Raw genomic sequence first — 189,940 nt, 5'->3', positions numbered from 1 at the left:
TTCGCCGGCAAGGCGCTCGCCGCCGCGCAGGACGCGGTGACCCGGGCCGACGGGCTGATCGTGGTCACCCCGGTCTTCAGCGCCTCCTACAGCGGGCTGTTCAAGTCCTTCTTCGACGTCCTCGACAAGGACGCGCTGGCCGGCAAGCCGGTCCTGATCGGCGCGACCGGCGGGACCGGACGGCACTCGCTGGTACTGGAACACGCCCTGCGCCCGCTGTTCGCCTACCTCCGCGCCGTCGTCGTCCCCACCGGCGTCTACGCCGCCTCCGAGGACTGGGGCGCCGAAGGACTCGCCGAACGGATCGACCGGGCCGCGGGAGAGCTGGCCGCGCTGATGCCGTTGGCTCCGCGGCGGAGGGAGGAGGCCGTTGTGCCCTTCGCCGAACAGCTCGCGGCGCTGCGGCGCTGAGTGCGCCCACCCACCCGGCTCGGCCGGCTGAGAGGTCGCCGTCGCGGGTGGGTGCCGGTCCCGTCGGCCGAATGGGTGTCCTCCACGTTCTGCGACTGTTCCGCCGACCGTGTGGTGCGGGGGTTTCGGCGGTTGCCTCCCTGTCGGTGAGAGGCCGGTAAAAAGGGTGATCGTAGGTCCGGCGGGCCCCGTCGAACCGCCGGAGGCCTTGGCAGACTGGGGATGTGCCCCAGACTGTGCTGCTCGCCGAAGACGACCGTGCCATCCGTCATGCCCTGGAGCGTGCCCTGACGCTGGAGGGGTACCAGGTGGCGGCGGTCGCCGACGGCGTGGAAGCGCTGGCGCAGGCGCACCGCAACCCGCCGGACGTGCTGGTCCTCGACGTGATGATGCCGGGCATCGACGGGCTCCAGGTGTGCCGGGTGCTGCGCGCCGAGGGGAACCGCACGCCCATCCTCATGCTCACCGCCCTCGTGGAGACCGCCGACCGCATCGCGGGTCTGGACGCCGGCGCCGACGACTACGTGGTCAAGCCGTTCGATGTCGAGGAGGTCTTCGCCCGGCTGCGCGCGCTGCTGCGCCGTACCGGCTCGGTGTCCGTGCCCGGCGGTGTCCCCGAGGGCCCGGTCCGTGAGGCGCAGGTGTCCTCCGACCGGCAGGTGGAGGCCGCCGGTCTGCGCATGGACCTCCAGGCGCGCCGGGCCTGGCGTGGCGGGCGTGAGCTGGAGCTGACCCGGACCGAGTTCGAGCTGCTGGAACTGCTGGTGCGCAACGCCGGCATCGTGCTCGACCACTCCACGATCTACGACCGCATCTGGGGCTACGACTTCGGCCCCGGTTCCAAGAACCTCGCCGTCTACGTCGGCTATCTGCGCCGCAAGCTGGACGAGCCCGGTGCCCCGCAGCTGATCCACACCGTGCGGGGCGTGGGTTACGTGCTGCGGGAGGACTAGGTGGGCCGCCGGTGGCTGCCGGACCGGCCCCGGCCGAAGCTGGTCTCGCTGCGCACCACCTTCGCGGTCTCCTTCGCCGCCGTGACCGCCGCGGTCACGATCCTGGTCGGCATCATGTCGTACAACTCCGCCGCGCGGCTCGTACGGGTGGACCAGCAGTCGGTGTTCACGCAGGTCGTGCAGGACGTCCGGGACGAGGTACGGCAGCACACGATGGGTCCGGAGGACTTCTCCTCCTCCCGTCCGGGGCACGACCTGGTCCGGCCGGCCCGCACCGACGTCCAGGTGCTCGGCGCGCGGGGACAGATCGTGGACCACGGCAGCCCGGTGCTGCCGGTCACCTCCCGGGACCGGGCCACGGCGCTCGCGCGGACGGCCGGACAGGTGGTCGAGCACAAGGACGTGCGGGTGGACGCGGACCTGTTCCGCATCGCCACCGTCTCGCTCGGGAACGGGCGGGGGGCCGTCCAGGTCGCGCAGGAGTTCAGTGACACCGAGGACCTGCTGCGGGCGCTCCAGCAGCGGACGCTGATCCTGATGGCGGCGGTCGTGGTGGCGGCCGGGCTGTTCGGCTGGTGGCTGGCCCGGCGGATCACCCGGCGCCTGGTGATCCTGACGTCGGCCGCCGAGGACGTCGCCCGCACCCGGCAGCTGGGCATCCAGGTGCCGGTGGCCGGGCTGGACGAGGTGGGGCGTCTCGGCCGGGCCTTCGACCGGATGCTGGGCCGGCTCGCGCAGTCGGAGGAGGACCAGCGCAGGCTGGTGCAGGACGCCGGTCATGAACTCCGCACGCCGCTGACGTCCCTCCGTACGAACATCTCGCTGCTGCGGCGGATCGACGAGCTGCCGCCCGCCACCCGGGAGGAGCTGGTCGCCGACCTCTCCCAGGAGGCCCGGGAGCTGACCGACCTGGTCAACGAGCTGGTCGACCTCGCCGCCGGGCAGTCGGACGGCGAGCCGCCCCAGCGGGTGGACCTCGCCGACCTCGCCGAGGACGTCGTGGGGCTGGCCCGGCGCCGTACCGGCCGGGAGATCGTGCTGCGTGCGAGCGGTGACACGACGACCGACGGGCGGCCGGGGATGCTCCAGCGGGCCATCTCCAACCTGGTCGAGAACGCGGCCAAGTTCGACCGGGACGGCAAGGCGCCGATCGAGGTCGGCATCACGGGGCCGGCGCGGCCGGGGACGGTCCGGGTGGAGGTGCGCGACCGGGGGCCGGGGATCGCCGAGGGTGACCTCGTCCGCATCTTCGACCGTTTCTACCGCGCCGCCGACGCCCGTTCCCTGCCCGGTTCCGGTCTCGGCCTGTCGATCGTCCGCGAGGTGGCCATGGCTCACGGCGGAGCACCGTTCGCCTACCGCCGGGAGGGCGGGGGAGCGGTCATCGGCTTCACGGTGGGCGGCGGCATCGTCCCGGGCGGCGGCAGCGGTACCTGACGGGCGCGGGCGGCAGCGGGCCGTGGGGGACGGGCATGGGGTGCGGGCCGCGCAGGGGGCGTCCGCCGTGCTCGCCGCCATAGTGTCGCCGTATGCCTGAGGAGACCGCACCGACCGCCACCGCCCCCGCCGGGTCCGAGGCCCGTCCGTCCGGCCTCGGCACGGAGAACACGGTGGACGCCGGCTACCGCTACGACGGAGGGCTGCTGGGGCTGGAGGTCAAGACCGTCGACGGCGCCTGCCGGACGTCCCGCTCGTGGGCGCGGCCGGCGGACCGGCGGTACTTCACGGGCGGCACCACCGCGCCCTGCGTACGACCCCGGATGGACGGACGACGGCACGGACTCCTGCTTCCCCGGTGACGCCGCCCGCCCTGTGGCCCGGCAGGCTACGAGCGGCCCGGCAGGGTGAGGAAGCCCTCGGCGCGGGCGCTCGCCAGGCCGATCCTCGGGATGTCGCTGCTCTTGGCGAAGAGCAGGAAGCGGGGTTCCCACACGGGGCGGTACTTGGCGTTGGCCCGGTACAGGGACTCGATCTGCCACCAGCGGGAGAAGAACGTGAGGGTCGAGCGCCACAGGCGCAGCACCGGGCCCGCGCCGAGGCGGGCGCCGCGTTCGAAGACCGAGCGGAACATGGCGAAGTTGAGCGAGACCCGGTCGATTCCCAACTCCTTCGCGTGGAGGAGGAGTTCGACGACCATGTACTCCATCAGGCCGTTCTCGCAGGCGCGGTCGCGGCGCATCAGGTCCAGGGAGAGGCCGCGCTCTCCCCAGGGGACGAAGCTGAGCAGGGCGCGGGGTTCGCCCTGTGCGTCCCGGCACTCCAGCATCACGCAGCGGCCGTCGGCCGGGTCGCCGAGGCGGCCGAGGGCCATGGAGAAGCCGCGTTCGGTGGCGCCGTCCCGCCAGTGCTCGGCGCGGTCCACGAGGACGGCCATCTCCTCGGCCGGGATGTCCTCGTGGCGGCGGACGCGGACCGTGCAGCCGGCCCGGCGGACCCGGTTGTGGGCCTGGCGGACCACGCGCATGGCCCGGCCCTCGAGGGTGAAGTCGGCGAGGTCGACGATCGCCTCGTCGCCGAGTTCCAGTGCGTCCAGGCCGTGCCGGGCGTAGACCGTGCCCGCTTCCTCGCTCGCACCCATCACGGCCGGGGTCCAGGCGTGCCGGCGGGCCTCGGCGAGCCAGGCGTCGATGGCGCCGGGCCAGGCCTCGGGGTCGCCGAGCGGGTCGCCGGAGGCGAGGCTGACCCCGCCGACGACACGGTAGGCGATGGCCGCCTTGCCGCTGGGGGAGAAGACGACGGCCTTGTCGCGGCGCAGGGCGAAGTAGCCGAGGGAGTCGCGCTCGCCGTGGCGCTCCAGCAGGCCGCGGAGCCTGTGTTCGTCCTCCTCGGCGAGCAGGCAGGCGCCGCGCGGGGCGCGGAAGCAGGCGTAGAGGACGGCGAGGAACGCCACGGCCATCAGGATGTTGACGACGACGTCCACCCAGCGCGGGGCCTGTACGGCGGTGACGTGGTCGGCGAGCGGGCCGACGCTGATGCCGCGCAGCAGGGTGTAGGCGATCTCGTCCTTGAGGCCGGCGCCGGTGACCTTGTCCGTCGCGTGGACGAGGAGCGTGCCGAGGCCGCCGCCGACGAGGGTGCCGCTGATGCCGGTGGCGAGGGCCAGGCGCGGGTTGGAGCGGTCGCCGACGGCGTCGAACTCGCGGCGCCCGAGCAGCAGGGCGGCCACGAACAGGCCGGTGAGGGCGGTGGAGACCCAGTTGAAGGCGTGCTCGCGGTAGGGGGCGCGGGTGAGGGCGGCGGCGTAGAGGCCGAGGAGGGGACCGGCGAGGAGGAGGTTGAAGAGCCAGGCGGCTCGTTTGCGACGGCGCATCACCACCGCGAGGAACAGGGCGAGGGCCGCCGAGACCAGGCCGGCGGTGGCCAGGTAGGGGGTGAAGTACTGGCCCGCGTTGTGTTCGTGGACCTCTTCGCGGAAGGGGAGGGACACGACCGCCGCGAGGTTCAGCGCGGCCAGCAGGCGCAGGTACCAGACGGTGGCCGTGGCGGCGCGGGCACGCAGCCGGTGGTCGCCGCCGATGCGGAGGAGGCGGGGGGTGAGGACGCGGACGGCGCGGCGGGGAGCGGGGGTCCGCGGGGGGACGGGGGAGGGCTGTCGTGCGGTGGTCGTCCGCTGTTCGGACGCCGTCTGTGGTGCGGGCATGGCGACTGGTCACCCTTGGGGACGGGGACGGGGCACCGCAGACCCTACAGCTTGTAGGGTAACGAGGGGACGCGAATCCGCGCGGCCGGCGCACGGCCTCTCATCCCGCGGGGCCCTCAGTCGCCGCCTCCGCGCCGGGCCGCCGTCAGCAGCCAGGCCAGGTTGCCCACCGCCGCCCCGGCGGCCACCGCGGCGACGATGACCCCGCCGGTCGCGAGGCCGTCGCTGAACAGGTGCGGGCGCCGGTCCAGGCTGTGCAGGCCGAAGCCGCACAGCTCGTACACACCGACGGCGGCGATCACCAGGCTGACGATCAGCACGGTCAGCGTGGGCGCGAGACTGCGTGCGCAGACCTCCGTGCCGGGCTCCGCTTCCGTGGTGTCCTGCATGGGTCCCCCGTTGAACAGACGTGTGAACAGCCCGGTGGCCGTCGGCGCTTGGGAACCTACAATACGTAGGGTCGGTTAGGGTCGACGCCGTGCGGATCTACATCAGCGTGGACATGGAAGGCATCACCGGGCTCGTCGACGCCGACGACGTCCAGCCGGGCGGCCGGGACTACGAGCGCGGCCGCACCATGATGGCCGAGGACGTGAACGCCGCCGTACGGGGCGCGCTGGCGGCCGGCGCGACCGGCATCCTGGTCAACGACGCCCACGGACCGATGCGCAACCTGCTCCCCGGGGCGCTGCACCCGGCGGCCCGCCTGGTGCGCGGCAGGCCCAAGCAGCTCGGCATGCTGGAGGGGCTGACCGGGGAGTACGACGCCGCCCTGTGCGTCGGCTACCACTCCCGGGCCGGTGCGCTGGGCGTGCTCAGCCACAGCTTCATGGGCCACGAGATCGAGGACATGTGGCTGGACGGCCGCCCGGTCGGCGAGATCGGTCTGGCCCACGCCGCGGCCGCCGCCCTCGGCGTGCCCGTCGTGGCCCTCACGGGTGACGACGCGGCGTGCGCGGAGATGACGGAGTGGGACGCGTCCGTCGTCACCGTGCCGGTGAAGTACGCACGCGACCGGTTCGCGGCCGAGCTGCGGCCGGAGGCGGAGGCGCGGGAGGCCATCGAGGAGGCGGTCGCCCGGGCGCTGTCCCAGGACCCGCGCCGCCCCGCGCCCTCCGCCGCCGAGGCCACCCTGACCGTCCGCTGGCAGTCCGCCTCGGTGGCCGCCACCCTGCTCGGCATCCCCGGCGTGACGGCCGAGGACCCGAGGACGGTCCGGGCGAGCGGTCGACTGCCCGCGCTGTACCGGCAGTTCGGGGTGTGGATGCGGGTGGCGGCGTCGCTCACCAACCAGCCGCCGTACTGCTGACGCCCGCCGGCGGGCCGTGCGGCGCTCCGCGGCCGGCCCGGTGAGCGGGTCGTAGGCGTCGGCCGCGAGGGCGGCCGGGGCGTGCTCCACGATCCGGGTGGAGGGCCGGGCGGCGGCCCGGTACGTCCCGCGGTCCGGGGACCGTCCGCGGCGGCACCGGTACGGCCACCGCCGCCCGCCTCCGCGAAGCCCGCCGGGTGGTCCGGGTCCAGTGCGGCGGCCGGGACGCGGTGCGGGCGTTCGAGGAGGCGGGGCGGGCGGACCGGCTGCGGTTCGACCGAGCGGCCGGCGCCGGTCAGCTGGACCGGACGGCCGGGTGACGGTGCGCCCTGTCCCGCAGGAACAGCACGCTCGTCAGGGTGCCCAGGAGCACGAGGGCCGCGTTCAGCGCGATCGCCGTCCTCAGGCCGCCGAGGACGGCCGCGGCCCCGGTACCGCTCATCGCCGCGGTGGCGACGGCGCTCATCACCGGCGTCCCCATGGTGATCCCGATCTGCTGGGTCATCGTCGCCAGCCCGGTGGCCAGCCCCTGCTCCCGGTCGGCGAGACCCGAGGTGGCGGTCACCATGAAGCCGACGATGACCAGCATGTTGCCCACACCGCCAGCGAAGGTCGCGGCCGACAGCAGCCACAGCGAGGAACGGCCGGTGCCGAGCCCGAGCAGGGCCGCCGTGCACAGGGCCTGGCCCAGGCCGCCGGCCAGCAGCACCCGGGTGGCGCCGAACCCGCCGATCAGCCGCGGGGCGAGGGCGCCGCCGACGACGGTCCCCGCGCCCAGCACGCCGAACGACAGCCCGGCGGCCAACGGCGAGAAGCCGAGCACCTCCTGGAGGTACAGGGTCAGCAGGAACACCAGGGACGTCTCGGTCAGGAACGCGATCAGACCGGCCACGTTCCCCCACGCCACCGAACGCCGGCCCAGCACGTGCGGCGGCACCAGCGGCGCGGACACCCGCCGCTCCACCGCCACGAACACACCCAGCAGCACCACCCCGGCCGCCAGCGGCAGCAGCGCGTCCGGCGCGCCCCAGCCGTGCTCACCGGCCCGCGTCAGACCGAGGACCACGGCCAGCAGTCCGAGCGTCACCGTGACGGCACCCGGCACATCCAGCCTCGGCCGTTCCTCGGGCCGGGACTCGGCGATGACGGCGGGCGCGACGAGGAGCACGGCGAGGGCCACCGGTACGTTGACGAAGAAGGCCCAGCGCCAGGAGAGCAGGTCGGTCAGCAGGCCGCCGAGGATCGCCCCCGTGGTGAAACCGGCCGACATCAGCGCCCCGTTCAGCCCGAGCGCCTTCTCCCGCAGCGGGCCCTCCGGGAAGGACGTCGTCAGCAGCGACAGACCGGCCGGGGTCACCGCGGCGGTGGCCAGCCCCTGGAACACGCGGGCCACGACGAGCACGTCGGGGCTCCGCGCCAGTCCGCCCGCCAGCGAGGCAGCGCCGAGGACGGCGAGACCGGCCAGGAACAGCCGGCGGCGGCCGAAGAGGTCGGCGACCCGCCCGAACAGCAGCGTGAACCCGGCCGCGCAGAGGGCGAACGCCGTGCCGATCCACGGGAGACGGGCGAGCGGGAAGCCGAGACCGGCGCCGATCACCGGCAGGGCCACGTTCAGGATGGAGAAGTCCACGGCCAGCATGAACTGGGCCGCGAGCAGCAGCACCAGCACCAGGCGGAGCCGGGGCGTGAGGACGGCGGAGACGCCGGGTGGCTGGGGGGTGACGGTGACGGACATGACGAGACGGTCCCTTCTGGTGCCGGATGCGTTCACGGGTGGCGCGGGGTGCCGATGGGCGGCGGGAGCGCCCGCGCCGTGGTCGCCGGGGTGCGGCGGGTCGCCGGGGTTCGGCGGAGGTGCCGGTGTTCCGGGCCGCCGGTGTCCCGCGCAGGTGCCGCCGTGCGGCGGAGGCGCCGGGGCCGGCGGACTCGCCGGGCACAAGAGTCGTCCGTGCCGCCCGCCCCGGCCAGCACCCTCCTGCGACCGGCCGCCGCGAGGGTGGTCATCGCGTGACCACCTTCGGGTGTCCCGCTCGCGCCGCCCGCCGGGCAGGATGGACGGCGACCGCCGTACACCCGGAAGGCACGCCCCGCACCCGCGCGGGCACCCGCCACACCCCCCGGAGGCCCGCATGGACGCGTCGTCCGAACTGGGAGCGTTCCTCAAGTCACGCCGTGCCGCGCTGCGGCCGCAGGACGTCGGCCTCGCGACCGCGCCGGCCCGCCGCCGGGTCGCCGGGCTGCGCCGCGAGGAGCTGGCCCTGCTCGCGGGCGTCAGCATCACCCACTACACCCGCCTCGAACAGGGCCGCGCGGCCGGCGTCTCCGACTCCGTGCTGGACGCCATCGCCCGCACCCTGCGCCTCACCGAGGACGAGACCGCCCACCTCAGGAACCTGGCCCGCCCCGCCGCCCGGCGCCGCCCGGCCGCACCCCCTGCCGAGCACGCGACCCCGTCGGCGCGTCAGCTGCTCGCCGCCATGACCGACGTACCGGCGCTCGTCCTGGACCGGCGCAACGACGTCCTGGCCTGGAACCGGCTGGGCCACGCCCTGCTCGCCGCGCACCTGCCGGGGGACGCCCCGGCCGCCCCCGCCGCCCGCCCCAACCTCATCCGGATGCTGTTCCTGGACGAGCGTTACCGGGCCCTGTACGCCGACTGGAAGGAGGAGGCCCACCTCGCGGTCGCCTCCCTGCGCCTGGTCGCCGGCCGGCACCCCGACGACCGCGCACTCGCCGAGCTGATCGGCCATCTGTCCATCCAGAGCGACGAGTTCACCGCCCTCTGGGCCCGGCACCCGGTCCGCACCTGTGCCTCGGGGAACAAGACCCTGCGTCACCCGGCGGTCGGCACGCTGGAGTTGAGCTTCGAGAACCTGTGCCTGCCGGGCCCCGCGGGCCAACGCCTCATCGCCTACACGGCCGCACCCGGCACCCCCTCCGACGCGGCCCTGCGCCTCCTGGCCGGTACGACGGCGTCCGCCGAGCCGGCGCTGCCCGCGCTCGACGCGCACTGACCACCCGCGTCACCCGGCGGCCCACGCCCCGAGCATCGCGCGGGTGGCCGGGCCCGGGTCGAAGCGGCTCCAGGCCGGCTGCTCGACGCGGCACGATCCGCCGGCCACCGCGACCAGCACCGGCCCGGGGCCACCGGCGGCCGGCGGGCCCTCCTGGAGCCAGGCCCCCGTACCGGCCGCTGCCGCCGCGACCCGGACGAGGCCAGAGTGCGGGCCCGCGGCCGACCGGCCACCGCCCCGCACGGGGACACGCGGCGGCTCCCCTTCCCGCCTTCGCCGACGTAGCCTGCCGGGACTTCGCCGTATCCACCGCCGAACGGGAGTGCCCGCGTGACCGTGCCGACCGCCCAGGACAACAAGCCCTTCCTGTACGTCGTCGTCTGCGCGAGCGGCGTCGCCCCCGACGTCGGCGAACTCATCACCGCGGCCCAGGAGGCGAACTGGGACGTCGGCGTCGTCGCCACACCCCGGGGCCTCGGCTTCATCGACGCGGAGGCCGTCGAGGCCCGGACCGGCTACCCGATCCGCTCCGCCTGGCGCTCACCGGGAGAACCGCGACCGCTGCCGCCCCCGGACGCGATCGCCGTCGCCCCGGCCACCTTCAACACGATCAACAAGTGGGCCGCCGGCATCTCCGACACCCTGGCCCTCGGCATCCTGTGCGAGGCGTACGGCATGGGCGTCCCGACCGTGGTCCTGCCGTACCTGAACTCCGCCCAGGCCGCCCACCCCGCCTACCGGCAGAGCCTGGACCGTCTGCGCTCGATGGGCGTCCTGATCGGCTCCTCCGCACACCACCCGCCGAAGGCCGACGGCGCGGCGGACCGCTTCCGCTGGGAGGAGGCCCTGGAGCTGCTGGCCCCCGTCGTCGGCACGGCGGGGTGACACAGCCCCCGCGCCCGCCGCCCCGGCCGAGCAGGCCGGCCGGTCCGTGGGGACAGCGCGCTGCCGTCACCGCCCGCTGGACGTATGGTCCGTATATGAGTGCCGTCTGGTCCGGCCGGCGTGGTGTCGCGCCGCCGGAGCCGCCCTCTCGCCGCCGCCGGTGCCCCCGCACAGGAGCGTGAAGCGTGTCCGGCACGGCCACCGACCCCCGCTCCCCCGGCTCCGGACCGGACGCCGTGGACTGCGTCCTGGACCGCTGCACACGCGAGACCGGTGCCTACGCAGGCGCGCTCTACGTCCTCTCCCCGGACGGGCAGGTGCTCCAGCTCGCGGTGCTGAGCGGCATCTCCCGGCGGATCGCCTCGCCCTGGGCCCGCGTCCCGTTGCAGGCCGCGAGCCCGGTGAGCGACGCCGTACGACAGGGAGCCCTGGTGTGGATCGGCAGCCAGGAGGAGCTGGCGCGCCGCTATCCGCAGCTGGCGCTCGTCCTGCCGCACCCGTTCGCCATGGTCGCCGCCCCGATCAGCACCGGCGCACGGACGTGGGGCGGCCTGGTGCTGCACTGGTCCAGCGCGCACCCTGACGCGCTGAGCCCACAGGAGCGGGCGCTGATCACCGACGCCTGCCGCCGCCTGGGCCCGATGCTGCGGCGGGCCGCCGACAGCGGACGCGTCCTGGCCGGGCCCGAGCCGCGGATCCTCTCCCCGGCGCGCAAGCGTGCCGCCGGACCGGCCGAGGCCCAGGCCGCGGCCGACTTCGCCGAGCGTCTCCCCAGCGGCTGCTGCGCGCTCGACCCGGACGGCCGGATCACCTTCCTCACCACCGCCGCGGCGGAGCTGCTCGGCGCCGGCATTCCCGACCTGCTGGGCGCCCGGCCCTGGGAGGCGCTGGCGTGGCTGGACAACCCGGTCGCCGAAGACCGCTACCGGGCCGCCGTGCTGAGCCGCCGGCCGACGTCCTTCACCGCCCGGCGGCCCCCCGACCAGTGGCTGTCGTTCCACCTGTACCCGGACGCGTCCGGCATCAGCGTGCGCATCGTCCCCACGTCCTCGGCCGACGCCGTCCTCCCCCCGCGTCTGCTGCACCCCGCGCCCGCGGCGGAACCCGGCCGGGCCACGGCGCTCTACCACCTGATGCACCTGGCCGCCACGCTCACCGAAGCGGTCGGCGTCCAGGACGTCGTCGACAGGGTCGCCGACCAGGTCCTGCCCGCCTTCGGAGCCCAGGCCCTCGCCCTCATGGCCGCGGAGGAGGGCAGACTGCGGATCATCGGCTTCCACGGCTACTCCGCCGCGCTCATGGACCGCTTCGACGCGGTTCCCCTCACGTCCGACACCCCGGCGGTGCACGTCCTGACGACAGGTGTCCCGAGCTTCTTCGGCACCTTCGGCGACCTCAGGACGGCCTATCCTCCCGCCGTCCTCCAGGACGACATGGCGGCCTGGGCGTTCCTGCCGCTGATCACCTCCGGACGCCCCGTCGGCTCACTCGTCCTCGCCTACGACCGGCCGCGCGCCTTCCCCGCCGAGGAGCGCGCCGTCCTCACCTCGACCGCCGGGCTGATCGCGCAGGCGCTGGACCGCGCCCGTCTCTACGACGCCACGCAGCAGCTCTCCCACGACCTCCAGGCCGGCCTGCTGCCCCGCACCCTGCCCCGCGTCCCCGGCCTGGACGTTGCCGCCCGCTACCTTCCCGCCGGCTACGGCATGGACGTCGGCGGCGACTTCTACGACCTCATCCGCCTCGACGAGACCACCGTCGCCGCGACCATCGGAGACGTCCAGGGGCACAACGTCCAGGCCGCCACCCTCATGGGACAGGTCCGCACCGCCGTCCACGCCTCCGCCGGCGCGCCCCCCGGCGAGGTCCTCGCCCGCACCAACCGCCTGCTCACCGATCTCGACGCCGGCCTGTTCACCAGCTGCCTCTACGCCGACCTCGACCTCGTCGGCCACAGCGCCTGCCTGGCCACCGCCGGGCATCCCCCGCCGGTCCTGCGCCGTCCGGACGGCCGCACCGAGATCCTCAAGCTGCCTCCGGGGCTGCTGCTCGGCATCGATCCCGCCGCCGACTACCCGACGATGGACGTCCCGCTGCCTCCCGGTGCCGTGCTCGTCCTGTACACCGACGGGCTCGTCGAGGCACCCGGCACCGACATCGAGGACGCGATCACGGCCCTCGCCGGCCGGCTCGCCCACGAGCGGAACCAGTCCATGGACGCCCTGGCCGACACCCTCATCACCCACGCCCAGCACACCGCGCCCCGCAGCGACGACGTCGCCCTGCTGCTGATCAGCCCGCACGTGGTCGGCCTCCAGCTCAGCCCAGCCAGGCGAGTGGGTCCTCCTCGTCCTCCCCGGACGCCCGGACCGTCGTGAAGGTGACGGGGACTTCCGGCTCTGCGAGACCCGCGAGGACATCCGGCGCTTCAGCGCGTCGAGCGCCGGCTTGCGGGGGCCGAGGAATCCGATGAGTGCGGCGGCCTGTCCGTCGGCGCCTTGTGCGCGTCGCTCGTCGACGGTGAGCGCGGCCCAGCCGGGGCCGGAACGGACGCCCACGCCTTCGCACGAGGAGAACTCCACGGTTTCCGGAGAATCCGAAGAGGCTGACGGCCACCTCGTACCCCTGCTCGGCCAGTCGTCTGAGCTCGGTCCGCTTCCGCTCCGCGACACAGAGGACACGGTCCAGTTGTTCGTGGAAAGGGTGTGACCTCCGAGGGCGGGACCCAAGCCCCGCCCGACTAGCGAGGAACCCCGCTCAGGGCCACACCAGGCAGTACGGCTGGTGTCCCGCCTCGTGCAGCCGGTGGCTGAAGTCCTGCCATTCGTGCAGCAGCTGGTACACGTTGAACGCGTCCCGCGGACCGCCCCGGTCGGGGACCGTCGACCAGATGAAGGCCGCCGCGCCGACCGCTTCCTCGCCGATGCCGCGGAGGGGGTCGACGACCGTCATGGGGAGTTTGACGACCGCGTAGTCGGGGTGCAGGACGACCAGCTCCAGGGGTGGCACCTTGTGCAGGGGGACGCCTTCGATGCCGGTCAGCACCATCGCGGCCATCGTCTCCGGCTTGATCTTGGTGAACATGCCGTTCATGCCCAGCTCGTCGCCGCCGAGCTCCTCGGGGCGCATCGAGATGGGGACCCGGGCCGCGGTCGCGCCGTCCGGCGCGCCGAAGTATTTGTACGTCACCCCCACCCGACCACCATTCCTGCTCCCCGCCCGGAGGCGGTCGGCCCGCTGGTCGAGCCGGCGGTCGAGATCCCGGTCGATCTGCCGGTCGTACCGCTCGGGCTCACTCGGTACACCCTGTGTCTGTCGTGCGTCGGTCTGACGTGTCTCGGTCGTTTCCTCCGCGTCGCGCCGGTGCCTTCCCCGCCGGGCACGTCGAGGACCCAGGTCATCAGTCCCCTCGCCCAGTCCGCCACCGCGATGCATATCTCCACCCGACTGCTTTTCTAGGACGCGTGGCCCCCGCCGCGCAACCCGATCATCGTGTCAGTGACCTCCCCCACGGCCGCCCGCCGAAACGTGCGGTGGAACAACAGTCCACGCGGGGGGATTCCCGGCCCTGATCATCCGGCCCCTGATGAGTACGTGCGTATGGGCTTTGTGTATCAGGTGTCAGTCTCGCAGATGAGGGATGTCCTCGCTGTGATCTTGGGACCCGCCGCGTCCGATCGCGACCACCGCCGCGTCCGATCGCGACCACCGCCGCCTCCGATCGCGGCCTCCACCGCGGTCCGGCCGGGGCTCGGCGCGGGCTTCGGCCTACCCTGAGGAGGTCACCCCGCAACCGGAGTCCGAGAAGCCGGAGTAGCCGCACGTCATGAGTGCCATGAGCGAAACGCCCTATCCCTACGACGCGCCCGTGTCACAGGCGCTCTTCGACCGTGCCTCCGTCGTCACCCCGGGCGGCGTCAACTCCCCGGTGCGCGCCTTCCGCGCCGTCGGCGGTACGCCCCGGTTCATGGTGTCGGGCAAGGGGGCCTACCTCACCGACGCCGACGGGCGCGAGTACGTCGACCTGGTGTGCTCCTGGGGGCCCATGATCCTCGGGCACGCGCACCCCGAGGTCATCGCCGCCGTCCAGGAGGCCGTGGCCCGCGGCACGTCCTTCGGCACGCCCGGCGAGGGCGAGGTCGCGCTCGCCGAGGAGATCGTCGCCCGGGTGGCGCCCGTGGAGCAGGTGCGGCTGGTCAGCAGCGGCACCGAGGCGACCATGTCCGCCATCCGGCTCGCCCGCGGGTTCACCCGGCGGTCCAAGGTGATCAAGTTCGCCGGGTGCTACCACGGGCACGTCGACTCGCTGCTCGCCGCGGCCGGCAGCGGGGTCGCCACCTTCGCGCTGCCGGACACGCCCGGTGTCACCGGTGCGCAGGCCGGCGACACGATCGTGCTGCCGTACAACGACCTGGAGGCCGTGCAGGAGGCCTTCCACCGGCACCCCGGGGAGATCGCCTGTGTGATCACCGAGGCGTCGCCGGGCAACATGGGCGTCGTGCCGCCGGACCCCGGCTTCAACCAGGCCCTCAAGGACTCCTGCCGGCGCAACGGCGCCCTGTTCATCTCCGACGAGGTGATGACGGGCTTCCGTACCAGCCGCGCCGGGTGGTACGGCGTCGAGGGCGTCGCGCCCGACCTGATGACCTTCGGCAAGGTCATGGGCGGCGGCTTCCCGGCCGCCGCGTTCGGCGGGCGGGCCGATGTGATGGCCCACCTCGCCCCCGCCGGGCCGGTGTACCAGGCCGGCACCCTCTCCGGTAACCCCGTCGCCACCGCCGCCGGTCTCGCCCAGCTGCGGCTGCTCGACGACGCCGCCTACGAAAAGGTCGACGCCGTCTCCGAGCAGATCCGGACGCTCGTCAGCGAGGCGCTGTCGAAGGAGGGCGTCGCGCACCGGGTGCAGAGCGCCTCCAACATGTTCTCCGTGTTCTTCACGGACCGGCAGGTGCGCGACTACGAGGACGCCAAGCGGCAGCAGTCGTACCGTTTCACCGCGTTCTTCCACTCGATGCTGGCGAACGGCGTCTACCTGCCGCCGTCGTCCTTCGAGTCCTGGTTCGTGTCCACGGCCCACGACGAGCGGGCCCTTCAGAAGATCGCCGACGCCCTTCCGGCGGCGGCCCGGGCGGCTGCGGAGGCCACGGCAGAATGAGCGACAGCAGCAAGGACGTCACCGTCGTCCACCTCATGCGGCACGGCGAGGTCGCGAACCCGGACGGGGTCCTGTACGGGCGGCTGCCCGGCTACCACCTGTCCGAGCTGGGCCGGCAGATGGCCGAGCGGGTCGCCGAGCACCTCGCCCCGCGGGACGTCACCCATGTCTGTGCCTCCCCGCTGGAGCGGGCGCAGGAGACCGCCGCGCCCATCGCCAAGGCGCACGGGCTGGATGTCGACACCGACGAGCGGCTGATCGAGGCCGAGAACGCCTTCCAGGGCAAGACGTTCGGCGTCGGCGACGGCGCACTGCGCAATCCGGACAACTGGAAGCACCTCGTCAACCCGTTCCGGCCGTCCTGGGGCGAGCCGTACGTGGACCAGGTCGTGCGGATGATGGGCGCGCTGAACACGGCCAAGGACCGGGCGCGCGGGCACGAGGCGGTGCTGGTCAGCCATCAGCTGCCGATCTGGATCGTGCGCTCGTACGTGGAGCGGCGGCGGCTGTGGCACGACCCGCGCAAGCGGCAGTGCACGCTCGCCTCCCTGACGACTTTCACATATCTGGGTGACAAGATCGTGTCCGTGGGCTACAGCGAGCCCGCCATCGACCTGGTCCCGGTCCATCTGCGCGCCGGCGCCAAGCCCCAGAAGGGGAAGGGCACCCCCCAGGGGAAGGCCTTCGGCGCCTGACCGGGCTCACTCGTCACTGACGGTCCGTTTGGTGTCGCTTAGCGCACTTTCACGGCTTCTGTTACGAAAAACACAAGAATCCGAGGAACCTCCCCGATCGTCCTGCCCTCTGACTGGGTGTCCAGCAGGCAGCGACGAATCGGGGATTTCCATGCCCACCTTCTCCCGGACCTTCTCCCGGCGGGGAATGCTCGGCCTCGGCGCGGGCGCGGCGGCCGCCGCCTCGCTCGCCGGCTGCGGGGGCCTCACGTCCTCGGACGGCGGCGGTCACCCGGACGGTTCCGGCCAGGGCGAGCCCGGTCGGGGGCACGGGGACGGGAAGGGGAGCACCGCGCATCCGGCGCGGCCCATCGGTGACGGCTCCACCTCCTTCACCGGCAGGCAGCCGCACCAGCCGGCCAAGCCCGAGCCGCTGGAGCCGGGACAGACCCCGCCGCAGTTCGTGATCTTCTCCTGGGACGGCGCCGGCGAGGTGGGCAACGGGCTCTTCCCGCGCTTCCTGGACCTGGCCAAGGAACACGGCGCCTCCATGACCTTCTTCCTCTCCGGGCTGTACCTGCTGCCCGAGTCGAAGAAGCGGCTGTACGAGCCGCCGAACAACCCGCGCGGCGCCTCCGACATCGGCTACCTCACCGACGAGCACATCAGGGCCACGCTGACGAACGTGCGCCGGGCCTGGCTGGAGGGGCACGAGATCGGCACCCACTTCAACGGGCACTTCTGCGCCGGCACCGGCACGGTCGGCAACTGGACCCCGCAGCAGTGGGAGAGCGAGATCCGGCAGGCCAAGGCGTTCGTGAAGGAGTGGCGGACCAACACCGGCTGGACCGACCTGCCCGCGCTGCCGTTCGACTACGACAAGGAGCTGGTCGGCGGCCGCACGCCCTGTCTGCTCGGCCAGAACAACCTGCTGCCCACCGCCCGGAAGCTGGGCTGGCGCTACGACGCCTCCTCGCCGGGCGGCCGTCAGGTGTGGCCGGAGAAGAAGCTGGGGATCTGGGACCTGCCGTTGCAGCAGATACCTTTCCCCGGACGTTCCTTCGAGGTGCTGTCCATGGACTACAACATGCTCGCCAACCAGTCCCTGAACTCCACCAAGGCGCCCGCCTACAACTACCCCGGCTGGCGCAGGCAGTCCGCGCAGGCGTACATCCAGGGATTCCAGCGGGCGTACGAGACGAACCGGGCACCGTTCTTCGTCGGCAACCACTTCGAACAGTGGAACGGCGGCATCTACATGGACTCGGTCGAGGAGGCCTTCAAGCACATCGCGCGCGAGAAGGAGAAGGGCGCCGACGTGCGGCTGGTCTCCTTCCGGCAGTTCGTGGACTGGATGGACGTGCAGAAGCCCGAGGTGCTCGCCAAGCTGCGGACGCTCGGGGTCGGGCAGCGGCCGGCGGGCGGCTGGGAGGAGTTCCTGCGGGCCGGCGGGTCCGCCTCCTCCGATGCCGCCTGAGTCGGCGCCGACCGGGCCCTCTGTCTGAAATGTCCCGTGTAAATACGCCCTGAAATGCGGTTTTCCGCCCGGCAGGGGGGTGCGCGAGATCCCCGGAACAGGCATGCGAAACTTTTCACATGAGTACCCGTAGCCGCGCCGTCCTGCTCAGCGCCGTGGCCGCCGTCGCGGCCCTGTCCCTGTCCGCGTGCGGTAAGGGCGGCACCTCCGGCGGCGGTGGCGACACCCACTTCGTCACCGGCAACAACGGCGTCGACACCGTCCCCGCCGGCAAGCGCGCCGCGGCCCCGGACCTGTCGGGCACGACCATCGACGGCAAGACCCTGGACGTCGCCGACTACAAGGGCAAGGTCGTCGTCGTCAACGTCTGGGGCTCGTGGTGCGGACCGTGCCGCGAGGAGGCGCAGTACTTCGCCAAGGTCTCCAAGGAGTACCGGGACAAGGGCGTCCAGTTCGTCGGCATCAACACCCGGGACACCAGCACCACCCCGGCCGTGAACTTCGAGAAGGAGCACGGCGTCGAGTACCCGAGCCTGTACGACCCCACGGGCAAGCTGATGCTCCGCTTCAAGAAGGGCACCCTCAACCCGCAGATCATCCCCTCCACGCTCGTCATCGACCGGCACGGCAAGGTCGCCGCGCGGGCCCTGGAGGCGCTCGACGACACCGGCCTGCTGAAGATGATCAAGCCGGTCCTCGCGGAGAAGTGACGTGAGCGCACTGCTGACGCTGGCCGCGGAGACGGGCCGGAACGAGACGGTCCTGCACGGCGCCCTGCTGGTCGCCCTGCCGATCGCGCTGCTCGCCGGGCTCGTCTCCTTCTTCTCGCCCTGTGTGCTGCCGCTGGTCCCCGGCTACCTCTCCTACGTGACCGGCGTCGCGGGCACCGACCTGGCCGAGGCCAGACGGGGGCGGATGGTGGCCGGCGCCTCGCTGTTCGTGCTCGGCTTCAGTGCCGTGTTCGTCTCCGGCGGCGCCCTCTTCGGCTACTTCGGCTCCAACCTGATCGACTACCAGGGCACCCTGTCCAAGGTGCTCGGCGTGCTCATGATCGCCATGGGCGTCTTCTTCATGGGGCTCCTGCCCTGGTTCACCATGCGCGAGTTCCGCTTCCACAAGCGGCCGACGGGCGGCCTGCTGGGGGCGCCCGTACTCGGTGCCTTCTTCGGCGTCGGCTGGACGCCCTGCATGGGCCCGACGCTCTCCTCGGTGAACGCCCTCTCCTTCCAGGAGTCGAGCGCGGCGCGCGGCTCGCTGCTGATGGTCGTCTACTGCCTCGGCCTCGGCGTGCCGTTCGTGCTCACCGCGATCGGCTTCCGCAAGGCCCTCGGCGCCTTCGCCTGGGTCAAGCGCCACTATGTGTGGGTGACGCGCATCGGCGGCTCGATGATGATCCTGACCGGTGTGCTGCTGCTGACCGGTGCCTGGAACAGCCTGGTGCAGCAGATGCAGACCTGGTCCGGCGGCTTCAATGTGGGGATCTGACCGATGAGCAAGACCGACACCGACACCAGCCGGGACCGGGAGGAGCTGGGAGCGGCCGGCTCCCAGCTGTCCACCGCGCCGCAGGAGGAGCAGACGATCCTGCCCGGCCTCGGTGTCACCGGGTGGGTGCGCTGGTTCTGGCGGCAGCTGACCTCCATGCGGGTCGCGCTGCTGCTGCTCCTGCTGCTCTCGCTCGGCGCGATCCCCGGCTCGCTGATCCCGCAGACCGGCGCCGACGTGAGCAAGGTCGAGGACTTCCGCGCCGCCCACAGGACGCTGGCGCCGGTCTACGACAAGCTCGGCCTGTTCCACGTGTACAGCTCGGTGTGGTTCTCCGCGATCTACATCCTGCTGTTCGTCTCCCTCATCGGCTGCATCGTCCCGCGCACCTGGCAGTTCGTCGGCCAGCTGCGCGGCCGCCCGCCGGGCGCGCCCAGGCGGCTGAACCGGCTGCCCGCCCACACCACCTGGCGCACCACCGAGGACCCGGAGCGGGTCCGCGAGGCCGCGCTCGCGCTGCTGCGCAAGCGCCGCTTCCGCGCCCACGTCGTAGGTGACGCCGTGGCCGCCGAGAAGGGTTACCTGCGCGAGCTGGGCAACCTGGTCTTCCACATCGCCCTGATCGTGCTGCTGGTCGCCTTCGCCTCGGGCCAGCTGTACAAGTCCGACGGCACCAAGCTGATGGTGGAGGGCGACGGCTTCTCCAACGCGCTGCCGATGTACGACGACTTCAAGTCCGGCAGCCTGTTCCGGAACGACGACCTGGTGCCGTTCAGCTTCGACCTGAAGGACTTCAAGGGCACCTACGAGGTCAGCGGCCCCAACCGGGGCACCCCGCGCACCTACGAGGCGAAGCTCACCTACAGCAAGGGCGCCTACGGCAAGGAGCGGTCGACGACCGTCAAGGTCAACGAACCGCTCAAGATCGACGACGCCAAGGTCTACCTGGTCAGCCACGGCTACGCGCCCGTCATCACGGTCCGCGACGGCAAGGGCGAGGTCGTCTACCACGACGCCGTGCCGCTGCTGCCGCTGGACGGCAACGTCAGCTCCAACGGCGTGGTGAAGGTGATGGACGGCTACCGCGACCCGAAGGGCAAGAAGGAGCAGCTCGGCTTCCAGGCGTTCTTCGCGCCGACGCTCGACACGCGGAGCGGGACGATGTTGTCGCAGTTCCCGGCCCTGCTGAACCCGGTGCTCGCGGTGAACGCCTACCACGGCGACCTGGGCGTGAACTCGGGCATCCCGCAGAGCGTGTACCAGCTCGACAAGAAGCACATGACGGCGTTCAAGGACGCCAAGGGCCAGCTGCTGAAGAAGCTGCTCAAGCCCGGCGACACCATGACGCTGCCGGGCGGCGCCGGCTCCATCACCTTCGAGAAGGACGTCAAGGAGTGGGCCGGCTTCGAGATCGTCCAGGAGCCGGGCGGCGGCTGGGCGCTCGCCGGTGCCCTCGCCGCGATCTTCGGCCTGGCCGCGTCCCTGTTCATCCATCGCCGCCGGGTCTGGGTGCGCGCGGTGCGCGGTGCCGACGGCGTCACGGTGGTCGAGATGGCCGGGCTCGGCCGCAGCGAGTCCGCGAAGGTGCCCGAGGAGCTGGGCGACCTCGCCGGAATCCTCTACGACCAGACGCCGGGGGCACCCGACCCCGGCGACGACTCCGCAGCAACCCCCGACCCCCAAGCCGTACCTGCCGAAGGGGCTGAGAAGTGACTCTCGCCGCCGCAACCGATCTCGCCGCCGCGACCAACGAACACCTCGCGAGCATCAGCAACACGCTGATCTACTCGTCGATGGCGGTCTACACCCTGGCCTTCTTCGCCTACATCGCCGAGTGGCTGTTCGGCAGCCGCAGCAAGGTGGCCCGTACGGCCGCCGCGCTGACCGCCGGCAGCGAGCGGACGGCGGGCGGGCCCGCCGTCACCGTGCAGCGGGCCGGCGGCACCGCCGTGCTGGAGCGGCCGAAGGTCGTCGTCCGCTCGGCGTCCGGCGCGCGGGACGTGCCGGACGGACCCGGCGCGCACGGCGGCGACGAGCAGGGCGACCTCTACGGCCGGATCGCCATCTCCCTCACCGTGCTCGCGTTCCTGGTGGAGCTGGGCGGCGTCGTCGCCCGCGCGGCCTCCGTGGAGCGGGCGCCGTGGGGCAACATGTACGAGTTCAACATCACCTTCTCCACGGTCGCCGTCGGCGTGTACCTGGCGCTGCTGGCCCTGAAGAAGAACGTGCGCTGGCTCGGCCTGTTCCTCGTGACGACGGTCCTGCTGGACCTGGGTCTCGCGGTCACCGTGCTGTACACGGCCAGTGACCAGCTGGTGCCGGCCCTGCACTCGTACTGGCTGTACATCCACGTCTCCACCGCCATCTTCTGCGGTGCGGTGTTCTACGTCGGCGCGGTCGCCACGATCCTGTATCTGTTCAAGGACTCGTACGAGAACAAGCTCCAGCTCGGCGGGAAGCCCGGGAAGTTCGCCTCCTCGGTGCTGGAGCGGCTGCCCGCCTCGGCGTCCCTGGACAAGTTCGCCTACCGGGTCAACGCGGCCGTCTTCCCGCTGTGGACGTTCACGATCATCGCGGGCGCGATCTGGGCGGGCGACGCCTGGGGCCGGTACTGGAACTGGGACCCGAAGGAGACCTGGTCCTTCATCACCTGGGTCGCCTACGCCTGTTACCTGCACGCCCGGGCCACGGCCGGCTGGAAGGGCCGCAAGGCCGCCTACCTGGCGCTGATCGCCTTCGGCTGCTGGCTGTTCAACTACTACGGCGTCAACATCTTCGTCAGCGGCAAGCACTCCTACGCGGGGGTGTGACCGCCGGGCAACCGCGCGACCGGCCACGGCGGACCCGCACCCGCGGGGGAGCGGCCGTGGCCACGTGCGCATCCCCGGGCCCGGGGGCACGCTGGTGTCATGAGCGGTTCCATCGCACAGGGCACCAGCCAGACGCACGGGAACACGCACATCCTGCACTTCGTGGTGCGGCTCCCGCGGCGCATGGAGGAGGTCTGGGCCGCGCTGGCCACGCCGGAGGGGCTGGCGTCCTGGTTCACCGCGGCCGACGTGCTGGAACCCCGGCTCGGCGGCGCGGTCACCCTGCGCGACCTGGGCGACGGGCAGGTCACCGCGTGGGACGTGGACCGGGTCGCGGAGTACACGGTCGGTGCCGGCGGCCGGCTCCGGTTCCATCTGGAGCGGGACGGGGAGGACGGCAGCGTGCTCCGCTTTACCCATGAGTTCCAGGGCGAGGAGGAGTCGGAACAACGCTGGCGGGGCCGCTTGCAGCGGCTGATCGAGGCGCTGGAGCCGGGGCGGGGCTGAGCGGCCGGGAGGACTAGGAGACCGCGGACAGGCTGTCGTGGGCCACCGAGGCGATCCGGTCCCGCAGCCGCTCGACGTAGAGCCGCATGTTCTTCGCCGCGACGTCCGTGTCCGGGTACCGGCTCGCCAGCCACAGCCCGTCGGGCAGCCGGTTCACCCACACGCACACCTGGTCGCCGTACGACACCCGCATCAGCCCGTACGCCTTCAGCTCCGCCCACCGCTCGGCGCCCGGGATGGCGCGGGTGTCGACGTACGACACGATCGAGTACAGGTCCGGGGAGGTCGGCCGGAAGTCCGCGCCGAGCAGGCTCAGGACCCGGGCCAGCGGCATCCGGGCCAGTGACCGGTTCGCCTGGAGTTCGGCGCGGACCGCCCGCAGGGCCTCCGGGAAGCCGCGGGTGCGGCCCACGGGCACCTCGATCGGGGCGCCGCCCACGTACCAGCCCACGGAATCCGTCCACCGCGACTTCACCCGGGTGTGGAAGGGCACCACCGTCCGGTACACCGGCTGCCCGCCGAGCTCGTGCACGATCAGCCCGGTCGCGGCCAGCAGCCCGACCAGGCTGCCGCCGTACGGCCGGCAGTACGCCTCGAACGCCGCCGCCGCGTCCGCGTCCGCCAGCGGCTCGCACAGCATCCGCTGCGTGGGCAGCGGGCCGCCCGGCGTCAGGCCCAGGTCCACCGGGAAGCCCGGCAGCGTGCCGTCGCAGCGCTGGATGAACTCCCGCCAGCGGTCCACGAACGCGTGCCGGCCGTCGATGCCGTCCGCGTCCGCGCGCTCGATCTCGCAGAAGTCGACGTAACTCGCGGCGGGCGTGGCGGAGTCCGGCCGGGCGCCGGCCAGGTCCGCCGCGTACAGCTCGTGGATCTCGGCGACGAGCCGGTGCAGGGAGTAGGCGTCGACGTTGCTGTGGTCGAAGGCCATGTAGACGCTCGCGCCGTCGTCCCGGACGACGGCCGTGTAGATCAGGTTGGGCCAGCGCAGCGCGTCCGCGACCGTGTCGAAGCGGTCCTGGAGGTGGCGGACGAGGTCGTCGGCGTCGGCGAAGTCGCCCACCTCCGCCCGGCGCAGGGACACGTCGGCCGCGTCGAGCGTGAACCGGCGCAGTTCGTCACCGGCCCAGCGGAAGCCGCTGCGCAGCGTCTCGTGCCGTACGGTCCAGGCGCGCAGTGCCCGCTCCAGCACGTCGAGGTCGACCGGGCCGGGCAGGTCGAAGGCGGTGCCGAGCCAGGTCGGCACGAACAGCCCGTCCTCCCGGACGCACTTGGCCGTCCTGATGTGCGACTCCTGGATGTAGGCGGGCGGCCGGGAGTCGTCCGGGAGCGCCGTCGCCGCCGCGACGGTCGCCGGGCTCAACGTCCACTCGACGAGCCGTCCCGGCCGGACCTCGCAGCGCTGGATGTCAGTGATTCGCACGCGTCTCCCATCGCAGAAGGGGCCCCTGGATGCGGGCCCCCTGGAAGCCAATGCCGCGGGACGCGGGCGGGACATGCCCGGCCGGTTCATTTCAACGGAACGGGTGGCGAGCCGAACGTGGAAGTGAATAACCGTCGGTGACCGGTCAGGGGTTCACTCGACGGTGATCGAGTCCAGCTTCTCCCGGAGGTACACGTGCGAGTCGACGGGCGGGTACGCCACCCGGCCCACCGGCGCCGGGAGGGACTCCACCAGCGTGCCCGGGGCGCACTCGCCGAAGTAGACGAGCGAGATCAGCTCCTCGGCGGGCGCGTCCGCGGGCGGCGGCAGCACCCGGTGCCGCCCCGACCGCCATCGGTCCCCGGTCCAGCGGGCCAGCAGGTCACCGATGTTGACCGTGAACGCGGCCGGGTCGTACGGCGCGTCCTGCCAGCCGTCCGTGTCGGTGTACACCTGGAGCCCGCCCTTGCCGGCCTGCCGGTCGAGGACGGTGACGGTCCCGAAGTCGGTGTGCGGCCCGATCCGGAACTGCCCCGGCTCGGGCGTGCCGACGATGTCCGTGCCCGGGTACCAGTTGATGTTGAAGCCGTACGTCGGGTGGTCCATGTGCCGGGTGAAGAAGTCGGCGCCGAGCCCGAGCGCGCAGGCTAGCAGGGCCAGCAGTTCCTTCTCCAGCGCGGCCATCCGGCCCAGGTACCTTTCGCACAGCCCGCGCAGCGCGGGCACCTCGGCCGGCCACACGTTGGGCGCGTACCACTCGGCGTTGACGGCCGGGTCCCCGAACGGCTCGGCGGTCGCGAAGGTCAGCGACTCCTTCAGGTCCGGCGGTGTCTCGGTGCCCTCCGCGTACCCGTTGGCCTCGGTGCCCGGCCCGAGCCAGCCGCGCCCGCCGACCTTCGCCGCGTAGCGCTGCTTGACCCCGGCGGGCAGCAGGAAGAACTCCCGGGCGGCCGACCGGATCCCGGCCCGCAGCGCGGGGTCCACGCCGTGCCCGGTGACCAGCAGGAACCCGGCGGACTGCAGGGCCTGGTCGACGGTGCGGGCGAGCACGGCCCGCCGCATCGCGTCCCCCTCGGTCCAGATCCGCAGATCGATGGTGGGAATCACACCAGCCATGTTTCCACTCCCCGGCGCTGCGCGGACCCCGCTTGCGGGGGTGGCCGCGAGGACAAAGCGGTACGTCGGCGATACTTGGGCACATGGCTTACGACGATCTTCGCTCCCTGCTCCGGGCGCTGGAGCGCGAGGGCGACCTCAAGCGCATCAAGGCCGAGGTCGACCCGTACCTGGAAGTCGGGGAGATCGTCGACCGGGTGCAGAAGTCCGGCGGCCCGGCGCTGCTCTTCGAGAACGTGCGCGGCTCGGACATGCCCCTCGCCATGAACGTGTACGGCACCGACCGCCGCCTGCTGAAGGCGCTGGGCCTGAAGTCGTACGGCGAGATCTCCGAGAAGATCGGCGGCCTGCTGCGGCCCGAGCTGCCGCACGGCTTCGTCGGCGTCCGCGAGGCCTTCGGCAAGCTGGGCGCGATGGCCCACGTCCCGCCGAAGAAGGTGAAGCCCGACAACGCGCCGGTGCAGGAGGTCGTCCTCCGGGGCGACGACGTCGACCTCGAACGGCTCCCGGCGCTGTTCACCTGGCCGGAGGACGGCGGCTCCTTCTTCAACCTGGGCCTGACCCACACCAAGGACCCCGAGACCGGCATCCGGAACCTGGGCCTGTACCGCCTCCAGCGCCACGACAAGCGCACCATCGGCATGCACTGGCAGATCCACAAGGACAGCCGGAACCACTACCAGGTGGCCGCGCGCCGGGGCGAGCGGCTCCCGGTGGCCATCGCCTTCGGCTGCCCGCCCGCCGTGACGTACGCCTCCACCGCCCCGCTGCCCGGCGACATCGACGAGTACCTCTTCGCCGGGTTCCTCGCGGGCAAGCGGATCGAGATGGTCGACTGCAAGACGGTCCCGCTCCAGGTCCCGGCCAACGCCGAGGTGGTGCTGGAGGGGTGGCTGGAGCCCGGCGAGATGCTGCCCGAGGGCCCCTTCGGCGACCACACCGGCTTCTACACCCCGCAGGAGCCCTTCCCGGCCCTGAGGATCGACTGCGTGACCATGCGCAGGCGCCCCCTGCTCCAGTCGATCGTCGTCGGCCGCCCCCCGACGGAGGACGGCCCGCTCGGCCGCGCCACGGAACGCTTCTTCCTGCCCCTGCTCAAGATCATCGTCCCGGACATCGTGGACTACCACCTGCCCGAGGCCGGCGGCTTCCACAACTGCGCGATCGTCTCGATCGACAAGAAGTACCCGAAGCACGCGCAGAAGGTGATGCACGCGATCTGGGGGGCGCACATGATGTCCCTGACCAAGCTGATCGTGGTCGTGGACGCCGACTGCGACGTGCACGACCTGCACGAGGTCGCCTGGCGGGCCCTGGGCAACACCGACTACGCCCGTGACCTCACGGTCGTGGAGGGCCCCGTCGACCACCTGGACCACGCCTCCTACCAGCAGTTCTGGGGCGGCAAAGCGGGCATCGACGCGACCCGGAAGTGGCCCGAGGAGGGCTACACCCGCGACGGCGGCTGGCCCGACATGGTCCTCTCGGACCCTGATACGGCGGCCCTGGTGGACCGCCGCTGGAAGGAGTACGGACTGTGACGTCGGCCTCTGCCGCCATCCCCCGGCCCGGCCGCACCAAGGCGTTCCTGCGCCTGGTGATGATCGAGCACTCGGTCTTCGCGCTCCCCTTCGCCTACATCGCCTCGCTCACGGCGATGTACGAGTGGGACCGGAACATCCACTGGGGCCGTCTGCTCCTGGTCACGGTCTGCATGGTCGGCCTGCGCACCTTCGCGATGGCCGTCAACCGGATCATCGACCGCGAGATCGACGCCCGCAACCCGCGCACGGCTCACCGCGAACTCGTCACCGGCGCGATGTCGGTCCGGCACGCCTGGACGGGCGCCCTGATCGCCCTGGTGGTCTTCCTGGGCTCGGCGGCCCTGCTCAACCCCCTCTGCCTGGCGCTCGCGCCGGTCGCGGTGGTCCCGATGGTGGTCTACCCCTACGGGAAGCGGTTCACGAACTTCCCGCAGGCCATCCTGGGTCTCGCCCAGTCCATGGGCCCCATCGGCGGCTGGCTGGCGATCAGCGGCGAGTGGTCCTGGACGGCGGTGATCCTCGGCCTCGCCGTCGGCATCTGGATCGGCGGCTTCGACCTGATCTACGCCTGCCAGGACGTCGAGACCGACCGCGAGATCGGCGTCCTGTCGGTCCCGGCCCGCTTCGGCATCCCGGCCGCGATCTGGGGCGCGCGGGTCTGCCACACCGTCACGACGGCCCTGTTCGTCTGGTACGGCCTGGCCACCGACGCCGGAGCGTTCTTCTGGCTCGGCCTGCTGATCGTCGCCGGTGCCTTCCTCTACGAGCACTCCATCGTCCGGCCCCACGACCTGTCCCGCCTCAACAGGGCGTTCTTCTCCGTCAACGGCTTCATCGGCATCGCCCTGTTCGTGTGCGCGCTGCTCGATCTCCTCGTACGCGGTCTGACCGTGTGAGCGCCCCGGCACCACCCGGCCTGAGGGCGGTCGGACGCGCCGGTACGCTCAAGGTGTGAACGCAGGAGAAACGCAGCGTGTGCCTTGGATCGTGGGGGTGTCCGGAGCTTCCGGGACGCCGTACGCGGCTGCCGTGCTGCGGGCGCTGCTGGAGGCCGGGGAAGCGGTGGACCTCGTGGTCAGCCGGGCCTCGCGGCTGACGCTGCTGGACGAGACCGGCATCGCGTTCCGGGACGCCCACTGGCAGGACGACCTGCGGCAGTGGCTGGCCCGTGGCGCCGACGGCAAGCCCGGCACCTTCGACGTGGACGTCAGCGGGGTGCGGTACTGGAGCGCGGGCGACCTGGCCGCCGGCCCGTCCTCGGGGTCGTACCCGGCCAAGGGCATGCTCATCGTGCCCGCCTCCACCGCCTCGGTGGCCGGTGTGGCGCTCGGCCTGTCCAAGGATCTGCTCCAGCGTGCGGCGAGCGTCACACTGAAGGAGCGCCGGACGCTGGTCGTCGCCGTACGGGAGACCCCCTTGAACGGGCAGACGCTGCGGCACCTCGTCGCGCTGGACGACGCCGGCGCCACGGTCGTCCCGGCCTCGCCCGCCTTCTACGCGGGCGCCACCCACATCCAGGACCTGGTGGACTTCGTCGCCGGCCGTGTGCTGGACGCGGCCGGTGTCGCGCACGGCCTGTACCGGCGCTGGAAGGGCGAGCTGGGCGGCGGCACACCCGGCACGTAAGGCAAGCAGCAGTACCCCCCCTCATCACTCCAGGAACATTCACCGGAAGGCTTCGATCGCATGGACGCGGTGGACAGGCAGCTCATCCAGGCCCTGAGGGAGAACGGCCGGGCCTCGTACGCGGAGCTGGGGCGCCTGGTCGGCCTGTCGGGCCCCAGCGTCACCGACCGCATCAACCGGCTGGAGGCGGCCGGTGTCATCACCGGCTACCGTGCCACGGTGGACGCGGCCTCCCTCGGCCTCGGCGTCACCGCCCTGATCGGCATCTCGCTCTCCGACGCCGCCGATCACGAGGACGTCGCCCAGCGGCTGCGGGACCTGCCGGAGATCGAGGACTGCTGGTTCATCGCCGGTGACGACTCCTTCATGCTCAAGGTCCGCTCGACGGACGTGGACGGCCTGGAGAAGACGATCCGCCGGCTCAGCGGGACGAAGGGCGTCTCCCGCACCCGTACCACGATCGTGCTCTCCACCAAGTGGGAGAACCGGGTCGGGGAACTGCCGGAAGAGGTCTAGGGATACCGTGGTCGAGTCGTCGTGGAAAGGTGTGGGTATGGACGTCGGGCTCAAGCGCGAGCTGGAGGAGAAGGTCCGCTCCGGTGAGCGGCTGACCCGCGAGGACGGCATCGCGCTGTACGAGTCGGACGACCTGGCCTGGCTCGGCGGGCTCGCCCACGAGGTGCGGACCCGCAAGAACGGTGACGTCGTCCACTTCAACGTCAACCGGCACCTCAACATGACCAACGTGTGCACGGCCTCCTGCGCCTACTGCTCGTTCCAGCGCAAGCCGGGCGAGAAGGACGCGTACACGATGCGCATCGAGGAGGCCGTCAAGCTCGCCAAGGCGATGGAGTCGGAGAACCTCACCGAGCTGCACATCGTCAACGGCCTGCACCCCAAGCTGCCGTGGCGGTACTACCCGCGTTCCCTGCGCGAGCTGAAGAAGGCGCTGCCGAACGTCTCGCTGAAGGCCTTCACGGCGACGGAGATCCACCACTTCGAGACCATCAGCGGTCTGTCGGCCTCCGAGATCCTGGACGAGCTGATCGACGCGGGCCTGGAGTCGCTGACGGGCGGTGGCGCCGAGATCTTCGACTGGGAGGTCCGGCAGCACATCGTGGACCACCGCACCCACTGGGAGGACTGGTCCCGCATCCACCGCCTGGCGCACGAGAAGGGTCTGAAGACCCCCTGCACCATGCTGTACGGCCACATCGAGGAGCCCCGCCACCGCGTCGACCACGTCCTGCGGCTGCGTGAGCTCCAGGACGAGACCGGTGGCTTCCAGGTCTTCATCCCGCTGCGCTACCAGCACGACTTCGTGGACGTGAAGGACGGCAAGGTGCGCAACACCCTCCAGGCGCGCACCCAGATGGCGACCGGCGCGGAGGCGCTGAAGACCTTCGCCGTGTCGCGGCTGCTGTTCGACAACGTCCCGCACGTCAAGGTCTTCTGGGTCATGCACGGCGTGCAGACCGCCCAGCTCGCCCTCCAGCACGGCGCCGACGACATGGACGGCTCGGTGGTGGAGTACAAGATCACCCACGACGCGGACAACTTCGGCACGCCGAACAAGCTGACCCGCGAGGACCTGCTGGAACTGATCCGCGACGCGGGCTTCCGCCCGGTGGAGCGGAACACGCGGTACGAGATCATCCGCGAGTACGAGGGTCCCGACCCGGCGCGCCGGGAGTCGCCCCAGCCGATGCGGGTGTGAGGCACGGCGGGTAGCGGTGCGGGAGCGTGGGGGCTGGTCGCACAGTTCCCCGCGCCCCCGGGTGGGTACTCGGGGCCCATGCCCACGAAGGCACCCGAAGACCGGTACGACGCGGCTCCCTTCGTTCCCGGGGGAGCGGACCTGGACGTTCTCCGCCAAGCCGCCGCGGGCTGCCGCGGCTGCCCGCTGCACCGCGCCGCCACGCAGACCGTCTTCGGCGCCGGGGGCGCCGACGCCCGCGTGATGCTCGTGGGGGAGCAGCCCGGCGATCAGGAGGACCGGCAGGGCAGGCCCTTCGTGGGGCCCGCCGGCAAGCTGCTCGACCGGGCCCTGGCCGAGGCCGGCATCGACCCCTCCGAGGCGTATGTCACCAACGCGGTCAAGCACTTCAAGTTCACCCGGGCCGAGCCCCGCAAGCGCCGCATCCACAAGGCGCCGAGCCTGCGCGAGATGACGGCCTGCGGGCCGTGGCTGGCGGCGGAGCTGGCGCTGGTGGAGCCGGAGCTGATCGTGGTCCTGGGCGCGACGGCCGGGAAGGCGCTGCTGGGGTCGTCGTTCCGGGTGAGCCAGGTGCGCGGGACCGTGCTGGAGGAGGAGATCCACGGCCGGCCGGAGCGGCTGGTGCCGACCGTGCATCCGTCGGCCGTGCTGCGCGCGGACGACCGCGAGCAGGCGTACCGGGGCCTGGTGGCCGACCTGGAAGTGGCTGCACACGCCCTTGGGTAATAAGTAAACTGCCGACGTGCCTCTTACTTTCACCCTGGACCCCGCCCTCACCCCCGCCCTGCGCGACGGCATCCTCGACCTGTGGACGGACGTCACCGACGCGGGCGGCGCCGTCGGCTTCGTGGCGCCGGCGGACCGCGAGGAGATACGCCCGGAGCTGGTACGGCACTTCGTGCAGATGGCCGAGGGCCGCACCCGGCTGCTCGTCGGCCACGACGAGGCCGGCGAGGTCGCCGCGACCGCCTTCCTCACCCGCAACACCCACCGGCTGATGACCCACTGGCTGTGGCTGTACACGGTGATGGTCCACCCCCGCCACCAGGGCCGGGGGTACGGCCGCGACCTGCTGGCCGCCGCCGCGGACGCGGCCCGCGGGATGGAGGGCATCGAGGCCGTCCGGCTGACCTGCCGGGGCGGGCTGGGCCTGGAACGCTTCTACGGCTCCTGCGGCTACAAGGAGGTCGGCCGCGTCCCGGACGCCATCCGGGTCGCACCCGGCGACGACCGCGACGACATCATCATGCTGCTGCCGCTCCGCTGACGCCGACCCCCCTGCACGACCGCCCGGCGCGCGTGCTTCACTGGACGGTGACCCCTTTTGGAATCGGACGAGTGGATTGAGATGCTCCGCTACACGCTGATGCGCCTCGGTATCTTCGCGGGCTGCCTCGTGATCGTCTGGGGAGCCGTCTACTCGGGCATCTTCCCGCGCGGCTTCGGTGAGTCCAACGGACTGTGGGTCCTGCTGCTCGCGCTGGTCCTCTCCGCGCCGATCAGCTGGGTGGCGCTGCGCAGGGAACGGGACCGGGCCTCCGTGCAGATCGTGCACAAGGTCGACCGGATGAAGGCCAACCTGGACGCCAACCGCAGCCAGGAGGACGTCGCCGACGACGCGTCGCGGACACAGGACGGGGCCACCGCGTCCAGCTGAAGGCGCCGCCCGCCCCACTAGGCTTGCCTCCATGGGTGCCGTCAAGACCAAACGGATGCCGAGGGCGGTGCGGGAGCAGCAGATGCTCGACGCTGCCGTACGGATCTTCGGGCAGCGCGGGTACATGGCCGCCTCGATGGACGAGATCGCCGAACTCGCGGGCGTGTCCAAGCCGTTGGTCTACCTGTACCTGAACTCGAAGGAAGACCTCTTCACCGCGTGCATCCGCCGCGAGGCCGCCGCGCTCACCGAGGCCGTGCGCGCGGGCGTCCGGCCCGGACTGCCCGCCGACCGGCAACTCTGGGACGGCCTGCGGGCGTTCTTCGCGCACACCGCCGAGCATCCCGACGGCTGGTCGGTGCTGCACCTCCAGGCCCGCACGCACGGCGAGCCCTTCGCGGCGGAGGTCGCCGCGATGCGCGCGGAGATCGTCGCGTTCGTGACCCGGCTGGTCGCGGTCGCCGCCCGCGAGGCCCACCGTGATCCCGACCTGCCGGAACACGAGGTGGCGGGCCTGGCCGAGGCCCTGGTCGGCGCCGCCGAGTCCCTCGCCGCCTGGGCCAACGCCACCCCGGGGACGACGGCCCGCCAGGCGGCGGCCACCCTGATGAACTTCGCCTGGGCGGGCCTGGGCAACCTGATGCGGGGTCAGGTCTGGACGCCGCCTGCCGAGCCGGCCTAGGAGCGCGGGCGACCGCACCCGGCGACGGCTCTCACCTCCCCCGCACGTCCCCCTCCACATGCACCCGCCCGTCCTGCGCCGACCGCAACTCGAACCGCCCGCTCCCGTCGGCCCCGTACACCACCGTCCCCGGCAGCAGCACCGGCGCCCGGAACCGCGCCCTGACCTCGGTGGCGTCGGGGGTGCCGTGGGCGGCCAGGCAGCGGGCCAGGGTCCACATGCCGTGGGCGATGGCGCGGGGGAAGCCGAAGAGGCGGGCGGTGAGGGGGTGCAGGTGGATGGGGTTGCGGTCGCCGGACGCGGCGCCGTACCGCCGTCCCACGTCCCCGGCGAGGCGCCACTCGGCGACGGCGGGCAGCGCGGCGCCGGCGTCCCGCCGTGGCCCGGACGGCGTTGCGGGGCCCTCTTGCGGCTCGGGTGGTGTACCGGCGCCCGTGCGGTGCCGGGCCAGGTAGGTGCTCCGGGACTCCCACACCACGCTCCCGCCCGACCGCAGCTCCGTCACCACCGTCGCCTCCGTCCCCCGCCGGTGCGCGGCCAGTCCGGCGATCCACACACCGAGTTCGTACGCACGGTCCGCCGCCGGCGCGGTGCCCTGGGTGATCTCGATCGACGTGTGCACCAGCCCCAGCAGCGGCAGCGGGAAGTCCCGCCCGCTCATCAGCCGCATGGCCAGCGGGAAGCCGAGGACGTGGGGGTAGGTGACCGGGAGGTCGGGCTCGCCGGTCGGGAAGCCGCAGACCCGCTCGTACGCGGTCAGCCTGGTCAGGTCGACGCGGACGCCGGGCAGCACCAGGCGGGTGCGCGGGAAGGCCGCGTCCGGGGCGGGGCGCTTGAAGGGCGAGCGCAGGGCGCCCCGGGCCAGCAGCGGGGCCAGCGCGGGGGGCGCGGTCAGGGTGACGGCGGTCATCACGCCCCCAGCAGGCTCTGGCCGCAGACGCGGACGACCTGGCCGTTGACCGCGCCGGAGGCCGGGTGGGCGAGCCAGGCGGTGGTCTCGGCGACGTCGACGGGCAGCCCGCCCTGCGCGAGGGAGTTCATGCGGCGGCCCGCCTCGCGGATGAACAGCGGGATCGCGGCGGTCATCCTCGTCTCGATGAACCCGGGCGCCACCGCGTTGACGGTCACCCCGTGCCCGGCGAGCGCGCGCGGGGCCAGGGACCGTACGAGACCGACGATCCCCGCCTTGCTCGCGCCGTAGTTGGTCTGGCCCGCGTTGCCCGCGAGCCCGGCGATGGAGGCGGTGGCCACGATCCGCCCGCCGGTGCGGAGGACGCCGCCGGCGAGCAGCGCGTCGGTGGTGCGCAGCACGCCGCCCAGGTTGACCTCCAGCACCGACCGCCACCGGTCCGCCGGCATGTTGGCCAGCCGCCGGTCCCGGGTGATGCCCGCGTTGTGGACGAGGACGTCCAGTCCGTCGGGGAGGGCGCCGGCGATGCGCTCGCCCGCGTCGACGGCGGTGATGTCGAGGGCGAGGGCGGTGCCGCCGACCCGTTCGGCCACCCGGCGGGCGTCGGCCTCGGCGGCGGGCACGTCCAGGACGACGATCCGGGCGCCGTCCCGCGCCAGCGTCTCCGCGACACACTCGCCGATCCCGCGCGCGCCCCCGGTGACCAGCGCGGTACGCCCGTCGAGCGGCCGCTCCCGGTCGGCCGGGGCGGTGGCCTGCGCGCCGCCGACCTCGATCACCTGGCCGCTGACGTAGGCGGACCGGGGGGAGAGCAGGAACCGCAGGGTGGACTCGGCGGCCCCGGCGTCCGTCAGCCGGACCAGGTTGACGGTCCTGCCGCGCCCGATCTCCTTGCCGAGGGAGCGGGTGAAGCCCTCCAGGGCCTGCTGGGCGGCGCACTGATGGTGGTCGGCGGGGTCGAGGGGGGCGCCCAGCACCAGCACCCGGCCGCTCGGGACGACGGACCGTACGACGGGGTGGAGGGCCGCGTGCACCTCGGCGAGCGTGCCGACGTCCCGTACCCCGGTGGCGTCCAGGACGACGGCGGCGGGGTCCCGGTCGCCGGCGGCGAGGCCGGTACGGCCGAGGACGGGCGCGAGGTCGAGGGCGGACTTCCCGGCGGTCAGGTGCAGCAGGGGGCCCGGCAGCGCGGGCCGCCGCGGTGACCACCGGATCAGCTCGGCGGGCTGGGGCAGGCCCAGGCGCCGGGTGAGGAAACGGCCGGGGGCCGTGCCGGTGAGGCTGAGGTAGCGGTCGGCCATCTGCGACTCCCGCGCGACTCGGTTCGAAGAGCTGGACATTGCTTACTCTGAAGTAAGGTTACCGAAGGTAAGTCAAGGTGGGCCACTGCCGGGTGAGCCACCGTCACGGGTGAGGAGCAGATCGACATGAGCCCCCTGGAGCCACCCCGCGCACGCCGGGTCGCGGTGCTCGGCGGCACCCGCGTCCCGTTCGCCCGCTCCGACGGCCCCTACGCCACCGCGAGCAACCAGGAGATGCTGACCGCCGCCCTGAACGGCCTCACCGACCGCTACGGCCTGCACGGCCCCGGCGCGGTCGGCGAGTTCGTCGCCGGCGCGGTCCTCAAGCACAGCCGGGACTTCAACCTGGCCCGCGAGACCGTGCTCGGCTCCCGGCTGGACCCGCGCACCCCCGCCTACGACGTCCAGCAGGCCTGCGGCACCGGACTCCAGGCCGTCATCGCCGCCGCCAACAAGATCGCCCTCGGCCAGACCGAGTCGGCGGTGGCGGGCGGCGCCGACACGACGAGCGACGCGCCCCTGGGCGTCAACGACGACCTGCGCCGCATCCTCCTGGAGGCCCGCCGGGCGAAGTCCGCGTCCGCCCGCCTGAAGGCGCTGGCCCGCATCCGGCCCGCGCACCTCGTCCCGGACGTCCCGCGCAACGCCGAGCCGCGCACCGGTCTGTCGATGGGCGAGCACGCGGCGGTCACCGCCCGCGCCTGGGGCATCTCCCGCCGCGCCCAGGACGAACTGGCGGCCACCAGCCACCAGCGCCTCGCCGCCGCCTACGAGCGGGGTTTCTTCGCGGACCTGGTGATCCCCTTCCGGGGCCTGGAGCGGGACCAGAACCTCCGCCCGGACTCCACCCCGGAGAAACTGGCCGCCCTGAAGCCGGTGTTCGGCACGGACCACCCGGACCCCACCATGACGGCCGGCAACTCCACGCCCCTCACGGACGGGGCCGCCCTCGTCCTGCTGGCGAGCGAGGAGTGGGCCGAGGCGCGCGGCCTGGAACCGCTCGCGTACCTGACCGCGTACGAGACGGCGGCCGTCGACTTCGTCCATGGGGACGTGACGGGCGGCCCGGAGGGCGGGGACGGCCTGCTGATGGCACCGGCGTACGCGGTCCCGCGCCTGCTGGAGCGCACCGGCCTGGACCTGGCCGGCTTCGACCTGGTCGAGATCCACGAGGCCTTCGCCTCCCAGGTGCTGGCCACGCTGGCGGCCTGGGAGAAGCGGGGCCTGCCGCCCGTGGACCGCGCGCGCCTGAACGCCACGGGCTCCTCCCTGGCCACGGGCCACCCCTTCGCGGCGACGGGCGCCCGTATCGTGGCGACCCTGGCCAAGCAGCTGGCGGAGCGGAAGGGCCCGGGCAAGGGGCTGATCTCGGTCTGCGCGGCGGGCGGCCAGGGGGTGACGGCGATCCTGGAACGCCCCTGACACCGGGACGCGGGCAGAGTTGAACACCCGTCACATAACCCCCGAGGCTGCACATCCCCGGCCCCGGATCATCCCCGGACCCGCACAACCCCCTCACAGCGGAGTCGTACGATCACGTGCCTAACCAGCGGTAACCCCCCTTTCCCCGAAAGGCCCACCGCAGGTGCACGCACGCCAGAGGAGCCGCCCGTGTCCACGCCGTACCCGACCCCGCCCGTCTCCTCCGGCACCCCGGTCTCCGCCACCGACTACGACGGCCGCCCGGTCCTCGTCGAACCCGCGACGGTCCGGCTCGACGGGGCCGTACGGGAAGTGGCGGTCCCCCCGTTCGCGCCCCCGGTCACACACGGCTCCCTCGCCGACCTCCCGTACGAGAACGCCGAGACCGAACCCGACCGGGTCGTCCTCAGCCGCAAGCGCTCCGACGGCGCCTGGACGGACGTGACGGCCGCGCGCTTCGCCGCCGAGGTCCAGGCCGTGGCCAAGGGCCTGATCGCCGAAGGGCTGATGCCCGGCGACCGCATCGCCGTCATGTCCCGCACCACGTACGAGTGGACCCTGCTCGACTTCGCCGCCTGGGCGGCCGGCCTGGTCACGGTCCCGGTCTACCCGACCTCCTCCGTCTTCCAGACCCGCTGGATCCTGCACGACTCCGGCGCGGTCGCCCTGGTCACCGAGACCGCCGCCCAGGCAGCCGCCATCGGCCCCGAACGCCCGCACCTGCCCGACCTGCGCCACGTGTGGGTGATGGAGAAGGACCACGTGGCCCGGCTCGCCGAAGCGGGCGCACTCGTGCCCGAGGGCGAGACCGGCGTACGCCGGGGCATGCTCGGCCCCGACACGCTCGCCACGCTCATCTACACCTCGGGCACCACCGGCCGCCCCAAGGGCTGCGCCCTCTCGCACGGCAACTTCTTCGCCGAGGTCGACAACGCGATCGAACTCCTCCACCCCGTCTTCAAGGCGAAGGGCGAGGACCCGTCGGTCCTGCTCTTCCTCCCCATGTCCCACGTCTTCGGCCGCATGGTGGCCATCGCCTGCGTCCGCGCCCGGGTCCGCCTCGGTCACGCCCCCAGCCTCGCCCCGCAGGACCTCCTGCCGGACCTGGACGCCTTCAAGCCGACCTGCCTGCTGACCATCCCCTACATGCTGGAGAAGGTCTACAACTCGGCGCGCGCCAAGGCGGAGGCCGGCGGCCGGGCCGCGGTCTTCGACCGCGCGGCGGCCGTGGCCGAACGCTACGGCGAGGCGCTGGAGGCCCGGCAGACCGGTTCGGGCAACGGCCCGGGCCGCGCCCTGAAGACGCAGCGCGCCTTCTACGACCCCCTCGTCTACCGCCGCATCCGCGCCGCCATGGGGGGCCGCGTCCGGTACGCCATCTGCGGCGGTTCCCCGCTCGGCCGCCGCCTCGCCGCGTTCTACGCCGGGGCCGGCATCGAGATCTTCGAGGGGTACGGCCTCACGGAGACGACCGGCGCTTCCACGGTCACCCCGCCCCTGAAGCCCCGCCTCGGCACGGTCGGCTGGCCGCTGCCCGGCACGCGGGTGAGGATCGCGGCGGACGGCGAGATCCTGATCGGCGGCGACCACGTGCTGCGCGGCTACTGGGACCCCCAGGCGGGCGGAGTGGTCCCGGCGACCCGCGACGGCTGGCTGCCCACGGGCGACCTCGGCGAACTGGACGACGAGGGCTACCTGACCATCACCGGCCGCAAGAAGGAACTCCTGATCACGGCCGGCGGCAAGTCGGTGGCCCCGGCCCCGCTGGAGAACTGGCTGCGCCGGCACCCGCTGATCTCGCAGGTCATGCTGGTGGGCGACGGCCGCCCCTACGTCGCCGCGCTCATCACCCTGGACCGCGACGGCATCACGCACTGGCGCCAGATGATCGGCAAGCACCCGGTGCCGCCGGAACTCCTGGTGGACGACGAGGAACTGCGCGCGGTCCTGCAACGAGCGCTGGACGAGGCCAACCGGATGGTGTCCCGCCCCGAGTCCATCCGCCGCTTCGCCGTGCTCCCGGTGGACTTCACCGAGTCGGCCGGCCACCTGACCCCGTCCATGAAGCTACGGCGCGAGCAGATCCTGCGGGACTTCGCGGCGGAGGTGGAGGGGCTGTACGAGCGCTGAGGGGGTGTTCCACCCCCGGCCCAAGGGGGCTTGGGCTTCGCCGCACCGGCGACGGTCGGCACCCGCTCCTCGCTGGTCCCGCCTCCTCCGGACTCGGCGGGGCGGGGAGCGGGTTGCCGCCTGGGTCGGTCGCGGCCCGCGTACGATCCTCGCGCGCCGCGCTGAGCCCAGTCAATCCTTGGGTTTCCTCCCAAAACCCCAGTGTTAACTTGGGTGTTGTGACCCTCGAAGACCTCCGTGTGTTCGTCGCCGTGTGCCGTGCGGGCAGCCTCAGCTCGGTCGCCCGTGACCTCGGCCGCACCCAGTCCGCCGTCAGCCAGCACGTCAAGCGGCTGGAGCGGGAGACCGGCGTGGCCCTGCTGGAGCGCCGGCCGCGCGGGGTCGTACCGACGCAGGCCGGCCGGATACTGGAGGCCGCCGCGGGCGAGGGCATCAACGCCCTGGACGTCGCCGTACGGCAACTGCGCGACCTGGTCGACGGCCACAACGGGTACGTCCGCGTGGCCACCGGCGCGACGACCGTCCGGCACTTCATGTCCGACGCGGTCGTCGCGTTCCGCCGCCGCCACCCCACGGTCAACCTGGAATTCCGTACCGTCAGTTCGGGCCGGGGCAGCTTCGACGCCCTCGCCGACGGCACGCTGGACCTCGCCTGGATCACCATCGGCCCGCCCGTCCGGGGCATCGAGCAGCGCACGGTCGCGGAGCTGCCGTGGCTCCTCGCGGTCCGGGCGGACGACCCGCTGGCCGGCCGCCCGCGCCTGGACCCGGCCGAGCTGTCCGGCGCCCGGGTCATCCGGCTCCCGCCGAACTCCACGTCCGCCGCCCACCTGGAAGCGGCGTGCGCCGAGCGGGGCGTCCGGTTCGCCCACGAGCCGAGCGTGGCCGACTGGGACACGGCCCTGCTGCTCGCCGAGCTGGGGATCGGAAGGGCGGTCGTACCGGCCGTACCGGGGCTGCCGGTCCCCGGCGACGGCCCGCTGCGCCTGGTCCCGCTGCCCGGCCTGCGTCCCCTCCCCGTCGGCTGGGCCGTCCGCCGCTGGGACGCGCTCAGCCCGCCGGCCCGGGCCTTCGCGGACACGGTCGCCGCCCTGCGCTGAGCGCCAGCTCCACCCAGACCGTCTTGCCGACGTCCCGCTCGGACACGCCCCAGAGTGTGGCCAGCACCTGCACGATCACGAGACCCCGGCCGTTCTCGTCCTCCAGCCCCCCGTCCAGGAACCGCAGGGCGCGGTCTCCCCGGGCGTCACTCACCTCGATACGCAAGGTGTCCCTGGCCGGGAGCAGCACGAGCCGCAGCTCGAAGTCCCGGCCCGGTACACGACCGTGGGTGACGGCGTTGGCGGCGAGTTCGACCACGACGAGCTGGGCGGTGTGGCTGAGCTCGCCGTCATGGGGATACCCCCAGCCGGCGAGCGCGGTACCGGTGAGCCGCCGGGCCAGCCGGGCGCCTCGCGGCGTCGCGCTGAGCCGTTGGACGAGTTCGGTTGTGGGGGTGGAGATTTCTACGTTCACATCACCGAGCGTGGTCGCTTCTCCCTACGCTGACCAGGGGAGGCCCGGCGACTGTCCGTAGTCGTACGGGTGCGGTTCGTGGGAGTACGGGTCAGTCGGAGGGGCGCGTGACGGAGGAGAGCGGGCGGAGGCCGGAGACGCCGGCGGAGGAGAACGGGTCGGCTGGGGTGTTCGCCGTACTGGGCAAGCAGCTGAAGCTGATGCGGGAGCGGGCGGGGCTGAACCAGCGGGAGTTCGGCCAGTTGGTGGGGTACGGCCCGGACCAGATCTCCGCGATGGAGCGAGGGGTGCGTACGCCGAGGCCGGAGTTCCTGCGGCGGGCCGACGAGATCCTGGGCGCCAACGGTGTGTTCATCGCGGTCATCCCGGAGGTGGAGGAGGCGATGACCAGGGCGCGGACACGGCATCCCGAGTGGTACCGGGGTTATGCGGCGCTGGAGGCGCAGGCAGTGTCCCTGCACGACTACAGCACCATGGGCGTGCTGGGCCTGCTCCAGACCGAGGACTACGCACGCGCGGTGTTCACCCAGCGGCACCCGCCCCTGGACGAGGAGACCATCGAGAAGCGGGTGGCCGACCGGCTCTCACGCCAGCAGATCTTCGAGCAGTGGCCGCCGCCCGAGTTCAGCTTCGTCATCGAGCAGGCGGTGCTGGAGCGGCCGATCGGGGGGCCGAAGGTGCGCAAGGACCAACTGCGTCAGTTGCTGAGAATCGGTCGGCGGCGCAATGTGCAGCTACAGGTCATGCCAACAGGACGGCATGAACACCCTTGCCTGGACAACGGCTTCACCTTGCTCATCCCCAAGGGGAAGGAGCAAGTTGCTTACATGGAGTCACAGGGATACCCCAAGCTGATCAGTGACCGAGAAGAGGTCCGCGTCCTCACCGCTCGCTATGGGATCATCCGGGCTCAGGCCCTCAACCCGCACGAGTCCCTGGACTTGATCGAGAAGATGCTGGACGGACGATGACCATAGAGCAGTTGACCTGGTTCAAGTCGAGCTACAGCAGCGGCGAAGGCGGCCAGTGCCTGGAAGTGGCCGCTCACCCCACCGCCATCCACATCCGCGACTCGAAGCAACCCCTCGCCGCCCACGTCACCGTCACCCCGTCCGCATGGTCAGCCTTCCTTCTGGGCGAGAAGGAACGCCTGCGGGACGGGTGATTCGCCGCGCGTCACCTCGGGCCCCCGCACGGTGGTGGAGCGGACGGTGAAGCCGGCGCCGGTGAGCAGGTCCGCCATCTGCTCGGGGCGGCGCCGGTGGTAGTCGAGGGCCACGTCATGGCCGAAGGGGCGTTCGAGGCGGAGCGGTACGTCGCCGACCTGGAAGGCCAGGAGGAGCCGCCCGCCGGGAGCCAGTACGCGGTGGAACTCGGCGAACAAGTCGGGGAGTTCGTCCACGGGTGTGTGGATGCTGGAGTACCAGGAGACCACCCCGGCCAGCGAACCGTCGGCCGAAGAGAGTTCCCGCATCGAGCCCTGCTCGAACCGCAGGGCGGGATACCGGCGGCGGGCGATGGCGATCATGGCGTCCGAGAGGTCCACGCCGAAGACGGACAGACCCAGACCGGCGAGGTGGGCGGTGACGTCGCCGGGGCCGCAGCCGAGGTCGGCCACCGTGCCGTGGGGGCCGACCTGTTCGGCGTACGCGGCGAGGAGGGCGCGTTCCAGGGGCCGTTCGGCGAGGGGGTCGCGGAAGTGGCCGGCGTAGTCCTCGGCGATGGTGTCGTAGAAGGCGCGGGTGTCGGTCATGGGGAGGGACCGTAACGGCCCGCACTGACACTCCGCTTAGGCTGCTGTCGTTGGCCAACGCATTTACTGGGGGGTACGGGCCGGTGAACCAGTCGACGGAGGTGTTCCAGCCACTCCAGGCGGACGATCCACCCGTGGTGGCGGGTTACCGGCTCGCCGCGCGGCTGGGCGCGGGCGGCATGGGCCGGGTCTACCTGTCCCACACGCAGGGCGGACGGCCCGTCGCGCTGAAGGTCGTACGGCCGGAGCTGGCGGACGATCCGGATTTCCGGCGGCGGTTCGGCAGGGAGATCAAGGCGGCTCGGCGGGTGAAGGGGGCGTACACCGCCGAGCTCATCGACGCCGACGCCGACGGCGTACCGCCGTGGCTGGCCACGCTGTACGTGCCGGGGCCGTCCCTGACGGAGGCCGTGGCCCGGCGCGGGCCGTTGCCGGTGCCGGCCGTGCTGTGGCTGATGGCGGGGGTGGCCGAGGCGCTTGAGGCCATTCACGCCGAGGGCATCGTGCACCGGGACCTGAAGCCGTCCAACGTGCTGCTGGCCGCCGACGGGCCCCGGGTGATCGACTTCGGTATCGCGCTGGCCGCCGACGGGACCTCGTACACGGCGACGGGCGGCACGATCGGCACACCGTCGTTCATGGCTCCGGAGCAGGCGTCCGGGGGTCAGGTCACGGCGGCGACCGATGTCTTCGCGCTCGGGCAGACGGCCGCGTTCGCGGCGCTGGGCGGGCCGCTGTACGGGGACGGCCCCGCCGTGAACGTGCTGTACCGGATCGTGCACGAGGAACCCGGCCTGGACCTGCTGCCCGAGCCGTTGCGTCCGCTGCTCGCCCGGTGCCTGGCCGCCGACCCGGCACAGCGGGCCACTCCGGCGGAGGTGGTGGAGTGGTGCCGGCAGCGGCTGGGCGCGGACGCCGACGCGGGCGGGGGGCCGGCCGTGTGGCGGGAGATCACCGGACCGGAGGTCGCGATTCCGGCACCCGTACCCGAGCCGACCCCGGCGTACGCCCGGCAGCCGCTGATCGCGCCTGCCGGCTGGCCGCAGCCGACGCCGGAGCAGCGGAAGGCCCGCCGCCGGCGCGCCGCGCTGATCTCGGTCGCGGGTGTGGCGGGCGGCGCGCTGCTGGTGGCCCTCCTGGCGTGGTCGGTCATGGACGCGAAGGGCCGGGCCGGCGGGCGGGACACGGCGGGCTCCCGGACGTCGGCCACCGCATCTGCCCCACGGTCGTCCTCGTCGGCGTCCGCGCCGGGCCCCGGGTCGGACTCCTCGTCCCGTTCCTCCGACGCGTCCGCCGCGGGCGCCGGGGACGTCGGGTCCTCGGCCTCGCCACGGGTCCCGCGGCCGGAAGGGTTCTCCGGGCTGTGGCTGGACGCGAAGACCTCGCTGAGCCTCAAGGACCAGACGCCCCAGCGGAGAGACCGCAAGGGTGACATCCGCTTCGGCTGCCAGGCGATCGGCTGCGAACTGAAGAGCGACAGCGTGGTGTTCATGCAGATGTACGGCGGACACGGCACCACCCTCGACGAGTGCCGTCTCTTCCTCAGGCACGCCACCAGGCACAGCTGGACGCTGGCCGGCGCGGCGACCGGTACCGAGTTCTGCCTGAAGGACGACGAGGGCGACATCGGGCTGTACGTGATCCAGACGAAGTCCACCGCGCTGCCCGACATCGCCTTCCTCACCGGCGACCTGACCGTCTGGCGGCACGCCGCCTAACCCACCCCCACCCCCCGCAACACCGCCGTCGTCACGGCCGCCCCCAGCACCACCACGGCGAACGGTGCCCGGCGCCAGGCCAGGACGGCGCCGACCAGGACGCCGATGGGGCGGGCCCAGCCGGCGAAGCCGCCGGACTCGGTCAGGGCGCCCGTGGCCAGCAGGGCGACCAGGAGGACCACCGCACCGGCGGAGGCCAGTTCCTGGACGCGGGGCGGGACGGTGACCCGGCCGTGCAGGACCGGGCCGACCAGCCGGAAGGCGTACGTGCCGGCGGCCAGGGCGAGGATCACGACGAGCGTGGTGTTCACGCGGCGGCCCCCCGGCCGGCCGGGCGGCGGTGCAGAGCGAGTCCGAGCAGGGCCAGCAGGACCGGGACCCCCGCCGGGACGGCGGGCGTGACCGCCAGGGCCAGGGCCGCGCCGAGCAGGGCGCACCGCCGTACCGTCGCGTCCGCGCGGAGGGTGGGCAGGACCAGGGCGACGAGGACGGCGGGGAACGCGGCGTCCAGGCCGTAGCGGGCGGTGTCGCCGAGGGCGCCTCCCGCGAGCCCGCCGGCCAGGACGCCGATGTTCCACACGGCGAACAGGCCGAGCCCGGAGATCCAGAACGCCCGCCGCTGCCGTACCGGGTCGGACTGGGCGAGGGCGAAGGCGACCGTTTCGTCGGTGACCAGATGGGCGCCCAGGAAACGGGTCGCGCGGTTGGTGCCGATGATCTCGGCCACGGCGAGGCTGAAGGCCGCGGTCCGGGTGTTGAGCAGCAGCCCGGTGGCCACGGCGGCGACGGGGCCGCCCCCGGCGAGCAGCACGCCCACCGCGCTGAACTGGGCCGATCCCGCGTAGACCACCAGTGACATCAGCACCGGCACCCACAGGGGCAGCCCGCCTGCTACGGAGACGGCGCCGAAGGAGACGCCGACGATGCCGCTGGCCAGCCAGACGAGCGAGCTGTCGCGGAGGAGGGAACGGTCCGTGTCGGGCGTGGGCGGTGTTCGGTGTGACGAACGCATGTTCTCTACGATGGACAGTGAGCGCCCTGTCCGTCAAGGCGAACGATCGTACCGATGGAGCGAACGCACATGTCCGAGGTGCCCGCCCGGCTTCCCCTGGAGTGGATCGCCGCGTCCCTGAAGCGGGAGCGCGGCCGTGCCGGCCTGTCCCTGTCCGAGCTGGCCAAGCGGGCCGGAATCGCCAAGTCCACGCTGTCCCAGCTGGAGGCCGCGAGCGGGAACCCGAGCATGGAGACCATCTGGGCGCTCGCGGTGGCGCTCGGTGTGCCGTTCAGCACGCTGGTCGAGCCGCCCACGCCGGCGGTCCGGGTGATCCGGGCGGGGGAGGGGCCCACGGTCCACTCCGAACAGTCCAGCTACCTGGCCTCGCTGCTCTCCGCCTGCCCGCCGGGCGCCCGCCGGGATCTCTATTTCATCTGGCTGGAGCCGGGGACCGTACGGGATTCCGAACCTCATATTCCGGGCACCGTGGAGCACATCGTGGTGAGCCAGGGCACGGTGAAGGCGGGGCCGCGCGGAGAGGCCGTGGAACTGGGGCCGGGTGACTACATGTCGTACCGGGGTGACGTATCCCACTCGTACGAGGCGCTGGCGGCCGGCACCAGGTTCGTGCTGGTCATGCAGCACGTCTGAGGTTCGTGAACGGAGAGTGGACGGGAAAAGGCAGGAGCCCCGTCGCCGGATGGCGCGGGGCTCCTTGGGTACTGCGCTAGGCTGCGATCAGTGCTCCCAGGTCGATCAGACCGGGGTGACGTTCTCCGCCTGCGGGCCCTTCGGACCCTGGGTCACGTCGAAGCTCACCTGCTGGTTCTCTTCGAGGGAACGGAAACCCGTGGCGTTGATCGCGGAGTAGTGAACGAAGACGTCGGGGCCGCCGCCCTCTTGGGCAATGAAGCCAAAGCCCTTTTCGGCGTTGAACCACTTAACGGTTCCGGTAGCCATAAGCCCTCCTTGGGCTCACAAAGGGTTGCCCTGCTCCAGAACCTGCAAGTGTGAAACGGTGCTGCACAACTGCATACTTCTGAAAACGACGAGAGCCTGCGGTTACATGCTCCGCAGGCTCTGTACTGCAAGGGAAACCAAACTGCAACTTGCGGCAAGCCTAGCATCCGGGCAGCCGAAAGCAATAGGGATCAAGATCACGTCACCCGGATGTTTGAACGTCCGCTAGGCCGTTTGGGGGTGGGGTCGGTCCGGGCACCGTACCCCACGGGGTCTAGTCTCGCGATGTGGACAATTCTCGCACCCGGCCGCGCGTCGGCCACATCCAGTTCCTGAACTGCCTGCCCCTCTACTGGGGGCTCGCGAGAACCGGCACCCTCCTCGACTTCGAGCTCACCAAGGACACCCCGGAGAAGCTCAGCGAGCGGCTCGTGCACGGTGACCTCGACATCGGCCCCGTCACCCTGGTCGAGTTCCTGCGCAACGCCGACGACCTCGTCGCCTTCCCCGACATCGCCGTCGGCTGCGACGGCCCGGTGATGTCCTGCGTGATCGTCTCGCAGGTCCCGCTGGACCAGCTCGACGGCGCCCGGGTCGCCCTCGGCTCGACCTCGCGCACCTCGGTGCGGCTCGCCCAGCTGCTGCTCGCCGAGCGGTACGGCGTCCAGCCCGACTACTACACCTGCCCGCCCGACCTCAGCCTGATGATGCAGGAGGCGGAGGCCGCCGTCCTCATCGGCGACGCCGCCCTGCGCGCCAACCTCCACGACGGCCCCCGCTTCGGCCTCCAGGTCCACGACCTCGGCGCGCTGTGGAAGGAGTGGACCGGCCTGCCGTTCGTCTTCGCGGTGTGGGCGGCCCGCCGGGACTACCTGGAACGCGAGCCGTTCATCACCCGCAAGGTCCACGAGGCCTTCCTCGCCTCCCGCGACCTCTCCCTGGAAGAGGTGCACAAGGTCGCCGAACAGGCCGCCCGCTGGGAGGAGTTCGACGAGGCCACCCTGGAGCAGTACTTCACCACCCTCGACTTCAGCTTCGGCGCACCGCAGCTGGAGGCCGTCGCCGAGTTCGCCCGCCGGGTCGGCCCGACGACCGGCTTCCCGGCCGACGTGAAGGTGGATCTGCTCCAGCCCTGAACGGGGTAGGAACCCGGGACGAGCCGGCCGAGGGGGGAAGCGTGGGCGGGGTGACCACGGGGGTTCTGGTGCTCGGCGCCCTGCTGTGGGGCGCGCCGGCGGGGGCCCTGCTGCCCCGCGCCGCCTACCGCTTCGCCGTACCGTCCGGCGAGCCGTGGCGCGACCGCTGCCCCGGCGGCCGCCATCCGGTCCGGGGGTGGCTGGGCGGGTTCCGGTGCGAGGAGTGCGCGGGCGAACGCGGGGGAGCCGAGGGGCGCGTGCCCGTCACCTCGTACCAGTCGTACGCCCCCTCCGCGCCGCTCCTCGCCACCGCCACCGCCCTCGTCTGCGCCGCCCTCGCCGCCGCCACCGGCACCCGGCCGGAGCTGGCGGTGTGGCTGCTGCTCGCGCCCGTCGGCGTGCTCCTCGCCGCCGTCGACCTCAGGGTGCAGCGGCTGCCCGATCCGCTGACCCTCACGCTCGCCGCCGGCGCCCTCGCCCTGCTCGGCATCACCGCCCTGCTCCCCGAACACGCCGGTCACTGGCGCACCGCCCTCTACGGCGCCCTCGCGCTGGGCGCCGGCTACTACCTGCTGTACCGCGTCAACCCGGGCGGCATGGGCTTCGGTGACGTGAAGCTGGCCGTGGGCGCGGGCGCCGCGCTCGGCTGGTACGGCTGGCCCACCGTGCTGCTCGGCACCTTCGCGGGCTTCCTGTTCGGCGCGCTCTACGGCGGCGTGCTCGTCCTGGCCCGGCGGGCGGGCCGTAAGACGGCCGTGCCGTTCGGCCCGTTCCTCCTCGCCGGCGCCCTCACCGGGCTGCTGATCGGCGCGTACGCGGCCTGAGCGCGGGCGGAAGAAGGGGCTGGCGTAGGCTGACTCAGTCCGTCCGCCCACCCGTCTGCCACCAACACCCTTGTACCGAGCGCTTCGCGCCCACCTTCCAATCGCCTTGACGAAAGGGACGCCCTGGTGACCGAGAAGGCCGACCTCACGTCTGTCCTCGACCGTGCCGCCGCCGGTGGGCGGATCACCCCGGAAGAGGCGCTCGTCCTCTACCGTGACGCCCCGCTGCACGCCCTGGGCGCCGCCGCCGACGCGGTGCGCCGCCGCATGTACGCGGGCATCGAGCACATCGCCACGTACATCATCGAGCGCAACATCAACTACACGAACGTGTGTGTCACGGCGTGCAAGTTCTGCGCCTTCTACGCGGCCCCCAAGGACAAGGACAAGGGCTGGACGCGGGACCTGGACGACATCCTGCGCCGCTGCGCCGAGACCGTGGAGCTCGGCGGCACCCAGATCATGTTCCAGGGCGGCCACCACCCGGACTACGGCGTCGAGTACTACGAGAAGCACTTCCGGGCCATCAAGGAGGCCTTCCCGCAGCTCGTCATCCACTCCCTGGGCGCGTCCGAGGTCGAGCACATGGCCCGGATCAGCGGGGTCTCGGTGGAAGAGGCCATCACCCGTATCCACGAGGCCGGCCTGGACTCCTTCGCCGGCGCGGGCGCGGAACTGCTGCCCGAGCGCCCCCGCAAGGCCATCGCGCCCCTGAAGGAGAGCGGCGAGCGCTGGCTGGAGATCATGGAGACCGCGCACCGGCTGGGCGTCGAGTCGACCTCCACCATGCTGATGGGCACCGGCGAGACCAACGCCGAGCGGATCGAGCACCTGCGGATGATCCGGGACGTACAGGACCGCACGGGCGGCTTCCGCGCGTTCATCCCGTACACCTACCAGCCCGAGAACAACCACCTGAAGGGCCGCACCCAGGCGACGCTCTTCGAGTACCTGCGGATGATCGCCATCGCCCGCCTCTTCCTGGACAACGTCCGGCACATCCAGGGCTCGTGGCTCACCACCGGCAAGGAGGTCGGCCAGCTGTCCCTGCACTACGGCGCGGACGACCTCGGCTCGATCATGCTGGAGGAGAACGTGGTCTCCTCGGCCGGCGCCAAGCACCGCTCCAACCGCCTGGAGATCATCGACCTGATCCGCAAGGCGGGCCGCGTCCCGGCGCAGCGCGCGACGACGTACGAGCACCTGGTCGTGCACGACGACCCGGCGAACGACCCCGTGGACGACCGCGTGGTCTCCCACATCTCCTCCACGGCCATCGAGGGCGGCACGGCCCACCCCGAGCTGAAGCTGCTCGCGTCGAACTAGGGCCGCCGTGCTGACGATTCACGCGGACTCCCGGGGACACGCCTTCCTCGTGAAGGGGGAGTGGATCGAGGCGGTCGGCCCCCTGGAGGAGCTGGCCGCCGCGCAGCCACGCGTGCGCGTGCGCGCCTGGCCCGGCATCCTCACGCCCGGGTTCGTCAATCCCTACGGCAACGAGCTGCTGGAGCGGACGTACCACCCGGACCCCCGGGAGGCCGGCGAGCTCGGCACCGAGCCGCTGACCGGGGACGCGCTCGGCTCCCTCAGCCTGGACGACGCCCGCTGGGGCGCGAGTGCCCGGCGGGGCATCCAGCGCATGCTGACGTACGGCACGGTCGCCGTTGCCTGCGAGCCCTTCGGCAGCCGCGCGGTGCAGGATGCCGTACGGCGCACCGGGCTCGGGGTCGTGGGACGGCTGGGCACCCCCGACGACCCGCCCTCCCTGGACCCGTTCGGCTCCGCCCGGCCTCCCGTGCCGGCGACCGAGCGCCGCCAGGGTTCCGCCGCCCGCTTCGCCGTCTTCGACGTGCGCGACGAGGAGGAGCTGGCCGAGCGGGGCGCGGGGACGTGCGTGGCGACGGTGGTGGCGGGACGGCTGGTGTTCCGCCGCCGCTGAGCCGCCGCGGCGGGGCGGAGGACGTGGCGGCCCGCAAGAAGCCGACGCTCCTGCCGGGAGGGCGGGCTGCAAGAATGGGCGGGTGACCCGCGCTTCCCTGAACAAGCAGCCGCACGAAGTCGCCTCGATGTTCGACGACGTGGCGGAACGGTACGACCTGACGAACGACGTGCTGTCGCTCGGCCAGGACCGGCGCTGGCGCAAGGAGGTGGCGAAGGCGGTCGACGCGCGCCCCGCGCAGAAGGTCCTGGACCTCGCCGCCGGCACGGCCACCTCCTCGCTGCCCTTCGCGCGGACCGGCGCGTACGTCGTCCCCTGCGACTTCTCCCTCGGCATGCTCCAGGTCGGCAAGAAGAAGCACACCTGGCTGCCGTTCACGGCGGGCGACGCGACGAGACTGCCCTTCAAGGACGACACCTTCGACGCGGTGACGATCTCCTTCGGGCTGCGCAACGTCCAGGACACGGACGCGGCGCTGCGCGAGATGCACCGGGTCACCCGGCCCGGCGGACGCGTGGTCATCTGCGAGTTCTCCCACCCGACGTGGGCGCCGTTCCGCACCGTCTACACCGAGTACCTGATGCGGGCGCTGCCGTCGGTCGCGCGCGCGGTCTCCTCCAGCCCGGACGCGTACGTCTACCTCGCCGAGTCCATCCGGGCCTGGCCCGACCAGCCCGCGCTCGCCGAACGGCTGCGCACGGCGGGCTGGTCCAAGGTGGCGTGGCGCGACCTCACCGGCGGGGTGGTCGCGCTGCACCGGGGCTTCAAGGAGTAGCGGGCTTCCAGGAGGCGGGGAGTCTCAGGAGGAGCCGAACCCGGCCACCGCGTACGGGTCGCCCGGCTGCTCCAGCTCCCGTTGCAGTCCGCCCGCCGGTGGCCGCGGAACGCGCGGTTCGCGCACGCCTCCGCCGCCCTCCCCCTCACCGAAGTCGAACCACACGTACACCATCGAGTCCGGCGGCACCTCGGCACCGGGCTGCGGGTACTGGCGTACGACGTGGTCGACCACGGTGCGGTGGAAGTCCGGGCGGTCCGGCGCGTGGAGGAGCAGACCCCGCGCCCTGGCCGTCTCGCGCGCGTCCACGGCCATCAGACCGACCAGACGAGGGACGCGCACTTCGGGTGTTTTGGGTGTTATACGCACAGATGTCACCCCCAGCGGTACTGGCAGGGTAACTCTCGCCCGGCCCACCCGGAAGGCACCGGTGTCTTTCTGTAACAGACGACTACTCTGTGTGATGGAAGCGGAGCCGGAAACACAGGGCCGGCTCGTCCAGCGTGGGGTGCGTGTAGGTCTCCGCCCGCTCCATGCCGAGCCGCCGGATCACCGCGATCGACCGTTCGTTGCCCTGCCGGACCATCGCCACCACCTCCGGCACCCCGGCCTCCCGCACCCGCCGCAGCGTCTCCCGCGCCGCCGCGGTGGCGTACCCCTTGCCCCAGTGCGCCCGCCCGAGCCGCCAGCCGATCTCGATCTCGCCGACCGGGCCCCAGTCCGGCCGCCACGGCTGCGCGCCGGTGAAGCCGATGACCTCGCCGGACTCGTCCAGCAGGGTCCACAGGCAGAAGCCGTGCTCCGCGTCGTGCCGCCGCTGGCGCGCGGTCAGTTCCTCGTACACCGACAGCTCCGCCGGCCTGCCGCCGTGGAACTCCATGACCTCCGGGTCGGCGAAGACCCGGTGCCAGGCGACCGCGTCCTCGTGCGTGGGGACGCGCAGCCGTACCGGGGGGAGAGGTCGCTTCACAGGGCAGCCCTTCAGCCGGTCGATCAAGTCCGCTGAATAGACTGCCCATGTCCAGTGCCGGTCGGCACGCAGATTTCGAAACCTTGGGGAGATCCCGCCGTGACCGAGCCCCTCTCCGACCACACCGCCGATGTGATCGTCGTGGGCGCGGGGCCAGCCGGCTCCACGACCGCGTACCACCTCGCCAAGGCCGGTCTCGACGTCCTGCTCCTGGAGAAGACCGAGTTCCCCCGCGAGAAGGTGTGCGGCGACGGCCTCACCCCGCGCGCGGTGAAGCAGCTCGTCGCCATGGGCATCGACATCTCCGAGGAGGCCGGCTGGCTGCGCAACAAGGGCCTGCGCATCATCGGCGGCGGCTCCCGCCTCCAGCTCGACTGGCCCGATCTCGCCGCCTACCCGAACTACGGCCTGGTCCGCAAGCGCGACGACTTCGACGAGCAGCTCGCCCGCAACGCCCAGAAGGCCGGCGCCCGGCTGTACGAGCGCTGCAACGTCAGCGGCCCGGTCCTCGACGACCGCACCGGCCGCATCACCGGCGTCACCGCCAAGCTCGGCGAGGAGAAGCGCGAGGTCACCTTCCACGCGCCGCTCGTCGTCGCCGCCGACGGCAACTCCACCCGCCTCTCCCTGGCGATGGGCCTGCACCGCCGCGAGGACCGCCCGATGGGCGTGGCCGTGCGCACCTACTTCACCTCGCCCCGCCACGACGACGACTACCTGGAGTCCTGGCTGGAACTGTGGGACCGGCGCGGCCCCCAGGACCGCCTGCTGCCCGGCTACGGCTGGATCTTCGGCATGGGCGACGGCACGTCGAACGTGGGCCTCGGCGTGCTCAACACCTCCGCCTCCTTCAAGGAGCTGGACTGGCGCGAGATCCTCAAGGCGTGGTGCGCCTCCATGCCGGAGGACTGGGGCTACACCCCGGAGAACATGACCGGCCCGATCCGCGGCGCCGCCCTGCCCATGGCCTTCAACCGCCAGCCGCACTACACGCGCGGGCTGCTGCTCGTCGGCGACGCCGGCGGCCTGGTGAACCCCTTCAACGGCGAGGGCATCGCCTACGCCATGGAGTCCGGCCAGATCGCCGCCGACGTCGTCGTGCAGGCCCACGCGCGCGCGACGCCCGCCCAGCGCGAGATCGCCCTCCAGCGCTACCCGCGCGTCCTCAAGGACACCTACGGCGGTTACTACACGCTCGGCCGCGCCTTCGTGAAGCTCATCGGCAACCCGAAGGTCATGCAGATCGCCACCCAGCGCGGTCTGACCCACCCGCTGCTGATGAAGTTCACCCTGAAGCTGCTGGCGAACCTCACCGACCCCACGGGCGGGGACGCGATGGACCGCATCATCAACGGTCTGAGCAAGGTGGCCCCGAAGGCGTGACCGGGCGCTGAGCCGCGGCGTTGGCGGCCCGGCGGGCGTACACCGCGTCCCGCCGGTCCGCCATCTGCCGCAGCGCGTCCTTCTTGTCCCGTTTCGAGAGCCGGTCCAGATAGACGTACCCGTTGGTGTGGTCGGTCTCGTGGGCCAGGCACCGCGCGAAGTACCCGGTGCCCTCGACGACGACGGCCTTGCCGTCCCTGTCCCGCCCGCGCACGACGGCCCGGTCCGGCCGCGGTACGGCCATCACGGCACCCGGTACCGACAGGCATCCCTCGCCCTCGTCCAGCAGCCGCCGCCCGGTCGTGGGCGTTTCGAGCACCGGATTGACGACGTGCCCGACATGTCGGACTCCGTCGTCATCGGGGCAGTCGTACACGAACAGCCGCAGATTCACCCCGACCTGATTCGCCGCCAGTCCCGCGCCCTCGGCGACGTACATGGTGCGGAACATGTCGTCGATGAGCGCGGCGAGGTCGGGGCCGAACTCCGTGACGTCACGGCACGGCCTGTGCAGTACCTCCTCGCCGACCTCGGTGATACGGCGCACCGCGCCCCGCCCGGCCTCGGGGGCGTACCGCGGGTAGTGGTCGGCGGGACTTCCCTGTACGAACACGCGTGGCATCGCGTGGACTCCTTCGCTCGGCGACGGACCACCGGACGGCGGCCCGGGCAGAGCATGCCAGGGACGAGGCGAGGCGCGTCAGGGGACGCCGCAAGGGCCGCTGCCCCGAGTGGCTGCGGCCCTACGCGTGCGAGAGGTGCTCAGGTGCGCTCAGAGCACCCGCACGGCGCCGGTGGGCGGGTCGTACGACAGCGGGCGCTCCACGACACCGGTGGAGGGGTTCTGCGCGCCCACGAACATGCCGTCGCCGACGTACACCGCGACGTGGTACGCGGCGCCCGCGCTGCCCCAGTACAGGATGTCGCCCGGCTGGAGGTTGCTCAGCGAGACCTGGGTGCCGGCCGTCGACTGGTCCTGGGAGACGCGCGGCAGGCTGATGCCGACCTGCTTGAAGGCCGTCTGCACCAGGCCGGAGCAGTCGTAGGCGGAGGGGCCGGTGGCGCCGGAGACGTACGCCTTGCCGACCTGCGCCTTGACGAAGCTGATGACGGCCGCGGCCGAACCGGTGGCCGTGGACGTGCTGGTGCTGGTGCTGGTGCTGGTGGACACGGTGGTGGAGCCGGCGTCCGCCGTGGTGGACAGCGTGGTCCGCTCCGCGGTGCGGGAGGCGCGGGCGGCGGCCTCCTTGCGGGCGGCCTCCTGGGCCTTCTTCTTGGCCTCCGCCGCCTTCTTCTTGGCGTCGGCGAGGTCCGCCTTGGCCTGCTTCGCGGCCTTGGCGGCAGCCGCGTCACGTTCGGCCTGCAGCTGGTAGTTCGCCGCGGCCTGCTCGGTGGCGTCCGCGGACTGGGCCGCCTGGGCGGCCAGGTCGGCCGTCAGGGTGGGCAGTTCAAGGGTCTGCGTCACCGGCTCGGCAGCGTTCGCCGAGCCGGACGCCCCGGCGACTGCCAGGGTGCCGAGGACGCCACCGGCAACTCCGGCCCGCATCGCGAGGGACGACGCGCTGCGGCGGGGCTTCCGGTGGCTGCGTATGTGAGCGGTGTGGGACATGGGAACAACCGGTACCAGGGGCTCCTTCATATCTTCAAGAAACGTGTGCTGCGCCACAGTTGTTCAATCGAGACCCGGAAAGCCGGGCGTGTCGCTCTTTATTGACGCCGTAACGGACATTGCGGACGCCCGTGATCAAGCCCTTGATCACGGTCTTTGATCATTAAGTCCGAATTGCCCCCCGCCTACCACTGGTTGGGTTCGTTGGCCAAGCCCGGTTCTCAGACGCCTCTCATGAATGTGGCGGACGTCACGGAACGATTACCGGAACGGTGGCGTCCGGCGCCTGCTCGGCTCGTGAACGCGTGCACGCGCCCCGACCCCGTCCACATCCCGCCCCGGCCTCCCTCCGAGGTGTGAACGCGCCCCACTATCAGGCCATCGCGTCCATCGCCAATTTGCATGCGTCGGAACTCTCTTGATATGGAGACGCCCCCTCCGGCCTGCGGTGACGTGCAGGATTGTCACTTCTGGTGATCAACTGAACGCTTCGCGTATGAAGATCACTCATCATCCGACTTCATGATCCTTCGTCAGGTGGTGGAGATCACAAAGCTTGTGCAATACCCCGTGTCGCAGATCACAGAGCGGCAGGCATAAGATGCGAGGCAGTTGGGCTTGTGACCTGCTTCACATGTTCGCGATCTTCGCCGGGGCGAGCGGGGTTCGTGGGACCGGTGGGGCGGATGTGAGCCCAGTGCAACCGCCAGCAGTCAGTGCCGACTGAGAGGAGCGAGGAGCGGTGAACGCGTATGCGCCCATCCTCGTACTGGGAGCCCTCGGGGCAGGCTTTGCGATCTTCTCCGTGGTCATGGCCACGCTGATCGGTCCGAAGCGGTACAACCGCGCGAAACTCGAAGCCTACGAGTGCGGCATCGAGCCGACCCCCACGCCGGCCGGCGGCGGGCGCTTCCCCATCAAGTACTACCTGACGGCGATGCTCTTCATCGTCTTCGACATCGAGATCGTCTTCCTCTACCCCTGGGCCGTCACCTTCGACGCCCTGGGGATCTTCGGGCTCGTGGAGATGCTGCTCTTCGTGCTCACCGTCTTCGTCGCGTACGCGTACGTATGGCGGCGCGGCGGCCTGGAATGGGACTGAGGGGCCTTTAACGACATGGGACTCGAAGAAAAGCTGCCGAGCGGCTTCCTGCTGACCACCGTCGAGCAGGCCGCGGGCTGGGTGCGCAAGGCGTCCGTCTTCCCGGCCACCTTCGGCCTCGCCTGCTGCGCCATCGAGATGATGACCACGGGCGCCGGCCGCTACGACCTGGCCCGCTTCGGCATGGAGGTCTTCCGCGGCTCACCCCGCCAGGCGGACCTGATGATCGTCGCCGGCCGGGTCAGCCAGAAGATGGCGCCCGTCCTGAGGCAGGTCTACGACCAGATGCCCAACCCCAAGTGGGTGATCTCCATGGGTGTCTGCGCCTCCTCCGGCGGCATGTTCAACAACTACGCGATCGTCCAGGGCGTCGACCACATCGTCCCGGTCGACATCTACCTGCCGGGCTGCCCGCCGCGCCCCGAGATGCTGATGGACGCGATCCTCAAGCTCCACCAGAAGATCCAGTCCTCCAAGCTCGGCGTGAACGCCGAGGAGGCGGCCCGCGAGGCGGAGGAGGCGGCGCTCAAGGCCCTGCCCACGATCGAGATGAAGGGGCTGCTGCGGTGAGTGACGCGAACGGCACCCAGGGGAACCACGGGGCGAACGGCTCCGCGAACGGGGTGAACCCCGAGAAGGACCTCTCCGCCTCCAACCTCCCCGGCCAGCGCGGCGAGGGGGGCGAGGAGATCCGCGTGCAGCGCGGCATGTTCGGTGCGAACAACGGCGGCGACACCTCCGGCTACGGCGGCCTGGTCCGCTCGGTCCGGCTCCCGGGACCGGCCACCCGGCCCTACGGCGGCTGGTTCGACGAGGTCGCCGACGAGTTGGAGGGCGCCCTGGAGGAACAGGGACTCCTGCCGGGGAACGCCATCGAGAGGACGGTCGTCGACCGCGGTGAGCTGACCTTCCACATCGAACGCGAGCACCTGGTCCGCGTCGCCCGCACCCTGCGCGACGACCCGGCCCTGCGTTTCGAGCTGTGCACCGGCGTCAGCGGCGTCCACTACCCGAACGACAAGGGCCGCGAGCTGCACGCCGTCTACCACCTGCGCTCGATCACCCACAACCGGCTGATCCGCCTCGAAGTCAGCGCGCCCGACAGCGACCCGCGCATCCCGTCGCTGGTCCCCGTCTACCCGACGAACGACTGGCACGAGCGCGAGACCTACGACTTCTTCGGCATCGTCTTCGAAGGTCACCCGGCCCTGACGCGGATCATGATGCCGGACGACTGGCAGGGCCACCCGCAGCGCAAGGACTACCCCCTCGGCGGCATCCCCGTCGAGTACAAGGGCGCCCAGATCCCGGCTCCGGACCAGCGGAGGTCGTACTCGTGAGCACGCAGTCAGCATCCGCCGCGTCGGCCGCGTCCGCGCGCGAGACCACCGAGGGCACCGTCTACACGGTCACCGGTGGCGACTGGGACGAGGTCGTCCAGTCCGCGGCCCGCGCCGACGACGAGCGCATCGTCGTCAACATGGGTCCCCAGCACCCGTCCACCCATGGGGTGCTCCGTCTGATCCTCGAGATCGAGGGCGAGACGGTCACCGAGGCCCGCTGCGGCATCGGCTACCTCCACACCGGCATCGAGAAGAACCTCGAGTACCGCACGTGGACGCAGGGCACCACGTTCGTGACGCGCATGGACTACCTGACGTCCTTCTTCAACGAGACCGCCTACTGCCTCGCCGTCGAGAAGCTCCTCGGCATCGAGGACGAGATCACCGAGCGCGCCAAGATCATCCGGGTGCTCCTGATGGAGCTGAACCGGCTCTCCTCCCACCTGGTGTGCATCGCCACCGGCGGCATGGAGCTGGGCGCCACCACGATCATGATCTACGGATTCCGTGATCGTGAAATGATTCTCGACATCTACGAGCTGGTCACGGGCCTGCGCATGAACCACGCGTACATCCGGCCCGGCGGACTCGCCCAGGACCTGCCGCCCGGCGCGGTGGACCAGATCCGCGAGTTCGTGAAGAAGATGAGGAAGAACCTCCCGGAGTACGACAAGCTCGCCACCGGGAACCCCATCTTCAAGGCCCGCATGCAGGACGTCGGCTACCTCGACCTGGCCGGCTGCATGGCCCTCGGCGCGACCGGCCCGATCCTGCGCGCCACCGGCCTGCCGCACGACCTGCGCAAGGCCCAGCCGTACTGCGGCTACGAGACGTACGACTTCGACGTCCCGACCGCCGACAGCTGCGACGCCTACGGCCGCTTCCTCATCCGCCTGGAGGAGATGCGCCAGTCGCTCGGGATCGTCGAGCAGTGCCTGGACCGGCTCCAGCCCGGCCCGGTCATGGTCGCCGACAAGAAGATCGCCTGGCCCGCCCAGCTCGCCCTGGGACCGGACGGACTCGGCAACTCCCTCGACCACATCAAGAAGATCATGGGCACCTCCATGGAGGCCCTGATCCACCACTTCAAGCTGGTCACCGAGGGCTTCCGGGTCCCGCCGGGACAGGCGTACGCGGCCGTCGAGTCGCCCAAGGGCGAACTCGGGGTGCACGCGGTCTCCGACGGCGGCACCCGCCCCTACCGGGTCCACTTCCGCGACCCGTCCTTCACCAACCTTCAGGCCATGGCGGCGATGTGCGAGGGCGGCCAGGTCGCCGACGTCATCGTCGCCGTCGCGTCCATCGACCCCGTGATGGGAGGCGTCGACCGGTGACCACCTCTTCTTCCGAGCGGGGCGTCAGCCTGGGCATGCCCGAACTGCCCGCGCCGGCCTACCCGGACGACGTCCGGGCCCGGCTGGAGGCGGACGCGCGCGAAGTGATCGCGCGCTACCCGGACTCCCGGTCCGCCCTGCTGCCGCTGCTCCACCTCGTGCAGGCGGAGGAGGGCCACGTCACGCGCACCGGCATGCGGTTCTGCGCGGACATGCTGGGGCTGACCACGGCCGAGGTCACCGCCGTCGCCACCTTCTACACGATGTACCGGCGCAAGCCGTCCGGTGACTACCAGGTCGGCGTCTGCACCAACACGCTGTGCGCGGTCATGGGCGGTGACGCGATCTTCGAGACCCTCCAGGAACACCTCGGCGTCGGCAACGGCGAGACCACCGACGACGGCAAGGTCACCCTGGAGCACATCGAGTGCAACGCGGCCTGCGACTACGCGCCGGTCGTGATGGTCAACTGGGAGTTCTTCGACAACCAGACCCCGGCGAGCGCCAAGCACCTCGTCGACGACCTGCGGGCGGGGCGCCCCGTCCAGCCCACGCGCGGGGCGCGCCTGTGCACCTTCAAGGAGACCGCGCGGATCCTGGCCGGCTTCCCCGACGAGCGGCCCGGGGCCGTCGAGGAGGGCGGCAGTGCCGGACCCGCGTCGCTGGTGGGCCTCCGCCTGGCCAAGGGGGAGACCGCACCCGCGCGCGTGGTCCATCCGCGCGGAGGTCCGCACGAGGAACCGCAGGACAGGGTGCACGAGCCGTCGCCGGCCGAGCACCTCAGCTCCCATGACGCGCCACAGGACACATCGGCCTCCGACCCTGCCCACCCCGCGGGGCCTACCGCAGAGGAGGGGGAGTGATGACCGTGGTATCCGAGGTCAAGGACCCGAGCCCCGAGAAGCTGCTCGCACCCGTGCTGTCGGCCTTCTGGGACGAGGACCGGTCCTGGACTCTGGACGTCTACCGGAGGCACGAGGGGTACGAGGGACTCCGCAAGGCCCTCGCCATGTCGCCGGACGACCTGATCGCGTACGTCAAGGACTCCGGGCTCCGGGGCCGCGGCGGCGCGGGATTCCCGACCGGGATGAAGTGGCAGTTCATCCCCCAGGGTGATGGGAAACCGCACTATCTGGTTGTCAACGCCGACGAGTCGGAACCGGGCACCTGCAAGGACATCCCGCTCCTCTTCGCGAACCCGCACAGCCTCATCGAGGGCATCGTGATCGCGTGCTACGCCATCAGGTCGTCGCATGCCTTCATCTATCTGCGGGGCGAAGTCGTCCCCGTCCTGCGGCGGTTGCACGAGGCCGTGCGCGAGGCCTACGCGGCGGGCTACCTCGGCGAGAACATCCTGGGCAGCGGACTCGACCTGACCCTCACCGTGCACGCCGGCGCCGGCGCGTACATCTGCGGTGAGGAGACCGCGCTGCTCGACTCGCTCGAAGGCCGCCGTGGTCAACCGCGGCTCCGTCCCCCCTTCCCTGCGGTGGAAGGCCTCTACGCCTGTCCCACTGTGGTGAACAACGTCGAGTCGATCGCGTCGGTTCCCGCCATCCTGAAAAACGGCAAGGACTGGTTCAGGTCGATGGGCAGCGAGAAGTCCCCGGGCTTCACGCTCTACTCGCTCAGCGGCCACGTCGCGAGCCCCGGCCAGTACGAGGCCCCGCTCGGCATCACGCTGCGCCAGCTCCTCGACATGAGCGGCGGCATGCGGCCGGGCCACCGCCTGAAGTTCTGGACGCCGGGCGGCTCCTCCACGCCGATGTTCACCGACGAGCACCTCGACGTCCCCCTCGACTACGAGGGCGTCGGTGCCGCCGGCTCCATGCTCGGCACCAAGGCGCTGCAGTGCTTCGACGAGACGACCTGCGTGGTGCGGGCGGTGACCCGCTGGACCGAGTTCTACGCCCACGAGTCCTGCGGCAAGTGCACGCCCTGCCGCGAAGGGACGTACTGGCTGGTGCAGTTGCTGCGGGACATCGAGGCCGGCAAGGGCGTCATGTCCGACCTCGACAAGCTCGCCGACATCGCCGACAACATCAACGGCAAGTCCTTCTGCGCCCTCGGTGACGGCGCCGCGTCCCCGATCTTCTCCTCGCTGAAGTACTTCCGCGAGGAGTACGAGCAGCACATCACGGGCCGGGGCTGCCCCTTCGACCCGGCCAAGTCGACGGCCTGGGCGGACCGCCCGGAGGTGAACGCATGACCGTGACCACCAGTGCTCCCGCGGGTGGGGGAGAGGCGGCGGTCCCGCCGGAGGACCTCGTCACGCTGACGATCGACGGCATCGAGATCAGCGTGCCCAAGGGCACCCTGGTCATCCGGGCCGCCGAGCAGCTCGGCATCGAGATCCCGCGCTTTTGCGACCACCCCCTGCTGGACCCGGCCGGCGCCTGCCGGCAGTGCATCGTCGAGGTCGAGGGCCAGCGCAAGCCGATGGCGTCCTGCACGATCACCTGCACGGACGGCATGGTCGTGAAGACCCAGCTGACCTCGCCGGTCGCCGAGAAGGCCCAGCACGGCGTGATGGAGCTGCTGCTCATCAACCACCCGCTGGACTGCCCGGTCTGCGACAAGGGCGGCGAGTGCCCGCTGCAGAACCAGGCGATGTCGCACGGCAACGCCGAGTCCCGCTTCGACGGCAAGAAGCGGACCTACGAGAAGCCCGTGCCGATCTCCACCCAGGTGCTGCTCGACCGCGAGCGCTGCGTGCTGTGCGCCCGCTGCACCCGCTTCTCCAACCAGATCGCGGGCGACCCCATGATCGAGCTGGTCGAGCGGGGCGCGCTCCAGCAGGTCGGCACCGGCGAGGGCGACCCGTTCGAGTCGTACTTCTCCGGCAACACCATCCAGATCTGCCCGGTCGGCGCGCTCACCTCGGCCGCCTACCGGTTCCGCTCGCGCCCCTTCGACCTCGTCTCCTCCCCGTCGGTGTGCGAGCACTGCTCCGGCGGCTGCGCCACCCGCACCGACCACCGGCGCGGCAAGGTCATGCGGCGGCTCGCCGCCTACGACCCCGAGGTCAACGAGGAGTGGATCTGCGACAAGGGACGCTTCGCGTTCCGCTACGCGCAGACGAAGGACCGCCTCCACACCCCGCTGGTGCGCAACGCCGACGGTGTCCTGGAGCCCGCCTCCTGGCCCGAGGCGCTGGAGGCGGCGGCGCGTGGCCTGGGCGCCGCCCGCTCCCGGGCCGGTGTCCTCATCGGCGGCCGGCTGACCGTCGAGGACGCCTACGCGTACAGCAAGTTCGCGCGCGTGGCGCTCGACACCAACGACATCGACTTCCGCGCGCGCGTGCACAGCGGCGAGGAGGCCGACTTCCTGGCCGCCCGGGTCGCCGGCCGCGGCCGGGACCTCGACCGTACGGGTGTCACGTACACCTCCCTGGAGAAGGCGCCCGCCGTCCTGCTGGTCGGCTTCGAGTCGGAGGAGGAGGCACCCGGCGTCTTCCTGCGGCTGCGCAAGGCGTGGCGCAAGCGCAAGCAGCGGGTGTTCTCGCTGGCCACGCACGCCACGCGGGGCCTGGAGAAGGCGGGCGGCACGCTGCTGCCGGCCGCTCCGGGCACCGAGCCGGAGTGGCTGGACGCGCTCGCGAGCGGCGTCGGCCTGGAGGAGCCCGGCACGCTCGCCGCCGAGGCCCTGCGCGCCGAGGGCGCCGTCATCGTCGTGGGAGAGCGGCTGGCCGGTGTCGCGGGCGGACTCACCGCCGCGCTGCGCGCCGCCACCGCGACCGGAGCCGAACTGGTGTGGATCCCGCGCCGGGCCGGTGAACGCGGCGCCGTCGAGGTGGGCGCGCTGCCCTCGCTGCTGCCGGGCGGCCGCCCGGCGACCGACCCGCGCGCGCGGGAGGAGGTCGCCGCGGTCTGGGGCGTCCCCGAACTCCCGGCGCGCTACGGCCGCGACACCCAGCAGATCGTCGAGGCCGCCGCCACCGGCGAACTCTCGGCGCTCCTGGTCGCCGGGGTGGAGGTCGCCGACCTGCCCGACCCGGCACGCGCGCGTGAGGCGCTGGAGAACGTCGGCTTCCTGGTGTCGCTGGAGCTGCGGCCCAGCGAGGTCACCGCCCACGCCGACGTCGTCCTGCCGGTCGCCGCGGTCGCCGAGAAGGCGGGCACCTTCCTCAACTGGGAAGGCCGCGTGCGCCTCTTCGAGGCCGCGCTCAAGCCCGACCAGATGACCCGCCCGCTCGCGCCGACCGACACGCGGGTGCTGCACATGCTCGCCGACGCCATGGACGGTGCCGAGGGCGCCGACGGGCGCCGGCAGCTGGGCCTGCCGGATCTGCGCGCCACACGCGCGGAGATCGACCGGCTCGGCTCCTGGGACGGCCCCCGCGCCTCCGGACCCATGGAGACCGCGGGCGCGCTGCCCCGCCCGGCCGCCGGCGAGGCCGTGCTCGCCGGGCACCGGCTGCTGCTCGACCAGGGCGTCCTCCAGGAGGGCGACGAGGCGCTCGCCGGAACCCGGCACGCCGCACGCGCGCGCGTGTCCGCCGCGACGGCCGCCGAGGCGGGCGTCGCGGACGGCGAGGTCCTGACCGTCACCGGCCCCGCCGGCACGGTGGGACTGCCCCTCCAGATCACCGAGATGCCCGACCGGGTGGTGTGGCTGCCGCTGAACTCCGCCGGCGCCGGCGTCGCCTCCGACACCGGGGCACGTCCCGGCTCCCTCGTCCGCATCGGCCCGGCGGCAGTCGCCGGAGAGGCCCCCAAGGAGGTGGAGGCATGAGCCCGTACCTCGCCGCTGAAGACCTCTCGATGTTCGGCCGCGACCCGTGGTGGCTGGTCGTCGTCAAGGCGGTCTTCTGCTTCGCGTTCCTGATGGTGACCGTCCTGTTCTCCATCGTCTGGGAGCGCAAGGTCGTCGCCTGGATGCAGCTGCGCATCGGCCCCAACCGGCACGGCCCCTGGGGCATGCTCCAGTCGCTCGCCGACGGCGTGAAGCTGATGCTCAAGGAAGACCTCATCGTCAAGCGCGCGGACAAGGTGGTCTACGTCCTCGCGCCGATCGTCGCGGCCGTCCCGGCCTTCATGGCGATCGCGGTGATCCCCTTCGGGCCGGCCGGGAACGAGATCTCGATCTTCGGTCACCGCACCACGATGCAGCTCACCGACCTGCCGATCGCGATGCTCTACATCCTCGCGGTCGCCTCGGTCGGCATCTACGGCATCGTGCTGGCGGGCTGGAGCTCCGGCTCCACCTATCCGCTCCTCGGCGGTCTGCGCTCCTGCGCGCAGATGATCTCGTACGAGATCGCCATGGGTGCCGCGTTCGCCTCCGTGTTCCTCTACTCGGGGTCGATGTCGACGTCCACGATCGTGGAGCAGCAGCACGACCGCTGGTACATCCTGCTGCTGCCGGTCTCCTTCATCCTCTACATCGTCACGATGGTCGGCGAGACCAACCGCGCCCCGTTCGACATGCCGGAGTCCGAGGGCGACCTGGTCGGCGGCTTCAACACCGAGTACTCGTCGATCAAGTTCGCGATGTTCATGCTCGCCGAGTACGTGAACATGGTGACGGTCTCGGCCGTCTCGACCACCCTCTTCCTCGGCGGCTGGCGCGCCCCCTGGCCGGTCAGCTCCTTCTGGGAGGGCGCGAACCACGGCTGGTGGCCGCTGCTCTGGTTCGTCATCAAGGTGCAGCTGCTGCTGTTCTTCTTCATCTGGCTGCGCGGCACGCTCCCGCGCGTGCGCTACGACCAGCTGATGAAGCTCGGCTGGAAGGTGCTCATCCCGGTCTCGGTGACCTGGCTGATGCTGGTCGCGACCGTCCGCGCCCTGCGCAACGAGAACTACGACTTCGCCGACATCGCCCTCTACGTGGGCGGCGGTGTCCTCGCCCTGCTGCTGATCTCCTTCGTCGCGGACATGTTCCGGGACAAGGCCGGGCCGGCCGAGGAGCCGGCCGACCGGCAGCCGGCGTTCGACCCGATGGCGGGCGGGTTCCCGGTACCGCCGCTGCCCGGGCAGGAGCTGCCCGCGGTGCCGCGGCGCCGTCCCCGCTGGGGCGAGCGGGAGCTGATTGTCAGTGGTGGGCCGGACACTGTCAGTGACGGATCTTCGGATGGAAAGGAGGCGTCCGATGGCTGAGGAGCCTCAGGAGTCCGGGCAGACCAAGCCCGGCTTCCAGAACCCCGTGGCCGGCTTCGGCGTGACCTTCAAGGCCATGTTCAAGAAGCGGCTGACCGAGCAGTACCCGGAGCAGAAGAAGACCACGGCTCCGCGGTTCCACGGACGGCACCAGCTCAACCGCCATCCGGACGGCCTGGAGAAGTGCGTGGGCTGCGAGCTGTGCGCCTGGGCCTGCCCCGCCGACGCCATCTATGTGGAGGGCGCCGACAACACCGACGAGGAGCGCTACTCGCCGGGCGAGCGGTACGGCCGCGTCTACCAGATCAACTACGCCCGCTGCATCCTGTGCGGGCTGTGCATCGAGGCGTGCCCCACGCGCGCGCTGACGATGACGAACGAGTTCGAACTGGCCGACTCCAGCCGCGCCAACCTCATCTACACCAAGGAGCAGCTGCTCGCCGGTCTCGAGGAGGGCATGGTCGACACGCCGCACTCGATCTTCCCGGGGACGGACGAACAGGACTACTACCGCGGCCTGGTGACGCACGCCGCGCCCGGTACGGTCCGCCAGGTGGCCGTCTCCAAGGGCGAGGTCCCGCAGGAGGCCGCCTCCACCTTCGGCGAGGACGAGCCGGCCTCGGAGAAGGTGATCGGCCGATGACCGCGCAGCACCTCGCCGCGTACACCACCTCCACCGGTGAGGCCTTCCAGTTCTGGGTCCTCGGCACGGTCGCGGTGATCGGCGCCCTGTGCACCGTCTTCATGAAGAAGGCCGTGCACAGCGCGCTCTGCCTCGCCGGGACCATGATCGTCCTGGCGGTGTTCTACCTCGCCAACGGCGCCTACTTCCTCGGGATCGTGCAGATCGTCGTCTACACCGGCGCGATCATGATGCTGTTCCTGTTCGTGGTGATGCTCGTCGGCGTCACGGCCGCGGACTCCCTGAAGGAGACCATCAAGGGCCAGCGCTGGCTGGCCCTTCTGTGCGGGGTCGGCTTCGGGGTCCTGCTCTTCGCCGGCATCGGCAACGCCTCCCTGAAGGAGTTCGACGGCGCCGGCCGGGCGAACGCGAACGGCAATGTGGAGGGGCTGGCGTCCCACCTCTTCACCACGTACGTCTTCGCCTTCGAGATCACCGGCGCGCTGCTCATCACGGCCGCGGTCGGCGCCATGGTGCTCACCCACCGGGAGCGCACCGAGCGCGCCAGGACGCAGCGCGAGCTGTCCGAACAGCGCGTCCGCGAGGGCAAGCACCTCCCGCCGCTGCCCGCCCCCGGTGTCTACGCCCGGCACAACGCCGTGGACATCGCGGGTCTGCTGCCCGACGGCACCCCGTCCGAGCTGACCGTCAACAAGACGCTGCGCGAACGCGGGCAGATCCGTGACGTGTCCGCGGAGGCGCTGGGCGACCTGCGGGCGCTGGAGCAGCGCGCGGAGGAGCGCCTGGAGCGCCGGGCGGTCGAGCCGGAGACGTTCAAGCGGTCCGAGGAGGCGTCGAAGTGAACCCGGTCAACTACCTCTACCTCGCCGCCCTGTTGTTCACGATCGGCGCGACCGGCGTCCTGATCCGGCGCAACGCCATCGTGGTCTTCATGTGCATCGAGCTGATGCTGAACGCCTGCAACCTCGCGTTCGTCACCTTCTCCCGGATGCACGGCAACCTCGACGGCCAGATCATCGCCTTCTTCACGATGGTCGTCGCCGCCGCGGAGGTCGTGGTGGGCCTGGCGATCATCGTGTCGCTGTTCCGCGCCCGCCACTCGGCCTCGGTCGACGACGCCAGCCTGATGAAGCTGTAAGGGGTCGGAAGAATCGTGGAGAAACTGATCGCGCTGCTCATCGCGGCGCCCCTGCTCGGAGCGGCCGTCCTTCTGGTCGGTGGCCGGCGCCTGGACCGCGTCGGCCACTGGATCGGCACGCTCCTGTCGGCCGCCTCCTTCGTGTTCGGCCTCGTCCTCTTCGCCGACCTCCTCGGCAAGGGCGCGGAGCACCGCACCCTGACGCAGCACCTGTTCAGCTGGGTTCCGGTGGCCGGTTTCCAGGCGGACGTCACCTTCCGCCTGGACCAGCTGTCCATGACGTTCGTCCTGCTCATCACGGGCGTCGGCTCGCTGATCCACCTGTACTCGGTCGGGTACATGGAGCACGACGAGCGCCGCCGCCGCTTCTTCGGCTACCTGAACCTGTTCCTCGCGGCGATGCTGCTGCTCGTCCTCGCCGACAACTACCTGCTGCTGTACGTCGGCTGGGAGGGCGTCGGTCTCGCCTCGTACCTGCTGATCGGCTTCTGGCAGCACAAGCCCAGCGCCGCCACGGCCGCGAAGAAGGCCTTCCTGGTGAACCGGGTCGGCGACATGGGCCTGTCGATCGCGATCATGCTGATGTTCACCACCTTCGGCAGCTTCGCCTTCGGTCCGGTCCTCGGCCACACCGGTGACACCTCCGAGGGCAAGCTCACCGCGATCGGCCTGATGCTGCTGCTCGCCGCCTGCGGCAAGTCCGCCCAGGTTCCGCTGCAGTCCTGGCTCGGGGACGCCATGGAGGGCCCGACCCCGGTCTCGGCCCTCATCCACGCGGCGACGATGGTGACCGCGGGCGTCTACCTGATCGTCCGCTCCGGCGCGATCTTCAACGCCGCCCCCGACGCGCAGCTGGCCGTCACGGTGGTCGGCGCGGTCACGCTGCTGTTCGGTGCGATCGTCGGTTGCGCCAAGGACGACATCAAGAAGGCACTGGCCGGCTCGACCATGTCGCAGATCGGCTACATGGTGCTCGCGGCGGGCCTCGGCCCCATCGGCTACGTCTTCGCGATCATGCACCTGGTGACGCACGGCTTCTTCAAGGCCGGGCTGTTCCTCGGCGCGGGCTCCGTGATGCACGGCATGAACGACGAGGTCGACATGCGCCGCTACGGCGGCCTGCGCAAGTACATGCCGGTCACGTTCATCACCTTCGGCCTCGGCTACCTCGCCATCATCGGCTTCCCCGGCCTGTCGGGCTTCTTCTCCAAGGACAAGATCATCGAGGCGGCGTTCGCCAAGGGCGGCACCGAGGGCTGGATCCTCGGCGGCGCGGCCCTGCTGGGCGCGGCCATCACCGCCTTCTACATGACGCGCGTGATGCTGATGACGTTCTTCGGAGAGGAGCGGTGGCGCAAGGCCCCGACGCCGTCCCCGGCCGAGCCCAGCGTGGAGCCCGCCGCCGAGACCCGGGGCGAGCACGCCGAACCGCACCCGCACGAGTCCCCGAAGGTCATGACGATCCCCATGATCGTCCTCGCCGTCGGCTCGGTCTTCGGCGGTGCCTTCTTCAGCATCGGCGACCGTTTCCTGCACTGGCTGGAGCCCGTCACGGGCCACAGCGAGGGCGACTCCCCGCTCAGCGCGGCGACCGTCACCGGAGCCACCATGGTCTGCCTGGTCGTCGGCGTCGCCATCGCCTGGGCCCAGTACGGCCGCAAACCCGTCCCGGCCGTCGCCCCGCGCGGCTCCCTGCTCACCCGTGCGGCCCGCCGCGACCTGCTCCAGGACGACTTCAACCACGTGGTCCTGGTGCGTGGCGGCGAGCACCTGACGCGCTCCCTGGTCTACGTCGACCACACCCTGGTCGACGGCGTCGTCAACGGCACGGCGGCCGGCTTCGGCGGCCTGTCCGGACGGATGCGCCGGCTCCAGAACGGCTTCGCCCGCTCCTACGCGGTCTCGATGTTCGGCGGCGCGGCGCTCCTGGTCGCCGCGACCCTGCTGATGAGGGCGGTCTGATACCGATGTCCTTTCCCCTGCTGACAGCGACGGCGGCGCTCCCGGCCCTCGGGGCGGTCGCCACGGCCGCCGTACCGGCCGCCCGGCGCACCGCCGCCAAATGGCTGGCGCTGACCGTCTCGCTCGCCACGCTCGCCCTGGCGATCACCGTCCTGGTCCGCTTCGACCCGGACGGCTCCCGCTACCAGCTCACCGAGTCCCACGCCTGGATCAAGGACTTCGGTGTCAGGTACGAACTGGGCGTCGACGGCATCGCGGTCGCGCTGATCGCGCTGACCGCCGTACTGATCCCGTTCATCGTCCTCGCGGGCTGGCACGACGCCGACCCGCTGGAGACGGGCAGCCGGCGCTGGCGGCCCACCCAGGGCTTCTTCGCGCTGATCCTGGCCGTGGAGGCGATGGTGATCATCTCCTTCGAGGCCACCGACGTCTTCCTCTTCTACATCTTCTTCGAAGCCATGCTCATCCCGATGTACTTCCTCATCGGCGGCTTCGGGGACCGTGCCCACGAGCACGGCGAGGAGGCGGCCGCCACGCAGCGGTCGTACGCGGCGGTGAAGTTCCTGCTCTACAACCTGGCCGGCGGTCTGATCATGCTGGCCGCGGTGATCGGCCTGTACGTGGTCGCCGGGAACTTCTCGCTCGCGCAGATCGCCGAGGCCCGCGCGAACGGCTCGCTGCACATGGCGACCGGTACCGAACGCTGGCTGTTCCTCGGCTTCTTCTTCGCCTTCGCGGTCAAGGCGCCGCTGTGGCCGCTGCACACCTGGCTGCCGAACGCCATGCAGGAGTCCACCGCACCGGTCGCCGTCCTCATCACCGCGGTCGTCGACAAGGTCGGCACCTTCGCGATGCTCCGCTTCTGCCTCCAGCTGTTCCCGGAGGCGTCGAAGTGGGCGACGCCCGTCATCCTCGTCCTGGCGCTCATCAGCATCGTCTACGGCGCGCTGCTCGCCGTCGGCCAGCGGGACATCAAACGCCTGGTGGCCTACGCGTCGATCTCGCACTTCGGCTTCATCATCATGGGCATCTTCGCGATGACCAGCCAGGGCCAGTCCGGCGCCACGCTCTACATGGTCAACCACGGCATCTCCACGGCCGCCCTGATGCTGGTCGCCGGCTTCCTCATCTCCCGGCGCGGCTCCCGGCTCATCGCGGACTACGGAGGCGTGCAGAAGGTGGCCCCGGTGCTCGCCGGCACCTTCCTGATCGGCGGTCTGGCCACCCTGTCGCTGCCCGGACTGGCGCCGTTCGTCAGCGAGTTCCTGGTCCTGGTCGGCACGTTCACGCGCTACCCGGTGATCGGCGTCATCGCCACCTTCGGCATCGTCCTCGCCGCGCTGTACACGCTGGTGCTGTACCAGCGGACGATGACCGGCCCGGTGCGGCCGGAGGTCTCCGCGATGCCCGATCTCCGCGTGCGCGAGCTGGTGGTCGTCACCCCGCTGATCGTGCTGCTGATCTTCCTGGGTGTCTATCCGAAGCCGGTGACGGACATCGTCAACCCGGCGGTCAAGCAGACCATGTCCGACGTCCAGAAGAAGGACCCCAAGCCCGAGGTGGAGGCGGCCAAGTGAGCGCACCAGCCGTCCACAGCCTGTGGACAACCGCGGCCGAACCGATCTCGAAGATCGACGCGCCGAAGATCGAATACGGACAGTTGTCGCCGACGCTGATCGTCATCGGCGCCGCGCTGGTCGGGGTGCTCATCGAGGCGTTCGTGCCGCGCCGGTCCCGCTACTACGCGCAGGTGTTCGTGTCCGTCGTCGCCCTGTGCGCCGCGTTCGCCGCGGTCGTCGCGCTCGCGGCGGACGGGTTCGGCACCACGAAGGCGCACATCGCGGCGATGGGCGCCATCGCGGTCGACGGCCCGGCCCTCTTCCTGCAGGGCACGATCCTGCTGGCCGGCCTGGTCGGCCTGTTCACCTTCGCCGAGCGGCGCCTGGACCCGGCGGCACACGGCAACCGGGTCGACTCCTTCGCCGCGCAGGCCGCCTCCGTCCCCGGCAGCGACAGCGAGCAGGCCGCCGTGAAGGCGGGTTTCACCACCACGGAGGTCTTCCCGCTGCTGCTGTTCGCGGTCGGCGGCATGCTGATCTTCCCGGCGGCGAACGACCTGGTCACCCTGTTCGTGGCCCTGGAGGTCTTCTCGCTGCCGCTGTACCTGCTGTGCGCGCTGGCCCGCCGCAAGCGGCTGATGTCGCAGGAGGCCGCGGTCAAGTACTTCCTGCTGGGCGCGTTCGCCTCCGCGTTCACCCTGTTCGGCATCGCGCTGCTGTACGGCTACGCGGGCTCGATGTCGTACGCGCGCATCGCCCAGGTCGTCGACGGCACGGTCACCGACGTCGACCCGGCCCTCGCCAACACCATGGGCAACGACGCGCTGCTGCTGATCGGCGGCGCCATGCTCCTGATGGGCCTGCTGTTCAAGGTGGGCGCGGTGCCGTTCCACATGTGGACGCCCGACGTCTACCAGGGCGCGCCCACCCCGGTGACCGGCTTCATGGCCGCGGCGACGAAGGTGGCCGCGTTCGGCGCGCTGCTGCGCCTGCTGTACGTCGTCCTGCCCGGGCTGCGCTGGGACTGGCGGCCGGTGATGTGGGCCGCGGCGATCATCACCATGCTGGGCGGCGCGGTCGTCGCCATCACCCAGACCGACATCAAGCGGCTGCTGGCGTACTCGTCCATCGCGCACGCCGGTTTCATCCTCGCGGGTGTGATCGCCACCTCGAAGGACGGCGTGTCGTCCGTCCTCTTCTACCTGGCGGGCTACTCCTTCGTCACGATCGGCGCGTTCGCCGTGGTCACGCTGGTGCGCGACGCGGGCGGCGAGGCGACCCACCTGTCCAAGTGGGCGGGCCTCGGCCGTCGCTCCCCGCTGGTGGCGGCCGTCTTCGCGGTGTTCCTGCTGGCCTTCGCCGGTATCCCGCTGACCTCCGGGTTCGCGGGGAAGTTCGCCGTGTTCAAGGCGGCGGCGGACGGCGGCGCGGCCCCGCTGGTGGTGGTCGGTGTGATCTCCTCGGCCATCGCCGCGTTCTTCTACATCCGCGTGATCGTGCTGATGTTCTTCAGCGAGCCGCGGCCGGAGGGCCCGACCGTCGCCGTCCCGTCCCCGCTGACCATGCTCGCGATCGGCCTGGGTGTGGCCGTGACGCTGGTCCTCGGCGTGGCGCCGCAGTACTTCCTGGATCTGGCGAACCAGGCGGGGGTCTTCGTGCGCTGACGCCCGCGCCACCCGCGCCGCTGCCCGGCACGCCCGTTCAGGGTGCCGGGCAGCGGCATGTCGTGGTCACTGATTCCTGTCGCGGCGCGTCTTGATCCGGGTGAGGTCGAGGTCCATCGGAAAGGGCACGTCCAGCTTCATCCGCTCGCGGAAGATGCCGGTGCTCGTGTAGGTGCCGGTCGTCGGCTCCAGCTCGAAGACGTGCACCGCGGCCCGCCCGTTCTCGTTCTCGACCCGCCAGTAGTGGGGGATCTTGGCGCGGGCGTACTTCAGGGGCTTGGTCTCGCGGTCGCGGGAGACGGAGTCCTCGGAGACGACCTCGATGGCCATGACGACGACGTCAGCTGGGAAACGCGTCTCGTTCGGGCCCACCTCGTCCGCACGCACCACCACCACGTCCGGCTCGGGCCTGTTCTGACGGTCGATGTCGATCGTGAACTCGCGGACGACCTCAAGATCGGCTGGGGCCAAGGACTGAAGCTGCCACTCGAAGAAGCTCACAGTGCGCGAGTGAAAGAAGGTCTGCGGACCCACGAAGACCAGGCTCCCGTCGATCAACTCCGTGTGCGGAGGAAGATTCGGGAGGCGGTCCAGGTCGTCGGCGGTCCATCCGCCCTTCGGCGGAGTCGGCCAGCTGGGCGTGGACGCCTTCGGTGCGACGCTCATCGGTGCTCCCATGGGGACGGAGTCTCGCCGGTGCGTTCAGACTATCGGCCCGAAACGGGCGGGTCTCCCGCGAACGTGTGAACGACAGTCGTGTCCTTGACGTGCGCTTCTCCGGCTGCCCTGTGGACAACTCCGGGACTGTCGGTCCGGACCCCTATGGTGGAGGCAGCGGTCGAGAGACGACACACGGGGGACCGGCGGGGGACAGGACGATGGGCGTGACGGGCGGGATCAGCGAGATGACACAGGTGACCGAGGGGCCGGGAGCGACCGACAGCGAGGCGCTGGCCACGCTGCACCGGGTCTTCGGATACGACGCCTTCCGGGGCGAGCAGCAGGAGATCATCGAGCATGTGGTGGCGGGCGGCGACGCCGTCGTCCTGATGCCGACCGGCGGCGGCAAGTCGCTGTGCTACCAGATTCCGGCCCTGGTCAGGCCCGGTACGGGCGTGGTCGTCTCGCCCCTGATCGCCCTCATGCAGGACCAGGTGGACGCCCTGCGCGCCCTCGGTGTCCGCGCCGGCTTCATCAACTCCACCCAGGACTTCGACGAGCGGCGCATGGTCGAGGCCGAGTTCCTGGCCGGCGAGCTCGACCTGCTGTACCTGGCCCCGGAGCGGCTGCGCGTGGACGCCACGCTGGACCTGCTCTCCCGCGGCAAGATCTCCGTCTTCGCGATCGACGAGGCCCACTGTGTGGCCCAGTGGGGCCACGACTTCCGCCCCGACTACCTCACCCTCTCCCTGCTCGGCGAGCGCTGGCCGGACGTCCCGCGGATCGCCCTCACCGCCACGGCCACCCGCGCCACCCACCAGGAGATCACCCAGCGGCTGAACCTGCCGACGGCCCGGCACTTCGTCGCCAGCTTCGACCGGCCCAACATCCAGTACCGGATCGTGCCCAAGGCCGACCCCAGGAAGCAGCTGCTCGCCTTCCTCCGCGAGGAGCACGCGGGCGACGCCGGCATCGTGTACTGCCTCTCGCGCAACTCGGTGGAGCGCACGGCCGAGTTCCTGACCGCCAACGGCATCCAGGCGGTGCCCTACCACGCGGGCCTGGAGGCGGCCACGCGCGCTGCGCACCAGGCCCGCTTCCTGCGCGAGGACGGCCTGGTCGTGGTCGCGACCATCGCCTTCGGCATGGGCATCGACAAGCCGGACGTGCGCTTCGTCGCCCACCTGGACCTGCCCAAGTCGATCGAGGGGTACTACCAGGAGACCGGCCGGGCGGGCCGCGACGGCCTGCCGTCCACGGCGTGGATGGCGTACGGCCTGAACGACGTCATACAGCAGCGCAAGCTGATCCAGTCCGGCGAGGGCGACGAGGCGTTCCGCCGCCGGGCCGCCGCCCACCTCGACGCCATGCTCGCGCTGTGCGAGACCGCCCAGTGCCGCCGTGGCCAGCTGCTCGCCTACTTCGGCCAGGATCCCGAGGCCGCGGCCTGCGGCAACTGCGACACCTGCCTCACCCCGCCCGAGACCTGGGACGGCACGATCGCCGCGCAGAAGGTGTTGTCCACGGTGGTGCGGTTGCAGCGGGAGCGCGGGCAGAAGTTCGGCGCGATGCAGATCGTCGACATCCTGCTCGGCAAGCGCACCGGCAAGGTGATCCAGTTCGACCACGACCAGCTGTCCGTCTTCGGCATCGGCCAGGACCTCTCCGAGGGAGAGTGGCGCGGGGTCGTCCGCCAGCTGCTGGCCCAGGGGCTCCTCGCGGTCGAGGGGGAGTACGGCACGCTGGTACTCACGGAGGCGAGCGGCTCGGTGCTGCGGCGGGAGCGCGAGGTGCCGCTGCGCAAGGAGCCGAAGAAGCCGGCCGCCTCCCGGTCGCGCTCCACCGGCTCCTCGGGGGGCGACCGCAAGGCCAAGGCCGTCGCGGCCGAGCTGCCCGAGGCGCTGCTCCCCGCCTTCGAGGCCCTGCGGGCCTGGCGCGCCGAACAGGCCCGGGAACAGGGCGTCCCGGCGTACGTCATCTTCCACGACGCCACCCTGCGCGAGATCGTGACCCGGTGGCCCGGCTCGGTGCGGGAGCTGGGCACGGTGAACGGCGTCGGCGAGAAGAAGCTGGCGACGTACGGCGAAGGGGTGATCCAGGTGCTGGCCTCCCTGGACGGGGATGCATCGGCGGCCGCGGACACCCCGGACGCAGACAGCCGGGACGCCGCCGACACCCAGGACGCCGACTGGCCCGACCCGGTGGACGAGCCGGAACCGGACGACTGGATGTAGGCGGGGTGGCCGGCGACGCCCAGGGGGAGCACCAGGCAGTGCCGCCGGCCCCTCAGGACAGTGCCGTCAGACCCGGGGCGAAGGTGATCAGCAGCGGGAGCAGCGGCACCAGCGCGGCCACCGTCGTCGTCAGCGCCCGGTGCCGGCGCAGCAGCCGGGGCGGCGGCTCCAGCAGGCGGTCGACGCGCTCGCCGAGGAGGCGGCGGCTGGAGTCGCAGGACAGCACCCCCCGGTGCTGGTTCAGCTCGATCAGGGCCAGGGCCGTGGTGAGGTGGCCGCAGCGCCGGGAGGCCGTGTCGTCGGCGGCCAGCTCGACCAGGCGGTGCGTCTGGTCGCAGAAGTGGGCGAACAGCGGCACGCGCGGGAAGCCCGTGGCGAGGGCGGTGGACAGGTGCAGCAGCCAGTCGTGATGGGCGCGGGCGTGCCCTCGCTCGTGGGTGAGGACGGCGTCCAGCTGAAGGTCGGTGAGGCGGTGCAACGCCCCTGTGGTGACGACCAGTTGGGGCCGGTGTCCCGGCATCCACCAGGCGTCCGGGTACTCGTCCTCCAGCACCAGCATCGGCCCGCGCGCCGCCGGCAGCCCGGCCGGCAGCTCGGGCGCGCGCTCGCGCAGGTGCGCCCGGGCCTGGCCGCGGCTGCGGCGGGCCTCGACGAGTTCGCGGGCCAGCATCGCGGTCGTCCAGGCGGCCCCGCAGGCCAGCAGCACGGTGAGCGCGGCGGCCCACAGCGGCACGGTGGACAGGTCGTAGGCGGCCGTGACGGCGGGCGGCGCGGGCGCGAACACGCGGTCGCGGACGGTGTGGAAGACGGCCGCCGCGCCCAGGACGAGCGCGGTCAGGCAGCACAGCAGGACGGTGGCGACGAGGCACTGCCACACCCACAGCGCGACCACGGGTTCCCGCTCGGGCCAGGCCGCACGGGTCAGCGCGCGCGGCGCCGGTACGGCGGCCGTCAGGGCGACGACGCTCAGCAGGAGCAGGCAGACAGTCATGCCGGGGCTCCGGTTCCTGGTCGGAGAGTGGGCGGGTGACGGTGGTGCCGGGCACGCGTCACGCGACGGCGGCTCGCGCGTGGTGCGTGTCCCCGTCAGTATGACGAAGACGGGCGGCCGGAGTCAGGTGCCGGCACCGATCCGCCGGGACCGGCCCGCGCCCGCGCCCGCCGTCGCCGCGCCCGCCCGGCGAGCTGTCCGACCCGCCCGGTGACCCTCCGCGGGGTCAGGCCGGCACGACTCGCCCGCCGACCTCGCCCAGCCCGACCCGGGTGCCGACCGGGCCCGGGGCCCATGCCGACAGGGTGACCACGTCCCCGTCCTCAAGGAAGGTCCGCTTGCCGTCGGGGAGTTCGAGGGGGTCGCGGCCGTTCCAGGTCAGTTCCAGCAGGGAGCCGCGCTGGCGTTCGGTGGGGCCGCTCACCGTCCCCGAGCCGTACAGGTCGCCCGTGCGCAGCGAGGCGCCGTTCACGGTCATGTGGGCGAGCTGCTGGGCGGCGGTCCAGTACATGGTGGAGAAGGGCGGTTCGGAGACCACGTGGCCGTTGACCGCGACCGAGATGCGCAGGTCGTAACCGCCGGGCTCGGTGCCGGGCGCCGAGTCGTCCAGGTAGGGCAGCAGCGGGTGCGTGCGCTCCGGCGGCGCCACGCGCGCGTGCTCCAGCGCCTCCAGCGGTGTGATCCACGCCGACACCGAGGTCGCGAAGGACTTGCCGAGGAACGGGCCGAGCGGGACGTACTCCCAGGCCTGGATGTCGCGCGCGGACCAGTCGTTCAGCAGGCACAGCCCGAAGACGTGCTCCCGGAAGTCGCCGAGCGCGACCGGGGAGCCGAGCCGCGACGGCACGCCCACGACGAAGCCGACCTCGGCCTCGATGTCCAGCCGGATCGAGGGGCCGAACACGGGCGCGGGGTCGGCCGGGCCCTTGCGCTGTCCGGAGGGGCGTACGACGTCCGTGCCGGAGACGACCACGGTGCCGGAGCGGCCGTGGTAACCGATCGGCAGGTGCTTCCAGTTCGGGGTGAGGGAGTCCTCGGCGTCGGGGCGGAAGATCCGGCCGACGTTGCGGGCGTGGTTCTCCGAGGCGTAGAAGTCGACGTAGTCCGCGACCTCGAAGGGCAGGTGCAGGGTCACCTCGGACAGGGGGTGGAACAGCGGCTCGAGGGCCGTGCGGTGCGCCGGGTCCGTGACCCAGGACGTGACGGAGCGCCGTACGTCCGACCAGGTGGCGCGGCCGGCGGCCAGCAGGGGGTTGAGGGTGGGCCGGGCGAGCAGCGGCTGGTGGGGCGAGCCGAGCGCGGCGGCCGCGGCGCCCGCGTCGAGGACGTGGTTCCCGAGCCGGACGCCGATCCTCCGCTCCGTGCTGCCGGAGGGCGCGAACACGCCGTAGGGGAGGTTGTGCGGACCGAAGGGGTCACCCTCGGGGACGTCGAAGGGGGGCATGGGGTGCTGCCTCACTCTCATCCGGGCCATGCATGGCACTGCGTTCCATGTGGTCGGGCCACACGTTACGGCCGAGCCGCGTGTCTTGGGCAGTGCCTCACCAGGGGCCCGGCAGGTCTGGACCGAGCGCTGTCCGTCGCGCCGTCAACGGTGAGCGGCCGGGCGGCGGGCGGCACGTAAGTGCGGGGAATGACAGGTGAGTCGGCGGGGCGTGCTGTCCGTATTCTCTGATCATGGCACCCACCCCGGCATATGCACTGATCGCCACCGACCTGGACGGGACGCTGCTGCGCGGCGACGACACCGTCTCGGACCGGTCCCTCGCCGCGCTCGCGCGGGTGGCGCGGGCCGGTGCCCGGCACCTGGTGGTGACGGGCCGCCCGGCCCCGCGGGTGCGGCCGCTGCTCGCGGACCTCGGCGGTGCCGGGCTCGCGGTGTGCGGGCAGGGGGCCCAGGTCTACGACGCCGCGACCGACCGTCTGTTGTGGTCCGTCCGGCTGGACCGGGAGCTGGCCGAGACGGCGCTCGGCAAGATCGAGGCGGAGGTGGGGGAGGTCTACGCGGCGGTCGACCAGGACGGCGTGGACGGGCTCACGCTCATCGAGCCCGGTTACCGGATGCCCCACCCGACACTGCCCGCGGTGCGGGTCGGCCGGCGGGACGACCTGTGGTGCGCGCCCATCAGCAAGGTGCTGCTGCGGCACGCCACCCTGTCCGACGACGAGTTGGCGGCCGTGGCCCGGGCGGCGGTGGGCTCGCTCGCGTCGGTCACGATGTCGGGGCCCGGCACGGTGGAGCTCCAGCCGTGCGGGGTGACGAAGGCGACCGGGCTGGCGCGGGCCGCGGAACGGCTCGGGATCGCCGCCGAACGGGCCCTCGCGTTCGGCGACATGCCCAACGACATCCCGATGTTCGACTGGGCCGGGCGCGGTGTCGCCATGGCCGGCGCCCACCCGGAGCTGAAGGCGGTGGCCGACGAGATCACCCTGTCGAACGAGGACGACGGCGTCGCCGTCGTCCTCGAACGACTCTTCCCGACCGGCTGACGGGGACACCGGCAGCGCCCGGTCAGGTCGTCGGCCGGCGCCCGGCCGGACCGCCGGTGCCGGTCAGTACGCGCCGAACACGTTGTCGATGGACCCGTACCGCGCGGCCGCGTAGTTGCAGGCGGCGGTGATGTTGGCGACCGGGTCGTAGATGTCGAAGGACGTTCCGGCCACGTGGTACGCGTTGAACGTCGGGTCGATGACCTGGAGCAGTCCCTTGGACGGGATGCCCTTGGCGGCGTTGGAGTCCCAGAGGTTGATGGCCTTCGGGTTGCCGGAGGACTCGCGGATGATGTTGCGGTGGATGCCGTTGTAGGTGCCCGGGATGTGCTTCTCGGCCATGATCGCCAGCGACTCGCGGATCCAGCCGTCGAGGTTGTTCGGGTAGCCGGCGGGGGTGGTGGCGGCCGTGGTGGTGGTGCTGGGGGCCGCGGAGGCGTCCGCCGCGCCGATGAGCGGCAGGGCGAGGACGGCGGCACCGGTGCCGACGGCGGTGAGCGCGCGGACGAGGCGGCTGTTCCGGGTACGGCGGGGCTGGGCGACAGCAGACATGGGGGCGTTCCTCTCCGACGCCTGCGAGGTGAGCTGTCGGGTTCGGGCGGGGAGGCGCCCTGCCGTGCTCCTGACGGAGGCATGGCTTCACCCCTAGCCGTCCCGGCGCGGCGTGTGCCGTTCCGGACCGGCGGCTTACCTGGGTCCCCCGCTCCTGCCGTACGAATGAGTTCGTCGATGGGTATGCGGGCGGCGGCAGGATTCGGCGTCCGCCCGACGGCCCGGAACGTATGCGAGAGCACATGTCGGGAACAAGGCCCGGATTCATACAACGTGCGATTTGACCTTGATCGACGCCGTATGAGGTACTTGATCCTTTGCGGTTGCCAATCCTCAACTCGCCGATACGGCAAGGGGTGCGCGAGGGTCGGGCGTGCCCGGCGGCCCCGTCGGGCACGTGACCCAACTCACGAAATAACAAACACTTTTAAATCGGACATGAGGGAATAAGGGGATTCGCACCTGAAGTCGGGGTGATGGTGGAACCCGGCGTGTGCGGGGCGTCGCCGCCGAGGCGAGGGTGGAGTGTCCGGATTACTCTTATATGGATAAAAATCCGCTCACACTGTGTGATCAAAACCATGCCGGTCATGATCCGGTATCGCCCGGGCTGGACCGGTGGGCGCTATCGGTGATCGAAAGAGGACCGGATACGCTGACTTGAGTGATGGCAGCGACCTATCGACAAACCGTGTAACCGCCAGCAGACACCAGCAGACAGGAGACCCCTCGTGACCGTCGTCGGGCCGTTCGGGCTGAGCGTGCGGGACCAGGCTCTGGAAGCCGATGTCCAGGCCGGATTGGCGGCTGTCGAGGAAGGCTTGCTCGAAGCCACCAAGAGCGAGGTCCCCTTCATCACGGAGGCGGCGCAGCACCTGGTGCGGGCGGGCGGGAAGCGGTTCCGGCCACTCCTCGTGATGCTCGCGGCCCAGTTCGGCGACCCCTACGCGCCGGGCGTCGTGCCCTCGGCCGTGGTCGTGGAGCTGACCCACCTGGCCACGCTGTACCACGACGACGTCATGGACGAGGCGGCCGTACGGCGCGGCGTGGACAGCGCCAACACCCGCTGGGGCAACTCCGTCGCGGTCCTCACCGGCGACTTCCTCTTCGCCCGCGCCTCCCAGATCCTCGCCGACCTCGGTCCCGAGGCGGTCCGGGTGCAGGCCCTCGCGTTCGAACGGCTCGTCACCGGCCAGATCCTGGAGACCGCGGGTCCCTCGGACGGCCGAGACCCGGTCGAGCACTATCTGGACGTGCTCGCCGGCAAGACGGGCTCCCTGGTGGCGGTGTCGTGCCGGTTCGGCGCGATGATGTCCGGCGCGGACGAGACGGTCGTCGACGTCCTCACCCAGTACGGGGAACGGCTCGGCGTCGCCTTCCAGCTCGCGGACGACGTCCTGGACATCGCCTCCGACTCCCACGAGTCCGGCAAGACCCCGGGCACCGACCTGCGGGAGGGCATCGCGACCCTGCCGGTGCTCCGGCTGCGCGAGCGGGCCGCCCGGCTGGGCCTGGCCGAGGACGTCGCGCTGTGCGCGCTGCTGGACTCCGACCTCAGCGACGACGCCCGGCACGCCGAGGCGCTGGCCGCGCTGCGCGCGCACCCCGCGCTGGAGCAGGCCCGCCGGGATACCGTGCGGTACGCGCAGGAGGCGCGGGCCGCGCTCGCCCCGCTGCGCGAGTGCGATGCCAAGGCGGCGCTGATCGAGCTGTGCGACGCGGTCGTGCACCGCGCCGGCTGACCAGGCCGGTCACCCGTACGGGCCCCGGCGTCCGGCGCGACCCCTACGGGTCGGGCGGCGGAACCGCCGCCGGGTGTCATACCGCAGGTGTAGACGGAGTTGGCTCCGAGGTCTGACGCTTGTCCACAGCCGATTTGGTCAGATGGACACCACGGAAATCACCACTCCTCACCGTTTCGGGTGAGAATGGCGGCTCAGGGTGGACCAGCGGACCAGCGTGAGGACAGCCGCCGCCGACGACGGAGGTAAGGCACACATGGCACCGTACGAATCCGACGACGCAGTGGGCGCCGCGCAGGACGAGCACCCGCGCTCCGGCCGGCGCAAGGCCGCCCGGTACGCCGTGCCGGTCGCGGTGGTGGGGGTGGCGGCGGCCACGATCGGGCTGGTCCCGGCGCTCGCCGACTCCGGTGACCCCGACCTGCCGAAGATCAGCGCCCAGCAGCTCATCGAGAAGATCGCCACGTCGGACGTGCAGCGGCTGTCCGGCACGGTGAAGGTCAGCACCGACCTCGGCCTGCCCGACCTCGGCGGCCTCGAGAACGGCCTGATGTCCGGCTCGGACCGGGGCGGCTCCGGCGACGGCTCCTCCGCCGACCCGAAGGCCAAGCTCACCGAGCTGGTCTCCGGCACGCACACCCTGCGCGTGGCGGCCGACGGCCCCGACCGGCAGAAGCTGTCGCTGCTGGAGAGCGGCGCCGAGTACAGCCTGATCCACGACGGCAAGGACGTCTGGGGCTACGACAGCAAGAGCAACGAGGTCTACCACGCCACCGGGGCCGCCTCCGGCAAGGGCCGCGACGCCGAGCCGCCGGCCACGCCCAAGGACTTCGCCGACGAGGCCCTGAAGTCGGTGGACGACACCACGTCCGTCACCGTCGACGGCACCGCCCACGTCGCCGGGCGCGACGCCTACAAGCTGCTGATCCGGCCCAGGCAGTCCGGCACCACGGTCGGCGCGATCAGCATCGCCGTGGACGCGAAGACGGGCATGCCGCTGAAGTTCACGCTGACCCCGAGGAGCGGCGGCGCCGCCGTGCTCGACGCGGGCTTCACCCAGGTCTCCTTCGCCCGGCCCGCCGCCTCCACGTTCGACTTCACGCCGCCCAAGGGCGCGAAGGTCACCGAGGAGAAGGACGCCGCCGGTGCCCGGGAGCACGCCCCGGAACACGGTGGGGACCTCGCCGGGGGTCTGGAGGGCAAGGACGGGCTGAAGGTGCTGGGCAAGGGCTGGACGTCCGTCGCCACCTTCGACACCGGCGCCAAGGGCGGCGTGCCGACCGGCTCCCAGGGCGGTGAACTCGGCGGCTTCCTCGGCTCGCTGGGCGACCCGGTCTCCGGGAAGTTCGGCAAGGGCACGGTCTTCTCCACCCGCCTGGTCAACGCCCTGATCACCGACGACGGCAAGGTCTACGCCGGCACGGTGACCAAGGAGGCCCTCGTGAAGGCGGCCGACGCCGGGAAGTGACCTACCCGGCACGCCGCAGCGGATGAGACGAACCGGACGAACCGAGGGGAGCCGATGGACGAACCGTCCGCCACGCAGCCGGAGCCGGGCGACACGACGGCGAGTGTGATCGCCACGCGCGGCCTCACCAAGCGCTACCGCGGCGGACAGCTCGCCGTGGACGGTCTGGACCTGACCGTCCCGGCGGGCAGCGTCTTCGGCTTCCTCGGCCCGAACGGCTCCGGCAAGACCACCACGATCCGCATGCTGATGGGCCTGATCGAGCCGACAGCGGGCACCGCCCGGGTGCTCGGCCGGCCCATGCCGCGGTCGGCCCGTACGGTCCTTCCGCAGGTCGGCGCCCTCATCGAGGGCCCCGCCCTGTACGGCTTCCTCTCCGGCCGCGACAACCTGCTGCGCTACGACGCCGCCGACCCGACCGCCGACCCGCGCACCCGGCGCGCCCGCGTCGCCGCGGCGCTGGACCGGGTCGGTCTCGCGGCCGCCGCCGGCAAGAAGGCGAAGGCGTACTCGCTCGGCATGAAACAGCGGCTCGGACTGGCCGCCGCGCTGCTCCAGCCGCGCAGACTGCTCGTCCTGGACGAGCCCACCAACGGCCTCGACCCGCAGGGCATGCGCGAGATCCGCACCCTGATCAGGGAGTTGGCCGCCGACGGCACGACCGTCTTCCTCTCCTCCCACCTCCTCGACGAGATCGAGCAGGTGTGCACCCACGCGGCGGTCATGGCACAGGGCCGGCTTGTCACCCAGGGCGCGGTCGCCGACCTGGCCGCCGGGGCGCGCGACCGGCTGGTGGTCACCACCCCGGACCCGGCCGAGGCGGCACGCGTGCTGAAGGAACTGGGCGTCGGGGACGTGCTGGCGGACGGGGACCGGGTCACCGGCGAGCCGCCCGCACGGGATCTGGCCGACGTGACGGAGGCCCTGGTCACGGCGGGCGTCAGAGTCCGGGGTCTCACCGTCGAACGGGCCTCGCTGGAGGACGCGTTCGTGGCGCTGACCGGGGAGGGCTTCGATGTCGCGGGCTGATGTGGTCCAGGCGGGCGCCGGGCGCCGGCCGAACCCCTTGTGGACCCTCGGGCTGTTGCGCAGCGAGCTGGTCACCACCGTCCGCCGCTGGCGCACACTGGCCCTGCTCGGGGTGCTGGCCGCGGTGCCGGTGCTGGTCGGGATCGCCGTGAAGATCGAGACGCGGGGCGGCGGACCGGCGGGCGGAGGCGGTGAGGGCCCGGCGTTCATCTCGCAGATCACCAACAACGGCCTGTTCCTGGTGTTCACCACGCTGGCCGCGACCCTGCCGTTCTTCCTGCCGATGGCGGTCGGCGTCGTCGCGGGCGACGCGATCGCCGGGGAGGCCGGCGCGGGCACCCTGCGCTATCTGCTGGTCGCCCCGGCCGGCCGCACCCGGCTGCTGCTCACCAAGTACGCGACGGTACTGGCCTTCTGTGTGCTGGCCACGCTGGTCGTCGCCGTCTCCGCGCTGCTCGTCGGCGCGCTGCTGTTCCCGCTCGGCGAGCTGACGACGATCTCCGGCACCCGGATCAGCTTCGCCGAGGGGCTCGGCCGCGCCGTGCTGATCGCCCTGGTCGTCGCCGCGTCACTGGTCGGCGTGGCGGCCCTCGGCCTGTTCGTGTCGACGCTCACCAACAGCGGCATCGCGGCGATGGCCACCACGGTGGGTCTGCTCATCACCGTCCAGATCGTCGACCAGATACCCCAGCTGCACGTGCTCCAGCCGTATCTGTTCTCGCACTACTGGCTGTCGTTCGCCGACCTGATGCGCGACCCGGTCTACTGGGACGACCTGGTGAAGAACCTCGGTCTGCAAGGGTTGTACGCGGCCGTGTTCGGCGCGGCGGCCTGGGCAAGGTTCACGGCCAAGGACATCAACGCCTAGGGTCTTTCGTTCGGATCAGGCCGGATCAGGGCCGGCGAGCCCGGCATGATCCAAACGAAAGACCCTGGCGCCCGCTCACCGGGATGCGGCCCCGGCGGTCTCGTACGGGAAGCGCGCGAGGGGGGCGTCCTGCGCGAAGAACGTCTTCGCGCGCGCCAGTGCCCCGGTGTCCTTGCGTACGTCGCCCGGCGCGCTGCCGTTGCCGAGCAGGACCCCGCCGAAGCGCATCCGCAGGTACGCGGCCGAGTTGTTGAGCGTGCCGGCGTACGGGTCGGCGACCGACGGCTCGTCGTCCGCCAGCGCGGCGATGCCCCAGAGGGTGCGGCCGGCCATCGTCTCCTTGAAGCCGACGCCCGGGGTGCGCAGCCAGGCCGACCAGTAGTCCAGGTAGCGCTTGGTGAGGCTGGACACCGAGTACCAGTACAGCGGCGAGGCGATGACGATGTCCGTCGCCGCCAGCGTGGCGTCCAGGAGCAGGCCGGCCGGGGTGTCCGGGGACGGCCGGACGTGGTCGCTGTCGTGCCGGAGGTCCACGAAGTCGGGCAGGGGGTGGTCGGCGAGGCGGATCCACCGCTGTTCGGTGTCGCCGGGCAGCTGCGCGGCGGCCTCGCGGGCCAGCAGTTCGGTGTTTCCCGCCTCGCGGGCGCTGCCCAGCACGAAGAGGAAGCGGCGGCTCATGGGTCCCCCATACACGTCGTACGCCGATTGAATGCGTGCGCATTCTATGCACACGCAAGCAAAATTGGCCAGGGTGCGGCTGGTGCGAGGCTGTGACGCCGCGGTGACGTGGAAAACCGCGAGGAACGGACAGACTGTGGGCAGGACGCGTACGACCGGGCCGCGACGCCGGGGGAGTGAGGGACACCGATGGCTGGACTCAGCTTCGAGAAGAAGCGGGCGCCGCAACCCGTGGGCGGTCCGGCGGCGGTGTCCGTCCGGGTGTTCGGGGCGGGAAGCGCGTCGGTGGACGGGGCGCAGGTCGTGGCGGCACCGGGCCAGGAGATCCAGCAGGCCGTGCTGGACCACCTCCAGCGCCTGGCCATCAGCGTCGGCGCGCCCGTACGCGCCACGGTCCACGACGACCTCGCGGGCTGCGTGGTCCCCCTGGAGGTCTCGGCGGACGGCTCCAGCCGGGTGACGGGGGAGGCGGTCCGGGTCCACCCACGGCCGCAGGGGACCGGGACGCCTGGTGCTGCGCGGGCCGGTGCCGGGGCGCCCGGTGGCGCTCAGGGCTCGGCCGGGCAGTCCGGACCGGCGCCGGTGGCGGAGGGTCCCGGCACGGATACGCGGGACACCACGGATCACAGCCTCCTCGCCGACGTACCGCCCGAGCCCACCGCCCCCACCCCCACCCCGGCCCGTGGGTTCGACGCGGTCGCCGAGGAGGTGCTCGGCGACGGTCCGCTGACCGAGACCGCCGAGGGCGCGAAGCTGCTCACCGGGCCGATGGGCCGGATCAACGAGGCCGTGCGGGCCGGCCGGATCGACGCCGCGGCGGAACTGGCCGACCGGACGCTCGCCGAGGCCACCGCCGTGTTCGGCCCACGCCACGCCGAGGTGCTGCACCTGCTCGAACTGTCCGCCTACATCGCCTACCTGGCCGGTGACCCGGTCCGCGCCTTCCGGCTGTCCCTGGACGTCGCCCGGCTGCGCCGGCAGGCACGGGACGGGGAGGCCGCCTACGACAACGTGCGGAGCGCGGCCACCGCCTGGCGCGCGGTGCGCGACCCGGAGGAGGGCCTGCGGCTGGGCCGCGACCTGATCGACCTGTGGACGGACCTCACCGCCGAGCCGGGCCCCGCCGCGGACGACCCGGGTCCGCTGGAGTCCGCCCGCGCCCGCATGGTCCGCCTGACCGACCGCGCGGCCCAGGCGGCGGCGCAGGCGTGACCGGCCCCGTGCCGAGCCGGCGCGCCCGGAGTCACTGCACGCAGAACTCGTTGTCCTCCGGGTCCGCCATCAGCACCCACTGGCCCGCGGGCTCCTTCACCTCGCGCACCACGCGCGCGCCCAGCGCCTGAAGGCGTGCCACCTCGTCCGCGCGCCGGTCCGGGCCGGCGTGGACGTCGAGGTGGAGCCGGTTCTTCACGGTCTTCGGCTCCGGTACCCGCTGGAACAGCAGCCGCCGCCCGAGACCGGTGCCGGTCCCGGGGTCGTACGGGTCGTCCGGGTGCCGTACGGCGATCAAATCACGGAACGCGGGCCGCCCGTGGTACTCGACGGTGGCCTCCCCGGCCAGCGCGCCGACGGACAGCAGCCGTTCGACGAGGGCGCTGTTGTCCTCGGGGGTGTAGTGCAGCGCGGCGGCCCAGAAGTCGGCCTGTGCGTGCGGGTCCGCCGCGTCGATGACGAGCTTCCAGTGCAGGGGGGCGGGCGCCTGTGCGGTCATGGCTCCCACTTATAGCCGGGCGCGTCGGCGGAGGGGGGCACTCCGCCCACTCCGGCCCCCGTGGCCCCCCGGGTCAGGCATCCGCCGGGGTCGCAGCCGGAGCCGACGCGGAAGTCGTGGCAGGCGTGGAGGCCGACGCGGGTGCCGGCGGCGAGGGCGACGTCCCGACCGTGCGGGCCGGCGGCACCGCGAGCCGCGCGGGCCGCCTCGCCCACCGCAGCGCGTCGCCGGTGAGCAGAATCAGCGCCAGCCACACCAGCGCGAACCCGGCCCACCGCTCGGCCGGCATGGCCTCGTGGAAGTAGAGGACGCCGAGCACGAACTGGAAGATCGGGGCCAGGTACTGGAGCAGGCCCAGCGTGGACAGGGGCACGCGGATCGCCGCCGCGCCGAAGCAGACCAGCGGGAGGGCGGTGACGAGGCCCGTGGACGCGAGCAGGGTGGCGTGTCCGGCGCCCTCGTCCAGGAAACTCGCCCCGCCGTGCGCGGTCAGCCACAGCAGATAGCCGAGCGCCGGCAGGAACTGGATGGCGGTCTCGGCGGCCAGCGACTCGACACCGCCGAGGTCCACCTTCTTCTTCACCAGGCCGTAGGTGGCGAAGGAGAAGGCGAGACAGAGGGAGATCCACGGCGGGCGGCCGTAGCCGACGGTCAGCACGACGACGGCGGCGAGACCTATGCCGACCGCCGCCCACTGCACGGGCCGCAGCCGCTCCTTGAGGAGCAGCACGCCCATCGCGATGGTGACCAGCGGGTTGATGAAGTAGCCGAGCGAGGCCTCGACCACATGGCCGGCGTTCACGGCCCAGATGTAGACGCCCCAGTTCACGGTGATGACACCGGCCGCCACGGCGACGAGGCCGAGCCGCCGGGGCTGGCGCAGCAGCTCTCCGGCCCAGGCCCAGCGGCGTACGAAGAGCAGCGCGACGGCGACGAACACCAGGGACCACACCATGCGGTGGGCGAGGATCTCCATGGCACCGGCCGGTTTGAGCAGCGGCCAGAACAGGGGCACCAGCCCCCACATGCCGTAGGCGGCGAAGCCGTTCAGCAGGCCGGTGCGGTGCTCACCCTCGGACGTCGCGGCCACGTCCCCTCCTTCTCGCTCGTGCGTCCGGCGTGGACGCACGAGGACGAAGGTAGCGCCGGGTACCCCGGATGTCATGCTCGTATCGCCATACGGTCATGACAGCCGGGGCGGCCGGCCCGGGATCAGCCCTTGAGCGCGGCGGTGACGGCCTCGGCGAGCGGCGTCGTCGGACGGCCGATCAGCCGGGACAGGTCGCCGGAGGAGACGACCAGCTCCCCCTTCTCGATCGACGCGTCGACGCCCGCCAGGATCCCGGCCACCGGCGCGGGCACCCCGGCGCCGGTCAGGATGCCGGTGAGGGTCTCCACCGGGACGGCGTTGTAGACGATCTCCCTGCCGGTCTGCCGGCTCAGCTCGGCCGCGTACTCGGCGAAGCTCCACGCCTCGTCGCCGCCCAGTTCGTACGTCGTGTTCTCGTGGCCCTCGCCGGTCAGCACCGCGACCGCGGCGGCGGCGTAGTCGGCGCGGGCGGCCGAGGAGACCCGGCCCTCGCCGGCGGCGGCCACGACCGCGCCGTGCTCCAGTACCGGCGCCAGGTTCTCGGTGTAGTTCTCGTGGTACCAGCCGTTGCGCAGCAGGCTGTAGGGCAGGCCGGAGGCGAGGAGCACCCGCTCGGTCGCCCGGTGGTCGTCCGCCAGCGCGGCCGTCAGGGTGCCCGGGGCGCTGGTGTAGGCGAGCAGCGCCACGCCGGCCGCCTTGGCAGCCTCGATGACGACCGTGTGCTGCCCCACCCGGCCCTTGTCGAACTCGTTGCCGGAGATCAGCAGGACCTTGTCCCCGGCGGCGAACAGGCCGTCGAAGGTCTCGGGCGCGTTGTAGTCGGCGACGGCCAGCTTCACCCCGCGGGCGGCGAGGTCGGCGGCCTTCGCCTCGTCCCGCACGACGGCGGTGATCCCGTCGGCCGGGACCTTCGCCAGCAGCTGTTCCACGACGTGCCGGCCGAGGTGTCCGGTGGCTCCGGTGACGACGATGCTCATGAGGGGTGGCTCCTTCTCCAGTGGGTACGTCACTCACCCTAGGAGTGGCGCTAACTCAGCGAAAGTACCCACTTTGAAGTAAGGTACTGGCATGCCGGTAAGGAAGAACGCGGTGGACGCCGAGGCGATGTGCCCGCACCGCCTGGTCCTGGAGCACGTGACCAGCCGCTGGGGTGTCCTCGTCCTCATCGAGCTGCTGGAGCGGCCGTACCGGTTCAGCGAGCTGCGCCGTGCGATCAGCGGCCTCGGGGGCCGGGGCGTCAGCGAGAAGATGCTCGCCCAGACCCTGCAGACCCTGGAGCGCGACGGCCTGGTCCACCGGGACGCCAAGCCGGTGATCCCGCCCCGCGTCGACTACTCGCTCACCGCACTGGGCCGCGAGGCGGCGGAGCAGGTGCGGGCGCTCGCCCAGTGGACCCACGCCCGCATGGACGCGGTCGAGGAGGCCCGCCGGGCGTACGGCGAGCCGCCCTGCATACGACGCGAGCCGCGGCACACACGAAGAGGCCCGGGGAAACCAGCCCCGGGCCTCCTGAGCCGGCGGACGGATCAGCCGACGACCGTCCAGGTGTCCCCGCCCGCCAGCAGCGCGGCCAGGTCGCCCTTGCCGTGCTGCTCGATCGCGGTGTCGAGCTGCTCGGCCATCCGGACGTCGTACACCGGCCGTTCGACCGAGCGGAACACCCCGATCGGGGTGTGGTGCAGGGTGTCCGGGTCCGCCAGCCGGGACAGGGCGAACGCCGTGGTCGGGGACGCGGCACGGGCGTCGTGCACCAGGACGTCCGCCTCGTTCTCCGGGGTCACGGTCACCACCTTCAGGTCGCCGGTCCGTGCGTCGCGGACCACGCCTGACGCGCCGTCGGCCCCGAAACGGATCGGCTGCCCGTGCTCCAGCCGGATCAGCGCTTCCTCGGCCCGCTGCTTGTCCTTCAGGGCGTCGAACGCGCCGTCGTTGAAGATGTTGCAGTTCTGGTAGATCTCGATCAGCGCCGTGCCCGGGTGGTCGGCTGCGGCGCGCAGCACCTCGGTCAGGTGCTTGCGGTCCGAGTCGATCGTGCGCGCCACGAACGACGCCTCCGCGCCGATCGCCAGGGACACCGGGTTGAACGGCGCGTCCAGCGAGCCCATCGGCGTCGACTTGGTGACCTTGCCGACCTCGGAGGTCGGCGAGTACTGGCCCTTGGTCAGGCCGTAGATCCGGTTGTTGAACAGCAGGATCTTCAGGTTGACGTTGCGGCGCAGGGCGTGGATCAGGTGGTTGCCGCCGATGGACAGCGCGTCGCCGTCACCGGTGACGACCCACACGCTCAGGTCCCGGCGGGAGGAGGCCAGGCCCGTCGCGATGGCCGGGGCGCGGCCGTGGATGGAGTGCATCCCGTAGGTGTTCATGTAGTACGGGAAGCGGGAGGAGCAGCCGATGCCCGAGACGAAGACGATGTTCTCCCGGGCGAGGCCCAGCTCCGGCATGAAGCCCTGCACGGCCGCGAGGATGGCGTAGTCACCGCAGCCCGGGCACCAGCGCACCTCCTGGTCCGACTTGAAGTCCTTCATCGACTGCTTGGCCTCGGCCTTGGGGACCAGCTGGAGCAGCCCGTTGGTGGCGTCAGTCATCGATGGCCTCCTTCAGCGCCGCGGCGAGCTGTTCCGCCTTGAACGGCATGCCGTTGACCTGGTTGTAGGAGTGGGCGTCGACCAGGTACTTCGCCCGGATGAGGGTGGCGAGCTGCCCGAGGTTCATCTCGGGGACGACCACCTTGTCGTAGCCCTTCAGGACCGTGCCGAGGTTGCGCGGGAAGGGGTTGAGGTGGCGCAGATGGGCCTGGGCGATCGACTCGCCGGCCGCGCGCAGCCGCCGTACCGCCGCCGTGATCGGCCCGTAGGTCGAACCCCAGCCGAGCACCAGGGTGCGCGCGCCGTGCGGGTCGTCGACCTCCACGTCGGGGACGTCGATGCCGTCGACCTTGGCCTGCCGGGTGCGGACCATGAAGTCGTGGTTGGCCGGGTCGTAGGAGATGTTGCCCGTGCCGTCCTGCTTCTCGATGCCGCCGATGCGGTGCTCCAGACCCGGGGTGCCCGGGATCGCCCACGGCCGGGCCAGGGTCTGCGGGTCGCGCTTGTACGGCCAGAAGACCTCGGTGCCGTCCTCCAGCGTGTGGTTCGGGCCGGAGGCGAACCGCACCCGCAGGTCGGGCAGCTCGTCCAGGTCGGGGATGCGCCACGGCTCGGAGCCGTTGGCCAGGTAGCCGTCCGACAGCAGCATCACCGGGGTGCGGTACGTCAGCGCGATCCGGGCCGCCTCCAGGGCGGCGTCGAAGCAGTCCGCCGGGGTCCGCGGCGCGACCACCGGCACCGGCGCCTCGCCGTTGCGGCCGTACATCGCCTGGAGCAGGTCGGCCTGCTCGGTCTTGGTCGGCAGCCCCGTCGACGGGCCGCCACGCTGGATGTCCACCACCAGCAGGGGCAGCTCCAGCGAGACCGCGAGGCCGATCGTCTCGCTCTTCAGGGCGACACCGGGGCCGCTCGTCGTGGTCACCGCCAGCGAGCCGCCGAACGCCGCGCCCAGCGCCGCGCCGATGCCGGCGATCTCGTCCTCGGCCTGGAAGGTGCGCACGCCGAAGTTCTTGTGCTTGCTCAGCTCGTGCAGGATGTCCGAGGCCGGCGTGATCGGGTACGACCCCAGGAACAGCGGCAGATCCGCCTGGCGGGAGGCGGTGATCAGTCCGTAGGACAGGGCGAGGTTGCCGGAGATGTTCCGGTAGGTGCCGACCGGGAAGGCCTTGGCGGCCGGCGCCACCTCGTAGGAGACCGCGAAGTCCTCGGTCGTCTCGCCGAAGTTCCAGCCCGCGCGGAACGCCGCGATGTTGGCCTCGGCGATGTCCGGCTTCTTCGCGAACTTCGACTTCAGGAACTTCTCGGTGCCCTCGGTGGGCCGGTGGTACATCCAGCTCAGCAGGCCCAGCGCGAACATGTTCTTGCTGCGCTCGGCCTCCTTGCGGGAGAGGTCGAACTCCTTCAGCGCCTCCACGGTGAGCGTGGTCAGCGGCACCGGGTGGAGGCTGTAGCCGTCGAGCGAGCCGTCCTGGAGCGGGTCGTTGGCGTACCCCACCTTCTGCAGGGCCCGCTTGGTGAACTCGTCGGTGTTGACGATGATCTCGGCGCCGCGCGGGAGATCGCCGATGTTGGCCTTCAGGGCGGCCGGGTTCATGGCGACCAGCACGTTCGGCGCGTCACCGGGGGTGAGGATGTCGTGGTCGGCGAAGTGGAGCTGGAAGGACGAGACACCCGGCAGGGTGCCGGCGGGGGCGCGGATCTCGGCGGGGAAGTTCGGGAGGGTGGAGAGGTCGTTGCCGAAGGAAGCGGTCTCCGAGGTGAAACGGTCCCCGGTGAGCTGCATGCCGTCACCCGAGTCCCCCGCGAACCGGATGATCACCCGGTCCAGGCGCCGCACGTCCTTCGCGCCGCCCGGTTTGCGCTGCTCTCCCACGACGGTTCCGTCGGTCTGCTCCGCTGGGCTGCTGACCTGGCTGGTCACTGAACTGGACCTCCTTCGAGGCGGCTGTCCGGGGCCTGGTCGTCCCACGGACCATCCCAGGATCAACCCTACGTCGGTTAGGGTCGCCTTCCCGAGGCCATCCAGGGATTGGACGACATTTCGAGACGGCCTGTCGCGCTGTGTGCACATCATGTCCCGCATCGCCGGAGCACCGGTCAAGGCGCTCCCCGCGCGTGTACAGGTTCTCTCCTCCGGCTCCCGTCCGGAGCCCCGGTCGCCCCCTACGGGTCGCTCCGGGCCTTCCTCCCGGGTACCCGCCCGCACCGAAGCGGGAGCGGCTGACGGGGCGCTGACGGGAGGCTGACAACGGTCCGGCCGGCTAGGAGTTCAGATAGGTGAGAACGGCCAGAACCCGCCGGTGGTCGCCCTCGCTCGGGGCCAGGCCGAGCTTCAGGAAGATGTTGCTGACGTGCTTCTCCACGGCGCCGTCGCTGACCACCAGCTGCCGGGCGATCGCCGAGTTCGTCCGCCCCTCCGCCATCAGCCCCAGCACCTCGCGCTCCCGGGGCGTCAGCCCCGCCAGCACGTCCTGCTTGCGGCTGCGGCCGAGCAGCTGCGCGACCACCTCCGGGTCCAGTGCCGTACCGCCCTCGGCGACCCGCACCACCGCGTCCACGAACTCCCGTACGTCCGCCACCCGGTCCTTGAGCAGATAGCCGACGCCCCGGCTGGAACCGGCCAGCAGTTCGGTGGCGTAACGCTCCTCGACGTACTGGGACAGCACCAGCACCCCGAGCCCGGGGTGCAGCCGGCGCAGCAGCACGGCCGCCCGTACGCCCTCGTCGGTGTGCGTCGGCGGCATCCGCACGTCCGCCACGACCACGTCGGGCAGCTCACCCCGCTCGTCCAGCTCGGAGATGGTCTTCACCAGCGCGTCCGCGTCACCGACGCCCGCCACGACATCGTGCCCGCGGTCGGTCAGCAGCCGGGTCAGGCCCTCCCGCAGCAGCACTGAATCCTCGGCGATGACCACCCGCACCCTGTCCTCCACGATTCTTCCGGCCCCCCCCACAGCCCGATCCCCCGCGACGCCGTCCGCCCCGGGGCGTCCTTCGAGGGTCCAGCATTCCAGCAATCCCCCCGGTCCGCCGCCGGACCGGGGGGAATACCGGGGGAACACCGGGGGCGTGCCGGGGCGTGTCCTCGGGGGAGCGGACGTGTTCTCACGGCTACGCCGGGCAGATGCGTGGGCGCTCGGCCGCTCCACCGGTCAGGTGTGTCACCGTCCCGCCGAGGCGGTTGTCAGGCATGCGCCGCCACGCCGTCGCGCCGGGCGGGCGCTGAGGCGTACCGCCGGCTCGGAGGGCCCCGTGCCGCCGCTTCCGCGCCCATGTGCCGCCGTTGCGCCGCGCGGGCGAGCTTTGGCGTACCGCCTTCGGCCGTGCGGCCGTTTGCCGCGCGGGTGCGCCGCCGCTCCGTCGGTCAGGTGTGTCACCGTCCCGCCGAGCGGGTTGTCAGGCGTGCGTCGCTACGCCGTCGCGCCGGGCGGGCGCTGAGGCGTACCGCCGTTCCGCCGCTCGGCGGGGGCTCGCCCCGCCGTCCCCGTGCCCACGCGTGCCGCCGCCCGTGCGGACGCTTGCGGTTCGGGGGTCAGCCGCGCCAGGGGAGTTCCGCGATCACCCGGGTGGGGCCGCCCGCCGGGGAGTCCAGCATGAGGATGCCGTCCACCGCGTCCAGGCGGGCGGCGAGACCGGCCAGCCCGGAGCCCCGGGAGGCGTCGGCGCCGCCGACGCCGTCGTCGGTCACCTGGAGCATCAGCCGGTCCTCCGAGCGCCACACGTCGACGGAGGCGGACCGGGCGCCGCTGTGCTTGCTGATGTTCTGCAGCAGTTCGGAGACGGTGAAGTAGGCGATGCCCTCGATGGCGGGCGCGGGCCGGGACGGCAGGTCGACCTCGACCCGCACCGGCACCGCGCAGCGGGAGGCGACTGCCGACAGGGCCGCGTCCAGGCCGCGGTCGGTGAGCACGGCCGGGTGGATGCCCCGGGCGAGGTCGCGCAGCTCCTGAAGGGCCGTCTTCACCTCCCCGTGCGCCTCCTCCACCATCCGCGCCGCCGTCCGCGGGTCCTCCCGCAGCTTCTCCTTCGCCAGCCCCAGGTCCATCGCCAGGTTCACCAGCCGGGCCTGCGCCCCGTCGTGCAGGTCCCGCTCGATGCGGCGCAGATCGGCGGCGGCCGTGTCGACCACGATCCCCCGGTCCGACTCCAGCTCCACCACCCGCGCCGACAGCGGCGACGGGCCGAGCAGCCCGCGCACGAGCAGCCCGTCCACGGTCGTCAGGGCCCGTACGAGCCAGGGCGTGGCCAGGGTGAACACCAGCCCGACCAGCGCGGTCACGGTGATCTCGAAGGGGTTGTCGAGGTAGACGCTGTGGTGGGCGTCGCCGTAGAGCTGGATCCCGCCCTCGCCGGCGTACGCCGGGAACACCCAGAACCACAGCGGATAGCTCAGCAGCGCCCAGCCGCAGGACCAGAAGGTCACCGCCACCGAGAACGAGAACACCGCCCACGGGAACTGGACCAGCGCGTACAGCACGTGCCGCCAGGAGGCGCCGCTCTTGAGCATCGCGCCCATCCAGGCCGCCGCCCCCTGTTTGCGCGGCCGCAGCGGTTCCGGGTCGGCCACCTCCAGGTCCAGCAGGCCGCGCGCCCGCGCCCGCTCCAGCACGCCGAAGCCCCGGCAGCCGGCGAGCGCCGCCGCCAGCACCGGGATGCCGAGGAAGGTCACCAGCAGGCCCGCGCCGAGCGCGACCATCGTCACCGTCCAGCTGAACAGGACGATCGCCACCGGCAGGCTCAGCAGCACGTAGCCGAACTCGCGCCAGCTGCGGCCCTCGAAGGGCGCCCGCAGCCCGGCGGGCAGCCGGTGCCGCGGCTCGCTGCGGGTGGCGTACCCCTGTCCGTAGTCCGTGACCATCGGTGTCGTCCCGTTCTCCTCGTTCCGGCGGCGGTTCCAGCCGTACCACCAGGGTCGTCCGCCGGGCCCTCCCGGGACATGGAGTCCGTCGGCGTCTTGAGCGGGGGGTTTTCCCCACCCCCGTGCTCCGCTCAGCCGTAGTGCCGTGGACGGCGCCGCGGTCGCGCGGCCCGGAAACGCGGCCACGCGCGCGTGAGGCGTTTTTCGCGCCTCACGCGCGCGGGATGCCGCGGCCACCGGCCACGTGCGGGCGGGCCGCTGCTGTGCCGTGGCGGGCGGGGCTACTCCTGCCGGTCCCGCCAGGGCAGCTCCGCCGTGACCACCGTCGGGCCGCCCGCCGGGGAGTCGACGACGAACAGGCCGTCCACCGCGCCCAGCCGGTCCGCCAGGCCCCGCATCCCGCTGCCCCCGTCCAGCCGGGCGCCGCCCCGGCCGTCGTCCCGGACCTGGATGAGCAGCCGGTCCTCCGAGCGCCACACGTCGACGGAGGCGGACCGGGCGCCGCTGTGCTTGCTGATGTTCTGCAGCAGCTCGGAGACGGTGAAGTAGGCGATGCCCTCGATGGCCGCCGCCGGCCGGGCCGGCAGGTCGACGGTCACCGTCACCGGCACCGTGCAGCGGGAGGCGACCGCCGACAGGGCCGCGTCCAGGCCGCGGTCGGTGAGCACGGCCGGATGGATGCCCCGGGCGAGGTCGCGCAGCTCCTGGAGGGCCAGCTTCACCTCGCCGTGCGCCTCGTCCACCATCGCCGCCGCCGCGTCCGGGTCCTCCAGCAGCTTCTCCTTGGCCAGGCCCAGCCCCATGGCCAGGTTGACCAGCCGCGCCTGGGCCCCGTCGTGCAGGTCCCGTTCGATCCGGCGCAGGTCCGCCGCCGCCGTGTCCACCACGATCCCTCGGTCGGACTCCAGCTCGGCGATCCGGCGCTCCAGCTCGTCCGAGGGCGACAGCAGCCCCCGCACCATCGCCCGGTCCAGGTTCGCCATGCCCCGCGCCAGGTACGGCAGCACCGGCCACAGCACGAACAGCGAGACCAGCACCGTGCAGAAGGTGAGGACGCCCCAGGGCAGCCGGATGGCGTCGTACAGCAGCGTGCGCCACCCCACCGGGTCCTTCAGCGCCATCCACAGCCGCTGCACCGGGCCCCCGCCCTTGGCGAGCGGCAGCGGCGAGGGCTCCTCCACCCGCACCCCGAGCAGCTTGCGGGCCCGGGCCCGTTCCAGTTTCCCCAGCTGCCGCGCGCCCAGCAGGGACAGCGCGAGCAGCGGGAGACCGATCACGGTGAGGGTGAGGGTGCCGCCGGCCACCAGGACGGTGACCGCGTAGGTGAATCCGAACAGCGCCACCGGCAGGTTCAGCAGGAGATACACGATCTCCTTCCAGGTGTGCGCCTCATAGGCCGGCCGGGGCGGCGGCAGCCGGTGCAGGCCGTCGTGTCCGTCGTGTCCGCCGTCAGCGGCACGGCCGTCACGTTCGTCGGTGCCGCCGGTCCGGTCGGCGGCGGGGCTGGGAGCGGTCATGCTGATCAGCCTGCCGTGCGCGGCACCGTCCACGCCATGCGGTACGCCGCCCTCCGCCGCCGGGGGAAAACCCCACCCCATCCCGGGTACCGGCTGTCTCACGGCCTGACGGGCTGCTTACCGGCTCTTTATCAGGGCCTAGACTCCCGTGCGTACAGGTCAACGAGGTCAACGAGGTCAGGGAGCGAGGGACGGACGGTGCGGGAGACGTTGGGGGACTCGTCGTACGCCGCGGTGAACGTCGTCGCGGCCGGCTACTTCCGGTCCTACTCGGTGGTCGGACTGCTCGCCCTCATCGGCGTGCTCTTCGTCGCGGTCGCCTTCGGGGCGGGCCGCCTGCTGCGCCCGGTCGTGCCGACACCGGAGAAACTCCTGACCTACGAGTGCGGAGTCGACCCCGTCGGCGAGGGCTGGGCCCACACCCAGGTCCGCTACTACGTGTACGCCTTCCTGTACGTGATCTTCGCGGTCGACTCGATCTTCCTGTTCCCCTGGGCGACGGTCTTCGCCGCCCCCGGCTACGGCGCGGCGACCCTGGTGGAGATGTTCGTCTTCCTCGGCTTCCTCGCCGTCGGCCTGCTGTACGCATACAAGAAGGGCGTCCTGGCATGGACGTGAACCCCTCGGCCTCCGAGCCCGTCTACCTGCCTGAGCCGAAGAGGCTGGGCGCGCTCGCCCGCCTCGCCCCGGAGCCGATGAAGGTCGTCCTGAACTGGGGCCGCCGCTACTCGCTCTGGGTGTTCAACTTCGGCCTCGCCTGCTGCGCGATCGAGTTCATCGCCGCGTCGATGGCCCGCCACGACTTCATCCGCCTCGGCGTGATCCCCTTCGCGCCGGGCCCCCGCCAGGCCGACCTGATGGTGGTCTCGGGCACGGTGACGGACAAGATGGCACCGGCGGTCAAGCGCCTGTACGAGCAGATGCCGGAACCCAAGTACGTCATCTCCTTCGGCGCCTGCTCCAACTGCGGCGGCCCCTACTGGGACTCGTACTCGGTGACGAAGGGCGTCGACCAGATCATCCCCGTCGACGTCTACGTCCCCGGCTGCCCGCCGCGTCCCGAGGCGCTGCTCCAGGGCATCCTCAAGCTCCAGGAGAAGATCGCCCGCGAGTCGCTGGACGAGCGGTACGGCAACGGGCCCGCCCGGCCGTCCGCCGCCGCCCTCCAGAGCGGCCTGGTGCGGCCCCCGGCGCCGGCCGGTGAGGGGGACACGCGATGAGCACGGCCGCCGGCTGGCTGCCCGCACCCGCGGAGGAGCTCTTCGGTACGGGGGCCACGGCCGAGGAGTCCTACGACGTCCTGACCGTGGACGTACCGCCGTCCGCCTGGCTCACCGCCCTGGAGACGGCCCGTACGACCCTGTCCTGCACCTACTTCGACTGGCTGAGCGCGGTCGACGAGCCGGGCACCGGCTTCCGGGTCTGCGCGCACGTCGTCGCCCTGCACCCGGTCCGCCGGCTCCTCGTGCGCACGACCGTGCCCCACGACGCCCCGGCCCTGCCCTCCGCCGTCGGCGTCTACGCCGGTGCCGCCTGGCACGAGCGCGAGACCCACGAGATGTTCGGCGTCGTCTTCGAGGGCCACCCGGGGCTGGAGCACCTCCTGCTCCCGGAGACCTTCGAGGGCCACCCCCTGCGCAAGGACTTCGTCCTCGCCGCCCGCGTGGCCAAGGCCTGGCCGGGTGCGAAGGAACCCGGCGAGTCCGAGCACGGCGGCCCCAGACGCCGGCAGATGCTGCCGCCCGGCGTCCCCGACCCCAACGAGTGGGGCCCCCTGAAGGGCCAGCTCCCACCCGCCCCGACCCGCCCGGCGAGGGGGGCGGCGGGCCGCACGGCGGCAGGCGCGGCGGAAGGCGCGGCGGGGGAGCGTCCGGTACGGCGCACCCGCTCGGCCTCCCAGGGCTCGGCCAGCCAGGCCGCCGCCGCGGGCGGGGCCGGGGAGGCTGCTGGTGCTGGTGCTGGTGCTGCCGATGCCGGGGCGTCCGGTCGGCCGCGTCGGATGCGGAGTGCGAGCCAGGGCTCGGCGAGCCAGTCGGCGGTGCCGGCCGAGGACGCGGCGACGCACAAGCAGGCCGCGACCGAGGGCGACGCCACCCGGGAGGCGGCGCAAGGACCCGCGGAAGGGCCGGCAGCGGAGGCCTCGGTGGCGTACGAGCCCGGCCCGGCGTCCGCGCCCGCCCGGCCGCGCCGCGCCCGCAGCGCCTCGCAGGGCTCGGCCTCACAGCGGACGCCGGCGGCGCCGGAACCGTCCCCGACGGAGCCGACGGAGCCGACGGAGCCGACGGAATCGACAGGACCTGCGGAACAGGCGGGACCGGAAGAGTCGGCAGGGCTGGGAGAGCCGGCGGGACCGGCGGAGTCGGCCGGCGCCACCCGCCCCGCCCGCCGCGGCACCGCCCCGCGCAGCTCCGACGCCCCATGGCACCACGCCCGCCCCGCGTTCGCCGAGCCGGAGCCCCCTGCGGAACCGGAGCGGCCTGCGGAATCGGCACCGGAGCCCGGGCGCGGGCGCACGCCCGAGCCCCCGCGGGCACCGGAGCCGGAGGAGGAGCAGGCACCTGCCCCCGAGCCGCGCCCCGACGCCCCCGAGCACGACCCGACCACCCCCGACGACCCCGCAGGAGGCCCGCGGTGAACGGCGCGTTGGACGTCGCCCTGCGACTCGTGGTCGTCTTCGTCGTCTTCCTCACCTTCCCGCTGATCGTGGGCCAGACCGAGCACAAGGTGATGGCCCACATGCAGGGCCGGCTCGGACCGATGTACGCGGGCGGCTTCCACGGCTGGGCCCAGCTCATCGCGGACGGCGTGAAGTTCGCGCAGAAGGAGGACGTGGTTCCGGCGGGCGCCGACCGCCGCGTCTTCCAGCTCGCCCCCGCCGTGGCCCTGTTGCCGTACCTCCTCGTCCTCCTCGCCATCCCCATCGGCCCGGGCGAGGGCGCCGTCGGCCAGGTGCTGGACGCCGGCGTGTTCTTCGTGCTCGCGGTGATGGGCGTCGGCGTCCTCGGCTCGCTGATGGCCGGCTGGGCCAGCGCCAACAAGTTCTCCCTGCTCGGCGGCCTGCGCACGGCCGCCCAACTGCTCGCCTACGAACTCCCGATGCTGCTGGCGGCGGCCTCCGTCGCGATGGCGGCGGGCACCGTCTCCCTGCCCGGCATCGTGCACGCCTTCCACTGGTGGTGGCTGCCGTGGCAGATCGTCGGCGCGATCGTCTTCTTCGTCGCCGGACTCGCCGAGCTGCAACGCCCGCCGTTCGACATGCCCGTCGCCGACTCGGAGATCATCTTCGGCGCGTACACCGAGTACACCGGGCTGCGGTTCGCGCTCTTCCTCCTCGCCGAGTACGCCGGGATCGTCGTCCTGTGCGGCCTGACCACCGTCCTCTTCCTCGGTGGCTGGCACGGGCCGTGGGGCCACGACGGCCTGGGCTGGCTGTGGACCCTGCTGAAGACCGCGATCCTCGCCTTCCTCGTCATCTGGCTCCGCGTCACCTACCCGCGGCTGCGCGAGGACCAGCTCCAGAAGCTGTCCTGGACCCTCCTCGTCCCCCTCTCCCTCGCCCAGATCGCCCTCACCGGCATCGTCAAGGTGGTGATCTCCTAGTGGCCGAGTCCCTCCCGCCCACCCGGTCCCGCATCCCCGGCAGCGGCCTCGCCAAGGGCCTGGCCGTCACCCTCCGCACGATGACGAGGAAACACGTCACCGACCAGTACCCGGACGTCCTGCCCGAACTCCCGCCCCGCAGCCGTGGCGTGATCGGCCTGTTCGAGGAGAACTGCACGGTCTGCATGCTGTGCGCCCGGGAGTGCCCGGACTGGTGCATCTACATCGACTCGCACAAGGAGACGGTCCCGCCCGCCGCCCCCGGAGGCCGCGAGCGCAGCCGGAACGTCCTCGACCGGTTCGCCATCGACTTCTCCCTGTGCATGTACTGCGGCATCTGCATCGAGGTGTGTCCTTTCGACGCCCTGTTCTGGTCACCGGAGTTCGAGTACGCAGAGACCGACATCCGCGACCTCACCCACGAGCGGGACAAGCTCCGCGAGTGGATGTGGACCGTGCCGGCCCCGCCCGCCCTGGACCCCGGCGCGGAGGAGCCCAAGGAGATCGCCGCCGCCCGCAAGACCGCGGAGAAGCTGGCCGCCGCCCAGGCCGAGCCGCGGGAGGGGGAGTCGTGACCCTCGCCGCAACCACGGTGGCCGCCTCCGGAACACCGGGCTTCCTGTCCCCGACCGGCGTCGAGATCGCGTTCCTGCTCGTCGGACTGGTCACCCTCGGCGCCGCGCTGGTCACCGTCACCACCCGGCAACTGGTGCACGCCGCCCTGTGGCTGGTCGTCGCGCTCGGCGGTCTCGCCGTGGAGTACCTGCTCCTCACGGCCGAGTTCATCGCCTGGGTACAGGTCCTGATCTACGTCGGTTCCGTCGTCGTCCTCCTCCTCTTCGGCCTCATGCTCACCAAGGCCCCCATCGGCCGCTCCCCGGACGCGGACTCCGGCAACCGCTGGGCCGCCCTCACGGTCGCGGTCGCCGCCGCCGTCGCCCTGGTGTGGGTGGTCGTCGACGCCTTCAGGGCCACCTGGATCGACCTGGACGGCCCGGCCGCCGGCACCACCGAGGTCACCGGCGCGAGCCTGTTCCGGCACTGGGTGCTGCCCTTCGAGGCGCTGTCCGTGCTGCTCCTCGCCGCGCTGGTCGGCGCGATCGTCCTGTCCCGCAAGGCCAGGGCCGACGCCGGCCCCACGGCCCCCGGGAAGGAAGGCGCCCGCTGATGCACCTCGCCTACCCCGCCGTACTCTCCGCCCTCCTGTTCTGCACCGGCCTGTACGGCGTCCTCGCCCGCCGCAACGCGATCCTGGTCCTGATGTCGGTCGAGCTGATGCTCAACGCCGTCAACCTCAACCTGGTCGCCTTCGACGTCTGGCTCAGCCGTGCCGCGAAGGAGACCCTGCACTCCGGCCAGGCCCTGACCCTGTTCACCATCGCCATCGCCGCCGCCGAGATCGGCATCGGCCTGGCGATCGTGCTCGCCGTCCACCGCAACCGCGGCACCTCCGACATCGACAAGCTCCGCGACACCGCCGAGGGCCCCGACGCCGCCGGTTCCGGCACCGAGGGCCCCGGCACCCCCGCGGCCGGGAAGGCTGAGGCCACCGCGTGACCACGACCACCCTCGCCGTCCTCGTCCCCCTCCTGCCGTTCCTGGGCGCCGCGGCCGGACTGCTCCTCGGCCGCACCGCCCCCGGGTTCGTCCGCCCGCTGGCGGTGCTGCCCCCGCTGGCCTCCCTGGTGCTGGCGGCGCTGGTCGCCGCCCGGCAGATGGGTGACGCGGCCGTCGACGCCCACACCGAGCTGACGCCCACCGGATCCGTGCCGATCGAGCTGGCCCTGCACATCGACGGCTTCGCCGCACTCGTGGCCGTCCTGGTCGCGTTCGTCGCCGCCTGCGTGCAGATCTACTCCACCGGCTATCTGCGGGACGACCCGCGCTACCCCTCGTACGCCGCGCTCGTCTCCCTGTTCACCTCCGCGATGCTCCTCGTCGTCTACTCCGGTGACCTGATCGTGCTGCTGGTCGGCTGGGAGGTCATGGGTATCTGCTCCTACTTCCTGGTCGGCCACTACTGGGAGACCGCCGAGGCCCGCGCCGCCTCCCTGAAGGCCTTCCTGGTCACCAAGCTCGGCGACGTGCCGTTCCTCATCGGCCTGTTCGCGCTGGGCACCGACGCCGGCTCGTTCCGGATCACCCGCGTCCTCGACGCCGTGGCGAGCGGCGGCATCGGCCACCCGACCGTGATCGCGCTGCTGCTGCTCGCGGGCGTCGCGGGCAAGTCGGCGCAGTTCCCGCTGCACACCTGGCTCCCGGACGCGATGGCGGGCCCGACGCCCGTCTCGGCACTGATCCACGCCGCGACGATGGTCGCCGCCGGTGTCTACTTCACCGCCCGTCTCCTCCCGCTCTTCGAGGCCTCCCGGGCCGCGATGGTGGTCCTCGCCGTCATGGCCGCCGTCACCATGGCCGGCTCCGGTCTCGCCGCGCTCGCCCAGGACGACATCAAGCGCGTCCTCGCCTACTCGACGATCGGCCAGCTCGGCTACATGACCGGCGCCCTCGCCGTCGGCGACCGCGGTGCCGCCGTCTTCCACCTCCTCACGCACGGCGCCTTCAAGGCGCTGCTGTTCCTCGCGGCCGGTGTGGTCATCCACGCCGCCGGCACCAACTCGCTGGCCGCCATGTCCCGCATGGGCGGCCTGCGCGACCGCATCCCGGACGCCTACTGGACGATGACCGTGGCGCTGCTCGCCCTCGCCGCGATCCCGCCCTTCAGCGGCTTCTTCTCCAAGGAGTCCGTCCTCGGCGCCGCCGAGCACGTGACCTCCGGCCACACCGAGCACGCCCCCGGCGCCGCCGGCTGGATCGTCCTCGTCGCCGGCCTGGTCACCGCCGTGCTGACAGCCGCGTACGCCACCCGGCTGTGGCTGCTGGCCTTCCGCGGCCGGGGCGCCGAGGCCCCCGACCACGGCCGCCAGCCGCTGACGATGACCGTGGTGCTCTGGGTCCTGGCGGTCCCCTCCCTCGCTCTCGGCGGGCTCGCCTACCGCGCGCTGCCCGGCTGGTTCGACGGCCGCGCCCTGACCCCCACCCCGCTCACCTCGGTCCTGGGCACGGGCCTCGCCCTGGTCGGCGGGCTGCTCGCCTACGGCGCCTGGCAGCGCACGGCCGCGCTCGCCGCCCGCGTCCCGCTCGGCGCGGTCGCCGCCCACCCCGAGGAGGACGCCGGACTGGTCGAGGCCGAGGCCATCGCCTCCCACGAGCCGGCCTACGGCGACATCGCCTACGCCCCCGACCCGGCGGACCCGGCACGGCTGCTGCTCGGCCCGCTGCACCGGCACGCGGCCGCCGGCTTCCACCTGGACGCCGTGTACTCGGCGCTGTTCGTCCGCCCGGTCCAGGCCGGAGCGAGTCTCGTCCGGTTCCTCGACCGTGAGGTCGTCGACACCTACGTCCACGGCGCCGCCGCCCTGCCCCGGCTGCTCGGGGCCGCCGTGCGGCGGGCTCAGACCGGCAACGTGCAGACCTATGTGAGCGCGCTGCTCGCCGGCACCGTCGTCCTGGCGGTGGCCGTCCTCCTCGTCGCCACGGGAGTGTGAGCAGGCGTGATCGATATCAACGAGTCCGTGATGCAGTTCCTTCTGGCATTCGTCGTCGTCGGCCCGCTCCTCGGTGCCGTCGCCGCTCTCCTCCCGGCCCCGCCCGGACTGAAGGGGAAGTCGCCCGAGCAGGCCGTGCTCCGGCACGGCGTGACCGTGACCGGCGCGGTCCTCATCGCCGCGATCGTCCTCGCGCTCGGCTTCGACCACGACCACCCGTCGAAGATGCAGGCCACGACCGACATCAGCTGGATCCCCGCACTCGACGTGCGGATCCACCTCGGCACCGACGGCATCTCCCTCCCCCTCCTGGTCCTGACCGCGCTGCTGACCTTCCTCTGCGCGCTCTACTCCTACTCCAAGCCGCCGTCGGGCCCGTCCCCGAAGGCGTTCGTCGCCCTGCTGCTCCTGCTGGAGTCCGGCACCCTCGCGACCTTCGCCGTCCTCGACCTGCTGCTGTTCTTCCTGGCGTTCGAGATGGTGCTGATCCCGATGTACTTCCTCATCGCCCGCTGGGGCGGCGAGGGCCGGACCCGGGCCGCGTGGAAGTTCATCCTGTTCACGCTGCTCGGCTCCGTGGTCATGCTGCTCGGCCTGCTCCTGATCGGAATCAAGGCGGGCACGTTCGACATGGTGGCACTCGCCACTGACAACGGCCGGTCACTCACCGCGTCCGTGCAGGTCATCGCGGTTCTGGCGATCGGGATCGGGCTCGCGGTGAAGGCTCCGATGTGGCCGCTGCACAGCTGGCTTCCCGACGCCCACACCGCCGCGCCGACCGTCGGCTCGGTCCTGCTGGCCGGTGTCCTGCTGAAGATGGGTACGTACGGGTTCATCCGCATCCTGCTGCCGGTGGCGCCGCACGGCTTCCACACCTTCGCGCCGTACCTCGCCGCGTTCGCCGTCGTCGGGATCGTCTACGGGTCCCTGGCCTGCCTGGCCCTCGCCAAGCGGGGCGCGAAGGGCGACCTCAAGCGCCTCATCGCGTACTCCTCCGTCGGCCACATGGGCTTCGTCCTGCTCGGCATCGCCACCATGACCCCGACCGGCGTCAACGGCGCCCTGTTCGCCAACATCGCCCACGGCCTCATCACCGGTCTGCTGTTCTTCCTGGTCGGCGCCCTGAAGGACCGCACCGGCAGCACCGACCTCGACACCCTCGCCCTCCCGTCGCCCGGCCACCACCCCTCACCGAGCGGCTCCGCCGCGCCGGATCTGTTCCAGAGCGGCGCCGCCCTGTACGGCAGGGCCCCGCGCCTCGGCGGTCTGCTCGCCTTCGGTGCCGTCGCCTCCCTCGGGCTGCCCGGACTCGCCGGGTTCTGGGGCGAGATGCTGGCCCTGTTCGGGGCGTTCCGGCCCGCCGCCGGCCTCAGCCGCCCGGCCTTCCTCACCTTCCTGGCGATCGGCGCGTTCGGCACCCTGCTGACCGCCGCGTACATGCTGATCGTGGTCCGCCGCGTCTGCATGGGAGGCGCGGAGCGCGAGGTGCCGAAGCTCGCCGACGTCCACGGGTACGAGTTGGCCGCCTGGACCCCGCTCGTCACCCTCACCGTCCTCGCCGGACTGTGGCCGAAGGCGCTGCTCGGCCTGACCGACCCGGCCGTGCAGCAACTCCTCGCAGGAGGCACCCGATGAGCGCCCAGCCGCTTGCCGAGTCGCTCGTCCAGTCCGTCGACTGGCTCGCGATCGCCCCGCCCACCCTCGCGGCCGTCGTGGCGCTGGTCGTCCTCGTCGCCGACCTGTTCCTGCCGGAGTCCCGCAAGGCCGTGCTCGGCTGGATCTCGGTCGCGGGCCTCGCCGTGGCGTCCCTGCTGCTCCTGCCCCTCCTGGACGGCGACCGCAGCACCTTCTGCCTCGCCGGCCCCGCGCGCGCGTGCAGCTACACCGCCGACCGCTTCACCCTCGTCATCCAGTTCCTGGTCCTGGGCGGCGCCCTGCTGGCGGCCCTGCTGTCCGTCACCCACCTGGACGACGAGCGGCGGCGCGTCCCCGCGGGCGAGTTCTGGTTCCTGCTGCTGTCCTCCGCGGCCGGTGCCGCCCTGCTGCCGGCCTCCCGGGATCTGGCCACCCTGATCGTCGCCCTGGAGGTCGCCTCCCTGCCGGCCTTCGCGCTGGTCGGCATCCGCCACGGCGACAAGCGGTCCTCCGAGGCCGCCCTGAAGTTCTTCCTGTCCTCGGTCACCGCCACCGCGGTCAGCCTGATGGGCATCAGCTTCGTCTACGCCTCCACGGGCACCCTCTACCTCACCCAGGTCGCCCAGCGCCTCCCGCACGTCGGCGGACAGCTGCACACCCTCGCCCAGGCCGGCGTCGTCCTCACCCTCGTCGGCTTCGCCTTCAAGACGGCCGCCGTCCCCTTCCACTTCTGGGTACCGGACACCTACGTGGGCGCGCCCCTGCCCGTCGCCGCCTACCTGTCCGTCGTCGGCAAGGCCGTCGGCTTCTCCGGCCTGATCCTCGTCACGGTCGTCGCGTTCCCGTCGTACGCCGACGTCTGGGGGCCCGCGCTCGCCGCCCTGGCCGCCCTCACCATGACCGTCGGCAACGTCGCGGCCCTGCGTCAGCAGGCCACGCGCGCGTACAGCGCCGTACGGCTGCTCGCCTGGTCCTCCGTCGGCCAGGCCGGCTACCTGCTGGTGCCGATCGCCGCCGCCGGGTACTCCGAGGACGCCCAGAAGGCGATCGGCTCCACGGTCGCGTACGCCCTGATGTACGCCGCCGTGAACCTCGGCGCCTTCGCGGTGGCCGCCCTGGTGGGCCGCGGCCGCGCCCTGAACCGGATCAGCGACTACCGGGGCCTGTACGCCACCAACCCGCTCAGCGCCCTCCTGCTGGCCTTCTTCCTGCTGTGCCTGGCCGGGCTGCCGCCGGGCGTCATCGGCCTGTTCGCCAAGGTCACCGTGTTCTCGGCGGCCGTCGACGCGGGCCTCGGCTGGCTCGCGGTCGTCATGGCCGTCAACGTCGTGATCGCGCTCTTCTACTACCTCCAGTGGACGGCCCTGCTGTTCCGCGCACCCGAGGGCGAGCCCGCCCGGCACCGCGTCCCGGCGCCCGTCACCGCCGCCCTCGCCGTCACCGGGGTCCTCGGTGTCGCCCTCTCCGGAGCACCCCAGCTCGTCCTGCGCTTCGCGGCCGGCGGACTGTTCTGAGGAGTCGTCACGCGCGCGGGGGGCACTCGTGCCGGCACGCGCGCGTGGCCGAACCCGCACGTCACCCGTACGGCCGCGCCGCTCCGCCGTACGCACCGGGGAACTCCGGGCCGTCGCCTGGCGTTGTCACCAGCGGGAGGGTCCACTGGATCAGAGTGTTCCCCAGCTGCACGACTTGGAGGACGCACCGTGCACCGCCGGCACAACGGGCTCAGGACCGCCGTACTCCTCGGGGGACTGTCCGCACTCATCATCGTCATCGGCAGCTTCTTCGGCCGCGCGGGACTCGTCGTCGCGGTCCTGGTCGCTCTGGGCACGAACGCGTACGCCTACTGGAACAGCGACAAGCTGGCGCTGCGTGCGATGCGCGCCCGTCCGGTCAGCGAGTTCGAGGCGCCGGCGCTGTACCGGATGGTGCGGGAACTGTCCACGCAGGCCCGCCAGCCCATGCCCCGGCTGTACATCTCGCCGACGGAGGCCCCGAACGCCTTCGCCACGGGCCGCAACCCGCGCAACGCGGCCGTCTGCTGCACCGAGGGCATCCTGCGCCTGCTGGACGAGCGTGAGCTGCGCGGCGTCATCGGCCACGAACTGAGCCACGTCTACAACCGGGACATCCTCATCTCCTCGGTCGCCGGCGCGCTCGCCTCCGTGATCATGTTCCTGGTCAACTTCGCCTGGCTGATCCCGGTGGGCCGCTCGGACGACGACGACGGCCCCGGCCTGTTCGGCGTGCTGCTGATCATGATCCTCGGCCCGCTCGCCGCCACCCTGATCCAGCTGGCCATCAGCCGCTCCCGGGAGTACGAGGCGGACGCTTCAGGCGCCCAGCTCACCGGCGACCCGCTCGCCCTGGCCGGAGCCCTGCGCAAGCTGGAGACGGGCACCAGGCAACTGCCGCTGCCCCCCGAGCCCCGGATCGAGACGGCGAGCCACATGATGATCGCCAATCCCTTCCGCCCGGGCCAGGGGCTTTCCCGGATGTTCTCCACGCACCCGCCGATGGCGGAGCGCATCGCCCGGCTCGAGAAGATGGCGGGCGGCCAGGGGTGAAGGCCGTATCCGTATTCGTCGTTCAGGTGGTCGCTGTTCCCTATCCGGCAAGCCACGGAAAACCCTGAGGCTGTCCGAGGGAAAACGCGGGCGTCACCGCGCGCCTGAGATTGCGCAAGGGCCGCCCTCGCCATCCTGTGCTCTGGGAAATGCGGCACCAGGGACGACGAAAGGTTGGCCGAGTGAAGCTCACCAAGCGGTTCGCCACGATCAGCACCGCCGCGATCACGGTGGTGCTCCTCAGCGCCGGCGGCGCACAGGCCCAGAGCGACGGGGGACTCCTGTCCCGCCTGGGCGTCGCGTCACTGCTCCAGGCCCCCTACCGCGGGGTGCAGGGAGGCACCGACACGCAGAGCACCACGAACACGACGACCAGAAACAACAACAATAATAACAACAACAACAACGCCGGTGGGGTGAACAACAACAATAATAACAACAACAACGGGGACCGGAACACGAATAACAACACCAACAACAACAACATCCTCGCCGGAACCCAGGCACAAGGGGGCGGGGGACTTCTCTCGCTTCTCGGCGTACCGCCGCTCATGCAGATCTGCAATCCGACGGGACAGGCCGCACAGGGGAACAACACCTTCACCGGCAGCCAGAACCTCAACTGCAAATTCAGTTGAGGTGACGAATCCGTCGCTACGCCCTATCCGCGCTCGGGAAGATGGAGCTTGCGGGCGGCTTCGTGACGGGTGTGCACGTTGAGCTTGGTCAGTACGGCGCCCACGTGATGCCCCGCGGTCTTCGGGCTGATGTAGAGGCGGGCGGCGATCTCGGCGTCCGAGAGGCCTTCGTCCAGCAGTTTCAGGACGTCCATCTCCCGGTTGGTGAGCCGGTACGGATTGGCCCGGGTGGCCGGCCGCGGGCCTCGCCGGACCGGACGGACCCCGCGGGCCCGCATCAGGGAGCGGGCGCGGGCCACGGCCGGCCGGGCGCCGAGGGCCTCGAAGGCGGCCAGCGCCTGGCGCAGCGCGGGCGCGTCACCGGACAGACGGGCCAGCGCCGCGTCGTACGGGCAGCCGAGCCCGTCCCACCGGGCCGCGGCGCCGGCCCAGTCGCCCGCCAGTTCCAGCGCGTACGGTCCGGCCGCCGGGACCCGCGGAGGCTCTCCTCCGGCACGGCGGATCCAGCAGGCCAGCGGGCCGGACAGCCAGGGATGGGTACGGTCCCCCAGAGCGGCCAGACCGCGCCGGCCGGCGGCCTGGACCTGCTCCTGATCACCTGCGAGCCAGGCGGCCTCGACGCGGGCCTCCCACCCCAGGCCCGTGTCCAGCAGGCAGCCGTCATCGACCAGGCTCGCCGCCTGTTCCAGCGGCGGCCACACCTCGGGCCTGCCCTGGCGGGCCCGTACCAGGCCCAGCGCGGTCAGCGCCAGGGCCCGGGCGACCGGCGGCGAGCCGGGGTGGGACAGGACCTTCTCCGCGGCATCGGCGGCCTGCGGCCACAGCCCCCGGTGGAGCAGCCCCCAACTGCCCCAGACCCTCGCGCACAGCAGGTAGGCCGGCAGGCCACGATCGAGGCAGTAGGCCTCGGCCCGGCCCACGGCCGCGGTCGACCGGGCGGTATCCCGCCGCAAAGCGGCCAGCCAGCACAGGATGAGCGTCATGAGGCCCGTGTCCGCCGACAGGTCCCGCGCCCCCGCGTGGGACACCGCCCGCTCGCACTCCTCCCAGCCGCGCCCTTCCCCCAGCACACGCGCGGCCGCGGCGTGGAAGCGTGCCTGGACGAGGACTCCCGCATCACCGGAGCGCTCACCCAGCGCGCTCGCCTTCTCGCCGTAGGCCGCGACCACCGCCGCACCCTCGTGCCCGTAGCAGGCCAGCTGGCAGAGGTTCAGGTACGCCCTCGCCAGCTCCCGGCCGGGTTGGAGCCCTTCGAGCACCCGCACCGCGTCCAGGCCGGTCTGCCTGGCCTCGGCGGTCCGGCCGGCCGGCCACAACCAGCAGGACAGCCAGCGCAGGTCGTCCCCTTCACGCAACCGGTCGCCGAGCGCACGGCGCAGCCTCACCGCCGTACGGCGTGAAGCGATCCCCTCGTCCAGCTGGCTGGACAGCAGACAGGCCTGGGAGTGGCCCTCCAGCAGGGAGATCTGCCGCTCGGGCGGCAGGCGGTCGGCGTACCGCAGGGCACGGGCGTACTGGGCGGCGGCCTCCCGGTGCGCGCCCAGCGCGGCGGCACGGACGGCCGCCGCGGGCGCGTACTCCAACACGGCGGCAGGGTCCCCGGCGCCGTCGGCGTGGTCCGCGAGCAGCGGCAGGTCCTCCGCCGAGACGGGGGCGGACCGCATCGCCACCAGCACCTGCCGGTGGACCCGCAGACGGCGGGCGGCCGGCACTGCCTCCAGCACCGCCAGCCGGGTCAGCTCGTGGCGGAACTCCGTCACCTGCCCGTGCGTCCGCACGATTCCGCAGACCGCGGCCTCGTCGAGGGCCTCCTCCGGAGTCGGCAGGATGCCGGCCAGCAGGGGCAGCGGGACCCGGGTCCCCAGGACGGCCAGGACGTCGACCACCTTGCGCGCCGTGCCCGACAGACCCGCCAGGCGGCCCGCGACGGCCTCGCGCACCGTGGCGGGAATGGGTTCGGCGGGCGCGTCCAGGATCTCGGTGACCATGAACGGGTTGCCGGCCGAGAGGCGGTACAGCTGCTCGGTGTCGACGGTGCACCCTGTGGCCAGCCGGGCGACGGCCTCGCGGCTCAGGGGGGAGAGATCGTGGCGGTACACCCACGGATGACCGGCGAGGGTGCCGAGGAGGGCGGTCAGACCGTGGGTGCGGCCGATCTCGTCGTCACGGTACGTGGCCAGGACCAGCGTCGGAACGCTCGGCAGGCGCCGGGCCAGGTACCGCAGCAGGTCCATCGTGGCCTCGTCGGCCCAGTGGATGTCCTCGACGACCAGCAGGCTGGGGTACGCGCTCAGGTCGGCGAGCAGGCAGTCGTAGACCTCGTCGGAACGGCCGGTGCCGGTCAGCGTGTCCGTCAGGGCGGTGCGCACCTCCCGGCCCAGGCGCGGTGCCAGGTCCAGCAGGGGGCCCAGGGGGCGGGGTGTGGCGAGTGGGTCGCAGGCGCCGATCACGACCCGGACGTGGGGGTCGGCCAGCTGGGCCAGACGGTGGACGACGGCGGTCTTACCGATGCCCGCCTCGCCGCGGACGAGAGCCAGGCGTCCAGGGCCGCTCACGGCTGCCTTCAGGTGACCGGCGAGGTCCTGCAGCACGGCCTCTCGCTCTAGAAGGTCCATCACCAGCAGTTTCCCCCCGCGCCGGGGGCCGCGCAAAAGATCCAGACCGATCAAGCCCCCCGCGCTGGTGGAGCGTCGTCGTGGGCTGCCGGGCCGCATCTGGGGTGTGCGGGGGTCCGAAGTGGGGTGTGCCGGGTGGAACTTGGGGTGCGCACCCGATGCGCCCGCCGAACACGGCTGGGCATGCTGGGCGAAGAGTGTCAGACCGGGGTATCCGAGTTCGCGGCACCGGCGCTTCGCGCTGAGCGCGTCACCTGCCTGCCACGGCGGATGCCTTTCACCCCCCGAAATGGACTGCGATCCGGGACGTCCATGTCCGCGGAAGGGAAACATCATGGCGAAGAAGTACGCCAAGCGCGCGGCCCTGATAGCCGCATCGGCAGCTCTGGCCGCAGGAGGCGCCCTGGCACCGTCGAGCGCCTTCGCCGCCCCGGCACCCACCGGAATCCACGCGGTGGCACCGAGCGACAACGGCGGAAACAACAACAACAACAATAACAACAACAACGGCGGAGGCGGGAACAACAACAACAATAACAATAACAACGGTGGCAGGGGCGGGCACCACCACAACAACAATAACAACAACAACAATAACAACGGCAGGGGTGGAAACAACAACAATAACAACAACAACGGCGGCCGGGGCGGGAACAACAACAACAATAACAACAACAACGGCGGAGGTGGCAACAACAATAACAATAACAACAACAACGGCGGAGGCGGGAACAACAATAACAACAACAATAATAACGGCGGGGGTGGAAACAACAACAACAATAACAACAACAACGGCGGGGGCGGGAACAACAACAATAACAACAACAACGGCTGAACTTGAGGGTTCGGCGGCCGGGTGTCCGAAGCTCCCTGGCCGCCGGACTGTCGCAGGCTGATGAGAATGCAGAAGGCAGCCTTGTGTGGAAGCAGCCTCGCGGTGGCGATGGCCTGCTGCATCACACTGGGCTCACAGGGTGCCGCCGCAAGTGAAGCGAGCGGTTCAGCCGCGAAGTCGACGACTCGGTGCTATGCGACGCGGGCCACCCCGGACGATGCCGTGTGCTACCGAAAGTCCTGGAAGGCGGAGTTCAGGCACGGCGAAGTGGTGTACGTGCCTTTCCTGATCCAGGTTCGATGCACCGGGAACGTGAACTCCGGTCGATGCCGGAATCAGTGCCCGTCATAGGTGTCACAGCCGCCGTCCCCCCACACCTCGTCGCAGCCGCGGCTCAGCTGGTGGGAATGTGCGGGTGTGTGAACCGGGACTGCCGCCGAAGCGGTGTCCGGCGTGCCTAACGCGAATACGCCGGCCAGGAGAAGGCCGAGAAGAAAAACCCTGAGGTGCTGTTCCGAGTACCGCATGGTCCCATTGTCGGACGCCGTGAGGGGTGAATCCAGTCGAACGGCGGCAAGGGAAACCCGGCACCGAGGCGGGTCGGACTCAGCGCCCGCCGAACGCCTGGTCCGTGGGTACGACCTCCTGTCCCAGCGGCATGAGCGAGAGGGGAATGAGCTTCAGGTTCGCCCAGCCGAAGGGAATTCCGACGATCGACAGGAACAGGGGGATGCTCGTGATCAGGTGGGCCAATGCCAGCCACCAGCCCGCGAAGACGATCCAGATGACGTTGCCGACGAACGACGGCGCCCCGGCGCCCGGCCGCCGCACGGTGGTACGGCCGAACGGCCAGAGGACGAACCCGGCGATGCGCAGTGACGCGATGCCGAACGGGATGGTGACGATCAGGATGAAGCAGATCAGGGCGGCGATCAGGTAACCGATCGCCATCCACAGCCCGCAGAAGACGAGCCACAGGATGTTGAGCAGCAGGTTGAACACCTTCATGACCGGTACCTCTCCAGGCAGCTCGGTCGGCGTGCCTGCTACCGCCAGTATCGGCGGATCACGCGTCGAGGAGGAAGTGGAGCGCCTCGGCGCGGAGCGCGCACGCCGGCGTACGTCCGTACGTCAGCCCGGGCGCCCTCGCCACCATCGCCGTACGCCGTAGACGGCCACCCCCACCGCGAGTACGCCGGCGCCCACGGCGACCGAGGCCGCGGGCAGTGCGAACGCCAGCGTGGCGCAGCCCAGCAGGCCCACCGCGGGCACCACGCGCGAGCGCGGGGCCGCGTTCAGCGTCCAGGCCGACGCGTTGGCGACGGCGTAGTAGGCCAGCACACCGAAGGACGAGAAACCGATCGCGCCGCGCACGTCCACCGTCGCGGCCAGGACGGCGACCACCGCACCCACGGCCAGTTCCGCCCGGTGCGGCACCCGGAAGCGCGGGTGCACGGCCGCCAGCGAGGCCGGCAGGTGCCCGTCCCGGGCCATGGCGAGCGTCGTGCGGGAGACGCCGAGGATCAGGGCGAGCAGCGAGCCCAGCGCGGCCACCGCGGCTGCGGCCCGGACCACGGGAGCGAGCCCCGGCACCCCGGCCGCACGGACCGCGTCGGCCAGCGGTGCCGCCGTCTGCCCGAGCCGGCCCGCGCCGAGAACGGCGAGCGCGGCGACGGCCACGCACGCGTACACCGCCAGCGTGATGCCCAGGGCCGGCGGGATCGCCCGTGGGATCGTGCGCGCCGGATCGCGCACCTCCTCCCCGAGGGTGGCGATCCGCGCGTACCCGGCGAACGCGAAGAACAGCAGCCCGGCCGCCTGGAGCACCCCGCCGGCACCCGTCGACAGGCCGATGTCCAGCCGTCCCGCGGCGGCCCGCCCGGAGGCCAGGCACACGACGACCACGGCCGCGAGCACGGCCAGGACGACGGTGACGACCGCTCGCGTCAGCCACGCGGACTTCTGGATCCCGCCGTAGTTGACCGCGGTCAGCGCCACCACCGCCGCGACCGCCACCGTGTGCGCCTGCTCCGGCCACACGTACGCACCCACGGTGAGCGCCATGGCCGCGCAGGACGCCGTCTTGCCGACCACGAAGGCCCAGCCGGCCAGGTATCCCCAGAAGGGGCCGAGCCGCTCCCTGCCGTACACGTACGTGCCGCCGGAAGCCGGGTGACGGACGGCGAGCCGTGCCGAGGACATGGCGTTGCAGTAGGCCACGACCGCGGCGAGCGCGAGCCCGGGCAGCAGCCCCGACCCGGCCGCCCGCGCGGCCGGCCCGAGGGCCGAGAAGACGCCGGCGCCGATCATCGAGCCGAGGCCGACCACGACGGCGTCCCGCACGCCCAGGGTCCGGCGCAGCCGGGCATCGGTACCTGTCATGCGCCGCACCCTACTGATCGTGGCAACCGGCGGACGGGCCCGTGACGTCCTCTTCATCGACACGGCACGAACACGCGCGCGACGCGCAGCGGGCCCGGGAGCGAGAACGCCCCGGGAACCGACAGTGCGCACACAGCGCGGAAGGGCAGGTTCACGGCATGAGCATCATCGGTTGGATCATCCTGGGACTGCTGGCCGGAGCCATCGCCAAGGTCCTCCTGCCCGGACGCGACCCCGGCGGCTTCATCGGTACGACCCTCATCGGCATCGCGGGCGCGTTCATCGGGGGCTGGATATCGGCCCGCTGGCTGGACCACCCCATCAGCAAGCACTTCTACGACGGCGCCACCTGGGCCGCTGCCATCGGCGGCTCCCTGGTGCTGCTGATCGTCTACCGGCTCCTGTTCGGCAACTCACGCGACTGAGCGCGCGGCGCGCGAGGTACGGCAGACGAGAGGGTGGGCACCGCACCGCACGGTTCCGCGCGGCGGGACGCGGGATGCCCACCCTTCTCCTGTGCCGGTGGTTCCTACCGGTAGTTCACGAACTGCAGCGCGAAGTCGAAGTCCTTGCCCTTCAGGAGGGCGATGACGGTCTGGAGGTCGTCGCGGCTCTTGGAGCTGACGCGCAGCTCGTCGCCCTGGACCTGGGCCTTGACGCCCTTGGGGCCCTCGTCGCGGATGATCTTCGCCACCTTCTTGGCGTTCTCCTGGGAGATGCCCTCCTGGATCGACGCGAAGATCTTGTACTCCTTGCCGGAGAGCTGCGGCTCGCCCGCTTCCAGCGCCTTCAGCGAGATGCCGCGCTTGATGAGCTTCGACTGGAAGACGTCGAGGACGGCCTTCACCCGGTCCTCGGAGTTCGCCTCCATGAGGATCTTGTCACCGGACCACGAGATCGAGGCCCCCACGCCCTTGAAGTCGTAGCGCTGCGAGATCTCCTTGGCGGCCTGGTTGAGGGCGTTGTCGACCTCCTGCCGCTCGACCTTCGAGACGATGTCGAAACTGGAGTCGGCCATGTCCTGTGGCTCCTTGTATCGGGGGTGCGGGTGCGTGTCGGGTGCGTGCCGGCGTGCGCGGCGGCGACCGCCGGGCCCGGTGGAGTACCGGTCCGCATCCGCACCAGCCTAGCCACCCGCGCTCCGGCGGGTGGAGATCAATCGGGTGGCGAAGCACCCCCGCGCATCGGGTATTGTTTACGTCGTTGCCGGGGAACACCGCCGAAAGCGGGTTCGAAACGGCAGCACTACCCGGCGGTGTGCCCGAGCGGCCAAAGGGAGCAGACTGTAAATCTGCCGGCTCAGCCTTCCCAGGTTCGAATCCTGGCGCCGCCACAGGTCCGAAAGGGTCCGTGACCAGCAGCAATGCTGATCGCGGACCCTTTCGGCGTTCACCGGCACCGGATCGCCGGTATGGGCGCTTTTTTCCGCTATGCCGCACCCTGATTCGGGTGGTGACCAGGGCGTGTGGGGCAGGCGTGGGGCAGCTTTCGCGTTCGCCGTGGCGGCGGCGCCGTCCAGGCACTTCGCGTAGACCCGGAACAGCACGGCCACACCGTGGCCGGCCCGTGCGGCGACCACTTACGGCATGGCGAGGATCATAGAGACGCTTGGCCAACTGCGACGCCTGCTGAGCAGGGGTAAGGGTGCGCATGCGTGCCTCCGCCCAGACGTCGCCTATCCGGTGTCCTGTGAGGACGGTTCCGGCGGTCTCGATGTTGCGAGAGGCGATGGGCTCGTTGTCGGCCGTCATGTACTCGGCGAGCATCCGGGACAAGCGCCGGTTGTCGAGCGGCTTGCCGTGGATGCGGCGACCAGGGTCACGCACGCCTTGCGTGCTCGGTCGGGCCAGTCGCCGCCGGCCGCGTCGGCGACGGCGACGGCGAGCAGAGGTTCCCACACGTCCGCAGGGCGGTCGGTGACGCCGTCGGGCATGTCGGGCCAGGCGTCCACAACCTGTGCACGGGCCTGTCCGGCCCACTGCGTGGGTCGTTCCATGGTCAACCCAGGCCGCTTACCATCCGTCGTGCTGGTCGATGAGGCACCGTGCCTGGCTGAACCGGGCGACATCGAGGAAGGGACCACGCGGTACCTCGCCGGCAGGGGCATCGAGCAGGTGGGATATCGGGATGGCTTGCCCGGCGTCCAGCCCGGCCGGCGGACCACGGGTTTGCGGACGCAGCACCTGCGCCGACGCCGCTGGTCCAGCTAGTGCAGAAAGTTCGAAATGGCTCGACCTCGGCCGTGTGCGGTCAGACAACAATCTGCGATTTCCGGCAGATGAGCCCGCAGTGCGCCTCGAAGAGGTCGAGCCTATTGTTTTGGGTACGGCAGGACTCCGAGCCCGAGAGAGGCAAGCCGTCATGCACTGCTTTGACTGCGTTCTCGAGAGTCGGGGTGGGCTGACCGTGCCAAGCCCGGCTGTTGCTGCAGCTGTTTGCGCTCGGTGCGGAGCCGGCATCTGTGGCCGACATGCGCATGTCACCGGCGTTGCGCTTTCCACCCCTTCCGGCTCCTCCACCCCGGAGCCCGAAGCCAGGCGACTGACGTGCGAGGTCTGCTACGAGGCCGAACGTGCTGTCGGCCGTCACGCGCCGTCGCCCGACTGACTGGCGGGGTGTGGCCGCGAGTCGCATGGTGAGGCCTTGGTCACGCCACAGTCGGCGTGCGGTGGGCAGTCGGACGTCCGGGCGGCGCACGTCCACTCGCGGTGCTGTGCGCCTGCTGTCCGACCTGGCGCGCGGCGGATGGCTTGACGGGGCACTTGTGGGGCGGCGGCGCCTCCGCAGAGAAAAAACCGCAGGTCAACCGGTATTTGCGCGCGGTCTGTAAATCTGCCGGCTCAGCCTTCCCAGGTTCGAATCCCGGCGCCGCCACCCGGGCCTTCGTCGTTGTCCGGGGACACCGTCTCGGCCGGCCGGGGGTACCGCCGTCGCGCCACGGCCCCGCACCTCATTAGAATCGAACGTGTGAACGAGGACCGTCCGCTGACGCGTCTCGACATGCTGCGCTTCGCCCGCCGCGTCGTCGAACACCAGGCAGCCAGGCAGCTCGCGCTGATGGACCGGTGGATCGCCGACGAGGAACGCCGGGAGGCCGACCGGCAGCGCCGTACCGGCGCCCGGCAGGCCGCGGAGTGGGCCGTCGAGCGCGGTCTCAACGGCCGGAGCGCGGTGTACGTCCACGTCGGCGGCTGTACCGGCGCCGGTGGCGGGCGGGCCAAGGGCGTCGGCCGGGAGCAGGCGGTACGGGCCCTCACCGAGGAAGGAGTCCCCGCGTGCCCGCTGTGCCGGCCGGACACCGCGCTGGGGATTCTCGAATGACCGGCCCGGGTGCGGGCCCGGCCGGTCCGGATGATGCTGGAGCCATGGCCGGGAAACGTCCCATCATCGTGCACCTGCCGTCCCCGACCGGCGGTCGCCGGGTACGGGTGGACGGCGAGATCCTCGGCCTCGCGCACAACGTGCGGGACCTGGTGGAGTTCCTGCGCCGGGCGGGGCTGGAGATCGAGCCGGAGGAGGTGGCCGACTCTCCGCTGATCGACTGGCGCGGAGTGGGCCCCGAGCGGTGGGAGGCGGAGACCCGGACCTGATCACACCACCGCCATCGCCCGGGGAGGGGTGCGTCGACCGCCCGCTCGGGCACACTGACGGCATGTCCTCCCGACGCAGAACCTGCCCCGTGTGCCACCGCGACATCGCCGTCGTCGCGGGCCGCTTCGCACGGCACGACCCGCCCGGGGCGCGGGAGAACGCGGAACTCGTCTCCTGCGCCGGGTCGCGCCGGCCGGCGCAACTCGGGGCGGTGCAGCCGTCCTTGGACGGGTACGCCGTGCCGGACTTTCCCGGGCAGCTGCCGCTGTTCTGAGAGCCTGACGGGCCGGCAGCGCGGGGCGAGGATTCCCACGGCTCGTCAGGATGCGTGCGGGCAGGGCGAGACGGGCACGGGCCCGACCGGTCAACGGCCGGCGGCCCCGCTCAGTTCCCGGCCACCGACTTCACCGCCACCGACACCGGCGTCGAGCCGCTGATCAGCTCCAGCGTCAGACCGGACGTCGCCGGCGTGTCCACCAGTTCCGCGAGGACGGTCGCCACGTCGTCCCGGGGGACCGAGCCGCGCCCCGTGTGCGCCTCCAGCCGGACCAGGCCGGTGCCCGCGTCGTCCGTCAGCGCGCCCGGGCGCAGGATCGTCCAGTCCAGCGCCTCCTGCCGGGTGACGTAGGCGTCGGCCTCGCCCTTGGCGCGCAGGTACACGTCGAAGACGTCGTCCCCCTGGTGCGCGGGATCCGCGCCCATCGAGGACACCACCACGAAGCGGCGCACGCGCGCGCGTACGGCCGCGTCCGCGAACAGCACCGCCGCGCCCCTGTCCACCGTGTCCTTGCGGGCCGCGCCGCTGCCCGGGCCCGCGCCGGCCGCGAACACCGCCGCGTCCGCGCCCTGCAGGTGCGCCGCGACCTCCTCCACCGAGGCGGACTCGAGGTCGAGCAGGACCGGTTCGGCGCCGGCCGCGCGCAGATCGTCGCCCTGCTCGGCTCTGCGGATGATGCCCGCCACCTCGTCCCCGCGCGCGGAGAGCACACGCTCCAGCCGCAGCGCGATCTGACCATGACCACCAGCGATGACAATGCGCATGGAACCGACCGTACGCCCGGAGAGCCGCATCCGCCGCACGAGTTGACCGCCGCGACCCGGAGCACCGCGAGCGTGGTCAGGCGGTGCCGGCGGGCGAGATCTCGCGGCCCCCGGACGACTCCCGCACCGACCCGTGCCGAACCCACCGGCACCGCCGGCCGCTCACGACAGCTCCCCCCGCCCCTGTCGCGGCAGACCCAGTTCCGCTGTGGCCGCTGAGTTGCAGTACTCGCGGACCGCGCTCGTGCGGGCCACCACCCGGCCCCGGTGGACGACGATCCGGCTGTAGGCCAGGGACAGCGCGCCGGGAAGGTGGTCGCCGCGTACGGCCAGCAGTTCGGCCGGGAAGCCCGCTTCCACGCGGACCTCCGGCAGGCCCAGCACCGCGCGTGCCGAGGCGCACACCGCGTCGTAGGCGTCCTCGGGGCGCAGGCCGTGGGCGGAGGCGAGGAGGTAGGCGGCCTCCAGCGGGTCGCCGCGGCCGACGGGGTTGGAGACGTCCCGCAGGGCACCGCTGCCGGCCGCCACCCGCACCCCTGCGGCACGCAGCAGCCGCACCGGCGCGGTGCCCCGCCGGTCGGCGCCGCCGCAGCCGCCCTGGGGCAGGCACACGACCGTCACCCCGGCCGCCGCGAGCTGGTCGGCGACACGGGAGGCGGCATCGCCGGGCAGGCGCGCGAGACCGGCGCACGGTCCGATCGTCACGCCGGGGCGCAGGCCCCCCGCCATGGCCGCGAGCCGGGAGAGCCGGGTCGGGTCGGCGGCGTCGGTGTGCAGGTCGACGGGGCAGCCGTGTTCGGAGGCCAGCTCCAGGACCGTCTCGACGTAGCCGGTGGGATCGGGGTCCAGGTCCGGGCAGCCGCCCACCACACCGGCGCCCATCTTCACCGCGTCCCGCAGTATCGCGAGCCCGTCGGCCCCGGCCACCCCGGTCAGCAGCCGGGGCATCGCCACCGCCGTCAGCTCCGCCAGCCCCCGCAGCGACCGCCGTGCCTGGAGGACCGCGCCCAGCGCGCCGAGCTCCTGGACGTCGCCCACGCGGACGTGCGCGCGTACCGCCGTCGCCCCGTGCCCGAGCTGAAGCAGGGCAGCCTCCGTGGCCCGGCGCTGGACGTCCTCGGGGGAGTACGACGCGGGACCGGAGTGTTCGGCGGACAGGGCGGTGTCGCCGTGCGCGTGCGGTTCGGCCGGTGCCGGCAGGAGCAGGTAGCCGCTCAGGTCCACGCGCGTGGCGGTCGTCCGGGCCGGGCCCGGCGCGAGACTGCCGGTGGTGCCCACGGCCTCGATGCGCCCGCCGCCCAGCCGCACGTCCACCGTCCGGCCGTCGGTGAGGCGTGCCCCGCAGAGCAGGAGCGCGGCCTGGTCGGAGTGCCCGGAGGACCCCGACGGGTTCGACGGCGGTTGCGGCTGCGGCTGGCTGTCGGGCATCGCGCTCCAGGTGGGGGCCGGGGGGCGGGCGGGCCGGCGTGGGGGAATCGGGGCCGTCCACCGCCCCAAGATCACACAGAGTGGGACGAGCCTAGGGCGACGAGCCGCGCGGAACGCGCAGGAGCGCAATAGTCGTACCGGCGTGGCCCGCACCGGACGTCACACGGGCCGCCCACGCGCGCGGGCGTCGGTGATCGCGACGCGTCTCCAGGGGCCCGAGGGGCTGCCGAGCGGGCTGTGGGGAGGGTTCCGTCGGGCGGCGGGATACGGATTTGGGTGAACGGCGGCGGACCGTGTAATGTCTTCATCGCTCGCCCCAATAGCTCAGTCGGCAGAGCGTCTCCATGGTAAGGAGAAGGTCAACGGTTCGATTCCGTTTTGGGGCTCTGATGTGAGAGGTTCCCGCCGCCAGGCGGGGGCTGATCTCATCAAAGCGGTGTAGCTCAGTCGGTAGAGCAAGCGGCTCATAATCGCTGTGTCACCGGTTCAAGTCCGGTCACCGCTACTGACAGTAGCCGATTGCGGGGTCGGTCCTTCGATCGGCTACTCTTTCTTGCGTTGAACCAGTCCATCCGTTCGTCTTAGGAGCACTCACGTGGCTGCCACCGACGTCCGCCCGAAGATCACGCTGGCCTGCGTGGAGTGCAAGGAGCGGAACTACATCACCAAGAAGAACCGGCGTAACAACCCGGACCGTCTTGAGATGAAGAAGCACTGCCCGCGTTGCAATGCGCACACCGCGCACCGCGAAACGCGATAAACAGGCTCGACCGTGAGGCCGTCCCCTTCCGAGGGGGCGGCCTCACGGCGTTTCACCGGCTCGGCACCCAGCCCGCCGTACCCGCCCGCCGCGCCGCCCCCGTGCGCGTCCCGCGGCCGGTTTCCGGCTAATTTGGGGCCAGCACAGCAGACATCAGGAGGTGCCGGGCCATGGCGCTCGACCAGTCGTTCGTGGGACGGACCTACCCGCCCACCGCGCCCTATGAGGTGGGCCGGGAGAAGATCCGCGAGTTCGCCGAGGCGGTGGGCGAGACCAACCCGGTGTACACGGACCCCGAGGCCGCCAAGGCGTTCGGTTACTCCGATGTGATCGCCCCGCCGACCTTCGTGTTCTCCATCACCTTCCGCGCGGCCGGCCAGGTCGTCGAGGACCCCCAGCTGGGGCTCGACTACAGCCGCGTGGTGCACGGCGACCAGAAGTTCGCCTACGCCCGCCCGGTGCGCGCCGGCGACCGGCTCACGGTCACCTCCACGATCGAGGCGATCAAGTCCCTCGCGGGCAACGACATCCTGGACATCCGCGGTGAGGTGCACGACGAGGCCGGCGAGCACGTCGTGACCGCCTGGACCAAGCTCGTGGCCCGTGCGGCCGAGGAGGCGTGAGGACCCGATGACGGCGAAGATCGCCTACGACGAGGTCGAGGTCGGCACCGAGCTGCCGGCGCAGACCTTCCCCGTGACCCGCGCCACGCTCGTGCGCTACGCGGGCGCCTCCGGGGACTTCAACCCGATCCACTGGAACGAGAAGTTCGCCAAGGAGGTGGGCCTGCCGGACGTCATCGCGCACGGCATGTTCACCATGGCCGAGGCGATCCGCGTGGTCACCGACTGGACCGGCGATCCGGGCGCGGTCGTGGAGTACGGGGTCCGCTTCACCAAGCCCGTCGTCGTCCCGAACGACGACCACGGCGCCCTGATCGAGGTCAGCGCCAAGGTCGCGGCCAAGCTGGACGACAAGACCGTACGGGTGGACCTGACGGCGATGAGCGCCGGCCAGAAGGTGCTGGGCATGTCCCGGGCGGTCGTACGGCTCGCCTGACGGCCCGCGTTCCGCGTGTGAGGGGCGTCCGTCTTCGGCGGGGCGCCCCTCGTGCATGCCGTCCCCTCATATGACCCGGGACGCCCTTGACTAAGTTAGTGATTGAGTACTAACTTCAGGGCATGCCCAGGATGAGCGCAGAGGAGCGACGCGAGAGCGTCATCCGCGCGGCGACCGCCGAGTTCGCACGCGGCGGGTACCACGGCACCTCCACGGAGGCCATCGCCAAGCGGGTCGGCGTCTCGCAGCCGTACCTCTTCCGGTTGTTCCCGGGCAAGAAGGCGATCTTCCTCGCGGCGGCCGAGCGCTGCGTGGAGGACACCATCCGGACCTTCGAGGAGGCCTCGGAGGGGCTGCGGGGCGAGGAGGCCCTGCACGCCATGGCGAACGCGTACACCAAGGTCATCGCGGAGCGGCCCGAGTGGCTGATGATGCAGATGCAGATGTACATCGCCGTGGCCGCCGCGGAGCAGGAGGGCGACCGGGAGTTCGGCGAGAGCGTACGGGCCGGCTGGATGCGGCTGTGGGACACCGTGCGGCTGGCGCTCGGCGCGGACGTCGACGAGACGACCGCCTTCCTGGCCCACGGGATGCTCATCAACTGCCTGGTGGCCATGGGTTTTCCGCCCGAGCACCGGGTATGGGAGGGGCTCTATCCCTCGGCCCGGCTCACGGGTCGCCTGGAGGCGTAGGGGCCTGGCCCTGTCGTCTCGGCGGGCACAAGCATGACCACCACCATGCCCACGAAAGTTAGTCAGCAATTACTAACTAAGATCCCCAGGGGGGACGATGGCACAGCAGACAGCACCACCCGTCACCGACCCGTCGCGCGCGAGCGTGATATGGGCCCTCGTCATCACCAGCGTCGCCGGATTCATGGCGTCCCTGGACAACCTGGTCGTCACGACCGCCCTGCCCTCCATCCGCGAGGACCTCGGCGGGGCGCTGGACGACCTGGAGTGGACCGTGAGCGCGTACACGCTCACTTTCGCCGTCCTGCTGATGTTCGGTGCCGCGCTCGGTGACCGCTTCGGACGCCGGCGGATGTTCATCGCCGGACTCGCCGTCTTCACCGGCGCGTCCGCCGCCGCGGCCATGGCGCCGGGCATCGACTCCCTGATCGCCGCCCGCGCGGTCCAGGGCGTCGGCGCGGCCGTGATGCTGCCGCTCACACTGACCCTGCTCACCGCGGCCGTGCCCGCGGCCAGGCGCGGGACGGTGTACGGCATCTGGGGCGCCGTCAACGGCCTCGCCGTCGCCTCCGGGCCGCTGATCGGCGGCAGCCTCACCGAGCACGTCTCCTGGCACTGGATCTTCTGGCTGAACGTCCCGCTGGGCCTCGCCGCGCTGCCGCTCGCCCGGCTGCGCCTCGCCGAGTCCCACGGCACCGGCGCCCGCCTCGACGTCCCCGGCACACTCCTCGCCAGCGGCGGGCTCTTCGGGATCGTCTACGGCCTGGTCCGCGGGCCCGCCGACGGCTGGACCGACTCGGTGGTGCTGACCGCGCTCGGCGCGGGCGGGGCGCTGCTCGTGGGCTTCGTCGGCTACAGCTCCGGCGCGACGCACCCCATGCTGCCCATGCGGCTGTTCCGCTCCCGGGCCTTCTCCGGGATCAACGCCGCCAGCCTGCTGATGTTCGTCGGGATGTTCGGCTCCATCTTCCTGCTCAGCCAGTACATGCAGGGCGTCCTCGGCTACTCGCCCACCGAGGCGGGACTGAGGATGCTGCCGTGGACCGGCATGCCGATGCTCGTCGCACCCGTCGCGGGGCTCCTGTCCGACCGGATCGGCGGCCGGCCGGTCGTCGCCGCGGGCCTGTTCCTCCAGGCCGTCGGGCTCGGCTACATGGCCTGGATCGTCACCACGGACGTCTCCTACGGCGCCCAGCTGCCCGGCCTCGTCATCAGCGGTGTCGGCATGGCCCTGTACTTCGCGCCGGCCGCCAGCCTGGTCATGGCCAGCGTGCGCTCGCAGGAGCAGGGGATCGCCTCCGGCGCCAACAACGCGCTCCGCGAGGTGGGCGGCGCGCTCGGCATCGCGGTGATGTCGTCGATCTTCTCCGCGCGGGGCGGCTACGAGTCCGCGCAGAGTTTCGTCGACGGTCTGCGGCCGGCCCTGGTCACCGGCTCGGCGGTGGTCGCCCTCGCCGCGGTCGCGGCCCTGGCGATCCCCGGGCGCCGCAGCACCGTTCCCGCGGCCGGGGAGGCGCCCGCGCCGGTCCTCGAGACCGTCTCCCGCTGACCTGTCACCCCCGCGCGAGGAGCCCGCGATGCCCACGCTTCCCTGGACCGTGCCCAACCCCCCGCCGGCCGGCGCCGAGGCGCACGTCTTCGCCTCGCGCTTCGAGACCCGCACCCTGCGGGGTGCCCTCCGCTTCCTCGTCCGCACACCGGCCGTCTGGCGGCAGGCCGGCCGCGCACCGGGCGCCTACGGGGCCACCCTCAGGGCCCAGCCCCTGCGGCGGACCTTCTGGACCCTGTCCGCCTGGGAGTCGCCCGCCGCGCTCAGGGAGTTCGCCCGCTCCGGAGCCCACCGGCCGACGTCCCGCGCCCTGGCGGGCCAGATGCGCGACGTCCGGTTCGCCACCTGGCGGACGTCCACCGACGGCCTCCCGGTGAGCTGGGAGGAGGCGACACGGCGACTGACGTAGCCGCCGCCCGCACAGCACAGCACGACACCGCACGCGCGCGTGGACCTGTGGCCCGCAGGGGAGGTCCATGCGCGCGTGCGTGTGTTCTCGGGGCGGGGGCGGGGGCGTGCGCGGTGGGGAGGGGAGGGGGCGAGGCATCGTCCGGTGGCGCGCGTGGCAGGCGCGCTGTGCCGGCGGGCTGGTGGCGCCGCGCGCGTGGACCTGCGGCTCGTAGTGGCGTGGGCGAGCCCCGGCCCGTCGGGGGTGGCCCTGTCGGCCGGCGCGGCCCCTGCCGGCCCGTCTCGTAGTCTTGGGCCCGTGCAGGTACTCCACGACGCCCCCCTTGCCCCGCTGACCACGTTCCGGCTGGGTGGTCCCGCGACCCGGCTGGTGACCGCCGCCACCGACGCCGAGGTGATCGCCGCCGTCCGCGAGGCGGACGACAGCGGCACCCCGCTGCTGGTCATCGGCGGCGGATCGAACCTGGTCATCGGCGACAAGGGCTTCGACGGCACCGCGCTGCGCATCGCCACGCGCGGGGTCGAGCTGCGCGGCACCGCCCTGGAGCTGGCGGCCGGCGAGGTGTGGACCGACGCCGTCGCCCGCACCGTGGAGGCCGGGCTCGCCGGGATCGAGTGCCTGGCCGGCATCCCCGGATCCGCGGGCGCCACGCCGATCCAGAACGTGGGCGCCTACGGCCAGGAGGTCTCCTCGACGATCACCGAGGTGATCGCCTACGACCGGCGGGCCGGCGAGACCGTCACGCTGACGAACGAGGAGTGCGCCTTCTCGTACCGCCACAGCCGCTTCAAGGCCGACCCCGAGCGCTACGTCGTGCTCCGGGTCCGCTTCGAGCTGGAGGACGCGGGCGGGCTGTCCGCGCCGGTCAGGTACGCCGAGGCCGCCCGTGCGCTCGGTGTGGAGCCGGGGGACCGGGTGCCGCTGGCCGACGCCCGGCAGGCCGTGCTGAAGCTGCGCGCGGGCAAGGGCATGGTCCTCGACCCCGAGGACCACGACACCTGGTCGGCCGGCTCCTTCTTCACCAACCCGATCCTCAGCGACGAGCAGTTCGCCGCGTTCCACGCGCGCGTGCGCGCACGGCTGGGCGAGGGCGTCGAGCCGCCCGCCTACCCGGCGGGGGAGGGCCGTACGAAGACCTCCGCGGCCTGGCTGATCGACAAGGCGGGCTTCACCAAGGGGTACGGCAGCGGCCCCGCCCGCATCTCCACCAAGCACACCCTCGCCCTCACCAACCGGGGCGGTGCCACCACGGAGGACCTGCTCGCCCTGGCCCGCGAGGTGATCGCCGGTGTCCGCGAGGCGTTCGGCGTCACCCTGGTCAACGAGCCGGTGACCGTCGGCGTCAGCGTCTAGGGTCTTTCGTTTGGATCAGGCCGGATCAGGGAGCGGTGCCAGGGGCCCGCGAGCCCGGCATGATCCAGACGAGAGGCCCGAGGAGCGGTTGCCAGAGCCGCCGGTGGCGGGCGGCGCCGCTCAGTAGGCCACTCCGACCCCCTGTTTCAGGGTCTCCCCGGCATCGATCATCGCAAGCATGGCGTGCGCGACGTCCGCGCGCCCGATGAAGCGTCCCCGGGGCGGGAAGCCGCCGACGACGGTGCGGTAGTGGCCGGTGAGCGGCTTGTCCTGGAGCCGGGGCGGCCGTACGGACGTCCAGTCCGTACCGCTGCGGGCCAGCTCCGCCTCCATTCCCCGCAGGTCGGCGTAGACGTCCTTGAGGACCGCCGACACCAGGCGCCGCACCGCCCGGTCCAGGGGGCCGTCGTGCGCCGGGGCCGGGCCGACCGGCGCGGCGCTCACCACCAGCAGCCGGCGCACACCCTCCGCCTCCATGGCGCCCAGCACTGTCCGGGTCAGCCGGGTGGCCACCCCGGCGTCCCTGCGGCTGCGCGCCCCCAGCCCCGACAGGACGGCGTCCCGGCCCCGTACCGCCGGCCGCAGCTCCTCGGAGCCGCTCAGGCCACTGCGGACGACCTCCAGACGGTCGCCGGTGACGGCGAGCCGGGCCGGGTCCCGTACCACCGCGGTGACCTCGTGACCGGCGACCAGGGCGTGGCGGACCAGCTCCCGGCCGATCCCTCCCGTGGCGCCGAAGACAGTGAGCTTCATGGTGACGTCCGACTCCCCTGGTCCGCGGACATGGTGGGTGAGTGTTCACTCACCCGTGTGGCCTCTAGGGTGGGTAGGCACTCACCCACCCGTCAAGCCCCGATCAGGAGCCCCATGCAGACGAAGCCGGCGCGTGTCCGCATCCTCGACGCGGCCCACGAGCTGATGCTCACCGTCGGACTCGCCCGAGCCACCACCAAGGAGATCGCCCGCGCGGCCGGCTGCTCCGAAGCGGCCCTCTACAAGTACTTCGACAGCAAGGAGGAGTTGTTCGTACGGGTCCTCACCGAGCGCCTGCCCCGCCTCACCCCGCTGCTCAGCGGTCTCGCCGCCGAACCGGGCCAGGGCACGCTCGCCGGGAACCTCACCGAGATCGCCCGCCAGGCCGCCCTCTTCTACGAGCAGAGCTTCCCGATCGCCGCCTCCCTCTACGCCGAGACCCAGCTCAAGCGCCGCCACGACGAGGCGCTGCGCGCGATCGGCTCCGGCCCGCACCTGCCCATCCAGGGCCTGGACGCCTACCTCCGCGCCGAACAGGCCGCCGGCCGGGTCCGTGCCGACGCCGACACCTATGCCGCCGCCTCGCTCCTGCTCGGCGCCTGCGCCCAGCGGGCGTTCGCCTACGACGCCACCGAGACCGGCGCCCGCCCGCCCGTGGACGAGTTCGCCACCCGCATCGCCCACACCCTGGTGGGCGGAATCTCCGTCACGGACACGCCGGGCGCCCCGCGCCCCTGACGCCATGAGGCACCGCACAGGAGGCGCCCCCGTGCGGCGGAGGCCGCGCGGGTTCCGGCCTCGCACCGGCATGGCCGCAGATCACCCCGGGAACCGGCTCCGTCCCGGCGTTCGCTCCAGCCAGCGGCGTCCCACGCGGTGCGGGCCTCGTCGGTGCGGTCGCGGACGCGGCGGGCCGGGGGCCGTACCGGAAGCGTGGCGGCAAAGGGCGCATGGCGTACCTGGGGTCGTTCCCGCCCCTGGTCGATCCGCCCGGCGGCGGGCACCCCGTCGAAGTGGTGATCTGCTGCAAACCCCGTCCGCCGTACGTCCACCTCAGGCCGCCGGGCGTGCCAGCCAGTCGTCCACGCCGGCCAGCAGCCGCTTCCTGACCTCCTCCGGGGCGGCCGAACCGCGCACCGACTGCCGGGCCAGCTCCGCGAGTTCCGCGTCCGTGAAGCCGTGGGAGTGGCGGGCGATCTCGTACTGGGCGGCCAGCCGGGACCCGAACAGCAGCGGGTCGTCGGCGCCCAGCGCCATCGGGACACCCGCCTCGAAGAGCGTGCGCAGCGGCACGTCCTCCGGCTTCTCGTACACGCCGAGCGCCACGTTCGACGCCGGGCACACCTCGCAGGTCACGCCCCGGTCGGCCAGCCGCTTCAGCAGCCGGGGGTCCTCCGCCGCCCGCACCCCGTGCCCGATCCGCGTGGCGTCCAGGTCGTCCAGGCAGTCCCGGACCGACGCCGGGCCGGTCAGCTCGCCGCCGTGCGGGGCCGACAGCAGACCGCCCTCCCGTGCGATGTGGAAGGCCCGGTCGAAGTCCCGCGCCATGCCCCGCCGCTCGTCGTTGGAGAGCCCGAAGCCGACCACGCCCCGGTCCGCGTAGCGCACCGCCAGCCGGGCCAGGGTGCGCGCGTCCAGCGGGTGCTTCATCCGGTTCGCGGCCACCAGCACCCGCATGCCGAGCCCGGTCTCCCGCGAGGTCGTGTCCACCGCGTCCAGGATGACCTCCAGGGCCGGGATCAGACCGCCCAGGCGGGGCGCGTACGACGTCGGGTCCACCTGGATCTCCAGCCAGCCCGAGCCGTCCCGCAGGTCCTCCTCGGCGGCCTCCCGGACGAGGCGCTGGATGTCCTCGGGCTCGCGCAGACAGGAGCGCGCGGCGTCGTACAGCCGCTGGAAACGGAACCAGCCCCGCTCGTCCGTGGCCCGCAGTCTCGGCGGTTCCCCGCTGGTCAGCGCCTCCGTCAGCGCGTCGGGCAGGCGGACGCCGTACTTGTCGGCCAGTTCCAGGACGGTGCCCGGTCGCATCGAGCCGGTGAAGTGCAGGTGCAGATGGGCTTTCGGCAGCTCAGAGAGATCACGTACACGCTCCATTCCCAGATCCTGCCGTATGTCCCCGCTGTCCCGGTAGCCGTTTCCCCCGACGTGGTCTTGCTCGCACAAAGGAACAGGGGCACCCCGGAGATCCGGAGGTGCCCCTGTCCAGAAGTGGACGACTCAGTCCCTGGCCTCCGCCAGCAGCTTCTGGATGCGGCTCACGCCCTCGACGAGGTCCTCGTCACCGAGCGCGTACGACAGACGCAGGTAGCCCGGCGTGCCGAACGCCTCACCCGGGACGACCGCGACCTCGGCCTCCTCCAGGATCAGCGCGGCCAGCTCGACGGTGTCCTGCGGGCGCTTGCCGCGGATCTCCTTGCCGAGCAGCGCCTTGACCGACGGGTAGGCGTAGAAGGCGCCCTCGGGCTCCGGGCAGACCACGCCGTCGATCTCGTTGAGCATCCGCACGATGGTCTTGCGGCGCCGGTCGAAGGCCTCGCGCATCGTCGCCACGGCGTCGAGGTCACCGGAGACGGCGGCCAGCGCGGCCACCTGGGCGACGTTGGAGACGTTGGAGGTGGCGTGCGACTGGAGGTTCGTCGCGGCCTTGACCACGTCCTTCGGCCCGATCACCCAGCCCACGCGCCAGCCGGTCATGGCGTACGTCTTCGCCACACCGTTGACCACGATGCACTTGTCGCGCAGCTCGGGGAAGAGCCCCGGCAGGGACACGGCGGCGGCCTCGCCGTAGACCAGGTGCTCGTAGATCTCGTCGGTGAGCACCCACAGGCCGTGCTCGACGGCCCAGCGGCCGATCGCCTCGGTCTCGGCCTCGGAGTACACCGCGCCGGTGGGGTTGGACGGGGAGACGAACAGCACGACCTTCGTCTTCTCCGTGCGCGCCGCCTCCAGCTGCTCGACCGAGACCCGGTAGCCGGTGGTCTCGTCGGCGACGACCTCGACCGGGACACCGCCGGCCAGGCGGATCGACTCCGGGTAGGTGGTCCAGTACGGCGCGGGGACGATGACCTCGTCGCCCGGGTCGAGGATCGCGGCGAACGCCTCGTAGATGGCCTGCTTGCCACCGTTGGTGACGAGGATCTGCGAGACGTCGGGCTCCCAGCCGGAGTCGCGCAGCGTCTTCGCGGCGATGGCGGCCTTCAGCTCGGGCAGGCCGCCGGCCGGGGTGTAGCGGTGGTACTTCGGGTTCTTGCAGGCCTCGACGGCCGCCTCGACGATGTAGTCCGGGGTCGGGAAGTCGGGCTCACCGGCGCCGAAGCCGATCACCGGACGCCCGGCGGCCTTCAGGGCCTTCGCCTTGGCGTCCACGGCGAGGGTGGCGGACTCGGAGATCGCGCCGACTCGGGCGGAGACCCGGCGCTCGGTGGGAGGGGTTGCAGCGCTCATGCGGCCCATCGTTCCAGACCGGAAACGCGCCCGGCACACGGGTTTCACGGACTGAACAGGAAGGGTCGAGGCGTGAACACGGGTCCGAATCCGGCCCCCGGCCTGGACGATCTTCGGCCGGGTGGTACCGGACGGGTGCTTTCTGTTCGACGCCGGGCCCCGGACCACGTACACTCTCACCTCGTTGGCCTTCAGCAGCCGCCACCGAGCCGGTGCACACCGGGCACCCGGTCGGATGCGGTACGTTGGGGGACACACAAAGGGTCGTAGCTCAATTGGTAGAGCACCGGTCTCCAAAACCGGCGGTTGGGGGTTCAAGTCCCTCCGGCCCTGCTACACACACCGCCAGGATGTGTGCGCATGTACGTACTGCAATGCACCGCCGTGCGGCTCAGGAACCGGGCGCGGCACGGCCACGACCCGGGATCAGGTGAGGACTATGACGGACGCCGTGGGCTCCATCGACACGCCTGACGCCCAGGACGAGGTGTCCGAGTCCAAGAAGAGGACTCGCAAGGGCGGCAAGCGCGCCAAGAAGGGCCCGCTCAAGCGTCTGGCCACCTTCTACCGCCAGATCATCGCGGAGCTCCGCAAGGTCGTCTGGCCCTCGCGCAACCAGCTGACCTCGTACACCACCGTGGTGATCTTCTTCGTCGCCATCATGATCGCCCTGGTGACCGTGATTGACTATGGGCTCAACCACGCGGCCAAGTACGTCTTCGGCTGAGCCAAGAGCGAAGGGCGCCGTGGTACCGGCGCCCCTTTTCGCATGTTCCACCCCTATGTATCCAGGAAGAAGCAGCCATCGTGTCTGACCCGAACCTGAACGACGACGCCACCGAGCCCCGAGGGCTGGCTGCCGAGACGGTGGACGACGAGCTCGACATCGTCGAGGGCGCGGACGAGCAGGACGAGTTCGAGGCTGCCGAGGCCGAGGCGGGTGAGCCGGCCGAGGAGGCCGCCCTGCACGCCGAGGACGAGGACGAAGAGGCCGAGGCCGACGAGGAGGCCGCCGACGCGGAGGCCGCCGAGGAGGAGCCCGCCGCCCCGGTGGACCCGGTCGAGGCCCTGCGCGAGGAACTGCGCACCCTGCCTGGCGAGTGGTACGTCATCCACACCTACGCCGGCTACGAGAACCGCGTGAAGACCAACCTGGAGCAGCGCGCCGTCTCGCTGAACGTCGAGGACTACATCTTCCAGGCCGAGGTGCCGCAGGAAGAGGTCGTCCAGATCAAGAACGGCGACCGCAAGACGATCAAGCAGAACAAGCTGCCGGGTTACGTCCTGGTCCGCATGGACCTGACCAACGAGTCCTGGGGCGTCGTCCGCAACACCCCGGGCGTCACCGGCTTCGTCGGCAACGCCTACGACCCGTACCCGCTGACCCTGGACGAGATCGTCAAGATGCTCGCCCCGGAGGCCGAGGAGAAGGCCGCTCGCGAGGCCGCCGAGGCCGAGGGCAAGCCCGCCCCGCAGCGCAAGGTCGAGGTCCAGGTGCTGGACTTCGAGGTCGGCGACTCGGTCACCGTCACCGACGGCCCGTTCGCCACGCTGCAGGCGACCATCAACGAGATCAACCCCGACTCGAAGAAGGTCAAGGGCCTGGTGGAGATCTTCGGCCGCGAGACGCCGGTCGAGCTCTCCTTCGACCAGATCCAGAAGAACTAGACCTTTTCTGGACGTACCGCTTCCGTGCAGGTCAGGCGGGCTGGTTCAGCCCTCCTGACCTGCACGGTTTTTGGCCGCGCATCTATACCCGTTATCGTTGTGCGGTATGCCTGCATCCGGGTGGTCCCCGGAGGCGGGCAGGACCCGAACCGAAAGGACCCGGAGAGCTATGCCTCCCAAGAAGAAGAAGGTCACGGGGCTCATCAAGCTCCAGATCCAGGCCGGTGCCGCCAACCCGGCCCCGCCGGTCGGCCCGGCGCTGGGTCAGCACGGCGTCAACATCATGGAGTTCTGCAAGGCCTACAACGCCGCGACCGAGTCGCAGCGCGGTTGGGTCATCCCGGTGGAGATCACGGTCTACGAGGACCGCTCCTTCACCTTCATCACCAAGACGCCGCCGGCCGCGAAGATGATCCTCAAGGCCGCGGGCATCGAGAAGGGCTCCGGCGAGCCGCACAAGACCAAGGTCGCCAAGATCACCGAGGCGCAGGTCCGCGAGATCGCCCAGACCAAGATGCCCGACCTGAACGCGAACGACCTGGACGCCGCGGCGAAGATCATCGCCGGTACCGCGCGTTCCATGGGCGTCACGGTCGAGGGCTGACCCCACCCCCCAGCAGTCATGCGGCCGTAGCCCGGTCGCACGTGGCAGGGCCTGCTCGGCCCAGGGACCACGACTCCTTCAGAACACACAGGAGCAAGTTGTGAGCAAGCGCAGCAAGGCTCTCCGCGCTGCGGACGCCAAGGTCGACCGGGAGAAGCTGTACGCCCCGCTCGAGGCCGTCCGTCTGGCCAAGGAGACCTCCACGACCAAGTTCGACGCCACCGTCGAGGTCGCCTTCCGTCTGGGTGTCGACCCGCGCAAGGCCGACCAGATGGTCCGTGGCACCGTGAACCTTCCGCACGGCACCGGCAAGACCGCCCGGGTCCTGGTCTTCGCGACCGGTGACCGTGCTGCGGCCGCGGAGGCCGCCGGCGCCGACATCGTCGGCTCCGACGAACTGATCGACGAGGTGGCGAAGGGCCGTCTGGACTTCGACGCCGTCGTCGCCACCCCGGACCTCATGGGCAAGGTCGGCCGCCTCGGCCGTGTCCTCGGCCCGCGTGGTCTGATGCCGAACCCGAAGACCGGCACCGTCACCCCCGACGTCGCCAAGGCCGTCACCGACATCAAGGGCGGCAAGATCGAGTTCCGCGTCGACAAGCACTCGAACCTGCACTTCATCATCGGCAAGGCGTCCTTCGACGACGCCAAGCTGGTGGAGAACTACGGCGCCGCGCTGGAGGAGATCCTCCGTCTGAAGCCGTCCGCCGCCAAGGGTCGCTACATCAAGAAGGCCGCGGTCAGCACCACCATGGGCCCCGGCATCCCGGTCGACCCGAACCGCACCCGTAACCTCCTCGTCGAGGAGGACCCGGCCGCCGTCTGAGCCCTCGGCTCAACCCGGTAGCCGCGTCAGGTACGCGTAAAGAAAAAGGGCGGGCCCTGGAACCTCTCCGGTTCCGGGCCCGTCCTTTCTTTGTGCGACTTTTCGCACGACTGTCAGTGGCCTGGCATACGGTGCAGGCACAGGACACGCATTAGGGGTGGGAGTACATGATGAGCACGATCGTGCGCCGGGCGGCCCTTTCCGCAGCCGTGGTGGCCGCGCTGACCGGAGTGGCCGCGTGCGGTTCCTCCGACTCCGGCAAGGACGGCGGTGAGAAGGCGGCCGGCAAGACCGCGACGCACGTCAGCCCCATCGCCGCCCTGCGCTCCGCGGAGAAGTCCACCGACAAGGCCGACTCCGCCAAGGTGCGCTCCACCACGTCCATCGGCGACCTCATGTCGATGACCGCGAACGGCGCGCTCACCTGGGGTGACGGGCTCAAGGGCAACCTCACCATCACGTACACCGGCGGCCAGATGGCCGAGCTGATGAAGAAGGCCGGCACGCAGTCGATGGAGGCCCGGTACCTGCCGGACGCCTACTACGCGCACATGAGCGACACGTACGCCCAGCAGGCGGGCGGCGGCAAGCACTGGATCAAGTACTCCTACGAGGACCTCGCCAAGCTCGGCGGCGCCTCCGGTTCGTACATGAAGGACCAGATCCAGAACGCCACGCCGAACCAGTCCGTGAAGATGCTGCTGGCCTCCGGCGACGTCAAGAAGGTCGGCGTGGAGACGGTCTCGGGCGTCCACACGACCCACTACTCGGGCACGCTGAACGTCGCCGACCTCGCGGGCAAGACCAGCAACCTCAGCGCCGAGCAGCTGTCGGCCCTGAAGAAGCAGCTCAGCCAGGCCGGCGTCACCACCGACACGGTCGACATCTGGATCGACGACCAGGACCTGCTGGTCAAGAAGACCGAGAAGGCGGACACGGCCAACGGCGCCATGACCAACACGTCCTTCTACACCGACTACGGCGTGAAGGTCACCGCCGAGGCGCCCCCGGCCGGCGACACCAAGGACTTCGCGGACATGCTGAAGTCCGGCGGCACGCTGACGGGCGGCACCGGCGCCACGTCCTGACCCGACGCCTCCGCGAGGCTCGCCGCCCCAGGCGGGCCTCCCAGCCCCCCGCCGGCGCCGCGGACAGCGACAGCTCGCCCGAGCGAGGCTCTTCCGCCCTTGGCCCCCGGCCCGGGCCGGGGGCTGCGGCCTCGGCTTGCTGGCGCGGGGGCTGTCCGCTCGCCCGGGCCGGGACTGTGGCTTGGGGTCGCTTGTCTGGGCCAGGGTGTTGCGTCCTTGGCCCGCCCGCCGCGCTGGGGGCTGCCGCCTCGGACAGCTCGTGCGAGCCTCGGCCTGCTGGCGCGGGCGCTGTCCGCTCGGGCCGTGGCCTCCCGCAGAGGCTCACTTGTCCGGGCCGGGGCTGCGGCTTGGGGTCGCTGTCTGGGCCAGGCTCTTCCGCTCTTGCCCCGCCCGCCGGGCCGGGGGCTGCCGCCTCGGACAGCTCGTGCGAGCCATGGCCTCGCGTTGCGCCGGCTGCCCGCTCGGGCCTGGGCCTACGGGCAGAGGTCCGCTCGCCCGGACCACAGCCTCCCGTCACAGCCCTGCCCCCGTAGGGGCCCGCTCGATCGAGCCCCGGCCTCCCGCATAGGTCCGCTCGCCCGGGGCGGCGCTGCGGCCAGGGGCCGCCCGTCCGAGCGGCGGTCTCCCGTCGCGCAGCCTGCCTGCCGGCCCGGGTCAGGGGCCGCGGCCGCGAGTCGCCCGGGATCGCCACCCCGAGCCATGGCCTCCCGTCGCGCAGCCTGCCCGCCGCCCGGCTCAGGGACCGCGGCCGCGAGTCGCTCGGGATCGTCACCCGGCGCCATGGCCTCCCGTCACAGCCCACCCCCGCAGAGGCACGCCCCCCAGCCACGGCCTCCCGTCGCAGCCCGCGTCCGCTCGCCCCGGCCAGCCGGAGTCCGCTCGGCGCGGGCACGGGCTTCCGTCACAGCCCGCCGCACGCGTCGCGCACTCCCGGAAGAGATCGTCCGTGGAGCGTGTTGCCCCGGGCGGAGCGGTCCTAAACGGTCGATTTGCTCGGAGGAGGTCGCGTCCCGTACTCTCTTCGAGAAGCCAAAGACCGCTGGTCGTTGCCGTGCGCTCGCATGAGGGTGCGGTGGCCGAAGGATCCGCTGAAAAGTGGGCGACCCGCGCAGGTGACAGTGGAAGTACTCCCGGAGTGCGCGCGCCGAGCGCGTGTGCGGCCGGTCGAGTCCGCCCCGTGCGCCTGCGCCGGGGCGTTTCGTTTTCCCCAGTCCTCCTTCGGGTCCGCGCGGTCCGAATCACCCGGAAGGAGGCCGAGGCTCTATGGCGAGGCCCGACAAGGCTGCCGCGGTTGCGGAGCTGACGGACAAGTTCCGCAGCTCCAACGCCGCCGTGCTGACCGAGTACCGCGGTCTCACCGTGGCGCAGCTCAAGACGCTGCGCCGGTCGCTCGGTGAGAACGCCCAGTACGCCGTGGTGAAGAACACGCTGACCAAGATTGCGGCCAACGAGGCCGGGATCACGCTGGACGACCAGCTCTTCGCTGGTCCGACGGCCGTCGCCTTCGTCACCGGTGACCCGGTGGAGTCGGCGAAGGGTCTCCGTGACTTCGCCAAGGACAACCCCAATCTCGTCATCAAGGGCGGTGTCCTTGACGGCAAGGCGCTGTCCGCCGACGAGATCAAGAAGCTTGCGGACCTCGAGTCCCGCGAGGTTCTGCTCAGCAAGCTGGCCGGTGCCTTCAAGGCGAAGCAGTCCCAGGCTGCCTCCGTCTTCCAGGCGCTGCCGTCGAAGCTCGTCCGCACCGTGGACGCGCTGCGCGCCAAGCAGGCCGAGCAGGGCGGTGCCGAGTAATTCGGCTCGCTTTCTGATCCGCGCCAACGGCGCGGGTCGCAGCGGGCCGACGTACGCCCGCCTTACCCAGTACATCCGGCACCTGCCGATTTGAGTGGAAGGACCGCCATCATGGCGAAGCTCAGCCAGGAAGACCTGCTTGCCCAGTTCGAGGAGATGACCCTCATCGAGCTCTCCGAGTTCGTGAAGGCCTTCGAGGAGAAGTTCGACGTCACCGCCGCCGCTGCCGCGCCGGTCGTCGTCGCCGGTGGTGCCGCTGGTGGCGCCGCCGCCGAGGCCGAGGAGGAGAAGGACGAGTTCGACGTCATCCTCACCGGCGCCGGCGAGAAGAAGATCCAGGTCATCAAGGTCGTGCGTGAGCTGACCTCCCTGGGCCTGAAGGAGGCCAAGGACCTCGTCGACGGCACCCCGAAGCCGGTCCTCGAGAAGGTCAACAAGGAGCAGGCCGACAAGGCCGCCGAGGCCCTCAAGGGCGCCGGCGCGTCCGTCGAGGTCAAGTAAGACCTTCGCGACCGCCGAAACGGCCCTCTAGGGCTGTAACGCGAACGCACCGTAGGGCGATCATCCATCCGGGTGGTCGCCCTTCGGCGTTCCCCGGGGTCCGGCTGGGCTGCCTTGCACCTCTGTTCGTGAGGGGTAAGGTGATCTTCGTCGTGTCTCCCGATGCCCCGGTTCCGGCAAGCAACCCTTGACGAACCGCACGCAGCGCGCAATTCTCAGGACGCGTCGTCACAAGGATCCGAATCCGAGGCATGGATCGGCGGCGAAGAGGGCAGTATCAACGTGCGTTGAGGGCAGGCATGCCGAGGGCGTTGAAGAGGGCGTTGAAGAGGACGTTGAGGGCAACGAGGGTCTTCGAGAACCCGCACTGGACATCAGTGTGCCAAGTGGCTACACTGACCCTTTGCGCTGCCTGTTAGCTGTCCCCTGCCCGTCACCAGGGGTCTGCCCTCACTTGAGCACAGTCGACCAAAGCCCCCCTGACCTGGGGTTTCCGTCTCTGTGTAGGGAGAGGGACCGGTACGCGCGTAGTGAGTCCGAGCCCTCGGAAGGACCCCCTCTTGGCCGCCTCGCGCACTGCCTCGACCGCGAATACGAACAACGGCGCCAGCACCGCCCCGCTGCGCATCTCCTTTGCAAAGATCAAGGAGCCCCTCGAGGTTCCGAACCTGCTCGCGCTGCAGACCGAGAGCTTTGACTGGCTGCTCGGCAACACCGCCTGGCAGACTCGGGTCGAGGAGGCCCTTGAGAACGGTCAGGACGTCCCCACCAAGTCCGGTCTGGAGGAGATCTTCGAGGAGATCTCCCCGATCGAGGACTTCTCCGGGTCGATGTCGCTGACGTTCCGGGACCACCGCTTCGAGCCGCCCAAGAACTCGATCGACGAGTGCAAGGAGCGCGACTTCACGTACGCCGCCCCGCTCTTCGTCACCGCCGAGTTCACCAACAACGAGACCGGCGAGATCAAGTCCCAGACCGTCTTCATGGGCGACTTCCCGCTCATGACGAACAAGGGCACTTTCGTCATCAACGGCACCGAGCGTGTCGTGGTGTCGCAGCTGGTCCGTTCCCCCGGTGTCTACTTCGATTCCAGCATCGACAAGACGTCCGACAAGGACATCTTCTCCGCCAAGATCATCCCGTCCCGGGGTGCCTGGCTGGAGATGGAGATCGACAAGCGCGACATGGTCGGTGTCCGCATCGACCGCAAGCGCAAGCAGTCGGTCACCGTGCTGCTGAAGGCGCTCGGCTGGACGACCGAGCAGATCCTTGAGGAGTTCGGCGACTACGAGTCGATGCGCGCCACCCTGGAGAAGGACCACACCCAGGGCCAGGACGACGCGCTGCTCGACATCTACCGCAAGCTGCGCCCGGGCGAGCCCCCCACGCGTGAGGCCGCGCAGACGCTGCTGGAGAACCTCTACTTCAACCCCAAGCGCTACGACCTCGCCAAGGTCGGCCGCTACAAGGTCAACAAGAAGCTGGGTACGGACACCCCGCTGGACGCGGGCATCCTGACCGTCGAGGACATCATCGCGACGATCAAGTACCTGGTGAAGCTGCACGCCGGCGAGACCGAGACCACCGGTGACAACGGCGAGACGGTCGTCGTCGAGACCGACGACATCGACCACTTCGGCAACCGTCGTCTGCGCAGCGTCGGCGAGCTCATCCAGAACCAGGTCCGCACGGGTCTGGCGCGTATGGAGCGTGTCGTCCGCGAGCGGATGACGACCCAGGACGTCGAGGCGATCACGCCGCAGACCCTGATCAACATCCGGCCGGTCGTCGCCTCCATCAAGGAGTTCTTCGGCACCAGCCAGCTGTCCCAGTTCATGGACCAGAACAACCCGCTGTCGGGTCTCACCCACAAGCGCCGTCTGTCGGCTCTTGGCCCGGGTGGTCTCTCCCGTGAGCGGGCCGGCTTCGAGGTCCGTGACGTGCACCCGTCGCACTACGGCCGTATGTGCCCGATCGAGACGCCGGAAGGCCCGAACATCGGTCTGATCGGCTCGCTCGCCTCCTACGGCCGGGTCAACGCGTTCGGCTTCGTCGAGACCCCGTACCGCAAGGTCATCGACGGCCAGGTCACCGACGAGGTCGACTACCTGACCGCCGACGAGGAGGACCGCTTCGTCATCGCGCAGGCCAACGCGCCGCTGACGAACGACCTCCGGTTCGAGGAGAGCCGCGTGCTCGTCCGCCGTCGTGGCGGCGAGGTCGACTACGTCGGCCCCGAGGACGTGGACTACATGGACGTCTCGCCGCGCCAGATGGTGTCGGTCGCGACCGCCATGATCCCCTTCCTCGAGCACGACGACGCCAACCGTGCCCTCATGGGCGCGAACATGATGCGCCAGGCCGTTCCGCTGATTAAGTCGGAGGCCCCGCTCGTCGGCACCGGCATGGAGTACCGCTCCGCCGTCGACGCCGGCGACGTCGTCAAGGCCGAGAAGGCCGGTGTGGTCCAGGAGGTCTCCGCGGACTACATCACCACCGCCAACGACGACGGCACGTACATCACGTACCGCCTGGCCAAGTTCGCCCGCTCCAACCAGGGCACCTCGGTCAACCAGAAGGTCATCGTCAACGAGGGCGACCGTGTCGTCGAGGGCCAGGTCCTCGCCGACGGCCCGGCCACCCAGAACGGCGAGATGGCCCTCGGCAAGAACCTGCTCGTGGCGTTCATGCCGTGGGAGGGTCACAACTACGAGGACGCGATCATCCTGTCGCAGCGCCTCGTGCAGGACGACGTCCTCTCCTCGATCCACATCGAGGAGCACGAGGTCGACGCCCGTGACACCAAGCTCGGCCCCGAGGAGATCACCCGGGACATCCCGAACGTCTCCGAGGAGGTCCTCGCCGACCTCGACGAGCGCGGCATCATCCGCATCGGCGCCGAGGTCATCGCCGGTGACATCCTCGTCGGCAAGGTCACCCCGAAGGGTGAGACCGAGCTGACGCCGGAGGAGCGCCTGCTGCGCGCGATCTTCGGTGAGAAGGCCCGTGAGGTCCGTGACACCTCGCTGAAGGTGCCGCACGGCGAGACCGGCAAGGTCATCGGTGTGCGCGTCTTCGACCGCGAGGAGGGCGACGAGCTGCCGCCGGGCGTGAACCAGCTGGTCCGCGTCTACGTCGCGCAGAAGCGCAAGATCACCGACGGTGACAAGCTCGCCGGCCGGCACGGCAACAAGGGTGTCATCTCCAAGATCCTGCCGATCGAGGACATGCCGTTCCTGGAGGACGGCACCCCGGTCGACATCATCCTCAACCCGCTGGGTGTGCCGTCCCGAATGAACCCGGGACAGGTCCTGGAGATCCACCTCGGCTGGCTCGCCAGCCGCGGCTGGGACGTCTCCGGCCTCGCGGAGGAGTGGGCCCAGCGTCTGCAGGCCATCGGCGCCGACCAGGTCGCCCCCGGCACCAACGTCGCGACTCCGGTCTTCGACGGTGCCCGGGAGGACGAGCTGGCGGGTCTGCTCCAGCACACCATCCCGAACCGGGACGGCGAGCGCATGGTGCTCCCGACCGGTAAGGCGCGGCTGTTCGACGGCCGTAGCGGTGAGCCGTTCCCGGACCCGATCTCGGTCGGCTACATGTACATCCTGAAGCTCCACCACCTGGTCGACGACAAGCTGCACGCCCGCTCGACCGGTCCGTACTCGATGATCACCCAGCAGCCGCTGGGTGGTAAGGCCCAGTTCGGTGGCCAGCGGTTCGGCGAGATGGAGGTGTGGGCCCTCGAGGCCTACGGCGCCGCGTACGCCCTCCAGGAGCTGCTGACCATCAAGTCCGACGACGTCACCGGCCGCGTGAAGGTCTACGAGGCCATCGTCAAGGGCGAGAACATCCCCGAGCCCGGCATCCCCGAGTCCTTCAAGGTGCTCATCAAGGAGATGCAGTCGCTCTGCCTGAACGTGGAGGTGCTGTCCAGCGACGGTATGTCCATCGAGATGCGCGACACCGACGAGGACGTCTTCCGCGCTGCGGAGGAGCTCGGTATCGACCTGTCCCGGCGCGAGCCGAGCAGCGTCGAAGAGGTCTGACGGGAGTCCGGTAGGGGCCTCGCCGCCGTGTGAGGCCCCCGCCGACCCCCAGGCCCCCGTTTCAGACCACAGACTTACGACCCTGAGAGGGATTGACGCATAGTGCTCGACGTCAACTTCTTCGACGAGCTCCGGATCGGCCTGGCCACCGCTGACGACATCCGTCAGTGGAGCCACGGCGAGGTCAAGAAGCCCGAGACCATCAACTACCGCACCCTCAAGCCCGAGAAGGACGGACTCTTCTGCGAGAAGATCTTCGGTCCGACCCGGGACTGGGAGTGCTACTGCGGCAAGTACAAGCGCGTCCGCTTCAAGGGCATCATCTGCGAGCGCTGTGGCGTCGAGGTCACGCGCGCCAAGGTGCGCCGTGAGCGGATGGGCCACATCGAGCTGGCGGCCCCCGTCACGCACATCTGGTACTTCAAGGGTGTTCCCTCGCGCCTCGGCTACCTGCTGGACCTGGCGCCGAAGGACCTCGAGAAGGTCATCTACTTCGCCGCGTACATGATCACGTACGTGGACGAGGAGCGCCGTACCCGCGACCTGCCCTCCCTGGAGGCGCACGTCTCGGTCGAGCGTCAGCAGATCGAGAACCGCCGGGACGCCGACCTGGAGGCCCGCGCCAAGAAGCTCGAGTCCGACCTGGCCGAGCTGGAGGCCGAGGGCGCCAAGGCCGACGTGCGCCGCAAGGTGCGCGAGGGTGCCGAGCGCGAGATGAAGCAGCTGCGCGACCGCGCGCAGCGCGAGATCGACCGCCTCGACGAGGTGTGGAACCGGTTCAAGAACCTCAAGGTCCAGGACCTGGAGGGCGACGAGCTGCTCTACCGCGAGCTGCGCGACCGCTTCGGCACCTACTTCGACGGCTCGATGGGCGCCGCGGCGCTGCAGAAGCGCCTGGAGTCCTTCGACCTGGAGGAGGAGGCCGAGAGGCTCCGCGAGATCATCCGCACCGGCAAGGGCCAGAAGAAGACCCGTGCCCTGAAGCGGCTGAAGGTCGTCTCCGCGTTCCTGCAGACCTCCAACAGCCCCAAGGGCATGGTCCTGGACTGCGTCCCGGTCATCCCGCCGGACCTGCGTCCGATGGTGCAGCTGGACGGTGGCCGCTTCGCGACCTCCGACCTGAACGACCTGTACCGCCGTGTCATCAACCGCAACAACCGCCTGAAGCGCCTTCTCGACCTCGGTGCCCCCGAGATCATCGTGAACAACGAGAAGCGCATGCTCCAGGAGGCCGTCGACGCGCTCTTCGACAACGGCCGTCGTGGCCGCCCGGTCACGGGCCCCGGCAACCGTCCGCTGAAGTCGCTGTCCGACATGCTCAAGGGCAAGCAGGGCCGCTTCCGTCAGAACCTGCTCGGCAAGCGAGTCGACTACTCGGCGCGTTCCGTCATCGTCGTCGGCCCGCAGCTGAAGCTGCACCAGTGCGGTCTGCCCAAGGCCATGGCGCTGGAGCTGTTCAAGCCGTTCGTGATGAAGCGCCTGGTGGACCTGAACCACGCGCAGAACATCAAGAGCGCCAAGCGCATGGTGGAGCGCGGCCGCACCGTCGTGTACGACGTCCTCGAAGAGGTCATCGCCGAGCACCCGGTGCTGCTGAACCGTGCTCCCACCCTGCACCGCCTCGGCATCCAGGCCTTCGAGCCGCAGCTGGTCGAGGGCAAGGCCATCCAGATCCACCCGCTCGTCTGCACCGCGTTCAACGCGGACTTCGACGGTGACCAGATGGCCGTGCACCTGCCGCTGTCCGCGGAGGCGCAGGCCGAGGCCCGCATCCTGATGCTGTCCTCGAACAACATCCTCAAGCCGGCCGACGGCCGTCCGGTGACGATGCCGACCCAGGACATGGTCCTCGGTCTGTTCTTCCTCACCACCGACGGCGAGCTGCGTGACACCAAGGGCGAGGGCCGCGCGTTCGGTTCCACGGCCGAGGCGATCATGGCGTTCGACGCCGGCGAGCTCGCGCTGCAGTCGCCGATCGACATCCGCTTCCCGGTGGGCACCATCCCGCCGCGCGGGTGGACCCCGCCGGCGCGCGAGGAGGGCGAGCCGGAGTGGCAGCAGGGTGACAGCTTCCGCCTGCGCACCACCCTGGGCCGTGCGCTCTTCAACGAGCTGCTGCCCGAGGACTACCCGTTCGTCGACTACTCGGTGGGCAAGAAGCAGCTCTCCGAGATCGTCAACGACCTGGCCGAGCGCTACCCGAAGGTCATCGTGGCGGCGACGCTCGACAACCTGAAGGCGGCCGGCTTCTACTGGGCGACCCGTTCCGGTGTCACCGTGGCCATCTCCGACGTCGTCGTTCCCGAGGCGAAGAAGGAGATCGTCCGCGGCTACGAGGCGCAGGACGAGAAGGTCCAGAAGCAGTACGAGCGCGGTCTGATCACCAAGGAAGAGCGCACGCAGGAGCTCATCGCGATCTGGACCAAGGCGACCAACGAGGTCGCCGAGGCGATGAACGAGAACTTCCCCAAGACCAACCCCATCTTCATGATGGTTGACTCGGGTGCCCGAGGAAACATGATGCAGATGCGGCAGATCGCCGGTATGCGTGGTCTGGTGTCGAACGCGAAGAACGAGACCATCCCGCGGCCCATCAAGGCGTCGTTCCGTGAGGGTCTGTCCGTGCTGGAGTACTTCATCTCCACGCACGGTGCGCGTAAGGGTCTGGCGGACACCGCTCTGCGTACCGCCGACTCGGGTTACCTCACCCGTCGTCTGGTCGACGTCTCGCAGGACGTCATCATCCGCGAGGAGGACTGCGGCACCGACCGCGGCCTGCGGCTGCGGATCGCCGACCGTGGCGCCGACGGCGTGCTGCGCAAGGCGGACGACGTCGAGACGTCCGTGTACGCGCGCTGCCTCGCCGAGGACATCGTGGTCGACGGCCAGGTGCTGGCCCCGGCCGGCACCGACCTGGGCGACGTCCTCATCGAGGAGCTCGTCGGCCGTGGCGTCGAGGAGGTCAAGACCCGCTCGGTCCTGACCTGCGAGTCCGCCGTCGGTACCTGCGCGATGTGCTACGGCCGCTCGCTGGCCACCGGCAAGCTGGTCGACATCGGTGAGGCGGTCGGCATCATCGCCGCCCAGTCCATCGGTGAGCCCGGTACCCAGCTGACGATGCGTACCTTCCACACCGGTGGTGTGGCCGGTGACGACATCACCCAGGGTCTGCCGCGTGTCGTCGAGCTCTTCGAGGCCCGTACCCCGAAGGGTGTCGCCCCGATCTCCGAGGCCTCCGGCCGCGTGCGGATCGAGGAGACCGAGAAGACCAAGAAGATCGTCGTCACCCCGGACGACGGCAGCGACGAGACGGCGTACCCGATCTCGAAGCGTGCCAAGGTCCTGGTCCGCGAGGGCGACCACGTCGAGGTGGGCCAGCAGCTCACCGTGGGTGCCACCAACCCGCACGACGTGCTGCGCATCCTGGGTCAGCGTGCCGTCCAGGTCCACCTGGTCGGCGAGGTCCAGAAGGTGTACAACTCGCAGGGTGTGTCGATCCACGACAAGCACATCGAGATCATCATCCGGCAGATGCTCCGCCGCGTGACGATCATCGAGTCCGGCGACGCCGAGCTGCTGCCCGGCGAGCTGGTCGAGCGCTCCCGCTTCGAGCAGGAGAACCGTCGTGTGGTCCAGGAGGGCGGTCACCCCGCCTCCGGTCGTCCGCAGCTGATGGGTATCACCAAGGCCTCGCTGGCGACCGAGTCCTGGCTGTCGGCGGCGTCCTTCCAGGAGACGACGCGAGTCCTCACCGACGCGGCGATCAACGCCAAGTCGGACTCGCTGATCGGCCTCAAGGAGAACGTCATCATCGGTAAGCTCATCCCGGCCGGTACGGGTCTGTCCCGCTACCGCAACATCCGGGTCGAGCCGACCGAGGAGGCCAAGGCCGCGATGTACTCGGCCGTCGGCTACGACGACATCGACTACTCGCCGTTCGGCACGGGCTCCGGCCAGGCCGTACCGCTGGAGGACTACGACTACGGTCCGTACAACCAGTAAGCGAGCGGTATGAACCGAAGGGCGGTCACTCCCGCGAGGGAGTGGCCGCCCTTCGGCGTGTCCGGGACCGGGTCAGCGGTGCAGGCCGAGGTAGGGCTGCAAGGCGGTGATCCGGGTGGAGCGGTCCGGGTGGGAGGACAGCAGCCGGCCCAGCCGGCCGGGCTCCTTCAGCTGCCGGCCCTGTGCGGCGAGGGCTGCCTTGGTCGCCTCCTCCTGGACCTGGAAGTGGTACAGGACCTCGGCCAGCTGCCGGGCGAAGCCCAGCTCGGCCGCCTGCTGGTCGGCGCGCAGCTCCCCGCGCCGGCCCGCGTAGGCCAGCAGGTAGGGGGCGAGCACGAGGGGGACGGCGATGTACCAGGCGAAGAGGAACACGCCGACCGCCATCAACGCCATGATCAGGACCAGGGCGCCGGTCGCGGCGGCGGAGAAGAAGCCGGTGACCGTGATCGCGAGCCCGGCCAGTATCCGGGTCGCCGCCCAGGCGATGCGGCCGGGCAGCGAGTACCAGTAGCCGAGCAGACCGGCCCAGGCGTGGCCGCCGGTGTGGTGGCCCAGCTCGTGCGCGAGCACGGCCGCCAGGTTGCTGCTCGGGACCTGGGTGAGGGCGTACGTCGTGACGCCGACGACATGCCCGGCGACCGCCGCGGCGTTGAGTTCGTCGCTGTTCTCCACCATCAGCTCGTAGGTGCCCGGTTCGATGCCCGCGCGGGCGGTCACCTCGTTCCAGACGGGTTCCAGACGGGCCCGCTCCTGCGCGGTGGGCGGGCGGAGCTTGAGCACGTACCGGGCGAAGGCGCGCTCGGTCGGCCGGTGGAAGACGAGCAGCCCGGAGGCGACCCACGCCAGCACCACCGCCGTGCCCACGACGGTGCCGAGGACGCCGAGCGCGACGGAGCAGACCAGCCCGAGGCTCACCAGGGCCCCGGGCACCTGCACCGCCAGCCGCCCGATCGCCGTCGCGTCGACCCCGCGCTGGTACTCGGACACGTGCACGCGGGCACCGCGGTGGCGGTAGTCGAGGTCGTCCGGCGGCGGGCTCGCCCCCTCACCGGCCACGTCCGGGCCGGGGTACTGCGGAGGCTGGGCAGGAAGGCCCGGGTGGGCGGGGCCGGGGGTCGGCTGGGCGGGCGGATACGTCGCCGGATACGCGGGCGGCCCGCCCGGGTGCGGTGGCGCGATGACGGCGGGGTGTGCGGAAGGCGGACCAGCGGGCGCTGGGGGCGTGGCGGGGTAGGCCGGGGGCGGGGCTGTGGGGGCGAAGGCTGTGGCCGGGTAGGCGGGGGGCGGGCCCTGTGGCGCGGGGGGTGTGTCCGGGTAGGCCGGGGGCGGGCCCAGCGGCGTGAGGGGTGTGTCCGGGTAGGCCGGAGGCCGGCCCGGCGGTGCGGAAGGCGGGGCTGTGGACGTGAAGGCTGTGGCCGGGTACGCGGGGGGCGGGCCCTGTGGCGCGGGGGGTGTGTCCGGGTAGACCGGGGGCGGGCCCTGCGGGGCGAGGGTTGTCTCCGGGTAGGCCGGGGGCGGGATCCGGGGTGGGGTGGGCGCGGTCGGGTAGGCCGGGGGCGGGTCCGAAGGCGTCAGGGCCGTCGTCGGGTAGGCCGGGGGCAGGGTCGGGGCCGTCGGGTACGGCGGGGCGGACGGGGGGAAGTGCGGGGTCGCCGGTGGGTGCTGGAGTGCGGGGCGGGCGGGTTCGTCGGGGTACGCCGGTGGGGCCGTGGGCGGCGCCGGAATCGCCGCCTCGGGACGGTGGGACTCGGGGTACGGGGGTGGCAGGGACGGGTCCGGCGGCTGGGACATGGGCGGGACTCCTTCGCATACGGGGACGTCAGCCGATGAGCGCGGCGGTGGGCAGCAGCAGGGCGCCGGCGCAGAACGCGATGAGGCCGGTGCGGATCCACCGGTGCTTGGACGCGGCGATCCGGCTGTTCTCGGCGAGCGCCGCCAGCAGCCCGGCCGAGGGGTCCCGCTCGGTGTCGGCGAGTGCCTCGGCCAGCCGGCCCTCGCGGACCGCCTGGTGGATGTCGCCGAAGTAGCACAGCGGGCGTCCCGCGGCCCAGGAGCCGGTGCGGTAGCGGGGCAGCACGGCGAGCAGCAGCGCGAGAAGCGACAGGGCCAGCCCCGCCGCACCGGCCCACCACAGGCCGGTGCCGAACCCGGACAGCCGGTCCGGCGACCAGTTCCGTCCGGCGACCAGGCCGGAGAACAGACCGGCGGTCATGCCGAGCGCCGCCACCAGCACGGATGCCTTGGTGTCGGCCCGTGCGATCTCGTCGCGTAACTCCGCGAGCAGCCGTTCCGCGGTGTGCGGGGCACCGGTGGCGGTGCGGACCGGCGGCACGGTGGTGCCGGAGGCGGTCATGCCGGCCCCGCCTCGGTCGATTCCCGCTCCCCGGGCCGGGCACCGGGCGAGGGCGGTACGACCGGGGCGGGCCCGTCGGCGACGAGCGTCGGCGGAGGCGTGAACGGTGCGGGCGGCGCGGGCGGCGGCGGAGGAGTGGCCGGGGCGGCGGGGGCCGTCGCCGGGACGTAGGGCGGCTGCTGCTGCCCGTACGGGGGCGCGCCGGGCGGCGGGGCGACCGGTGGCTGCCCCTGCGCGGGCAGGCCGTACGCCTGCCGGTCGTGGGGAGGCTGACCGTACGCCTGTGCCCCGTAGGGGGCCTGGCTGTGCGGGGGCTGCCCGTACGACCCGGCCGTCCCCTGTGCGGCCGGGTCGTACGGTGTCGTGGAGCCGGACGCCGAGGGCGGGGCGTACGGCTGGGGCGGGGCGTACGGCGGCTGCGGGGGCGCGCTCGGGGGCAGGGCCGGGGGCGGCAGCTCCTGCTCGCGCATGAGGTCGTCGACGGAGCGCAGCACCGATCTGGCCGACTCCGCCTTCTGGTAGTCCTCCAGGGTGTCCCCGGCGATGACCTCCAGCTCCTTGCGGATCGCGCCGAGCTGGTCCCGCTTCAGGGTGCCGATGACCATCCGCGTGTCCGCGGGATGTGCCGCGAGGTGCAGGGCCCACGCGGCGACGCCACCGTGCTGGAGCCAGTACCGGTAGAACTCGATCTTCCGGGCGACCAGTTCCTGCGACTGCTGTTCGCGCAGGACCGCCAGCTGGTGTTCGAGCTGCGCCTGGCGCACCAGGTACTCGTGCTCGGGGTCGAGCATCTCCGACTCGTAGCGCAGGGCGCGCTTGCGGCGGCGGTGGGCGAGCGCGTCGTCGTCCAGGCGGAGCCGCACCACGCAGGTCACGTGCAGACCGGTGCCGGCGGCGAAGGAACCCTCCTCCTCGATGGCCCGCTGCACCGCCCGTTCGGCGGCCGGGCTGTCCTCGATGGGGTGGAGCCGGGTCACCGGGCGGGCCAGCTGGTGCAGTTCGCGGATGAGCCGGGTCGGCACGTCCCGCTCGCCGCTCGCCACGAACGCCTGCGGGTCCGCCACCCGCCAGGTGAGGTCGGCGGTCGCTCCGAAGGAGAACGCGTCGTCGTCGCTGGGCAGTTCGAGCTCCAGCTGGACCGGGTGGGTGCCCATGTCCACCTCGTAGACGGAGGTGTAACGACGGGTCGCGGCCTCGGTGCGGCTCGGGCGGTGAGGTGGCAGGTAGACGTCGTACGAGCCGCCCGCGGTGACGAAGACCAGGGCGTGGTCGATCGCGCCGACCTGGCGGCGCGCGGTGTAGTCGAACCGCGATATCGGGCGCACGGTCAGCACGGGGTCGATCAGTTCGGTGTGCCGGTCGGCGTGCTGGGTCCACTCCGGTGGGCGGCGGAAGTCCGCCATGGGGCAACTCCTCTGTTCTTCGCGGGGTCTTTCAGCGCGTGGCGGGCACCGGGTGCACCACCGCGAGCAGCCGTTCGGCCATCGGCGGGCGGGTGCTGCCGTCCTCCGCGCGCATCGTGCGCAGTGCGTGGTCGAGGCGCTTGCGGTCGTCCGCGGTGACGATCAGCGCGGGCAGCAGCAGCTCCAGGGCCGTGGCGACGTCGGCGCGGCGGGCGGCGACGTGCACCCAGGTCGCCAGGGCGGCCAGCGCCTGCCGGGTGTGGCCGAGGTCGCCCAGGGCGGTGCGCCACAGGGTGGCCAGGTCCCGGGCCGCGTCCGGCTGGTACATGCCCTCCTCGGCGTACCAGCCGACGAGCGCGCCGTCCCCGGCGTTGTCGCAGGCGTGGGCGAACGCGGCCAGGGCGAGGTCGCGGACCGCGGGGGTGTCCCGGTACAGCAGCCGTACGAACTCGGCGAGCACCTCTCCGCGGCGCCGCCCGGCCGAGAGCAGCAGGGCGGCGGACTCGGTGAGGTTCTCCCGCTCGGCCTGGCCGCTGGCGTCGACCCGGGCCCGGGAGGCGAGCGCGTCGAGGGCGGGACCTGCCAGGTCGGGGCGGAGCGGGGCCAGCAGGCCCAGGGCGCGGATGGCGGTCCACCGTCGTCCCCAGTGGCCGTCGTTGCACCACTGGGTGAGCAGGCGCAGGACGGCCGGAGCGCCGAGGAGCTGGGACAGGGTGAGGGTGTTGGCGGCGGTGACGCGCGGGCCGACGGCCTGGGCGGTCGCCCAGCCGTCGACGAGCAGCGCGATCGTCGAGGGCAGGTCGGCGGCGGCGAGCAGGGCGGTCGCGGCGGCGGCACGGGTGCGGACCAGGCCGCGGCCGTCCCGCGCGAGCTGGCGCAGCCACTCCACCAGGGCCGGGCGGGCCGAGGGATGGCTGGTCCACACCTCGGTGAGCAGGACCCGGGCGGTGCGCTCGTCCTGGAAGGCGGCCGTGTACTGCGGGACCGGGCCCCAGTCGGTCTCCTCCTGCCGTACCTCGCCGACGGCCCGGGCGCGGTCGAGCCGGTCCTCGGTGGCCGGCCCGAACACCGGGACGGTGGGGGGCCGGTCGGGGTGCTGCAACCTCTCGAAGTGCACGAACAGCGTGTCGGCGAGTTCGGCGGCGAGGACGTAGGGCGCCTGGTCGAAGACGGCGAGGGCGATGAGGAAGGCCTTGTCGCGCAGTCCCGTCTGCGGATCGCCCAGCCAGTCCCGGCACTGCTTCTCCACGGCGGCCTGTCCGAAGTCCGCGAGCCGGGCCAGCGCTCCGGGGGTGCCGTCGTACGCCGCCAGCGTCTCGGCGAACGCGGCGGCCTCGGCCGGGCGGCGGTCCGCCTCGGCGAGGAACGCGGCCACCTCGGGGAGCGCGAGCAGGATGTCGGCCTCGTCGGGCCGGCGCCGCCGGAGCAGGGCCCGTACGACCTCCTCGGCGGGCGGTGCCTCCCAGGGGCAGGGTCTGACGCCGGGCAGGTGGGGCGAGTTCTCGACGGTGACGACGAGGCAGCCGCCGGTCCGGGCGAGCTGGTCGCGGGCCGCGAACAGGTGGGTGTCCCGCAGCGGCCGGTTGCGGCTGAGGGGCAGGTCGCGCAGGACGTAGCCGCCGGGCTGGGTCAGCCGTCCGCTCAGGGCGGCGGGCGGGGTCTCCGGGCTCAGGGCGTGCACGGCGGGCATGCCGAGGCGGTGCACCAGCATCAGCGCGGCGGCGTTGCGGCCGGTGGCGTGGGCGCCGGCCAGGACCAGCACCCGCTCCTCGCGCAGCCGCTCCAGCGCGGCGGCGAAGGCGGGGCCGTCGGCGAACACGGCGGCCAGTTCCCCGATCCAGTCGCGGGGGATCTCGCCGGAGGCGTCGGGCGTGGCACCGGCGGGGCCGTGGTGGTGGATCTCGGTACGGCCACCCAGGTAGACGTCGCCGTCGACCCGGCCGCCGGAGACGCCGTGCTGGGCGCCGCCGACGAGGCTGCCGCCGAACCGGGCGTCGCCGTCGAGGAAGAAGCCCGGGGTGTGCGCGACCAGCTCGCGCTGGGCGGCCCGGGCCTCCTCGTGGCCTTCGGCCTCCGGCTCCGGGCCGGCGGGGGAGCGCGGGTCCGCCTCGGACTCGTGCGCCCGGCGCGGTGGCGTGTCGGAGGACGGCTGTTCCGGCGGGCGCTGCCCGGCGGGGCCGCCGGCGGGGGTGCCGTCGTCGTGCGCGGCCGGAGCGGACGTCACGCGCCCTCCCCGGCGCTTTTGCCGAGGTGGACGTCGCCGGTGACCTGCCCGCCGGAGACGCCGTGCTGGTCGCCGGCGACGAGGCTGCCGCCGAACCGGGGCGAGCCGCCGCCGAAGTCGAAGACGACACCCCCCGTGGGCGCGGCGGGCCGGGTCCCGGGCGCGGGTTCCGCGGGGTCGGGCACCGCCGCGGCCGGGCGCGGTGCGGCCGGCGCCCCCGGTGCCGGGACGTCCCCCGACGTTCCCGGCACCGGGGTTCCCCCCGCCCCCGTGTCACCGTGGTCGTCGCCGCCGTGCGGGACCGGCCCGTGGAGCCAGCCGCGCAGCGGGCCGTTCTTGCTGGTCAGGGTCACCGGGTGGAAGTCGGCGGCCGGGACGCCGTGGTGGTCGTGGCGGACGATGCCGGTGTGCACGCCCTCCGAGACGCACAGCACGAAGCCGTTGTCCCGCTCCCGCAGGGCGGCGCGCAGGAGCGGGGCGTCGAGCAGCCGGCAGGCGTGGTTGAGGTCGGACCCGACCCAGCCGCCGTGCTCGTCGACGGCCACGTACCCGGTGGCGACCACACCGCGCAGCCGGATCTGGGCGGAGCTGGACGCCAGCCGGTTGTACCCGTGCAGCTGGGCGGGGACCTCGGTGAGCAGGGCGCGCAGGAGGGCCGGGACGGACGCGGCGGCGTCGATCAGCTCCATGACGGAGTCGCCGCGGTCCGCCCGGCGCCGCTGCGTCCCGTCGATGCCGGCACGGGCCAGGGCACGGTCGGCGATGTCGTAGAGGACGCGCCGCAGGTACGCCTGCTCCACGTCGTCCCGGTCGCTGTACTTCTCGATGTCGAGCAGGAGCATCGTCCGGCTCACAGGGTCTTTCATGCTCGCCTCTCGGTGGTCACCGTGGGGTCCGTCCGCTGTCAGCAGGGTGGCGCGGGGGACTGCGGGGGCGTGAGGACGGATGACGCACTCGGACTGTGACCGTGTGCACAGAGGGCGCGCGGGCCCGTCGTGGGCGTCGCGTGCGGGTCGGTCACTCCGTCGTCTCCGCCCGCGCGATCCGGCGCAGCACGTCCGGCCGCACGATCACCAGCTCCCGGCGGCCGGTGCGCACCACGTCGCGCTCCCGCAGTTCCTTCAGGAGCCGCTGCACCGCCTCGCGGGAGGCGCCCACCGAGCCGGCCAGTTCCTGTTTGCTCAGCGGCACGGAGAGTTCGACGCCCTCGCCGGTGGTGCGGCCGTGGGTGCGGGCGAGGTCGAGCAGCAGGGTCGCGAACCGTTCCCGGACGGTCATGGAGGCGAACTCCAGCCGGCGCCGGTCGGCGGCGCGGGTGCGGTCCGAGGTGAGCCCGAGCAGGGCGAAGGAGACGGCGGGTCTGCCGGTCAGGAACGCCGTGAAGCGCTCACGGTGGACCGCCACGGCCCGTACGTCCTCCAGCGCGGTCACGGTGGCGGAGCGGGTCCGGCCGGTCAGCGCCGCCGACTCGCCGATGACGTCGCCCGGCCCGCGCAGGGCCAGCAGCGCCTCGTAGCCGTTGGCGGCCGCCGCCGTGACCTTCGTCCAGCCGCGCAGGACGAACAGCACGTGCGAGGAGGGCTCCCGCTGGCGCAGGAGCACCGCCCGGGGCGCGAAGTCCAGCTCGGAGCCCAGCGCGAGCAGCGCGGCCCGGTCCGGCTTCTCCAGCCGGGCCAGGAACGGCACCCGGTCGCCGAGTCCGTCGTCCCCCGGTAACTCGTCCGGTGTCTGCCGCGGTGCCGTGTGCGGTGCGTCCCCCGTCATCCCATCCTCGCCCCCAAGCGGTACTGCGACCGCTCAACGTACCGACGTCACGGGCCGGCCGCGGGGCGTCGGACGGGATTCGCGCGGAATGACCACGGACCCCGAACGGGGAACCGGGACAAGTCCGGCGTGTCGAAGCCCACCCCATTTGTTTTGACCGAAGTCCGTGAGGTAGGTACGCTCAGACCTTGTGCCTGGGGTGTGCCCTGGCTCCTGTGCGTGCCTGCAAACCGCATGGCGAGCTCTGACCGGCCACCGTAATCTGCGCCCTTCTCGTCTTGCGGCGGGAGTCTGGCGGATTCGACACACCCGACCGCGTGGGTCGGCGACGTTCCAGGTTAGCTGTACCCATCGGCACACAGAAACCGGAGAAGTAGTGCCTACGATCCAGCAGCTGGTCCGCAAGGGCCGGCAGGACAAGGTCGAGAAGAACAAGACGCCCGCACTCGAGGGTTCCCCTCAGCGTCGTGGCGTCTGCACGCGTGTGTTCACGACCACCCCGAAGAAGCCGAACTCGGCCCTCCGCAAGGTCGCGCGTGTGCGTCTGACCAGCGGCATCGAGGTCACCGCTTACATTCCGGGTGAGGGACACAACCTGCAGGAGCACTCCATCGTGCTCGTGCGCGGCGGCCGTGTGAAGGACCTGCCGGGTGTTCGCTACAAGATCATCCGCGGCTCGCTCGACACCCAGGGTGTCAAGAACCGCAAGCAGGCTCGCAGCCGTTACGGCGCCAAGAAGGAGAAGTAAGAATGCCTCGTAAGGGCCCCGCCCCGAAGCGCCCGGTCATCATCGACCCGGTCTACGGCTCTCCTCTGGTGACCTCCCTGATCAACAAGGTGCTGCTGAACGGCAAGCGCTCCACCGCCGAGCGCATCGTCTACGGCGCCATGGAGGGCCTGCGCGAGAAGACCGGCAACGACCCGGTCATCACGCTCAAGCGCGCTCTTGAGAACATCAAGCCGACCCTCGAGGTCAAGTCCCGCCGTGTCGGTGGCGCCACCTACCAGGTTCCGGTCGAGGTCAAGCCCGGCCGTGCCAACACCCTGGCGCTGCGCTGGCTGGTCGGTTACTCCCGCGCCCGTCGCGAGAAGACCATGACCGAGCGTCTCCTCAACGAGCTTCTCGACGCCTCCAACGGCCTCGGTGCGGCCGTGAAGAAGCGCGAGGACACCCACAAGATGGCCGAGTCCAACAAGGCCTTCGCGCACTACCGCTGGTAGTCGCTACCCACATCGAGACCGAGAGAAGACTGAAGCCTTATGGCTACCACTTCACTTGACCTGGCCAGGGTCCGAAACATCGGGATCATGGCCCACATCGACGCGGGCAAGACGACCACCACCGAGCGGATCCTGTTCTACACCGGTGTGTCTTACAAGATCGGTGAGGTCCACGACGGCGCTGCCACCATGGACTGGATGGAGCAGGAGCAGGAGCGTGGCATCACGATCACCTCTGCTGCCACCACCTGTCACTGGTCGCTGGAGGACGTCGACCACACGATCAACATCATCGACACGCCGGGTCACGTCGACTTCACCGTCGAGGTGGAGCGTTCCCTGCGCGTGCTCGACGGTGCTGTGACGGTGTTCGACGGCGTCGCCGGCGTGGAGCCCCAGTCCGAGACGGTGTGGCGTCAGGCGGACCGCTACGGCGTTCCCCGTATCTGCTTCGTCAACAAGCTCGACCGCACCGGTGCCGAGTTCCACCGCTGTGTCGACATGATCTCCGACCGTCTGGGCGCGCAGCCGCTGGTCATGCAGCTGCCGATCGGTGCCGAGGCGGACTTCAAGGGCGTCGTCGACCTGGTGAAGATGAAGGCCCTGGTCTGGTCGGCCGAGGCGACCAAGGGCGAGATGTACGACATCGTCGACATCCCCGCCACGCACACCGAGGCCGCCGAGGAGTGGCGCGGCAAGCTGGTCGAGGCCGTCGCCGAGAACGACGAAGAGATCATGGAGCTGTACCTGGAGGGCGAGGAGCCCACCGAGGAGCAGCTGTACGCCGCGATCCGTCGTATCACCATCGCGTCCGGCAAGGGCACCGGCACCACCGTCACCCCGGTGTTCTGCGGTACCGCGTTCAAGAACAAGGGCGTCCAGCCCCTGCTCGACGCGGTCGTGCGCTACCTGCCGTCCCCGGTCGACATCGAGGCCATCGAGGGCCACGACGTCAAGGACCCGGAGACGGTCATCAAGCGCAAGCCGTCCGACGAGGAGCCCCTGTCCGCGCTGGCGTTCAAGATCATGAGCGACCCGCACCTGGGCAAGCTCACCTTCGTCCGCGTGTACTCCGGCCGCCTGGAGTCCGGCAGCTCTGTGCTGAACTCCGTCAAGGGCAAGAAGGAGCGCATCGGCAAGATCTACCGCATGCACGCCAACAAGCGTGAGGAGATCGAGTCGGTGGGCGCCGGCGACATCGTCGCCGTCATGGGCCTGAAGCAGACCACCACCGGTGAGACGCTGTCCGACGACAAGCAGCCGGTGATCCTGGAGTCCATGGACTTCCCGGCGCCGGTCATCCAGGTCGCCATCGAGCCCAAGTCGAAGGGCGACCAGGAGAAGCTGGGCGTCGCGATCCAGCGCCTGGCCGAGGAGGACCCGTCCTTCCAGGTCCACTCGGACGAGGAGACCGGCCAGACCATCATCGGCGGTATGGGCGAGCTGCACCTCGAGGTGCTCGTCGACCGTATGCGCCGTGAGTTCAAGGTCGAGGCCAACGTCGGCAAGCCGCAGGTCGCGTACCGCGAGACCATCCGCAAGGCGGTCGAGAAGGTCGAGTACACCCACAAGAAGCAGACGGGTGGTACCGGTCAGTTCGCCCGCGTCATCATCGCGATCGAGCCGATCGAGAGCGGCGACGCCTCGTACGAGTTCGTCAACAAGGTGACCGGTGGCCGCGTGCCGAAGGAGTACATCCCTTCGGTCGACGCCGGTGCGCAGGAGGCCATGCAGTTCGGCATCCTCGCCGGTTACGAGATGACCGGTGTGCGCGTCACGCTGCTCGACGGTGCCTACCACGAGGTGGACTCCTCCGAGCTGGCGTTCAAGATCGCCGGTTCGCAGGCCTTCAAGGAGGCCGCGCGCAAGGCCAGCCCTGTGCTCCTTGAGCCGATGATGGCCGTCGAGGTCACCACGCCCGAGGACTACATGGGCGAGGTCATCGGCGACATCAACTCCCGCCGTGGCCAGATCCAGGCCATGGAGGAGCGGGCTGGTGCCCGCGTCGTGAAGGGCCTCGTGCCCCTGTCGGAGATGTTCGGCTACGTCGGCGACCTCCGCAGCAAGACGTCGGGTCGCGCAAGCTACTCGATGCAGTTCGACTCCTACGCCGAGGTTCCGCGGAACGTCGCCGAGGAGATCATCGCGAAGGCCAAGGGCGAGTAACGCACCGCGTTCACACGCCGTAGGCTTGACTCCGGAGCCTCCAGGGGCAAACGTCCGCAACCGTGAGCGTTTGCCCCGGGTTCCGGGCCTTTACAGCAAAGATCACCTGGCGCCGATGAAGTAAGGCGTACAGAACCACTCCACAGGAGGACCCCAGTGGCGAAGGCGAAGTTCGAGCGGACTAAGCCGCACGTCAACATCGGCACCATCGGTCACATCGACCACGGTAAGACGACCCTCACGGCCGCCATTACCAAGGTGCTGCACGACGCGTACCCGGACCTGAACGAGGCCACCCCGTTCGACAACATCGACAAGGCTCCTGAGGAGCGTCAGCGCGGTATCACCATCTCCATCGCGCACGTCGAGTACCAGACCGAGGCGCGTCACTACGCCCACGTCGACTGCCCGGGTCACGCGGACTACATCAAGAACATGATCACCGGTGCCGCGCAGATGGACGGCGCGATCCTGGTGGTCGCCGCCACCGACGGCCCGATGCCGCAGACCAAGGAGCACGTGCTCCTGGCCCGCCAGGTCGGCGTTCCGTACATCGTCGTCGCCCTGAACAAGGCCGACATGGTGGACGACGAGGAGATCCTGGAGCTCGTCGAGCTCGAGGTCCGTGAGCTCCTCTCCGAGTACGAGTTCCCCGGCGACGACGTTCCGGTCGTCAAGGTCTCCGCGCTCAAGGCCCTCGAGGGCGAGCAGGAGTGGGTGGACTCCGTCCTCAACCTGATGAAGGCCGTCGACGAGTCGATCCCGCAGCCGGAGCGCGACGTCGACAAGCCGTTCCTCATGCCGATCGAGGACGTCTTCACCATCACCGGTCGCGGTACGGTCGTCACCGGCCGTATCGAGCGTGGTGTCCTCAAGGTCAACGAGAACGTCGACATCATCGGCATCAAGCCGGAGAAGACCTCCACCACGGTCACCGGCATCGAGATGTTCCGCAAGCTGCTCGACGAGGGCCAGGCCGGTGAGAACGTCGGTCTGCTCCTCCGTGGCATCAAGCGCGAGGACGTCGAGCGCGGCCAGGTCATCATCAAGCCGGGCTCGGTCACCCCGCACACCGAGTTCGAGGCGCAGGCCTACATCCTGTCCAAGGACGAGGGTGGCCGCCACACGCCGTTCTTCAACAACTACCGTCCGCAGTTCTACTTCCGCACGACGGACGTGACCGGCGTGGTGACCCTCCCCGAGGGCACCGAGATGGTCATGCCGGGTGACAACACCGAGATGAAGGTGGAGCTCATCCAGCCCGTCGCCATGGAAGAGGGCCTGAAGTTCGCCATCCGTGAGGGTGGCCGCACCGTGGGCGCCGGCCAGGTCACCAAGATCGTCAAGTAAGTCCGCTTGCTTGAGGATCGACGGCTCGAGGGTCAGTGCCTGACCCGAAGGTCTCGACCTGCGAGAGGCCCGTACGACTCCGGTCGTACGGGCCTCTTCGTGTGTCCCGCCCGGGGCCGCATACGGTTCTCCGGGTGAGGAAGAGGACCTTGATACACGCGGCGCTGCAGACCGTCGTCCCCTGGCTGGCCGTGGCGGCCGTCGTGATCGCCATGGCCTGGCAGCAGGGGCTGTTGCACCTGTTCTCCCGGAGCACGCCGGCCGCGTCGGGCCCGGCCCGCACGATCCCGCTGCCGGGGGGCGGTTTCTCCGACGGCGGCCGGTGCGGGACCAAGGGCTACCACTACTTCCCGCTGCCCGCGTCCGCGTCCGCACCTCCCGAGGCGGAGTCCGCGACCCCGGTGCCCGCCCCGCGGCTCGTCCTCGGCTCCTACGGCTACGAGAAGCCGTCCCGCGCCCCCGGCCGCTTCACCATCGGCCTGCTCTTCGCCCCCGGCCCCAAGGGGTCGCTGAAGCTGTCGCGGACCCTGGGCGGTGAGGGCGTCGCCGTGGAGATCGAGGGCCCGCGGGGGCTGGTCGGCGGAGCGCACGGCCTGCCCGTCACCTGGGATCACGCCACGAGGTCCGGCACCGGGGACAGCGCCCGGGTGTCCGTGCCGCCGGAGGCGCTGTGCCCCGGGCAGGACCCGCGGGACGTGATCGAGGGGCTCCGGCCGCCGATCGACTCCTCGAACACCATCACCGGCCAGCCGGCCTACACCCTGACCGTGTCGGTGCGCGATCCGGGGATCGGGGCGCAGCGCAGGACGATCGGCCTCCCGCTGGGCGGCAACCTGCTCAGTGCCAACAACCTGGTGCCGGAGGACGGCTTCATGCTCGCGAGCGGGGCGCACTGAGGGCTCCGAAACTATTCGGCGTGTACGACCCGTTCCCCCCGCCCCCGCCTCCCTTCACCATTCGTCATGCCGGTGAACAAACCGATGCCGGAGCGGCTGGAGGGGTGGGGTATGTCGTCTGCGCACGTCAGTCGTAGGACGGTGCTCGGCGGGACGGTCCTGGGCACGGGACTGGCCACGATGCCCGTGGGGGCGTCGGGGACGGCGGCCGCCGCCACGGGCGACGGGCTCCGGGTGACGGACCCCGGGGCGTACATCTCGTTCACGGGCGGGGCGTTCTCGCTGCTCGGCGCGCCGGTGGTGGTGAGCGCGGAGGACCACCCCGGCGTGGTCCGGGTGGCCGGGGACCTCCGGGACGACCTGGCGCGGGTGACCGGCGTCCGCCCGGGCACGACGATCGGCCGCTTCCCCGTCCTGCTCGGCACGATCGGCCGCAGCCCGCTGATCGACGGCCTGATCCGGTCCGGGAAGCTGGACGTCACGGGCGTACGCGGCAGGTGGGAGACCTCGCTCCAGACGGTCGTGGAGCATCCGATGCCGGGTGTGGAGCGGGCGTTCGTCATCGCGGGCAGCGACCCCAGGGGCACGATCTTCGGGGCGTACGACGTCTCGTACGGCATCGGCGTCTCGCCCTGGCACTGGTGGGACGACGTACCGCCCGCCCGGCGCGACGCGGTCTGGGTGCAGGCCGGCCGCTTCACCCAGGGGACCCCGGTGGTGAAGTACCGGGGCGTCTTCGTCAACGACGAGAACCCGGCGCTCGGCACCTGGGCGCCGGCGTACTTCGGCGAGGGGAAGGCACCGGGCCACCCCGGCGGCTTCACCGCCGACTTCTACGCGAAGGTCTTCGAGGTCCTGCTGCGTCTGAAGGGCAACTACCTGTGGCCGGCGGTCTGGGGGCGGGCGTTCGCGGAGGACGACCCGGACAACCACCGGCGGGCGGCGGAGTACGGCATCGTCATGGGCACGTCCCACGAGGCGCCGATGATGCGGGGCATCGAGGAGTGGAACCGGCACGCCGGTTCCGGGACCGACCCCTACGGGGGCACGGGCGAGTGGTCGTACCGCCGCAACCCGGAGGCGATCCGCGCGTACTGGCGCGCCGGCATCCAGCGCATGGTCGACCAGGGCTTCGAGGGCGTCGTCACCCTCGGCATGCGCGGCAACGGCGACACCAGCCTGCCCGACGGCGACGGCATCGAACTGATGCAGCAGATCATCGCCGACCAGCGCCGCATCATCGAGGAGGTGACCGGCAGGCCGGCGGCCGAGACCCCCCAGGTCTGGACCCTCTACAAGGAGGTCCAGCGCTACTGGGACCGCGGCCTGCGCGCCCCGGACGACGTCACCGTGGTCCTCACGGACGACAACTGGGGCAACATCCGCAAGCACCCGGACGGCCCCCGCGCCGGCGGCTACGGCCTGTACTACCACTTCGACTACGTCGGAGCCGGCCGCAACTACAAGTGGGTCGACACCGCGAACCTCGGGAACGTCTGGGACCAGCTCCACCAGGCGCACGCCTACGGCAACCACGGCCTGTGGGTGGCCAACGTCGGCGACCTGAAGGGCAACGAGCTGCCGACGGAGTTCTTCCTCTCCTACGCCTGGAACCCCGACGCCTGGCCGCTGGAGCACCTCGGCGCGTGGGAGGAGCGCTACGCCCGCCAGAACTTCGGCGAGGCGCAGGCGAAGGAGATCGCGTCCCTGCTGGCGGCCTACGGCCGGCTCCAGGCCCGCCGCAAGCCGGAACTGCTGAACCGCCGGATCACCCTCTCCGGTGACCAGGTCGTGTACGACGACCGGCAGAGCCCGTACTACTTCGCGCACCGGGAGCTGGAACGGGTCACCGAGGAGTGGCGCGCGCTGGGCCGCCGCGCGGAACGCGTCGAGCGCAGACTGCCCGAGCGGCTGCGGGACGCGTGGTTCGAACTGGCCGGCTACGCGGTCACGGCGACCGCGAACCTGTACGCGCTGCGGGAGGCCGAGTTCACGAACCTGCTGTACGCGGCGCAGGGCCGGGCCGCGGCGAACGACCGCGCGGCACGGGCCGAAGCCGCCCTCGGCCGGGACTTCGCTCTCGCGGACCGCTTCAACTCCCGTGTCGCCGACGGCAAGTGGCAGGGCTTCCAGACCCAGCCCCACATCGACTACGGCGACGTCGACCGCTACGGCCCCGACGCCGGCTGGCAGCAGCCGGAGAAGGACAACGTGGCGCTGCCGGACGTGCTGTTCCCCGCGGTGCAGCGCATCGAGGTGCCCTCGGGCGCGGAGCTGGGCGTGTCGGTGGACGGCACCGAGGACGCGGGGGAGTGGTGGCCGGGGGGCTCCTCCTCGGCCGCGTCCCTGCCACCGTTCAGCCCGTACCAGACCCGCCCCCGGCAGTACGTGGAGATCTTCAACCGGGGCCGTACGCCCTTCCCGTACGAGGTCTCGGTCTCGGCGCCGTGGCTGCGGGTGGACCGCCCGCGCGGCCGGGTGGACCAGCAGGTCCGCCTGGAGGTGCGGGTGGACTGGTCACGCCTGCCCGCCGACCGCGCGGAGGCGACCCTGACGGTGCGCGGAGCGGGGGCGTCGGTGCCGGTGCGGTGCGTGGCGGAGCGCCCGTCGGGCGTACGGGCGCGGGGCTTCGTGGAGGCCGGCGGCTACGTGGCGATCGACGCCGAGCACTACGACCGGGCGGTCGGCCAGTGGCGCCGTGTCGACGGCATCGGACGGACCGGGGCGGGCATGACGCCGTGGCCGGTGACGTCCCCGAGCCGGACCCCCGGGGGCTCCTCCCCGCACCTGGAGTACGAGGTGACGCTGCTGTCCGCCCCCGGCGAGGTGACGGTCTGGACCCACCTGTCCCCGCGCAACCCGGCCGTCCCCGGCGTCCCGGGCCTGCGCTACGGGATCTCGCTGGACGACGGCCCGGTCCGGACCGTCGACATCACCGCGGGCGCGGACGACGGCGCCCTGAACACGGTCTGGGCCCGCCACACCTCGGACAACATCAACGCGACGGCGACCACGCACACCGTGACCGGGCCGGGCGTCCACCGGCTGAGGTTCTGGATGGTGGACCCGACGGTGGTGGTGCAGCGCCTGCTGATCGACACGGGCGGGCTGCCGCGGCTGTACCTGGGGCCGCTGGAGAGCATGCGGGTGGGGGACGGTCACGTGCCGGCCCGGTAGGAGGGGGAGGAGGGGCCGGTCCGGCAGTCGCGGCAGTGGCCCGGTGCCGGCGCGCGGAAGGCGCGGTCGCAGTTCTCGCAGGTCTGCAGGGGGTGCCGGACGGCCGGGGGTGGCTCGGGCGCGCGGTACGGCGGCAGGGGCGGGAGCCCGGCCGTCAGGCGGTGGGCCAGCAGGGCGGCCGGGCGGGTCAGGGGTTCCTCGGGCAGGCCCGTGGTCAGGGCGTGCCGTACGGCGGTGGGGGTGAGGTCACGCTCCAGCCAGGCCGCGACGCCGGGGGCGAGATGCTCGGTGTCCGTGGCGGACAGCAGCAGGCGGGGGTCCGTGCGGCGCAGGCCCGCGAGGACGTCGGTGGCCGCCCGCAGCAGGGCGGGGGAGGCGTACGCGGGCCTGGGCACGGCGGGGAGGGCCGCGCGGCGGGCTGTCTTCGGCTGCGGTGCGGTGGCCGGGCGGCGCGTGCGCGGCGCGTCGGACGCCTCACGCCGGCGGCCGGGCTGGTTGCAGGAGATCGTGCGGGTGACGATGCGGCCGCCGGGGACGCGGGCGCGCTCGCGGCGCAGGTAGCCGTGGGCCTCCAGCTCGCGCAGGGCGGCGGCGATGCGGGTCGCGCCCTCGGGGAAGCGTGCGGCGAGGGTCTTGATGTCGACGCGGGCGCCGGACGGCAGCGACTGGATGTGGCAGGCCAGACCGATCGCGAGGAGGGAGAGGTCCGGGTGCTGGGCGAGATGGTTGCCGATCACCGTGAAGCGGGCGGTGTGGCGGGTGTGGTCGTGGACGAGCCCGCCGCTGTGAGGGGCCCGGTTCGGGTGGTTGTCGGCGGTAACGGGGGACGCGGCGCATGTGGGCGCGCTAGGGTTTTCGACATCCATCGGGAAGTTGGAGCCTTCCTCGGTGGTCAGGCCCTCGCAGTGGATCGCTAGTCCCTGCGGGGGCCGACGCATGTGTACGGTCCTGTCGCGCCGAGCGTAAGGCAGGCAACCCGCCTGAAATCCAGCCGAGTTGGGCGTATTCACCCTCGCGAGTGAGTCCGCGCCGCGGGCGGGAGGGTGGGGCTTGGCGGGGTTCTTTCACCCCTCGTTCTTCGGCAAGAAGCCGCCCGTGGCACCGGAGCGCGGAGCGCCGGGTCCCGGTGCCGAAAGGGCGGTCGGCGCGCGCGTCGGTGGCCGACGCGGAGCGCGCCGCCTTACGGGCCTCGGTTTGACCTACGTCACCTTCGGGGTAATCTCTTCGGCTCGATTGGCGGTCTGCCTGCCCCATATGGCAGACTGTCCGAGTTGCTCGGTCGAGTGTTGATGCTGCGCGCCTCCCGCCGGGAGGACCGGAAGCGAGTCCCACAGTACTCGTCGCCCTAACTGCCCTCGGGCAGCACTGGGGCGGACGTACGGGAATCTTCCGGGAAGTGTGGGCGCGGCACCGGCCAGGCGCCCGGTGGACCCCAGGTCCCCGGTCCGCGGTTCCGGAAGGGCCGTGTCAATCCCGCAGGGATGTTCGAACAAGGGACATCTGTGTCAGCGGGAGCGCGACACGCCCGACCGCGTGGGTCGGAGAACGAGGGATGCAGGAACCACCGGGTTCCAGAGCGTGAGAAGAGACAGGACTACTGAGTAGCCATGGCGGGACAGAAGATCCGCATCCGGCTCAAGGCCTACGACCACGAGGTCATCGACTCTTCGGCGAAGAAGATCGTCGAGACGGTGACCCGTACCGGTGCGTCGGTCGCGGGCCCGGTGCCGCTGCCCACTGAGAAGAACGTGTACTGCGTCATCAAGTCGCCGCACAAGTACAAGGACTCGCGCGAGCACTTCGAGATGCGCACGCACAAGCGCCTGATCGACATCCTCGACCCGACCCCCAAGACCGTTGACTCTCTGATGCGACTCGACCTCCCGGCCGGTGTCGACATCGAGATCAAGCTCTGAGGCTGGTGGGCTGAGAATGGCTAAGCAGATCAAGGGCATCCTGGGCGAGAAGCTCGGCATGACGCAGGTGTGGGACGAGAACAACCGTGTTGTTCCGGTCACCGTCGTCAAGGCCGGCCCCAACGTCGTCACCCAGGTCCGTACGAACGACGTCGACGGCTACGAGTCGGTCCAGATCGCCTTCGGCGAGATCGACCCGCGCAAGGTGAACAAGCCCCTCAAGGGCCACTTCGCCAAGGCCGACGTCACCCCCCGTCGCCACCTCGTCGAGATCCGCACCGCGGACGCCTCCGAGTACACGCTGGGCCAGGAGATCACCGCTGAGGTGTTCGAGGCCGGCGTGAAGGTCGACGTGACCGGCAAGAGCAAGGGCAAGGGCTTCGCCGGTGTCATGAAGCGCCACAACTTCCGTGGCCTCGGCGCCGGACACGGCACCCAGCGCAAGCACCGCTCCCCCGGTTCCATCGGTGGCTGCGCCACCCCGGGCCGTGTGTTCAAGGGCCTCCGCATGGCGGGTCGCATGGGCAACGAGCGGGTCACCACCCAGAACCTGACCGTCCACGCCGTTGACGCGGAGAAGGGTCTGCTGCTCATCAAGGGCGCGGTTCCCGGTCCGAACGGCGGCCTCGTCCTGGTCCGCACCGCGGCCAAGGGGGCCTGAGGTAACCGATGAGCACTGTTGACATCCTTTCGCCGGCGGGCGAGAAGGCCGGTTCCGTCGAGCTCCCCGCGGAGATCTTCGACGCCAAGGTCAGCGTTCCGCTGATCCACCAGGTCGTCGTCGCGCAGCTGGCCGCTGCCCGTCAGGGCACGCACAAGACCAAGACCCGCGGTGAAGTCCGTGGTGGCGGCAAGAAGCCGTACCGCCAGAAGGGCACCGGTCGCGCCCGCCAGGGTTCGACCCGCGCGCCGCAGTTCGCCGGTGGTGGCGTCGTGCACGGTCCCGTGCCGCGCGACTACTCGCAGCGCACCCCGAAGAAGATGAAGGCCGCCGCCCTGCGCGGTGCCCTCACCGACCGGGCGCGCCACAACCGCATCCACGTCGTCTCCGGCGTGGTCGAGGGCGGGAACCCCAGCACCAAGGCCGCCAGGTCGCTGTTCGGCAAGATCTCGGAGCGCAAGAACCTGCTCCTGGTCGTCGACCGCGCCGACGAGGCCGCGTGGCTGTCCGCCCGCAACCTGCCCCAGGTCCACATCCTGGAGCCGGGCCAGCTGAACACGTACGACGTTCTCGTCTCGGACGACGTGGTCTTCACCCAGGCCGCTTTCGAGTCCTTCGTCGCCGGCCCGAAGGCCAACGACACCGAAGGGAGCGAGGTCTGATGGCCATCCGTCACCCCGCTATCGCCTCGAAGGCCGCCAAGGCCGCCAAGGCCGCGCGCGTCGCCAAGGCGCGCCGTCACGCCGCCGAGGGCAAGAACACGGTCGAGACCCCGCTGAGCAAGTCGTACACGGACCCCCGTGACGTGCTGCTCAAGCCGGTCGTCTCCGAGAAGAGCTACGCGCTCCTCGACGAGAACAAGTACACGTTCATCGTCGACCCGAACGCCAACAAGACCCAGATCAAGCAGGCCGTCCAGGCGGTCTTCGACGTCAAGGTCACCGGGGTCAACACGATCAACCGCCAGGGCAAGCGCAAGCGCACCAAGACCGGTTTCGGTCAGCGCGCGGGCAGCAAGCGCGCGATCGTGACCCTCGCCGAGGGCGACCGTATCGACATCTTCGGCGGTCCGACCGCGTAAGCGGGTCGGATCGTCCGATATCGGACGAGGACTGAGAAATGGGAATCCGCAAGTACAAGCCGACTACGCCGGGCCGTCGTGGCGCCAGCGTCGCCGACTTCGTCGAGGTCACGCGGTCCACGCCGGAGAAGTCGCTGGTCCGTCCCCTGCACAGCAAGGGCGGCCGTAACAACGCCGGTCGTGTGACCGTTCGCCACCAGGGTGGCGGACACAAGCGCGCCTACCGTGTGATCGACTTCCGTCGTCACGACAAGGACGGCGTGCCGGCGAAGGTCGCGCACATCGAGTACGACCCCAACCGCACCGCGCGCATCGCGCTGCTGCACTACGCCGACGGCGAGAAGCGCTACATCCTCGCCCCGCGCAACCTGCAGCAGGGTGACCGCGTCGAGAACGGTCCCGGGGCCGACATCAAGCCGGGCAACAACCTGGCCCTCCGCAACATCCCGGTCGGTACCACGATCCACGCGATCGAGCTCCGTCCCGGTGGTGGCGCCAAGCTCGCCCGTTCCGCGGGTGCCTCGGTGCAGCTCCTGGCTCGTGAGGGCGCCATGGCGACCCTGCGTATGCCGTCCGGCGAGATCCGCATGGTGGACGCGCGCTGCCGCGCCACCGTCGGTGAGGTCGGCAACGCCGAGCAGAGCAACATCAACTGGGGCAAGGCCGGCCGCAAGCGGTGGCTGGGCGTCCGCCCGACCGTCCGCGGTGTCGTGATGAACCCGGTCGACCACCCGCACGGTGGTGGTGAGGGCCGGACCTCCGGTGGCCGCCACCCCGTGTCCCCGTGGGGCAAGAAGGAAGGCCGTACTCGTTCGCCCAAGAAGGCGTCGAACAAGTACATCGTCCGCCGCCGCAAGACGAACAAGAAGCGCTAAGGACGGGTTGAGATGCCTCGTAGCCTGAAGAAGGGGCCCTTCGTCGACGACCACCTCATGAAGAAGGTGGACGCCCAGAACGAAGCCGGCACCAAGAACGTCATCAAGACCTGGTCCCGCCGCTCGATGATCGTCCCGGCCATGCTCGGCCACACGCTGGCGGTGCACAACGGCAAGACCCACATCCCGGTGTTCGTCACCGAGTCGATGGTCGGTCACAAGCTCGGCGAGTTCTCGCCGACGCGCACCTTCCGGGGCCACGTCAAGGAAGACCGGAAGTCGAAGCGCCGCTAGTAGCGGATCGCATTCAGACACGTAAGTAACTGAAGGGACAACCATGGAAGCCAGGGCCCAGGCGCGGTACATCCGCGTCACGCCCATGAAGGCCCGCCGCGTGGTGGACCTCATCCGTGGCATGGACGCCACGGAGGCCCAGGCCGTCCTGCGATTCGCTCCGCAGGCCGCCTCCGTGCCGGTGGGCAAGGTGCTCGACAGCGCCATCGCCAACGCCGCGCACAACTACGACCACACCGACGCCGACAGCCTCTACATCTCCGAGGCCTACGTCGACGAGGGCCCGACCCTGAAGCGGTTCCGTCCGCGTGCCCAGGGCCGTGCCTACCGGATCCGCAAGCGGACCAGCCACATCACCGTGGTCGTCAGCAGCAAGGAAGGAACCCGGTAATGGGCCAGAAGGTAAACCCGCACGGGTTCCGGCTCGGTGTCACGACCGACTTCAAGTCGCGTTGGTACGCCGACAAGCTGTACAAGGACTACGTCAAGGAAGACGTCGCCATCCGTCGGATGATGACGTCCGGCATGGAGCGCGCCGGCATCTCCAAGGTGGAGATCGAGCGCACCCGTGACCGCGTCCGCGTGGACATCCACACGGCTCGCCCGGGCATCGTCATCGGCCGCCGCGGCGCCGAGGCCGACCGCATCCGCGGTGACCTGGAGAAGCTGACCGGCAAGCAGGTCCAGCTCAACATCCTCGAGGTCAAGAACCCGGAGACGGACGCTCAGCTGGTGGCCCAGGCCGTCGCCGAGCAGCTGTCCTCCCGCGTCTCCTTCCGCCGTGCCATGCGCAAGAGCATGCAGTCGGCGATGAAGGCCGGCGCCAAGGGCATCAAGATCCAGTGCGGCGGCCGCCTCGGCGGCGCCGAGATGTCCCGCTCGGAGTTCTACCGCGAGGGCCGCGTGCCCCTGCACACGCTCCGCGCGAACGTGGACTACGGCTTCTTCGAGGCCAAGACGACCTTCGGCCGCATCGGCGTGAAGGTCTGGATCTACAAGGGCGACGTGAAGAACATCGCCGAGGTCCGCGCCGAGAACGCTGCGGCCCGTGCGGGTAACCGCCCGGCCCGTGGTGGTGCAGACCGCCCGGCCCGTGGTGGCCGTGGTGGCGAGCGGCGCGGTCGCAAGCCGCAGCAGGCTGCCGGCGCCGAGGCCCCCAAGGCCGAGGCTCCCGCGTCCGCTCCGGCTGAGAGCACCGGAACGGAGGCCTGACCGTCATGCTGATCCCCCGTAGGGTCAAGCACCGCAAGCAGCACCACCCGAAGCGCCGTGGTATGGCCAAGGGCGGTACGACGGTTGCGTTCGGCGAGTACGGCATCCAGGCCCTCACGCCGGCGTACGTGACCAACCGCCAGATCGAGGCGGCTCGTATCGCGATGACCCGCCACATCAAGCGTGGCGGCAAGGTCTGGATCAACATCTACCCGGACCGTCCCCTCACCAAGAAGCCGGCCGAGACCCGCATGGGTTCCGGTAAGGGTTCGCCGGAGTGGTGGATCGCGAACGTTCACCCCGGTCGGGTGATGTTCGAGCTGTCGTACCCCAACGAGAAGATCGCCCGTGAGGCGCTCCTTCGCGCGGCCCACAAGCTGCCGATGAAGTGCCGGATCGTCAAGCGCGAGGCAGGTGAAGCGTGATGTCGGCCGGTACCAAGGCGTCCGAGCTGCGCGAGCTGGGCAACGAGGAGCTTCTGGGCAAGCTCCGCGAGGCCAAGGAAGAGCTGTTCAACCTCCGCTTCCAGGCGGCGACCGGTCAGCTCGAGAACCACGGTCGGCTGAAGGCCGTCCGCAAGGACATCGCGCGGATCTACACCCTGATGCGTGAGCGCGAGCTGGGCATCGAGACGGTGGAGAGCGCCTGATGAGCGAGAGCAACGTGACTGAGCAGAACACCGAAGCCCGGGGCTTCCGCAAGACCCGTGAGGGTCTCGTCGTCAGCGACAAGATGGACAAGACCGTCGTCGTCGCCGTCGAGGACCGTGTGAAGCACGCGCTGTACGGCAAGGTCATCCGCCGTACGAACAAGCTCAAGGCCCACGACGAGCAGAACGCCGCGGGCGTCGGCGACCGTGTCCTCCTCATGGAGACCCGGCCGCTGTCCGCGACGAAGCGCTGGCGCGTCGTCGAGATCCTCGAGAAGGCCAAGTAATTCTCCTGCGGGGCTCCCCTCGCAGGACAGTTCCGCCAGGCTCCGGGGGCCGCTCGCCGAGCGGCCCCCGGGGAACCGGCAGACGATCAGGAGATAGACGTGATCCAGCAGGAGTCGCGACTGCGTGTCGCCGACAACACTGGTGCGAAGGAGATCCTTTGCATCCGTGTGCTCGGTGGCTCCGGTCGCCGCTACGCGGGCATCGGTGACGTCATCGTCGCCACCGTCAAGGACGCGATCCCCGGTGGCAACGTGAAGAAGGGTGACGTCGTCAAGGCGGTCATCGTTCGCACCGTCAAGGAGCGCCGCCGTCCGGACGGCTCGTACATCCGCTTCGACGAGAACGCCGCCGTCATTCTGAAGAACGACGGCGACCCTCGTGGCACCCGCATCTTCGGCCCGGTCGGGCGTGAGCTGCGCGAGAAGAAGTTCATGAAGATCATCTCGCTGGCTCCGGAGGTGCTGTAAGCATGAAGATCAAGAAGGGCGACCTGGTCCAGGTCATCACCGGCAAGGACAAGGGCAAGCAGGGCAAGGTCATTGCCGCTTACCCGCGCGAGGAGCGCGTCCTGGTCGAGGGTGTCAACCGGGTCAAGAAGCACACCAAGGCCGGTCCGACCGCCACCGGTTCCCAGGCCGGCGGCATCGTGACCACCGAGGCGCCGATCCACGTCTCCAACGTCCAGCTGGTCGTGGAGAAGGACGGCAACAAGGTCGTCACGCGTGTCGGCTACCGCTTCGACGAAGAGGGCAACAAGATCCGCGTTGCCAAGCGGACGGGTGAGGACATCTGATGGCTACCACCACCACTCCGCGTCTGAAGCAGAAGTACCGCGAGGAGATCGCGGGCAAGCTGCGTGACGAGTTCAAGTACGAGAACGTCATGCAGGTTCCCGGCCTCGTCAAGATCGTGGTCAACATGGGTGTCGGCGACGCCGCCCGTGACTCGAAGCTGATCGAGGGCGCGATCCGCGACCTGACCACCATCACCGGTCAGAAGCCGGCCGTCACCAAGGCCCGCAAGTCCATCGCGCAGTTCAAGCTGCGCGAGGGTCAGCCGATCGGCGCCCACGTCACGCTCCGTGGCGACCGCATGTGGGAGTTCCTGGACCGCACCCTGTCGCTCGCGCTGCCGCGCATCCGCGACTTCCGCGGCCTGTCCCCCAAGCAGTTCGACGGCCGTGGCAACTACACCTTCGGTCTCACGGAGCAGGTCATGTTCCACGAGATCGACCAGGACAAGATCGACCGTACCCGGGGCATGGACATCACCGTGGTGACCACGGCGACCAACGACGAAGAGGGCCGTGCCCTTCTCCGTCACCTCGGCTTCCCGTTCAAGGAGGCGTGAGCGAGATGGCGAAGAAGGCTCTGATTGCCAAGGCTGCTCGCAAGCCCAAGTTCGGTGTGCGTGGCTACACCCGCTGCCAGCGCTGCGGCCGCCCGCACTCCGTGTACCGCAAGTTCGGCCTGTGCCGCGTGTGCCTTCGTGAGATGGCTCACCGTGGCGAGCTGCCGGGCGTCACCAAGAGCTCCTGGTAATCCCGACTTTTAGGGATTCCTGGACCTCTCGGTAAGCAACCGGGACGGCAGGGGCGCCCGCCCTCATGGCTTAGGCTAGGAGGGTTGGGCCTCTGCCGCCCTGAACGACTTACTACGCCGTAGGTCCCCGCACCGCACCCGTCCCGTCCATGTACGGGGAGAGGGATGGCGCATATAGGAAACCCCGGCGAGAAAGGCCACAGGCCAATTCATGACCATGACTGATCCGATCGCAGACATGCTGACGCGTCTGCGGAACGCGAACTCGGCGTACCACGACTCGGTGTCGATGCCGCACTCCAAGATCAAGTCTCACATCGCGGAGATCCTCCAGCAGGAGGGCTTCATCACGGGCTGGAAGGTCGAGGACGCCGAGGTCGGCAAGAACCTCGTCCTGGAGCTGAAGTTCGGCCCCAACCGTGAGCGCTCCATCGCGGGCATCAAGCGGATCTCCAAGCCCGGTCTCCGGGTGTACGCGAAGTCCACCAACCTGCCGAAGGTGCTGGGCGGCCTCGGCGTGGCGATCATCTCCACGTCGCACGGGCTCCTCACCGACAAGCAGGCCGGCAAGAAGGGCGTGGGTGGGGAAGTCCTCGCCTACGTCTGGTAGCAGAAGGGAACGGAGGAAACAGCTATGTCGCGCATCGGCAAGCTCCCCATCGCGGTTCCCGCCGGCGTGGACGTCACCATCGACGGCCGGACGGTCTCGGTCAAGGGCCCCAAGGGCTCGCTGACCCACACCGTTGCCGCGCCGATCGACATCGCTAAGGGCGAGGACGGCACCCTCCAGGTGACCCGCCCGAACGACGAGCGTCAGAGCAAGGCCCTGCACGGCCTCTCCCGCACGCTGGTGGCGAACATGATCACCGGCGTGACCCAGGGTTACGTGAAGAAGCTCGAGATCAGCGGTGTCGGTTACCGAGTGACCGCCAAGGGTTCGAACCTGGAGTTCGCTCTCGGTTACAGCCACCCGATCCTGGTCGAGGCCCCCGAGGGCATCACCTTCAAGGTGGAGACCCCGACCCGTTTCTCGGTCGAGGGCATCGACAAGCAGAAGGTCGGCGAGGTTGCGGCCAACATCCGCAAGCTGCGCAAGCCTGACCCGTACAAGGCCAAGGGCGTCAAGTACGAGGGCGAAGTCATCCGCCGCAAGGTCGGAAAGGCGGGTAAGTAAGCCATGGCATACGGGCAGAAGATCCTCAAGGGCGACGCCTACAAGCGCGCCGCGATCAAGCGCCGTCACATCCGGATCCGCAAGCGGATCTCCGGTACGGCGGAGCGCCCCCGTCTGGTCGTGACCCGCTCCAACCGCCACATCGTGGCGCAGGTGATCGACGACCTGAAGGGCCACACCCTGGCGTCGGCGTCCACCCTGGACGCGTCGATCCGTGGCGGCGAGGCCGACAAGTCCGCGCAGGCCAAGCAGGTCGGCGCCCTGGTCGCCGAGCGTGCCAAGGCCGCCGGTGTCGAGGCCGTCGTGTTCGACCGTGGTGGCAACCAGTACGCCGGGCGCATCGCCGCCCTGGCGGACGCCGCCCGCGAAGCCGGGCTCAAGTTCTGAGCCGCTTGTAGCTAGCGGAAAGAGAGAGGTAATCCAATGGCTGGACCCCAGCGCCGCGGAAGCGGTGCCGGTGGCGGCGAGCGGCGGGACCGGAAGGGCCGTGACGGCGGCGCTGCTGCCGCCGAGAAGACCGCGTACGTCGAGCGCGTCGTCGCGATCAACCGCGTCGCCAAGGTTGTGAAGGGTGGTCGTCGCTTCAGCTTCACCGCGCTGGTCGTGGTGGGCGACGGTGACGGCACCGTGGGTGTCGGTTACGGCAAGGCCAAGGAGGTGCCGGCCGCCATCGCCAAGGGTGTTGAGGAGGCCAAGAAGCACTTCTTCAAGGTCCCCCGGATCCAGGGCACCATCCCGCACCCCATCCAGGGTGAGAAGGCTGCCGGCGTCGTGCTGCTCAAGCCCGCGTCCCCGGGTACCGGTGTGATCGCCGGTGGTCCGGTGCGTGCCGTGCTCGAGTGCGCCGGTATCCACGACGTGCTGTCGAAGTCGCTCGGCTCCGACAACGCCATCAACATCGTGCACGCGACCGTGGAGGCCCTGAAGGGTCTGCAGCGTCCCGAGGAGATCGCGGCCCGCCGTGGTCTGCCGCTCGAGGACGTCGCTCCCGCGGCCCTGCTGCGTGCGCGTGCCGGGGCGGGTGCGTAATCATGGCGCAGCTCAAGATCACGCAGGTCAAGTCCTACATCGGCAGCAAGCAGAACCACCGTGACACCCTGCGCTCCCTTGGTCTCAAGGGCATCAACACGCAGGTCGTCAAGGAGGACCGCCCCGAGTTCCGCGGCATGGTGCACACCGTCCGCCACCTCGTGACGGTCGAGGAGGTCGACTGATCATGGCGGAGCAGAACCCGCTCAAGATCCACAACCTCCGTCCCGCCCCGGGCGCCAAGACCGCCAAGACCCGTGTCGGTCGTGGTGAGGCGTCGAAGGGTAAGACGGCCGGTCGTGGTACCAAGGGCACCAAGGCCCGCTACCAGGTTCCGGAGAGCTTCGAGGGTGGCCAGATGCCGCTCCACATGCGCCTCCCGAAGCTGAAGGGCTTCAAGAACCCGTTCAAGACCGAGTACCAGGTCGTGAACCTCGACAAGCTGGCCGCGCTCTACCCCGAGGGTGGCGAGGTCACGGTCGAGGGTCTGGTGGCCAAGGGTGCCGTTCGCAAGAACAGCCTCGTGAAGGTCCTCGGCCAGGGCGAGATCTCCGTGGCGCTGCAGGTGACGGTCGACGCCGTCTCCGGCTCCGCCAAGGAGAAGATCACCGCTGCCGGCGGCACGGTCACCGAGCTCGTCTGAGTCCCTCGGACGACGCCTCGATGACGTAAACGGTCCCGACCGGGGATACCTCACAATGAGGTATCCCCGGTTGGTCGTTCCTAGGGGGGCAGTGTCGCCGGTAAGGTGGCCTGCACTGTTCTTTTTCGTATTCGTCGAACCTCAGACCGTCACCCTTGACGCAGTTGCGCGGGGGTCGCAGGAGGCACCGTGCTCACCGCGTTCGCCCGGGCGTTCAGGACGCCCGACCTGCGCAAGAAGCTGCTCTTCACGCTGGGCATCATCGTGGTCTACCGGGTCGGTACCCACATCCCGATCCCCGGCGTGAACTACAAGGCAGTCCAGACCTGTGTGAACGAGGCGCAGGGCAACCAGGGCCTGTTCGGCCTCGTGAACATGTTCAGCGGTGGTGCGCTGCTGCAGATCACGGTCTTCGCGCTCGGCATCATGCCGTACATCACGGCCAGCATCATCCTTCAGCTGCTGACCGTGGTCATCCCGCGCCTGGAAGCCCTGAAGAAGGAGGGCCAGGCCGGCACGGCGAAGATCACGCAGTACACCCGCTACCTCACCGTGGCGCTCGCCATCCTCCAGGGCACCGGCCTGGTCGCCACCGCCCGCAGCGGCGCGCTCTTCAGCGGCTGCTCGGTCGCCACGAGCATCGTCCCCGACCAGGCGATCTTCACCACGATCACCATGGTCATCTGCATGACCGCGGGTACGGCGGTCGTGATGTGGCTCGGTGAGCTGGTCACCGACCGCGGTATCGGCAACGGCATGTCGATCCTGATGTTCATCTCGATCGCGGCGACGTTCCCGTCCGCGCTGTGGGCCATCAAGAAGCAGGGCACGCTGGCCGGCGGCTGGATCGAGTTCGGCACCGTCATCGCGGTGGGCCTGGTCATGGTCGCGCTCGTCGTCTTCGTCGAGCAGGCCCAGCGCCGCATCCCGGTGCAGTACGCGAAGCGCATGATCGGACGCCGTTCCTACGGCGGTACGTCCACGTACATCCCGCTGAAGGTGAACCAGGCGGGTGTGATCCCTGTCATCTTCGCCTCCTCGCTGCTCTACATCCCGGCACTCGTGGCGCAGTTCGCGGGAGGCAAGTCGGGCTGGAAGACTTGGGTCGAGCAGAACCTCACCAAGGGCGACCACCCGATTTACATCGTTTCGTACTTCTTGCTCATCGTTTTCTTCGCGTTCTTCTACGTGGCGATCTCCTTCAACCCCGAAGAAGTAGCCGACAACATGAAGAAGTATGGTGGCTTCATCCCGGGCATCCGGGCTGGCCGACCGACCGCTGAGTACCTGAGCTACGTGCTCAACCGGATCACCTGGCCGGGTTCGCTGTATCTGGGTCTGATCGCTCTCGTACCGACAATGGCGTTGGTGGGCTTCGGGGCAAGCCAGAACTTCCCCTTCGGAGGGACCAGCATCCTCATCATCGTGGGTGTCGGCCTCGAGACGGTGAAGCAGATCGAGAGCCAGCTCCAGCAGCGCAATTACGAAGGGTTCCTCCGCTGATGCGTATCGTCCTCGTCGGGCCGCCGGGTGCCGGTAAGGGAACGCAGGCCGTCCGGCTCGCAGAGAAGCTGGGCGTCCCGCACATCTCCACGGGCGACCTGTTCCGGGCCAACATCAGTCGGCAGACGGATCTGGGCAAGCTCGCGAAGTCCTACATGGACGCCGGCAACCTCGTTCCCGACGAGGTGACGATCGCGATGGCCAAGGACCGCATGGAGCAGCCCGACGCGGAGAACGGCTTCCTGCTGGACGGCTTCCCGCGGAACGTCTCGCAGGCCGAGGCCCTGGACGAGCTGCTGCGGACCGAGGGCATCACGCTGGACGCGGTGCTGGACCTGGAGGTCCCCGAGGACGAGGTCGTCAAGCGCATCGCCGGCCGGCGCATCTGCCGCAACGACTCCTCCCACGTCTTCCACGTGACGTACAGCCCGCCGAAGCAGGAGGGCGTCTGCGACGTCTGCGGCGGCGAGCTGTACCAGCGCGACGACGACTCCGAGGAGACCGTCCGCAAGCGGCTGGAGGTCTACCACACGCAGACCGAGCCGATCATCGACTACTACAAGGCGCAGGGCCTGGTCGTCACGATCTCCTCCCTGGGCCCGGTGGACGAGATCACGCGGCGGGCGATGGAGGCCCTCAAGCGCGAGAAGGCCGAGAAGTAGCTCCCGGCCCTTCCGGCCGCGGTGCCCTCCCCGGGGTGCCGCGGCCGTACTGTTGTACAGGTATCCCCAGCCGATGTGAGTGACGGAGAGCGCAGGCCCCTCATGGTGCAGATCAAGACCCCCGAGCAGATCGCGAAGATGCGGGCGGCGGGCCTGGTCGTAGCGGCCATCCACGCGGCGACGCGCGAGGCCGCGGTGCCGGGCGCCACCACCAGGGACCTGGACGAGGTGGCCCGCAAGGTGCTCGCCGAGCACGGAGCCAAGTCGAACTTCCTCGGTTACGGCGGCTTCCCCGCGACCATCTGCACCTCCGTGAACGACGTGGTCGTCCACGGCATCCCCTCCGGCGACGTCGTCCTGAAGGACGGCGACATCATCTCCGTCGACTGCGGCGCGATCGTCGACGGCTGGCACGGCGACGCGGCCTACACCGCGTTCGTGGGCTCCGGCCACGCCCCGGAGCTGATCGAGCTGTCCCGGGTGACCGAAGAGTCGATGTGGGCCGGTATCGCGGCCATGAAGCAGGGCAACCGCCTGGTCGACGTCTCCCGGGCGATCGAGACGTACATCCGCCGCCAGCCCAAGCCGGGCGGCGGCCGGTACGGGATCATCGAGGACTACGGCGGCCACGGCATCGGCACCGAGATGCACATGGACCCGCACCTGCTGAACTACGTGGACCGCCGGCGCGGCAAGGGCCCCAAGCTGGTCCCGGGCTTCTGCCTCGCGATCGAGCCGATGGTGTCGCTGGGCACCCCGCGCACCGAGGTCCTGTCGGACGACTGGACGGTCATCACCACCGACGGCACCTGGTCCTCCCACTGGGAGCACTCCGTCGCCCTGACGGAGCAGGGCCCGCTGGTCCTCACCGCCCCCGACGGAGGCAGGGCCAAGCTCGCCGAGCACGGCGTCACCGCGGCACCGGACCCGCTGGCTTAACGATCTCCCCCGTAGGGCAGACTTCCTCGATTCGCCTTTCGCGGTGCGCCGACGTAGACTGACTCGTCGGCTCTCGTGCACCCGCATGTCCGCATGCTCCCGCAGGGGAATCCCAGGGATCGCCTGAGAGTCGATCAAGGTAGTCGATTCGAAGGGCGAAGCGTGGCCAAGAAGCAAGGTGCCATCGAGATCGAGGGCACTGTCGTCGAGTCTCTGCCGAACGCCATGTTCAAGGTCGAGCTCCAGAACGGCCACCAGGTCCTGGCACACATCAGCGGCAAGATGCGTATGCACTACATCCGCATCCTCCCTGACGACCGGGTCGTGGTGGAGCTGTCTCCGTACGACCTGACGCGTGGCCGGATCGTCTACCGGTACAAGTAGATCTTGCCCGCGCCCCGGGCCCGCCCGGTGCGATGGCACTGACCCGGAGAACCTCACCCCATGAAGGTCAAGCCGAGCGTCAAGAAGATCTGCGACAAGTGCAGGGTGATCCGCCGTCACGGCCGGGTCATGGTCATCTGCGAGAACCCGCGCCACAAGCAGCGCCAGGGCTGACGCACGACCATCACCCTCTGCACCTCTATCGCAGAGTCTTCGCGCGACGCGAGCTGAATATGTTCATACGCAGAGCCCGAGCCAACCAGCTCGACACCCCCGGTTCGGAGGCCGGGGACCCGGTTCGTACCTAGTACGGCGGCCGGGAGCCGGTTCTGTGGAAGACCTCCGAAGATTCACCAGGAGCCATTGAATGGCACGCGTTTCCGGTGTCGACATCCCGCGCGACAAGCGCGTGGAGATCGCCCTCACCTACGTGTTCGGCATCGGCCGGACCCTCTCGAAGGAGACGCTGGCTGCGACCGGCGTCGACCCGAACACCCGCGTCCGTGACCTGACCGAAGAGCAGCTGGTCGCGATCCGCGAGTACGTCGACAACAACATCAAGACCGAGGGTGACCTCCGTCGCGAGATCCAGGCCGACATCCGCCGCAAGGTCGAGATCGGCACCTACCAGGGTCTCCGTCACCGTCGCGGTCTGCCCGTCCGCGGTCAGCGCACCAGCACCAACGCCCGCACCCGCAAGGGCCCGCGTCGCGCCATCGCCGGCAAGAAGAAGCCGGGCAAGAAGTAGTCCGCAGCGGACACCTGTCCACGGTCTTCGCTGTAGGACCGACCACCTCCCTCTAGGAGTTTGTAGATGCCCCCCAAGGGACGTCAGGGCGCTGCCAAGAAGGTGCGCCGCAAGGAAAAGAAGAACGTCGCTCACGGCCACGCGCACATCAAGAGCACGTTCAACAACACGATCGTGTCGATCACGGACCCGTCCGGCAACGTGATCTCCTGGGCCTCCGCCGGCCACGTCGGCTTCAAGGGCTCCCGGAAGTCCACGCCGTTCGCCGCGCAGATGGCCGCCGAGTCGGCTGCCCGCCGCGCCCAGGAGCACGGCATGCGCAAGGTCGACGTGTTCGTCAAGGGCCCGGGTTCCGGTCGTGAGACCGCGATCCGCTCCCTGCAGGCCACGGGCCTCGAGGTCGGCTCCATCCAGGACGTCACCCCGACCCCGCACAACGGCTGCCGTCCGCCGAAGCGTCGTCGCGTCTGACGCTTCCCGGGTCGCTGGTCGCGGGCGGTACGGCTCCTTCGGGTCGTGCCGCCCGTACCCTTGCAGTACCCGCGCTTTTCCCGGGCGCGGATTCCGTCGGGCGTCAAATAGCGGGCGTCCACGAAAGAAGGATCTGATCCACACATGCTGATCGCTCAGCGTCCCTCGTTGACCGAAGAGGTCGTCGACGAGTTCCGCTCCCGGTTCGTGATCGAGCCGCTGGAGCCGGGCTTCGGCTACACCCTCGGCAACTCCCTCCGCCGCACCCTCCTGTCGTCGATCCCCGGCGCTGCTGTCACCAGCATCCGCATCGACGGCGTCCTGCACGAGTTCACCACCGTGCCGGGCGTCAAGGAGGACGTCACCGACCTGATCCTCAACATCAAGCAGCTGGTCGTCTCCTCGGAGCACGACGAGCCGGTCGTGATGTACCTGCGCAAGCAGGGCCCGGGTCTGGTCACCGCCGCCGACATCGCGCCCCCGGCCGGTGTCGAGGTGCACAACCCCGACCTGGTCCTCGCCACGCTGAACGGCAAGGGCAAGCTGGAGATGGAGCTGACGGTCGAGCGCGGCCGCGGTTACGTCTCCGCCGTGCAGAACAAGCAGGTGGGCCAGGAGATCGGCCGTATCCCGGTCGACTCCATCTACTCGCCGGTGCTCAAGGTCACGTACAAGGTCGAGGCCACGCGTGTCGAGCAGCGCACCGACTTCGACAAGCTGATCGTCGACGTCGAGACCAAGCAGGCGATGCGTCCGCGTGACGCCATGGCCTCCGCCGGCAAGACGCTGGTCGAGCTGTTCGGTCTCGCCCGCGAGCTGAACATCGACGCCGAGGGCATCGACATGGGTCCGTCCCCGACGGACGCCGCGCTCGCCGCCGACCTGGCGCTGCCGATCGAGGAGCTGGAGCTCACCGTTCGGTCGTACAACTGCCTCAAGCGTGAGGGCATCCACTCCGTGGGTGAGCTGGTCGCGCGTTCCGAGGCCGACCTGCTGGACATCCGCAACTTCGGTGCGAAGTCCATCGACGAGGTCAAGGCGAAGCTGGCCGGCATGGGCCTGGCCCTGAAGGACAGCCCGCCCGGATTCGACCCGACCGCCGCCGCGGACGCCTTCGGCGCGGACGACGACGCGGACGCCGGGTTCGTCGAGACCGAGCAGTACTGAGCGCTCCGCGAGGAGGCCGGTTCTGCGGCTGCGGGCCCGCTGTGGCTGGTCGCGCAGTTCCCCGCGCCCCTTCGGGGGCGCGGACCCTTCCGGGGTTGAAAAGGACCCCGGATCTCCGACAGGCGACCGCCTGCTCGGATACTGACCCCGGTACCTGATACGGCCGGGGCAGACACACAGGAGAAAGAACATGCCGAAGCCCACCAAGGGTGCCCGTCTGGGCGGCAGCGCCGCGCACGAGAAGCTGCTCCTCGCGAACCTGGCGAAGAGCCTCTTCGAGCACGGCCGCATCACCACCACCGAGGCGAAGGCCCGCCGCCTGCGTCCGTACGCCGAGCGTCTGATCACCAAGGCGAAGAAGGGCGACCTTCACAACCGCCGCCAGGTGCTTCAGGTCATCACGGACAAGAGCATCGTCCACACGCTCTTCACCGAGATCGGCCCGCGGTACGAGAACCGTCCCGGTGGCTACACCCGCATCACCAAGATCGGTAACCGCCGTGGCGACAACGCGCCCATGGCCGTCATCGAGCTGGTGGAGGCGCTGACGGTCGCCCAGCAGGCGACCGGTGAGGCCGAGGCCGCCACCAAGCGTGCGGTCAAGGAAGCCGAGGAGGCGAAGGCCGAGGAGACCAAGGTCGAGGAGACCGAGGCCGCCGAGGCTCCCGCCGAGGAGTCCAAGGACGCCTGAGGCTCCGCCTGACGCGGGAAGCGGGTTCGCCCTTCGGGGCGGGCCCGCTTTCGCGTACCTGAGAGGATCCGTACGTGAGTGACGAAGTACAGCCCGGCCATGTCCGTCTCCGTCTCGACCTGTCCTACGACGGCACGGGATTCCACGGCTGGGCCAAGCAGGCCGGCGGCAGGCGGACCGTGCAGGGGGAGATCGAGGACGCCCTGCGGACGGTGACCCGCTCCCGGGAGACCTTTGAGCTGACCGTCGCCGGGCGCACCGACGCCGGGGTGCACGCGCGGGGGCAGGTGGCCCATGTGGACCTGCCCGAGGGTGTGTGGCGTGAGCATCACGAGAAGCTGCTCAAGCGGCTCGCCGGCCGGCTGCCGAGGGACGTGCGGGTGTGGGCGCTCAGGGAGGCGCCGAGCGGTTTCAACGCGCGGTTCTCGGCCGTCTGGCGGCGGTACGCGTACCGGGTGACCGACAACCCGGGCGGCGTGGACCCGCTGCTGCGCAACCACGTGCTGTGGCACGACTGGCCGCTCGACGTGGACGCCATGAACGAGGCCGCCCGCGCGCTGCTCGGCGAGCACGACTTCGCCGCCTACTGCAAGAAGCGGGAGGGGGCGACCACCATCCGCACGCTCCAGGAGCTGAGCCTGGTCCGGGGGGACGACGGGATCGTCACCGCCACCGTGCGCGCGGACGCCTTCTGCCACAACATGGTGCGGTCGCTGATCGGCGCGCTGCTGTTCGTGGGGGACGGGCACCGGGAGCCGGAGTGGCCCGGGAAGGTGCTGGCGGCCCGCGTCCGCGACTCCGCCGTGCATGTCGTACGGCCGCACGGGCTGACGCTGGAGGAGGTCGGCTATCCGGCCGACGAGCTGCTGGCGGCCCGGAGCAGGGAGGCACGGAACAAGCGGTCGCTGCCCGGGGCCTCGGGCTGCGGCATCTGTTAGTCGCGTCGCGCTTCGCCGGCGCCCGCGGGGGAGGGACAGTGATGGCACAGGACGAGCCGACGGTCACCGTGGTGATGCCGACGTACAACGAGGCGGCGAACCTGCCCGGGATGGCCGAGGCGGTGCTCGGGCTGCCGCTGGACGGGCTGCACCTGAAGGTCGTCGACGACTCCAGCCCCGACGGCACCGGGCGGATCGCCGAGGAGCTGGCGGCGCGGTACAACAGCGGCGGACGGCGCCGGATGAGCGTGCTGCACCGCACCGGGAAGGACGGGCTGGGCCGGGCGTACACGGCCGGGATGTCCGCCGCGCTGGCGGAGGGCGCCGCGTACGTCGTCCAGATGGACGCCGACGGCAGCCACCCGGTGGAGGCCGTGCCCCGCATGCTGGAGGCGGCCCTCGCCTCAGGCGCCGGTCTCGTCGTGGGCAGCCGGTACGTCGAGGGCGGCTCGCTGGACGAGCGGTGGGGCGCGCACCGGGTGCTGCTGTCCCGCTTCGCCAACCGCTACGCCCGCGCCGTCCTCGGCACCGACATCCAGGACATCACGGCCGGCTTCAACCTGTGGTCGGCGGCGACCCTCAGGGACGTGGACCTGTCGTCCCTGGACAGCGCGGGCTACAGCTTCCAGGTGGAGCTGAAGTACGAGGCCGTGCGTGCCGGGCACACGGCGGTGGAGGTCCCGATCCGGTTCGCCGAGCGCACGGAGGGTGCCTCCAAGATGACCCTGCGCACCCAGCTGGAGTCGGCCGTGATACCGCTGCGGCTCCGGCTGAGGCGGCGGTAGGCGCGCGGCCGGCTACCGGGCGGCGGCCGAGGCCTGGACCTGGCCGCGGCGGTGGATCTGGTTCGCGGTGAACTGGGCGAGGTCGTTGCCGGCGCCGAACACCTTGGTGTCCTTGGTCGTGACGTCCTTGCCGCTGGTGAAGCCGGAGATCGTGAAGTAGGCGTAGCGGCCGTAGGAGTTCCTGGTCGAGCGACAGAACGCGCCGTCGCAGAAGGGCTTGACGCCCTTGCCGAACAGCGAGCGCACGATGCTGCGGTCGTCGGTCTGGCCCTTGGCCTTGGCGGCCTTGTCCGCGTCGTCGAAGACGGCGACGCCGACGGTGACCGCGATGCCGCCGTTCGTGTAGGTCACGCGCATCAGACGGGTGCAGCCGTTGCCGGTGAGGATCTTGGGGAGGGTGCCGCCGGCGGCGGTGGCACAGCTCTTGGTGTCGGCCGTCGGGCCCTTCTTGTACACCGTGCCGCCCATGGTCAGCTGCGTGCCCGGGAACAGGGTGTCCGGGCTCAGCGGGGCGGTGTCCTTCTTGGCGCTGGATATGAAGTCCGTGGGGTCCAGCGGCGGCGGCGCGCTGGTGGGCGCGAAGGACGGCGTCGCGCTGCCCGTGCCGGGCAGCGATCCGCTGGCGGGCAGGTTGCTGGGACCGGCCTGCGGGTCACCCCCGTTCGCGGAGACGACGGCCATGGCGACCGCGGTGCCTATCGCGACGGTGGCGAGCGCGCCGCCGGCTATGAACAGCACCTTGCGGCGCTTGTTCCGCGTCTCCGATGCCTCGGCGAGCGCGGCCCAGTCCGGCGTCCCGTCGTCGGATCCGCTGTTCCACGGCTGCTGGGAATTAGGTTTCCAGGGATCCCATTGAGACTGGGGTCCCCCCTGCCCGTAACTCATGGGGCGCATCTTAGACGGGGGGCCGGTGGTGCGGGGTCCCTCTGACGGCCTGCCTCGTTTTGACCCGTCCGGGGGCTGCCCGGTAACCTACTTCTTCGTTGTGTATTGGCTTGCTCATTCTCACGGGACGGGCCCTTACACCGGTCCACCGGGCCGATGACCAGCGACCCCACGCACGCGGTTTGCGTCGCCGCCGTGGGTCAAGGCTGTCGTGATCGTTTCGGTGACCTTGTTTAGGACCATTCACTCGAAGCGAAGGCTACGAACCGTGCGTACGTACAGCCCCAAGCCCGGCGATGTGACGCGCCAGTGGCACGTCATCGACGCTCAGGACGTTGTCCTGGGCCGTCTCGCCACCACCGCTGCGACCCTCCTGCGGGGCAAGCACAAGCCGATCTACGCGCCGCACGTCGACGCTGGTGACTTCGTCATCATCATCAACGCCGACAAGGTGCACCTGTCCGGCAACAAGCGGACCCAGAAGATGGCGTACCGCCACTCCGGTTACCCGGGTGGTCTGCGCTCCGTCCGCTACGACGAGCTGCTCGACAAGAACCCCGAGAAGGCCATCGAGAAGGCCGTCAAGGGCATGCTCCCCAAGAACTCCCTGGGCCGTCAGATGCTCTCGAAGCTGAAGGTCTACAAGGGTGACCAGCACCCGCACGCTGCCCAGCAGCCGGTGCCGTTCGAGATCACCCAGGTCGCGCAGTAAGTCCGGCCACCCCCTAAGACTGAAGAGAATCTGAGGAGAATCGTGGCCGAGACCACTGCCGAGCAGCCGCTCGAAGAGCTTGACATCGACAGCTACACCACCGAGTCCGAGGTCCCCGTCGAGGGCGAGTACACCTCGGAGTCCCTGGCCTCCCGCTTCGGCGAGCCGCAGCCGGCCGCCGGCCTGGGCCGCCGCAAGAACGCCATCGCCCGCGTCCGGATCGTCCCGGGCACCGGCAAGTGGAAGATCAACGGTCGCACCCTCGAGGACTACTTCCCGAACAAGGTGCACCAGCAGGAAGTCAACGAGCCGTTCAAGGTCCTGGAGCTCGAGGGCCGTTACGACGTCATCGCCCGCATCGCGGGTGGCGGTGTCTCCGGTCAGGCCGGTGCGCTCCGTCTCGGTGTCGCCCGCGCCCTGAACGAGGCCGACGTCGACAACAACCGCGGCCCGCTGAAGAAGGCCGGCTTCCTGCGCCGCGACGACCGCGCGGTCGAGCGGAAGAAGGCCGGTCTGAAGAAGGCCCGCAAGGCCCCGCAGTACAGCAAGCGCTAATCAGCAGCTGCCTGCTCGTACTCCGAACGCCCCGGCGGCACGCCATCTGTGCCGTCGGGGCGTTCGTTTATCCCAGCCAAGGGCGTATAACGACACAAGACGCTCAAAGGCTTGTGTGATCGGATGTCATGGCGTCCGCCATCATCCGGGCAGCAAGGACGCTTCCTCAGGAGGACAAGTGGGACGACTCTTCGGCACGGACGGCGTGCGCGGTGTCGCCAACGCGGATCTGACGGCCGAGATGGCGCTCGGCCTCTCCGTCGCCGCGGCGCACGTGCTGGCCGAGGCGGGCACCTTCGAGGGCCACAAGCCGACGGCGGTGGTCGGACGGGACCCGCGCGCGTCCGGGGAGTTCCTGGAAGCGGCGGTGGTCGCCGGTCTGGCCAGCGCGGGCGTGGACGTCCTGCGCGTCGGCGTGCTGCCGACGCCCGCGGTGGCCCACCTGACCGGAGCGCTCGGCGCCGACCTCGGCGTGATGCTCTCCGCCAGCCACAACGCCATGCCGGACAACGGCATCAAGTTCTTCGCCCGCGGCGGCCACAAACTCGCCGACGAGCTGGAGGACCGCATCGAGGCGGTCTACCACGCGCACCGGCACGGCGAGCCGTGGGAGCGTCCGACGGGTGCCGGGGTCGGGCGCGTGCGGTCGCACGAGGAGGGCTTCGAGAGTTACGTCGCCCACCTGCTCGCGGTGCTGCCCAACCGGCTCGACGGACTGAGGATCGTCCTGGACGAAGCGCACGGCGCGGCCTCGGGGGTCTCGCCGGAGGCGTTCGCCCGGGCCGGTGCCCAGGTCGTCACGATCGGCGCCGAGCCGGACGGCCTCAACATCAACGACGGCTGCGGCTCGACCCACCTGGACAAGCTCAAGGCCGCGGTCGTCGAGCACGGCGCGGACCTCGGCATCGCGCACGACGGCGACGCCGACCGCTGCCTGGCCGTGGACCACACCGGTGAGGAGGTCGACGGCGACCAGATCCTCGCCGTGCTCGCGCTGGCGATGCGGGAGCGTTCCGCACTGCGCTCCGACACCGTCGTCGCGACCGTGATGTCCAACCTCGGCTTCAAGCTGGCCATGGAGCGCGAGGGCATCCGGCTCGTGCAGACCGCCGTCGGCGACCGGTACGTCCTCGAGGAGATGAAGGAGCACGGCTACGCCCTCGGCGGCGAGCAGTCCGGGCACGTCATCATCCTCGACCACGCGACCACCGGGGACGGCACGCTGACCGGCCTGCTGCTGGCGGCGCGGGTCGCCGAGACCGGCCGTACGCTGCGGGAGCTGGCGTCCGTCATGGAGCGGCTGCCGCAGGTGCTGATCAACGTGCCCGACGTGGACAAGTCGCGGGTGCGCACGTCGGCCGACCTCGCCGCCGCCGTGTCCGAGGCCGAGCGGGAACTCGGGGAGACCGGGCGGGTGCTGCTGCGTCCTTCGGGTACCGAGCCGCTGGTGCGGGTGATGGTCGAGGCCGCCGACATCGAGCAGGCCCGCTCCGTGGCCGGGCGGCTCGCCGACGCGGTGAAGTCGGCCCTCGGGTAGTTCCGGGGCCTCAGGGGTGTCGCCGGTGCCGCTTCCACAGGGACTTCTGGGCGAGCAGGGTGAGCGTTCCGGCCAGGACGATGCCCAGCAGGTTCAGCAGGAGCTGTTCCGAGGAGCGCGCGGCCTGGTGGGTGTCGTCGTAGATCAGGGCCACGGCCGCGTTGGCGGCCGCGGGCACGGTCGTCACCGAGATGGCGACGCCCACCAGGGCCCCGGACTTGGCCGACGTCAGCGACAGCGTGCCGGCGATCCCCGCGAGCACGGCGACGACGAACGAGAACCAGTCCGGTGCGTAGATGAAGCCGGTGTTGGGCCGGTCGGCCTCCAGCCGGGCCTTGCTGAACAGGCCGACCGCGTCCATCAGCAGACTGAACCCGGCGGTCACCGCCATCGCCAGCGCGAAGCCCACCAGCAGTGCGGTCAGCGAACGCCATGCCAGGCGCGGCCGGCGCCGCACGAGGGCCGTGCAGATGCCGGCCAGCGGGCCGAACTCCGGTCCCACCGCCATCGCGCCCACGATCAGGATCGCGTTGTCCAGCACGACACCGCAGGCCGCGATCATCGTGGCCAGGGTGATGAAGGCCGCGTAGGTGACCGACAGCGTCGACTCCTCGTGGGTGGCCTCGGTCAGGCCCTCCCACAGCACCGCGTCCGCGCCTTCGCCCGGCGCCGCCTCCTCGGCCTCGTCGGCCCGCCGGGACAGGGAGAGGTCGATGGTCTCCATGGCGATCGAGCCGGTGTCGTCCAGGCCGAGGCGCCGCAGCCCGGCGATGAGCCCGTCACCCGCCTCGCGGGCCACGTCGCACAGGACGACGTCACCGGCGGGGTCGCGGGCGGCGCCGGGCAGGACCACCAGGTGGGTGGTGCCGACCGTCTCCTCGATCAGGCGCACCACCTCGTCGGTCCGCTCCGCAGGGGTGATCAGTCGCAGATGCAGCATGGCCCCCATCCAACACGTGCCGCTACAGCTTGCGGAGCCTGAGGCGCTGGACCTTGTGGTCCTGGCCCTTGCGGAGGATGAGGGTGGCCCGGCCCCGGGTCGGGGCGATGTTCTCCACCAGGTTCGGCTTGTTGATGGTCCGCCAGAGCGTGCGGGCGTAGTCCAGGGCCTCCTCCTCGGAGACCTGGGTGTACTTGCGGAAGTACGAGTTCGGGTTCTGGAACGCCGTCTGGCGCAGCTTCTTGAAGCGGCTGAGGTACCAGCTCTCGATGTCGTCGGCGCTCGCGTCGACGTAGACGCTGAAGTCGAAGTAGTCGGCGAGACCGACCCGGGTGCGGCCGTCCTTGCCGGGCAGGGCGGGCTGGAGGACGTTCAGGCCCTCCACGATCAGGATGTCCGGGCGGCGGACGGTGAGCTTCTCGCCGGGCACGATGTCGTAGATGAGGTGCGAGTAGACCGGCGCGGACACCTCGTCCTTGCCGGCCTTGATGCCGGCGACGAAACGGGTGAGGGCCCGGCGGTCGTAGGACTCGGGGAAGCCCTTGCGCGACATCAGGCCCCGGGCCTCCAACTCCCGGGTGGGCAGCAGGAATCCGTCCGTCGTGACGAGTTCCACGCGCGGGTGCTCGGGCCAGCGGGAGAGCAGGGCCTGGAGCAGGCGGGCGACCGTGGACTTGCCCACGGCGACCGAGCCGGCGACGCCTATGACGAACGGGGTGCCGGACTGGGAGCCCTTCTCCCCGAGGAAGGTGTTCAGCGCGCCCCGGAGGCCGTCCGTGGCGCCGACGTAGAGATTGAGGAGCCGGGAGAGCGGGAGGTAGATGTCCCGCACCTCGTCCAGGTCGATGACGTCGCCGAGGCCACGGAGCTTCTCCACCTCCTCGGCGGTGAGCGGCAGCGGCGTCTTGTCGCGCAGCGCGCTCCACTCGGCACGGGTGAGATCGACGTAGGGAGTCGCCTCCGGCCTGTGCCGGTGGGCGCTCCGGGGCATCGAGGAGACCGGTGAGATCACAGTCCATTGTTAACGGAGTTTGAACGGCACGGCGGGTGGGGTCCGTCACGCGGGTCGATCCGGCCACAGGAGGCCTTCGTACGACGGTGGGAATTTCCGATTTCGGGCAGGCGGAGGCAGTTTTTGATCGTTGTCGGCCCGTAGGCTGCCGCTCATGTGCGGAATCGTGGGATACGTAGGGTCGCAGTCGGCGCTCGATGTCGTGATGGCCGGGCTGAAGCGGCTGGAGTACCGGGGTTACGACTCGGCCGGTGTCGCCGTACTGGCGGACGGCGGGCTGGCCGCCGCGAAGAAGGCCGGGAAGCTGGTCAACCTGGAGAAGGAACTGGTCGAACGGCCGCTGCCGGCCGGCACGACCGGTATCGGACACACGCGCTGGGCCACGCACGGCGGCCCCACGGACGCCAACGCGCACCCCCACCTGGACAACGCGGGACGGGTCGCGGTGGTCCACAACGGCATCATCGAGAACTTCGCCGTGCTGCGCGCCGAACTGGCCGAGCGCGGCCACGGGCTGAACTCCGAGACGGACACCGAGGTCGTCGCCCATCTGCTGGCCGAGGAGTTCTCGGCGACCGCCGACCTCGCCGAGGCGATGCGGCTGGTGTGCCGGCGGCTGGAGGGCGCGTTCACGCTGGTCGCGGTGCACGCCGACGATCCGGACGTGGTGGTCGGCGCCCGCCGCAACTCCCCGCTGGTGGTGGGCCTTGGAGAGGGCGAGGCGTTCCTCGCCTCCGACGTCGCCGCGTTCATCGCCCACACGCGCTCGGCGGTCGAGCTGGGCCAGGACCAGGTGGTGGAACTGCGGCGCGACGGCGTCACGGTCACGGGCTTCGACGGCCGCCCGGCCGAGGTGCGCTCCTACCACGTGGACTGGGACGCCTCGGCGGCCGAGAAGGGGGGCTACGACTACTTCATGCTCAAGGAGATCGCCGAACAGCCCAAGGCGGTCGCCGACACGCTGCTCGGGCGGATCGACCCGTCCGGCTCGCTGACCCTGGACGAGGTGCGGATCGGCCCCTCCGAGCTGCGCGAGATCGACAAGGTCGTCATCGTGGCGTGCGGTACGGCCTTCCACGCGGGCCTGATCGCCAAGTACGCCATCGAGCACTGGACGCGCATCCCCTGCGAGGTGGAGCTGGCCAGCGAGTTCCGCTACCGCGACCCGATCCTGGACGGACGGTCGCTGGTGATCGCCATCTCCCAGTCCGGCGAGACCATGGACACCCTGATGGCGCTGCGGCACGCCCGCGAGCAGGGCTCGAAGGTGCTGGCGATCTGCAACACCAACGGCTCGACGATCCCGCGCGAGTCGGACGCGGTGCTCTACACGCACGCGGGCCCCGAGGTCGCCGTCGCCTCCACCAAGGCGTTCCTGACCCAGCTGGTCGCCTGCTACCTGGTCGCGCTGTACCTGGGCCAGGTCCGGGGCACCAAGTGGGGCGACGAGATCCAGGCCGTGATCAAGGACCTGTCCCGCATCTCCGAGGAGGTCGAGCGGGTCCTGGAGACCATGGAGCCGGTACGGGCGCTGGCGCGGACGCTGGCCGACAAGGACACGGTGCTCTTCCTCGGCCGGCACGTGGGCTACCCGGTGGCCCTCGAAGGCGCGCTCAAACTGAAGGAACTGGCCTACATGCACGCCGAGGGCTTCGCCGCCGGCGAGCTGAAGCACGGACCGATCGCGCTGATCGAGGAGGACGTGCCCGTGGTCGTCGTCGTGCCGTCCCCGCGCGGCCGGTCGGTCCTGCACGACAAGATCGTCTCCAACATCCAGGAGATCAGGGCGCGGGGCGCGCGGACGATCGTGATCGCGGAGGAGGGCGACGAGGCGGTCGTCCCCTACGCCGACCACCTGATCCGCGTCCCCGCCACGCCCACCCTGCTGCAACCGCTGGTGGCCACGGTCCCGCTCCAGGTCTTCGCCTGCGAGCTGGCCACGGCCCGGGGCAACGAGGTGGACCAGCCCCGCAACCTGGCCAAGTCGGTCACGGTGGAGTGAGGGGGCGGGGCCTGTCAGTGGACGGAGAAGCCGCCGTCCACGTGGATCGACTGGCCCGTGATGTAGGCGGAGGCGCGGCCGGCCAGGAACACGGCCGCGCCCGCGAAGTCCTCGGCGAGGCCGTTGCGGCCGGCCATCGTGCGCGCGGCCAGGGCCGCCACCTTCCCGGGGTCGGACTGCAACCGCCTGTTGAGCGGGGTCAGCACGAAACCCGGCACCAGGGTGTTGCAGGTGACGCCGTGCGGTGACCACGCCTCGGCCTGGGAGCGGGCCAGGGACTCCAGGCCCCCCTTGGAGACGCCGTAGGCGCCGCTCTGCACGAAGGCGCGGTGCGCCTGCTGGGAGGTGACGTGGATGATCCGCCCGAAGCCCCGCTTCGCCATGCCGGGGCCGAACCGCTGCCCGAGCAGGAACGGGGCCTCCAGGTTCACCGCCATGGTGGTGTCCCAGACGTCGTCGCCCAGTTCGTCCATCGGCGGACGGAGGTTGATCCCGGCGGAGTTGACGAGGATGTCGGGCTCGCCGAAGACGGCCGCGGCCTCCTCGGCCGCCGCGCGCACCCCGTCGCGGGTGCCGAGGTCACCACTGACCCAGGCGGCCCGGCAGCCGTCCGCGGTCAACTCCCTCACGGTGGCGTCCAGTTCGGTCTTCCGCCGGGCCACGATCACCACCTTCGCCCCGGCCCGGGCCAGCGCCCCGGCGATGGCCCGCCCGATGCCGGAACTGCCTCCGGTCACCACGGCGACCCGGCCGTCCAGGGAGAAGAGGTCGGAGAGATAGGCACGCGAGGACGTCATGCCGGAAGCGTAGAGCGCGCGTCGCGGCGGCCGTGCGGCGCCCGGGGTCCGACGTGGTGTCGCCGCGCCGCCCGTCACCGGGGTCGTAGGGTGCTGGGCATGAGCATCATCGGGGTGGGCATCGACGTCGCCGAGATCGACCGGTTCCGGGCGTCCCTGGAGCGGACGCCGGGCCTGGCCGACCGGCTGTTCGTGGAGCGGGAGCTGCTGCTGCCCAGCGGGGACAGGCGCGGCATCGCCTCGCTCGCGGCCCGGTTCGCCGCCAAGGAGGCGCTGGCGAAGGCGCTGGGCGCGCCGTCGGGGCTGCAGTGGACCGATGCCGAGGTGTACGTGGAGGACACCGGGCAGCCACGGCTGCGGGTGAAGGGGACCGTGGCCGCGCGGGCCGCCGAGCTGGGCGTGCGGGCCTGGCACGTGTCGCTCAGTCATGACGCGGGCGTGGCCTCGGCCGTGGTGGTCGCGGAGGGCTGACCGGTCCCGTGCCGGGTGTGGGCGGCGGGGGTTACGGGGCAGACTCGGTGCCATGCGTACTGCGTACAGCGTGGAGACGGTAAGGGCCGCCGAGCGGGCGTTGATGGCACGGCTGCCGGAGGGCGCGCTGATGCAGCGGGCCGCCGCCGGGCTGGCCGCCGCCTGTGCCGAACTGCTCGGGCGGGTGTACGGCAGCCGGGTGGTGCTGCTCGTCGGCAGCGGGGACAACGGCGGGGACGCCCTGTACGCGGGGGCCCGGCTGGCCCGGCGCGGCGCCGGGGTGACGGCCGTCCTGCTCACGCCCGACCGGGCGCACGCCGGGGGGCTGGCGGCCTTGCGGCGGGCGGGCGGCACGGTGGCGACCGCGGACTCCGCCACCGCGGACGAACTGGTCCTGCGGGCCGACCTGGTGGTGGACGGGATCGTCGGCATCGGGGGCAGGGGCGGGCTGCGGCCGGACGCCGAGCGGCTCGCCGGGGTGGTGGCGCGGTCCCGTGCCGCCGTCGTGGCCGTGGACCTGCCCAGCGGCGTCGACGCGGACACCGGGGAGGTGCGGGGGGCCGCGCTCCGGGCCGACGTGACCGTCACCTTCGGCGCGTACAAGCCGGGGCTGCTGGTGGATCCCGCGCGGGAGTACGCGGGAGTGGTGCGGCTCGTCGGCATCGGCCTGGAACCGCCGCCCGCCGACGCCGTACTGGAAGCCCTGCAACACGCGGACGTGGCGCGGTTGTTGCCGCTGCCCACGGGGGAGAGCGACAAGTACCGGCGCGGGGTGGTGGGGATCGCCGCCGGATCGGCCCGCTATCCCGGGGCGGCCGTGCTCGCGGTGTCGGGCGCGCTGCGCGGCGGGGCCGGGGCCGTGCGGTACGTCGGACCGGCCGGGGACGCGGTCATCGCGCGCTTCCCGGAGACCCTCGTCTCCGACGCCGGGCCCGCGAAGGCCGGGCGGGTGCAGGCCTGGGTGGTCGGGCCGGGCGCCGGGGACGACGCGGCCGCCGTCGCCGAGGTGCTGGAGGCGGACGTGCCGGTGCTGCTGGACGCGGACGGGCTGCGGCTGGCCGACCGGGACGCGGTGCGCGGGCGTACGGCGCCGACGCTGATGACCCCGCACGCGGGGGAGGCCGCCGCGCTGCTGGGGGTGCGGCGCGAGGAGGTCGAGACGGCCCGGCTGGCCGCGGTGCGGGAGCTGGCGGCGGCGTACCGGGCGACCGTGCTGCTGAAGGGTTCGACCACACTGGTCGCCGACTTCGCGGGCGGACCGGTGCGGGTGAACGCCACCGGGACGCCCTGGCTGGCCACGGCCGGGAGCGGGGACGTGCTGTCCGGGCTGGCGGGGTCCCTGCTGGCGGCGGGCCTGCGGGCGTCGGACGCCGGGAGCGTGGCGGCGTACCTCCACGGCCTGGCGGGCCGCTTCGCGGCGGACGGCGCGCCCACGGGAGCCCATGACGTGGCGTCACACATCCCGAAGGCATGGAGGGACGTACGGAACTGACCGACCCCACCGCGACACGACCGACGCCGGCGCACCTCCCCGGGTGCGCGGGGAACTGCGCGCTCGGCCCGCACGCGCCCGCGGCCTGGCGACGACCGGAGCTGGGCGGCGGGTCCGGCCGGGCGGTGCTGTGTGGCGGGCGGTGGTGCAACTCCGTGGGG

The 189,940-nt window shown here is 71.2% G+C and carries 188 protein-coding genes, 4 tRNA genes, 3 pseudogenes and 1 riboswitch; of the genes and pseudogenes, 144 read left to right on the top strand and 51 right to left on the bottom strand.

The window, feature by feature from the left end:
• The 4 genes from AB0946_RS08560 to AB0946_RS08545 form a co-directional block, all read left to right on the top strand.
• A partial coding sequence (locus tag AB0946_RS08560) for a CE1759 family FMN reductase (protein ID WP_366759799.1) occupies window positions 1-411 on the top strand: 411 nt, incomplete at its 5' end.
• A gap of 224 nt (window positions 412-635) precedes the next feature.
• Window positions 636-1,364 carry a response regulator transcription factor gene (locus AB0946_RS08555; protein WP_366759798.1) on the top strand — a complete coding sequence of 243 codons (729 nt, stop codon included), beginning with the start codon at window positions 636-638 and terminating at the stop codon, window positions 1,362-1,364.
• Window positions 1,365-2,801 carry a HAMP domain-containing sensor histidine kinase gene (locus AB0946_RS08550; protein ID WP_366759797.1) on the top strand — a complete coding sequence of 479 codons (1,437 nt, stop codon included), beginning with the start codon at window positions 1,365-1,367 and terminating at the stop codon, window positions 2,799-2,801. It abuts the gene before it with no gap.
• A gap of 92 nt (window positions 2,802-2,893) precedes the next feature.
• Entirely contained in the window at window positions 2,894-3,163 is a 270-nt protein-coding gene (locus tag AB0946_RS08545) for a hypothetical protein (RefSeq protein WP_366759796.1), read from the top strand.
• 26 nt (window positions 3,164-3,189) lie between these two features.
• Here the strand turns inward: AB0946_RS08545 and AB0946_RS08540 are convergent, their stop codons facing one another.
• The gene (locus tag AB0946_RS08540) at window positions 3,190-5,004 is read right to left on the bottom strand and encodes a phosphatidylglycerol lysyltransferase domain-containing protein (protein ID WP_366759795.1); all 1,815 of its coding nucleotides are present in this window, start codon (window positions 5,002-5,004) and stop codon (window positions 3,190-3,192) included.
• 116 nt (window positions 5,005-5,120) lie between these two features.
• Window positions 5,121-5,393: a hypothetical protein gene (locus AB0946_RS08535; RefSeq protein WP_103812681.1), complete on the bottom strand. Its 273-nt coding sequence runs from the start codon at window positions 5,391-5,393 to the stop codon at window positions 5,121-5,123.
• 89 nt (window positions 5,394-5,482) lie between these two features.
• On the opposite strand from AB0946_RS08535, the gene AB0946_RS08530 reads away from it, so the two are divergent.
• The gene (locus tag AB0946_RS08530; RefSeq protein ID WP_366759794.1) at window positions 5,483-6,313 is read left to right on the top strand and encodes a M55 family metallopeptidase; all 831 of its coding nucleotides are present in this window, start codon (window positions 5,483-5,485) and stop codon (window positions 6,311-6,313) included.
• 295 nt (window positions 6,314-6,608) lie between these two features.
• Here AB0946_RS08530 and AB0946_RS08525 read toward each other — a convergent pair whose 3' ends face one another.
• Entirely contained in the window at window positions 6,609-8,048 is a 1,440-nt protein-coding gene (locus AB0946_RS08525) for an MFS transporter (protein ID WP_366759793.1), read from the bottom strand.
• A 394-nt stretch (window positions 8,049-8,442) separates the two neighbouring features.
• Here AB0946_RS08525 and AB0946_RS08520 point away from each other — a divergent pair, with 394 nt between their 5' ends.
• The 3 genes from AB0946_RS08520 to AB0946_RS08510 all read left to right on the top strand — a co-directional run bounded on the left by AB0946_RS08520 (window position 8,443) and on the right by AB0946_RS08510 (window position 12,590).
• Complete coding sequence (locus tag AB0946_RS08520; RefSeq protein WP_366759792.1) at window positions 8,443-9,327, top strand: helix-turn-helix transcriptional regulator; 885 nt, start codon at window positions 8,443-8,445, stop codon at window positions 9,325-9,327.
• A 330-nt stretch (window positions 9,328-9,657) separates the two neighbouring features.
• A complete protein-coding gene (locus tag AB0946_RS08515; RefSeq protein WP_366759791.1) occupies window positions 9,658-10,212 on the top strand; it encodes a flavoprotein in 555 nt (184 codons plus the stop codon).
• 185 nt (window positions 10,213-10,397) lie between these two features.
• A complete protein-coding gene (locus AB0946_RS08510) occupies window positions 10,398-12,590 on the top strand; it encodes a SpoIIE family protein phosphatase (protein WP_366759790.1) in 2,193 nt (730 codons plus the stop codon).
• A gap of 379 nt (window positions 12,591-12,969) precedes the next feature.
• Here AB0946_RS08510 and AB0946_RS08505 read toward each other — a convergent pair whose 3' ends face one another.
• Window positions 12,970-13,407 (bottom strand): hypothetical protein, encoded by a 438-nt coding sequence (locus AB0946_RS08505; RefSeq protein ID WP_003974483.1) that lies wholly within the window; start codon window positions 13,405-13,407, stop codon window positions 12,970-12,972.
• Window positions 13,408-14,047: 640 nt separating this feature from the next.
• Here AB0946_RS08505 and hemL point away from each other — a divergent pair.
• From hemL to AB0946_RS08465, 8 genes are all read left to right on the top strand, one after another.
• On the top strand, window positions 14,048-15,367 hold the full coding sequence (gene hemL, locus AB0946_RS08500) for a glutamate-1-semialdehyde 2,1-aminomutase (RefSeq protein ID WP_366759789.1): 1,320 nt from the start codon (window positions 14,048-14,050) through the stop codon (window positions 15,365-15,367).
• A complete protein-coding gene (locus AB0946_RS08495) occupies window positions 15,364-16,062 on the top strand; it encodes a histidine phosphatase family protein (protein WP_366759788.1) in 699 nt (232 codons plus the stop codon). Before hemL ends, AB0946_RS08495 begins: the two co-directional genes overlap by 4 nt.
• A gap of 151 nt (window positions 16,063-16,213) precedes the next feature.
• Complete coding sequence (locus AB0946_RS08490) at window positions 16,214-17,518, top strand: hypothetical protein (protein WP_366759787.1); 1,305 nt, start codon at window positions 16,214-16,216, stop codon at window positions 17,516-17,518.
• A gap of 119 nt (window positions 17,519-17,637) precedes the next feature.
• Entirely contained in the window at window positions 17,638-18,228 is a 591-nt protein-coding gene (locus tag AB0946_RS08485; protein ID WP_366759786.1) for a TlpA disulfide reductase family protein, read from the top strand.
• A gap of 1 nt (window position 18,229) precedes the next feature.
• On the top strand, window positions 18,230-19,003 hold the full coding sequence (locus tag AB0946_RS08480; protein ID WP_366759785.1) for a cytochrome c biogenesis protein CcdA: 774 nt from the start codon (window positions 18,230-18,232) through the stop codon (window positions 19,001-19,003).
• A 3-nt stretch (window positions 19,004-19,006) separates the two neighbouring features.
• Window positions 19,007-20,716: a cytochrome c biogenesis protein ResB gene (locus AB0946_RS08475; RefSeq protein WP_366759784.1), complete on the top strand. Its 1,710-nt coding sequence runs from the start codon at window positions 19,007-19,009 to the stop codon at window positions 20,714-20,716.
• A complete protein-coding gene (gene ccsB, locus AB0946_RS08470; protein WP_366759783.1) occupies window positions 20,713-21,813 on the top strand; it encodes a c-type cytochrome biogenesis protein CcsB in 1,101 nt (366 codons plus the stop codon). The genes AB0946_RS08475 and ccsB overlap by 4 nt, the downstream gene beginning before the upstream one ends.
• Window positions 21,814-21,912: 99 nt before the next feature.
• Entirely contained in the window at window positions 21,913-22,320 is a 408-nt protein-coding gene (locus AB0946_RS08465; protein WP_366759782.1) for an SRPBCC domain-containing protein, read from the top strand.
• A 13-nt stretch (window positions 22,321-22,333) separates the two neighbouring features.
• Here AB0946_RS08465 and AB0946_RS08460 read toward each other — a convergent pair whose 3' ends face one another.
• On the bottom strand, window positions 22,334-23,740 hold the full coding sequence (locus AB0946_RS08460; protein ID WP_366759781.1) for a condensation domain-containing protein: 1,407 nt from the start codon (window positions 23,738-23,740) through the stop codon (window positions 22,334-22,336).
• Between the two features lie 153 nt (window positions 23,741-23,893).
• Window positions 23,894-24,856, bottom strand: a complete 963-nt coding sequence (locus AB0946_RS08455) for a 2-oxoglutarate and iron-dependent oxygenase domain-containing protein (RefSeq protein WP_366759780.1) — start codon at window positions 24,854-24,856, stop codon at window positions 23,894-23,896.
• 83 nt (window positions 24,857-24,939) lie between these two features.
• On the opposite strand from AB0946_RS08455, the gene AB0946_RS08450 reads away from it, so the two are divergent.
• From AB0946_RS08450 to AB0946_RS08410, 9 genes are all read left to right on the top strand, one after another.
• Entirely contained in the window at window positions 24,940-26,397 is a 1,458-nt protein-coding gene (locus tag AB0946_RS08450; RefSeq protein ID WP_366759779.1) for a menaquinone biosynthesis decarboxylase, read from the top strand.
• Window positions 26,394-27,296 carry a menaquinone biosynthesis prenyltransferase MqnP gene (gene mqnP, locus AB0946_RS08445; protein ID WP_366759778.1) on the top strand — a complete coding sequence of 301 codons (903 nt, stop codon included), beginning with the start codon at window positions 26,394-26,396 and terminating at the stop codon, window positions 27,294-27,296. Before AB0946_RS08450 ends, mqnP begins: the two co-directional genes overlap by 4 nt.
• Window positions 27,297-27,375: 79 nt before the next feature.
• Window positions 27,376-28,026: a UbiX family flavin prenyltransferase gene (locus AB0946_RS08440; RefSeq protein ID WP_366759777.1), complete on the top strand. Its 651-nt coding sequence runs from the start codon at window positions 27,376-27,378 to the stop codon at window positions 28,024-28,026.
• Window positions 28,027-28,086: 60 nt separating this feature from the next.
• Window positions 28,087-28,542 (top strand): Lrp/AsnC family transcriptional regulator, encoded by a 456-nt coding sequence (locus AB0946_RS08435; protein ID WP_103812702.1) that lies wholly within the window; start codon window positions 28,087-28,089, stop codon window positions 28,540-28,542.
• A 37-nt stretch (window positions 28,543-28,579) separates the two neighbouring features.
• Window positions 28,580-29,743 carry an aminofutalosine synthase MqnE gene (gene mqnE, locus AB0946_RS08430; RefSeq protein WP_366759776.1) on the top strand — a complete coding sequence of 388 codons (1,164 nt, stop codon included), beginning with the start codon at window positions 28,580-28,582 and terminating at the stop codon, window positions 29,741-29,743.
• A gap of 78 nt (window positions 29,744-29,821) precedes the next feature.
• Window positions 29,822-30,469, top strand: a complete 648-nt coding sequence (locus AB0946_RS08425; protein WP_366759775.1) for a UdgX family uracil-DNA binding protein — start codon at window positions 29,822-29,824, stop codon at window positions 30,467-30,469.
• Between the two features lie 16 nt (window positions 30,470-30,485).
• A complete protein-coding gene (locus AB0946_RS08420) occupies window positions 30,486-31,010 on the top strand; it encodes a GNAT family N-acetyltransferase (RefSeq protein WP_366759773.1) in 525 nt (174 codons plus the stop codon).
• 81 nt (window positions 31,011-31,091) lie between these two features.
• Window positions 31,092-31,400, top strand: coding sequence for a DUF4229 domain-containing protein (locus tag AB0946_RS08415; protein WP_366759772.1), 309 nt, complete (start codon window positions 31,092-31,094; stop codon window positions 31,398-31,400).
• 31 nt (window positions 31,401-31,431) lie between these two features.
• A complete protein-coding gene (locus tag AB0946_RS08410; protein ID WP_366759771.1) occupies window positions 31,432-32,082 on the top strand; it encodes a TetR/AcrR family transcriptional regulator in 651 nt (216 codons plus the stop codon).
• Window positions 32,083-32,113: 31 nt separating this feature from the next.
• Here AB0946_RS08410 and AB0946_RS08405 read toward each other — a convergent pair whose 3' ends face one another.
• Together AB0946_RS08405 and AB0946_RS08400 are read right to left on the bottom strand one after the other, a co-directional pair.
• Window positions 32,114-32,992: a MaoC/PaaZ C-terminal domain-containing protein gene (locus AB0946_RS08405; RefSeq protein ID WP_366759770.1), complete on the bottom strand. Its 879-nt coding sequence runs from the start codon at window positions 32,990-32,992 to the stop codon at window positions 32,114-32,116.
• Window positions 32,992-34,293, bottom strand: a complete 1,302-nt coding sequence (locus AB0946_RS08400) for a 3-oxoacyl-ACP reductase (protein WP_366759769.1) — start codon at window positions 34,291-34,293, stop codon at window positions 32,992-32,994. Before AB0946_RS08400 ends, AB0946_RS08405 begins: the two co-directional genes overlap by 1 nt.
• A 126-nt stretch (window positions 34,294-34,419) precedes the next feature.
• On the opposite strand from AB0946_RS08400, the gene AB0946_RS08395 reads away from it, so the two are divergent.
• The 3 genes from AB0946_RS08395 to AB0946_RS08385 all read left to right on the top strand — a co-directional run bounded on the left by AB0946_RS08395 (window position 34,420) and on the right by AB0946_RS08385 (window position 38,945).
• The gene (locus AB0946_RS08395; protein ID WP_366759768.1) at window positions 34,420-35,715 is read left to right on the top strand and encodes an acetyl-CoA C-acetyltransferase; all 1,296 of its coding nucleotides are present in this window, start codon (window positions 34,420-34,422) and stop codon (window positions 35,713-35,715) included.
• Between the two features lie 189 nt (window positions 35,716-35,904).
• A complete protein-coding gene (locus tag AB0946_RS08390; protein ID WP_366759767.1) occupies window positions 35,905-37,845 on the top strand; it encodes an AMP-dependent synthetase/ligase in 1,941 nt (646 codons plus the stop codon).
• A gap of 218 nt (window positions 37,846-38,063) precedes the next feature.
• On the top strand, window positions 38,064-38,945 hold the full coding sequence (locus AB0946_RS08385; RefSeq protein WP_366759766.1) for a LysR family transcriptional regulator: 882 nt from the start codon (window positions 38,064-38,066) through the stop codon (window positions 38,943-38,945).
• Here the strand turns inward: AB0946_RS08385 and AB0946_RS08380 are convergent.
• The gene (locus AB0946_RS08380) at window positions 38,896-39,360 is read right to left on the bottom strand and encodes an ATP-binding protein (RefSeq protein WP_366759764.1); all 465 of its coding nucleotides are present in this window, start codon (window positions 39,358-39,360) and stop codon (window positions 38,896-38,898) included. The two genes, AB0946_RS08385 and AB0946_RS08380, sit on opposite strands and share 50 nt — an antisense overlap.
• Window positions 39,361-39,467: 107 nt before the next feature.
• Here AB0946_RS08380 and AB0946_RS08375 point away from each other — a divergent pair, with 107 nt between their 5' ends.
• A complete protein-coding gene (locus AB0946_RS08375; protein WP_366759763.1) occupies window positions 39,468-40,331 on the top strand; it encodes a helix-turn-helix transcriptional regulator in 864 nt (287 codons plus the stop codon).
• Window positions 40,328-40,525 carry a DUF397 domain-containing protein gene (locus tag AB0946_RS08370; protein ID WP_366759762.1) on the top strand — a complete coding sequence of 66 codons (198 nt, stop codon included), beginning with the start codon at window positions 40,328-40,330 and terminating at the stop codon, window positions 40,523-40,525. Before AB0946_RS08375 ends, AB0946_RS08370 begins: the two co-directional genes overlap by 4 nt.
• On the opposite strand, the gene AB0946_RS08365 is transcribed toward AB0946_RS08370, so the two are convergent.
• Window positions 40,481-41,113 carry a methyltransferase domain-containing protein gene (locus AB0946_RS08365; RefSeq protein WP_366759760.1) on the bottom strand — a complete coding sequence of 211 codons (633 nt, stop codon included), beginning with the start codon at window positions 41,111-41,113 and terminating at the stop codon, window positions 40,481-40,483. The genes AB0946_RS08370 and AB0946_RS08365 overlap by 45 nt on opposite strands.
• Window positions 41,114-41,196: 83 nt before the next feature.
• Between AB0946_RS08365 and AB0946_RS08360 the strand changes: the two genes are divergently transcribed.
• Complete coding sequence (locus AB0946_RS08360) at window positions 41,197-42,831, top strand: serine/threonine-protein kinase (protein WP_366759759.1); 1,635 nt, start codon at window positions 41,197-41,199, stop codon at window positions 42,829-42,831.
• Here the strand turns inward: AB0946_RS08360 and AB0946_RS08355 are convergent.
• Window positions 42,828-43,142, bottom strand: coding sequence for an AzlD domain-containing protein (locus AB0946_RS08355; protein ID WP_366759758.1), 315 nt, complete (start codon window positions 43,140-43,142; stop codon window positions 42,828-42,830). The genes AB0946_RS08360 and AB0946_RS08355 overlap by 4 nt on opposite strands.
• Window positions 43,139-43,843 carry an AzlC family ABC transporter permease gene (locus tag AB0946_RS08350; protein WP_366759757.1) on the bottom strand — a complete coding sequence of 235 codons (705 nt, stop codon included), beginning with the start codon at window positions 43,841-43,843 and terminating at the stop codon, window positions 43,139-43,141. Before AB0946_RS08350 ends, AB0946_RS08355 begins: the two co-directional genes overlap by 4 nt.
• 69 nt (window positions 43,844-43,912) lie before the next feature.
• Between AB0946_RS08350 and AB0946_RS08345 the strand changes: the two genes are divergently transcribed.
• Window positions 43,913-44,476: an XRE family transcriptional regulator gene (locus AB0946_RS08345; protein ID WP_366759830.1), complete on the top strand. Its 564-nt coding sequence runs from the start codon at window positions 43,913-43,915 to the stop codon at window positions 44,474-44,476.
• Window positions 44,477-44,581: 105 nt separating this feature from the next.
• Here AB0946_RS08345 and AB0946_RS08340 read toward each other — a convergent pair whose 3' ends face one another.
• Window positions 44,582-44,785: a cold-shock protein gene (locus AB0946_RS08340; RefSeq protein ID WP_004984723.1), complete on the bottom strand. Its 204-nt coding sequence runs from the start codon at window positions 44,783-44,785 to the stop codon at window positions 44,582-44,584.
• 287 nt (window positions 44,786-45,072) lie between these two features.
• Between AB0946_RS08340 and AB0946_RS08335 the strand changes: the two genes are divergently transcribed.
• The 5 genes from AB0946_RS08335 to AB0946_RS08315 all read left to right on the top strand — a co-directional run bounded on the left by AB0946_RS08335 (window position 45,073) and on the right by AB0946_RS08315 (window position 49,459).
• A complete protein-coding gene (locus tag AB0946_RS08335; RefSeq protein WP_366759756.1) occupies window positions 45,073-45,921 on the top strand; it encodes a menaquinone biosynthesis protein in 849 nt (282 codons plus the stop codon).
• A gap of 50 nt (window positions 45,922-45,971) precedes the next feature.
• Window positions 45,972-46,745 (top strand): A24 family peptidase, encoded by a 774-nt coding sequence (locus AB0946_RS08330; protein WP_366759755.1) that lies wholly within the window; start codon window positions 45,972-45,974, stop codon window positions 46,743-46,745.
• A 126-nt stretch (window positions 46,746-46,871) separates the two neighbouring features.
• The gene (gene mqnC, locus AB0946_RS08325) at window positions 46,872-48,071 is read left to right on the top strand and encodes a cyclic dehypoxanthinyl futalosine synthase (RefSeq protein ID WP_366759754.1); all 1,200 of its coding nucleotides are present in this window, start codon (window positions 46,872-46,874) and stop codon (window positions 48,069-48,071) included.
• A 7-nt stretch (window positions 48,072-48,078) separates the two neighbouring features.
• On the top strand, window positions 48,079-48,684 hold the full coding sequence (locus tag AB0946_RS08320) for a hypothetical protein (RefSeq protein WP_366759753.1): 606 nt from the start codon (window positions 48,079-48,081) through the stop codon (window positions 48,682-48,684).
• Window positions 48,685-48,766: 82 nt separating this feature from the next.
• Entirely contained in the window at window positions 48,767-49,459 is a 693-nt protein-coding gene (locus AB0946_RS08315; protein ID WP_366759752.1) for a demethylmenaquinone methyltransferase, read from the top strand.
• 24 nt (window positions 49,460-49,483) lie between these two features.
• On the opposite strand, the gene AB0946_RS08310 is transcribed toward AB0946_RS08315, so the two are convergent.
• Together AB0946_RS08310 and AB0946_RS08305 are read right to left on the bottom strand one after the other, a co-directional pair.
• The gene (locus AB0946_RS08310; protein ID WP_366759751.1) at window positions 49,484-49,801 is read right to left on the bottom strand and encodes a PASTA domain-containing protein; all 318 of its coding nucleotides are present in this window, start codon (window positions 49,799-49,801) and stop codon (window positions 49,484-49,486) included.
• Window positions 49,802-49,910: 109 nt separating this feature from the next.
• Window positions 49,911-50,429, bottom strand: coding sequence for a GNAT family N-acetyltransferase (locus AB0946_RS08305; protein WP_366759750.1), 519 nt, complete (start codon window positions 50,427-50,429; stop codon window positions 49,911-49,913).
• 99 nt (window positions 50,430-50,528) lie between these two features.
• Between AB0946_RS08305 and AB0946_RS08300 the strand changes: the two genes are divergently transcribed.
• Window positions 50,529-51,812: a geranylgeranyl reductase family protein gene (locus AB0946_RS08300; RefSeq protein ID WP_366759749.1), complete on the top strand. Its 1,284-nt coding sequence runs from the start codon at window positions 50,529-50,531 to the stop codon at window positions 51,810-51,812.
• Here the strand turns inward: AB0946_RS08300 and def are convergent.
• On the bottom strand, window positions 51,778-52,434 hold the full coding sequence (gene def / locus AB0946_RS08295; protein ID WP_366759747.1) for a peptide deformylase: 657 nt from the start codon (window positions 52,432-52,434) through the stop codon (window positions 51,778-51,780). The two genes, AB0946_RS08300 and def, sit on opposite strands and share 35 nt — an antisense overlap.
• A gap of 150 nt (window positions 52,435-52,584) precedes the next feature.
• On the bottom strand, window positions 52,585-53,421 hold the full coding sequence (locus tag AB0946_RS08290; RefSeq protein WP_366759746.1) for a C40 family peptidase: 837 nt from the start codon (window positions 53,419-53,421) through the stop codon (window positions 52,585-52,587).
• 742 nt (window positions 53,422-54,163) lie between these two features.
• Between AB0946_RS08290 and AB0946_RS08285 the strand changes: the two genes are divergently transcribed.
• The 14 genes from AB0946_RS08285 to nuoN are packed head-to-tail and all read left to right on the top strand — an operon-like array spanning window position 54,164 to window position 70,264.
• Window positions 54,164-54,523 (top strand): NADH-quinone oxidoreductase subunit A, encoded by a 360-nt coding sequence (locus AB0946_RS08285; RefSeq protein ID WP_003992243.1) that lies wholly within the window; start codon window positions 54,164-54,166, stop codon window positions 54,521-54,523.
• Between the two features lie 15 nt (window positions 54,524-54,538).
• A complete protein-coding gene (locus AB0946_RS08280) occupies window positions 54,539-55,093 on the top strand; it encodes an NADH-quinone oxidoreductase subunit B family protein (protein WP_007383964.1) in 555 nt (184 codons plus the stop codon).
• Complete coding sequence (locus AB0946_RS08275; protein ID WP_366759745.1) at window positions 55,090-55,863, top strand: NADH-quinone oxidoreductase subunit C; 774 nt, start codon at window positions 55,090-55,092, stop codon at window positions 55,861-55,863. The genes AB0946_RS08280 and AB0946_RS08275 overlap by 4 nt, the downstream gene beginning before the upstream one ends.
• Window positions 55,860-57,200, top strand: coding sequence for an NADH-quinone oxidoreductase subunit D (locus tag AB0946_RS08270; RefSeq protein WP_366759744.1), 1,341 nt, complete (start codon window positions 55,860-55,862; stop codon window positions 57,198-57,200). The genes AB0946_RS08275 and AB0946_RS08270 overlap by 4 nt, the downstream gene beginning before the upstream one ends.
• Entirely contained in the window at window positions 57,197-58,063 is an 867-nt protein-coding gene (gene nuoE, locus AB0946_RS08265; RefSeq protein ID WP_366759743.1) for an NADH-quinone oxidoreductase subunit NuoE, read from the top strand. Before AB0946_RS08270 ends, nuoE begins: the two co-directional genes overlap by 4 nt.
• Window positions 58,060-59,409 carry an NADH-quinone oxidoreductase subunit NuoF gene (nuoF, locus tag AB0946_RS08260; RefSeq protein ID WP_366759742.1) on the top strand — a complete coding sequence of 450 codons (1,350 nt, stop codon included), beginning with the start codon at window positions 58,060-58,062 and terminating at the stop codon, window positions 59,407-59,409. Before nuoE ends, nuoF begins: the two co-directional genes overlap by 4 nt.
• Window positions 59,406-61,934 (top strand): NADH-quinone oxidoreductase subunit G, encoded by a 2,529-nt coding sequence (locus tag AB0946_RS08255; protein WP_366759741.1) that lies wholly within the window; start codon window positions 59,406-59,408, stop codon window positions 61,932-61,934. The genes nuoF and AB0946_RS08255 overlap by 4 nt, the downstream gene beginning before the upstream one ends.
• Window positions 61,931-63,298, top strand: a complete 1,368-nt coding sequence (nuoH, locus tag AB0946_RS08250; protein ID WP_366759740.1) for an NADH-quinone oxidoreductase subunit NuoH — start codon at window positions 61,931-61,933, stop codon at window positions 63,296-63,298. Before AB0946_RS08255 ends, nuoH begins: the two co-directional genes overlap by 4 nt.
• Window positions 63,291-63,941 (top strand): NADH-quinone oxidoreductase subunit NuoI, encoded by a 651-nt coding sequence (nuoI, locus tag AB0946_RS08245; protein ID WP_366759739.1) that lies wholly within the window; start codon window positions 63,291-63,293, stop codon window positions 63,939-63,941. Before nuoH ends, nuoI begins: the two co-directional genes overlap by 8 nt.
• Complete coding sequence (locus tag AB0946_RS08240; protein WP_366759738.1) at window positions 63,938-64,783, top strand: NADH-quinone oxidoreductase subunit J; 846 nt, start codon at window positions 63,938-63,940, stop codon at window positions 64,781-64,783. Before nuoI ends, AB0946_RS08240 begins: the two co-directional genes overlap by 4 nt.
• On the top strand, window positions 64,780-65,079 hold the full coding sequence (gene nuoK, locus AB0946_RS08235; RefSeq protein ID WP_030641022.1) for an NADH-quinone oxidoreductase subunit NuoK: 300 nt from the start codon (window positions 64,780-64,782) through the stop codon (window positions 65,077-65,079). The genes AB0946_RS08240 and nuoK (AB0946_RS08235) overlap by 4 nt, the downstream gene beginning before the upstream one ends.
• 15 nt (window positions 65,080-65,094) lie before the next feature.
• The gene (nuoL, locus tag AB0946_RS08230) at window positions 65,095-67,041 is read left to right on the top strand and encodes an NADH-quinone oxidoreductase subunit L (protein ID WP_366759737.1); all 1,947 of its coding nucleotides are present in this window, start codon (window positions 65,095-65,097) and stop codon (window positions 67,039-67,041) included.
• 5 nt (window positions 67,042-67,046) lie between these two features.
• Window positions 67,047-68,618, top strand: coding sequence for an NADH-quinone oxidoreductase subunit M (locus AB0946_RS08225; RefSeq protein WP_366759736.1), 1,572 nt, complete (start codon window positions 67,047-67,049; stop codon window positions 68,616-68,618).
• Complete coding sequence (nuoN, locus tag AB0946_RS08220; protein ID WP_366759735.1) at window positions 68,615-70,264, top strand: NADH-quinone oxidoreductase subunit NuoN; 1,650 nt, start codon at window positions 68,615-68,617, stop codon at window positions 70,262-70,264. The genes AB0946_RS08225 and nuoN overlap by 4 nt, the downstream gene beginning before the upstream one ends.
• 66 nt (window positions 70,265-70,330) lie before the next feature.
• Here nuoN and AB0946_RS08215 read toward each other — a convergent pair whose 3' ends face one another.
• The gene (locus AB0946_RS08215; protein ID WP_366759734.1) at window positions 70,331-70,930 is read right to left on the bottom strand and encodes a Uma2 family endonuclease; all 600 of its coding nucleotides are present in this window, start codon (window positions 70,928-70,930) and stop codon (window positions 70,331-70,333) included.
• 212 nt (window positions 70,931-71,142) lie between these two features.
• On the opposite strand from AB0946_RS08215, the gene recQ reads away from it, so the two are divergent.
• Window positions 71,143-73,158, top strand: coding sequence for a DNA helicase RecQ (gene recQ / locus AB0946_RS08210; RefSeq protein WP_366759733.1), 2,016 nt, complete (start codon window positions 71,143-71,145; stop codon window positions 73,156-73,158).
• 52 nt (window positions 73,159-73,210) lie between these two features.
• Here recQ and AB0946_RS08205 read toward each other — a convergent pair whose 3' ends face one another.
• Window positions 73,211-74,149 (bottom strand): M56 family metallopeptidase, encoded by a 939-nt coding sequence (locus AB0946_RS08205; protein WP_366759732.1) that lies wholly within the window; start codon window positions 74,147-74,149, stop codon window positions 73,211-73,213.
• Window positions 74,150-74,375: 226 nt separating this feature from the next.
• Complete coding sequence (gene fahA, locus AB0946_RS08200) at window positions 74,376-75,593, bottom strand: fumarylacetoacetase (protein ID WP_366759731.1); 1,218 nt, start codon at window positions 75,591-75,593, stop codon at window positions 74,376-74,378.
• 233 nt (window positions 75,594-75,826) lie between these two features.
• Here fahA and AB0946_RS08195 point away from each other — a divergent pair, with 233 nt between their 5' ends.
• A complete protein-coding gene (locus AB0946_RS08195; protein WP_366759730.1) occupies window positions 75,827-76,639 on the top strand; it encodes an HAD family hydrolase in 813 nt (270 codons plus the stop codon).
• Between the two features lie 63 nt (window positions 76,640-76,702).
• Here AB0946_RS08195 and AB0946_RS08190 read toward each other — a convergent pair whose 3' ends face one another.
• The gene (locus AB0946_RS08190) at window positions 76,703-77,191 is read right to left on the bottom strand and encodes a transglycosylase SLT domain-containing protein (RefSeq protein ID WP_366759729.1); all 489 of its coding nucleotides are present in this window, start codon (window positions 77,189-77,191) and stop codon (window positions 76,703-76,705) included.
• A 5-nt stretch (window positions 77,192-77,196) separates the two neighbouring features.
• Window positions 77,197-77,378: riboswitch (cyclic di-AMP (ydaO/yuaA leader) on the bottom strand.
• Window positions 77,379-77,922: 544 nt separating this feature from the next.
• Here AB0946_RS08190 and AB0946_RS08185 point away from each other — a divergent pair.
• The 4 genes from AB0946_RS08185 to AB0946_RS08170 all read left to right on the top strand — a co-directional run bounded on the left by AB0946_RS08185 (window position 77,923) and on the right by AB0946_RS08170 (window position 82,298).
• Window positions 77,923-78,933: a polyprenyl synthetase family protein gene (locus AB0946_RS08185; RefSeq protein WP_366759728.1), complete on the top strand. Its 1,011-nt coding sequence runs from the start codon at window positions 77,923-77,925 to the stop codon at window positions 78,931-78,933.
• A 256-nt stretch (window positions 78,934-79,189) separates the two neighbouring features.
• A complete protein-coding gene (locus tag AB0946_RS08180) occupies window positions 79,190-80,401 on the top strand; it encodes a DUF2092 domain-containing protein (protein ID WP_366759727.1) in 1,212 nt (403 codons plus the stop codon).
• A gap of 54 nt (window positions 80,402-80,455) precedes the next feature.
• Window positions 80,456-81,430 (top strand): ABC transporter ATP-binding protein, encoded by a 975-nt coding sequence (locus AB0946_RS08175; RefSeq protein ID WP_366759725.1) that lies wholly within the window; start codon window positions 80,456-80,458, stop codon window positions 81,428-81,430.
• Window positions 81,417-82,298, top strand: a complete 882-nt coding sequence (locus tag AB0946_RS08170) for an ABC transporter permease (RefSeq protein WP_366759724.1) — start codon at window positions 81,417-81,419, stop codon at window positions 82,296-82,298. Before AB0946_RS08175 ends, AB0946_RS08170 begins: the two co-directional genes overlap by 14 nt.
• A gap of 75 nt (window positions 82,299-82,373) precedes the next feature.
• Here the strand turns inward: AB0946_RS08170 and AB0946_RS08165 are convergent, their stop codons facing one another.
• Complete coding sequence (locus tag AB0946_RS08165) at window positions 82,374-82,976, bottom strand: NAD(P)H-dependent oxidoreductase (protein ID WP_366759723.1); 603 nt, start codon at window positions 82,974-82,976, stop codon at window positions 82,374-82,376.
• A gap of 189 nt (window positions 82,977-83,165) precedes the next feature.
• Here AB0946_RS08165 and AB0946_RS08160 point away from each other — a divergent pair, with 189 nt between their 5' ends.
• A complete protein-coding gene (locus AB0946_RS08160) occupies window positions 83,166-84,188 on the top strand; it encodes a tetratricopeptide repeat protein (RefSeq protein WP_366759722.1) in 1,023 nt (340 codons plus the stop codon).
• Between the two features lie 31 nt (window positions 84,189-84,219).
• On the opposite strand, the gene AB0946_RS08155 is transcribed toward AB0946_RS08160, so the two are convergent.
• The 3 genes from AB0946_RS08155 to AB0946_RS08145 form a co-directional block, all read right to left on the bottom strand.
• Entirely contained in the window at window positions 84,220-84,687 is a 468-nt protein-coding gene (locus tag AB0946_RS08155) for a VOC family protein (RefSeq protein ID WP_366759721.1), read from the bottom strand.
• Between the two features lie 73 nt (window positions 84,688-84,760).
• A complete protein-coding gene (gene rarD / locus AB0946_RS08150; protein ID WP_366759720.1) occupies window positions 84,761-85,777 on the bottom strand; it encodes an EamA family transporter RarD in 1,017 nt (338 codons plus the stop codon).
• Window positions 85,778-85,899: 122 nt separating this feature from the next.
• Window positions 85,900-86,754, bottom strand: coding sequence for an SDR family oxidoreductase (locus AB0946_RS08145; RefSeq protein ID WP_366759719.1), 855 nt, complete (start codon window positions 86,752-86,754; stop codon window positions 85,900-85,902).
• A gap of 91 nt (window positions 86,755-86,845) precedes the next feature.
• On the opposite strand from AB0946_RS08145, the pseudogene AB0946_RS08140 reads away from it, so the two are divergent.
• Window positions 86,846-87,208, top strand: a pseudogene (locus AB0946_RS08140) (helix-turn-helix domain-containing protein); the annotation flags it as partial.
• 95 nt (window positions 87,209-87,303) lie between these two features.
• Here AB0946_RS08140 and AB0946_RS08135 read toward each other — a convergent pair.
• The 5 genes from AB0946_RS08135 to AB0946_RS08115 all read right to left on the bottom strand — a co-directional run bounded on the left by AB0946_RS08135 (window position 87,304) and on the right by AB0946_RS08115 (window position 94,740).
• Window positions 87,304-88,365 (bottom strand): 2-oxoacid:ferredoxin oxidoreductase subunit beta, encoded by a 1,062-nt coding sequence (locus AB0946_RS08135; RefSeq protein WP_366759718.1) that lies wholly within the window; start codon window positions 88,363-88,365, stop codon window positions 87,304-87,306.
• Window positions 88,358-90,286: a 2-oxoacid:acceptor oxidoreductase subunit alpha gene (locus AB0946_RS08130; protein WP_366759717.1), complete on the bottom strand. Its 1,929-nt coding sequence runs from the start codon at window positions 90,284-90,286 to the stop codon at window positions 88,358-88,360. The genes AB0946_RS08135 and AB0946_RS08130 overlap by 8 nt, the downstream gene beginning before the upstream one ends.
• 340 nt (window positions 90,287-90,626) lie before the next feature.
• Window positions 90,627-91,298 (bottom strand): response regulator transcription factor, encoded by a 672-nt coding sequence (locus AB0946_RS08125; RefSeq protein WP_356337132.1) that lies wholly within the window; start codon window positions 91,296-91,298, stop codon window positions 90,627-90,629.
• Between the two features lie 599 nt (window positions 91,299-91,897).
• A complete protein-coding gene (locus tag AB0946_RS08120; RefSeq protein WP_366759716.1) occupies window positions 91,898-93,223 on the bottom strand; it encodes a sensor domain-containing protein in 1,326 nt (441 codons plus the stop codon).
• Between the two features lie 281 nt (window positions 93,224-93,504).
• Window positions 93,505-94,740, bottom strand: coding sequence for a sensor domain-containing protein (locus AB0946_RS08115; protein ID WP_366759715.1), 1,236 nt, complete (start codon window positions 94,738-94,740; stop codon window positions 93,505-93,507).
• Window positions 94,741-94,938: 198 nt separating this feature from the next.
• Here AB0946_RS08115 and AB0946_RS08110 point away from each other — a divergent pair, with 198 nt between their 5' ends.
• The 12 genes from AB0946_RS08110 (at window position 94,939) to AB0946_RS08055 (ending at window position 106,728) form a co-directional block, all read left to right on the top strand.
• Entirely contained in the window at window positions 94,939-95,358 is a 420-nt protein-coding gene (locus AB0946_RS08110; protein ID WP_225811474.1) for an NADH-quinone oxidoreductase subunit A, read from the top strand.
• Window positions 95,349-95,960, top strand: a complete 612-nt coding sequence (locus tag AB0946_RS08105; RefSeq protein WP_366759714.1) for an NADH-quinone oxidoreductase subunit B family protein — start codon at window positions 95,349-95,351, stop codon at window positions 95,958-95,960. Before AB0946_RS08110 ends, AB0946_RS08105 begins: the two co-directional genes overlap by 10 nt.
• Window positions 95,957-97,375: an NADH-quinone oxidoreductase subunit C gene (locus AB0946_RS08100; RefSeq protein WP_366759713.1), complete on the top strand. Its 1,419-nt coding sequence runs from the start codon at window positions 95,957-95,959 to the stop codon at window positions 97,373-97,375. The genes AB0946_RS08105 and AB0946_RS08100 overlap by 4 nt, the downstream gene beginning before the upstream one ends.
• Window positions 97,372-98,340: a complex I subunit 1 family protein gene (locus AB0946_RS08095; RefSeq protein WP_366748527.1), complete on the top strand. Its 969-nt coding sequence runs from the start codon at window positions 97,372-97,374 to the stop codon at window positions 98,338-98,340. The genes AB0946_RS08100 and AB0946_RS08095 overlap by 4 nt, the downstream gene beginning before the upstream one ends.
• Complete coding sequence (locus tag AB0946_RS08090) at window positions 98,340-98,915, top strand: NADH-quinone oxidoreductase subunit I (RefSeq protein ID WP_366759712.1); 576 nt, start codon at window positions 98,340-98,342, stop codon at window positions 98,913-98,915. Before AB0946_RS08095 ends, AB0946_RS08090 begins: the two co-directional genes overlap by 1 nt.
• Window positions 98,912-99,508: an NADH-quinone oxidoreductase subunit J gene (locus tag AB0946_RS08085; protein WP_366759711.1), complete on the top strand. Its 597-nt coding sequence runs from the start codon at window positions 98,912-98,914 to the stop codon at window positions 99,506-99,508. The genes AB0946_RS08090 and AB0946_RS08085 overlap by 4 nt, the downstream gene beginning before the upstream one ends.
• On the top strand, window positions 99,508-99,897 hold the full coding sequence (gene nuoK / locus AB0946_RS08080; RefSeq protein WP_366759710.1) for an NADH-quinone oxidoreductase subunit NuoK: 390 nt from the start codon (window positions 99,508-99,510) through the stop codon (window positions 99,895-99,897). The genes AB0946_RS08085 and nuoK (AB0946_RS08080) overlap by 1 nt, the downstream gene beginning before the upstream one ends.
• Entirely contained in the window at window positions 99,894-101,888 is a 1,995-nt protein-coding gene (locus tag AB0946_RS08075) for an NADH-quinone oxidoreductase subunit L (protein WP_366759709.1), read from the top strand. The genes nuoK (AB0946_RS08080) and AB0946_RS08075 overlap by 4 nt, the downstream gene beginning before the upstream one ends.
• A gap of 6 nt (window positions 101,889-101,894) precedes the next feature.
• A complete protein-coding gene (locus AB0946_RS08070) occupies window positions 101,895-103,523 on the top strand; it encodes an NADH-quinone oxidoreductase subunit M (protein WP_366759708.1) in 1,629 nt (542 codons plus the stop codon).
• Window positions 103,520-105,037, top strand: a complete 1,518-nt coding sequence (locus tag AB0946_RS08065; protein WP_366759707.1) for an NADH-quinone oxidoreductase subunit N — start codon at window positions 103,520-103,522, stop codon at window positions 105,035-105,037. Before AB0946_RS08070 ends, AB0946_RS08065 begins: the two co-directional genes overlap by 4 nt.
• Before the next feature lie 189 nt (window positions 105,038-105,226).
• A complete protein-coding gene (htpX, locus tag AB0946_RS08060) occupies window positions 105,227-106,090 on the top strand; it encodes a zinc metalloprotease HtpX (protein ID WP_366759706.1) in 864 nt (287 codons plus the stop codon).
• A 182-nt stretch (window positions 106,091-106,272) separates the two neighbouring features.
• Window positions 106,273-106,728 carry a hypothetical protein gene (locus AB0946_RS08055; RefSeq protein ID WP_366759705.1) on the top strand — a complete coding sequence of 152 codons (456 nt, stop codon included), beginning with the start codon at window positions 106,273-106,275 and terminating at the stop codon, window positions 106,726-106,728.
• A gap of 23 nt (window positions 106,729-106,751) precedes the next feature.
• Here AB0946_RS08055 and AB0946_RS08050 read toward each other — a convergent pair whose 3' ends face one another.
• Entirely contained in the window at window positions 106,752-109,343 is a 2,592-nt protein-coding gene (locus tag AB0946_RS08050) for an AAA family ATPase (RefSeq protein WP_366759704.1), read from the bottom strand.
• 334 nt (window positions 109,344-109,677) lie between these two features.
• Between AB0946_RS08050 and AB0946_RS08045 the strand changes: the two genes are divergently transcribed.
• Window positions 109,678-110,181, top strand: a complete 504-nt coding sequence (locus AB0946_RS08045; RefSeq protein ID WP_366759703.1) for a hypothetical protein — start codon at window positions 109,678-109,680, stop codon at window positions 110,179-110,181.
• Between the two features lie 606 nt (window positions 110,182-110,787).
• Here AB0946_RS08045 and AB0946_RS08040 read toward each other — a convergent pair.
• Window positions 110,788-111,189, bottom strand: a complete 402-nt coding sequence (locus AB0946_RS08040) for a YccF domain-containing protein (RefSeq protein WP_366759702.1) — start codon at window positions 111,187-111,189, stop codon at window positions 110,788-110,790.
• Between the two features lie 123 nt (window positions 111,190-111,312).
• The gene (locus tag AB0946_RS08035; protein ID WP_366759701.1) at window positions 111,313-112,563 is read right to left on the bottom strand and encodes an APC family permease; all 1,251 of its coding nucleotides are present in this window, start codon (window positions 112,561-112,563) and stop codon (window positions 111,313-111,315) included.
• A 158-nt stretch (window positions 112,564-112,721) separates the two neighbouring features.
• On the opposite strand from AB0946_RS08035, the gene AB0946_RS08030 reads away from it, so the two are divergent.
• Window positions 112,722-112,988 carry a GlsB/YeaQ/YmgE family stress response membrane protein gene (locus tag AB0946_RS08030; protein WP_356336883.1) on the top strand — a complete coding sequence of 89 codons (267 nt, stop codon included), beginning with the start codon at window positions 112,722-112,724 and terminating at the stop codon, window positions 112,986-112,988.
• A 104-nt stretch (window positions 112,989-113,092) separates the two neighbouring features.
• Here AB0946_RS08030 and AB0946_RS08025 read toward each other — a convergent pair whose 3' ends face one another.
• Window positions 113,093-113,581, bottom strand: a complete 489-nt coding sequence (locus tag AB0946_RS08025) for a YajQ family cyclic di-GMP-binding protein (protein ID WP_103812770.1) — start codon at window positions 113,579-113,581, stop codon at window positions 113,093-113,095.
• Between the two features lie 233 nt (window positions 113,582-113,814).
• On the opposite strand from AB0946_RS08025, the gene AB0946_RS08020 reads away from it, so the two are divergent.
• Window positions 113,815-113,896 (top strand) — tRNA-Tyr (locus AB0946_RS08020).
• 334 nt (window positions 113,897-114,230) lie between these two features.
• Here the strand turns inward: AB0946_RS08020 and AB0946_RS08015 are convergent.
• A pseudogene (locus AB0946_RS08015) lies at window positions 114,231-114,541 on the bottom strand (DUF3631 domain-containing protein); the annotation flags it as partial.
• Window positions 114,542-114,552: 11 nt separating this feature from the next.
• Between AB0946_RS08015 and AB0946_RS08010 the strand changes: the two are divergent.
• The 4 genes and pseudogenes from AB0946_RS08010 to AB0946_RS07995 all read left to right on the top strand — a co-directional run.
• A pseudogene (locus AB0946_RS08010) lies at window positions 114,553-114,698 on the top strand (GntR family transcriptional regulator); the annotation flags it as partial.
• Window positions 114,699-115,530: 832 nt separating this feature from the next.
• Complete coding sequence (locus tag AB0946_RS08005; RefSeq protein WP_366759700.1) at window positions 115,531-115,884, top strand: DUF6233 domain-containing protein; 354 nt, start codon at window positions 115,531-115,533, stop codon at window positions 115,882-115,884.
• 44 nt (window positions 115,885-115,928) lie between these two features.
• Complete coding sequence (locus AB0946_RS08000; protein WP_171153724.1) at window positions 115,929-116,153, top strand: hypothetical protein; 225 nt, start codon at window positions 115,929-115,931, stop codon at window positions 116,151-116,153.
• 62 nt (window positions 116,154-116,215) lie between these two features.
• Window positions 116,216-116,428 (top strand): hypothetical protein, encoded by a 213-nt coding sequence (locus AB0946_RS07995; protein WP_366759699.1) that lies wholly within the window; start codon window positions 116,216-116,218, stop codon window positions 116,426-116,428.
• 110 nt (window positions 116,429-116,538) lie between these two features.
• Here AB0946_RS07995 and AB0946_RS07990 read toward each other — a convergent pair whose 3' ends face one another.
• Both AB0946_RS07990 and AB0946_RS07985 read right to left on the bottom strand, forming a co-directional pair.
• On the bottom strand, window positions 116,539-117,195 hold the full coding sequence (locus AB0946_RS07990; RefSeq protein WP_366759698.1) for an NAD(P)H-binding protein: 657 nt from the start codon (window positions 117,193-117,195) through the stop codon (window positions 116,539-116,541).
• 162 nt (window positions 117,196-117,357) lie between these two features.
• Entirely contained in the window at window positions 117,358-118,623 is a 1,266-nt protein-coding gene (locus tag AB0946_RS07985; protein ID WP_366759697.1) for an amidohydrolase family protein, read from the bottom strand.
• 313 nt (window positions 118,624-118,936) lie between these two features.
• Between AB0946_RS07985 and AB0946_RS07980 the strand changes: the two genes are divergently transcribed.
• The 9 genes from AB0946_RS07980 to AB0946_RS07940 all read left to right on the top strand — a co-directional run bounded on the left by AB0946_RS07980 (window position 118,937) and on the right by AB0946_RS07940 (window position 124,445).
• Window positions 118,937-119,009: transfer RNA gene (locus AB0946_RS07980), tRNA-Thr, on the top strand.
• Between the two features lie 46 nt (window positions 119,010-119,055).
• Window positions 119,056-119,128 (top strand) — tRNA-Met (locus AB0946_RS07975).
• A gap of 90 nt (window positions 119,129-119,218) precedes the next feature.
• The gene (gene rpmG / locus AB0946_RS07970) at window positions 119,219-119,383 is read left to right on the top strand and encodes a 50S ribosomal protein L33 (protein ID WP_003948671.1); all 165 of its coding nucleotides are present in this window, start codon (window positions 119,219-119,221) and stop codon (window positions 119,381-119,383) included.
• Between the two features lie 170 nt (window positions 119,384-119,553).
• Window positions 119,554-120,006 carry a MaoC family dehydratase N-terminal domain-containing protein gene (locus AB0946_RS07965; protein WP_058081542.1) on the top strand — a complete coding sequence of 151 codons (453 nt, stop codon included), beginning with the start codon at window positions 119,554-119,556 and terminating at the stop codon, window positions 120,004-120,006.
• Between the two features lie 7 nt (window positions 120,007-120,013).
• Window positions 120,014-120,442 (top strand): MaoC family dehydratase, encoded by a 429-nt coding sequence (locus AB0946_RS07960; RefSeq protein WP_366759696.1) that lies wholly within the window; start codon window positions 120,014-120,016, stop codon window positions 120,440-120,442.
• A gap of 122 nt (window positions 120,443-120,564) precedes the next feature.
• Window positions 120,565-121,134: a helix-turn-helix domain-containing protein gene (locus tag AB0946_RS07955; protein ID WP_366759695.1), complete on the top strand. Its 570-nt coding sequence runs from the start codon at window positions 120,565-120,567 to the stop codon at window positions 121,132-121,134.
• Window positions 121,135-121,231: 97 nt separating this feature from the next.
• On the top strand, window positions 121,232-122,683 hold the full coding sequence (locus tag AB0946_RS07950; protein ID WP_366759694.1) for an MFS transporter: 1,452 nt from the start codon (window positions 121,232-121,234) through the stop codon (window positions 122,681-122,683).
• 28 nt (window positions 122,684-122,711) lie between these two features.
• Window positions 122,712-123,092 (top strand): DUF3291 domain-containing protein, encoded by a 381-nt coding sequence (locus AB0946_RS07945; protein WP_366759692.1) that lies wholly within the window; start codon window positions 122,712-122,714, stop codon window positions 123,090-123,092.
• A 297-nt stretch (window positions 123,093-123,389) separates the two neighbouring features.
• The gene (locus AB0946_RS07940) at window positions 123,390-124,445 is read left to right on the top strand and encodes a UDP-N-acetylmuramate dehydrogenase (RefSeq protein ID WP_366759691.1); all 1,056 of its coding nucleotides are present in this window, start codon (window positions 123,390-123,392) and stop codon (window positions 124,443-124,445) included.
• Window positions 124,446-124,565: 120 nt separating this feature from the next.
• Here AB0946_RS07940 and AB0946_RS07935 read toward each other — a convergent pair whose 3' ends face one another.
• Entirely contained in the window at window positions 124,566-125,198 is a 633-nt protein-coding gene (locus AB0946_RS07935) for an NAD(P)H-binding protein (protein WP_366759690.1), read from the bottom strand.
• Window positions 125,199-125,312: 114 nt separating this feature from the next.
• On the opposite strand from AB0946_RS07935, the gene AB0946_RS07930 reads away from it, so the two are divergent.
• Window positions 125,313-125,936, top strand: coding sequence for a helix-turn-helix domain-containing protein (locus AB0946_RS07930; RefSeq protein ID WP_366759689.1), 624 nt, complete (start codon window positions 125,313-125,315; stop codon window positions 125,934-125,936).
• A 315-nt stretch (window positions 125,937-126,251) separates the two neighbouring features.
• On the opposite strand, the gene AB0946_RS07925 is transcribed toward AB0946_RS07930, so the two are convergent.
• On the bottom strand, window positions 126,252-127,292 hold the full coding sequence (locus AB0946_RS07925; protein ID WP_366759688.1) for an adenosine deaminase: 1,041 nt from the start codon (window positions 127,290-127,292) through the stop codon (window positions 126,252-126,254).
• 123 nt (window positions 127,293-127,415) lie between these two features.
• Window positions 127,416-128,642: a pyridoxal phosphate-dependent aminotransferase gene (locus tag AB0946_RS07920; RefSeq protein WP_366759687.1), complete on the bottom strand. Its 1,227-nt coding sequence runs from the start codon at window positions 128,640-128,642 to the stop codon at window positions 127,416-127,418.
• Window positions 128,643-128,902: 260 nt separating this feature from the next.
• Between AB0946_RS07920 and AB0946_RS07915 the strand changes: the two genes are divergently transcribed.
• The 10 genes from AB0946_RS07915 to AB0946_RS07870 all read left to right on the top strand — a co-directional run bounded on the left by AB0946_RS07915 (window position 128,903) and on the right by AB0946_RS07870 (window position 143,171).
• Window positions 128,903-128,975 (top strand) — tRNA-Trp (locus tag AB0946_RS07915).
• Between the two features lie 106 nt (window positions 128,976-129,081).
• Complete coding sequence (secE, locus tag AB0946_RS07910; protein WP_030641154.1) at window positions 129,082-129,369, top strand: preprotein translocase subunit SecE; 288 nt, start codon at window positions 129,082-129,084, stop codon at window positions 129,367-129,369.
• Between the two features lie 80 nt (window positions 129,370-129,449).
• Window positions 129,450-130,310, top strand: coding sequence for a transcription termination/antitermination protein NusG (nusG, locus tag AB0946_RS07905; protein WP_366759686.1), 861 nt, complete (start codon window positions 129,450-129,452; stop codon window positions 130,308-130,310).
• Window positions 130,311-130,479: 169 nt separating this feature from the next.
• Entirely contained in the window at window positions 130,480-130,914 is a 435-nt protein-coding gene (rplK, locus tag AB0946_RS07900) for a 50S ribosomal protein L11 (RefSeq protein ID WP_030345386.1), read from the top strand.
• A gap of 100 nt (window positions 130,915-131,014) precedes the next feature.
• The gene (gene rplA, locus AB0946_RS07895) at window positions 131,015-131,740 is read left to right on the top strand and encodes a 50S ribosomal protein L1 (RefSeq protein WP_103812786.1); all 726 of its coding nucleotides are present in this window, start codon (window positions 131,015-131,017) and stop codon (window positions 131,738-131,740) included.
• 167 nt (window positions 131,741-131,907) lie between these two features.
• Window positions 131,908-132,828 (top strand): hypothetical protein, encoded by a 921-nt coding sequence (locus tag AB0946_RS07890; protein ID WP_366759685.1) that lies wholly within the window; start codon window positions 131,908-131,910, stop codon window positions 132,826-132,828.
• 1,263 nt (window positions 132,829-134,091) lie between these two features.
• Entirely contained in the window at window positions 134,092-134,622 is a 531-nt protein-coding gene (gene rplJ, locus AB0946_RS07885; RefSeq protein WP_030641169.1) for a 50S ribosomal protein L10, read from the top strand.
• A gap of 111 nt (window positions 134,623-134,733) precedes the next feature.
• On the top strand, window positions 134,734-135,123 hold the full coding sequence (gene rplL / locus AB0946_RS07880) for a 50S ribosomal protein L7/L12 (protein WP_030345391.1): 390 nt from the start codon (window positions 134,734-134,736) through the stop codon (window positions 135,121-135,123).
• A gap of 560 nt (window positions 135,124-135,683) precedes the next feature.
• The gene (rpoB, locus tag AB0946_RS07875) at window positions 135,684-139,169 is read left to right on the top strand and encodes a DNA-directed RNA polymerase subunit beta (RefSeq protein ID WP_103812788.1); all 3,486 of its coding nucleotides are present in this window, start codon (window positions 135,684-135,686) and stop codon (window positions 139,167-139,169) included.
• A 102-nt stretch (window positions 139,170-139,271) separates the two neighbouring features.
• Window positions 139,272-143,171 carry a DNA-directed RNA polymerase subunit beta' gene (locus tag AB0946_RS07870; RefSeq protein ID WP_171153693.1) on the top strand — a complete coding sequence of 1,300 codons (3,900 nt, stop codon included), beginning with the start codon at window positions 139,272-139,274 and terminating at the stop codon, window positions 143,169-143,171.
• Window positions 143,172-143,243: 72 nt separating this feature from the next.
• On the opposite strand, the gene AB0946_RS07865 is transcribed toward AB0946_RS07870, so the two are convergent.
• From AB0946_RS07865 to AB0946_RS07840, 6 genes are all read right to left on the bottom strand, one after another.
• The gene (locus AB0946_RS07865) at window positions 143,244-144,227 is read right to left on the bottom strand and encodes a M48 family metalloprotease (protein WP_366759684.1); all 984 of its coding nucleotides are present in this window, start codon (window positions 144,225-144,227) and stop codon (window positions 143,244-143,246) included.
• A gap of 763 nt (window positions 144,228-144,990) precedes the next feature.
• Window positions 144,991-145,524, bottom strand: a complete 534-nt coding sequence (locus AB0946_RS07860) for a Pycsar system effector family protein (RefSeq protein ID WP_366759683.1) — start codon at window positions 145,522-145,524, stop codon at window positions 144,991-144,993.
• Window positions 145,521-146,927: a PE-PGRS family protein gene (locus tag AB0946_RS07855; protein WP_366759681.1), complete on the bottom strand. Its 1,407-nt coding sequence runs from the start codon at window positions 146,925-146,927 to the stop codon at window positions 145,521-145,523. The genes AB0946_RS07860 and AB0946_RS07855 overlap by 4 nt, the downstream gene beginning before the upstream one ends.
• A gap of 31 nt (window positions 146,928-146,958) precedes the next feature.
• Window positions 146,959-149,151 (bottom strand): hypothetical protein, encoded by a 2,193-nt coding sequence (locus AB0946_RS07850; RefSeq protein WP_366759680.1) that lies wholly within the window; start codon window positions 149,149-149,151, stop codon window positions 146,959-146,961.
• Window positions 149,148-150,017 carry a hypothetical protein gene (locus AB0946_RS07845; RefSeq protein ID WP_366759678.1) on the bottom strand — a complete coding sequence of 290 codons (870 nt, stop codon included), beginning with the start codon at window positions 150,015-150,017 and terminating at the stop codon, window positions 149,148-149,150. The genes AB0946_RS07850 and AB0946_RS07845 overlap by 4 nt, the downstream gene beginning before the upstream one ends.
• Window positions 150,018-150,168: 151 nt before the next feature.
• Window positions 150,169-150,915 carry a Crp/Fnr family transcriptional regulator gene (locus tag AB0946_RS07840; RefSeq protein WP_366759677.1) on the bottom strand — a complete coding sequence of 249 codons (747 nt, stop codon included), beginning with the start codon at window positions 150,913-150,915 and terminating at the stop codon, window positions 150,169-150,171.
• Window positions 150,916-151,291: 376 nt separating this feature from the next.
• Here AB0946_RS07840 and rpsL point away from each other — a divergent pair, with 376 nt between their 5' ends.
• The 6 genes from rpsL to AB0946_RS07810 all read left to right on the top strand — a co-directional run bounded on the left by rpsL (window position 151,292) and on the right by AB0946_RS07810 (window position 159,725).
• Window positions 151,292-151,663, top strand: a complete 372-nt coding sequence (gene rpsL / locus AB0946_RS07835; RefSeq protein WP_003948652.1) for a 30S ribosomal protein S12 — start codon at window positions 151,292-151,294, stop codon at window positions 151,661-151,663.
• A gap of 2 nt (window positions 151,664-151,665) precedes the next feature.
• Window positions 151,666-152,136, top strand: coding sequence for a 30S ribosomal protein S7 (gene rpsG / locus AB0946_RS07830; RefSeq protein WP_003998848.1), 471 nt, complete (start codon window positions 151,666-151,668; stop codon window positions 152,134-152,136).
• 39 nt (window positions 152,137-152,175) lie between these two features.
• Window positions 152,176-154,302 (top strand): elongation factor G, encoded by a 2,127-nt coding sequence (gene fusA, locus AB0946_RS07825; RefSeq protein WP_366759676.1) that lies wholly within the window; start codon window positions 152,176-152,178, stop codon window positions 154,300-154,302.
• 156 nt (window positions 154,303-154,458) lie between these two features.
• Entirely contained in the window at window positions 154,459-155,652 is a 1,194-nt protein-coding gene (gene tuf / locus AB0946_RS07820; protein ID WP_030778468.1) for an elongation factor Tu, read from the top strand.
• Between the two features lie 134 nt (window positions 155,653-155,786).
• Entirely contained in the window at window positions 155,787-156,548 is a 762-nt protein-coding gene (locus AB0946_RS07815) for a hypothetical protein (protein WP_366759674.1), read from the top strand.
• A 180-nt stretch (window positions 156,549-156,728) separates the two neighbouring features.
• Window positions 156,729-159,725, top strand: coding sequence for a glycosyl hydrolase 115 family protein (locus AB0946_RS07810; protein WP_366759829.1), 2,997 nt, complete (start codon window positions 156,729-156,731; stop codon window positions 159,723-159,725).
• Here AB0946_RS07810 and AB0946_RS07805 read toward each other — a convergent pair.
• Window positions 159,707-160,591, bottom strand: a complete 885-nt coding sequence (locus tag AB0946_RS07805) for a helix-turn-helix domain-containing protein (protein WP_366759828.1) — start codon at window positions 160,589-160,591, stop codon at window positions 159,707-159,709. The genes AB0946_RS07810 and AB0946_RS07805 overlap by 19 nt on opposite strands.
• A 741-nt stretch (window positions 160,592-161,332) precedes the next feature.
• Here AB0946_RS07805 and rpsJ point away from each other — a divergent pair.
• From rpsJ to AB0946_RS07645, 32 genes are all read left to right on the top strand, one after another.
• The gene (rpsJ, locus tag AB0946_RS07800) at window positions 161,333-161,641 is read left to right on the top strand and encodes a 30S ribosomal protein S10 (RefSeq protein ID WP_003948644.1); all 309 of its coding nucleotides are present in this window, start codon (window positions 161,333-161,335) and stop codon (window positions 161,639-161,641) included.
• Window positions 161,642-161,657: 16 nt separating this feature from the next.
• Window positions 161,658-162,302 (top strand): 50S ribosomal protein L3, encoded by a 645-nt coding sequence (gene rplC / locus AB0946_RS07795; protein WP_014674369.1) that lies wholly within the window; start codon window positions 161,658-161,660, stop codon window positions 162,300-162,302.
• Between the two features lie 8 nt (window positions 162,303-162,310).
• A complete protein-coding gene (gene rplD / locus AB0946_RS07790) occupies window positions 162,311-162,964 on the top strand; it encodes a 50S ribosomal protein L4 (RefSeq protein ID WP_366759673.1) in 654 nt (217 codons plus the stop codon).
• On the top strand, window positions 162,964-163,383 hold the full coding sequence (gene rplW / locus AB0946_RS07785) for a 50S ribosomal protein L23 (RefSeq protein ID WP_070026316.1): 420 nt from the start codon (window positions 162,964-162,966) through the stop codon (window positions 163,381-163,383). Before rplD ends, rplW begins: the two co-directional genes overlap by 1 nt.
• A 38-nt stretch (window positions 163,384-163,421) precedes the next feature.
• Window positions 163,422-164,258, top strand: coding sequence for a 50S ribosomal protein L2 (gene rplB / locus AB0946_RS07780; protein WP_061920724.1), 837 nt, complete (start codon window positions 163,422-163,424; stop codon window positions 164,256-164,258).
• 12 nt (window positions 164,259-164,270) lie between these two features.
• Window positions 164,271-164,552 (top strand): 30S ribosomal protein S19, encoded by a 282-nt coding sequence (rpsS, locus tag AB0946_RS07775; RefSeq protein ID WP_030233885.1) that lies wholly within the window; start codon window positions 164,271-164,273, stop codon window positions 164,550-164,552.
• 43 nt (window positions 164,553-164,595) lie between these two features.
• Window positions 164,596-164,943 carry a 50S ribosomal protein L22 gene (gene rplV / locus AB0946_RS07770; protein ID WP_019329637.1) on the top strand — a complete coding sequence of 116 codons (348 nt, stop codon included), beginning with the start codon at window positions 164,596-164,598 and terminating at the stop codon, window positions 164,941-164,943.
• Entirely contained in the window at window positions 164,943-165,764 is an 822-nt protein-coding gene (gene rpsC / locus AB0946_RS07765) for a 30S ribosomal protein S3 (RefSeq protein ID WP_003998826.1), read from the top strand. Before rplV ends, rpsC begins: the two co-directional genes overlap by 1 nt.
• A gap of 5 nt (window positions 165,765-165,769) precedes the next feature.
• A complete protein-coding gene (gene rplP / locus AB0946_RS07760; RefSeq protein ID WP_061920723.1) occupies window positions 165,770-166,189 on the top strand; it encodes a 50S ribosomal protein L16 in 420 nt (139 codons plus the stop codon).
• Window positions 166,189-166,413, top strand: a complete 225-nt coding sequence (rpmC, locus tag AB0946_RS07755; protein ID WP_030174543.1) for a 50S ribosomal protein L29 — start codon at window positions 166,189-166,191, stop codon at window positions 166,411-166,413. Before rplP ends, rpmC begins: the two co-directional genes overlap by 1 nt.
• A complete protein-coding gene (gene rpsQ / locus AB0946_RS07750; RefSeq protein ID WP_030641193.1) occupies window positions 166,413-166,700 on the top strand; it encodes a 30S ribosomal protein S17 in 288 nt (95 codons plus the stop codon). Before rpmC ends, rpsQ begins: the two co-directional genes overlap by 1 nt.
• Window positions 166,701-166,799: 99 nt before the next feature.
• Window positions 166,800-167,168 carry a 50S ribosomal protein L14 gene (gene rplN / locus AB0946_RS07745; RefSeq protein ID WP_003998823.1) on the top strand — a complete coding sequence of 123 codons (369 nt, stop codon included), beginning with the start codon at window positions 166,800-166,802 and terminating at the stop codon, window positions 167,166-167,168.
• Between the two features lie 2 nt (window positions 167,169-167,170).
• Window positions 167,171-167,494 carry a 50S ribosomal protein L24 gene (rplX, locus tag AB0946_RS07740; protein ID WP_366759672.1) on the top strand — a complete coding sequence of 108 codons (324 nt, stop codon included), beginning with the start codon at window positions 167,171-167,173 and terminating at the stop codon, window positions 167,492-167,494.
• Window positions 167,494-168,051 carry a 50S ribosomal protein L5 gene (gene rplE / locus AB0946_RS07735; protein ID WP_366759671.1) on the top strand — a complete coding sequence of 186 codons (558 nt, stop codon included), beginning with the start codon at window positions 167,494-167,496 and terminating at the stop codon, window positions 168,049-168,051. The genes rplX and rplE overlap by 1 nt, the downstream gene beginning before the upstream one ends.
• Window positions 168,052-168,056: 5 nt before the next feature.
• Complete coding sequence (locus tag AB0946_RS07730) at window positions 168,057-168,242, top strand: type Z 30S ribosomal protein S14 (protein WP_003948630.1); 186 nt, start codon at window positions 168,057-168,059, stop codon at window positions 168,240-168,242.
• A 211-nt stretch (window positions 168,243-168,453) separates the two neighbouring features.
• Entirely contained in the window at window positions 168,454-168,852 is a 399-nt protein-coding gene (gene rpsH / locus AB0946_RS07725; protein ID WP_014674378.1) for a 30S ribosomal protein S8, read from the top strand.
• A gap of 24 nt (window positions 168,853-168,876) precedes the next feature.
• Window positions 168,877-169,416, top strand: coding sequence for a 50S ribosomal protein L6 (gene rplF, locus AB0946_RS07720; RefSeq protein WP_014674379.1), 540 nt, complete (start codon window positions 168,877-168,879; stop codon window positions 169,414-169,416).
• 3 nt (window positions 169,417-169,419) lie between these two features.
• Entirely contained in the window at window positions 169,420-169,803 is a 384-nt protein-coding gene (gene rplR / locus AB0946_RS07715; RefSeq protein ID WP_014674380.1) for a 50S ribosomal protein L18, read from the top strand.
• Between the two features lie 36 nt (window positions 169,804-169,839).
• Window positions 169,840-170,445 carry a 30S ribosomal protein S5 gene (gene rpsE / locus AB0946_RS07710; RefSeq protein ID WP_019753099.1) on the top strand — a complete coding sequence of 202 codons (606 nt, stop codon included), beginning with the start codon at window positions 169,840-169,842 and terminating at the stop codon, window positions 170,443-170,445.
• A 2-nt stretch (window positions 170,446-170,447) separates the two neighbouring features.
• The gene (gene rpmD, locus AB0946_RS07705; protein WP_003974250.1) at window positions 170,448-170,630 is read left to right on the top strand and encodes a 50S ribosomal protein L30; all 183 of its coding nucleotides are present in this window, start codon (window positions 170,448-170,450) and stop codon (window positions 170,628-170,630) included.
• A 2-nt stretch (window positions 170,631-170,632) separates the two neighbouring features.
• Window positions 170,633-171,088, top strand: coding sequence for a 50S ribosomal protein L15 (gene rplO, locus AB0946_RS07700; RefSeq protein ID WP_004984514.1), 456 nt, complete (start codon window positions 170,633-170,635; stop codon window positions 171,086-171,088).
• Between the two features lie 189 nt (window positions 171,089-171,277).
• Complete coding sequence (secY, locus tag AB0946_RS07695; RefSeq protein WP_014674383.1) at window positions 171,278-172,591, top strand: preprotein translocase subunit SecY; 1,314 nt, start codon at window positions 171,278-171,280, stop codon at window positions 172,589-172,591.
• Window positions 172,591-173,253 carry an adenylate kinase gene (locus AB0946_RS07690; RefSeq protein ID WP_366759670.1) on the top strand — a complete coding sequence of 221 codons (663 nt, stop codon included), beginning with the start codon at window positions 172,591-172,593 and terminating at the stop codon, window positions 173,251-173,253. The genes secY and AB0946_RS07690 overlap by 1 nt, the downstream gene beginning before the upstream one ends.
• A 102-nt stretch (window positions 173,254-173,355) precedes the next feature.
• On the top strand, window positions 173,356-174,192 hold the full coding sequence (map, locus tag AB0946_RS07685; protein WP_366759669.1) for a type I methionyl aminopeptidase: 837 nt from the start codon (window positions 173,356-173,358) through the stop codon (window positions 174,190-174,192).
• 162 nt (window positions 174,193-174,354) lie between these two features.
• On the top strand, window positions 174,355-174,576 hold the full coding sequence (gene infA, locus AB0946_RS07680) for a translation initiation factor IF-1 (RefSeq protein WP_003948620.1): 222 nt from the start codon (window positions 174,355-174,357) through the stop codon (window positions 174,574-174,576).
• Between the two features lie 60 nt (window positions 174,577-174,636).
• The gene (gene rpmJ, locus AB0946_RS07675; RefSeq protein WP_003998809.1) at window positions 174,637-174,750 is read left to right on the top strand and encodes a 50S ribosomal protein L36; all 114 of its coding nucleotides are present in this window, start codon (window positions 174,637-174,639) and stop codon (window positions 174,748-174,750) included.
• Window positions 174,751-174,943: 193 nt separating this feature from the next.
• Window positions 174,944-175,324, top strand: a complete 381-nt coding sequence (gene rpsM, locus AB0946_RS07670) for a 30S ribosomal protein S13 (RefSeq protein WP_030641206.1) — start codon at window positions 174,944-174,946, stop codon at window positions 175,322-175,324.
• 66 nt (window positions 175,325-175,390) lie between these two features.
• Window positions 175,391-175,795 carry a 30S ribosomal protein S11 gene (gene rpsK, locus AB0946_RS07665; protein ID WP_003956432.1) on the top strand — a complete coding sequence of 135 codons (405 nt, stop codon included), beginning with the start codon at window positions 175,391-175,393 and terminating at the stop codon, window positions 175,793-175,795.
• 144 nt (window positions 175,796-175,939) lie between these two features.
• Window positions 175,940-176,962, top strand: a complete 1,023-nt coding sequence (locus tag AB0946_RS07660; RefSeq protein ID WP_003966937.1) for a DNA-directed RNA polymerase subunit alpha — start codon at window positions 175,940-175,942, stop codon at window positions 176,960-176,962.
• Window positions 176,963-177,152: 190 nt separating this feature from the next.
• The gene (gene rplQ, locus AB0946_RS07655; RefSeq protein ID WP_366759668.1) at window positions 177,153-177,653 is read left to right on the top strand and encodes a 50S ribosomal protein L17; all 501 of its coding nucleotides are present in this window, start codon (window positions 177,153-177,155) and stop codon (window positions 177,651-177,653) included.
• Window positions 177,654-177,727: 74 nt separating this feature from the next.
• Window positions 177,728-178,591 carry a tRNA pseudouridine(38-40) synthase TruA gene (gene truA, locus AB0946_RS07650; RefSeq protein WP_366759666.1) on the top strand — a complete coding sequence of 288 codons (864 nt, stop codon included), beginning with the start codon at window positions 177,728-177,730 and terminating at the stop codon, window positions 178,589-178,591.
• Window positions 178,592-178,632: 41 nt separating this feature from the next.
• Window positions 178,633-179,376, top strand: a complete 744-nt coding sequence (locus AB0946_RS07645; RefSeq protein ID WP_366759665.1) for a polyprenol monophosphomannose synthase — start codon at window positions 178,633-178,635, stop codon at window positions 179,374-179,376.
• A 12-nt stretch (window positions 179,377-179,388) separates the two neighbouring features.
• Here the strand turns inward: AB0946_RS07645 and AB0946_RS07640 are convergent, their stop codons facing one another.
• Complete coding sequence (locus AB0946_RS07640) at window positions 179,389-180,261, bottom strand: hypothetical protein (protein WP_366759664.1); 873 nt, start codon at window positions 180,259-180,261, stop codon at window positions 179,389-179,391.
• A gap of 268 nt (window positions 180,262-180,529) precedes the next feature.
• On the opposite strand from AB0946_RS07640, the gene rplM reads away from it, so the two are divergent.
• The 3 genes from rplM to glmM all read left to right on the top strand — a co-directional run bounded on the left by rplM (window position 180,530) and on the right by glmM (window position 183,065).
• Complete coding sequence (gene rplM / locus AB0946_RS07635) at window positions 180,530-180,973, top strand: 50S ribosomal protein L13 (protein ID WP_014674395.1); 444 nt, start codon at window positions 180,530-180,532, stop codon at window positions 180,971-180,973.
• 42 nt (window positions 180,974-181,015) lie between these two features.
• Window positions 181,016-181,528 carry a 30S ribosomal protein S9 gene (gene rpsI / locus AB0946_RS07630; RefSeq protein WP_003998795.1) on the top strand — a complete coding sequence of 171 codons (513 nt, stop codon included), beginning with the start codon at window positions 181,016-181,018 and terminating at the stop codon, window positions 181,526-181,528.
• A 178-nt stretch (window positions 181,529-181,706) separates the two neighbouring features.
• Window positions 181,707-183,065 (top strand): phosphoglucosamine mutase, encoded by a 1,359-nt coding sequence (glmM, locus tag AB0946_RS07625; protein ID WP_366759663.1) that lies wholly within the window; start codon window positions 181,707-181,709, stop codon window positions 183,063-183,065.
• 10 nt (window positions 183,066-183,075) lie between these two features.
• On the opposite strand, the gene AB0946_RS07620 is transcribed toward glmM, so the two are convergent.
• Both AB0946_RS07620 and coaA read right to left on the bottom strand, forming a co-directional pair.
• The gene (locus tag AB0946_RS07620; protein WP_366759662.1) at window positions 183,076-184,005 is read right to left on the bottom strand and encodes a DUF389 domain-containing protein; all 930 of its coding nucleotides are present in this window, start codon (window positions 184,003-184,005) and stop codon (window positions 183,076-183,078) included.
• 22 nt (window positions 184,006-184,027) lie between these two features.
• The gene (gene coaA, locus AB0946_RS07615) at window positions 184,028-185,017 is read right to left on the bottom strand and encodes a type I pantothenate kinase (RefSeq protein ID WP_308071346.1); all 990 of its coding nucleotides are present in this window, start codon (window positions 185,015-185,017) and stop codon (window positions 184,028-184,030) included.
• A 154-nt stretch (window positions 185,018-185,171) separates the two neighbouring features.
• On the opposite strand from coaA, the gene glmS reads away from it, so the two are divergent.
• Entirely contained in the window at window positions 185,172-187,019 is a 1,848-nt protein-coding gene (gene glmS, locus AB0946_RS07610; RefSeq protein ID WP_366759661.1) for a glutamine--fructose-6-phosphate transaminase (isomerizing), read from the top strand.
• Window positions 187,020-187,033: 14 nt separating this feature from the next.
• Here the strand turns inward: glmS and AB0946_RS07605 are convergent, their stop codons facing one another.
• Entirely contained in the window at window positions 187,034-187,816 is a 783-nt protein-coding gene (locus tag AB0946_RS07605; protein ID WP_366759660.1) for an SDR family oxidoreductase, read from the bottom strand.
• Window positions 187,817-187,915: 99 nt separating this feature from the next.
• Here AB0946_RS07605 and AB0946_RS07600 point away from each other — a divergent pair, with 99 nt between their 5' ends.
• The 3 genes from AB0946_RS07600 to AB0946_RS07590 all read left to right on the top strand — a co-directional run.
• A complete protein-coding gene (locus AB0946_RS07600) occupies window positions 187,916-188,287 on the top strand; it encodes a holo-ACP synthase (protein WP_041665442.1) in 372 nt (123 codons plus the stop codon).
• A gap of 52 nt (window positions 188,288-188,339) precedes the next feature.
• On the top strand, window positions 188,340-189,779 hold the full coding sequence (locus AB0946_RS07595) for an NAD(P)H-hydrate dehydratase (protein ID WP_366759659.1): 1,440 nt from the start codon (window positions 188,340-188,342) through the stop codon (window positions 189,777-189,779).
• Window positions 189,758-189,940 (top strand): hypothetical protein (locus AB0946_RS07590; protein ID WP_366759658.1); only part of this gene is annotated, 183 nt, incomplete at its 3' end. The genes AB0946_RS07595 and AB0946_RS07590, both read left to right, overlap by 22 nt.

It is taken from the genome of Streptomyces sp. NPDC046870 (assembly GCF_040704595.1).
Lineage (GTDB): Bacteria > Actinomycetota > Actinomycetes > Streptomycetales > Streptomycetaceae > Streptomyces > Streptomyces argyrophylli.
Note: the sequence above shows the minus strand (reverse complement) of the source record. Positions and strands in the feature narration are given on the sequence as shown.

Excerpts from the sequence above, each read along its gene's own strand:
- AB0946_RS08175 (WP_366759725.1), top strand. The coding sequence starts at position 80,456 with ATGGACGAACCGTCCGCCACGCAGCCGGAGCCGGGCGACACGACGGCG.
- AB0946_RS08145 (WP_366759719.1), bottom strand. The coding sequence starts at position 86,754 with ATGAGCATCGTCGTCACCGGAGCCACCGGACACCTCGGCCGGCACGTC.
- rpmD (WP_003974250.1), top strand. The coding sequence starts at position 170,448 with ATGGCGCAGCTCAAGATCACGCAGGTCAAGTCCTACATCGGCAGCAAG.
- AB0946_RS07640 (WP_366759664.1), bottom strand. The coding sequence starts at position 180,261 with ATGAGTTACGGGCAGGGGGGACCCCAGTCTCAATGGGATCCCTGGAAA.
- AB0946_RS07730 (WP_003948630.1), top strand. The coding sequence starts at position 168,057 with ATGGCGAAGAAGGCTCTGATTGCCAAGGCTGCTCGCAAGCCCAAGTTC.
- AB0946_RS08195 (WP_366759730.1), top strand. The coding sequence starts at position 75,827 with ATGGCACCCACCCCGGCATATGCACTGATCGCCACCGACCTGGACGGG.
- AB0946_RS08040 (WP_366759702.1), bottom strand. The coding sequence starts at position 111,189 with ATGAAGGTGTTCAACCTGCTGCTCAACATCCTGTGGCTCGTCTTCTGC.
- AB0946_RS07600 (WP_041665442.1), top strand. The coding sequence starts at position 187,916 with ATGAGCATCATCGGGGTGGGCATCGACGTCGCCGAGATCGACCGGTTC.
- AB0946_RS07805 (WP_366759828.1), bottom strand. The coding sequence starts at position 160,591 with ATGGATGTCGAAAACCCTAGCGCGCCCACATGCGCCGCGTCCCCCGTT.
- rplF (WP_014674379.1), top strand. The coding sequence starts at position 168,877 with ATGTCGCGCATCGGCAAGCTCCCCATCGCGGTTCCCGCCGGCGTGGAC.
- mqnE (WP_366759776.1), top strand. The coding sequence starts at position 28,580 with ATGGACGTCGGGCTCAAGCGCGAGCTGGAGGAGAAGGTCCGCTCCGGT.
- fahA (WP_366759731.1), bottom strand. The coding sequence starts at position 75,593 with ATGCCCCCCTTCGACGTCCCCGAGGGTGACCCCTTCGGTCCGCACAAC.
- AB0946_RS08115 (WP_366759715.1), bottom strand. The coding sequence starts at position 94,740 with ATGACCGCTCCCAGCCCCGCCGCCGACCGGACCGGCGGCACCGACGAA.
- AB0946_RS08545 (WP_366759796.1), top strand. The coding sequence starts at position 2,894 with ATGCCTGAGGAGACCGCACCGACCGCCACCGCCCCCGCCGGGTCCGAG.
- rpmC (WP_030174543.1), top strand. The coding sequence starts at position 166,189 with ATGTCGGCCGGTACCAAGGCGTCCGAGCTGCGCGAGCTGGGCAACGAG.
- AB0946_RS08160 (WP_366759722.1), top strand. The coding sequence starts at position 83,166 with ATGGCTGGACTCAGCTTCGAGAAGAAGCGGGCGCCGCAACCCGTGGGC.
- AB0946_RS08120 (WP_366759716.1), bottom strand. The coding sequence starts at position 93,223 with ATGGTCACGGACTACGGACAGGGGTACGCCACCCGCAGCGAGCCGCGG.
- rplD (WP_366759673.1), top strand. The coding sequence starts at position 162,311 with ATGAGCACTGTTGACATCCTTTCGCCGGCGGGCGAGAAGGCCGGTTCC.
- rpsS (WP_030233885.1), top strand. The coding sequence starts at position 164,271 with ATGCCTCGTAGCCTGAAGAAGGGGCCCTTCGTCGACGACCACCTCATG.
- AB0946_RS08370 (WP_366759762.1), top strand. The coding sequence starts at position 40,328 with ATGACCATAGAGCAGTTGACCTGGTTCAAGTCGAGCTACAGCAGCGGC.
- AB0946_RS07920 (WP_366759687.1), bottom strand. The coding sequence starts at position 128,642 with ATGAGCGCTGCAACCCCTCCCACCGAGCGCCGGGTCTCCGCCCGAGTC.
- AB0946_RS08035 (WP_366759701.1), bottom strand. The coding sequence starts at position 112,563 with ATGACAGGTACCGATGCCCGGCTGCGCCGGACCCTGGGCGTGCGGGAC.
- AB0946_RS07595 (WP_366759659.1), top strand. The coding sequence starts at position 188,340 with ATGCGTACTGCGTACAGCGTGGAGACGGTAAGGGCCGCCGAGCGGGCG.
- AB0946_RS08050 (WP_366759704.1), bottom strand. The coding sequence starts at position 109,343 with ATGGACCTTCTAGAGCGAGAGGCCGTGCTGCAGGACCTCGCCGGTCAC.
- AB0946_RS08475 (WP_366759784.1), top strand. The coding sequence starts at position 19,007 with ATGAGCAAGACCGACACCGACACCAGCCGGGACCGGGAGGAGCTGGGA.
- AB0946_RS07845 (WP_366759678.1), bottom strand. The coding sequence starts at position 150,017 with ATGAAAGACCCTGTGAGCCGGACGATGCTCCTGCTCGACATCGAGAAG.
- AB0946_RS08540 (WP_366759795.1), bottom strand. The coding sequence starts at position 5,004 with ATGCCCGCACCACAGACGGCGTCCGAACAGCGGACGACCACCGCACGA.
- rplV (WP_019329637.1), top strand. The coding sequence starts at position 164,596 with ATGGAAGCCAGGGCCCAGGCGCGGTACATCCGCGTCACGCCCATGAAG.
- AB0946_RS08105 (WP_366759714.1), top strand. The coding sequence starts at position 95,349 with ATGGACGTGAACCCCTCGGCCTCCGAGCCCGTCTACCTGCCTGAGCCG.
- AB0946_RS07645 (WP_366759665.1), top strand. The coding sequence starts at position 178,633 with ATGGCACAGGACGAGCCGACGGTCACCGTGGTGATGCCGACGTACAAC.
- AB0946_RS08225 (WP_366759736.1), top strand. The coding sequence starts at position 67,047 with ATGTCCTTTCCCCTGCTGACAGCGACGGCGGCGCTCCCGGCCCTCGGG.
- AB0946_RS07860 (WP_366759683.1), bottom strand. The coding sequence starts at position 145,524 with ATGACCGCCTCCGGCACCACCGTGCCGCCGGTCCGCACCGCCACCGGT.
- AB0946_RS08170 (WP_366759724.1), top strand. The coding sequence starts at position 81,417 with ATGTCGCGGGCTGATGTGGTCCAGGCGGGCGCCGGGCGCCGGCCGAAC.
- AB0946_RS07840 (WP_366759677.1), bottom strand. The coding sequence starts at position 150,915 with ATGACGGGGGACGCACCGCACACGGCACCGCGGCAGACACCGGACGAG.
- AB0946_RS07930 (WP_366759689.1), top strand. The coding sequence starts at position 125,313 with ATGCAGACGAAGCCGGCGCGTGTCCGCATCCTCGACGCGGCCCACGAG.
- AB0946_RS08205 (WP_366759732.1), bottom strand. The coding sequence starts at position 74,149 with ATGACTGTCTGCCTGCTCCTGCTGAGCGTCGTCGCCCTGACGGCCGCC.
- rplC (WP_014674369.1), top strand. The coding sequence starts at position 161,658 with ATGGCTAAGCAGATCAAGGGCATCCTGGGCGAGAAGCTCGGCATGACG.
- hemL (WP_366759789.1), top strand. The coding sequence starts at position 14,048 with ATGAGCGAAACGCCCTATCCCTACGACGCGCCCGTGTCACAGGCGCTC.
- rplP (WP_061920723.1), top strand. The coding sequence starts at position 165,770 with ATGCTGATCCCCCGTAGGGTCAAGCACCGCAAGCAGCACCACCCGAAG.
- rplL (WP_030345391.1), top strand. The coding sequence starts at position 134,734 with ATGGCGAAGCTCAGCCAGGAAGACCTGCTTGCCCAGTTCGAGGAGATG.
- rpsM (WP_030641206.1), top strand. The coding sequence starts at position 174,944 with ATGGCACGCGTTTCCGGTGTCGACATCCCGCGCGACAAGCGCGTGGAG.
- def (WP_366759747.1), bottom strand. The coding sequence starts at position 52,434 with ATGCCACGCGTGTTCGTACAGGGAAGTCCCGCCGACCACTACCCGCGG.
- nuoH (WP_366759740.1), top strand. The coding sequence starts at position 61,931 with ATGAGCCCGTACCTCGCCGCTGAAGACCTCTCGATGTTCGGCCGCGAC.
- rplO (WP_004984514.1), top strand. The coding sequence starts at position 170,633 with ATGGCGGAGCAGAACCCGCTCAAGATCCACAACCTCCGTCCCGCCCCG.
- AB0946_RS08405 (WP_366759770.1), bottom strand. The coding sequence starts at position 32,992 with ATGACCGCCGTCACCCTGACCGCGCCCCCCGCGCTGGCCCCGCTGCTG.
- rplW (WP_070026316.1), top strand. The coding sequence starts at position 162,964 with ATGGCCATCCGTCACCCCGCTATCGCCTCGAAGGCCGCCAAGGCCGCC.
- AB0946_RS08280 (WP_007383964.1), top strand. The coding sequence starts at position 54,539 with ATGGGACTCGAAGAAAAGCTGCCGAGCGGCTTCCTGCTGACCACCGTC.
- rpsK (WP_003956432.1), top strand. The coding sequence starts at position 175,391 with ATGCCCCCCAAGGGACGTCAGGGCGCTGCCAAGAAGGTGCGCCGCAAG.
- rpsJ (WP_003948644.1), top strand. The coding sequence starts at position 161,333 with ATGGCGGGACAGAAGATCCGCATCCGGCTCAAGGCCTACGACCACGAG.
- AB0946_RS07995 (WP_366759699.1), top strand. The coding sequence starts at position 116,216 with ATGTCCTCCCGACGCAGAACCTGCCCCGTGTGCCACCGCGACATCGCC.
- AB0946_RS08365 (WP_366759760.1), bottom strand. The coding sequence starts at position 41,113 with ATGACCGACACCCGCGCCTTCTACGACACCATCGCCGAGGACTACGCC.
- AB0946_RS07935 (WP_366759690.1), bottom strand. The coding sequence starts at position 125,198 with ATGAAGCTCACTGTCTTCGGCGCCACGGGAGGGATCGGCCGGGAGCTG.
- AB0946_RS08490 (WP_366759787.1), top strand. The coding sequence starts at position 16,214 with ATGCCCACCTTCTCCCGGACCTTCTCCCGGCGGGGAATGCTCGGCCTC.
- AB0946_RS08535 (WP_103812681.1), bottom strand. The coding sequence starts at position 5,393 with ATGCAGGACACCACGGAAGCGGAGCCCGGCACGGAGGTCTGCGCACGC.
- AB0946_RS07925 (WP_366759688.1), bottom strand. The coding sequence starts at position 127,292 with ATGGAGCGTGTACGTGATCTCTCTGAGCTGCCGAAAGCCCATCTGCAC.
- rpsH (WP_014674378.1), top strand. The coding sequence starts at position 168,454 with ATGACCATGACTGATCCGATCGCAGACATGCTGACGCGTCTGCGGAAC.
- AB0946_RS08065 (WP_366759707.1), top strand. The coding sequence starts at position 103,520 with ATGAGCGCCCAGCCGCTTGCCGAGTCGCTCGTCCAGTCCGTCGACTGG.
- AB0946_RS07690 (WP_366759670.1), top strand. The coding sequence starts at position 172,591 with ATGCGTATCGTCCTCGTCGGGCCGCCGGGTGCCGGTAAGGGAACGCAG.
- rpmJ (WP_003998809.1), top strand. The coding sequence starts at position 174,637 with ATGAAGGTCAAGCCGAGCGTCAAGAAGATCTGCGACAAGTGCAGGGTG.
- AB0946_RS07945 (WP_366759692.1), top strand. The coding sequence starts at position 122,712 with ATGCCCACGCTTCCCTGGACCGTGCCCAACCCCCCGCCGGCCGGCGCC.
- AB0946_RS07965 (WP_058081542.1), top strand. The coding sequence starts at position 119,554 with ATGGCGCTCGACCAGTCGTTCGTGGGACGGACCTACCCGCCCACCGCG.
- AB0946_RS08435 (WP_103812702.1), top strand. The coding sequence starts at position 28,087 with ATGGACGCGGTGGACAGGCAGCTCATCCAGGCCCTGAGGGAGAACGGC.
- AB0946_RS08340 (WP_004984723.1), bottom strand. The coding sequence starts at position 44,785 with ATGGCTACCGGAACCGTTAAGTGGTTCAACGCCGAAAAGGGCTTTGGC.
- secE (WP_030641154.1), top strand. The coding sequence starts at position 129,082 with ATGACGGACGCCGTGGGCTCCATCGACACGCCTGACGCCCAGGACGAG.
- rplJ (WP_030641169.1), top strand. The coding sequence starts at position 134,092 with ATGGCGAGGCCCGACAAGGCTGCCGCGGTTGCGGAGCTGACGGACAAG.
- AB0946_RS07950 (WP_366759694.1), top strand. The coding sequence starts at position 121,232 with ATGGCACAGCAGACAGCACCACCCGTCACCGACCCGTCGCGCGCGAGC.
- rpsQ (WP_030641193.1), top strand. The coding sequence starts at position 166,413 with ATGAGCGAGAGCAACGTGACTGAGCAGAACACCGAAGCCCGGGGCTTC.
- AB0946_RS08240 (WP_366759738.1), top strand. The coding sequence starts at position 63,938 with ATGACCGCGCAGCACCTCGCCGCGTACACCACCTCCACCGGTGAGGCC.
- AB0946_RS08135 (WP_366759718.1), bottom strand. The coding sequence starts at position 88,365 with ATGACTGACGCCACCAACGGGCTGCTCCAGCTGGTCCCCAAGGCCGAG.
- fusA (WP_366759676.1), top strand. The coding sequence starts at position 152,176 with ATGGCTACCACTTCACTTGACCTGGCCAGGGTCCGAAACATCGGGATC.
- AB0946_RS07660 (WP_003966937.1), top strand. The coding sequence starts at position 175,940 with ATGCTGATCGCTCAGCGTCCCTCGTTGACCGAAGAGGTCGTCGACGAG.
- AB0946_RS08190 (WP_366759729.1), bottom strand. The coding sequence starts at position 77,191 with ATGTCTGCTGTCGCCCAGCCCCGCCGTACCCGGAACAGCCGCCTCGTC.
- AB0946_RS08495 (WP_366759788.1), top strand. The coding sequence starts at position 15,364 with ATGAGCGACAGCAGCAAGGACGTCACCGTCGTCCACCTCATGCGGCAC.
- AB0946_RS08455 (WP_366759780.1), bottom strand. The coding sequence starts at position 24,856 with ATGGCTGGTGTGATTCCCACCATCGATCTGCGGATCTGGACCGAGGGG.
- AB0946_RS07855 (WP_366759681.1), bottom strand. The coding sequence starts at position 146,927 with ATGGCGGACTTCCGCCGCCCACCGGAGTGGACCCAGCACGCCGACCGG.
- AB0946_RS08030 (WP_356336883.1), top strand. The coding sequence starts at position 112,722 with ATGAGCATCATCGGTTGGATCATCCTGGGACTGCTGGCCGGAGCCATC.
- AB0946_RS08100 (WP_366759713.1), top strand. The coding sequence starts at position 95,957 with ATGAGCACGGCCGCCGGCTGGCTGCCCGCACCCGCGGAGGAGCTCTTC.
- rplB (WP_061920724.1), top strand. The coding sequence starts at position 163,422 with ATGGGAATCCGCAAGTACAAGCCGACTACGCCGGGCCGTCGTGGCGCC.
- rplX (WP_366759672.1), top strand. The coding sequence starts at position 167,171 with ATGAAGATCAAGAAGGGCGACCTGGTCCAGGTCATCACCGGCAAGGAC.
- rplK (WP_030345386.1), top strand. The coding sequence starts at position 130,480 with ATGCCTCCCAAGAAGAAGAAGGTCACGGGGCTCATCAAGCTCCAGATC.
- AB0946_RS08400 (WP_366759769.1), bottom strand. The coding sequence starts at position 34,293 with ATGGCCGACCGCTACCTCAGCCTCACCGGCACGGCCCCCGGCCGTTTC.
- AB0946_RS07890 (WP_366759685.1), top strand. The coding sequence starts at position 131,908 with ATGATGAGCACGATCGTGCGCCGGGCGGCCCTTTCCGCAGCCGTGGTG.
- AB0946_RS08395 (WP_366759768.1), top strand. The coding sequence starts at position 34,420 with ATGAGCCCCCTGGAGCCACCCCGCGCACGCCGGGTCGCGGTGCTCGGC.
- AB0946_RS07810 (WP_366759829.1), top strand. The coding sequence starts at position 156,729 with ATGCCCGTGGGGGCGTCGGGGACGGCGGCCGCCGCCACGGGCGACGGG.
- AB0946_RS08165 (WP_366759723.1), bottom strand. The coding sequence starts at position 82,976 with ATGAGCCGCCGCTTCCTCTTCGTGCTGGGCAGCGCCCGCGAGGCGGGA.
- AB0946_RS07985 (WP_366759697.1), bottom strand. The coding sequence starts at position 118,623 with ATGCCCGACAGCCAGCCGCAGCCGCAACCGCCGTCGAACCCGTCGGGG.
- AB0946_RS08000 (WP_171153724.1), top strand. The coding sequence starts at position 115,929 with ATGGCCGGGAAACGTCCCATCATCGTGCACCTGCCGTCCCCGACCGGC.
- rplR (WP_014674380.1), top strand. The coding sequence starts at position 169,420 with ATGGCATACGGGCAGAAGATCCTCAAGGGCGACGCCTACAAGCGCGCC.
- AB0946_RS08425 (WP_366759775.1), top strand. The coding sequence starts at position 29,822 with ATGCCCACGAAGGCACCCGAAGACCGGTACGACGCGGCTCCCTTCGTT.
- AB0946_RS08255 (WP_366759741.1), top strand. The coding sequence starts at position 59,406 with ATGACCGTGACCACCAGTGCTCCCGCGGGTGGGGGAGAGGCGGCGGTC.
- recQ (WP_366759733.1), top strand. The coding sequence starts at position 71,143 with ATGGGCGTGACGGGCGGGATCAGCGAGATGACACAGGTGACCGAGGGG.
- AB0946_RS08345 (WP_366759830.1), top strand. The coding sequence starts at position 43,913 with ATGTCCGAGGTGCCCGCCCGGCTTCCCCTGGAGTGGATCGCCGCGTCC.
- AB0946_RS07990 (WP_366759698.1), bottom strand. The coding sequence starts at position 117,195 with ATGCGCATTGTCATCGCTGGTGGTCATGGTCAGATCGCGCTGCGGCTG.
- AB0946_RS08465 (WP_366759782.1), top strand. The coding sequence starts at position 21,913 with ATGAGCGGTTCCATCGCACAGGGCACCAGCCAGACGCACGGGAACACG.
- AB0946_RS08520 (WP_366759792.1), top strand. The coding sequence starts at position 8,443 with ATGGACGCGTCGTCCGAACTGGGAGCGTTCCTCAAGTCACGCCGTGCC.
- AB0946_RS07605 (WP_366759660.1), bottom strand. The coding sequence starts at position 187,816 with ATGACGTCCTCGCGTGCCTATCTCTCCGACCTCTTCTCCCTGGACGGC.
- glmS (WP_366759661.1), top strand. The coding sequence starts at position 185,172 with ATGTGCGGAATCGTGGGATACGTAGGGTCGCAGTCGGCGCTCGATGTC.
- AB0946_RS08025 (WP_103812770.1), bottom strand. The coding sequence starts at position 113,581 with ATGGCCGACTCCAGTTTCGACATCGTCTCGAAGGTCGAGCGGCAGGAG.
- rpsE (WP_019753099.1), top strand. The coding sequence starts at position 169,840 with ATGGCTGGACCCCAGCGCCGCGGAAGCGGTGCCGGTGGCGGCGAGCGG.
- AB0946_RS07955 (WP_366759695.1), top strand. The coding sequence starts at position 120,565 with ATGCCCAGGATGAGCGCAGAGGAGCGACGCGAGAGCGTCATCCGCGCG.
- AB0946_RS08290 (WP_366759746.1), bottom strand. The coding sequence starts at position 53,421 with ATGTCCCACACCGCTCACATACGCAGCCACCGGAAGCCCCGCCGCAGC.
- AB0946_RS08180 (WP_366759727.1), top strand. The coding sequence starts at position 79,190 with ATGGCACCGTACGAATCCGACGACGCAGTGGGCGCCGCGCAGGACGAG.
- AB0946_RS08215 (WP_366759734.1), bottom strand. The coding sequence starts at position 70,930 with ATGAGCGTCGCACCGAAGGCGTCCACGCCCAGCTGGCCGACTCCGCCG.
- AB0946_RS08415 (WP_366759772.1), top strand. The coding sequence starts at position 31,092 with ATGCTCCGCTACACGCTGATGCGCCTCGGTATCTTCGCGGGCTGCCTC.
- rplQ (WP_366759668.1), top strand. The coding sequence starts at position 177,153 with ATGCCGAAGCCCACCAAGGGTGCCCGTCTGGGCGGCAGCGCCGCGCAC.
- AB0946_RS07960 (WP_366759696.1), top strand. The coding sequence starts at position 120,014 with ATGACGGCGAAGATCGCCTACGACGAGGTCGAGGTCGGCACCGAGCTG.
- nuoK (WP_366759710.1), top strand. The coding sequence starts at position 99,508 with ATGCACCTCGCCTACCCCGCCGTACTCTCCGCCCTCCTGTTCTGCACC.
- AB0946_RS08410 (WP_366759771.1), top strand. The coding sequence starts at position 31,432 with ATGGGTGCCGTCAAGACCAAACGGATGCCGAGGGCGGTGCGGGAGCAG.
- AB0946_RS08525 (WP_366759793.1), bottom strand. The coding sequence starts at position 8,048 with ATGTCCGTCACCGTCACCCCCCAGCCACCCGGCGTCTCCGCCGTCCTC.
- rplE (WP_366759671.1), top strand. The coding sequence starts at position 167,494 with ATGGCTACCACCACCACTCCGCGTCTGAAGCAGAAGTACCGCGAGGAG.
- nuoI (WP_366759739.1), top strand. The coding sequence starts at position 63,291 with ATGGCTGAGGAGCCTCAGGAGTCCGGGCAGACCAAGCCCGGCTTCCAG.
- map (WP_366759669.1), top strand. The coding sequence starts at position 173,356 with ATGGTGCAGATCAAGACCCCCGAGCAGATCGCGAAGATGCGGGCGGCG.
- rpsG (WP_003998848.1), top strand. The coding sequence starts at position 151,666 with ATGCCTCGTAAGGGCCCCGCCCCGAAGCGCCCGGTCATCATCGACCCG.
- AB0946_RS08350 (WP_366759757.1), bottom strand. The coding sequence starts at position 43,843 with ATGCGTTCGTCACACCGAACACCGCCCACGCCCGACACGGACCGTTCC.
- AB0946_RS07620 (WP_366759662.1), bottom strand. The coding sequence starts at position 184,005 with ATGCTGCATCTGCGACTGATCACCCCTGCGGAGCGGACCGACGAGGTG.
- AB0946_RS08045 (WP_366759703.1), top strand. The coding sequence starts at position 109,678 with ATGGCGAAGAAGTACGCCAAGCGCGCGGCCCTGATAGCCGCATCGGCA.
- AB0946_RS08155 (WP_366759721.1), bottom strand. The coding sequence starts at position 84,687 with ATGACCGCACAGGCGCCCGCCCCCCTGCACTGGAAGCTCGTCATCGAC.
- rpsC (WP_003998826.1), top strand. The coding sequence starts at position 164,943 with ATGGGCCAGAAGGTAAACCCGCACGGGTTCCGGCTCGGTGTCACGACC.
- AB0946_RS08450 (WP_366759779.1), top strand. The coding sequence starts at position 24,940 with ATGGCTTACGACGATCTTCGCTCCCTGCTCCGGGCGCTGGAGCGCGAG.
- AB0946_RS08485 (WP_366759786.1), top strand. The coding sequence starts at position 17,638 with ATGAGTACCCGTAGCCGCGCCGTCCTGCTCAGCGCCGTGGCCGCCGTC.